The organism is Streptomyces sp. NPDC001492 (genome assembly GCF_053597275.1).
Genome location: NZ_JBSFHW010000011.1, coordinates 56,736 through 235,829, shown reverse-complemented (window position 1 = coordinate 235,829; position 179,094 = coordinate 56,736). Strand labels below are relative to the sequence as shown.

Annotated in this window: 160 protein-coding genes and 2 pseudogenes (1 of these 162 cut by a window edge); 82 read left to right on the top strand and 80 right to left on the bottom strand. The window is 71.6% G+C overall.

The window, feature by feature from the left end; genetic code table 11:
• Positions 1 to 726 (top strand): cytochrome c oxidase subunit I (locus tag ACWC1K_RS17180; protein WP_450832146.1); only part of this gene is annotated, 726 nt, incomplete at its 5' end.
• Between the two features lie 5 nt (positions 727 to 731).
• A complete protein-coding gene (locus ACWC1K_RS17175; RefSeq protein WP_450832144.1) occupies positions 732 to 1,073 on the top strand; it encodes a hypothetical protein in 342 nt (113 codons plus the stop codon).
• Positions 1,074 to 1,235: 162 nt separating this feature from the next.
• Here the strand turns inward: ACWC1K_RS17175 and ACWC1K_RS17170 are convergent, their stop codons facing one another.
• Both ACWC1K_RS17170 and ACWC1K_RS17165 read right to left on the bottom strand, forming a co-directional pair.
• On the bottom strand, positions 1,236 to 4,019 hold the full coding sequence (locus ACWC1K_RS17170) for a protein kinase domain-containing protein (protein ID WP_450832143.1): 2,784 nt from the start codon (positions 4,017 to 4,019) through the stop codon (positions 1,236 to 1,238).
• A 300-nt stretch (positions 4,020 to 4,319) separates the two neighbouring features.
• Positions 4,320 to 6,287, bottom strand: coding sequence for an RICIN domain-containing protein (locus tag ACWC1K_RS17165; RefSeq protein WP_450832141.1), 1,968 nt, complete (start codon positions 6,285 to 6,287; stop codon positions 4,320 to 4,322).
• A 185-nt stretch (positions 6,288 to 6,472) separates the two neighbouring features.
• On the opposite strand from ACWC1K_RS17165, the gene ACWC1K_RS17160 reads away from it, so the two are divergent.
• The 9 genes from ACWC1K_RS17160 to hypE all read left to right on the top strand — a co-directional run bounded on the left by ACWC1K_RS17160 (position 6,473) and on the right by hypE (position 16,134).
• Entirely contained in the window at positions 6,473 to 7,702 is a 1,230-nt protein-coding gene (locus ACWC1K_RS17160) for a glycosyltransferase (protein ID WP_450832162.1), read from the top strand.
• Between the two features lie 46 nt (positions 7,703 to 7,748).
• Positions 7,749 to 8,117, top strand: a complete 369-nt coding sequence (locus ACWC1K_RS17155) for a low affinity iron permease family protein (RefSeq protein ID WP_450832139.1) — start codon at positions 7,749 to 7,751, stop codon at positions 8,115 to 8,117.
• Between the two features lie 65 nt (positions 8,118 to 8,182).
• On the top strand, positions 8,183 to 9,901 hold the full coding sequence (locus ACWC1K_RS17150) for a hydrogenase maturation protein (RefSeq protein ID WP_450832137.1): 1,719 nt from the start codon (positions 8,183 to 8,185) through the stop codon (positions 9,899 to 9,901).
• Complete coding sequence (locus ACWC1K_RS17145) at positions 9,898 to 10,494, top strand: hydrogenase maturation protease (RefSeq protein WP_450832136.1); 597 nt, start codon at positions 9,898 to 9,900, stop codon at positions 10,492 to 10,494. Before ACWC1K_RS17150 ends, ACWC1K_RS17145 begins: the two co-directional genes overlap by 4 nt.
• A 43-nt stretch (positions 10,495 to 10,537) precedes the next feature.
• Entirely contained in the window at positions 10,538 to 11,287 is a 750-nt protein-coding gene (hypB, locus tag ACWC1K_RS17140) for a hydrogenase nickel incorporation protein HypB (protein WP_450832135.1), read from the top strand.
• On the top strand, positions 11,284 to 13,623 hold the full coding sequence (gene hypF, locus ACWC1K_RS17135; protein WP_450832133.1) for a carbamoyltransferase HypF: 2,340 nt from the start codon (positions 11,284 to 11,286) through the stop codon (positions 13,621 to 13,623). The genes hypB and hypF overlap by 4 nt, the downstream gene beginning before the upstream one ends.
• A gap of 3 nt (positions 13,624 to 13,626) precedes the next feature.
• Complete coding sequence (locus ACWC1K_RS17130) at positions 13,627 to 13,944, top strand: HypC/HybG/HupF family hydrogenase formation chaperone (protein ID WP_365846168.1); 318 nt, start codon at positions 13,627 to 13,629, stop codon at positions 13,942 to 13,944.
• The gene (gene hypD, locus ACWC1K_RS17125; protein ID WP_450832131.1) at positions 13,941 to 15,074 is read left to right on the top strand and encodes a hydrogenase formation protein HypD; all 1,134 of its coding nucleotides are present in this window, start codon (positions 13,941 to 13,943) and stop codon (positions 15,072 to 15,074) included. Before ACWC1K_RS17130 ends, hypD begins: the two co-directional genes overlap by 4 nt.
• Positions 15,067 to 16,134, top strand: a complete 1,068-nt coding sequence (gene hypE, locus ACWC1K_RS17120) for a hydrogenase expression/formation protein HypE (protein ID WP_450832130.1) — start codon at positions 15,067 to 15,069, stop codon at positions 16,132 to 16,134. Before hypD ends, hypE begins: the two co-directional genes overlap by 8 nt.
• A 54-nt stretch (positions 16,135 to 16,188) precedes the next feature.
• Here hypE and hypA read toward each other — a convergent pair whose 3' ends face one another.
• From hypA to ACWC1K_RS17075, 9 genes are all read right to left on the bottom strand, one after another.
• On the bottom strand, positions 16,189 to 16,527 hold the full coding sequence (gene hypA, locus ACWC1K_RS17115) for a hydrogenase maturation nickel metallochaperone HypA (RefSeq protein ID WP_450832128.1): 339 nt from the start codon (positions 16,525 to 16,527) through the stop codon (positions 16,189 to 16,191).
• 7 nt (positions 16,528 to 16,534) lie between these two features.
• Positions 16,535 to 16,720: a hypothetical protein gene (locus ACWC1K_RS17110; RefSeq protein ID WP_450832127.1), complete on the bottom strand. Its 186-nt coding sequence runs from the start codon at positions 16,718 to 16,720 to the stop codon at positions 16,535 to 16,537.
• A 19-nt stretch (positions 16,721 to 16,739) separates the two neighbouring features.
• A complete protein-coding gene (locus ACWC1K_RS17105) occupies positions 16,740 to 16,946 on the bottom strand; it encodes a hypothetical protein (RefSeq protein ID WP_344401374.1) in 207 nt (68 codons plus the stop codon).
• A 41-nt stretch (positions 16,947 to 16,987) separates the two neighbouring features.
• Positions 16,988 to 17,584 (bottom strand): DUF5947 family protein, encoded by a 597-nt coding sequence (locus ACWC1K_RS17100; RefSeq protein WP_450832125.1) that lies wholly within the window; start codon positions 17,582 to 17,584, stop codon positions 16,988 to 16,990.
• The gene (locus ACWC1K_RS17095; RefSeq protein WP_450832123.1) at positions 17,581 to 18,123 is read right to left on the bottom strand and encodes a NifU family protein; all 543 of its coding nucleotides are present in this window, start codon (positions 18,121 to 18,123) and stop codon (positions 17,581 to 17,583) included. The genes ACWC1K_RS17100 and ACWC1K_RS17095 overlap by 4 nt, the downstream gene beginning before the upstream one ends.
• A complete protein-coding gene (locus ACWC1K_RS17090; RefSeq protein ID WP_450832121.1) occupies positions 18,116 to 19,909 on the bottom strand; it encodes a nickel-dependent hydrogenase large subunit in 1,794 nt (597 codons plus the stop codon). The genes ACWC1K_RS17095 and ACWC1K_RS17090 overlap by 8 nt, the downstream gene beginning before the upstream one ends.
• Positions 19,910 to 19,977: 68 nt before the next feature.
• Positions 19,978 to 21,066, bottom strand: a complete 1,089-nt coding sequence (locus ACWC1K_RS17085; RefSeq protein WP_450832120.1) for an NADH-quinone oxidoreductase subunit B family protein — start codon at positions 21,064 to 21,066, stop codon at positions 19,978 to 19,980.
• A 1-nt stretch (position 21,067) separates the two neighbouring features.
• Positions 21,068 to 22,561, bottom strand: a complete 1,494-nt coding sequence (locus ACWC1K_RS17080) for a hypothetical protein (RefSeq protein ID WP_450832119.1) — start codon at positions 22,559 to 22,561, stop codon at positions 21,068 to 21,070.
• Positions 22,562 to 22,766: 205 nt separating this feature from the next.
• A complete protein-coding gene (locus tag ACWC1K_RS17075) occupies positions 22,767 to 23,429 on the bottom strand; it encodes a TetR/AcrR family transcriptional regulator (RefSeq protein ID WP_450832118.1) in 663 nt (220 codons plus the stop codon).
• 178 nt (positions 23,430 to 23,607) lie between these two features.
• Here ACWC1K_RS17075 and ACWC1K_RS17070 point away from each other — a divergent pair, with 178 nt between their 5' ends.
• A complete protein-coding gene (locus ACWC1K_RS17070) occupies positions 23,608 to 24,855 on the top strand; it encodes a YncE family protein (RefSeq protein ID WP_450832117.1) in 1,248 nt (415 codons plus the stop codon).
• 72 nt (positions 24,856 to 24,927) lie between these two features.
• Here ACWC1K_RS17070 and ACWC1K_RS17065 read toward each other — a convergent pair whose 3' ends face one another.
• Positions 24,928 to 26,784: a cellulase family glycosylhydrolase gene (locus ACWC1K_RS17065; protein WP_450832116.1), complete on the bottom strand. Its 1,857-nt coding sequence runs from the start codon at positions 26,782 to 26,784 to the stop codon at positions 24,928 to 24,930.
• A 93-nt stretch (positions 26,785 to 26,877) separates the two neighbouring features.
• Entirely contained in the window at positions 26,878 to 28,851 is a 1,974-nt protein-coding gene (locus ACWC1K_RS17060; protein ID WP_450832114.1) for a GTP-binding protein, read from the bottom strand.
• Positions 28,852 to 29,078: 227 nt separating this feature from the next.
• Between ACWC1K_RS17060 and ACWC1K_RS17055 the strand changes: the two genes are divergently transcribed.
• From ACWC1K_RS17055 to ACWC1K_RS17025, 7 genes are all read left to right on the top strand, one after another.
• Complete coding sequence (locus ACWC1K_RS17055) at positions 29,079 to 29,549, top strand: (2Fe-2S)-binding protein (protein WP_450832112.1); 471 nt, start codon at positions 29,079 to 29,081, stop codon at positions 29,547 to 29,549.
• On the top strand, positions 29,546 to 31,909 hold the full coding sequence (locus ACWC1K_RS17050) for a xanthine dehydrogenase family protein molybdopterin-binding subunit (RefSeq protein ID WP_450832111.1): 2,364 nt from the start codon (positions 29,546 to 29,548) through the stop codon (positions 31,907 to 31,909). The genes ACWC1K_RS17055 and ACWC1K_RS17050 overlap by 4 nt, the downstream gene beginning before the upstream one ends.
• Positions 31,906 to 32,760 carry an FAD binding domain-containing protein gene (locus tag ACWC1K_RS17045; RefSeq protein WP_450832109.1) on the top strand — a complete coding sequence of 285 codons (855 nt, stop codon included), beginning with the start codon at positions 31,906 to 31,908 and terminating at the stop codon, positions 32,758 to 32,760. The genes ACWC1K_RS17050 and ACWC1K_RS17045 overlap by 4 nt, the downstream gene beginning before the upstream one ends.
• A 6-nt stretch (positions 32,761 to 32,766) precedes the next feature.
• A complete protein-coding gene (locus tag ACWC1K_RS17040) occupies positions 32,767 to 33,693 on the top strand; it encodes an AAA family ATPase (protein ID WP_450832161.1) in 927 nt (308 codons plus the stop codon).
• A gap of 107 nt (positions 33,694 to 33,800) precedes the next feature.
• Complete coding sequence (locus ACWC1K_RS17035) at positions 33,801 to 35,039, top strand: vWA domain-containing protein (protein ID WP_450832107.1); 1,239 nt, start codon at positions 33,801 to 33,803, stop codon at positions 35,037 to 35,039.
• Positions 35,032 to 36,132, top strand: a complete 1,101-nt coding sequence (locus ACWC1K_RS17030; protein ID WP_450832105.1) for an XdhC family protein — start codon at positions 35,032 to 35,034, stop codon at positions 36,130 to 36,132. The genes ACWC1K_RS17035 and ACWC1K_RS17030 overlap by 8 nt, the downstream gene beginning before the upstream one ends.
• Positions 36,133 to 36,150: 18 nt before the next feature.
• Positions 36,151 to 36,756 (top strand): SRPBCC family protein, encoded by a 606-nt coding sequence (locus ACWC1K_RS17025; protein WP_450832103.1) that lies wholly within the window; start codon positions 36,151 to 36,153, stop codon positions 36,754 to 36,756.
• A 6-nt stretch (positions 36,757 to 36,762) separates the two neighbouring features.
• Here ACWC1K_RS17025 and ACWC1K_RS17020 read toward each other — a convergent pair whose 3' ends face one another.
• The 3 genes from ACWC1K_RS17020 to ACWC1K_RS17010 form a co-directional block, all read right to left on the bottom strand.
• Positions 36,763 to 37,686, bottom strand: a complete 924-nt coding sequence (locus ACWC1K_RS17020; RefSeq protein WP_450832101.1) for an aminoglycoside phosphotransferase family protein — start codon at positions 37,684 to 37,686, stop codon at positions 36,763 to 36,765.
• A gap of 198 nt (positions 37,687 to 37,884) precedes the next feature.
• A complete protein-coding gene (locus ACWC1K_RS17015) occupies positions 37,885 to 38,064 on the bottom strand; it encodes a hypothetical protein (protein WP_450832100.1) in 180 nt (59 codons plus the stop codon).
• A 54-nt stretch (positions 38,065 to 38,118) separates the two neighbouring features.
• A complete protein-coding gene (locus ACWC1K_RS17010) occupies positions 38,119 to 38,619 on the bottom strand; it encodes a metallophosphoesterase family protein (protein ID WP_450832099.1) in 501 nt (166 codons plus the stop codon).
• Between the two features lie 317 nt (positions 38,620 to 38,936).
• Here ACWC1K_RS17010 and ACWC1K_RS17005 point away from each other — a divergent pair, with 317 nt between their 5' ends.
• The 3 genes from ACWC1K_RS17005 to rfbC are packed head-to-tail and all read left to right on the top strand — an operon-like array spanning position 38,937 to position 41,906.
• Positions 38,937 to 39,413, top strand: a complete 477-nt coding sequence (locus ACWC1K_RS17005; protein ID WP_450832097.1) for a hypothetical protein — start codon at positions 38,937 to 38,939, stop codon at positions 39,411 to 39,413.
• Positions 39,335 to 41,293 (top strand): glycosyltransferase family 2 protein, encoded by a 1,959-nt coding sequence (locus tag ACWC1K_RS17000; protein WP_450832095.1) that lies wholly within the window; start codon positions 39,335 to 39,337, stop codon positions 41,291 to 41,293. The genes ACWC1K_RS17005 and ACWC1K_RS17000 overlap by 79 nt, the downstream gene beginning before the upstream one ends.
• Positions 41,294 to 41,297: 4 nt before the next feature.
• Positions 41,298 to 41,906, top strand: coding sequence for a dTDP-4-dehydrorhamnose 3,5-epimerase (rfbC, locus tag ACWC1K_RS16995; RefSeq protein ID WP_450832093.1), 609 nt, complete (start codon positions 41,298 to 41,300; stop codon positions 41,904 to 41,906).
• On the opposite strand, the gene ACWC1K_RS16990 is transcribed toward rfbC, so the two are convergent.
• From ACWC1K_RS16990 to ACWC1K_RS16975, 4 genes are all read right to left on the bottom strand, one after another.
• Complete coding sequence (locus tag ACWC1K_RS16990) at positions 41,896 to 42,699, bottom strand: class I SAM-dependent methyltransferase (RefSeq protein WP_450832091.1); 804 nt, start codon at positions 42,697 to 42,699, stop codon at positions 41,896 to 41,898. The genes rfbC and ACWC1K_RS16990 overlap by 11 nt on opposite strands.
• A complete protein-coding gene (locus ACWC1K_RS16985) occupies positions 42,696 to 43,160 on the bottom strand; it encodes a sugar nucleotide-binding protein (protein WP_450832089.1) in 465 nt (154 codons plus the stop codon). Before ACWC1K_RS16985 ends, ACWC1K_RS16990 begins: the two co-directional genes overlap by 4 nt.
• A 166-nt stretch (positions 43,161 to 43,326) precedes the next feature.
• Positions 43,327 to 44,394 (bottom strand): glucose-1-phosphate thymidylyltransferase, encoded by a 1,068-nt coding sequence (locus ACWC1K_RS16980; RefSeq protein ID WP_450832087.1) that lies wholly within the window; start codon positions 44,392 to 44,394, stop codon positions 43,327 to 43,329.
• A gap of 372 nt (positions 44,395 to 44,766) precedes the next feature.
• The gene (locus ACWC1K_RS16975; protein ID WP_450832085.1) at positions 44,767 to 45,729 is read right to left on the bottom strand and encodes an alpha/beta hydrolase; all 963 of its coding nucleotides are present in this window, start codon (positions 45,727 to 45,729) and stop codon (positions 44,767 to 44,769) included.
• Positions 45,730 to 45,731: 2 nt separating this feature from the next.
• Here ACWC1K_RS16975 and ACWC1K_RS16970 point away from each other — a divergent pair.
• Positions 45,732 to 45,934: pseudogene (locus tag ACWC1K_RS16970) on the top strand (MarR family winged helix-turn-helix transcriptional regulator); the annotation flags it as partial.
• Here ACWC1K_RS16970 and ACWC1K_RS16965 read toward each other — a convergent pair.
• Positions 45,924 to 48,365 (bottom strand): SpoIIE family protein phosphatase, encoded by a 2,442-nt coding sequence (locus ACWC1K_RS16965; protein WP_450832083.1) that lies wholly within the window; start codon positions 48,363 to 48,365, stop codon positions 45,924 to 45,926. The pseudogene ACWC1K_RS16970 and the gene ACWC1K_RS16965 sit on opposite strands and share 11 nt — an antisense overlap.
• A 196-nt stretch (positions 48,366 to 48,561) precedes the next feature.
• Here ACWC1K_RS16965 and lanKC point away from each other — a divergent pair, with 196 nt between their 5' ends.
• The 4 genes from lanKC (at position 48,562) to ACWC1K_RS16945 (ending at position 55,597) form a co-directional block, all read left to right on the top strand.
• Positions 48,562 to 51,129: a class III lanthionine synthetase LanKC gene (gene lanKC, locus ACWC1K_RS16960; RefSeq protein ID WP_450832081.1), complete on the top strand. Its 2,568-nt coding sequence runs from the start codon at positions 48,562 to 48,564 to the stop codon at positions 51,127 to 51,129.
• A 75-nt stretch (positions 51,130 to 51,204) separates the two neighbouring features.
• Complete coding sequence (locus ACWC1K_RS16955) at positions 51,205 to 51,321, top strand: SapB/AmfS family lanthipeptide (protein ID WP_030937754.1); 117 nt, start codon at positions 51,205 to 51,207, stop codon at positions 51,319 to 51,321.
• Positions 51,322 to 51,420: 99 nt separating this feature from the next.
• Entirely contained in the window at positions 51,421 to 53,124 is a 1,704-nt protein-coding gene (locus ACWC1K_RS16950; RefSeq protein WP_450832080.1) for an ABC transporter ATP-binding protein, read from the top strand.
• Between the two features lie 301 nt (positions 53,125 to 53,425).
• Positions 53,426 to 55,597, top strand: coding sequence for an ATP-binding cassette domain-containing protein (locus ACWC1K_RS16945; RefSeq protein WP_450832078.1), 2,172 nt, complete (start codon positions 53,426 to 53,428; stop codon positions 55,595 to 55,597).
• On the opposite strand, the pseudogene ACWC1K_RS16940 reads toward ACWC1K_RS16945, so the two are convergent.
• A pseudogene (locus tag ACWC1K_RS16940) lies at positions 55,520 to 55,999 on the bottom strand (response regulator transcription factor); the annotation flags it as partial. The gene ACWC1K_RS16945 and the pseudogene ACWC1K_RS16940 sit on opposite strands and share 78 nt — an antisense overlap.
• Positions 56,000 to 56,377: 378 nt before the next feature.
• On the opposite strand from ACWC1K_RS16940, the gene ACWC1K_RS16935 reads away from it, so the two are divergent.
• On the top strand, positions 56,378 to 58,522 hold the full coding sequence (locus tag ACWC1K_RS16935) for a PP2C family protein-serine/threonine phosphatase (protein ID WP_450832076.1): 2,145 nt from the start codon (positions 56,378 to 56,380) through the stop codon (positions 58,520 to 58,522).
• A 157-nt stretch (positions 58,523 to 58,679) separates the two neighbouring features.
• Here the strand turns inward: ACWC1K_RS16935 and ACWC1K_RS16930 are convergent, their stop codons facing one another.
• Positions 58,680 to 60,110, bottom strand: a complete 1,431-nt coding sequence (locus ACWC1K_RS16930; protein ID WP_450832074.1) for a S1 family peptidase — start codon at positions 60,108 to 60,110, stop codon at positions 58,680 to 58,682.
• Positions 60,111 to 60,300: 190 nt separating this feature from the next.
• On the opposite strand from ACWC1K_RS16930, the gene ACWC1K_RS16925 reads away from it, so the two are divergent.
• The 5 genes from ACWC1K_RS16925 (at position 60,301) to ACWC1K_RS16905 (ending at position 67,404) form a co-directional block, all read left to right on the top strand.
• Positions 60,301 to 60,714, top strand: a complete 414-nt coding sequence (locus ACWC1K_RS16925) for a PaaI family thioesterase (RefSeq protein WP_450832072.1) — start codon at positions 60,301 to 60,303, stop codon at positions 60,712 to 60,714.
• 483 nt (positions 60,715 to 61,197) lie between these two features.
• Entirely contained in the window at positions 61,198 to 61,413 is a 216-nt protein-coding gene (locus ACWC1K_RS16920) for a type A2 lantipeptide (protein WP_450695628.1), read from the top strand.
• 141 nt (positions 61,414 to 61,554) lie between these two features.
• Entirely contained in the window at positions 61,555 to 62,361 is an 807-nt protein-coding gene (locus tag ACWC1K_RS16915) for an HlyD family efflux transporter periplasmic adaptor subunit (RefSeq protein ID WP_450832070.1), read from the top strand.
• On the top strand, positions 62,358 to 64,580 hold the full coding sequence (locus tag ACWC1K_RS16910; RefSeq protein ID WP_450832068.1) for an NHLP family bacteriocin export ABC transporter peptidase/permease/ATPase subunit: 2,223 nt from the start codon (positions 62,358 to 62,360) through the stop codon (positions 64,578 to 64,580). The genes ACWC1K_RS16915 and ACWC1K_RS16910 overlap by 4 nt, the downstream gene beginning before the upstream one ends.
• A gap of 1 nt (position 64,581) precedes the next feature.
• A complete protein-coding gene (locus tag ACWC1K_RS16905; protein ID WP_450832066.1) occupies positions 64,582 to 67,404 on the top strand; it encodes an NHLP bacteriocin export ABC transporter permease/ATPase subunit in 2,823 nt (940 codons plus the stop codon).
• Between the two features lie 4 nt (positions 67,405 to 67,408).
• Here ACWC1K_RS16905 and ACWC1K_RS16900 read toward each other — a convergent pair whose 3' ends face one another.
• Entirely contained in the window at positions 67,409 to 67,936 is a 528-nt protein-coding gene (locus ACWC1K_RS16900) for an SRPBCC family protein (RefSeq protein WP_450832064.1), read from the bottom strand.
• 212 nt (positions 67,937 to 68,148) lie between these two features.
• Here ACWC1K_RS16900 and ACWC1K_RS16895 point away from each other — a divergent pair, with 212 nt between their 5' ends.
• From ACWC1K_RS16895 to ACWC1K_RS16880, 4 genes are all read left to right on the top strand, one after another.
• Positions 68,149 to 69,651: an MFS transporter gene (locus ACWC1K_RS16895; protein ID WP_450832063.1), complete on the top strand. Its 1,503-nt coding sequence runs from the start codon at positions 68,149 to 68,151 to the stop codon at positions 69,649 to 69,651.
• A gap of 98 nt (positions 69,652 to 69,749) precedes the next feature.
• A complete protein-coding gene (locus tag ACWC1K_RS16890) occupies positions 69,750 to 70,244 on the top strand; it encodes a methyltransferase family protein (RefSeq protein ID WP_450832062.1) in 495 nt (164 codons plus the stop codon).
• 39 nt (positions 70,245 to 70,283) lie between these two features.
• Positions 70,284 to 71,291 (top strand): Ppx/GppA phosphatase family protein, encoded by a 1,008-nt coding sequence (locus ACWC1K_RS16885; RefSeq protein WP_450832060.1) that lies wholly within the window; start codon positions 70,284 to 70,286, stop codon positions 71,289 to 71,291.
• Positions 71,292 to 71,454: 163 nt separating this feature from the next.
• Entirely contained in the window at positions 71,455 to 71,832 is a 378-nt protein-coding gene (locus tag ACWC1K_RS16880; RefSeq protein WP_450832058.1) for an STAS domain-containing protein, read from the top strand.
• A 139-nt stretch (positions 71,833 to 71,971) separates the two neighbouring features.
• On the opposite strand, the gene ACWC1K_RS16875 is transcribed toward ACWC1K_RS16880, so the two are convergent.
• Positions 71,972 to 72,406 (bottom strand): protease inhibitor, encoded by a 435-nt coding sequence (locus tag ACWC1K_RS16875; protein WP_450832057.1) that lies wholly within the window; start codon positions 72,404 to 72,406, stop codon positions 71,972 to 71,974.
• Positions 72,407 to 72,730: 324 nt separating this feature from the next.
• On the opposite strand from ACWC1K_RS16875, the gene ACWC1K_RS16870 reads away from it, so the two are divergent.
• The 4 genes from ACWC1K_RS16870 (at position 72,731) to ACWC1K_RS16855 (ending at position 77,341) form a co-directional block, all read left to right on the top strand.
• Positions 72,731 to 73,303 (top strand): hypothetical protein, encoded by a 573-nt coding sequence (locus tag ACWC1K_RS16870; protein ID WP_450832056.1) that lies wholly within the window; start codon positions 72,731 to 72,733, stop codon positions 73,301 to 73,303.
• Between the two features lie 195 nt (positions 73,304 to 73,498).
• On the top strand, positions 73,499 to 75,094 hold the full coding sequence (locus ACWC1K_RS16865; RefSeq protein ID WP_450832054.1) for a purine-cytosine permease family protein: 1,596 nt from the start codon (positions 73,499 to 73,501) through the stop codon (positions 75,092 to 75,094).
• A gap of 103 nt (positions 75,095 to 75,197) precedes the next feature.
• Positions 75,198 to 76,367 carry a lactate 2-monooxygenase gene (locus ACWC1K_RS16860; protein ID WP_450832159.1) on the top strand — a complete coding sequence of 390 codons (1,170 nt, stop codon included), beginning with the start codon at positions 75,198 to 75,200 and terminating at the stop codon, positions 76,365 to 76,367.
• A complete protein-coding gene (locus ACWC1K_RS16855) occupies positions 76,364 to 77,341 on the top strand; it encodes a 2-hydroxyacid dehydrogenase (RefSeq protein WP_450832052.1) in 978 nt (325 codons plus the stop codon). Before ACWC1K_RS16860 ends, ACWC1K_RS16855 begins: the two co-directional genes overlap by 4 nt.
• Before the next feature lie 314 nt (positions 77,342 to 77,655).
• On the opposite strand, the gene ACWC1K_RS16850 is transcribed toward ACWC1K_RS16855, so the two are convergent.
• The 3 genes from ACWC1K_RS16850 to ACWC1K_RS16840 form a co-directional block, all read right to left on the bottom strand.
• Complete coding sequence (locus ACWC1K_RS16850; RefSeq protein ID WP_450832050.1) at positions 77,656 to 79,254, bottom strand: RICIN domain-containing protein; 1,599 nt, start codon at positions 79,252 to 79,254, stop codon at positions 77,656 to 77,658.
• A 445-nt stretch (positions 79,255 to 79,699) separates the two neighbouring features.
• Positions 79,700 to 80,077, bottom strand: coding sequence for a toxin Doc (locus ACWC1K_RS16845; protein ID WP_351476992.1), 378 nt, complete (start codon positions 80,075 to 80,077; stop codon positions 79,700 to 79,702).
• Between the two features lie 3 nt (positions 80,078 to 80,080).
• The gene (locus ACWC1K_RS16840; protein ID WP_030937710.1) at positions 80,081 to 80,326 is read right to left on the bottom strand and encodes a hypothetical protein; all 246 of its coding nucleotides are present in this window, start codon (positions 80,324 to 80,326) and stop codon (positions 80,081 to 80,083) included.
• Between the two features lie 146 nt (positions 80,327 to 80,472).
• On the opposite strand from ACWC1K_RS16840, the gene ACWC1K_RS16835 reads away from it, so the two are divergent.
• On the top strand, positions 80,473 to 80,772 hold the full coding sequence (locus ACWC1K_RS16835; RefSeq protein WP_450832049.1) for a methylated-DNA--[protein]-cysteine S-methyltransferase: 300 nt from the start codon (positions 80,473 to 80,475) through the stop codon (positions 80,770 to 80,772).
• A 14-nt stretch (positions 80,773 to 80,786) separates the two neighbouring features.
• Positions 80,787 to 81,509 carry a 2OG-Fe(II) oxygenase gene (locus ACWC1K_RS16830; protein ID WP_450832047.1) on the top strand — a complete coding sequence of 241 codons (723 nt, stop codon included), beginning with the start codon at positions 80,787 to 80,789 and terminating at the stop codon, positions 81,507 to 81,509.
• 105 nt (positions 81,510 to 81,614) lie between these two features.
• Here the strand turns inward: ACWC1K_RS16830 and ACWC1K_RS16825 are convergent, their stop codons facing one another.
• Together ACWC1K_RS16825 and ACWC1K_RS16820 are read right to left on the bottom strand one after the other, a co-directional pair.
• Positions 81,615 to 82,226 carry a hemerythrin domain-containing protein gene (locus ACWC1K_RS16825; protein ID WP_450832045.1) on the bottom strand — a complete coding sequence of 204 codons (612 nt, stop codon included), beginning with the start codon at positions 82,224 to 82,226 and terminating at the stop codon, positions 81,615 to 81,617.
• The gene (locus ACWC1K_RS16820) at positions 82,223 to 83,836 is read right to left on the bottom strand and encodes a DHA2 family efflux MFS transporter permease subunit (protein ID WP_450832043.1); all 1,614 of its coding nucleotides are present in this window, start codon (positions 83,834 to 83,836) and stop codon (positions 82,223 to 82,225) included. Before ACWC1K_RS16820 ends, ACWC1K_RS16825 begins: the two co-directional genes overlap by 4 nt.
• A gap of 180 nt (positions 83,837 to 84,016) precedes the next feature.
• Between ACWC1K_RS16820 and sigJ (ACWC1K_RS16815) the strand changes: the two genes are divergently transcribed.
• Both sigJ (ACWC1K_RS16815) and qcrB read left to right on the top strand, forming a co-directional pair.
• Positions 84,017 to 84,943 carry an RNA polymerase sigma factor SigJ gene (gene sigJ, locus ACWC1K_RS16815; protein WP_450832042.1) on the top strand — a complete coding sequence of 309 codons (927 nt, stop codon included), beginning with the start codon at positions 84,017 to 84,019 and terminating at the stop codon, positions 84,941 to 84,943.
• Positions 84,940 to 86,439, top strand: a complete 1,500-nt coding sequence (gene qcrB, locus ACWC1K_RS16810) for a cytochrome bc1 complex cytochrome b subunit (protein WP_450832040.1) — start codon at positions 84,940 to 84,942, stop codon at positions 86,437 to 86,439. Before sigJ (ACWC1K_RS16815) ends, qcrB begins: the two co-directional genes overlap by 4 nt.
• A 6-nt stretch (positions 86,440 to 86,445) precedes the next feature.
• Here the strand turns inward: qcrB and ACWC1K_RS16805 are convergent, their stop codons facing one another.
• Together ACWC1K_RS16805 and ACWC1K_RS16800 are read right to left on the bottom strand one after the other, a co-directional pair.
• A complete protein-coding gene (locus tag ACWC1K_RS16805; RefSeq protein ID WP_450832038.1) occupies positions 86,446 to 88,689 on the bottom strand; it encodes a glycoside hydrolase family 9 protein in 2,244 nt (747 codons plus the stop codon).
• 155 nt (positions 88,690 to 88,844) lie between these two features.
• Positions 88,845 to 91,940: a glycoside hydrolase family 2 TIM barrel-domain containing protein gene (locus tag ACWC1K_RS16800; protein ID WP_450832036.1), complete on the bottom strand. Its 3,096-nt coding sequence runs from the start codon at positions 91,938 to 91,940 to the stop codon at positions 88,845 to 88,847.
• A 256-nt stretch (positions 91,941 to 92,196) separates the two neighbouring features.
• On the opposite strand from ACWC1K_RS16800, the gene ACWC1K_RS16795 reads away from it, so the two are divergent.
• Positions 92,197 to 94,569 carry a SpoIIE family protein phosphatase gene (locus tag ACWC1K_RS16795; protein ID WP_450832034.1) on the top strand — a complete coding sequence of 791 codons (2,373 nt, stop codon included), beginning with the start codon at positions 92,197 to 92,199 and terminating at the stop codon, positions 94,567 to 94,569.
• Positions 94,570 to 94,673: 104 nt separating this feature from the next.
• Here the strand turns inward: ACWC1K_RS16795 and ACWC1K_RS16790 are convergent, their stop codons facing one another.
• The gene (locus tag ACWC1K_RS16790; protein WP_450832032.1) at positions 94,674 to 95,243 is read right to left on the bottom strand and encodes an RNA polymerase sigma factor; all 570 of its coding nucleotides are present in this window, start codon (positions 95,241 to 95,243) and stop codon (positions 94,674 to 94,676) included.
• 19 nt (positions 95,244 to 95,262) lie between these two features.
• Here ACWC1K_RS16790 and ACWC1K_RS16785 point away from each other — a divergent pair, with 19 nt between their 5' ends.
• The 3 genes from ACWC1K_RS16785 (at position 95,263) to ACWC1K_RS16775 (ending at position 99,200) form a co-directional block, all read left to right on the top strand.
• On the top strand, positions 95,263 to 96,627 hold the full coding sequence (locus ACWC1K_RS16785) for a serine/threonine-protein kinase (RefSeq protein ID WP_450832030.1): 1,365 nt from the start codon (positions 95,263 to 95,265) through the stop codon (positions 96,625 to 96,627).
• 128 nt (positions 96,628 to 96,755) lie between these two features.
• Positions 96,756 to 97,439, top strand: coding sequence for a DUF4232 domain-containing protein (locus ACWC1K_RS16780; RefSeq protein WP_450832029.1), 684 nt, complete (start codon positions 96,756 to 96,758; stop codon positions 97,437 to 97,439).
• A 507-nt stretch (positions 97,440 to 97,946) separates the two neighbouring features.
• On the top strand, positions 97,947 to 99,200 hold the full coding sequence (locus ACWC1K_RS16775) for an SLC13 family permease (protein ID WP_450832158.1): 1,254 nt from the start codon (positions 97,947 to 97,949) through the stop codon (positions 99,198 to 99,200).
• Between the two features lie 9 nt (positions 99,201 to 99,209).
• Here ACWC1K_RS16775 and ACWC1K_RS16770 read toward each other — a convergent pair whose 3' ends face one another.
• Together ACWC1K_RS16770 and ACWC1K_RS16765 are read right to left on the bottom strand one after the other, a co-directional pair.
• Positions 99,210 to 101,054 carry a ricin-type beta-trefoil lectin domain protein gene (locus ACWC1K_RS16770; protein WP_450832027.1) on the bottom strand — a complete coding sequence of 615 codons (1,845 nt, stop codon included), beginning with the start codon at positions 101,052 to 101,054 and terminating at the stop codon, positions 99,210 to 99,212.
• Positions 101,055 to 101,425: 371 nt separating this feature from the next.
• Positions 101,426 to 102,343 carry a helix-turn-helix domain-containing protein gene (locus ACWC1K_RS16765; protein ID WP_450832026.1) on the bottom strand — a complete coding sequence of 306 codons (918 nt, stop codon included), beginning with the start codon at positions 102,341 to 102,343 and terminating at the stop codon, positions 101,426 to 101,428.
• A 64-nt stretch (positions 102,344 to 102,407) separates the two neighbouring features.
• On the opposite strand from ACWC1K_RS16765, the gene ACWC1K_RS16760 reads away from it, so the two are divergent.
• On the top strand, positions 102,408 to 103,253 hold the full coding sequence (locus ACWC1K_RS16760) for a phytanoyl-CoA dioxygenase family protein (protein ID WP_450832024.1): 846 nt from the start codon (positions 102,408 to 102,410) through the stop codon (positions 103,251 to 103,253).
• On the opposite strand, the gene ACWC1K_RS16755 is transcribed toward ACWC1K_RS16760, so the two are convergent.
• A complete protein-coding gene (locus tag ACWC1K_RS16755) occupies positions 103,244 to 104,215 on the bottom strand; it encodes an aldo/keto reductase (RefSeq protein ID WP_450832022.1) in 972 nt (323 codons plus the stop codon). The genes ACWC1K_RS16760 and ACWC1K_RS16755 overlap by 10 nt on opposite strands.
• 212 nt (positions 104,216 to 104,427) lie before the next feature.
• On the opposite strand from ACWC1K_RS16755, the gene ACWC1K_RS16750 reads away from it, so the two are divergent.
• Positions 104,428 to 105,291 carry a hypothetical protein gene (locus ACWC1K_RS16750; RefSeq protein WP_450832020.1) on the top strand — a complete coding sequence of 288 codons (864 nt, stop codon included), beginning with the start codon at positions 104,428 to 104,430 and terminating at the stop codon, positions 105,289 to 105,291.
• Between the two features lie 4 nt (positions 105,292 to 105,295).
• Here ACWC1K_RS16750 and ACWC1K_RS16745 read toward each other — a convergent pair whose 3' ends face one another.
• Positions 105,296 to 105,829, bottom strand: coding sequence for a flavoprotein (locus ACWC1K_RS16745; protein WP_450832018.1), 534 nt, complete (start codon positions 105,827 to 105,829; stop codon positions 105,296 to 105,298).
• A gap of 26 nt (positions 105,830 to 105,855) precedes the next feature.
• Positions 105,856 to 106,317, bottom strand: coding sequence for a nuclear transport factor 2 family protein (locus tag ACWC1K_RS16740; RefSeq protein ID WP_344401315.1), 462 nt, complete (start codon positions 106,315 to 106,317; stop codon positions 105,856 to 105,858).
• A 128-nt stretch (positions 106,318 to 106,445) separates the two neighbouring features.
• On the opposite strand from ACWC1K_RS16740, the gene ACWC1K_RS16735 reads away from it, so the two are divergent.
• Positions 106,446 to 106,997 carry a TetR/AcrR family transcriptional regulator gene (locus tag ACWC1K_RS16735; protein WP_450832016.1) on the top strand — a complete coding sequence of 184 codons (552 nt, stop codon included), beginning with the start codon at positions 106,446 to 106,448 and terminating at the stop codon, positions 106,995 to 106,997.
• 239 nt (positions 106,998 to 107,236) lie between these two features.
• Here ACWC1K_RS16735 and ACWC1K_RS16730 read toward each other — a convergent pair whose 3' ends face one another.
• Together ACWC1K_RS16730 and ACWC1K_RS16725 are read right to left on the bottom strand one after the other, a co-directional pair.
• The gene (locus ACWC1K_RS16730; RefSeq protein ID WP_344401312.1) at positions 107,237 to 107,443 is read right to left on the bottom strand and encodes a ferredoxin; all 207 of its coding nucleotides are present in this window, start codon (positions 107,441 to 107,443) and stop codon (positions 107,237 to 107,239) included.
• 13 nt (positions 107,444 to 107,456) lie between these two features.
• The gene (locus ACWC1K_RS16725; protein ID WP_450832014.1) at positions 107,457 to 108,656 is read right to left on the bottom strand and encodes a cytochrome P450; all 1,200 of its coding nucleotides are present in this window, start codon (positions 108,654 to 108,656) and stop codon (positions 107,457 to 107,459) included.
• Positions 108,657 to 108,986: 330 nt separating this feature from the next.
• Here ACWC1K_RS16725 and ACWC1K_RS16720 point away from each other — a divergent pair, with 330 nt between their 5' ends.
• Positions 108,987 to 109,439 carry a nitroreductase family deazaflavin-dependent oxidoreductase gene (locus ACWC1K_RS16720; RefSeq protein WP_450832012.1) on the top strand — a complete coding sequence of 151 codons (453 nt, stop codon included), beginning with the start codon at positions 108,987 to 108,989 and terminating at the stop codon, positions 109,437 to 109,439.
• Positions 109,440 to 109,503: 64 nt separating this feature from the next.
• On the opposite strand, the gene ACWC1K_RS16715 is transcribed toward ACWC1K_RS16720, so the two are convergent.
• On the bottom strand, positions 109,504 to 110,481 hold the full coding sequence (locus ACWC1K_RS16715) for a cation diffusion facilitator family transporter (RefSeq protein ID WP_450832010.1): 978 nt from the start codon (positions 110,479 to 110,481) through the stop codon (positions 109,504 to 109,506).
• A gap of 134 nt (positions 110,482 to 110,615) precedes the next feature.
• Between ACWC1K_RS16715 and ACWC1K_RS16710 the strand changes: the two genes are divergently transcribed.
• Together ACWC1K_RS16710 and ACWC1K_RS16705 are read left to right on the top strand one after the other, a co-directional pair.
• Positions 110,616 to 111,629: a glutathione S-transferase family protein gene (locus tag ACWC1K_RS16710; RefSeq protein ID WP_450832009.1), complete on the top strand. Its 1,014-nt coding sequence runs from the start codon at positions 110,616 to 110,618 to the stop codon at positions 111,627 to 111,629.
• Positions 111,630 to 111,647: 18 nt separating this feature from the next.
• Positions 111,648 to 111,956 (top strand): DUF4235 domain-containing protein, encoded by a 309-nt coding sequence (locus tag ACWC1K_RS16705; protein ID WP_450832008.1) that lies wholly within the window; start codon positions 111,648 to 111,650, stop codon positions 111,954 to 111,956.
• Positions 111,957 to 112,091: 135 nt separating this feature from the next.
• Here the strand turns inward: ACWC1K_RS16705 and ACWC1K_RS16700 are convergent, their stop codons facing one another.
• Positions 112,092 to 112,484 (bottom strand): VOC family protein, encoded by a 393-nt coding sequence (locus ACWC1K_RS16700; protein WP_450832006.1) that lies wholly within the window; start codon positions 112,482 to 112,484, stop codon positions 112,092 to 112,094.
• A 78-nt stretch (positions 112,485 to 112,562) separates the two neighbouring features.
• A complete protein-coding gene (locus tag ACWC1K_RS16695) occupies positions 112,563 to 113,306 on the bottom strand; it encodes a TetR/AcrR family transcriptional regulator (protein WP_450832004.1) in 744 nt (247 codons plus the stop codon).
• Between the two features lie 124 nt (positions 113,307 to 113,430).
• Between ACWC1K_RS16695 and ACWC1K_RS16690 the strand changes: the two genes are divergently transcribed.
• From ACWC1K_RS16690 to ACWC1K_RS16680, 3 genes are all read left to right on the top strand, one after another.
• Entirely contained in the window at positions 113,431 to 114,933 is a 1,503-nt protein-coding gene (locus ACWC1K_RS16690; protein ID WP_450832002.1) for an APC family permease, read from the top strand.
• Between the two features lie 19 nt (positions 114,934 to 114,952).
• Positions 114,953 to 116,587 (top strand): amidohydrolase, encoded by a 1,635-nt coding sequence (locus ACWC1K_RS16685; RefSeq protein ID WP_450832001.1) that lies wholly within the window; start codon positions 114,953 to 114,955, stop codon positions 116,585 to 116,587.
• Positions 116,588 to 117,011: 424 nt separating this feature from the next.
• Positions 117,012 to 118,742, top strand: coding sequence for a hypothetical protein (locus ACWC1K_RS16680; protein ID WP_450832000.1), 1,731 nt, complete (start codon positions 117,012 to 117,014; stop codon positions 118,740 to 118,742).
• Between the two features lie 40 nt (positions 118,743 to 118,782).
• Here the strand turns inward: ACWC1K_RS16680 and ACWC1K_RS16675 are convergent, their stop codons facing one another.
• Genes ACWC1K_RS16675 through ACWC1K_RS16655 form a run of 5 tightly spaced genes read right to left on the bottom strand, consistent with a single transcriptional unit; the run spans position 118,783 to position 123,154 of the window.
• Positions 118,783 to 120,030, bottom strand: a complete 1,248-nt coding sequence (locus ACWC1K_RS16675) for a cytochrome P450 (protein WP_450831998.1) — start codon at positions 120,028 to 120,030, stop codon at positions 118,783 to 118,785.
• On the bottom strand, positions 120,027 to 120,632 hold the full coding sequence (locus tag ACWC1K_RS16670; RefSeq protein WP_450831996.1) for a GTP-binding protein: 606 nt from the start codon (positions 120,630 to 120,632) through the stop codon (positions 120,027 to 120,029). The genes ACWC1K_RS16675 and ACWC1K_RS16670 overlap by 4 nt, the downstream gene beginning before the upstream one ends.
• Positions 120,613 to 120,984, bottom strand: coding sequence for a DUF742 domain-containing protein (locus ACWC1K_RS16665; protein ID WP_450831994.1), 372 nt, complete (start codon positions 120,982 to 120,984; stop codon positions 120,613 to 120,615). Before ACWC1K_RS16665 ends, ACWC1K_RS16670 begins: the two co-directional genes overlap by 20 nt.
• Entirely contained in the window at positions 120,981 to 121,391 is a 411-nt protein-coding gene (locus ACWC1K_RS16660) for a roadblock/LC7 domain-containing protein (protein WP_450831992.1), read from the bottom strand. Before ACWC1K_RS16660 ends, ACWC1K_RS16665 begins: the two co-directional genes overlap by 4 nt.
• 5 nt (positions 121,392 to 121,396) lie before the next feature.
• Positions 121,397 to 123,154: an ATP-binding protein gene (locus ACWC1K_RS16655; RefSeq protein ID WP_450831991.1), complete on the bottom strand. Its 1,758-nt coding sequence runs from the start codon at positions 123,152 to 123,154 to the stop codon at positions 121,397 to 121,399.
• A gap of 318 nt (positions 123,155 to 123,472) precedes the next feature.
• Here ACWC1K_RS16655 and ACWC1K_RS16650 point away from each other — a divergent pair, with 318 nt between their 5' ends.
• Complete coding sequence (locus ACWC1K_RS16650) at positions 123,473 to 124,699, top strand: PucR family transcriptional regulator (RefSeq protein WP_450831990.1); 1,227 nt, start codon at positions 123,473 to 123,475, stop codon at positions 124,697 to 124,699.
• On the opposite strand, the gene ACWC1K_RS16645 is transcribed toward ACWC1K_RS16650, so the two are convergent.
• On the bottom strand, positions 124,677 to 125,153 hold the full coding sequence (locus ACWC1K_RS16645; RefSeq protein WP_450831989.1) for an N-acetyltransferase family protein: 477 nt from the start codon (positions 125,151 to 125,153) through the stop codon (positions 124,677 to 124,679). The genes ACWC1K_RS16650 and ACWC1K_RS16645 overlap by 23 nt on opposite strands.
• 106 nt (positions 125,154 to 125,259) lie before the next feature.
• Here ACWC1K_RS16645 and ACWC1K_RS16640 point away from each other — a divergent pair, with 106 nt between their 5' ends.
• Together ACWC1K_RS16640 and ACWC1K_RS16635 are read left to right on the top strand one after the other, a co-directional pair.
• On the top strand, positions 125,260 to 125,622 hold the full coding sequence (locus ACWC1K_RS16640; protein WP_450831988.1) for a DUF1304 domain-containing protein: 363 nt from the start codon (positions 125,260 to 125,262) through the stop codon (positions 125,620 to 125,622).
• Positions 125,619 to 126,182, top strand: a complete 564-nt coding sequence (locus tag ACWC1K_RS16635; protein ID WP_450831986.1) for a TetR/AcrR family transcriptional regulator — start codon at positions 125,619 to 125,621, stop codon at positions 126,180 to 126,182. Before ACWC1K_RS16640 ends, ACWC1K_RS16635 begins: the two co-directional genes overlap by 4 nt.
• A gap of 7 nt (positions 126,183 to 126,189) precedes the next feature.
• On the opposite strand, the gene ACWC1K_RS16630 is transcribed toward ACWC1K_RS16635, so the two are convergent.
• Complete coding sequence (locus tag ACWC1K_RS16630; RefSeq protein ID WP_450831984.1) at positions 126,190 to 127,044, bottom strand: hypothetical protein; 855 nt, start codon at positions 127,042 to 127,044, stop codon at positions 126,190 to 126,192.
• Positions 127,045 to 127,113: 69 nt separating this feature from the next.
• Positions 127,114 to 128,073: a GlxA family transcriptional regulator gene (locus ACWC1K_RS16625; protein WP_450831982.1), complete on the bottom strand. Its 960-nt coding sequence runs from the start codon at positions 128,071 to 128,073 to the stop codon at positions 127,114 to 127,116.
• A 71-nt stretch (positions 128,074 to 128,144) separates the two neighbouring features.
• On the opposite strand from ACWC1K_RS16625, the gene ACWC1K_RS16620 reads away from it, so the two are divergent.
• The gene (locus ACWC1K_RS16620) at positions 128,145 to 129,095 is read left to right on the top strand and encodes an NADP-dependent oxidoreductase (RefSeq protein WP_450831981.1); all 951 of its coding nucleotides are present in this window, start codon (positions 128,145 to 128,147) and stop codon (positions 129,093 to 129,095) included.
• A gap of 1 nt (position 129,096) precedes the next feature.
• On the opposite strand, the gene ACWC1K_RS16615 is transcribed toward ACWC1K_RS16620, so the two are convergent.
• A complete protein-coding gene (locus ACWC1K_RS16615) occupies positions 129,097 to 130,203 on the bottom strand; it encodes an NAD(P)-dependent alcohol dehydrogenase (protein WP_450831979.1) in 1,107 nt (368 codons plus the stop codon).
• Between the two features lie 49 nt (positions 130,204 to 130,252).
• Positions 130,253 to 131,707 (bottom strand): aldehyde dehydrogenase family protein, encoded by a 1,455-nt coding sequence (locus ACWC1K_RS16610; protein WP_450831977.1) that lies wholly within the window; start codon positions 131,705 to 131,707, stop codon positions 130,253 to 130,255.
• Positions 131,708 to 131,810: 103 nt separating this feature from the next.
• On the opposite strand from ACWC1K_RS16610, the gene ACWC1K_RS16605 reads away from it, so the two are divergent.
• Together ACWC1K_RS16605 and ACWC1K_RS16600 are read left to right on the top strand one after the other, a co-directional pair.
• The gene (locus tag ACWC1K_RS16605; RefSeq protein WP_450831976.1) at positions 131,811 to 132,248 is read left to right on the top strand and encodes a MarR family winged helix-turn-helix transcriptional regulator; all 438 of its coding nucleotides are present in this window, start codon (positions 131,811 to 131,813) and stop codon (positions 132,246 to 132,248) included.
• A 230-nt stretch (positions 132,249 to 132,478) separates the two neighbouring features.
• Positions 132,479 to 132,859 (top strand): anti-sigma factor antagonist, encoded by a 381-nt coding sequence (locus ACWC1K_RS16600; protein WP_450831974.1) that lies wholly within the window; start codon positions 132,479 to 132,481, stop codon positions 132,857 to 132,859.
• 6 nt (positions 132,860 to 132,865) lie between these two features.
• Here ACWC1K_RS16600 and tuf read toward each other — a convergent pair whose 3' ends face one another.
• Together tuf and ACWC1K_RS16590 are read right to left on the bottom strand one after the other, a co-directional pair.
• Positions 132,866 to 134,059 (bottom strand): elongation factor Tu, encoded by a 1,194-nt coding sequence (gene tuf / locus ACWC1K_RS16595; protein WP_450831972.1) that lies wholly within the window; start codon positions 134,057 to 134,059, stop codon positions 132,866 to 132,868.
• 54 nt (positions 134,060 to 134,113) lie between these two features.
• Positions 134,114 to 135,067, bottom strand: coding sequence for a ribose-phosphate diphosphokinase (locus ACWC1K_RS16590; protein ID WP_450831970.1), 954 nt, complete (start codon positions 135,065 to 135,067; stop codon positions 134,114 to 134,116).
• Positions 135,068 to 135,261: 194 nt separating this feature from the next.
• On the opposite strand from ACWC1K_RS16590, the gene otr(A) reads away from it, so the two are divergent.
• Positions 135,262 to 137,124, top strand: a complete 1,863-nt coding sequence (otr(A), locus tag ACWC1K_RS16585; protein ID WP_450831969.1) for a tetracycline resistance ribosomal protection protein Otr(A) — start codon at positions 135,262 to 135,264, stop codon at positions 137,122 to 137,124.
• 78 nt (positions 137,125 to 137,202) lie between these two features.
• Here otr(A) and sigJ (ACWC1K_RS16580) read toward each other — a convergent pair whose 3' ends face one another.
• Positions 137,203 to 138,141 carry an RNA polymerase sigma factor SigJ gene (sigJ, locus tag ACWC1K_RS16580; protein WP_450831967.1) on the bottom strand — a complete coding sequence of 313 codons (939 nt, stop codon included), beginning with the start codon at positions 138,139 to 138,141 and terminating at the stop codon, positions 137,203 to 137,205.
• A 150-nt stretch (positions 138,142 to 138,291) separates the two neighbouring features.
• Here sigJ (ACWC1K_RS16580) and ACWC1K_RS16575 point away from each other — a divergent pair, with 150 nt between their 5' ends.
• Complete coding sequence (locus ACWC1K_RS16575; protein WP_450831966.1) at positions 138,292 to 139,380, top strand: nuclear transport factor 2 family protein; 1,089 nt, start codon at positions 138,292 to 138,294, stop codon at positions 139,378 to 139,380.
• Between the two features lie 21 nt (positions 139,381 to 139,401).
• On the opposite strand, the gene ACWC1K_RS16570 is transcribed toward ACWC1K_RS16575, so the two are convergent.
• Complete coding sequence (locus ACWC1K_RS16570) at positions 139,402 to 140,592, bottom strand: cytochrome P450 (protein ID WP_450831964.1); 1,191 nt, start codon at positions 140,590 to 140,592, stop codon at positions 139,402 to 139,404.
• Between the two features lie 143 nt (positions 140,593 to 140,735).
• Between ACWC1K_RS16570 and ACWC1K_RS16565 the strand changes: the two genes are divergently transcribed.
• A complete protein-coding gene (locus ACWC1K_RS16565) occupies positions 140,736 to 141,398 on the top strand; it encodes a DUF4230 domain-containing protein (RefSeq protein WP_450831963.1) in 663 nt (220 codons plus the stop codon).
• Here ACWC1K_RS16565 and ACWC1K_RS16560 read toward each other — a convergent pair whose 3' ends face one another.
• From ACWC1K_RS16560 to ACWC1K_RS16535, 6 genes are read right to left on the bottom strand one after another with little or no spacing between them, the layout of a single operon-like run.
• Positions 141,399 to 143,165, bottom strand: a complete 1,767-nt coding sequence (locus ACWC1K_RS16560) for a complex I subunit 5 family protein (RefSeq protein WP_450831961.1) — start codon at positions 143,163 to 143,165, stop codon at positions 141,399 to 141,401.
• Entirely contained in the window at positions 143,165 to 143,512 is a 348-nt protein-coding gene (locus ACWC1K_RS16555) for a sodium:proton antiporter (protein ID WP_450695972.1), read from the bottom strand. Before ACWC1K_RS16555 ends, ACWC1K_RS16560 begins: the two co-directional genes overlap by 1 nt.
• Before the next feature lie 8 nt (positions 143,513 to 143,520).
• Positions 143,521 to 144,261 carry an MnhB domain-containing protein gene (locus ACWC1K_RS16550; RefSeq protein WP_450831960.1) on the bottom strand — a complete coding sequence of 247 codons (741 nt, stop codon included), beginning with the start codon at positions 144,259 to 144,261 and terminating at the stop codon, positions 143,521 to 143,523.
• Entirely contained in the window at positions 144,258 to 144,518 is a 261-nt protein-coding gene (locus ACWC1K_RS16545) for a Na(+)/H(+) antiporter subunit B (protein ID WP_450831958.1), read from the bottom strand. The genes ACWC1K_RS16550 and ACWC1K_RS16545 overlap by 4 nt, the downstream gene beginning before the upstream one ends.
• Complete coding sequence (locus ACWC1K_RS16540; RefSeq protein ID WP_450831957.1) at positions 144,511 to 144,963, bottom strand: MrpF/PhaF family protein; 453 nt, start codon at positions 144,961 to 144,963, stop codon at positions 144,511 to 144,513. Before ACWC1K_RS16540 ends, ACWC1K_RS16545 begins: the two co-directional genes overlap by 8 nt.
• Positions 144,960 to 145,142 carry a hypothetical protein gene (locus ACWC1K_RS16535; RefSeq protein WP_450831955.1) on the bottom strand — a complete coding sequence of 61 codons (183 nt, stop codon included), beginning with the start codon at positions 145,140 to 145,142 and terminating at the stop codon, positions 144,960 to 144,962. Before ACWC1K_RS16535 ends, ACWC1K_RS16540 begins: the two co-directional genes overlap by 4 nt.
• 258 nt (positions 145,143 to 145,400) lie before the next feature.
• On the opposite strand from ACWC1K_RS16535, the gene ACWC1K_RS16530 reads away from it, so the two are divergent.
• Positions 145,401 to 146,054 (top strand): VanZ family protein, encoded by a 654-nt coding sequence (locus ACWC1K_RS16530; RefSeq protein WP_450831953.1) that lies wholly within the window; start codon positions 145,401 to 145,403, stop codon positions 146,052 to 146,054.
• Between the two features lie 137 nt (positions 146,055 to 146,191).
• On the top strand, positions 146,192 to 147,421 hold the full coding sequence (locus tag ACWC1K_RS16525; protein ID WP_450831951.1) for a ricin-type beta-trefoil lectin domain protein: 1,230 nt from the start codon (positions 146,192 to 146,194) through the stop codon (positions 147,419 to 147,421).
• Positions 147,422 to 147,430: 9 nt separating this feature from the next.
• Here the strand turns inward: ACWC1K_RS16525 and ACWC1K_RS16520 are convergent, their stop codons facing one another.
• Positions 147,431 to 147,667 (bottom strand): hypothetical protein, encoded by a 237-nt coding sequence (locus tag ACWC1K_RS16520; RefSeq protein ID WP_450831950.1) that lies wholly within the window; start codon positions 147,665 to 147,667, stop codon positions 147,431 to 147,433.
• Between the two features lie 44 nt (positions 147,668 to 147,711).
• On the bottom strand, positions 147,712 to 147,855 hold the full coding sequence (locus ACWC1K_RS16515) for a hypothetical protein (RefSeq protein ID WP_450831949.1): 144 nt from the start codon (positions 147,853 to 147,855) through the stop codon (positions 147,712 to 147,714).
• A gap of 39 nt (positions 147,856 to 147,894) precedes the next feature.
• On the opposite strand from ACWC1K_RS16515, the gene ACWC1K_RS16510 reads away from it, so the two are divergent.
• Positions 147,895 to 148,161 carry a hypothetical protein gene (locus tag ACWC1K_RS16510; protein WP_450831948.1) on the top strand — a complete coding sequence of 89 codons (267 nt, stop codon included), beginning with the start codon at positions 147,895 to 147,897 and terminating at the stop codon, positions 148,159 to 148,161.
• On the opposite strand, the gene ACWC1K_RS16505 is transcribed toward ACWC1K_RS16510, so the two are convergent.
• Both ACWC1K_RS16505 and ACWC1K_RS16500 read right to left on the bottom strand, forming a co-directional pair.
• Positions 148,151 to 148,396: a hypothetical protein gene (locus ACWC1K_RS16505; RefSeq protein ID WP_450832156.1), complete on the bottom strand. Its 246-nt coding sequence runs from the start codon at positions 148,394 to 148,396 to the stop codon at positions 148,151 to 148,153. The genes ACWC1K_RS16510 and ACWC1K_RS16505 overlap by 11 nt on opposite strands.
• A gap of 132 nt (positions 148,397 to 148,528) precedes the next feature.
• Positions 148,529 to 149,332, bottom strand: a complete 804-nt coding sequence (locus ACWC1K_RS16500; RefSeq protein ID WP_450831946.1) for an SDR family oxidoreductase — start codon at positions 149,330 to 149,332, stop codon at positions 148,529 to 148,531.
• Positions 149,333 to 149,443: 111 nt separating this feature from the next.
• Here ACWC1K_RS16500 and ACWC1K_RS16495 point away from each other — a divergent pair, with 111 nt between their 5' ends.
• The 3 genes from ACWC1K_RS16495 to ACWC1K_RS16485 all read left to right on the top strand — a co-directional run bounded on the left by ACWC1K_RS16495 (position 149,444) and on the right by ACWC1K_RS16485 (position 152,451).
• The gene (locus ACWC1K_RS16495; protein ID WP_450831944.1) at positions 149,444 to 150,484 is read left to right on the top strand and encodes a PHP domain-containing protein; all 1,041 of its coding nucleotides are present in this window, start codon (positions 149,444 to 149,446) and stop codon (positions 150,482 to 150,484) included.
• A 38-nt stretch (positions 150,485 to 150,522) separates the two neighbouring features.
• A complete protein-coding gene (locus tag ACWC1K_RS16490; protein ID WP_450831943.1) occupies positions 150,523 to 151,179 on the top strand; it encodes an HAD family hydrolase in 657 nt (218 codons plus the stop codon).
• Positions 151,180 to 151,491: 312 nt separating this feature from the next.
• Entirely contained in the window at positions 151,492 to 152,451 is a 960-nt protein-coding gene (locus tag ACWC1K_RS16485) for an SDR family NAD(P)-dependent oxidoreductase (RefSeq protein WP_450831941.1), read from the top strand.
• On the opposite strand, the gene ACWC1K_RS16480 is transcribed toward ACWC1K_RS16485, so the two are convergent.
• Both ACWC1K_RS16480 and ACWC1K_RS16475 read right to left on the bottom strand, forming a co-directional pair.
• A complete protein-coding gene (locus tag ACWC1K_RS16480) occupies positions 152,448 to 153,104 on the bottom strand; it encodes a M15 family metallopeptidase (protein WP_450831939.1) in 657 nt (218 codons plus the stop codon). The genes ACWC1K_RS16485 and ACWC1K_RS16480 overlap by 4 nt on opposite strands.
• Positions 153,105 to 153,148: 44 nt before the next feature.
• Entirely contained in the window at positions 153,149 to 153,985 is an 837-nt protein-coding gene (locus ACWC1K_RS16475; protein WP_450831937.1) for an alpha/beta fold hydrolase, read from the bottom strand.
• A gap of 166 nt (positions 153,986 to 154,151) precedes the next feature.
• Between ACWC1K_RS16475 and ACWC1K_RS16470 the strand changes: the two genes are divergently transcribed.
• On the top strand, positions 154,152 to 155,180 hold the full coding sequence (locus ACWC1K_RS16470; protein ID WP_450831935.1) for an SDR family oxidoreductase: 1,029 nt from the start codon (positions 154,152 to 154,154) through the stop codon (positions 155,178 to 155,180).
• A gap of 496 nt (positions 155,181 to 155,676) precedes the next feature.
• On the opposite strand, the gene nrfD is transcribed toward ACWC1K_RS16470, so the two are convergent.
• The 8 genes from nrfD to ACWC1K_RS16430 form a co-directional block, all read right to left on the bottom strand.
• Entirely contained in the window at positions 155,677 to 156,621 is a 945-nt protein-coding gene (gene nrfD, locus ACWC1K_RS16465) for an NrfD/PsrC family molybdoenzyme membrane anchor subunit (RefSeq protein WP_450831933.1), read from the bottom strand.
• Positions 156,618 to 157,460 carry a 4Fe-4S dicluster domain-containing protein gene (locus ACWC1K_RS16460; protein WP_450831931.1) on the bottom strand — a complete coding sequence of 281 codons (843 nt, stop codon included), beginning with the start codon at positions 157,458 to 157,460 and terminating at the stop codon, positions 156,618 to 156,620. Before ACWC1K_RS16460 ends, nrfD begins: the two co-directional genes overlap by 4 nt.
• A complete protein-coding gene (gene fdh / locus ACWC1K_RS16455; protein WP_450831930.1) occupies positions 157,457 to 160,702 on the bottom strand; it encodes a formate dehydrogenase in 3,246 nt (1,081 codons plus the stop codon). Before fdh ends, ACWC1K_RS16460 begins: the two co-directional genes overlap by 4 nt.
• Positions 160,703 to 160,720: 18 nt before the next feature.
• A complete protein-coding gene (locus ACWC1K_RS16450) occupies positions 160,721 to 160,954 on the bottom strand; it encodes a hypothetical protein (RefSeq protein WP_450831928.1) in 234 nt (77 codons plus the stop codon).
• A 94-nt stretch (positions 160,955 to 161,048) separates the two neighbouring features.
• Positions 161,049 to 162,335 (bottom strand): ROK family protein, encoded by a 1,287-nt coding sequence (locus ACWC1K_RS16445; protein WP_450831926.1) that lies wholly within the window; start codon positions 162,333 to 162,335, stop codon positions 161,049 to 161,051.
• Positions 162,336 to 162,425: 90 nt separating this feature from the next.
• A complete protein-coding gene (locus ACWC1K_RS16440; RefSeq protein ID WP_450832154.1) occupies positions 162,426 to 163,391 on the bottom strand; it encodes a phosphotransferase family protein in 966 nt (321 codons plus the stop codon).
• Positions 163,392 to 163,412: 21 nt separating this feature from the next.
• The gene (locus ACWC1K_RS16435; RefSeq protein ID WP_450831924.1) at positions 163,413 to 166,580 is read right to left on the bottom strand and encodes a cytochrome P450; all 3,168 of its coding nucleotides are present in this window, start codon (positions 166,578 to 166,580) and stop codon (positions 163,413 to 163,415) included.
• A 128-nt stretch (positions 166,581 to 166,708) separates the two neighbouring features.
• Positions 166,709 to 167,764, bottom strand: a complete 1,056-nt coding sequence (locus ACWC1K_RS16430) for a LacI family DNA-binding transcriptional regulator (RefSeq protein WP_450831922.1) — start codon at positions 167,762 to 167,764, stop codon at positions 166,709 to 166,711.
• 210 nt (positions 167,765 to 167,974) lie between these two features.
• Between ACWC1K_RS16430 and ACWC1K_RS16425 the strand changes: the two genes are divergently transcribed.
• The 5 genes from ACWC1K_RS16425 to ACWC1K_RS16405 all read left to right on the top strand — a co-directional run bounded on the left by ACWC1K_RS16425 (position 167,975) and on the right by ACWC1K_RS16405 (position 173,495).
• Entirely contained in the window at positions 167,975 to 169,264 is a 1,290-nt protein-coding gene (locus tag ACWC1K_RS16425; protein ID WP_450831921.1) for an ABC transporter substrate-binding protein, read from the top strand.
• An 11-nt stretch (positions 169,265 to 169,275) separates the two neighbouring features.
• Positions 169,276 to 170,274: a carbohydrate ABC transporter permease gene (locus ACWC1K_RS16420; protein ID WP_450831919.1), complete on the top strand. Its 999-nt coding sequence runs from the start codon at positions 169,276 to 169,278 to the stop codon at positions 170,272 to 170,274.
• Positions 170,271 to 171,113, top strand: coding sequence for a carbohydrate ABC transporter permease (locus tag ACWC1K_RS16415; protein ID WP_450831917.1), 843 nt, complete (start codon positions 170,271 to 170,273; stop codon positions 171,111 to 171,113). The genes ACWC1K_RS16420 and ACWC1K_RS16415 overlap by 4 nt, the downstream gene beginning before the upstream one ends.
• Positions 171,114 to 171,153: 40 nt before the next feature.
• Positions 171,154 to 172,797 (top strand): glycoside hydrolase family 13 protein, encoded by a 1,644-nt coding sequence (locus ACWC1K_RS16410; protein WP_450831915.1) that lies wholly within the window; start codon positions 171,154 to 171,156, stop codon positions 172,795 to 172,797.
• 98 nt (positions 172,798 to 172,895) lie between these two features.
• Positions 172,896 to 173,495, top strand: a complete 600-nt coding sequence (locus tag ACWC1K_RS16405; RefSeq protein WP_450832152.1) for a PAS domain-containing protein — start codon at positions 172,896 to 172,898, stop codon at positions 173,493 to 173,495.
• On the opposite strand, the gene ACWC1K_RS16400 is transcribed toward ACWC1K_RS16405, so the two are convergent.
• Positions 173,447 to 174,349, bottom strand: coding sequence for a DUF3626 domain-containing protein (locus ACWC1K_RS16400; RefSeq protein ID WP_450831913.1), 903 nt, complete (start codon positions 174,347 to 174,349; stop codon positions 173,447 to 173,449). The genes ACWC1K_RS16405 and ACWC1K_RS16400 overlap by 49 nt on opposite strands.
• A 67-nt stretch (positions 174,350 to 174,416) precedes the next feature.
• Positions 174,417 to 175,415 carry a quinone oxidoreductase family protein gene (locus tag ACWC1K_RS16395; protein ID WP_450831911.1) on the bottom strand — a complete coding sequence of 333 codons (999 nt, stop codon included), beginning with the start codon at positions 175,413 to 175,415 and terminating at the stop codon, positions 174,417 to 174,419.
• 138 nt (positions 175,416 to 175,553) lie between these two features.
• Here ACWC1K_RS16395 and ACWC1K_RS16390 point away from each other — a divergent pair, with 138 nt between their 5' ends.
• Positions 175,554 to 176,147, top strand: a complete 594-nt coding sequence (locus ACWC1K_RS16390; RefSeq protein WP_450831909.1) for a CGNR zinc finger domain-containing protein — start codon at positions 175,554 to 175,556, stop codon at positions 176,145 to 176,147.
• A 414-nt stretch (positions 176,148 to 176,561) separates the two neighbouring features.
• Here the strand turns inward: ACWC1K_RS16390 and ACWC1K_RS16385 are convergent, their stop codons facing one another.
• A complete protein-coding gene (locus ACWC1K_RS16385) occupies positions 176,562 to 177,155 on the bottom strand; it encodes a TIGR03086 family metal-binding protein (protein ID WP_450831907.1) in 594 nt (197 codons plus the stop codon).
• Positions 177,156 to 177,283: 128 nt separating this feature from the next.
• On the opposite strand from ACWC1K_RS16385, the gene ACWC1K_RS16380 reads away from it, so the two are divergent.
• Together ACWC1K_RS16380 and ACWC1K_RS16375 are read left to right on the top strand one after the other, a co-directional pair.
• A complete protein-coding gene (locus ACWC1K_RS16380) occupies positions 177,284 to 178,555 on the top strand; it encodes an FUSC family protein (RefSeq protein WP_450831905.1) in 1,272 nt (423 codons plus the stop codon).
• A 54-nt stretch (positions 178,556 to 178,609) separates the two neighbouring features.
• On the top strand, positions 178,610 to 179,094 hold the beginning of the coding sequence (locus ACWC1K_RS16375) for a hypothetical protein (protein ID WP_450831903.1). 565 nt of this gene lie beyond the right edge of the window; 485 of the gene's 1,050 nt are visible here — the first part of the coding sequence; the start codon lies at positions 178,610 to 178,612; its stop codon lies off the right edge, out of view.

Genomic DNA, 179,094 nt, shown 5'->3' with positions numbered 1-179,094 from the left:
GGTGTACTGCTCCCGTTCTTCTCCTTCATGACGTTCCTCATCGCCGTACCGACCGGCGTGAAGTTCTTCAACTGGATCGGAACGATGTGGAAGGGATCCCTGTCCTTCGAGACCCCGATGCTCTGGGCGACCGGCTTTCTGATCACATTCGTCTTCGGCGGCCTGACCGGCGTGATGCTCGCCTCGCCACCGCTGGACTTCCCGACCTCAGACAGCTACTTCGTCGTCGCCCATTTCCATTACGTCATCTTCGGCACCGTCGTGTTCGCGATGTTCTCCGGATTCCACTTCTGGTGGCCCAAGTTCACCGGCAAGATGCTCGACGAGCGCCTGGGGAAGATCACCTTCTGGACGCTGTTCGTCGGCTTCCACGGCACTTTCCTGGTCCAGCACTGGCTGGGGGTGAACGGAATGCAGCGGCGGATTCCGGACTATCTGGCGGTGGAGGGCCTGACGACGCTCAACACGGTGTCGACGATCTTCTCGTTCCTCCTCGGAATGTCGTTCCTGCCGTTCTTCTACAACGTGTGGAAGACCGCGCAATACGGCGAGAAGGTCGAGGTCGACGACCCATGGGGCTATGGCCGCTCCCTGGAGTGGGCGACGTCCTGCCCGCCCCCGCGGCACAACTTCACCGCAGTTCCCCGGATCCGCAGTGAGTCCCCTGCGTTCGACCTGCACCATTCCGATTCCTCGCCCGCGGACAGGGAGTTGACGACGCTGTGACGGCCATGGACGAGCACCCTGTGAACACGGGGGCATTCCTCAACGAGGTCGAGGGGTATCTGCTCCTCGCGTCCGTCCGCGACCAAGGGCATGCGGCCGCGCTGCGTTTCACTGCCTCGCTCGACGGGCTGACGGAGGGGCAGCGGGCGGAGGTGGAGCGCCGGTTCGAGGCGGAATACATCGGGCTCGCCCGCACCTCCTGGCAGCGCACGGCCGAGCGGAGCCGGGATCTGCGCGAGGAGTACGAGGAGACATACCGCCAGCTGCGTCAGCGGTTGTTGGCGGTCTGGCTGCTGGGGTCGGCCCTGATTCTTGCCCTGTCCGCTGCTGTCACCTGGAATACGTGACCGTGCCAAGAGGCCGCGCGGACAGGCGTGATCAACCCGCAACCGGCGCGACGAGTGGACCGCACTCGGCGTCTTCGCCCGGCTCGAACAGATCGCGCTGGAGTCCGGCATTCCGCTGGGTCGTGTCCTGGCCGGCGCCAACCGCCACGCCTTCTCATCTTCTCACTGGGCTCCGTTCGACTTCACCACGGCCAGCAGCGCGTAGGCGTCGCGGACAGTGGGATGCCCCTCACCGAGGTGCCCGGCGGCTTCCCGTATCACCTGCTCGGCGTGCGCCACCCCGCCGGGCTGGTCGAAGCCGAGCATGGCGTGCGAGACCCGCAGTCGGAGCGTCAGCGGGTGAGCCGTTCCGAGGCGGGCACGCGCCTCCTCCAGAAAAGCGCCGCACTCGCGCCGTGTCTGCACCATCGATCTGCCGTCCCCCTCCCGTTCCCAGGCATGGATCCGGGCTTCGAGGTCTCCGGCGGCGCGGGCGGTTGTCGCGTCGCCGGACGGTACGGCACGCCGGTCACGGTCTTCCCGCGCGCCCTCGGCGACGGTGGCGGCGAGATCACCGGTCGGCAGCGGGCGCGTCACGGCTGAGGCGTCCTCTGGCGTATCGCTGGTGTAGGCGAGCGTCTTGTAGAAGCGGGTGGCGGGCATCGTGGCGTGCGCGGCGACGAGGTTCTGGGCCTCTTGGGGCAGCGAAAGGGGACCGACCTCGCCGTCTGCCGCCCCGGGTACCAGGGCTTCGGCCACCTCGTCGGGCGTCGGCCGCCGAGCCGGATCCAGGTGCAGACACGACCGCACCACGCCTTGGAGCCCGGCCGGCAGCCCCCGCAGCTCGGGTCTGCCGGCCCGGATGTTGGCGACCACGGTCGCCATGCCCTCGCCCCAGGGGCTGTGCCCGAGGGCCAGCCGGGCCACAACGGTGCCGAGGGAGAACACGTCGCTGGCCGTGGTGAAGACCGGCTGCTCGCGCAACTGCTCGGGAGATGCGTAGGCGTACGTTCCGGCGAACCCACGGCGCGGCTCGGTGAGCCGCTCGATCTGGGCGATGCCGAAGTCGATGACGCGCGGCCCGTCCGCCGTGAGCAGGACGTTGCCGGGCTTCAGATCGAGGTGCACGATGCCCTGCGCATGGATGGCGGTCAGGGCAACCGCTATTCCGGCCCCCAGGCCGCGCACGGTCGGCTCGTCCAGTGTGCCGCAGTGCTCGAGGAGTTCCTGCAGCGAGGGGGCGGCCACATACGGCACCGCCATCCACGGCGTGTCACCATCGGGGTCGGCGGCGATCACCGGCACGGTGAAGCGTCCGCTGACCCGCTGGGCCGCCCGGACCTCGTGGGCGAAGCCCCGCTTGATCGAGGGGACATGCGCGTGCCGCGCGTGCAGGGTCTTCACCGCGACCATCAGACCGTCGGGGTCCTGGCAGAGATAGACGTCGCCGAACCCGCCCCGCCCGACGCGCTCCAGCACCTCGTACGTGCCGAACGCCGACGGTCCGTCCGGGTCCTGGGTGGGCCGCGCGCGGCCCACGTCCCGCCACTGCCCGAGCGCTTCGGCTCCCGGGTGGAACGCCACCCCGCGGCGCACCGGCTCAGCGGATGCCTCCTGCACGCCGTCCGGCCCCTCCGGTACGACGACGACTGGCGCGTACACCGGTTCGCCTCCCGTGAAGGCGTAGGCGTCGACCTCTACGTTCTCGGAGCTCATGCACGACACGTACACGCCGAGCAGCCCCAACCGCTCGCACATCTCCGCTTCCGCTGCCCTGGGTCGGCGGTCCGCACGGGCGAAGTAGAGGGCCATCGCCTCGTACCGTTGCGCGGCCAAGTGACGTACAACGGCCGACCACTGCTCCACAGTCACCTCGGCGGGCGCATGGTCGTCCGTTCCGCCGATGGCGGCAGCGAGACCGGTGGCATGCGAGGCTTCCGGCCGGCGGGCCAGCACGCCGCAGGCGGTCCCGGGCGCAGCCTGCACGTTCTGCGCCAACTGTGTTGCGGTCCGCTGCCCGATGCGGAAGGTGACGCGTCCGGCGTTGCGGGCCAGTTCTTCCCGCTGTCCCCGGAGGATCTCGTACTCGCGGGTTCCCGGCCCCCGCCCCTGTAGTTCCATGCAGGCCAGGACAGCGTCGAAGCAGTCGGCAGCCTCCGCGTGCTCCCCGGCGTTCACGGCGGCCTTGGCCTGCGCGACGCGCGCGGAGAGGGTCTGCGAACTCGCCCGTCCGTAAAGCTCCTCGGACTGGGCCGCTATCTGCCCGTACAAGCGCCCGGCCCGGCGGAAGTCACCGGACGCCTCTACTTCGGCCGCCGCCGCGATGAGGTTCTGCAGCCCGTCGTGACCGCCCTCATCGCCAAAGGGAAGTTCGCCGGCCAGCTCCGCATACCGCTGGCGGGCGATTCCGGCCAGCTCGTGCGTCGGCCCGAGGTCCTGCTGCGCGCTGCGCCGCATCTCGGCGAACGTACGCAGCGCGGCCGCGGTGTCACCGGCCTGCCGCTGCCAGTAGCCGACCTCGCACATCAGGGACAACGCCACGTCGGGGCGGCCCTGTTGTACGGCCACCCGCCGCATGATCTCGTAACGCTGCACCGCCTCCTGAAAACGGCCGGCTCTGCCGCACCAGTGCGCCAGCTGGTGCCGAGCCAGTTCGGAGTCCTGGTGGTGAGGTCCCTGGAGCCTCTCCCGGTCTGCGAGCAAACGGGCGAACAGTTCCACCGCGCGTTCGGGGTGACCCGACTCGCCCGTCCAATGGGCCAGTTGGTGGCGTACCGCCAGCGTCTCGACGGCCTCCGGACCGAACTCGCGTACGGCTTCGGAGACTGCGGCCTCGTAGCGGCTCGCGGCCTCGGCGGCATTCTGCTGGAGACCCGCCTGCTCGGCCGCCGCCGCGCTGTCGGCCGGTGGTTGCGGAAGCCGCCCGGAAAGTGACGACTCCTTCGCCTTGCGCCTGCCCCACTTCACCACAGAGCCACCCTCCAGGGTCGGAGCGCGAACCCGCGCCACACGTACGGACGTTCGTGTCGCGTCAAGCTACCCAAACCTGGCCCGGACTGATCGGTTCCACAGGCGTTGGACCTGGTGACACTGCGGCACACGATCGAGGCCGATTACAGCCGCACCACCTACCTCGTGGAGAACGCTCCCGTCTCATCCGGATGTCGTCCATGAACAGGAGTCGTGAAGATGCTCCTCTGACGCCTCGTTCAGCTAATCGAACGTCCTTGGCCCGCCCGGGGATCCCCGGGCGGGCCGAGCAGGCCGTCAGTTCAGCGTCCACTTCTGGTTGTCGCCCGTTCCGCAGGACCACAGCACGGTGGAGGTGCCGTTGGCCGTGCCGTTGTTGTAGGCGTCGAGGCAGAGGCCGGCGTTGACGTTGGTGATGGTGCCGTCGCTGTTGACGTTCCACTTCTGGTTGTTCTGGCCGTTGCAGTCCCAGATGACGACCTTGGTGCCGTTGGTGGTGCCCTGGTTGTAGGCGTCCAGGCACTTGTTGCCGTACACCACGAGTTCCTTGCGGGAGGTGTACGTCCAGGCCTGGTTCTGGCCCCCGTTGCAGTCCCACAGCTCGCCCTGGGTGCCGTTGGTGATCGTGTTGTTGTAGAGGTCCAGGCAGCGTCCGGACTGCTTGCCGACGACCTGGGAGCCGTTTGCCCCCGGCAGGGGTCTGACAGTGATCGAGTCGAGGGTCGGGGCGCCGGAGAAGGTGAGCGAGTTGGCGGAGCCCTTGGACAGCCCGACCTCGACCGAGATGGTGCCCGGGCCGGCGCCCGTCGGCGGGAAGGAGACCGTGGTGGCCACCTGACCGTTGACCTTGAGGGTGCCGGTGCGGGCCGCGGAGGTGTTGTTGGTGTACGACACGTCGACGACCTTGATGCCGGTGTTCCCGGCGACCACGCCCGAGAAGCCGGCGGTACCGGTGTACGTGCTGCCGGCCGCCTCCGTCCCGCCGGTGACCGTCAGCATCACCGAGCCGCCCGCCGGAACACTGGTGGTGTAACCGGTCCCGTAGGTACCGACATCGGCTCGCGCCCACAGGTCACGCACGGTCGCGGACGCGTTCGTCAGACCGAGGTCGGACCAGCGGACGGTGATGTTCTGGGCGGAGGAGGTGCGGTTGAGGAGGACGACGGCACGGTTGCCGGTGCCGGCGAGGACCTTGCCGTACACCTGCAGCCCGGTGGTGTCCTCGGCGACCTTCACGCCCTGGAGGCCGCGCGGATCCTGGTCGACGCCGATGACCTCGGGGTTCTTGAGGATGCCTGCGGTCTCCGAGGTCATCGTGGCGAGGTTGTTGCCGGCGAGGAGCGGCGCGCCGGAGATGGCCCACAGGTTCATGTGGGTGCGGTTCTGGGCGGCGGTGAAGCCGTCCATGCCGACCATCAGCATGTCCGGGTCGTTGTAGTAGCCGGTGTGCTGGGCCGTGGGGTGCAGGGTCTGGTCGAAGTTGGACAGCAGGTTCGTCATCGACGGCGAGTTGCCGTAGTAGATGATGTCCGTGCTGGTGCGCCACATGGGGGCCTGGCCCGGCGCCCAGTTCCACGGGTTCTGCTTGCCCCAGTTGCAGATCGAGAGGGTGAGCGGACGGCCGGTGGTGGCCGTCGCCTTGGCGACCGCGTCGCTGATCGACTGGTACGCCGTCGCCGCGTCGAGTCCCTCGACGTCTCCGCCGCACCAGTCGACCTTGACGAAGTCGAAGCCCCATGTGGAGAACCGGAGCATGTCCTGGTCGTAGTGGCCCTCGCTGCCGGTGTTCGGGGCGGCGGGGCGGCCGGTCGGGTAGTAGTAGCCGCAGCCGTTCTTGCCGGCGTCGGTGTAGATACCGGCCTTGAGGCCCTTGCTGTGGATGTAGTCGGCGATGGCGCCCATCCCGCCGGGCCACTCACTGGTGTCGACGGTGATGTTGCCGGCGCTGTCGCGGGTGCCCTGCCACCAGCCCTCGTCGATGTTGATGTACTTGTAGCCGGCGGCCGGCAGTCCCGCGGCGACGAATGCGTCGACCTGCTGCTTGATGACGTTGTAGTCGATCTTGGCGGCGAAGCTGTTCCAGGAGGCCCAGCCCATCGGGGCGGTGGGGACGGCTGTCTGACGGGTCGTCGCCGCCTGGGCGGGACCGGGTGCCGCGAACAGGAGCGCGGCGGCCACGGTGACGGCGAGGGCGAGGAGGCGTACGGCGGCGGCTCTGCAGCGGGCTGCGAGACCTCTGCGGGTCGCGCGCGGAGGGGGGTACATGCGGCTCCCTTCATTCGACATATCGAACGAGGATCGGTGTTCCGAACGCACTGCGGGCCGAAAGTAGAGCCACCGAGAGCGTCGAGTCAACGGAAGCGACAGGCGTGAACTGGCCTTTGCCGACGGGGCGTTCTCGCTGAAAGGCGTACGGTGGCGCCATACTGGCCGTCGTGCGCGTAGCGATCATGACGGCGGGATCCCGGGGCGACGTCGCCCCGTACACCGGACTCGGACACGGGCTCTCCCGTGCCGGGCACGAGGTCACTCTGGTGACGCATGCCCGCTTCGAGCCGCTGGTGGCCGGGTCGCAGGTCCGCTTCCATCCACTGCCCGTGGACCCGCGGGCGGAACTGGAGTCCTCGCGCGGGCGCGGGCTGCATCGCAGCGCGACCGGTGTGGGCAAGCTGGTGCGGGTGGTCGCGATGGCACGGGCGCTGGTCGGACGGATGACGGACGATCTGGTGGCGGCCGCCCGGTCGAGCGACCTGCTGCTGCTGTCCGGTTCGGTGGGGCCGCTGGGGCACACCATCGCGGAGGGCCTGTCCCTGCCCTACCTGGACGTGCCCCTCCAACCCCTCGCTCCGACACGGGAGTTCGGGCCGCCGATGCTGGGGGTCCGCTCGCTGGGGGCGGTGGGCAACCGGATCGCCGGGCACGGGGTGAGCCTGGCCGTGGAGCAGGTCTTCGCCGGGGCGCTGCCCGTGGTGCGGGAGCGGCTGGGGCTGCCCCGGATGAGTGCCGCCGCGGCACGGCGGGCGCGGGAGCGGCAGGGGCGGCCGGTGCTGCACGGGTTCAGCCCACTGGTGGTGCCGCGTCCGGACGACTGGCGGCCGGGCCTGTCGGTGGCCGGATACTGGTGGCCGTACGACGCGGAGCCCCAACTCCCCTCTCGTCTGCGGGACTTCCTGGACGCGGGGCCGGCCCCCGTGTACGTGGGCCTCGGCAGCGCGACCGTGCCCGACCCCGAGCGGCTCAGCATCTGTATCGTGCGCGCCCTGCGCCGGGCCGGGCTGCGCGGCGTGATCCAGCGCGGCTGGGCCGGCCTCGATGCCTCCGGGGACGACATGCTGGGCGTCGACGAGGTTCCGCACTCCGCGCTCTTCCCGCGCATGGCCGCCGTGGTCCACCACGCGGGCGCGGGCACGACGGCGGCGGGCCTGCGCGCCGGGGTGCCGGCCGTGCCGGTACCGATCCAGTTCGACGAGGGCTTCTGGTCCGCCCGCCTGGTCGCCCTGGGCGTCGCCCCACGCACACTGCCGCTGCGCCGGCTCACCCCCGACACGCTGACCACGGCACTGATGCGGGCCACCAGGGACCCGGCGTTCGCACGGCGCGCAAAGACGCTCGGGGCACGCATCCGCGGCGAGGACGGGGTGGCTCCGGTGCTGGCGGCGGTGGACCGGTGGGGTGGCTAGGAGGCCAGGAGCGCCGTCCGCGCGGACCGCGGGGTAAGCCTCGCTCATGACCTTCAAGAGTCCCGTTCAGCGCGGTGGCCCGCGGCGCGGCCGCTTCGATCAATTCGCCGAATACGCCTCCAATTTCACCAGCTCTCCGGTCTTCTTCCTGGTCTGTCTGGTCCTCATCGCGTTCTTCGTGGGCTCCCACCTGGCGCACCTGGGAATCGAGCTGCTCCTGCTGGCGAGCGGGTCCATGACCGCGGTGACCTTGCTGCTTCTGGCGCTGCTGAAGAACGCCGAGATGCGTGCCGAACACGCGGTCCAGCGCAAACTCGACGCGATCGCCGCCGCCCTGCTCGAAGAGCACCGCGGCAACCGCAGCGAGGCGTTCGAGGACCTGAGGAATGCAATCCGGATGGAGGAAGAGACCTGACGCCGCACCACGAAACGCCGCCGTGGTCCTTCTCGCCCTCCCCCATACCGACGATCATCCGCGTCATGGACATCTTGCTCGTCGCCAGCGCGTTCAACAGCCTGTCCCAGCGTGTGTACGCGGAACTGTCCGACGAAGGGCACCGGGTGGACGTCGTGCTCGCCTCGCACGGCGCCGAGGCGATCCGGACCGCCGTTCACGAAACCCACCCGGAACTGATCGTCGCCCCGATGCTGAAGACGGCTCTGCCGGAGGACATCTGGCAGGAGCACACCTGCCTCATCGTGCACCCGGGGCCGCCCGGCGACCGCGGCCCGTCCGCCCTGGACTGGGCGATCGCCGAGGGCGCCGCGCAGTGGGGGGTGACGGTGCTGCAGGCGGAGGCAGCCATGGACGCGGGCGCCGTATGGGCCGCCGAGCCCTTCCCGGTGCCGCCGGTCGGCAAGAGCAACCTGTACCGGGGCGAGGCCTCCGACGCCGCCTCGGCCGCCGTCCGGCAGGCGGTGCGGCGGTACGCCGACGGATCGTTCAAGCCCCAGCCGCAGAGTGATCCCGCGATCCGGGTGGTGTGGCGCGACTTCTTCCGCCGGGAGCAGCGAAGGATCGACTGGGAGAACGACACGACGGAGACGGTCCTGCGCAAGCTGCGCGGAGCCGACTCCCAGCCGGGCGTCCTGGACGAACTCTGCGGCCAGGAGATGTTCCTGCACGGGGGCCATCCCGAGGACCGGTTGCACGGTAGCCCCGGAGAACTGCTCGTGACGCGCGCCGGGGCGGTCTGCCGGGCCACCCGGGACGGGGCGGTGTGGATCCCGGAGCTGCGGCCCCGCAAGGCCTCCGGCGACCCCGCGCCGTTCCGCCGCCCGGCGGCCTCCGTGCTCGCGTCGTTCCCGGGCCCCTCGCTGCCGGAGGTCGCGGCACCGCTCGAGTTGCCCTCCGGCCGGATCACCTGGAGCGACATCCGCTACCGGCAGCACGGCGCCGTCGGATTCCTGAGCTTCTCCTTCCCCGGCGGGGCCATGAGCACGGGCCACTGCCGCAGGCTGCTGGCCGCATACCGGTACGCGCTCACCCGCCCCACCTCGCTGCTGGTGCTGGGCGCAGCCCGTGACTTCTTCTCCAACGGCATCCACCTCAACGTCATCGAGGCGGCCGCCGACCCCGCGGGCGAGTCCTGGTCCAACCTCAACGCCATGGACGACCTGGTCGAGGCGGTGCTGCGCACCACCGACCGGATGGTGGTGGCGGCGCTCGGCGGCAACGCCGCGGCCGGCGGCGTGATGCTCGCCCTGGCCGCCGACCAGGTGTGGTGCCGCACGGGCACCGTCCTCAACCCGCACTACCGGCGGATGGGCCTGTACGGGTCGGAGTTCTGGACGTACACGCTGCCGCGCCGCGTGGGGACCGAGACGGCCCAGCGGCTGACGGCCGAGGCCTTGCCGGTGAGCGCCGCGAGCGCCGCACGGATCGGCCTGGTGGACCGTCTGGTGCAGGCCCCGCCGCATGAGTTCACCGCCGAGATCGAGCGGTTGGCGGCCGAACTCGCCGGTGAGCCGGACCTCGCGCAGCGGATCGCCGCGAAGGCCGCGGCACGTCAGGCGGACGAGGCACGGCAGCCGCTCGCGGAGTACCGCCGGGACGAACTCGCCCGTATGCGTGCCATCTTCTTCGATCCGCAGGCCCCGCACCACGCCCTGCGGTCCGCCTTCGTCCGCAAGCTGCCGAACGGCGGGGCCCGGCCGCTGGCCCCGGTCTGCGACCCGGTCGACGAGGGTGTCCGGTGACACGGTCCGCCACCCGCCTGCTGGTGGCGGGCGTCGGCAACATCTTCCTCGCGGACGACGCCTTCGGCCCTGAGGTGATCCAGGCCCTGGACCGCCGCCCGCTGCCCCCCGAGGTCCGCGTACGGGACTTCGGCATCCGCGGCCTGGATCTCGCGTACGAGCTGCTGGACGGCTACGACACGGTCGTCCTGGTCGACGCCGCCGCGCGGGGGCACCGGCCGGGCACCCTGTCGCTGATCGAGCCGGAACCGCCCGACGGCAGCACGGGCTCCGCCCCGCCCGAGGCCCATGGCATGGATCCGGCCAAGGTGCTGGCCCTGGCCGCCCACCTGGGCGACGAGCCGTTGCCGCGGGTCCTCGTCCTCGCCTGCGAGCCCGAGGTGCGGCCGCACGGCGACGAGGACATCGCACCGGGAGTCAGCGCACCGGTTCGCGATGCGGTCGGCCGGGCCGTCGCAGCCCTGCACACCCTGGTCGCGGAACTGCTCGCCGACCCCGCGGCCACGCCTTCGTTGAGCCGCCCGGACGAATCCACGGACCTGTCCGCGGCCGAGGTCCCGCTCCCGGTGGCCGGCGCCGTCGAGGATCGGTGACGCACCGACACACTCCCCTGACCGACCGCGAGGAGCAGCGCCCATGTGCGAGTCCATGGACGACGTCACCCAGGCCGTCCTGGCGAAGAACGACGGCCTGGCCGCGGGCCTGCGCGACGACCTGACCCGGCGGGGGGTCGCCCTCGTCAACCTGCTGTCCAGCCCGGGCAGCGGCAAGACGGAACTGCTCGGGCGGGTGCTGGCCCTGGCGGTGGAGCGGCGCATCCCGGTGGCCGCGCTCACCGCCGACCTGGCCACCGAGAACGACGCCCACCGGCTCGCCCGTTCGGGCGCGCCGGTCAAACAGCTGCTGACCGACGGGCTGTGCCATCTGGAGGCCCGGCAGCTCGGCGGCCATGTGCACGGCTGGCTGCCCGAGGACACCGCGGTGCTGTTCGTGGAGAACGTCGGCAACCTCGTCTGCCCGGCGGCCTACGACCTCGGCGAGAGCCTGCGGATCGTCCTCATGGCGGTCACGGAGGGCGAGGACAAGCCGCTGAAGTACCCCACGGCCTTCGGCTCCGCCCATCTGGTCGTGCTCACCAAGACCGATCTGGCCGAGCCCGCCGGTTTCGACGAGGCCGCCTTCGTCACCCATGTGCAGCGGGTCAACCCCGGGGTGGAGGTCGTCCGGTCCTGCGCCCGTGACGGCGCCGGTGTCGCCACCGTGCTGGACCGGGTGCTCGCCGCGCGGGACGGGGCCCCGGTGCACCGGCCTCCCCTCGCGCCGCACCCCCACGGCCACCAGCACACGCACCAGGCCCCGGGCCTCGCGGCCGGCCGCGTCTCGTGACCGCTCCGGCCGCGCAGGCGGTGCGCCGCCGTGTCGTGGTGCGCGGCACGGTGCAGGGCGTGGGCTTCCGCCCCTTCGTGCACCGCCTGGCCACCGAACTCGCGCTGGCCGGATTCGTGAGCAACACGGCGAGCGGTGTACTCATCGAGGTGGAGGGCCCGCCCGACGGTGTCGCCCGTTTCTGCGGACTTCTGGCCGCGGAGCCACCGCCGCTGGCCGTCGTCACCGGCGTGGGCGTCGAGGACCTGCCCGCCACGGGCGCGGACGACGCCTTCACCATCCGGGCCACCGAACGGTCCACGGGCCGCACGCTGCTCCCTCCGGACACGGCGACCTGCGAGGACTGTCTGCGGGAGCTCGCCGATCCGGCCGACCGCCGCCACCGGCACCCGTTCGTCACCTGCACCCACTGCGGCCCCCGGTTCACCATCGCCACGGGAATGCCGTACGACCGGGCGGTCACCACGATGGCCCGCTTCCCGATGTGTCCCGCCTGCGCCCGGGAGTACGGCGACCCCGCCGACCGGCGCTTTCACGCCCAGCCCGTCGCCTGCCCGGACTGCGGCCCCCGGCTGCGGCTGCGACCGGCGGCCGGCAGCGGGCTCCGTCCCGCACGGGACGGCGACGCCCTGACGGCGGCGCGGTCTCTGCTGGCAGCCGGCCGCATCCTCGCCGTCAAGGGCCTAGGCGGCTACCACCTGGCCTGCGACGCCACCGACGCGCAGGCCGTCGGCACACTGCGCGCCCGCAAGGAGCGCGGTGGCAAGCCGTTCGCGGTGATGTGCGCGGATCTTGACACCGTGCAGCGGATCGCCCAGGTCTCCGCGGCCGAGCGCGCGGCGCTCACCAGCCCCCGCCGCCCCATCGTCCTGCTGCGCCCGCGGACGCCGGCCGCGCACCTGCGCCTCGCTCCCGGTGTGTGCCCCGGCAGTCCGCAGCTCGGTGTGATGCTGCCCTACACCCCCCTGCACACCCTGCTGCTGGGTCTGCCCGGCGATCCACCCGGCCCCCGCGTGCTGGTCATGACCAGCGGCAACCGCTCGGGGGAACCGATCGTCACGGACGACGGGGAGGCGCTGACCCGGCTGGACGGGCTGACCGACGCCTGGCTCAGCCACGACCGGGCCATCGCCTCACCGTGCGACGACTCCCTGCTGCGGGTGCGCGCCGACGGCAGCGAGCAGGTGCTGCGCCGGTCCCGGGGGTATGTGCCCCGCCCGCTGCGGCTGCCGGTCGCCGTGCGGCCCGCGCTCGCGGTGGGCGGCGACCTGAAGAACGCGCTCTGCGTCGGCGAGGGCGACCAGGCCTGGCTCGGCCCGCACATCGGCGACATGGGGGACCTGACCACGCTGGAGGCCGCCGAGCGCGCGGAGGGGCACATCCGGCGGCTGAGCGGCGTCACCCCCGAACTCGTCGCAGCGGACCGGCACCCCGGCTACCACTCGGCCCGCTGGGCCCGCCGCCGGGCAACCGAACTCCCCAGGAACACACCGGTGTTCGTCCAGCACCACCACGCGCACATCGCCTCGGCGATGGCCGAGCACGGCCTCGACGGCACCACACCCGTGATCGGCGTCGCCTTCGACGGCACGGGCTACGGCGACGACGGCACCGTCTGGGGCGGCGAGTTCCTGCTCGCGGACTACGCGGGCCACCGGCGCTTCGCCCGCCTCTCCCCCGCCCCGCTGCCCGGCGGCGACGCCGGGGTCGCCAACCCGTGCCGTCTGGCCCTGGCCCGGCTGTGGGCCGCGGGCGTGCCCTGGGACGCGGACCTGCCTTGCGTCACCGCCTGCTCGTCCACCGAACTGGCCATCCTGGAAAGGCAGTTGACGCGCGGGGTGGCCTGCGTGGCGACCTCCAGCATGGGCCGGCTCTTCGACGCGGTGTCCTCCCTGCTGGGGGTGTGCCACCGCGCGGGGTACGAGGCCCAGGCCGCCCTGGAGCTGGAGGCCGCGGCCGCTTCGGCCCGGGAGGCCGACACCTCCGGGTACGCGTTCGCCCTCACCTCCGGCACCTGCGACCCGGCGCCGGTGCTCCGCGCACTCGTCACCGACCTGCGGCGCGGCACGCCGGTTGGGGTGCTCGCCGCGCGCTTCCACCGCGGTGTCGCCCGGGCCGTCCTGGAGATCTCCCGGCGAGCCCGCCGGGACACCGGCCTGGCCACGGTCGCCCTCAGCGGCGGGGTCTTCGCCAACGCGCTGCTGGAGGAGGAGTGCACGCGGCTGCTGGCCGAGGACGGCTTCGCAGTGCTGCGGCACGGTGAAGTCCCCCCGAACGACGGCGGTTTGGCCCTTGGACAACTCGTGGTCGCGGCGCACGAACGACAAGAGGAGTGACCCATGTGTTTGGCAGTGCCCGGCAAGGTCGTGGCCATCGACGACAGTGCCGACCCGCTCACCGGGCTGATCGACTTCGGCGGTGTGCAGAAACAGGCGTGTCTGGAGTACGTGTCCGACGTGCGGGTGGGTGAGTACGTCATCGTGCACGTCGGCTTCGCGCTCCAGCGCCTGGACGAGGAGTCGGCCCTGGCCTCCCTGCAGCTCTTCGAGGAACTGGGGCTGCTGGAGGAGGAGTTCGGCGACGCCTGGGAGCAGGCATCGCGGGACGCGGGAGTCGCCGCCGTGAGCGAGGAACCACGAGAGAGCGAGGCCCGGTGAAGTACATCGACGAGTTCAACGACCCCGATCTGGCCCGGCGGCTGCTGGACGAGATCCGTGCCACGGCCACCCGGCCGTGGGCCCTGATGGAGGTGTGCGGCGGGCAGACCCATTCCATCATCCGGCACGGCATCGACCAACTGCTGCCGGAACAGGTCGAGTTGATCCACGGCCCGGGCTGCCCCGTGTGTGTCACCCCGCTCGACGTCATCGACCAGGCGCTGGAGATCGCCGCGCGCCCCGGGGTGATCTTCTGCTCCTTCGGCGACATGCTCCGCGTTCCGGGCACGGACCGGGACCTGTTCCGGGTCAAGGGCGAGGGCGGCGACGTTCGCGTGGTGTACTCGCCGCTCGACGCCCTGGAGCTGGCCCGCCGCAACCCGGACCGGGAGGTGGTCTTCTTCGCCATCGGCTTCGAGACCACGGCCCCCGCCAACGCGATGGCCGTGCACCAGGCGCGCCGCCTCGGGCTGACCAACTTCAGCCTCCTGGTGTCCCATGTGCGGGTTCCCCCGGCGATCGAGGCCATCATGTCGGCCCCCGCCTGCCGGGTGCAGGGCTTCCTGGCCGCCGGGCATGTGTGCAGCGTGATGGGCACGGCCGAGTACCCCGAGCTGGCCGAGCGGTTCCGGGTGCCGCTCGTGGTGACCGGTTTCGAGCCGCTGGACATCCTCGAGGGCATCCGCCGGGCGGTGCGCCAGCTGGAGCGCGGTGAGCACCGGGTGGAGAACGCCTACCCGCGGGCCGTGCGCGAGGACGGCAACCCGGCCGCCGTACGCATGATCGAGGAGGTCTTCGAGGTCACCGACCGCAACTGGCGCGGCATCGGACCCATCCCCCTCAGTGGCTGGCGGCTGACCGAGGCGTTTCGCGCGTTCGACGCCGAGCACCGCTTCGACGTCACCGGGATCCGCACCGAGGAGCCCGCCGAATGCCGTGCCGGGGAGGTGCTCCAGGGGCTGATCAAGCCGACCGAGTGCGCCGCGTTCGGCACCAGCTGCACCCCGCGCACCCCGCTCGGGGCCACGATGGTCTCCAGCGAGGGCGCCTGCGCGGCCTACTACCTGTACCGCCGGATGAACACCGCGACGCCGAAGGCCGCGCGGGAGGAGATGAACCCCGTTGCCTGAACTCGCCGAAACCATCGATCCCGCGGCCTGGACCTGTCCCGCGCCGCTTCGCGACCAGCCCGTGGTGGTCATGGGGCACGGCGGGGGCGGTGCCCTGTCCGCGGAGCTGATGGAGCAGGTCTTCGCCCCCGCCTACGGCAATGCCACCCTCGCCGCGCTCGCCGACTCCGCCGTCCTCGAACTGGGCGGCGCTCGGCTGGCGTTCTCCACCGACTCCTATGTGGTCAGGCCGCTGTTCTTTCCCGGTGGCTGCCTGGGCGACCTCGCGGTCAACGGCACCGTCAACGACCTCGCGATGAGCGGAGCCAGGCCCGCCTACCTGTCCGCCGCCTTCGTACTGGAGGAGGGCGTGGAACTGACCGTGGTCGAGCGGATCGCGCGGGCCATGGGCGCGGCGGCCGAGACGGCCGGGGTCGTCGTGGCCACGGGCGACACCAAGGTGGTGGAGTCGGGGCACGGCGACGGCGTGTACGTCACCACCGCCGGGGTGGGGCTCGTCCCCGACGGGGTGGACATCCGTCCCCAGCGCGCGCGGCCCGGTGACGCCGTCATCGTCAGCGGTCCGATCGGCCTGCACGGGGTGGCGATCATGAGCGTGCGTGAGGGGCTGGAGTTCGGCGTCGAGCTCGCCAGCGACACCGCGCCGCTCGCGGACCTGGTGGCGGCCATGCTGAAGGTCACGCCCGACCTCCACGTTCTGCGCGATCCCACGCGTGGCGGTCTGGGCGCGTCGCTCAACGAGATCGCTCGCGCCTCCGGGACGGGTGTCCGCCTCCAGGAGCGGGCCATTCCGGTGCCGGACGCCGTCGCGAACGCCTGCGGCTTCCTGGGCCTCGACCCGCTCTACGTCGCCAACGAGGGCCGGCTCGTCGCCTTCGTGCCCCCGGCTGCGGCGGAGGAGGTCCTGGCGGCGATGCGCGCCCACCCGCAGGGTGCCGGGGCCACGCTGATCGGCGAGTGCGTCGCCGAGCACCCCGGCATGGTCGTGGTCTCGACGGGTCTCGGCGGCACGCGGGTGGTGGACCTGCCGCTCGGCGAGCAGCTTCCGCGGATCTGCTGAGCCCGACACACGAGGCCCCGCCGCAGCCTGAGCTCCGGCGGGGCCTCGTACGTGTCACTCGATCCCGGTGATCTCCAGTTCCCGGCCGCTGCGCAGGTCGGTGGAGGGCCGGTCACAGTGCGGGCACCAGAAGAACGGGGGCATGCCCACCGCGAACTCCTGCGCGCACGCACCGCAGTAGGCCTGTGCGGGGACCGGCTCCACCACGAGCCGGGCCGCGGCGAGGGCGGTGCCGTCGCGGGCCACCTCGAAGGCGAAACTCAGTGCGTCGGGTACCACACCGGCCAGCTCGCCGACCCGCACGGTCACCGCCGAGACGGCGTCCGTCCCGTCCGCCCGGGCGAGCTCGTCGGCCCGCTCGATGATCGCGGTCGCGATCGACAACTCGTGCACGGTCGGCTCACGGATAGCGGCGGCCTGCGCGCAAGCCGCCGGCCATCCGGTAGATCCGCCACTCGCGCCTGATGCTCGGCAACTCATGGACGAACAGCGCCAGGGCGACGGCACCGGCCAGAGCGGCCTCCGCCATCAGCAGCTGCCGTCCCGACGTTGCGCCCTGCGCGCCGTGTGCTCGTTGGACCTTCATTCCGGCTCCCTGTCGTTCCTCATCCCGGCGGGATGTTCGGCATGACGTCGAGGAGGGCGTCGTGCCGCTTCCAATGGATCCCGGTGGAGCGGCGCGCGTCGGCGGTGCCGTCCTCGTGGTGTCCGGTCTGGTGGCCGTAGGGCCCCGTGTTGCCCTGATGCATGCCGGGCACATGCCCGGTGGAGTCGGGCTTGGCCTGGGGTCGGCCGACTCTGATGTTGCCCATGGGGTGTTCTCCTTTCTCGCCTCCGCGCCGCGGAGTCGTGGTCACGGCCGCTCGGTGAGGTCGTCGAAGAACCGCTCGACGGCGGGCCAGATGCGGCCGCCGCCGGACAGGCCGCGCCATTCCCGGCGTACGACGGCGATCATCCGGTAGCAGTCGTCGACCGGCACGATCCAGTGGTGGTCGAGGCCGTGGACGGTGTTCACGAGCAGTGCCTCCACGTCGGGTTCCACGGACGCGAGCTGCGGACAGGCCGTGGTCAGCCGCTGCCAGGCCGCGGCGTCGACCTCCCACCGCATGGCCCCGGCCGGGCTCGGGCCCTCGGCGGTGACCGTGCCGTCGGCCCGGGGCACGAAGAACACCAGGCCGACGGGCACGCCCAGAATCTCAGTGTCCACCCGGGGGAGCCGGATCCGCCTGCGGGGAACCAGCCGGTAGTGGCCGTCGCCCGCGCCGCTGTCCGCGAACAGCACCGAACAGGGGCCGCAGGCGCAGCGCACCTCCTCGGCCGCGGTGTCGTACAGGTGGCGGTGTTGCTCGGGCACCGGCGCGGCGCACAGGTCGCACCGCTCCGTCTCGGCCGCCGGGGTCACCTCGGCGGAGGAGCGGATGAGGCGGGCCAGCGCACCGTCCGTGGTCACCGTGTGCCTCGGTGCGTGAGCGTGGTCAGCGGTACGAAGGCGGGAGCGGCGGTCTGCACCGGCTCCACCTCCGTCAGTTCGGGGGCTACGGCGAGCACCGCCTCCCGGACGGCGGCCGTGACGTCGCCCGTACCGCCGCCGCAGCCGGAACCGCAACCGCCGCCCGCGGTCAGCCGCACACGGCCCGTCTCACCGTCCACGCCGGCCCACTCCACGTCGCCGCCGCGTTCCTGTACGGCGGGCCGCAGCCGCTCGACCGCGCGGGCCGCCCGGCGCTCGACGGGCTCGGGGTGGATCGCGTGCAGCACCATGAGGTGACCGAGCAGCTCGTCGTCGGCGAGGCGTTCGGCCAGCTGCGGGTCCGCGTGGTCCATGACCCGGGCGAGCGCCTCGCCGTAGACCTCGGTCAGCAGCCGTACCGTCTCGACCGCGGGGCGGGTGGCGGGTCCGGGTGCGGATTCGAGTTCTTCCAGCAGCTGGTCGAGCCGGGCCAGCCGGGCCTCGACGGCCGGGTCCGCGAGCCGCTCGGGCTCAGCCATGGTTCGCGCCGTAGGTCGGCGAGTGCAGGGTGGTCAGGGTCTTGCCCTTGCCGACGTACATGTGCACACCGCACGGCAGACAGGGGTCGAAGCTGCGGACGGTGCGCATGATGTCGACGCCCTTGAAGTCGTCCGGACCGTTCTCCTCGAAGATCGGCTGACCCTGAACGGCGTCCTCGTAGGGTCCGGGGGTGCCGAACTTGTCGCGTGGGCTGGCGTTCCACGGAGTGGGCGGGTAGGGGTGGTAGTTGGCGATCTTCTTGTCCTTGATCACCAGGTGGTGGGAGAGGACTCCGCGCACCGCTTCGTGGAAGCCGCAGCCGATGGCCTCGTCCGGCACCTCGAAGTTCTCGAAGACCTTGGTGTCGCCGTCGCGGACCAGACCCATCGCCTCGTCCAGGAACTGCAGGGCCATGGCCGCCGCGTAGGCGACGAAGTAGGGCCGGGCGCGGTCCCGTTCGATGGTGTTGCTCCACTTCGGGATGCGCCACTCCAGGGTGGTCTCCGGCAGCGACTCGCCCTTGGGCAGCGAGATGCGCACGCTGTGGCCGGTGGACTTGATGTACGGGGTGTCGACCAGTCCGCTCAGCGCGGTGGACCAGAGGCGGGCGAGCGGTCCGCCGCCCGTGTCCAGGGCGAGATGGTCGCCGCTGCGCGCGTCGTACCAGCGCGGGCTCATCACCCAGCTGTACTTGTCGTCGAAGTCGCGCTTCTGCGGCACCGGCACGGTGGTCTGGTTCCACGGGTGGCGCATGTCGACGGGGTTGCCGAGCGGGTCGTGGGTGACGAAGGGCTGCTCGTTCACCCAGTCCTCGTAGTAGGAGCTGCCGAGCATGATCCGCAGGCCGAGGTTGATGTCGACGAGGTTGTTGGTGACCAGTTCGCCGTCGACGACGATGCCGGGGGTGACGTACATCGCCTTGCCCCAGGTGTTCATGTTCTCGTAGCGGTAGTCGACGACGTCGGGGTTCTGCCAGGCGCCCCAGCAGCCCAGCAGGATGCGGCGGTTGCCGACCTGCTCGTAGCCGGGCAGCGCCTCGTAGAAGAAGTCGAAGACGTCGTCGTTCATGGCGACGGCCTTCTTGACGAAGTCGATGACCCGCATGAGCCGGCTGAGGTAGTCGGTGAAGACGGTCGGCTGGGGCAGCGTGCCCACACCGCCGGGGTACAGCGTGGACGGGTGGACGTGCCGCCCCTCCATGAGGCAGAACATCTCGCGGGTGACCCGGCTGACCTTCAGGGCCTCCTTGTAGACCTCGCCCTCGAAGGGGTTGAAGGCCTTCATGATGTCGCCGATGGTCCGATAGCCGTGGATGTCCCCGCGGGAGGCGTCGGTGCGTTCGGCGCGGGCCAGCACACCGGGGTTGGTGGCCTTGACCATGGCTTCGCAGAAGTCCACGAACACCAGGTTGTCCTGGAAGATCGTGTGGTCGAACATGTACTCGGCGGCTTCGCCGAGGTTGACGATGTGCTCGGCGAGCCGCGGCGGTTTGACCCCGTAGGCCATCTGCTGGGCGTAGTCGGAGCAGGTGGTGTGGTTGTCGCCGCAGATGCCGCAGATGCGGGAGGTGATGAAACCCGCGTCCCTGGGGTCCTTGCCCTTCATGAACACCGAGTAGCCGCGGAAGAGCGACGACGTGCTGTGGCACTCCACGACTTCCCGGTTGGCGAAGTCGATCTTCGTGTAGATGCCCAGGTTGCCGATGATGCGGGTGATCGGGTCCCAGGACATGTCCACGAGCTGCGGCGGCTTGCGTCCCGTGGGCCGGGCCTCGGTTGTGGTCATCGCTGTTACTGCCCCTCGCTGTCGCTGTTGCGTAGGTCGGTCCGTGGTGGGGGGTGTGGCGGGCGGTGTCAGGGACGCCAGTGCGGGTCGTAGCCGCTGGTCAGCTTCTGCTTGTTGTGGCGCCACCTGGGTTCGTGGTTGACCAGCTCGTTCGTGAAGCCGCGCAGCCGGCGGATGACGGCCCCGTACGGCTTGACGATCATCGAGGAGAGCGTTCCGCCGGGCGGCTCGTCCATGAACGGCATGAACGCGTCGGGGAAGCCGGGCATCGTACAGCCGATGCAGATGCCGCCGACGTTCGGGCAGCCGCCGATGCCCGCCATCCAGCCGCGCTTGGGCACGTTGCAGTTGACGACCGGACCCCAACAGCCCGTCTTCACCAGGCACTTGGGCGAGTTGTAGTCCTTGCCGAAGTTGCCCTGCTCGTAGTACGAGCCGCGGTCGCAGCCCTCGTGGACCGTCTTGCCGAACAGCCACTGCGGACGCAGCATGTGGTCCAGCGGGGGCGGTGGAGCGGTTCCGGCAGCGTGGTAGAGGACCCAGATCAGGGTCTCCATGAAGTTCTCGGGCTGGATCGGGCAGCCGGGGACGTTCACCACGGGCAGGCCGCCCTGGGACCTGAAGTCCCAGCCCAGGTAGTCCGCGAGGCCCATGCATCCGGTCGGGTTGCCGGCCATGGCGTGGATGCCGCCGAAGGTCGCGCAGGTGCCGGCGGCCACCACCGCCCAGGCCTTGGGGGCGAGTTGGTCGATCCACCAGTTGAGGGTCTGCGGTTGGCCGGTCTCCGGGTCGTTGCCGAAGGACGTCCAGTAGCCCTCGCCCTCGATGATGTTCTGGTTGGGGATCGAGCCCTCGATGACGAGGATGAACGGGGCCAGCTCGCCGCGTACCGCCGCCCGGTAGGGAGCGAGGAAGTCCTCGCCGCCCAGGCTCGGGGAGAGCACCTTGTTGACCAGGTTCACCTTCGGCAGGCCCGGGATCAGGCCGAGGACCAGGTCCTCGATGGAGGGCTGGTCGGCGGCCGTCAGGGAGACGGTGTCGCCGTCGCAGCTCATGCCCTCGGAGATCCAGAGGATGTGGATCTCGTCGAAGCCCTGCCGTTCCTCGCCGCGGCCGGGTTCGGCGCTGACCTCGGTGGTGCTGCTGTGTGTCGTCATGTCAACGGCCTCCGGTGCGGGGGGTGTCGGAGTCGGTGGGCTGGAGTGGTTCGAGTTCGTCGGGCCGGAAGTAGTGGAAACGGCCGTACCAGCTGTGCAGTTCGGCCGCGGGGTCGTCGTCGAGGGTGACGGCGATTTGCACGCTGCCGTCCACGTCGTGGAAGACGGCGGCGACCTCGGCGGTCCGTCCGGCCAGGAACATGTCCTGGGCGTCGGCGCCCCGACTCCGTGGGCGAAGCCGTACGCGGCTGCCGCCGCCGAGAGGCACTCCGTCGACGAGCACGGTGTCGGTGGACGGGGAGAGTCCGTCGTCGGCGCCCTCCTGCCACCAGGCGGGGCGTTCGGTGGGCGGGGGCGACGGGTTGGCCGGGGCCAGGGAGCGGACGGCGCCGTGCAGCCGCGCGAAGACCTCCGGGGGCATGGTGTCGACCCGGTCGAGGATCGCGGCGGCCCGTGGGTCGGTGGCGCGCGCCTCGCGCTTCTCCTCGTCCGTCAGCAGCATCGTGCGCAGCGTGAGGATCTCGTCGATCTCCGCGGCGTCGTGCAGATCCCCCGGGCTCTCCGGGGCCACCTGCGGACGGTCGGGGAGGATGATCGGCGAGGAGAGCAGGACGTGGCCCGTGGCGCCGGCGGGGGAAACAGGGGGGTCGCCGCCGAGGACGGGGAAGGTGAATTCGTTCCGGCACGTCTCCGCGTGGGCCCGCAGGTCCTCGGGCGGATCGATCAGTGAGACGAACTCGACGCCGTCACCGCCGACAAGGGTGTGGGCGGCGATGAGCGCGCCCCGCAGGGCTTGCTCCCGCGTGGCCCGCAGGTCCGGTTCGGGTTCCGTGTTGGTGGTGCGTACCCGCAGACGGCAGAGGTCGTGCCCCAACCGCTCGGCACCGAGGGTGACGTGGGCCCGTACCTCCTCGCGGCGACGCACCACCCGTCCGGCGCCCGAGGGCAGCGCCTCGATGGCCCTGCCGGCCGCCGCTCCTGCCGCAATGGTGTGTTCCCCCTGGAGGAGGTCGTCCAGCGGGGCCGCGAAGTCCACTTCGCACGGCACCGCCTCGTCGAAGGTCAGATGCACCGTGCCGTCGTCGGTGCGCAGCGACTCGACCTCCCGGCGGCGGCCGCCCGGGCCGGCTTCCTCCACCTGCTTGTGCTGCAGCTGGAGGTATCGGAGTCTCACCCGCAGGGTCGCGCCGGGCCGCCGGATCCTCAGCAGGCACTCGGTCTGCTGGTACCAGGAGTCGGCGGAGCCGGACACGCCCGGGACGACCGGGCCGTCCTGCTCCACCCAGGGCCGTGGGAAGAGCACTCCGAACTGCCAGCGGACGCGGTTCTTGGCGGACGAGCGACGGTAGGGATAAAGGAGGTAGCCCTCGTACAGGACGGCGTCGGCAACGGCGCTCAACTGCTCGAAGCCGTCCCGGGACCGGTCGGCCCGCAGGCCCGGGGCGTCCCTCGTGGCGGTGGGCGCCATGCCGCCCTGGACCGAACCCTCCGACATCGCGCCTCCTCGTCACCGTGTGCACGACCATGCCTTCCACCACGGTCACATCGCCCACGCACCCTCGCCTCCTCCGGCGCAGCATCACTGGGCCGTTCGAGGGGTCACTCGGGGTGGTCGGGCGGTCGGCGGCGCAGGACATGGGAGTGTCGTCGGCCGGTCGGCGGCAGAAGTCGTCACAGGCCCGGCGGGGGCACCGCTCCGTTCAGTCGGTCGGCGGCGCCCATCCCGGGGGACGCAGAATCGCCAGCAGCTGCTGGACCAGTTCGTCCACCACTTCGTCGAGCGTGACGTTCACCCAGCCGGCGCTCCAGTCGTGCAGCAGTCCGTTGACGCTGCCGATGAAGGCGGTCGCGGCGATGCGGTAGTCGCGCGGCGCGGCCTCTCCGTGGGCGGCGGCCGCATCGGCCTCGGCGCAGATGAGGTCCACCCAGCGGGAACGGCGGGCCAGGCGCTGCTCCTCCAGACGTGCGCTGACGCCGATGATCTCGACGAAGGTGATCCTGATCCGGCGTGGATCGCCGGCGACGTTCCCGGCGTAGGCCCGGAAGATGGCGGTGACGCGCTCGGCGAGCGGGAGGCCCTGCGCTTCGGCGAACGCGGTCAGGACGGCCTCCTCGGCCCAGTCGTTGACCTGGAGGTGCAGCGCGGCCAGCACGTCCTCGAGGGTGCGGAACTCCTCGTAGAACTGGCGGGTGGACAGGCCCGCGGCCTCGCTCAGGGCCGCGACCGTGGTGGCGCGGTAGCCGGGGTCGCCGCCGAAGAGTTCGAGCGCGGCGTCCAGGAATCTCCTGCGCCGCTCGGCCTGCCGTTCCGCGGCGGTCTTGCCGCCGTACCGTCCGGTCGGCGCCTTGAGCCTTCCCGCCACTGAACCTCCCTGGTCGCCCGCCTCGCCAATTTTGTCGTGTACGCAGTCTTGTGGAGAAGGGCACCTCTTCCTTACTTTCCAGTAAGTAAGGATCTGAACGCGCCCGTTTTCAGATTCGGCCTTCATTTCCTTTGGCATGCCCTCATCACACCCCGTCCGCAGAGGAGAGAGAGCACTCATGCCTGCCTTCAGATCCAGGCACATCTGCTCCGTAGCCGCCGCCCTCGTCCTGACCGTCGCCGCACCCGCAACCGCCGCCACCGCGGACCCGTCCGCAGCCCTGCGCGAAGTGCTGTTCGTGGGCAACAACTGGGACGGCACCGCCACCGTCCTGAAGTCGTCCGGCGACTTCACCAAGGTCGGGCAGATCAACGTCGTTCCCGACAAGGCGCAGCGCATCGCGGAGATCAACGCCGACCCCATCAAGTGGATCTACTACACGGCCATCCGCAACCAGGTCGGGCAGGGCCACGACCAGTACGTGGACGACATGTACTCCACCCCCGACGGCACGTCCGTGGTCGTCTCCCGGCCCAGCTTCGCCGACGTCGTCTCCATCGACCTGGCCACCGACAAGATCAACTGGCGTTTCCCGGTGGCCGGTTACCGAGCCGACCACATGGCCGTCTCCCCGGACGGCACCAAGGTCGCGGTCTCCGCGTCCACTGCCAACAAGGTGCAGGTGCTGGACATCAACACCGGAAAGGAACTGGGCGAGTTCGGCACCGGGGACAAGCCGCACGAGAACGTCTTCACCAACGGCGGCAAGTACATCTGGAACATGGCGATCGGCGAGGTCACCACCTCCCTCGACGACCCGTCGGCGGACTGGACGAAGGGCGACCGCCACATCACCGTCGTCGACGCCGCCACGTACAAGACGGTCAGGACCATCGACATGCGCGACCGGCTGGACGCGATCGGTCTGAAGGACTTCTCCGACGCGGTGCGGCCCGCCGCCTTCACCCCCGACTGGTCGAAGCTGTACTTCCAGGTGTCGTTCTTCAACGGCTTCCTGGAGTACGACATCGCCACCGACAAGATCACCCGGGTGAAGACGCTGCCGGCGAACCCGGCGACCAGCACCGACCGCACCACCTGGCTGCTGGACTCGCGCCACCACGGCATCTCGATGAGCCCCGACGGCGGCAAACTGTGCGTCGCCGGGACGATGGACAACTACGCCACCGTCGTCGACCGGGCCACCCTCCAGGAGGGACCGCTCGTCACGGCGTCCACCCCGTACTGGGCCACGGTCAGCGGCGACGGCAAGGACTGCGTCATCTCCGAGAGCGGCGCCGACCAGGTCACGGCGATCGACTTCGCGACCGGCCAGAAGGTCACCTCCGTGCCGGTCGGGGACCATCCGCAACGGGTACGGCTCGGCCATGTGCAGACCGGCTGGACGGGTCCGTCCGCGAGCTGATCCCCCCTCACCGACGGCGCCGGACCATGCGGTCCGGCGCCGTCGGCCTGTCGGCCCGCCCGAGTCCTCGGCTCAGAAGCGGGCCGCCGCCCAGGCCGCCAGCTCGGCCTTGGCCGCGCTGAGCAGGCTCGCCGGCGGCGCCGTGGCGCCGTTGGTGACCAGCGCGTAGTGCAGGACGCGGGAGTCCGCGTCGGTGAGCAGGAGGCGCCGGCTGCCCGTGCCGCCCGGTTCGGGAGCCGCCGCGACCGGGGTCGAGGCCGTGTACGCCGGCGGGCCGTAGACCGTGCCGAGGTCGGAGACGACGGTGGTCGTCGCGTTCGGGAACGAGGCGGGCAGGTGCAGTTCGGTGGGTGCCGTGCCGCTGCCCGACTTCCACACCAGCAGCCCGTACTGGCCGGAGCCGACCAGCTGCGCCACGTTCGGCAGTGAGCTCGGCACCGGGTTCCAGGTCAGGGTCGTGGAACCGTCGCGTGAGCGGTCCTCATAGGTGAAGGCGAGCGTCGTACCGGCCGTGGCACTCGGGTAGACGCGGTCGAGGAGCCGGGCGTCCTGACGGAGTGTCACCGCGCCCGAGTCGTCCGACTTCACGGCGGAGAGGTCCTCGTCGTTCCAGGCGTCACCCGACGTCTTGACCTTGTCGGGGTTGTCGTTCATCAGCTCGTGGTGACGGCCGTAGTAGATGTCCCACTGCCACTGGTTGCCGGAGAGGACCGGGCCGGAGGAGGCCGGGTCGGACCACCAACTCGATCCAGGCAACCGGGAGTCGAGGGCCTGGTACATCGCCTTGTCGACCGTGGGGGCCTTGCCCGCCACCGATCCGGACAGCGGATGGCCGAACTCGCTGACCACGGCGGCCGTCCCGGCGGCGGACGCCCGGTCGCGGACGGTGCCGAAGTCCTTCGCGTACTGCCCGTCGGACGCGTTGCCCCACATGAAGATGCCGGAGATGGCCTTCTGGTCGTAGAAGTGCGTGTTGAAGACATAGCGCGGGCCGAGCGTGCCGGCGTCCAGCAGCCCGCCCTCCTGCTTCTGGGAGTCGATGTTGGCGTTCCAGAAGAGGTTCGGTTCGACGAAGGCGGGCTTGTCCTGCCAGCCGGCCGCGTCCATCCGGGCCCGGAACTTCTGGTAGAAGGGCCACAGCAGGTTCTGCTCCCAACTGCGGCTGCTCTGCCCGGAGTCGTAACTGCCCGCGAAGGGCTCGTTGTACGGGTCGAAGCCGACGACGCCCGCGAACTCGGCCTCGCTCAGGTGCTGAGCGACGTAGGCCATGGTCTTCTGGCCGGTGGCGAGGAAGGCGTCCTGCAGGCCGTGGTTGTTGTGCCAGAAGTCGTACTGCGCCTTCGTCACGGCCTGGTTCTGGGTGATGTTCTGGCCCCAGAAGAGGCAGATCCCGCACGACTCCTGCGGGTAACCCCCCAGCGCCACGGCCCACTTGGGGGCCCCGTCGCCGGTGTACCAGCTTCCGGAGTTGAAGAGGTAGCGGGAGTAGAGGTCCTGGTGGAAGTCGGGGTAGACGCGGATGCCGGCGTCGAGGAAGGCCTGCATCTGCGCGGTGGCGGCGGCCAGGTAGGTGGTGTCGACCGTGCCGCGGGCGGGTTCGGCGTGCGCCCAGGAGAGCAGGAAGCGGACCGAGTTGCCGCCGCCGAGTGCACGCAGCGCGGCCGCGGACTTCTTCGCGTCGGCGACCGAGGCGAAGGGCAGGCCGCTGTTCTCCTCCAGCTTGGTCTCGCCGGAGACGTTGTAGCCGCGCAGCACGACCTCGCGGCCGTTGCCGTCGACGAATCTGCCGTTCTGCACGGTCAGGGGCGACTCGTCGAACCAGAGGGAGTCGGGAAGGGTCGCGGCGGTGGCGGACGGTACGCCCGCCACCGTCAGTGATCCGAAGAGGACAACCAGCACAAGGAGCAGACGTGTCCGGATATTCGGCATGTCCACTACAGTCCGGTGATTTCCGGACACCGTCAATACTTCTGACTCTTGAGTAAGTTTCAGGATTTTCAGGGGCGTTGCTTCTCAGCCACCTCAACCCGCCACGCGACGCATCACGTTCAACAGGTACTCCCTGCGGTTGAGGGGGTTGTGGTCGGTGCGCGGACGTTCCGGAACCGTTCCGTAAGTGATCGGTGCGTAGTGGTCGAAGGCGCTCTCCCACTCGCCTTCACCGCGCGTGAGTCCGGGCAGCCGCTGCTCCAGTTCGTGCACCCGGCCGGCCGGGACCGCTCCCTCCAGGACGCAGGCGGCGCCCCGCGTCCCGGTCGTCTGCGGCACGGCGCGCAGGGCGGCCAGCACCGGCAGCAGGACGCCGAGGGTGTCGGCCGGGGCTTCGAGGCGGAAGCGGTGCATCGGCTCGTACACCCGGGTGCCCGCCCGGCGCAGCGCCTCGATGAGGACCAGCGGGGTCAGACCGCGGAAGTCGTGGCCGGTGCTGGACATGCTCTTGTCGAAGCCCTGGTGGGCGTGGCTCTGCCGGGGCGAGTAGCCGGAGTGGGTCATGGTGACCGTGCAGTCGGTGACCTGCCACCCGTGCAGGCCCTGCCCGAGGGTCTCGCGGACGGTGTCCTCGACGGCCTTGAAGAAGGCGTACGGCATGGCGCCGAGCTCCACCTCCAGGCGGAACCGCACGCCCGCGCCGGCCGGCGCGGGGTCGACGCGCAGGCCGACGGTGGCCAGGAACGGGTTCGGGTCCTTCTTGTTGAACTCCACCGCCGCTCCCCGCCCGGACGGCCGCTCGACACAGATGACCGTGGTCTCCCGGAAGGTGACATCGAGCCCGAACTCCTGGGAGAGCGTGGCCTGGACGACCTCCTTCTGCACCTCGCCGTAGAGGGACACGGAGGTCTCCTGGCGGACCTCGTCGTGGCGCAGGTCGATCAGCGGGTCCTGTTCGGCGAGCCGGGTGAGCGCGAGATGGAGCTTGTGGGTGTCCACGCCCGGGCCGGGGACGACCACCGTCTCCAGCGTGGGCGGGGCGAAGTAGTGCTCGTAGGCCTTGCGAGGGTCGCCGAGGGCGTCGCCGATCCTGATGTCGGTCAGGCCCCACAGCCTGGCGATGCGTCCGGCGGGGACGGCGTCCGCCCGCACGTCGGTGCCGTGGTCGAAGACGCTGATCGCGGTGACCCTGCCCTCCGTGCCGGCCTCGCCGAAGGGGATCCGGTCGCGGGTGCGCAGGGTGCCGGAGAACATGCGGGCGTATGCCACCTTCTCCCCCGCCGGGCCCCGCTCGACCTTGAAGACGGTGCCCGAGACCGGTCCCTCGGGGTCGCCGTCGGCCGGTGGCAGGAGCTCCTTGATGCTGGTGACCAGATCGTTCACGCCTGCGCCGGTGATGGCTGAGCCGAAGTGGACGGGGTGGACAAGGGCCTGGCGGCTCTGCGTGGCGAGGGCGGCGCGGAGGGTGGCATGTGACATAGCACTGCCCTCTACATAGGTGGCGAGCAGCTGGTCGTCATGGTTCGCCAGGACGTCGAGGGCCGCCTCAGCGAGCCCCGGCACGAAGCGGGCATCGCGCGTCCCGAGCCCGCCGACGGTCCCCATCGGCACGATCGCCGGTGTGAGCCGCTCGCAGATCTCCCGCAGTAGGCCGTCGTACCGCGCCCCGCGGCGGTCGATCTTGTTGACGAACAGGAGGGTGGGGATGCGCAGCCGCTGCAGCGTCCGCATCAGGATGCGGGTCTGCGGCTGGACGCCCTCGACGGCCGAGACGACGAGCACGGCGCCGTCGAGCACTCCGAGCACCCGCTCCACCTCGGCGATGAAGTCCGGGTGTCCGGGGGTGTCGATGAGGTTGACCGTCACGTCGTCGATCGCGAACGAGACGACGGCGGACTTGATGGTGATGCCGCGCTGCCGCTCCAGCGCGAGGGTGTCGGTGCGGGTGTTCCCGTCGTCGACACGGCCGGGCTCGTCGATCACGCCGACCGAGTGCAGCAGCCGCTCGGTCAGGCTGGTCTTACCTGCGTCGACGTGCGCGAGGATGCCGAGGTTGAGCAAGTGCACGAAGCGTCATGTCCTTCGAAGAGTGGGTCATTCCTTCCTGGGCGGACATGAACGGTGCGCGCATTGCTTCTCCTGAACGGTGCGGGGACACAACACACGAAGTGCAGCAGTACCGGCGTCACGGCGGCAACGGATTAACGCTCAACCAATGGCTCCGCTGCCCTCGCCCCCTCCAGGAAGCGGTCATAGAGTGACGTGCATCACGTCCCGTGATCCTGGGAGGGCACATGACCCACATCTCGGTGAAGGTGGACGGCACGACGTACGAGGACGACGTGGAACCCCGTCTCCTTCTGGTCCACTACCTGCGCGACCGCCTCGGTCTGACCGGCACCCCCGTCGGCTGCGACACCTCGAACTGCGGGGCCTGCACGGTGGAGCTCGACGGCGTCAGCGTCAAGAGCTGCTCCGTGCTCGCCGTCCAGGCGGACGGAGGTGAGGTGACGACGGTCGAGGGGCTGGCCCGGGACGGGGAGCTGTCCGCCCTGCAGCGCGCCTTCCACGAGAAGCACGCCCTGCAGTGCGGCTACTGCACCCCGGGGATGCTGATGGCAGCACGCGATCTGCTGCGCGAGCACCCGCACCCCACCTCGGACGAGATCCGGCACGCCCTCGAGGGCAATCTCTGCCGTTGCACCGGCTACCAGAACATCGTGCGGGCCGTACAGGCCGCCTCCGAACAGGAGGTCCCGGCATGACCGACCAGGCCGTGGAAGGCGAGGTCGGGCGCGCCCGGCCCCGCAAGGAGGACGCCCGCCTGATCACCGGGCAGACCAATTGGACCGACAACATCAGCGTCAACGGACTGCTCCATCTGGCGATCCTGCGCAGCCCGATGGCGCACGCCCGCATCGAGCGCATCGACGTCTCACCGGCCCTGGAACGCCCCGGTGTGATCGCGGCATTCAGCGGCAGCGATCTCGCCGAAGGCCTGGGGTCGATGCCCTGCGCCTGGCCCGTGACCGAGGACATCGTGCTGCCCGACCACCCCGCGGTCGCCGTCGACGAGGTGCGGTACGCGGGCGACCCGGTGGCGGTCGTGGTGGCCCGTGACCGCTATGCGGCCGCCGACGCCCTGGAGGCGATCGAGGTCGACTACGAACCGCTGCCCCCGGTCCTCGACCTGGAGGCGGCGCTCGCCGAGGACTCCCCGCTGGTCCACTCCGACAAGGGCACCAACCGGTGCTACGTCTGGCCGCTGAAGACGGGCGAGGACTTCGACTCCGTCCGGCAGCGCGCCGATGTGACCCTGAAGCGCCGCTACCACCAGCAGCGGCTCATCCCCAACGCGATGGAGCCGCGCGCGGTCGTCGTCACCCCGCTCGCCGCGTCCGGCGAGTACACCCTCTACTCCTCGACACAGATCCCGCACATCGTCCGCGTCATGATGGCGCTGGTCACCGGCATCCCCGAGCACAAACTGCGGGTGGTCGCCCCCGACGTGGGCGGCGGTTTCGGCTCCAAGCTCCAGGTGTACGGCGAGGAGGCCATCGCGCTCGCGGTGGCGCGGAAGACCGGCCGGCCCGTCAAGTGGACCGAGTCCCGCTCCGAGAACTACCTCGCCACCCACCACGGCCGCGGCCAGATCCAGGACGTCGAGATCGCCGCGACCCGGGAGGGCAGGCTGCTCGGCCTGAAGGTCGACCTGCTGGCGGACATGGGCGCCTACCTCATGATCATCACGCCGGGGACGCCGCTCCTCGGCGCGTTCATGTACCCGGGCATCTACAAGATGGACTCCTACGACTTCACCTGCACCGGCGTGTTCACGACCAGGACGCCGACCGATGCCTATCGTGGCGCCGGACGCCCCGAGGCGACGTTCGCCATCGAGCGGATCATGGACGACCTGGCGGCCGAACTCGGCCTGGATCCCATGGAGTTGCGGCGCCGGAACTGGATCCGGCACGAGGAGTTCCCGTACACGTCCATCGCGGGTCTGACGTACGACAGCGGCAACTACGAGGCCGCGACCGAGAAGGCCCTCGCCCTGTTCGACTACGACAAGCTGCGCGCCGAGCAGGCCGACCGCAACCACCGGGGCGACCCCGTCCGGCTCGGCATCGGCGTGTCGACCTACACCGAGATGTGCGGGCTCGCCCCCAGCCGGGTGCTGCGCGATCTCAGGTACGCGGCGGGCGGCTGGGAGGCGGCGAGCATCCGCATGCTGCCCACCGGCAAGGTCGAGGTGGTCACCGGCACGAGCCCGCACGGGCAGGGCCACGCCACCTGCTGGAGCCAGATCGCCGCCGATGTGCTGGGCGTGCCGTTCGAGGACGTCGAAGTGGTGCACGGCGACACGAGGCTGGTGCCGCAGGGGATGGACACCTACGGCTCGCGCTCGCTGGTCGTGGGCGGGACGGCCGTGCACCACGCCGCGGAGAAGGTGGTGGACAAGGCCCGGAAAGTGGCCGCCCACCTGCTCGAAGCCGCCGAGAACGACCTGGAGTTCACGAACGGCGTGTTCTCCGTGAAGGGCTCCCCGGACGCCCGCAAGACCATCCAGGAGGTCGCCTTCGAGACCTTCTCCTCGCACGACCTGCCCGACGGCATGGAGCCCAGCATCAACGCCGAGCACCTGCTCGACCCGGACAACTTCTCCTATCCGCACGGCACCCACCTGTGCGCGGTCGACGTCGACACCGAGACCGGGCGGACGCACATCCGCTCCTATGTCTGCGTCGACGACGTCGGCAGGGTCGTCAACCCGCTGATCGTCGAGGGGCAGGTGCACGGCGGAATCGCGCAGGGCATCGCGCAGGCCCTGTACGAGGAGGCCGTCTACGACGACCAGGGCAACCTGGTCTCCGGCACCATGGCCGACTACCTCGTGCCTGCGGCCCCCGACCTGCCCGACTTCGTGACCGAGCGGACGGAGACACCGGCCACCTCGAACCCCTTGGGAGTCAAGGGAGTCGGCGAGGCGGGCACGATCGCGTCCACGCCCGCCGTCGTCAACGCGATCGTGGACGCGCTGCGCCCCCTTGGCGTGACGGACATCCGTATGCCCTGCACACCCGAGCGGGTCTGGCGCGCGCTGAGGGAGGCCCGGCCATGATTCCTCCGGCATTCGACTACGCCCGGCCGGCCAGCGTCGACGAGGCGGTGCGCACGCTCGCCGAGGTCGGCGAGGAGGCGAAGGTGCTGGCCGGCGGGCAGAGCCTGCTTCCGCTGCTGAGGCTGCGGCTGGCCTTCCCTGAGCTGGTCGTGGACGTCGGCCGCATCCCCGAACTGCGCGGGGTGCGCGAGGACGGCGAGACGCTCGTCATCGGCGCGATGACCACGCACCACGACGTCATCCACGATCCGCTGGTCCGCCGGCACGCGGGCCTGCTGGCCTCGGCCACGGCGACCGTCGCGGATCCCGCCGTACGCCACCGGGGCACCCTCGGCGGCTCCCTCGCGCACGCCGACCCGGCCGGCGATCTGCCCGCGGTGGTGCTGGCGCTCGACGCCGAACTCGTGGCGCAGGGACCGCGAGGGCGGCGCACACTGCCCGCGAGTGAATTCTTCGTCGACTATCTTCAGTCGGCGCTCGAACCCGACGAGCTCCTGGTGGAGGTGCGGGTGCCGAAGGCGGACGGCTGGGGCTTCCACTACGAGAAGTTCCACCAGGTGGCGCAGTCCTGGGCGACGGTCGGCGTGGCCGCGCTGGTGCGGCGCGACGACGGGCACATCGCCGAGGCACGGATCGGCCTGACTCACATGGGCTCGACGCCGCTGCGCGCCTCGGCGACCGAGGACGCCCTGTCCGGGGCCGGTGACGCCGAGGCCGTGGCCCGGGCCGCCGGGTCCGCAGCCGAGGGGACCCGGCCCTCGCGGGACATCTCGGCCTCGCCCGAGTACCGCGAGCACCTGGCGCGGGTGCTCACCAGGCGGGCGGTGCTGGCCGCAGCCGGAATGGGGTGAGGACCGATCACGCACCAGCAGGACCCGATCGCGGACCGGCTCGGCCCGGCCGGGGACATCGACGGCCCGGAGCAGGTGCGCGCCCGCCTGGAGGAGACGGGGTACCTCGTCGACGACGGGCTGGCGACCGCCTGCTTCCTGGCCCTGCGGCTGCACCGGCCGATCTTCTGCGAGGGCGACGCGGGCGTCGGCAAGACGGCGCTCGCGGCCGCCCTGGCCGAGGCGCTGGACGCACCGCTGATCCGGTTGCAGTGCCACGAGGGCATCGATGCCTCGCAGGCGCTGTACGACTGGGACTTCCCCCGTCAGCTGCTGCACCTGCGGGCCGCCGAGGCGGCCGGTCTCAGGGACGCCGGCCGTCTGGAGGGCGAGCTGTACGACCGTCGCTTCCTGGTCGCCCGGCCGCTGCTCAAGGCGCTGGAGACGCAGCCGTCAGTGCTGCTGGTGGACGAGATCGACCGGGCCGACGACGAGTTCGAGGCGTTCCTGCTGGAGCTGCTGTCGGAGTTCTCGGTCACGATCCCGGAGCTGGGCACCCTGCGCGCCGAGACGCCGCCTGTGGTCGTCCTGACCTCCAACCGCACCCGTGAGGTGCACGACGCACTGAAGCGCCGCTGCCTGTACCACTGGTTCGACCATCCGGGCTTCGCCCGTGAACTGGCCATCGTACGGCGGCGGTTGCCTGCCGTCTCGGCTCGGCTGGCGGAGCAGGTGACCGCGCTGGTGCAGGCGCTGCGGTCGCAGGACCTGCTGAAGCCGCCGGGTGTCGCCGAGACGATCGACTGGGCCCAGGCCCTGGACGCGCTGGGCGCGAGCGAGGCGGACGCGGAGCTGGCCGTGGCGACACTGGGCTCCGTGCTGAAGTACCGGGAGGACGTGGAACGGGCGCGCGGGCTCGATCTGGCGGCGGTCCTCGCGGCGCGGAGGACGTGAGCGGAGTGGGCGGCGGTGTGGGGTGGGCGGAGAGCGGAGGACAGGAACCGACCGACGGACACAGGCCACGGGACCGGCGTGCGGGTGGGCGCCCCCGCGCCGCTGAAATGCGGGACCGAGGCGCCGATGCCCTGGGGCGGGACGGCGGAAGTGCCCACCGGGGCCCGTCGCCCGGCGGCCCGTTTGATCCACTCGCCGGACCCGCCGCGGGCGCCCGTGCCGACGCCGCCCTGCTCGGCTTCGCCCGTGCCCTGCGCGCGGCCGGGGTCGATGCGAGCGCCGAGCGTCTGTACGCCTTTCTGCGCGCGGTGGACGAGCTGCGGGCCGGGATGCGGGCCGACGTGTACTGGGCCGGGCGGCTGACGCTGTGCGGCGGGCGAGACGACCTGGAGCGCTACGAGCGCGTGTTCGCCGCCTGCTTCGGCGGCGCCGCGCCCGCCGGGCCGACGGTGGCCGTCCCTCCCCCGCCCCGGCTGCGGCCGGTCGCACGGGAGGGTCCACTGCCCCGTACGGTCGCCCGCGAAGAGGAGCAGCCGGCGCCGCCCGCCGCAGCGCTCGCCAGCTCCTCGGAGGTCCTGCGTCACCGTGACATCGCCGGGCTGGACTCCGCCGAGCGTGAGCAACTGCGCCGGTTGCTGGCCGCGTTCGCCCCGCGCGGCGAGATGCGGCGGACCGCGCGGCGGCGGCCGGCACGGCGCGGGGCGGTCGATCCGCACCGGACGGTGCGGGAGTTGCTGCGGCGCGGCGGGGAACCGGCCCGGCTGCGGCGGCACACCCGGGCGGACCGGCCGCGGCGGGTGGTCCTGCTCGTGGACGTCAGCGGTTCGATGGCGCCGTACGCCGACGCGCTGCTGCGCCTCGCGCATGCGGCCGTCCGTGGGAGCCGTGCGGAGGTGTTCACCATCGGCACCCGGCTGACCCGGGTCACCCGCGAACTGTCGCACCGCGACCCGGACCTGGCGATGGCCGCGCTCGCGTCCGCCCTGCCGGACTGGCACGGCGGCACCCGGCTCGGGGAGCTGCTGCGCGAGTTCCTGGACCGCTGGGGGCAGCGGGGCATGGCGCGCGGGGCGGTCGTGGTGATCCTGTCCGACGGCTGGGAGCGTGGCGATCCGGAGCTGCTAGGCGCCCAGATGCGCCGTCTGCACCGGCTGGCACACCGGGTGATCTGGGCCAATCCGCGCAAGGCTCGCCCCGGCTACGCACCTCTGGCCGCCGGGATGGCGGCGGCGCTGCCGAGCGTGGACGCTTTCCTCGAGGGGCACAGCCTGGCCGCGCTGGAGCAACTGGCGGCGGCGGTGCGCGGGACCGGCCCGGCGCCCGTGGAAGGAGCGGATCGTGCGTGAGATTCTTCCGACGCTGAGCGACTGGTATGCGGCCCGGGTCCCGTTCGGCCTTGCGACCGTGGTCGCCGTGAGCCGCAGCGCGCCGCGTGATCCCGGTGCGGCCATGGCCGTGGGGCCCGGCGACGAGGTCGTGGGCAGCGTGTCCGGGGGCTGCGTGGAGGGCGCGGTGTTCGAGCTCGCCCAGGAGGTCGTGGAGAGCGGTGAGGCACGCCTGGAGACCTTCGGCTACAGCGACGAGGACGCGTTCGCGGTCGGGCTCACCTGCGGCGGCGAGATCACGCTGCTGGTCCGGCCCGTCACGCACGAGACCGATCCGGGGTTCGCCGCGGTCGCGGAGTCCGTGGCCGAGGGTCGACCGGTGACCCTGGCGACGGTGACAGAGGGGCCCGCCCAGATCGGGGCCACCCTCGCCGTCTGGCCGGACGAGGTGTCCGGGACGCTGGGCACGGCCGGTCTGGACGTGGCCGTCACCGCCGACGCGCGCGGCGAACTCGCCCTGGGCGCGACCGGGTTGCGCCACTACGGCCCGCACGGCGAGCGCCGCGAGGACGCGGTGACCGTCTTCCTGCACTCCTTCGCGCCGCCGCCGCGCATGCTGGTCTTCGGCGCCATCGACTACGCGGCCGCGGTCGCGCGCATCGGCAGCTTCCTCGGCTACCGGGTCACCGTGTGCGACGCCCGCCCGGTGTTCGCCACCCCCAAACGCTTCCCGGACGCCGTCGAGGTGGTCGTCGACTGGCCGCACCGCTATCTGCGGGGCACCGACACCGACGAACGCACGGTGATCTGCGTCCTCACCCACGACCCCAAGTTCGACGTGCCGCTGCTGGAGGAGGCGCTGCGCCGGCCCGCCGCCTACATCGGGGCGATGGGCAGCCGCCGCACCCACGACGACCGCATGAAACGCCTGCTCGACGCCGGGCTCACCGAGGGCGAACTGTCCCGGCTGCGCTCCCCCGTCGGCCTCGACCTCGGCGCCCGCACACCGGAGGAGGTCGCCGTGTCCGTCGCCGCCGAGATCGTCGCGCTGCGCTGGGGCGGCAGCGGCGCCCCGCTGGCCGCCACCGCGGGGGCCATCCATCCGTCGACGTAACGCCCGTTGGAGGAAGTCATGGAGCTGCACCACGAGTTCACCGTGCCGGTCCCGGTCGACGAGGCCTGGCAGACGCTCCTCGACATCGAGCGGATCGCCCCGTGCATGCCCGGGGCGATGGTCGAGGAGTACGACGGGAAGACCGTCACCGGCTCGGTGAAGGTCAAGGTGGGCCCGATCACCGTGACGTACAAGGGAACGGCCGTCTTCGAGGAGCAGGACGAGACGGCGCACCGCATGGTGCTGATCGCTGGCGGCCGGGAGACCCGCGGCCAGGGCACCGCACGCGCCACGGTGACCGGCACCCTGAGCGAGCGCGACGGTGGTACGGCGGTGTCGGTGCGGACCGATCTGACGGTGACCGGGCGTCCGGCGCAGTTCGGGCGCGGGGTGATGGCGGACGTGGGCGACCGGCTCGTCGGCCAGTTCGCCCAGTGCCTGTCGGAGCGGATCGTCGAGCCCGAGCCTGCCGTCGCGGTGGCGGAGCCGCCGGAGGAGACGGCGCCTCTCGACCTGTTCCGTGCGGCCGGGGTGCCGGTGGCCAAGCGGGCGGCGGTGGCTGTCGCGGCGGCCGTTGTGGCGGCGGTCGTGTTCACACGGGTACGGCGGTGGCGGCGGGGTTGATCCCTCTCAGCCGGCGTTGTTCCGGTGGTCCGCGAGGATCGCCTCCAGGTGCTTCAGCGCTGCCGTGACCCGGGCCGGGTGGTCGCGGAAGAAGGGGTCGTCGGGTACCGGGAGGGATCCCGCGAGGGCCCAGCCGCGGCCCCGGGCCCAGGTCGCGTCGTCGGCGCCGACCGCCTCGCGGAACACGTCCCGTGCCCGCGCGGGCAGGAACTTCCAGGCGGGCACCAGGTCCACGGCGGGGTCGGCCACGGCCAGCGTGCCGAAGTCGATGACGGCGCTCAGCCGGCCGTTGCGCGTCAGGAGGTTGGCCGCGTCGAGGTCGCCGTGGATCCACACCGGCGGCTTCTCCCAGGCGGGTGCGGCGAGGGCCGCCTCCCACACCTCCGTCACCGCGTCGACATCGACGAGGCCCGCCTTCTTCAGCGCCGCCAGCTTGGGCCGCACACGGGCCTCCGCGGCCACGGAGTCACGCTCGTCGCCCAGCGGCACACCCCGGAAGGCGTTGCTCTGCTCGGGGCCGGGGCCGCCGGTGGGGTCGGCCGCCTGCAGGGCGGTGATGAATTCGGCGAGGTCGAGGGCGGTGCCGACCGGGTCGGTCAGGGCGTCGGTGGCCGCCGTCTCGCCGTCCAGCCACCGGTAGACGGACCATGGGTAGGGGTAGCCCTCGCCGGGTTCACCCCTCGCGAGGGGCTCGGAGACGGCCAGCGGGAGGTACGGGGCGAGGCGGGGCAGCCAGCGGTGCTCGCGCTCCACCTGGCCGACCCAGTGTGCGTAGCGCGGCAGACGTACGGACAGCTCGTCGCCGAGCCGGAAGGTGGCGTTGTCCATGCCGGACTGCGGCACCGGGGTGACCGGCAGGTCGGCCCATTGCGGGAACTGGGCAACGAGCAGACGGCGTACCAGAGTTGCGTCGATCAGCACGCCGTCCATCTCAGCGGGGCGACGGCCGGACGTCCACCGAATTTCGGGGTGTGGGAGGCCGTCTGAGGGGTAGGCGGCGCTCGATGGGGCATGCACGCCCCCGCGACACAGCGCCTCTGCGGGAAGGAGGTCCGTGACAGCGCACACTCGCAGCGCCCGGGCCGCTCGCAGCCGCATGGAGCGGCCCGGACCTTGTGCCCGCCCACCTCACCTCTCGCCGCCCGGAAGCAGGGCGCCCGGCAGCACGATCAGGGCGAGCGCCGCGGCGGCCGCGTAGAGGCCCGCGGCTCCGAGGGCGACGGCGTCGAAGCCCCGTACAAAACCGATGCGGGGCGGCGCGACGTTGACGATGGCGACGTCGAGCAGCACCAGGAAGTACCGGTGCACATGACGAACAGGACGGTGCGGGGCGAGCTCCGCCCTGCCGGCCCGAAACCGGTGCTACTTCGGAGGCAGGCGGTGCAGCTGCACATCCGTGAGGAGGCCGTCGGCCACCGTGGCGGTCATGTACGTGCAGTAGGGCTGGCGGCGCCGGTCGGTCGGGGAGCCGGGGTTGAGCAGGCGCAGGCCGCCGGGGGCGGTCGTGTCCCAGGGGATGTGGCTGTGCCCGAAGACCAGCACGTCGCAGTCGGGGAACCGGGCGGCACAGCGCGCCTCCCGGCCCTGTGCCGGGCCCGTCTCGTGCACGACTGCGAAGCGCACTCCGTCGAGCTCGGCGTACGCCACTTCGGGCAGCCGGGCGCGCAGCGCCGGTCCGTCGTTGTTGCCGTACACGCCGACGACTCTGCGGCAGCGGGCCTCCAGCAGGTCGAGGGTGGCTGTGTCGACCCAGTCCCCGGCATGGAACACGACGTCGGCGCGCGGGAGTTCGGCCAGGAGCGGCTCGGGCAGCTCCTTGGCGCGTTTGGGGAGGTGGGTGTCGGTCGTCAGCAGCAGGCGCACGCGGTCAGCCTAGAGAGGGCACCGCGGTGCCACGGCGTGAGCGGTCCGCCCGGTGCGTCGCTCGGGGTGTGCCTCACTGATGCTTCCTGACCGGCCTGCGGCTCGATCGGGGTGGCTGCCGGCCGTGGCTGCGGCGGGTTTCCCGGTGCGAAAGCCGCGGGTGCCCGACCCGTCCGTCGAGCTGCGCGTCCTCGGCGGCTCGCCGGATCGACGCTGCTCCCGCGTCCGCCCTCCCCGGCCGCTCGCTCGACACCCTCGTACGGCACCGAAAGGCCTGATCCAGGGCCGTCACCACCCTCGACCGCGGCACCGCCCTCGTGGTGATCGACCTCCGGGCCGGTGTCGCCGCCGCGCCCGTCCAGCCGCACACCGGCACCGAGGCCGTCACCCGTACGGTCGAACTCGCCGACGCCTTCCGCGCCCGCGGCCTGCCGATGGTGCTGGTCCGGGTCTCGTCACCGAACTGGCCGGTCACACCGGCGACATCACCGACACCAAGCGCCACCGGGGTGCCCTCCACGGCACCGGTCTCGACGTCCAGCCGCGCACCGAGGCCCACGGGTCCGGGAGCTGCCGGCCACGACGCACGGCTCATCCGGCCCGCGGAAATGATCTCGAGGCGGCCCCGGAGTGGGACCGAGCGCCCGGCGGAGATAGCATCTGGCCACCCGTACTCACACTTTCGGCGAGCGACCCGAGGGGGCTCGGAAGCCCGATGCCGGTCAAGGTCAGCGTCATCGTCCCGGTCTACAACCCGGGGCCCTACATCGAGGACTGCATCACCTCGTTGCTGAAGCAGTCACTGCCACCCGACGAGTACGAAGTGATCTTCGTCGACGACGGCTCCACCGACCGGACCCCGGCCCGGCTCGATGCGCTTGCCGCCGAGGAGCCGCGGGTCCGGGTCATCCACCAGGAGAACTCCGGCTGGTCGGGCAAGCCCCGCAATGTTGGCATCGCAGCCTCCCAGGGCGAGTACGTCATGTTCGTCGACAACGACGACCGCCTCGGCGACGAGGCCCTGGAGCGGATGTACGACTACGGCGTGGCCAACGGCGCCGACGTCGTCGTCGGCAAGATGGCCGGCCAGGGCCGCGGGGTGCCCGTGGAGCTGTTCCGCCGCAACCGGCCGCGGGCCAGTGTGCGGGACGCCCCGCTCATCGACAGCCTCACCCCGCACAAGATGTTCCGCCGGGCCTTCCTGGACGAGATCGGCCTGCGCTTCCCCGAGGGCAGACGGCGCCTGGAGGACCATGTCTTCGTGACGGAGGCGTATCTGCGCGCGGCCAATGTGTCGGTCATCGGCGACTACGTCTGCTACTACCACATCCGGCGCGACGACTCCTCCAACGCGGGCTTCCAACAGTTCGACCCCGTCGGGTACTTCAAGAACCTGCGGGAAGCGCTGGACATCGTCGACCGGTACACCGAGCCGGGCGAGGTGCGTGACAGCCTGCACCGCCGCTGGCTGCGCGTGGAGATGGTGGAGCGGCTGCGCGGCAAGCGGTTCCTCGTCAAGCCGGACGACTACCGGCGCAAGCAGTTCGAGGAGATCCACCAGGTCGTCGTCGAGCGCTTCGGCCCCGGTGTCGCCGCCGGACTGCAGCCGACGCAGCAGGTCGTGGCCGCGCTCGTCGCCGCCGACCGGTACGACGACGTGGTGGCCTTCGCCGAGTGGGAGACCGGCCTCGGCCTCTCCGCCCGGCCCGGGACCGTCGAGTGGCAGGACGGCAGGCTGCGCCTCGACTTCGCCGCCGAGCTCACGGCGGGCGGTACGCCGCTGACGTTCCCCGGAGGCGGGGTCCGCACCCCGCTGGACGGCCCGCCCAAGGACCTGGACGAGGCGATCGCCTGGGTGGGCGCCGACACCGTCGCCCGGTTCGGACAGGCCGCCGCGGACCTCCTGGTGCGCGAACGCTCCAGCGCCGCCCAGTACTTCCAGCCGATCGAGGTCACCCGGGAGATCGTGCCGGTCGAGGACAGCGGGCAGGTGCGGCTGGTGCTGCGGGCGACGGCCACCGTCGACCCGGCGGACGCGATGGACGGCGCGCCGCTGCGCGCCGGGCTGTGGGACACCTACGCCCGCGTCAGGCTGGGCGGCTGGAGCAAGACGGCCCGCGTGGGTCCGGGCCCGCACAAGGCCCGTGCCGCCACGTCGGCTGCGGTCGCGGCCGGGCGGGTGGTCCTGCCGTACTGGACCGACCAGCACGGCAACCTCTCCCTGGACGTCGACCGGGCCAACCAGCGCCTCGGCCTCGGCCGGCTCGCCCCGGACGCCGTGAGCGTCTCGGGGGGCCGGCTGCGCGCGCCCCTGCCGCTGCACGTCCCGGCCGAGACGGCCGTGCTGCTGCGGCTGACCTCATCCGACCGATCGATGGACGTGCCCGGCACATTGTCCCCGGCTGCGGACGGGGCCCTGCTGGAGGCCGCTCCGACCGTCGCCGACCTCAGCGGCGCAACCTGGCGGACCGCCCTGTGCGCGGCCCCCGACGCCGCCGAGCCGCGCTTCCTCCCGCTGCCGCTCGCCCTGCGCGCGGACGCGAACTCGATCAAGGTGGTGCGGACGCCCAGGCCCTCGGTCGTACGGCGGCTGGCCCGCAGGGCGCGGCGGGCGCTCGCCGCGGTCCTCAGACGGCGCACGGCATCCCGGGCAGCCAAGGCAGGAAAGGTGTGAAAGCGTGCGATCACTGGGCATAGCGGGCGCGTGGGCGCTGGAGCCGAAGATCTTCCCCGATGAGCGGGGCAGCTTCCACGAGTGGTACCGCGGCGAGGAGTTCCGCGAGGCCACCGGCTACGACCTCCCGCTCGCGCAGGCCAACTGCTCGGTCTCCCGCTGGGGTGTGCTGCGCGGGGTGCACTTCGCGGATGTGCCGCCCGGGCAGGCCAAGTACGTCACCTGCGTGCGCGGCGCGATCCTGGACGTGGTGGTCGACCTGCGCGTCGGCTCGCCCACCTTCGCCGAGTGGGAGGCGGTGCGCCTCGACGAGGACACCCGGCACGCCCTGTTCCTCGCGGAGGGCCTCGGGCACGCCTTCATGGCGCTGACCGACGACGCCACCGTGGTCTACCTGTGTTCGACGGGCTACGCGCCGGGTCGTGAGCACGGCGTGCACCCCCTGGACCCGGATCTGGGCATCGCCTGGCCCGAGGGGATCCCTCCGGTGCTGTCCCCGAAGGACGCGCAGGCGCCGTCGCTGGCAGAGGCCCGGCGGAGCGGGCTTCTGCCGTCGTACGACGCCTGCGTCTCCCGTTACGAGGAGTTGCGCGGCCGCCCGTTCAGCGGCTGACCGCCAGGCTCTCCAGGGCCGAGCGCAGCGGCTGCCAGCCGCGGGCGCGGCTGAGGCCGCGGTTGCGCGCGCGGGTCAGGGGGCGCCAGAAGTCGGCCTCCAGCAGGGTCTCGGGCGTGACCGCCTTCACCCGCTCCAGGACCGCCTCGGGCACCTTCTGCGGGTCGGGCACCTGGAACTCGGCGATGATCTCGTCGTACTTGTCCTTCAGCACGGTGTTCTTGTGGTCGGCGCCGAAGACGATCAGCTGGCCGGTGGGCTGGGTGTCGACGAGTACGGTCACGAGGTCGGGCCGGTAACGGTTCAGGATCTCGATGATCTTGTAGACGTCGCCGGTCCAGGCGTTGGTGTGCCGGTCGCGGGCGGCCTCGTCGATGCTGCGCGGCAGCATGTCGTCGAAGACGATCACGCTCGACCAGTCCGCGTGCTTCTCGATGTTGATGAAGTCCCGCAGCGCGTACTCGAACAGGTGCATGCCGTCGATGAACGCCAGGTCGAGCGTGGTGCGACGCCAGTAGCCGAGCGGGCTGCGGCCCCGGCGCAGGTTGCGCACGGGGTGGCGGCCGCCCTTGAGGTGGCCGAGGGGGTTCTCCCGGGCGAAGAAGTCGTCGCTGGTGGCCTTCACCAGGTGGACGTCGCAGCGGATCTCCGTGACCACCTTGAACGCGGGGTCGACCGCGATGCTGGGGACGCGGGACAGCGTGAGACTGCGGCCGTCGTTGACTCCGATCTCCAGGTAGTTGCGGTTCGCGGTGGCCTTGTGCAGACCCCGCAGGAATTCATGGCGTTTCACGAAGGGGACTCCTTGCGGATCAGGGCGAATGCTTCGGGCAGGGCGGATCGCCGGCCGCGCGGCGGCGGACCCGGCTCCTGCCGACGACCGTGGGCGAGGGCACCGTACGCGGGGCGGGGCGCGGGCCGCGGGAAGGCCCCGCCGCCCGTCGGCCGCACGCGTTCGGGGTCCGCGCCGAGACCGGCGAAGACCTGTCGGGCCGGCTCGTACCAGGAGACCTCGCCGCGGCCGGCGACATGGCGGACACCGCTCGCGCCCCGGCCCGGGGGCGGGCCGGGGTCGGCGGGACGTGCGCCGACGTCCGCGCTCCACGTGGGCTGCCCGCGCTGGTCGTCGACGACGTCGAGGGTGTCGTGGCGGGACTCCAGGTCGATCATCGTGCGGACGAAACTACGCCCGTGGACGCCATGGAGCCAAGCGGTTCGCTCGATTGCGCTCGATGTGGGAGGCTCCTCGGCCACGGCCCGCCCGCCGACGGGCTTGTGCGGACGTAGGCGCTGCTGGGGGCGGTGGCATGATCCTCGGGATACGGGGTACAAGCGTCGCCGCGCCAGGACGCGGCCGCTGGAGAGCGGTGGTGGCCCGACGCCCCTCGGTGGCGGCCTGCTGGCTGAGCGAGCCGAGGGTTCATGTACGGATCTGCACCTTGCTGTGGTCTCCGAGGACCAGGCGGTGGGCGCTGGGCACACTGGGGGCCGGTGTCACCTCCACGTGCCGGCCGATGAGTGAGTTCTCGATCCGGCCCACTCCGAGGATCGAGGAGTCGCGCAGCACGATGGAGAACTCCACCTCGCTGTCGGTGATCCGGCAGTTCTCGGCGACGGAGGTGAAGGGGCCGACGTAGGAGTCCTCGACCACCGTACCGGCGCCGATCACGACCGGGCCGACGATGCGCGAGTTCACGACGCGCGCACCCTCCTCCACGACCACGCGCCCGATCGTCTCGGAGCCCTCGTCCACCTCGCCGTCGATCCTGCGGTCGAGCACCTCCAGGACCGTCCGGTTGACCTCCAGCATGTCGACGACGTTCCCGGTGTCCTTCCAGTAGCCCTTGATGACGGTGCAGCGCACGTCGGCGCGGCTGTCGATCAGGTGCTGGATGGCGTGGGTGATCTCCAGTTCGCCGCGCCAGGACGGCCGGATGGCGCGGACCGCCTCGTGGATCAGGGGCGTGAACAGGTAGACGCCCACCAGGGCGAGGTCGCTCTTGGGGTTCTCCGGTTTCTCCTCCAGGCCCACGACCTGGCCGGAGGAGTCGAGTTCGGCGACGCCGAAGGCGCGCGGGTCGGCCACCTGGGTGAGCAGGATCTGGGCGTCGGGGCGGTGGGTGCGGAACGCGTCGACGAGGTCGCTGATGCCCCCGACGATGAAGTTGTCGCCCAGGTACATCACGAAGTCGTCCTCGCCGAGCCAGTCCCGTGCGATCAGTACCGCGTGAGCCAGCCCGAGGGGCCGCTCCTGGGGAATGTAGGTGATCTCCAGGCCGAACTTGGATCCGTCGCCGACCGCTTCCTGGATTTCTTCCGCGGTGTCTCCGACGATGACGCCGACCTCGGTGATGCCGGCCGCGGCAATGGATTCCAGCCCGTAGAAGAGGACGGGCTTGTTGGCCACGGGGACGAGCTGCTTGGCCGACGTGTGGGTGATCGGCCTCAGTCGGGTACCGGCGCCGCCGGACAGCACGAGAGCCTTCATCTGCCTCACCATAGTCGCGATCCCTTCGCCAGGGATCACGACCAATCAGCTCGTCCGCATCGAGGGGCCGGTCAGTCCTCGCCTCGCACGATGGTGCCTTCCGGGCCGGGCTGGTCCGTTCGGGTGTCGCCCTGCTCGAGAACCGCCGGGACGCAGGTGCGCACGACGCCCTTGCCCCGCAGCCGCCGGGCCCGCGCCCAACCGGTCTCCGGTCGACGGATCAAAGGCTTGTCAGTGGTGTGCGGTGTCACGGCGCTTCATCTTCCTTCTGCTTCAGTGCCCGTCGGCCGGGTCCCCTTCGGCGGTCCGGTCAAACGCCGTGTCCGGGCTGCGGGTGCGGGAACCTGCGGCGCGCGGCCCCCGGTTCACCTCTCAGGCGGTGCCCAGCGCCCCGCGGAGGGTGCTGATCGCCTGGCTGATGGCGGCCTCAGCGGCATGGGTCTCCCGCAGGGCGTCGAGCATCACGAAGTCGTGGATGATGCCCTGGTATCGCACCGCGGTGACCGGGACACCCGCCTCGCGCAGCTTGTTCGCGTACGCCTCGCCCTCGTCGCGCAGGACGTCGGCCTCGCCGGTGATGACGCGGGCGGGCGGCAGACCGGTGAGCTGCTCGGTGGAGGCCCGCAGCGGGGACGCGGTGATCTGGGCGCGCTCCGCCTCGTCCGTCGTGCACTGGTCCCAGAACCACTGCATGGCGTCCCGGCGCAGGAAGTAGCCCTCGGCGAACTGGTGGGAGGACGGCGTGTCGAAGCCGGCGTCGGTCACCGGGTGGAACAGCACCTGCGCCGCCGGCGGAACGTCACCGCGCTGCTTGGCCATCAGGGTGAGGGCGGCGGTCATGTCGCCGCCGACGGAGTCGCCGGCCACCGCGACGCGGGTGCCGTCCAGGCCCTTGGCGGCGCCCTGCTCGACGACCCATTTCGCCACCGCGCAGTTCTGCTCGACGGCGACCGCACAGCGGGCCTCGGGCGAGAGGTCGTACTCGCGGAAGACGACCGCGGCGCCGGTGCCGACGGCGAGTTCGCGCGCCAGCCGGTCGTGGGTGTGGGCGTTGCCGAACACCCAGCCCGCGCCGTGAACGATCACCGGGAGCGGGCCGGTGGCTCCGCCGGGGCGGACGATGCGGGCGCGGACCCGGCCGGTGGGGCCGCCGGGCACGGCGATCCACTCCCCGTCGACGGCGGGCTTCCCGATGTCGCCGGACTGCACCTCGTCGACGGCCTTGCGGCCTTCGGCCGGGCCGAGGTCGAACAGGTGGGGCGGGTTGGCGGTGGCCTCGGCGAAGGCCTGGGCGGCGGGTTCGAGGACGGGGCGGGGTGCGGTGGTGCCGGTCATGAGAGGCGAACGGGCTGCTGCGCCGCGAACGCCGCGTCGAGGACGAGCGGTCGGTCGCCCTGCGCCTCACCGAGGCCGGTGCTCAGTTGCGGGAAAGGGCGGCCCGAGTGCCCCTCGCCATCGGCGAAGCCATGGGCCTGCCCCCGAGCAGGACGCCCTGGCCGAACAGCTGCTCCGCCTGATCACCGCCAACGTCACGAACTGAGCACAAGCTCCGCCCACACCTGTTTGCCGCCGCTGGCCGGCACGGTCCCCCACGCCTCGGACATCGCTTCCACGAGGAGGATGCCGCGGCCGCCGGTGGCCTCCCAGCCGATGCTCGTCGGCTTCACCGGGGTGCGCGGCGAGGCGTCGGCGACCGACACGCGCAGCCGGTTGTCGAGCAGAGTGAGGTCGAGGCGGACCTGGCCGTCGGTGTGCACCAGGGCGTTGGTGACGAGTTCGGAGACGACCAGGAGTACGGCGTCCATGTCGTCGCGGGTGACGCCCCAGGCGCGGAGGGTGCGGCGGGTGAAGCGGCGCGTGTGGCCGACGGCCTCGGGGACGCGCCAGACCGTCCAGCTCTCGCGCAGCGGACGCAGCGCCATGCCGTCGTAGCGCAGCAGGAGCAGGGCGACGTCGTCGCTGCGCCGGGCGTTGCCTAGGAGGGCGTCGGCGACCAGGTCGAGGTGGCCGGGGTCGGAGCCGGACAGTTCCCGGGCCAGCCGCTCCATGCCGTCGTCGATGTCGGCCTCCGCGGACTCGACGAGGCCGTCCGTGGTGAGCGCGAGGACCGTGCCGGGCTGCAGCCGCAGCACGCTCATCGGGAAGTCGGCCTGGGCGACCACGCCGAGCGGCGGCCCGCCGTCGGACTCGGGCACCTCGGTGCTGCCGTCCGGGTGACGCAGCACCGGCGGCAGATGGCCTGCGCGCACGTACCAGGCGGAGCCCTCCTCCATGTCGACGTCGACATAGCAGCAGGTGGCGAAGAGGTCGGTCTCCATGTCCGTCAGGAGCCGGTTGGCGTGGGAGACGACCACGTCCGGCGGATGACCCTCGACGGCGTAGGCGCGCAGCGCGGTGCGCATCTGGCCCATGAGGGTGGCGGCGCTCGCGTTGTGGCCCTGGACGTCGCCGATGACCAGGGCGACGTGGTTGTCGGGCAGCGGGATCACGTCGTACCAGTCGCCGCCGAGTTCCAGGCCCGCCGTGGTGGGCAGGTAGCGGGCGACGGCGACCGCGCCGGGCAGCTTGGGCAGGCGGCGCGGCAGCAGCTGGCGCTGGAGCATGCCGACGAGTTCGTGTTCGGCGTCGAAGGCGTGGGCCCGCATCAGGGCCTGGCCCGCGAGGCCCGCGGAGGCGGTGAGCAGGGCGCGCTCGTCGGGGCCGAAGTCGTGCGGGGTGTCCCAGCCGATCAGACAGGCGCCGGCCATGCGGTTGCCGGCGGGCAGCGGCAGCACGGCGAGTCCGCCGGGGCCGACGTCGGCGAGGGCGGGTTCCAAGGGGGTGCCGGCGGGCCAGATGCGGGCGCGGCCCTCGCGCAGGGCGGCAGCCAGGGTGGGCATGGCGCGCACGGGCGCGTCGGGCCACTCGGTGCGCCACTCGCTGCGCCACAGCTCGGGCCAGGACTCCGGATCGGCCGGGTCGAGGACCGTGACGACGAGCCGGTCGCCCTCCAGCTCGGCGAGCGCGATCCGGTCGGCCTGCAGCGGCTTGCGCAGGGCGGAGACGACGGCCTGACTGACGTCGCGCACGGTGCCGGCGGTCGCGAGCATGGCGGCGAGGCGCTGCACGCGGGCCACGTCGGTGACCTCGGAGCGCAGCTTCGAGGCGTCGGCGACCGTGCCGACGAGCATCGCGGGCCGGCCCTCGCCGCCGGGCAGCAGACGCCCGCGCAGCCGCAGCCACTTGGGCGGGCCGGAGGGCTGCAGGACCCGGAACTCCAGCTCGCGGTCGCCCAGGGACATGTGGTCGGCCTCGACCACGGACATCAGCGAGGGCAGGTCCTCCGGCACCGTCAGGCCCAGCAGGGTCTCGACCCTGCCGTCGAACTCGGCGCGGGTGACGGCGAACAGGCCCAGGATGTCGTCGCCGACCTCGACCCGGCCGCTGTCCATGGCGAGGCTGAACGCGTTGGCGGGCAGCTCCGCGCCCTCGGCCGCTCGGACGGGGGCGGGACAGCCGACGGCGTCGGCGATCAGCTCCAGGCACTTGCGGTCCTCGGTGTCGAAGCCGTCGGGCCGCTCGCTGACGGCCAGCAGACAGCCGCCGTGGTCCCCACGGGCGGGCAGCACCGCCAGGTGGAAGTCGCGCGGCGGCGTCCGCCGTCCCTCGGTGTTCCCCGCGAGTTCCTCGGGCCCGAGCCACACCGGGCTCCCCGAGCGGTGGCTGTCGGCCACCGGGGAGCTGCCGGAGCGCGGATAGCTGTCGCGCAGCCCGAACAGCGTCCTAGGAACGCCCGCCGACTCCACCAGGCACAGCAGGTCGCCGTTCTCCTCCGGCGTGTACACACCGGCGAACGCCGCCCCGGCGAAGACCAGCGCCTGCTCCAGGACCCGGCGCACCCGCTCGGGTGCAGGACCGGACGTGAGCGCTTTCAGGGCACCTTCGGCGCGCAGAGTTCTCGTTCTGCGTGCCTCGGCGCCCTCACTGACCACGTCCGCAATTACAGCGCGTATGGGACGCCTGCGCAGCCCCTGTGAGCATTCCGTAGAGGTCGTCGGGCGTGTCCACTCGAAACGCGCCGAACATGTCTTAACGCATGCGTATCGCACGGTGATCTCGTGACAGGCGTGACTGTCCCGGGCCCTGGGACGGCTGGAAATGTCGGTGCCGGGCCACGGAGGGGAATCCATGGACAAGCGGTACGAGGTGTACGCACTCGCCGACAGACACTTCTACGAGACGCCGGACCGGCTCGCCGGTGCCGGACAGCAGCCGGCACCGCTGTTCGAGACCGCGCGTCGTGAGGTGCCGGAGGGCTGGGACGCGGCGCGGATCGGCGACTGGCTGACGCTGACGCCGCTGGGCGCGGACGGCAGCGCGCTGCCCGGCCCGGCACAGGGCTGGAAGATCCACGCCTCGGCCACCCGGGCGAACGCGGAGCGCATCGCGGCGATCGTGTGGGACTACTGCGTGCCGCGCCGGATCCCGTTCAAGTTCGTGCCGGGACCGCATCTGCTGCACCTGCGCAACACCAAGTACGCGGCCCGCGACACCAGCGGCAAGTTCGTCACCGTCTACCCGGCCGACGAGGAGCAGCTCCACCGGGTGCTGCGCGAGCTGGGCCGGCTGCTGGAGGGTTTCGAGGGGCCGTACATCCTCACCGATCTGCGCTGGCACGACGGGCCGCTCTACGTCCGCTACGGCGCTTTCGCGCGCACCTTCGTCGTCGACGAGCGGGGCTCGCTCGTGCCGGCGGTGCGGGACGGCGCCGGCAGGCTGGTGCCGGACCGGCGGGCGCCGTCCTTCCAGGTGCCCGAGTGGGTGACGCTGCCGGCGTTCCTGGAGCCGCACCTGGCGGCCCGCAACACCACGACGGTGGGCGAGTTGCCGTATCGCATCGAGAAGGCGCTGCACTTCTCCAACGGCGGCGGGGTGTACGCCGGCACCGACACCCGTGACGGGCGCAAGGTGGTCCTCAAGGAGGGGCGCCCGCACGCGGGCCTCGCCTCCGACGGCGCGGACGCGATCGCCCGGCTGGAGCGCGAGAAGCAGGCCCTGGAGCAGGTGGCGGGCACCGGGGTGGTGCCCGAGGTGCGGGACTGGTTCACGCTGGGCGACCACCGGTTCCTGGTGATGGACTTCCTGGAGGGGCGCCCCCTCAACTCCTTCTTCGCCGAACGGCATCCGCTGCTCACCCCGGACCCGGATCCGGAGGCCGTCGCCCGCTACACGGCGTGGGCGGTGCGCATCCACGGGGCGGTGCAGCGTGCGGTGGAGGCGGTGCACGCCCGCGGGATCGTCTTCAACGACCTGCACGTCTTCAACATCATGGTCGCGCCGGACGAGGAGTCGGTGTTCCTGCTCGACTTCGAGGCGGCGGCGCCGGTCGAGGAGAACGGCCGTCAGGTCGTCGCACACCCCGGCTTCTTCGCCCCGCCCGACCGGAGGGGCACCGATGTCGACCGCTATGCGCTGGCGTGCTTACGGCTCGCGTTGTTCCTGCCCGTGACCACCCTGTTCGTCGTCGACCGGGGCAAGGCGGCGCACCTGGCGGAGGTGATCGCTCAGCAATTCCCGGACGTGCCGCGGGAGTTCCTGGACGAGGCGGTCGCGGAGATCACGCGCGGCGGCGTTGTGGGCGCCCCGGCGCTGGTGCGGCCCGGCGACTGGCCGCACAGCCGTGACTCGATGGTCAAGGCGATCCTCGCCTCGGCCACCCCGGAGCGCGACGACCGGCTCTTCCCGGGCGACATCGCCCAGTTCTCCGACGGCGGCGGACTCGGGCTCGCCCACGGCGCGGCCGGTGTGCTGTACGCGCTGGCCGAGACCGGCGCCGAGCGGTACGAGGAGGGCGAACGCTGGCTCCTCGACCGTACGGCCCCGCCACCGCCCGGCACACCGCTCGGCCTGTACGACGGACTCGCGGGCGTCGCGTACGTCCTGGACCGGCTCGGCCACCGGCAGCGGGCCCTCGATCTGGTCGAGGGCATCCTGGCCGAGAAGTGGCAGAACCTCTCCTCCACCCTGCACGGCGGCCTGGCCGGCCTCGGCCTGGTCCTCGGCCGACTGGCAAGCACGACGGGCGAGTCGGAGCTGCGCGAGCGCGCCGCCGAGGCCGCGGAGATCGTCGTACGACGCCTTGCCGAGCCGCTGCCCGACAAGCCGAGGCGGCGGGCCGGGCTGCTGCGGGGTGCGAGCGGACCTGCGCTGTTCCTGCTGCGGCAGTACGAGTGGACCGGCGACGCCGGGCTGCTGGAAGCGGCCGGGGTGGCGCTGCGCCGGGATCTGGACTGCTGCGTCGTCCAGAAGAGCGGCGGCGGCCTGGAGGTCGACGAGGGCTGGCGGACGCTGCCCTATCTCGGTGACGGCAGCGCGGGCCTCGGCATGGTCCTGGACGACTGTCTCGCGCACGCCGCCGACGCCGAGTTCGACAAGGCGCGTTCCGGCATCCTCACCGCCGCCACCTCCCGGTTCTACGCTCAGCCCGGCCTCTTCCAGGGCCGCGCCGGGATGATCCTGTACCTCGGCCGCACCACTCAGCCGGGCGCGACGGACCGTCACCTGGCCGAGCAGATCGCCGCACTCGGCTGGTACGCGATGGCGTACGAGGGTCAACTGGCCTTCCCCGGGCATCAGATGATGCGGCTTTCCATGGACCTCGCCACCGGAACGGCAGGGTGTCTGCTCGCGCTCGCGGCGGCCACCGGTACCGGCGCCCACCTGCCGTTCCTCCCGCCGCTGCGGCGGCCCCGATGACGCGGCTCCGCGACCTGACGGAGTCGTGACCCAACCCCGTCCCCACGGGTGAACACACAGATGGAAGGACACGAAATGGCACTGCTCGACCTGCAGACGATGGAATCCGACGAGCACACCGGCGGTGGCGGCGCAAGCACCGCGAGCCTGCTCTCCTGCATCAGCGCGGCGAGCGTTCTGCTCTGTCTCTGACAGCACCGTGATCCACGGCTCCGGGCGGCCTGCTCCCGCGAGGGAGGGGCCGCCCGGGGTCCTGCGCTCCCCCGACCCCGGATGCGAGGCCGCAGCCGTATGACGACTCATGCCGACGCCGCACCTCCCGCCGCGTTGCTGAACTCCGCCACCCGGCACAGCGGCGCACGCTGCCTCGCCCTCTGCCTGATGAGCACGGCGTCCACCGGTGCCGGGCTGCTGCTGCCGGCCGCGCTCGGCCGCACCCTCGACCTCCTCCTCGCCCACTCCCCGGCGACCCGCTGGGTGCTGTGCTGCGCGGGGATCGTGTTGCTGCTGGCCCTGCTCGACGCCGGTGAGACCGTGCTGAGCGGCGCCGTCGACGCCCGGACCACGGCATGGCTGCGGCGACGGTTGACGGGGCATGTGCTGGCCGTCGGCCCGCGCGCCGCCGCCCGCTTCGGGCCCGGCGACCTGGTCGCCCGCCTCGTCGGCAACGCGGCCCAGGCGGGGACGGCTCCGGCCGCCCGCGCCGCACTCCTCGCCGCGCTGGCCGGTCCCGTCGGAGGCGTGGTGGCGCTCGGTCTGATCAACCCGTGGCTGGCGGCAGTGTTCCTGGCCGGAGGACCACTCCTGACGCTCCTGCTGCGCGCCTTCGCCCGTGACACCACCCGCTGCGTGGCGGACTACCAGCAGGTACAGGGCCGGATCGCGGGCGCGCTGGCGGAGGCGGTGGCCGGCCACCGCACCATCGAGGCGGCGGGCACGGCGGACAAGGAGACGGCACGGATCCTGCGGCCCCTGCCCGAGCTGTCCCGCGCGGGCCACCGCATGTGGCGGGTGCAGGGGCGGGCCGCGGCCCAGGCGAGTGCCGTCGCGCCGCTGCTGCAACTGGGCGTCGTGGCCGTGGCCGGGCTGCTCCTCACCCGGCACCGGCTGTCGGTCGGCGAGGTGCTCGCGGCCTCCCGGTACGCGGTCCTCGCGACCGGGGTCGGCGTGCTGGTCGGCCAGTTCGCGAGCCTGGCCCGGGCCAGGGCGGCGGCCGGACGCCTGGACGAGGTACTGGCGGAGCCGACCGTGACCTACGGCGAACGCGAACTGCCGCCCGGTCCCGGCCGCTTGGAACTGCGCGGCGTGACGGCGCGGCGCGGCGATCGCACCGTGCTCGACGGCGTCGACCTCGTCGTCCCCGGCGGCACGACACTCGCCCTGGTCGGCCGTTCCGGCACGGGCAAGTCGCTGCTCGCCGCGCTCGCCGGCCGGCTGGCCGAGCCGGACGCGGGAGAGATCCTGCTGGACGGCGTCCCCCTGCGCGAGCTGACCCACGAAGACCTTCGCGGATCGGTCGGTTACGCCTTCGAACGCCCCGCCCTCCTGGGCACCACCATCGAGGACGCGCTGACGCTCGGCCTGCGGCCCCCCTCCCCCGCCCGCGTCCGCGAGGCGACCCGCCTGGCACACGCCGACGACTTCGTGCGCCGTCTGCCGAAGGGCTACGCCACCGCGTGCGCCGACGCGCCCCGTTCCGGCGGCGAGTCCCAACGCCTGGGCCTGGCCCGGGCCTTCGCCCACGACGGCCGCCTGCTCATCCTCGACGACGCCCTCTCCAGCCTCGACACGGTGACGGAGGCGCAGATCGCCGAGTCCCTGACCCGGGGCACGGCCGGCACCCGACTCCTCATCGCCCACCGCGCGGCCACGGCGGCCCGCTCGGATGCGGTGGCGTGGCTGGACGGGGGCCGGGTCCGGGCGGTGGGGACCCATGCGCAGCTGTGGCGGCTGGCCGGGTATCGGGCGGTGTTCGGGGACGGGGGGCCGGCGTGAACGGCGGGGGCCACCGGCGTGGCCGGGCGCTCCGGCGGGGCGAGGGGCGAGTGGACGGGCCTCCGCGGACCGCCAACTCCCCAACCGGCCTCCGGGAGGAGGCACGCCACCGGCAGGAGGCACGCCACCGGCAGGAGAGGGTCGCGCGGGGCGGTCCCCGTCCACTGCGGGGTGAAGGGCCGGCGGCGAGGGTGCGCCTCGGGCGTTGGCAGGGTGTCGGCTTCCGTGGGGTCGAACGAGACGGAGCGCCCGCGTGAACGGCTGGGGTAGTGGGACGCATGTCGTAGGCGGGGGGCTCCTTGTGCGGGGGCTTCGTTTCCTGCGGGACCGGTGGCGGGTCGTGGTGCGGCTCGGCGGGTGGTCCGTGCTGGAGACGGGGCAGACCTTCGTCACCGGGTACGCCCCGGCGCGGGCCCTCGACGCGGGGTTCCTGGCCGGACGTGCCTCGGTCGGGCTGGCCTGGCTCGGGGTGGCCGGGCTCGGTGTCGTCGTGGGGGCGTACGGGACCGGGCGGGTCTACACGGCCGTCGCCGCCCTGGTCGAACCCCTGCGGGACCGGCTCGTCGAGGGGGTGGTCGGGCGCGGGGTGCGGGAGGCCGACGGCGGGGCGCTGTCGGGGCTGACCCAGCAGGTGGAGATCGCGCGGGACACCTTCGCGGGGCTCGTGATGGTGTCGCGCTCGTTCGTGTTCACCGCGGTGGGGGCGTTCGTCGGGCTGTTCTCGCTCGCCCCGCTGCTCCTGCTGGTCGTGGGGCCGCCGCTGGTGGCCGCAGTGGCCCTGTTCGCGGCGTCGCTGCGGCCGTTGGCCCGACGGCAGGAGGTGTTCCTGGTCGCCGACGAGGCGCTGGCCGACGGCCTGGGTGTCGTCGGCCCGGGGCTGCGGGACATCACGGCCACCGGTGCCGAGGAGCGGATCGCCGCCGACACGGGTGAACTCGTCGACGCCGAACTGCGGGCCGCCCGCTCCCTCGCCCGCTGGGGTGTCCTGCGCATCGCGTCGCTCACCCTCGGCGGCCAGCTCCCGATCGTGCTGCTGCTCGCCGCCGCCCCCTGGCTCCTGTCCCGGGGTGTCACCACGGGCGCCCTGGTCGGCGCCCTCGCCTACATCACCCAGTCCCTCCTCCCGGCCCTGCGCAACCTCGTCCACGGCCTGGGGGCGAGCGGCTCCCGCCTGACGGTGGTCCTACGGCGGCTGGCTCCGCCCCGCAGGACCGGCACGGACCGCCCGCCCCCGGAACGACCCACCGCACACGGCCACGTGTCGCCCCCGCCCCGGCCGACACCCGCCGACCAGCCCAGTCCTCCAGCCACTCCCGACGGCCAATCCCGCAAGCACCCGCCCGCGCTCGACCCACAAGGCGAGGATCCGCCCCCTGCCCCGCGCCGTTCGCCGGCCCCCGGCGACACAGCCACGCCCGACGACCACCCCCACAGCGCGGCGGCCCCCGGCACCAGGCGAGACGGGCATCCAGCCACTCCTCCTCAGCGGTCGGCTTCCACCCGCGCGGCCACCACCCGGGCCATGTCCGACGACCACCGTCACCCGGCACCGGCCGCACCGGGCCCCTCGGGCAAAGGCCCCGCCCCACGGCGCCCGGCGCCCGGCGCCCTCTCCCTCACCTCCGTCACCTTCGCCTACGGCCCCACCGCCCTCCCCGTCGTCGAAAACCTCGATCTCGCCCTTCCTCCCGGCTCCCACCTGGCCGTCGTCGGACCCAGCGGGATCGGGAAGTCCACGCTCACCGCTCTGGTCGCGGGGCTGCTGGAGCCGCGTCGCGGGACGATCCGGGTGGGTGGGGAGCCGGTGCCCTCGGCGGCTGCCGCTCGGCAGCGGGTGCTCATTCCGCAGGAGGCGTACGTCTTCACCGGGACCCTCGCCGACAACCTGGGCCACTTCCGGGAGGGCCCCTTGTCCGAGGTCGAACTGCTCGCGGCGGCCGACGCCGTCGGGCTCGGTCCGCTGCTCGACAGGCTCGGCGGGCCCGGTGCCCGGATCGACCCCGCGGCGCTCTCCGCGGGCGAACGGCAGCTGATCGCGCTGGCCCGGGCCTATCTGTCGGACGCCCCGCTCGCCCTGCTCGACGAGGCGACCTGTCATCTGGATCCGCAGGCGGAGGAGCGCGCCGAGTGTGCGTTCGCGCGGCGGCCCGGCGGCACCCTCGTCGTGGTCGCCCACCGCATCAGCTCGGCGCGGCGGGCGGATCGCGTGCTGGTCATGGACGGGCGGGGTACCGCCTGCGGAACCCACCACGAACTGCTGGAGACCTCGCCGCTGTACCGGGAGCTCGTCGGCAGCTGGACGCCCGTGCCGTCACAGCCAGCCCTCCCCCTGGGAGATACGGATCGCGTCGATGCGGTTGCGGGCCCCGGTCTTTCGGGTGATGGCCGCCATGTAGTTGCGCACGGTCCCGTGGGACAGATGGAGGCTCCCGGCGATCTCGGCGACGGACGCACCCTCGGCGGCCAGGGATAACACGCTCAGCTCCCGCCGGGTCAGCGGCATCTCGGCGGCCTTGAGGAACCCGAAGCCCAGCGAGTCGCTGATGAAACGTTCCCCCTGGGCGACGTGCCGAATGCCGCGCACGAGGTGTTCCGGGGATGCCTCCTTGTCGACGTAGCCGAGCGCCCCCGCCTCGATCGCCCGTTTCAGCAGGCCCGGCCTGTTCGCACTGGCAAGGACGAGAAGTCTCGGCGGTATCCCGTCCGGGCCCCGCGAGCGCAGCTCGCCGAGCGGCGGGATGCCGTACGCGTCCGCGCACTCCAGATCCGCCGCGCAGACGTCGGGCCGCAGGGATCTCACCCGGCCGGGTGCGCTGCGCCATGCCGTGTCCTCCACTCCGAGGTCGGGTTCCCGGCGCAGCCAGTCCGCCAGCACCGATCGCACCAGACACTCGTCATGCACCAGAAGTACCCGGATCACTGCCGCCCCTCAGCATTCCGTCATTCCGTCTGCGGTCACATTGGTGTTGAACGCGTGCCCATTGTTGGCGCCCGCGACCGTTCCTGGGCGCGAAGAACCGGCCAACAGGGTGCGCGGGGGCGCACGCGCGGCGCCCGCACGCCGTCCCGCGCATCAACAGAGGGGGCATGCACCGGGGGCAAGGGGGTACGCGGGCTTTCTTCACCGAGCCGCGGGCCGTCGTGCGCCCGTACTCGAGCCGGGCGGCGCCGTCCCGGCCACCGCTCGCCGTGCGCGACCGGCCGCCAGGGGGCAGATTGATCCCTGGGACCCGTCGCCCGGCCGTGCGAGGAGGTGGTCGGCGTGTCCGACGGGCAGACGTCCGCACAGGCGCCGGCGACCACGAGGACGCGGGTGGGCCGACCGCTGCTGTCCCTGGCGCTCGCGTCGATGATGGACGAGGTCGACGCCCACTCCGGCGCGGTGTATCTGCTGTCGCCCGCCGAACCCGTGCTGGAGATGGCCGTGGTGGCGGGCCTGCCCCGGGCCTTCGCCGCGCCCTGGGAGCGGGTGGGGCTGAGCGCGCCGATCCCGGTCGCGGACGCGGTGCGCGAGCGGCGGCTGGTGTGGGTGGGCGGCGAGGAGGAGATGGCGGCCCGCTATCCGCGCATCGCCGTGGTGCTGCCCTATCCCTTCGCGCTGGCCGCGGTGCCGGTGGCGACCGGCTCGACGGCGTACGGCGCGGTCTTCGTGACCTGGCCCGGCTCGCATCCGCCCGACCTGTCCGACCGGGAGCGGGACCATCTGACCGCGGCCTGCGACCGGCTGGCGAAGCGGCTGGAGCGTGCCCTGGAGGAGAGCCGGCAGCTGCTGCCCGAGCCCGATCTGCTAGGTGGAGCGCCGGTGGGCGCCCCGGCCGGCACCCTCGGCACGGTGGAGGCGGCGCGGATGGTGGCACGGCTGCCGTACGGGCTGTGCTCGCTGGATCTGCACGGCCGGGTCGCCTTCGCCAACGCGGCGGCGGCCGAACTGATCGGTCTCCCGGTCAGCAGGCTGCTGGGCACGCAGCTGTGGGCGTCCGTGCCCTGGCTCAACGACCCCGTGTACGAGGACCGCTACCGGGCCGCGCTGATGAGCCAGCAGACCACCTCGTTCGTGGCGCTGCGACCGCCCGGGGACTGGCTGTCCTTCCGGATGTATCCCAGTACGACCGGGCTCAGCGTCCGTGTCACCCGGGCGCGGGCGGTGGCGGAGATGAACCGGGCGGGGCCCCAGCCCGGTGACACCCCTTCCCGGCTGGTCACCATCTCCCAGGTGCTGACGCTGGCCGGTGCGCTGACCGAGGCGGTGGGGGTGCAGGACGTGGTGCAGCTGGTCGCGGACGAGATCGCGCCGGCCGTGGGCAGCCAGGCGCTGGTGGTCCTCGGTTCCCGGGCGGGGCGGCTGCATGTGCTGGGGCACCGCGGATATCCCGACCCGCACCTCGTGGAGCGGTTCGACGGGCTGCCGCTGGCCGAGTCCACGCCGGGCACGCACGCACTGAACACCGGGGTGCCGGCGTTCTTCGACTCACGGGAGGAGCTGGAGCGCCTGTACCCGTCGCGGCACGCCACCCCGGACGGCTTCGCGGCCTGGGCCTATCTGCCGTTGATCGCCTCGGGGCGCCCGGTGGGGACCTGTGTGCTCGCCTACGCCGAACCGCATCCGTTCCCCGCGGACGAGCGGGCGGTGCTGACGAGCCTGGGCGGCCTGATCGCGCAGGCCCTGGAGCGGGCCCTGCTCTACGACGCCAAGCACCAGCTGGCGCACGGCCTGCAGGCGGCCCTGCTGCCGCACTCGCTGCCGCCGCTGGCCGGCATCGACTCGGCCTCCCGCTATCTGCCCGCCACACACGGCATGGAGATCGGCGGCGACTTCTACGACCTGATGCCGACGCGGGGCGGGGCGGCGGCGGTGATCGGGGACGTACAGGGCCACAACGTGACGGCGGCCGGGCTGATGGGGCAGATCCGCACCGCCGTGCGCGCCTACACGACCGTGGGGCAGGCGCCCGAGGAGGTCATGGGCAGCACCAACCGGCTGCTGATCGACCTCGGCGCGGACCTGTTCGCCAGCTGTCTGTATCTACGGCTCGATCCCGCGCACGGGCGGGCCGTGATGGCCCGGGCGGGTCATCCGCCGCCGCTGCTGCGTCGTCCCGACGGGCGGGTGCGGGTGCTCGACCTCGCCGGTGGCCCGCTGCTGGGCATCGACGGCTCCGCCGGCTATCCGACGACGGAGGTCGACCTCGCTCCCGGCTCCGTACTTGCCCTCTATACGGACGGGTTGATCGAATCGCCCGGTGTCGACATCGAGGACGCGCTCGCCGGCCTCGGTGAACGCCTCACCGAGGCGGGCGAGTTGCCCCTGGACGAACTCGCCGACCATCTCGTGCGGCACAGTACGGCAGCCCGCGAACGGCTCGACGACGTGGCGCTGTTGCTGCTGCGGGCTCGTTGAAGAGTCCGAACGGGCGCCGACACGACGCGGTCCGGCCCTCCCGCCGGAGGGCCGGACCGTCCACCGTCGGCCGGAAACCGCACGGGAGGCCGATCAGTGGGTCTCCATCAGTGGGTCCGCGCCGGGTGAATGCGCTCGATCAGTGAGCGGCCCCCGATCACTGGGACCCGGTGAGGGACGACGAACCGTCGTCCGCGCCGGTGCCGCTCTGGTCCCCGACGCCGGCACCGGACTGGTCACCCGCACCGGCACCGGACTGGTCGCCGACGCCGTTCCCGGACTGGTCGCCGGCCCCGGCCCCGTCACTGGCCGTCGCGGACGGATCGGCGGTGCCCGCCTGGTCGCCGCCGCCGACCGCGTCGCCACCGCCCTCCTGGTCGCCGGCCGAGGCGGACGGGTCGGCGGTGCCCGCCTGGTCACCCGCGCCCGCACCTGCGCCGCCGTCGCCCAGCGTTGCGCCCGTGGCCTGCAGGGCGGTGGTCACCGGCTGGAAGAAGGTCTCGCCGCCGTTGGTGCAGTCGCCGCTGCCGCCGGAGGTCATGCCGACCGCGCTGCCGTCCTGCGTGAACAGCGAGCCGCCGCTGTCGCCGGCCTCGGCGCACACGTTGGTCTGGATGAGACCGGTGACGGTGTCGACGCCGTTCGGGTCCGTCTCGCTCTGGAAGTTGACCGTGGCGTCGAGACCGGTGACCTGGCCGTCGTGCAGGCCGGTCGTGCTGCCCATCCGGAAGACCGTCTCACCGACGGTGGCGTCCGCGGCCTGCGTGATCTGGACGGTCTTTCCGTCGCCGGTGTTGACCTCGCTCGCCGCCTGGGTGTTCGGGTCGTCGTACTTGACCAGCGAGAAGTCGCCGTCGCCGGGGAAGGTGGCCTGGTCGACGGTGGCGATGGGCTGACCGGTCTCGGAGTCGGACCACTGCTTGGCGGCCACACCGCAGTGACCGGCGGTCAGGAAGGCCGGAGAGCCGTCGCTCGCCTTGACGTTGAAGCCGAGCGAGCAGCGCACGGTGCCGCCCTCCGCCTGGGCGAAGATGGCGTCACCGCCCGACACCTTCGTCTTGAAGGTGCCGGAGGACTTCTTCACGGTGGCCATGTCCGCGCCGAGGCTCTTGACCGTCGACGTCAGTCTGTCCCACTTGGCGCCGGTGACCGTGGAGTCGGCGGTGACGGCGAGCTTGTTGGTCTTCGGGTCGATCGCCCAGGCGGTGCCCGGGATGGTCGCGTCGGCCTTGAGGGTCTGCGCGCCCGCCTTCAGCGCGGCGAGACTGTTCTTCACCTCGCGGACCTTCGCGCCCGCCTTCTCCGCCTGGACGACCACGTTGTTCTTCTCGCCGGATATGACGTTGACGACGAGCTGCTGTGTGCCGGAGTCGTAGTAGGAACCGGCGAAGGCGTCACCGAGCAGGTTCTGGAGCTGCGAGGCGAGATTCGATGCGTCGGTCGCCTTCAGGACCCTGGGGGCGGCATTCGTCGACGACCCGTCCTGCGAGGCGTTGGCGTTCGGCAGCAGGATGGCGGCTGCGCCGAGCGCCGCGACGCCGCCTGCCGCGATCGCGGCCTTGCGCTTCGGAATTCGCTTGTGACTCAAACTTCTCGACCTCCTGGGGGGACCGGAGTCTGTGCCGCCGTACGGCAGCTGTTTCGTTCGGGCGCCTGGATGGCTGTTGGTACGCACGGGTCGCACGGTGCGTTCAATTCCGTTTGCCAACTCGCTTTGCGCAATGGCGAATCGGCCATGACTCGCGTCTGACGAACCGACACGGGGAACAATCGCCCATATGACGATGACCACCGCCGAAGCCGACAAGATCCTCTCCGCCAACTTCGCCCCTTGGGTCCTCGAGCTGGGCCTGACGGTCGAGTCCCTGGCCGACGACCGGGCGACGCTACGACTTCCCTGGTCGGAGCGGCTGGCCCGGGAGGGCGGCGGGCTGTCGGGGCAGGCGCTGCTGGCCGCCGCCGACACCGCCACCGTGATCGCCGTGTCGGCCGCCCGTGGGGCCTTCGGACCGATGACGACGGTCCAGCAGTCGACGTCGTTCCAGCGCGCGGTGACGGGTTCGGATGTCCTGATCGAAGCGGTGCTCACCAAACTGGGACGCCGTATGGCATTCGCGGACATCACGATGACCGCCGAGGCATCGGGTGAACTCGCGGCGCGCGCGAGCACGGTCTACGCCCTTCTCGGCTGAGTATTTCTCGGGCCGATTCCTGGCTGACACGGTCCGCAGTCAATCGACGACGGTCTGTTCAGAACATTGATCTGAATCACAGCTTCAGGGAATCTGCACATCCAATTCCCAACCGAGTCACCGGGTGCAGGGGATCTGCACACACCGACGGCGTCCGCCACGCCATTGGGACGGGAGTGTCGGATTCGTCGCGGGGTCGGCAAGGCCCCGGGCGAACCGATGCCGTGACGCATGTGAAGAACTCGCCATCGAGCGGTGCGCAAGCCTGCACGGATGGGTGCCCCAGGGGCTCAAGTTGCCTGGTGAGGCCATTGGTTGATTGGAAGCGCATGCCCGCTGCGTGCTTTGATCCATCGCACCGCAGGGGCCGCGAAGGGTCACCGGAAACGGAAGCCCGGCGCCTGCGGTCGCGGCCGTCGCTCTGTCCCCCAGAGGGGTGCCGCTCCCCCCTTGTGAAATATCCATACGAAGGGAAGTTCCATCATGAACTCCACCCCCCGTGTTGAGACCGTTGAGATCTCGGACGCCGAGCTCGACGCTGTTTCCGGCGGCCTGTCGATCAACGCTGTCAACTCCGTCACCGGTGCGCTGGACGGCGTTGCTCCCGTTTCCAGCACGGTCGACACGGCCGTCAGCCTCGTCGAGGGTGTGACCGGCCTGAACACCGCTCCGGTCACCAGCCTGGTCGCCGGTCTCTGATCGCGCCTTTTGTGATCGTCGAGTCCCGGAGTCGTATCGCGGCTCCGGGGCCTTCGGTTGCCGTAAAAGCCTCACACAGGCTCTTGAACCAGCCGGCTCCCACGAGCCGGTCCTCTCTCGTTTTCAGGTGAGGGAAATTCCGTGCAGTTCCGCCAGCAGGCCCTCGCCAAGCTCCAGTCGCCGGAGGAGCTCGATCTTCCGGTGCGTTTCGCCCGCCCTCAGGGCTGGCTCGTCCTGTCGGTGACGGTGGTCGCGATGGCGGCCGCCTCCGTGTGGGCGGTGACCGGCACGGTCACGTCCACGGTCGGCGCGCCCGCCATCCTCACGCACGGTGAGGGCAGCTACATCCTGCAGAGCCCGGTCGCGGGCCAGGTCACGGCGGTGCTCGCCCAGCAGGGCGAGCGGTTGCCGGCCGACTCCCCGGTCCTGAAGGTGCGTACGGCCCAGGGCGACAGCGTCGTGCGCACCGTCGCCGCGGGCCGGATCACCGGGCTCGCCGCGACGATCGGGCAGATCATCCAGACCGGCGCGAACGTCGCCGCCGTGGAGAAGGTCGCGCACGCCGCCGATCCGCTGTACGCCACGGTGTACGTTCCCGCCGAGAACGCGGCCTCCATTCCCGCGCACGCCGCCGTGGACCTGACCGTCTCGTCGGTGCCGACCCAGACGTACGGCGTGCTGCGCGGCCATGTGAAGTCGGTGGACCGCTCGGCGCAGTCGGCCCAGCAGATCGCCGCGTTCCTCGGGGACAGCCAGCTGGGCGAGCAGTTCACCAAGAAGGGCCGCCCGGTGGCCGTACTGGTCAGGCTCGACAAGTCGTCGGGCACCAAGAGCGGCTACAGGTGGTCGTCCGCGGACGGCCCGCCCTTCGCCCTCACCTCCATGACCCTGGCCTCGGCCTCGATCCGGCTGGCCGATCAGCGTCCCGTCGATTGGCTGCTGCCGTGAGCACCGCAGAACAGACGCGGAGCAGGCGCCGTGCCGCTCCGCCCAAGCGCCCCGTTCCCAAGGGCAGGGCGAAGACCGTCCGCACGCCGACGGTGCTGCAGATGGAGGCCGTGGAGTGCGGCGCCGCCTCCCTCGCGATGGTGCTCGGCCACTACGGCAAGCACGTCCCGCTGGAGGAACTGCGCATCGCCTGCGGTGTCTCCCGCGACGGCTCGCGCGCCAGCAACCTGCTCAAGGCGGCCCGCAGCTACGGTCTGACGGCCAAGGGCATGCAGATGGACACGGCCGCCCTCGCCGAGGTGAAGACACCGGCCGTCCTGTTCTGGGAGTTCAACCACTACGTCGTCTACGACGGCATGGGGCGCCGCTTCGGCCGCCGCGGGGTCTACATCAACGACCCCGGCAAGGGCCGCCGTTTCGTGCCGATGGAGGACTTCGACGGCAGCTTCACCGGCGTCGTCCTGGTCATGGAGCCCGGCGAGGGCTTCAGCAAGGGCGGCCGCAAGCCGGGCATCCTGGGCGCGATGCCGGCCCGGCTGCGCGGCACCGCGGGCACCATGCCCGCCGCGGTGCTGGCGAGCCTGCTGCTGGTCGCGGTCGGAGCGGCGGTGCCCGCACTCAGCCGGACGTACATCGACGAGTTCCTGATCGGCGGAAAGACCTCGCTGCTGGGTGTGCTGTTCGCGTCGATGGGCGCGTCCGTGCTGCTCACGGTGGTGCTGACGTGGTTGCAGCAGGCGAATCTGCTGCGCGGCCGCATCATCTCCTCCACCCTCTCCAGCGCCCGCTTCCTCAGGCATCTGCTGCGGCTGCCGGTGACGTTCTTCGCGCAGCGCAGCCCGGCCGACCTGGTGCAGCGGCTGCAGTCCAACGACCAGGTGGCCGAGACCCTGGCCCGCGACCTCGCGGCGGCGGGCGTGGACGCGGTGGTCGTGGTGCTCTACGCCGTCCTGCTCTACACCTACGACCCGCAGCTGACGTTTCTCGGCATCGGTGTGGCCCTGCTGAACATCGTCGCCATGCGGGTCGTGATCCGGCTGCGCGCCACCCGGACGGCGAAGCTGCGGGCCGACAGCGCCCGGCTCACCAACACCGCCTACACGGGCTTGCAGCTGATCGAGACGATGAAGGCGACCGGCGGTGAGGACGGCTACTTCCGCAAGTGGGCCGGTCAGCACGCCACCACCCTGGAGGAGCAGCAGCGTCTCGGGGTGCCGAGCGCCTGGCTCGGGGTGGTCGCGCCGACGCTGGCCTCCCTGAACAGCGCGCTGATCCTGTGGATCGGCGGTATGCGCGCGGTCGAGGGCGGTATCTCGGTCGGACTGCTGGTCGCCTTCCAGGCCCTGGTCACCCGCTTCACCGCGCCGATCACCCGGCTGAACGGCGTCGCGGGCCGCATCCAGGACTTCGCCGCCGACGTGGCCCGCCTCAAGGACGTCGAGAACTTCCAGGCCGACCCGCTCTACGGCCGCCCCGGCGCCGGCGACTCCACGCGCCGTCTGCACGGCCACGTCGAGCTGCAGAACATCACCTTCGGCTACAACCCGCTCGACAAGCCCCTGCTCACCGGCTTCGACCTGACCGTCGGCCCCGGCCAGCAGGTGGCGCTGGTCGGCGGCTCGGGAAGCGGCAAGTCCACGGTCTCCCGTCTGATCTCGGGCCTGTACACCCCCTGGGAGGGCGTGATCCGCATCGACGGACAGCGCCTGGACGACATCCCGCGCGGCGCGCTCGCCGCCTCGGTCTCCTTCGTCGACCAGGAGGTCTTCCTCTTCGAGGGCACGGTCCGCGACAACGTGGCGCTGTGGGACCCGTCGATCCCGGACGACGCGGTCGTCGACGCGCTGCGCGACGCGGCGCTCTACGACGTCGTGACGCGCCGCCCCGGCGGCATCCACAGCAAGGTCGAGCAGGACGGCCGCAACTTCTCCGGCGGGCAGCGGCAGCGCCTGGAGATCGCCCGGGCGCTGGTGCGCCGCCCCAGCATCCTGGTCCTCGACGAGGTCACCAGCGCCCTGGACGCGGAGACCGAGCAGGTGGTGATGGACAACCTGCGCAGGCGCGGCTGCGCCTGCGTGGTGATCGCGCACCGGCTCAGCACCGTGCGTGACAGCGACGAGATCGTCGTACTGCAGCACGGCACGATCGTGGAACGCGGACGGCACGAGGACCTGGTGACGCGCGGCGGCGCGTACGCGGCGCTGGTCAGGGAGCGATGAGATGACGACCGCACACCACCAGGGCGACCTGGTTCTCGGTGCCCTCGGCTCCATGGGCAGCTACGTCGACTGCTCGGGGCTGACCCGGCTCGACCTGGAGGGTCCGCAGGTGCTGTGGCTGGTCGCGGCCGGCAGCCTCGACCTCTTCGCGGTGGACGCCGTGCAGCAGGGCCACTGGCACCACCTCGGCCGGCTGGAGGCGGGCTCGCTGATCCTGGGCCCGGTCCCCGGCCCCCAGCACACCCTGGTCGCCCGCCCCCTGCGCGACTGCGTGGTGCACCGCATCGGGCTGCGCGAGCTGTACCAGACGGCCGAGACCCAGACCTGGTCCTACGACGAGTACGGCAACGCCCAGTACGTGCCACCGACGACCAGCCCGCTCGAATACGCCCTCGCCCTCGGCGTCGGCCGCAGCCTGTCCGTCCTCTTCCAGGCACCGATGGCGACCGAGGGGTCGGCCGCCGAAGTGACCGACGACGACGTGTTCTGGATGCAGGTGCCGCCCGGCAGCGTCCAGTACGGCTCGCTCTACGGCGCCGAGGCCGCCGCCGACCTGCTGATGGACCCCGCTGTCTGGCAGAGCATGGTCGACCAGCAGTACCGCCTGCTGACCACGCTGGACCGCTGGATCGAGCAGCTGGAGCGCACCCACGAGACGCGTACGGCGGCCGGCATCAAGGCGGGCGAGGCGGTCCGCGCCCAGGCCGACCGCACCCTGCTGGCCTCCATCGGCAAGACGTCCGGCAAGCGCACCACGGCCGCCGACGCGGACGCCTCGTACGCGGCCTGCAAGCTGGTCGCCGAGGCGGCCGGGATCACGCTTGCCGAACCCGCGCAGAGCGGCACCGAGAGCGAGCGCCTGGATCCGGTGGAGCTGGTCGCGATCGCGTCCCGCGTGCGCACCCGGGCGGTACGCCTGGACGGCCGCTGGTGGCGGGACAACATCGGCCCGCTGGTGGGCCACCGGGCCCTGTCGGGGGCTCCGGTCGCGCTGCTGTGGCGGCGCGGCGGCTATGTCGCCGTGCATCCGGCGAGCGGACGTGAGACGCCGATCGAGAAGGACAACGCGGAGGAGTTCGAGCCGCGCGCGGTGATGTTCTACCGGCCGCTGCCCGAACGGACGCTGAGCCCCCTGCGGCTGCTGCGGTTCAGCATGCGCGGCACCGGCGGCGACCTGACCAACCTGCTGCTGAGCGGTCTGGTGACGGTGGTGATCGGCGCACTGGTGCCCGTCGCGACGGGCAAGGTGCTGGGCGAGTTCGTCCCGAAGGCGCAGACGGGCCTGATCGCGCAGGTGTGTCTGGCCGTGATGCTCACCAGCATCGTGGCGGCGGCCTTCATGCTGCTGGAGAACCTCACCATTCTCCGTCTGGAGGGCCGGATCGAGGCCACGCTTCAGCCGGCCGTGTGGGACCGGCTGCTCAGGCTCCCGACGAAGTTCTTCACCGAGCGTTCGACCGGCGAGCTGGCCAGCGCGGCCATGGGCATCAGCTCGATCCGCCGCATGATGGCCGGGCTCGGGCCCGTGATCGCCCAGTCGGTGACCGTGGGCGCGATGAACCTGGGGCTGCTGTTCTGGTACAGCCCGTCCATGGCGCTGGCGGCGATCGGCATGCTCGTCGTCATCGCGGCCGTGTTCCTCGGCCTCGGTCTGTGGCAGGTGCGCTGGCAGCGGAAACTCGTCGTGCTCAGCAACAAGCTGAACAACCAGGCCTTCCAGACCCTGCGCGGTCTGCCGAAGCTGCGGGTGGCGGCAGCCGAGAACTACGCCTACGCGGCCTGGGCCTCGGAGTTCGCGCACAGCCGTGAACTGCAGCAGAAGGTCGGCCGCATCAAGAACCTCACCACGGTGATGGGCGCGGTCTATCTGCCACTGTGCACCCTGCTGATGTTCATGCTGCTGGCAGGCCCGGCACGTGGGGTGATGTCGGCGGCCGCGTTCTTGACCTTCAACACCTCGGTGACGATGGTGCTGACCTCCGTCACCCAGCTGACCAGCGCGTTCGTCTCGACGGTGGCCGCGCTGCCGCTGTTCGAGGAGATCAAGCCGGTGCTGGAGGCAACGCCGGAGGTGCGCACGGCGAGCACCCGGCCGGGCCCGCTGTCCGGCGCGATCGAGGCCCGGCGGCTGTCCTTCCGTTACACGGACGACGGTCCGCTGGTCCTGGACGACGTGTCGTTCGAGATACGCCCGGGTGAGTTCGTGGCGATCGTCGGCCCCAGCGGCTGCGGAAAGTCGACCCTGCTCAGGCTGCTGATCGGCTTCGACAAGCCGGTCTCGGGCAGTGTCCTGTACGACGGTCAGGACCTGGGTGCGCTCGACCAGTCGGCGGTGCGCCGGCAGTGCGGTGTGGTGCTGCAGCATGCGCAGCCGTTCACCGGTTCCATCCTGGACGTCATCTGCGGCACCGAGCCCTACACGCCGGACGAGGCGATGGCGGCGGCCGAGATGGCGGGGCTCGCCGAGGACATCAAGCGGATGCCGATGGGGCTGCACACGATCGTGCAGGGCAGCGGCGCCGTCTCCGGCGGCCAGCGCCAGCGCCTGATGATCGCGCAGGCGTTGATCCGCCGACCGCGGATCCTCTTCTTCGACGAGGCCACCAGCGCCCTCGACAACGAGACGCAGCGCACGGTGATCGAGTCGACCAAGGCGCTCAACGCCACCCGCGTCGTCATCGCACATCGACTGTCCACGGTCCTGGACGCGGACCGTGTGATCGTGATGGAGGACGGCAAGGTCGCCCAGCAGGGCCCGCCCGCGCAGCTGCTCGCGGACACGGGCGGGCGGCTGCACGAGCTGGTGCGCCGGCAGATGGCGTGAGAGGTCAGTCGAGGCCGGGCACAGGTGCCCCGGAGGGCACGCCGGCCTCGACGTACCCCTCGTAGAAGTCCTTCCAGGGGGCGCCCGCTCCGGCGTGCGGCCCCTCGGCCCGCTCACCCTGTGCGTGTGCGTCGAGGGCGGCCAGGCACACCTCCCAGCCGGCGCCGTTGCGGGCGGCGGTGTCGGCGGACTGCAGGACGTTGGTGAGGGTGAAGCGGGTGCGCTTGTCCTCCAGCGCCTCCAGGTCGAAGCGCAGCTCGTCGCCACCCCACTCGAACCACAGGCGACGCGGCTCGTCGAGGGCGAGCACCCGGCCCGTGGACTCGGGCATGTTCGGATCGCCGCTGAAGTTGATCGTGCCGCCGGGGCGAGGGTCGATCTCGGCGCGCGAGGGGAACCAGTGGGCGAGTTCCCCGGCGTCGGTCACGAACTGCCAGACACGCTCGACGGGATGGTCGTAGGTACGGCTGAAGCGGACGGCCGGGCGGCCGTCGTCCAGGATCAGATAGGTGCCGGTGAGTTCAGCGGCCATGGTGGATCAGTCCTTCGGGGCGGGTTGCTCGTGATCGTCCGGTGCCGTCGTCGGGCTCGGCGATCGGGGTCGGGGTCGGGGTCGGGTCGAGTGCATGAGACGGAGGCCACACCTAGCGAAACGTTGCCGTTTCGCTAGGAGGGGTCTAGTCTCCAGATGTACGAAACAGTTTCGTTCTAGACCTCTGAACGACTTCCCTGGAGTGGTTCCCCATGTCTCAGAAGACCCTCACCGACGGCGCCCCCAGAAAGGCAGTCGAGGCCGAGGCCGCCGCTTCGTCGAAGCGATGGTGGATCCTCGCGGTCGTCGCGGTCGCGCAGCTGATGGTGGTGCTGGACGCCACCATCGTGAACATCGCCCTGCCCTCGGCCCAGGCCGACCTCGGCTTCTCCGACGGCAACCGGCAGTGGATCGTCACCGCGTACGCGCTGTCGTTCGCCTCCCTGCTGCTGCTCGGCGGCCGTATCGCCGATCTCTTCGGCCGCAAGACCGCCTTCCTCATAGGTGTCGTCGGCTTCGCCGCCGTCTCCGCGCTCGGCGGTGCCGCGAACGGCTTCGGCATGCTGGTCACCGCGCGGGCCCTGCAGGGCGCCTTCGGCGCACTGCTCGCGCCGGCCGCGCTGTCCCTCCTCAACACGACCTTCACGGACGCCCGGGAGCGTGCCAGGGCGTTCAGCGTCTACGGCGCCATCGCCGGTGCCGGCGGTGCGGTGGGCCTGCTGCTCGGCGGTGTCCTGACCGACGCGTTCGACTGGCGCTGGACGCTGTATGTGAACGTCGCGATCGCCGTCGTCGCCTTCGTGGGCGGCTGGCTGCTGCTGACCAACCACCGGGACGCGGAGAACTCCAAGCTGGACGTGCCGGGCACGCTGCTGGTCGCCGCCGGACTGTTCTCCCTGGTCTACGGCTTCTCCAACGCCGAGACGCACGACTGGGGTTCGGGTCTGACCTGGGGCTTCCTGATCGCGGGCGGCGTGCTGCTGGCGGCCTTCGCCTGGTGGCAGACCAAGGCCGCACACCCGCTGCTGCCGCTGCGCATCCTGCTGGACCGCAACCGGGCCGCGTCGTTCCTCGCGGTGCTGATCTCCGGCGGCGGCATGTTCGGCGTCTTCCTCTTCCTCACGTACTACCTGCAGCTGAACCTGGGCTTCAGCCCGACGAAGACCGGTGTGGCGTTCCTGCCGATGGTCGGTGCGCTGATGGTGGCGGCGCAGCTGGGCACCACGGCCCTGGTGCCGCGGATCGGGCCGAAGGTCGTCGTCCCGCTGGGCTTCGCGATCGCCGCGGTCGGCATGGCCTGGCTGACCGGGATCGGCGTCGGCTCCAGCTACGTCAGCGCGGTGCTGCCGCAGCTGATCGTGACCGGCGCGGGCCTCGGCCTGGTGATGCCGGCGGCCATGCAGCTGGCCACCGGCGGGGTGGCCGCCGAGGACGCGGGTGTCGCCTCGGCCACGGTCAACGCCATGCAGCAGGTGGGCGGTTCGATCGGTACGGCCCTGCTGAACACCCTGGCCGCGAGCGCCGCGACCGACTACCTGGCGGGCAAGGACGCGACCAGCAAGCTGGTGCAGGCCCAGGCGACGATCGAGAGCTACACCACCGCCTTCTGGTGGTCGGCGGGCCTGTTCGCCGCCGGCGCCGTGATCGCCTTCGTGCTCTTCCGCCGCGGGGTGCCGGAGCAGGACGCGAACGCCGCACCGGTCGTCCACATGTGATCGGTCCGAACTGAGCCGTACCGGCTCGAGCCGCACGGGTCCGAGGGGCCGCCGTCCGCAGGGAGACGGTGGCCCCTCTTCGCTGCCATGGTGGCCGTATGCGCAAAACGGCGGCGGCACTCGGGACCGTGCTCTTCCTGTTCCTCGCGCCCGGCACCGTGGTCGTCCTGCTGCCGTGGTGGCTGACCGGCTGGCGGGCGGGCGACTGGTGGCCGCCTGTGCGCGTGCTCGGCCTGCTCCCGCTGGCCGCGGGGGCGGTCGTCCTGCTGTCGGCCTACGTCCGCTTCGTGGTCGAGGGGCTGGGCACGCCGGCGCCGGTCGCGCCGCCCGGGCACCTGGTGGTGGGTGGCCTGTACCGGTACGTGCGCAATCCGATGTACGTCGCGGTGGTCGCGGCGATCGGCGGTCAGGGCCTGCTGTTCGCCCGGCCGGTGCTGTTCGGTTACGGGGCCTGCGCGGGAGGGGCGATGTGGGCGTTCGCGACGTGGTACGAGCAGCCCGCGCTGACCCGCCGGTTCGGCGCCGAATACACCCGCTACCGGCGTGCGGTGCCGGGCTGGTGGCCTCGAACGACCCCCTGGCGCGGCGAGTGACGGGCGTTGAACCGACCGTAATTGGGTACCCACCGGCTCATGCGAATCAGCGTGGTGGATGTGGGATCGAACACGGTCAGACTGGTCCTGGCGGACGCCGAGGGCGGGGTGCCACTGCCGGTCCACACCGCCAAGTGGCGCCTGAGGCTGTCCGAACACGTCAGGCCGGGGAGCAGCATTCCCGAGGAGGACATCGACCGGATCGCCGGAGCGGTCGCCGACGCGAGCCGGACCGCGGCCCGGTGGGGCGCCACCGCACCGCTTGCCTTCGCAACCGCCGTGGTGCGTGCCGCTCCCAACCGCCGGGAGGTGCTGCGCACCGTCCGGTCCCGGACCGGGGTCGGCTTGTGCACGCTGCCCGGCGAGGTGGAGGCCGAGCTGACCTTCCTCGGGGCGCGGCGCTGGATGGGCTGGCGGTCGGGGCCCCTGGCACTGCTGGACATCGGCGGCGGTTCACTCGAAGTGGCCTTCGGGCGCGGCCGGTTGCCCGACTTCGTGGCCTCACTGCCGCTGGGCGCGGGACGGCTGACCCATGAGTTCCTCCAGGGGCAGGATCCGCCGCCGCAGGAGCAGCTGCGGGCGCTGCGCCGGAAGATCCGGCACCAGCTGCGGGACGTCGCCGCGCGCATCCGGTGGGAGGGCCCGCGCACGGCGGTGGCCACCTCGCGCACCTTCCAGCAGCTGGGGCGGCTGTGCGGGGCGCCGCCCGGGCGCCACGGACCGTTCATGGAACGGCAGTTGAAGCGCTCGGACCTAGGTATCGCCGTCGACCGGCTGGCCGCGCTGCCGGCCGCCGAACGCGCCCGGCTCCCCGGCATCTCCGCGCCGCGCGCCGAGCAGAGCCTGGCCGGCGCGGTGATCGCCCACACCTCGATGAAGCTGACCGGACTCAGAGTGGTCACGATCTGCCCCTGGGCGATCCGTGAGGGCGTCCTGCTGCGCCAGATCGAGGACGGCACATCCTGGTGGGCGAAGATCAACAGTCTCGACGAGGCGTCCCCGTCCCTCGATTCGGTGCCCCTGCGCATCGCGGCCCCGACCCCCTGAAGCAAGCCCCTTTAGTCGTTGCGTGCGCAAAATGTCAAGCACATCCACCGCAATTCACCAGGTCGAGTGAGGCGGATCTTGCGCTCGGCGTGTCGGGGATGCTCCCCCGCCGGTCGGGGTAACTACCAAGACCGAATACGCCTTTTGCCCAGGTGGAGCGGACATGACGCCGCATGCCGACGACCGCACTTCCGAACCACCCGCGCCGAACCCGCATGCCCGCACCCGGGCGGGCATGTGGTTCACCGTGGTCATGGTCGCGGGTGAGATCGATCTGGCGACCGCGGAGTTCCTCCGGGAACACCTGGACGCGGCGACCGCGCGGCCGGTCCCGGATGTGCTGGTCGACCTGCGGGAGGTCGAGTTCTTCGACTGCTCGGGCCTGCGGGTGCTGTGCCGGGCCGAGGCGCGGGCCCGGGAGCGCGGCGGCCGGCTGCGCATCGTCTCCGATGCGCCCGCCATCCACCGACTGCTGAGCGGTGCGGGACTGCTGGGACGTTTTCCGCCCCTCCCCGCGATCCCCGGGGAGGGGCGGAACTGATGCCAGGAGTCGGCGGGCGGCCCCACTCCGCCCGGCCGACCCCTGGTGCGAGATCGACGGGTACCCCGCGACAAGGGACTCGCACTCCCCACTGGCGGGCCTCTTCAGGTGTGCGCGAGGACTCCGCGATCCCGGTCTCTCAGAACGCGAAGACGCTGGTCCCGTAGGAGTTCTTCACGCACTCGTTGCCAAAGGTCCGTTCGTAGGAGACGCGCTTGCCCTGCCAGACGCCGTCGACCGTGACGACGACCGGGTCGTACTGCTTGGTGCACATCGCTTCGCCCCTCGCCGTCAGGGCGTCGAAGTCACCCGCGGCACCGCGCAGTTCGGCGCAGGCGAGCGCCGGGGCGGGGTGGGTGCCGGAGGCCGTGGGGGCGCAGCTCAGGGTGACGGCGCGCATCGGGGTCGCGACGGCCGCGCTGTCGCCGTGGCCGATGGTGAGCACCAGGGCCGAGGGGGCGTAGAGCGAGGCAGGGGCGGCGGCCGGCGTGGCGATCGCGGCCCCGGTCAGGGGTCCGCAGACGGCGGTGGCCGTGAGGGCGAGGGTGGCTGCCCAGCGCGCGGTGTTCCGCATTGTGTGCATCCTTCCGCAGGATTCGGGGGTGGGCCGGCCCGTTTCGGGTTGGTGTCGGACCGGCGAGCGCGAGTCTGCCGAGTCCGCCGCGGAAACACACCTCGACCCCATGTGTTTCAGTAACCTTGCGTGTTGAATCAGTGGCGCGAAGTCACGGAATCCGATCGCCTGAACCCCGAAACTGAGCGGTTCTTGATCGCCCGAAGCAGCCAAGTGGCTGATTTCCCACGCTTCGTTAATAGGCCTGAAACATTCCGGTTGAGCTGTCGGCGGACTCCCCGGCGTCCCCTTGCGTTCATGGCCGCGTCGAGTAATCGTCATTACATGATTACGACAGAGCAACGAGAGAAGCTGCGCGGCTGGTTCGCGGGCCGTCTGCCCGAGGACCTCTTCGAAGGGCTCGCCGAGCTCACGGTCGACCGCGAGGAGATCACCGTGATCGGCCGCATCCCCGCGCCCCGGCTCGCCGAGGGCACTTCGGAGGCCGAACGGGAGGCCGCCGTCCAGGGCAGGATCCAGGAGTTCCGGGAGCGCACCCGGGAGGCACGCATGGAGGTGGCCCGCGAGGCCGAGCACCGCTTCCGCCGGAAGGTCTCCTGGGGCGTGGAGTGCGGCGGCGAGCGCGCCCTGTTCACCCACGTGGCCGCGCCCGTGATGACCCGGCTGCGCCAGCCGGAGCGCCAGGTCCTCGACACGCTGATCGCCGGCGGGGTCGCCCGCAGCCGCAGTGACGCCCTCGCCTGGTGTGTGCGCCTGGTGCAGCGGCACACCGACGACTGGCTCGCCGAGCTGCGTGAGTCCCTCGAACACGTGCAGCGGGTGCGGGCACAGGGCCCGGACGCGGAACCGCAGGACGCCGCCACGGACCTTTCGACGGACACACCCACCGACGACTGATGGAGGATTCGTACACTCGCCACGCGAAAGATGGATGAACCGTCCGCTGGTGAAGGGTTTGCGTCCCGCCCTACGGTCGGCACACCGTCGAGAGAACGGCCGCCACGCCCGCCGCACACCCCAAGCGGCGCCGACCGGCCGTCCGCCCCGCCGCGCCACAACGCGCTCCACCGTCCCGCCCCCGCTGGAGCCACCTTGTCCTCGCAGTCGTCCGACTCCCCCAGCACGCCGCCGTCCCTCACCGAGGTCGAGGCCCACGGCGTCGAGCGCATCCCCGACGCGGACCGCACCGCGACCCCGCTCGACCTGTTCCGGCTCGCCTTCGGCGGCGCCAACACCTTCTCCACCTGCGTCCTTGGCGCCTTCCCGATCCTTTTCGGCCTCTCCTTCCGGCAGGGCCTCGCGGCCACCCTTCTCGGCGTCCTCGCGGGCGCGCTGATCCTGTGCCCGATGGCGGTGTTCGGCCCGGTCAACGGCACCAACAACGCCGTCTCCTCCTCCGCGCACCTGGGCGTGCACGGCCGCGTGGTCGGCTCGTTCCTGTCGCTGCTGACCGCGATCGCGTTCTTCTCGATCTCGGTGTGGAGCTCCGGGGACGCCCTGGTCGGCGGTGCGCACCGGCTCTTCGGACTGGAGCGCGGCACCCTCTCGTACGTCGTCGCGTACGCGCTGTTCGCCGGCCTGGTCCTCGCGGTGTGCGTGTACGGCTTCCGGTTCATGCTGTTCGTCAACAAGGTCGCGGTGGCCTCGGCGACCGTGCTGTTCCTGCTCGGCGCGATCGCCTTCGCCGGTGACTTCGACCCGTCGTACGCGGGTGTCTTCACCGCCTCGGCGGACGCGGCGACCAAATCCCTGTTCTGGCCGTCGTTCATCGGCGCGGCGCTGATCGTGCTGTCCAACCCGGTGTCGTTCGGGGCGTTCCTCGGCGACTGGTCGCGCTACATCCCGGCGAGCACCCCGCGCCGCCGGGTCATCGGTGCCGCGTTCCTGTCGCAGCTCGCGACCCTGCTGCCGTTCGTCTTCGGTCTGGCGACCGCGAGCATCATCGCCGCCAAGGCCCCGAAGTACGTCGACCCGGCCGCCCCCGACTTCGTGGGCGGGCTGCTCGCCATCTCGCCGGCCTGGTACTTCCTGCCGGTGTGTCTGCTGGCCCTGATCGGCGGCATGTCGACGGGGACGACCTCGCTCTACGGCACCGGGCTCGACTTCTCCTCCGTGTTCCCGCGGCTGTCGCGGGTGCAGGCGACGGTGCTCGTCGGCGTGCTGTCGATCGCGTTCATCTTCATCGGCCGGTTCGGACTCGACCTCGTCCAGTCCATCTCCACCTTCGCCACGATGATCATCACGTGCACCACTCCGTGGATGGTCGTCATGATGCTGGGCTTCTACACCCGGCGCGGCTGGTACGACCCGGAGGCCCTCCAGGTCTTCAACCGCCGTCAGCGCGGCGGCCGTTACTGGTTCGCGCACGGCTGGAACTGGCGGGGCATGACCGCGTGGTGGGTGTCCGCGCTGATCGGCGTGCTGTTCACGAACATCCCCGGCCAGTTCGTGGGCCCGCTGGGCGACCTCGCGAACGGCATCGACATCAGCCTGCCGCTGTCGCTGGTGGTGGCCGCCGTGCTGTATCTGGCCCTGCTGCGGATCTTCCCCGAGCCCCGTGCCGTGTACGGCCCCGAGGGGGCGCGGCTGGCCCGCACCGTCGAGGTCGCGGTGCCGCCGGTCACGGGGCCGGGAGCGGGTGTCCAGGAGGGGACCTCGTCGGGCCCTTCCGCCACGCTGCGGGCGTGACTCGGTTCGTACCCCGGGTCCACCCCGGTGGACGGACCTGCGCCTACTCGCCAGTATCGTCGGGATGCAACGCGTTCTCAGCGACGAGGGGCGGGACGTATCCATGGCCAAGCACTGGGCGGACTTCCAGTACGAGATCTATCTGGGCGGGATGTCGGGCGCCGTACCGAGGCTGCCCACCGATCTGACCCGGCTGGAGGAGCTCACCGAGCAGCGGCTCGGCCCCGGGCCCGTCGGCTATGTCGCCGGCAGCGCGGGCGACGGCAGCACGGCCCGCGCGAACCGGGCGGCGCTCGCGCGGCGCCGGATCGTGCCGCGGATGCTGCGGGACGTGCACGAGCGGGATCTGTCCGTCGAGGTGCTGGGCCGCGCGCTGCCCGCCCCGCTGGCCCTGGCGCCGGTCGGCGTGCTGTCGATCATGCACCCGGAGGCCGAGTGCGCGGCCGCCCGGGCCGCCGCCGCGCAGGGTGTGCCGTACACCCTGTCCTCGGCGTCCAGTACGCCGATGGAGCAGGTCGCGGAGGCGATGGGCGACGCGGAGCGCTGGTTCCAGCTGTACTGGGCCAAGGACCGTGAGGTGACGCGGAGCTTCCTCTACCGGGCGAAGGCGGCCGGGTTCACGGCACTGATCGTCACCCTCGACACACCGCTGCTGGCCTGGCGGCCCCGCGACCTCGACCAGGCCTATCTGCCCTTCCTGCACGGCGTCGGCACCGCGAACTACTTCTCCGACCCTGCCTTCCAGGCGGGTCTCGCCAAGCCGGTGCACGAGGATCCGAACGCGGCCGTGCTGCACTTCGTCGGCATGTTCGCGGACCCCGGCAAGACCTGGCCGGACCTGGCGTTCCTGCGGGAGAACTGGGACGGCCCGATCGTCCTCAAGGGCATCCTGCACCCGGACGACGCCCGGCTGGCCGCCGACGCCGGGATGGACGGCGTGGTCGTCTCCAATCACGGCGGCCGCCAGGTGGCCGGCTCCGTCGCGGCCGCCGATGCGCTGCCCCGGGTGGCCGAGGCGGTCGGCGACCGGCTGACGGTCCTGTTCGACAGCGGTGTCCGCACCGGCGACGACGTCTTCAAGGCGCTGGCGCTCGGCGCGCGGGCGGTGCTGCTGGGGCGGCCGTACGTGTACGGGCTCGGTCTCGACGGTCAGCCGGGTGTCGAGCATGTGATCCGCTGCCTGCTCGCCGAGTTCGACCTCACGCTCGCCCTGTCCGGACACGCCACGCCCGCCACGATCAGCTCCGCCGACCTCATCGAGGACTCCGTATGACAGCCCCGAGGAACATTCTCGCCGTCGTCGCACCGCACGTCGGGGGCCGCGCCGCCGGCGCCGGACTCGCCACGCTCTTTCCCGGCGAGGCGAACGTCACCGTCGTCGAGGCGACCGACGAGGACCCGGCCGCCCTCCGCGCCGCGCACGTGATCATCACGGCGCTCTCCCCCGTGACCGCCGAACACCTCGCCGCCGCACGGGACTTGAAGCTGGTGCAGTGCGCGAGCCACGGCTTCGACTACGTCGACGTGGACGCCGCCCGCGCCCGTGACGTCCTCGTGTGCAACATAGGCTCCAGCGGCGCCGAGTCGCAGAACGTGGCCGAGCAGACCTTCGCCCTCATGCTGGCGCTCGCCAAGCAGCTGATCCCCGCACACACGGCGCTCGTCGAGGCGGACTGGGCACTGCCCCGCCTCCAGCGCTCCCTCACCGAACTGTGCGGCAAGACGCTCGGCATCGTCGGACTCGGCGGCATCGGGCAGGAAGTCGCCCGCCGTGCGGTCGCGTTCGACATGAACATCGTCTACGCCGGCCGTCGCCGACTGCCCGAGGAGACGGAGTCCCGGCTGGGCGGGGCCCGCCATGTCCCGCTCGACGAACTGCTGCGCACGGCCGACTACGTCTCCCTGCACGCGCCGCTCACCGACGAGACCCGGCACCTGCTCGACGCCGAGCGACTCGCGCTCCTCAAACCGACGGCGTTCGTGATCAACACGGCGCGGGGCGCCCTCATCGACCAGGACGCCCTCGCGGCCGCGCTGGAGAAGGGCGCCCTGGCCGGGGCGGGCATCGACGTCTTCGACCCCGAACCGCCCACCCCGGCCCTGCGCCTGCTCAAGTCGCCGAACGTGGTGCTCTCACCGCACGTCGGCGGGGTGACCCGCGAAACCCTGATCCGCATCGCCCTGGCCGCCGCGCAGAACGTCGCCGACTTCCTGGCGGGAGGACAACCGCGGGACGTCGTGAGCTAGGCCCTGTCGTTTGGATCAGGTCGGCCGTAGGGAACTGCGCCTTGCAGCCGCCCCGAGCGGGGTCATGGGGGTCCCCACGCTCGAGCGAAGCCGAGAGTGGGGGAGAGTGACGACAACGCCGCTGGGGGTCCCCCCACGCCCTTAAGGCAGTGGGGGAGGGCGTGCCAGACCCCGCGACGCTGAGCTGATCCAAACGACGGGGCCTAGGCGTCACCCGTCAAGGGGCGCGGGGCCGTGTCGACATGCGGCTCCGCCGCAGGGGCGCGACAAACCACGACGCACCCGCAGCCACGGATCTCCTGACCCCCGAGCTGTCAGGCGCTCGACTCCTCCGGCCCAGCCGCAGGTACCCCCGGTCCCGTGATCGACAGCGACCCCGGAGTCGCCGTCGCCGTCGGATCGGCCAGCCAACGTTGCGCCGGTGAGCCGTCGCGGGCCTTGGCGACGATGTCCGCGCCCGGCTCCTCAGCCGTTGCGGCGAGGGCGAGCCGCTCGTCCCAGCGGGGCAGCAACTCCCCCTGCACGGTGAGGTCGTAGCGCACGTCCGCGCCCCGCTTGTCCTTCTCGGCGGCGCACTTGCCGAGGACGGCCACGCCGGCGTCCACGTGCGAGTCCAGGCACAGGGCGGGGTCGGCCGCGCTGCGCAGCAGACCGTCCTTGTCGAACGACCACTGCTGGGTGCCGGCGTCCGAGCACGCGGCGAGGCCGGTCCCGGCGCCTGCCTTCACCTTGCCCGTGATGTCGAGACAGAGGTCGGCGCCCGCGTTGCGCAGTCTCGACTGCCCGGGAACCGTGGGGAGTTGGGCCGACCCGGGCGAGGACCGGGAGCCGACGCCCGGCGCGGTGCCGCCGCCCGCGCTGGTGGAGGCGGCCGGGGCGACGCCGTCGTCGTGCGACCACAGGCCAGCCGCGAACAGACTGGCGATCAGTCCGGCGGAGACGACACCCACGCCGGTCAGCAGCGCCCGTGAGTTCCGCGGCGCGCCCGGCTGCCGGCGTCCGGGCAGCGGGATGCGGGGCAGGATGCGTGAGCGTCCTCCGCCGTGCCGCGCGGAGCCGCTCGCGCGCGTTTCCTGTCGCGTACGGCCGGGCCGGGAGTCGAGGTAGCGCCGGGCGCCCCAGCCCAGCACCGCCTCGGCGAGGAGCACCCCCAACCCGCCCTCGAAATGGCTCAGTTGTTCGGCGGCGGAACGGCAGTAACGGCACTCCGCAAGATGCTGCTGGACATCCGGCAGCAGGGTTCCGCCCCGGCGAATCGGAACGTCGAGGAGACGGTTGTAGAACCGGCAATCCTTGCTCGGCGCGAGTTCCCGATGGGCATGTACACAACCCTCGCGGAATTTTTCACGCGCTTGTTCGAGTGCCGCCGACGCGGTGTCGGTATCCATGCCGAGCAGAGCGGCGGGAACGGTTATGGACTCCGCTTCGACCTCGGTGTGCCAGAGCAAGCACCGGGAGAGTCCGGGAAGGGCCTGGAATGACCGCTCGGCGAGCCTGCGGTTTTCGGGCGTCATGGACTTCGCCGTACGTATACCGCGGCCGCCGGAGGGTTTCTGCAGCTCCGGCAGAACACTGGATATCCGGTCCTCGGCGGACCACAGGCGGACCGTATCGCGTACGGCCACCAGCATCCGCGGGCGCAGCGCGAGCGCGGCCTCGCCCAGCGCCAGCCGGTCCAGGACCTGGTGGAAGGCGGACGCCGTCACCATGGAGGCGAGGTCGGCCGGGGAGGTCAGGCAGATGGCCGCGTAGTCGCGGGCGGGCTGCCAGTGCCGCGCCATCAGCAGCGCGACGGATTGGGCGACCTCGCCCTCGGGGCGGCCTCTGAGCCGGGTGGCGAGGTTCTCGTCGGATTCTCCGGGAGCCCTGCCGGGTGGCGGATAAGGGGGACGAGGTGGGTGGGGGGTGGGCACTGAGCGGATTCCTTCCCACACGCATGGGCACACAGGAGGGCGTGAATTCAGGTATGTCCGTCCGGCCCGGTTTTCCGATTGGCCGATCGACACCCGGCCATTACACCCCCCGCACGGGTAGTTCACCCTTGCACAACACACTCATGGCCAACAAGGCACTTGGGCAACATCCGACCCTCTGAAGGTCGGTCAGAAACGGCGACAACTCACCTCACCGGCATGAGCTTTCGTCATTCCAAGCGCCCCGTGTGAAACAGGCGCACGCGCCGGAGCGACGCGCACGCTCCCGGCGCGCACCACCCCGTAGTGCACTGGGTAGCGGCCCTTCTCGGAGGCCCTGCGCAGGACGGCGGCTCTCCTGCGCCGCACGGGCCGCCGGCCTTGTTCCTCCCGCCCTCGGTCGGCGGCCCCGGGGGCGGGTCGTCCAGACCTCGGCCGGCGGCTCTCAGATCTGCCAGGAGCGCAGCCGGTCGGCCGCGCCGTAGATGTCGGCCTTGCCGGAGATCAGATCGCGGGCGAGGTCGACGAGGGCGCCGTAGGGCGGGTCGATACCGACGTCGCTGACGAACATGTACGCCACCGCTGTCGCGCAGGCGAAGCGGGCGTTGGCCGAGGGCAGCGGCTTGAGCAGGGCGAGGGTGTGCAGCAGAGCGGCGGCCCGCCAGGCCGGGTCGGAGTCCACGCCGAGGCGCGGCGGGTCCACGCGGTGGCGGGCGACGGCGGCGACCAGCGCCGAGAAGTCGTTGATGGTGGGCTGGTCCGGCAGGACCTCTTCGTGTCGCTGGAGCAGCCAGGGCACGTCGATGTGGATGACGGGTGCCATCGGTCAGGCGACCCGCCCCTCACCGGCGTGGGCGGGTTCGTCGTCGGGGAAGGCGGCGGCGAACTCGTCGGCGTGGGAGGCGAAGAAGCGGCGGAACGCCTCCGCGCCCTCCTGCAGCGCGCGGTGCCGGGCTATGTCCGCCGCGGCCGCCTCGCGCACAAGGGCCTTCATCGACGTACCGCGCTCCTTGGCGATCTGCCGCAGGTCCTCTAGTTCGCGGTCGCTGAACTCGACATTCAGGGCTGGCATGCCTTCACGGTACCGCTGGGGTACTCACGCGTAAATAGTCGCTGGTCACAGCACCTTTTCTACGGTACCTCAAAGCGTCGGGAGCGGCTGAGGACCATGTCCGTTTCCCGCCGGTCGCGGGTGGCGCGGCGCAGCAGACTGGAGCCATGACGACGTACACGAGGATCGCCAGTCCGGTGGGTGAACCGCTGCTGGTGGGCGAGGGCACGGCCCTCCCCGACGAGGGGTTCGGTGAGGCCGCCCGGCGGCTCTCCTCCTGCTTCGCGGGCCGGCTCCCCCGCTTCGAGCTGAGCCTCGCCCCCGAGGGCACCGGGTTCCAGCTGATCGTCCAGCCCTGCCACCGCGTGATCGGCGCCGACGGTTCGATGCGCGGGTACGCGGGCGGCGTCGAGCGCAAGGTGCGGCTGCTCACCCATGAGGGTGCGCCGCAGCCGATGCCGGGGTGACGGGAGGAGAGGTCGTGACGCTCACCGAGGCTCAGGCCCGCAGGCGGGTCGCCGACACCGAATGGGCAGCCCTCGCCGCCGAGTTGGACGTCCACGGCAGCGCGCCGACGGGGCCGCTGCTGACGCCCGCCGAGTGCCGTGACCTGGCCGCGCTGTACGAGGAGCCGGAGCGCTTCCGGACCACGGTCGACATGGCACGGCACCGCTTCGGTTCCGGCGAGTACCGCTACTTCACCCACGACCTGCCGGCCCCGGTGGCCGCCCTGCGGGCCGCCCTGTACCCGCGGCTGCTGCCGATCGCGCGGGACTGGGCGGCCCGGCTGGGCCGCCCGGCACCGTGGCCGGATTCCCTCCATGCGTGGCTGGAGGCCTGTCACACGGCCGGACAGGACCGCTCGGCGCAGATCCTGCTGCGCTACACCGAGGGCGACTGGAACGCCCTGCACCGTGACGTGTTCGGCGAGATGCTCTTCCCGCTCCAGGTGGTCGTCGGCCTCGACGAGTACGGCAGCGACTACACCGGCGGCGAGTTCCTGATGGTCGAACAGCGGCCGCGGGCCCAGTCCCGGGGCACCGCGACCGCGCTCCGGCAGGGCCACGGGCTGATCTTCACCACCCGGGACCGGCCGGTGCGGACCCTGCGGGGCTGGGCGGCCGGGGTGATGCGGCACGGTGTGAGCACTGTGCGCTCCGGCCGCCGGCGTGCGCTGGGCATCGTCTTCCACGATGCCGCCTGAGCGGAACGCGCCCCGCAGGGGCGCGGGGAACTGCGCGACCAGCCACGATGATGCTGTGGACGAAGGACGACTCAGCGCGGCACATCCCGCGGAGCCCTTGGCGCCTCAGGCTCCGGCCCACAGCCCCTTACGGCGGTAACTCCCTTCCCAGAAGAGCCGGTTGAGGACGCGTACCGGGGGCGGCATGGCGCCGAGGAAGCGGACACGGTCCGCGGGTTCAGCGCCGTCGACGATCCACGGTACGAACACCGAGGCGCCGCGCAGGCCCTGGGTCTCACGGATGCGGCCGGTGAAGGCGGCCCAGTCCGCGGCCGTCAGGACGTCCTGCATCAGCGGCAGGGCGCTGTCCTCCTCGTGCCCCAGGTGGTCGTCGAGGGTTGCCGTCAACGCCCGTACAAGATCGGGCAGTTCGGGTGCCTGGTCGTCCAGGGCGGTGTCGACGGCATCGAGCAGCGGGTCGATGCGGGAGTGTTCCGCCTCCATGTCGTCCAGCAGGGCGAGCTCCCGCGGGCGCCCCGCGACGCGCTCGCGCACACGCGGCCACAGGTCGCTGTCCTCGGCGGTGTGGTGGATGTGCAGCTGGTGGGTGAAGTTCTTCCATCCGGCGCGCACGCCGGGGGTGTGCGCGCGGCCCTCGGCGACCGCCTGCGCGAGGCGTTCCAGGTCGCGTCGGAAGGCGTCGTGGGAGGCGTACATGGCGGTGAAGTCGATGCTCATCGGGCGGCTTCCTCCAGTTCGGTCTCGGTGATCGGCAGGGCATGGGGATTGGCGGACGGGCCGTGGTGGCGTCGAACGGCGAGACAGGCGAGCACTCCGGTCAGCAGCACGGCGGCGGACACGTACACGGCCGGGCCCATCGCGTCGACGAAGCCGTGGCCGAAGACCTGTCCGCCGAGGGCACTCATGCGCTCGGCGACGTCGTGCGGCACCCCGTGCGGCGCGCCGCCCTGCTGCCGGGCGCCGACGTCGGACTCGGCCTTGGAGAAGGCGGCGACGAAGGAGTCCCGGTAGGCGGCAGGCAGCCGTCCGGCGTTCTCACGGGCCCGGTCCGCGAGCGCGGAGGCGAGCTGGTTCTGCAGCACCGCGCCGACGACGGCACCCGCGAGCACCGAGCCGACCTGCCTGAGCGCGTTGGTGACCCCGGAGGCGGCTCCGGCCAGCCGCGCCGGGACGCCCCGCATGACCTCGGTGGCGAAGGGCGCGAAGGTGCAGCCGACGCCGAGGCCGGTGAGGAGGAGCGGCAGTGCGACGGTGAGCCATCCGGAGCCGACGTCGGCGACGGTCACGACCCAGGTCAGCCCGCCCGCCCAGGCGAGCAGCCCGCTCAGCAGGATGTACTTGCCGCCGACCTTGTCGGACAGCGCTCCGGCGGGCCCCGCCGTCACGAACGAGCCGAGCGCCACGGGCAGCAGCACCAGACCGGACTTGAGGGCGCTGAAGCCGAGGACGGACTGCAGGTAGATCGTCAGCGGCAGGAACATGCCGACGATGCCGAAGGCCACCGTGACCCCGACGAGGTTGACCAGGGTGAAGTTGCGGTCCCGGAAGAGCGCGAACGGTACGAGGGGCTCGTTGGCCTGCTGGCCGCGCTCGTGCAGCAGGAAGCCGGCGAACAGGACGGCGGCCAGGGTGAACAGGCTCCAGATCCAGCGGTTCCAGTCGTAGCGCTGGCCCTCGGTGAGCCCGAAGGCCAGGCAGAACAGGGCAGCCGAGGCGAGCAGGACACCGAGGGTGTCGAAGCGGTGCCGGACAGTGCGCTTCGCGCCGGGGATGATCGCGAAGGTCAACAGCAGCACCGCCGCCCCGATCGGCAGGTTGACGTAGAAGATCCACCGCCAGCTCAGGTGGGTGATCAGCGCCCCGCCGAGGATCGGGCCGAGCGCTCCCGACGCGCCGGCGACCGTGCCCCAGATACCCATCGCCACTCCGCGCCGGTCGGCCGGGAACACCTCGGCGATGATCGACAGGGTCTGCGGCATCAGCAGCGCCGCGCCCAGCCCCTGCACCGTCCGGAACGCGATGAGCTGGGCGGGGTCGCGGGCGAGGCCGCAGGCGAGGCTCGCCAGGGTGAACAGGGCGACCCCGGAGGCGAACAGGTTGCGTTTGCCGCGCAGGTCGCCGAGGCGTCCGCCGGTGATCAGCAGGACGGCCAGCGCCAGCGTGTAGGCGTTGACGACCCACAGGATCTCGTCGAGGGACGCGTGCAGATTCTCGCCCAGCTGCGGGATCGCGATGTTCACGATCGTCAGGTCGAGCAGTGTCATGAAGAACCCGAGGGAGAGGGTGATGAGGATCGCCCATGGGTTGCCGTGCCATTTCTTGAACACGATGTCGGTCTCCTTGAGGTCGGACTCGTGTCGGACTCGCGTTCAAGAGGGCGGGGCGGCGGGCGGGTGTGACTCCGCGGGAATTTGCTGAGACGTAGGTCACATTTCGCCCGCTCCATGTCACATTCGGACCCCTCCCGGCCCTCGGAGTAGTGAGCGCGGCAGCGGGGAGGCCCACACATGACGCACAGCACCGGAAGTCCGGTCACCGACGAGGCGACCGATGTCTTCATGAACCATCGGGAGCTGTTGTTCAGCCTCGTCTACAACATGCTGGGCAGCGTCGCCGACACCGAGGACGTGCTGCAGGAGACCTGGCTGGCGTGGTCGGGCCGGGGTGCCGAGGGGATCACCAACCCGCGCGCCTATCTGGTCCGGATCGCCGTCAACCAGGCGTTGCAGCGGCAGGCCGTGATCACCCGGCGCCGCGAGACGTATGTCGGCCCGTGGCTGCCCGAGCCGCTCGTCGCCGACGACGCGAGCGCCGACGACCCGGTGCTGAGGGACGAGTCCGTGTCCCTGGCGATGCTGGTGGTCCTGGAGTCGCTGACCCCGCTGGAACGCGCCGTGTTCGTGCTCCACGAGGTGTTCGGGTACGCCCACACCGAGATCGCGGAGATCATCGACCGCACTCCGGCGGCCGTACGGCAGCTGGCCCATCGCGCCCGGGACCATGTGCTCGCCCGCCGGCCGCGCTACCGGGCGCATCCGCGCGTCAGGCAGGAGGCGACCGAGCGGTTCGTGCGGGCCGCACTCGGCGGGGACATCGGCGAGCTGATGGAGATCCTGGCGCCGGACGTCACGGTGTGGACGGACGGCGGCGGCAAGCGCAGGCAGGCGGGGCTGCTGCGTCCGGTGCACGGCCGGGACAAGGCGGTCCGCCTCATCACCTCGTACGCGGCGCGGCGCGGCCCCCAGCAGCTCGACCTGCGCTACCGCCGGGTCAACGGCGACGACGCCGCGGTGCTGTTCCAGGGCGAGGCCCCGTACGCCGTGATGGTCATGGACCTCACGCCCGAGGGCGACCGGGTGAACGGCGTCTACATCGTCACCAACCCCGACAAGCTCACGCACGTGCACAAGGACGAGGACGAGGAGGACGAGTGACCGCCACCGAGACATCGGGCCGGGGCGAGCGGGTCGCCGACTGGCTCGACGGACGCCTCGGCATCCACTCGCTGGGCAGGAAGTACCTGCGCAAGGTGTTCCCGGACCACTGGTCGTTCCTGCTCGGCGAGATCTGCCTGTACAGCTTCGTCGTGCTGGTCCTGACCGGCGTGTACCTCACCCTCTTCTTCCATCCCTCGATGAACGAGGTGACGTACCACGGCAGTTATGTCCCGCTCAACGGCGTGCGGATGTCCGAGGCCTACGCCTCCACGCTGCACATCAGCTTCGACGTGCGCGGCGGGCTGCTGATACGGCAGCTGCACCACTGGGCGGCGCTGGTCTTCGTCGCCGGGATGCTGACGCACATGATGCGGCACTTCTTCACCGGTTCGTTCCGCAAGCCCCGTGAGGTCAACTGGCTGTTCGGCTGGCTGCTGCTGTTCCTCGGCCTGTTCGAGGGCCTGTTCGGCTACTCGCTGCCGGACGACCTGCTGTCGGGGACCGGCCTGCGCTTCGTCAACGGCGCCCTGCTGTCGGTGCCGGTCGTCGGGACGTATCTGTCGATGTTCCTGTTCGGCGGCGAGTTCCCCGGCCACGACATCGTGGCCCGCTTCTACTCGCTGCACATCCTGCTGATCCCCGGCATCATGGCGGCGCTCGTCGTGGCGCACCTCATCCTGGTCGTGTACCACAAGCACACGCAGTTCGCGGGGCCCGGACGCACCGAACGCAACGTCGTCGGCACACCGTTCATGCCGGTGTACCTGGCGAAGGCGGGCGGGTTCTTCTTCCTGGTGTTCGGCGCGCTGACGATGGTCGCGGCGGTGGCGACCATCAACCCGGTCTGGGTGTACGGCCCCTTCCGCCCCGACCAGGTCTCCACGGGCGCCCAGCCCGACTGGTACCTGGGCTTCGCGGAGGGCCTGGTCCGGGTGATGCCGGGCTGGGAGATCACCCTGGGGGGCCACACGCTCGTCCTCGGCGTGCTGATACCGATCGTGGTCTTCCCGCTGCTCCTCGTCTTCATCGGGATCTACCCGTTCCTGGAGGCGCGGGTGACCGGCGACAAACGCGAGCACCACCTCCTGGACCGCCCGCGCAACCGCCCGGTCCGCACCGCGATCGGCGCGGCCTGGATCAGCCTCTATCTGATCCTGCTGGCGGGCGGCGGCAACGACATCGTCGCCACCCGTCTGCACCTGTCGATCAACACGGTCACCTGGACGGTCCGCGTGGCGGTGTTCGTCCTTCCCGCGGTCGTCTTCGTCGTCACCCGCCGCATCTGCCTGGGTCTGCAACTGCGGGATGCGGAGCTGGTGCTGCACGGCCGGGAGACGGGTCTGATCAAGCGGCTGCCGCACGGCGAGTACGTCGAGGTGCACCAGCCGCTCGATCAGGCCGAGCTGCACACCCTCACCGCCCATCTGCGGCAGGGGGAACTCGTGGAACACGAGCCGCGACCCGAGCTCGTGGAGCGCGAGCCGCAGCCCTGACGGGTGTCAGCCCTGGTCCGCCACGAACGACGCCATCCGGGCCAGGGCCGCGTTCCAGTTGATGGCCGTCTCGTTGGTCGACCAGGACTGGATGTCGTCGATGTAGCAGAACTGACCGACACAGCCCTGGAGTTTGCTCTGCGCGTAGGGATCCTGGATGGACGAGTTCGGCCCGCCCGCCAGGGTTCCGTGCGGCGGGTTCGGCAGCCTCGGGTCGAGCTCGTGGGCGTACCAACGGCTGTGCTGGTTGTGGGAGTTCACCTCGCCGTAGCCGGTGACGTACGAGATGTTCAGCGCGTTGCGGCCGAGGATGTAGTCCATGCTCTGGACCGCGCCGTCCCGGTACTTGGCGGCACCGGAGATGTCGTACGCCGTCGCCAGGACGACCGCGTTGTTGAGGATCTGGTGGCTGGAGCCCCAGTCGTAGACGTTGTCGTCGGGCGCGTAGGGCATGCCGTACGGCTGTGACTTCAGGGTGGCCAGGTAGCGCTCGGCGCCCTTGACGACGGACTGGCGGATCTTGTCCCGGCCGGGCAGTTTGCTGGGCACGGTCGCGAGGTCGAGGCGTCCCGCAGCGGCCGTCCTTCCCCAGTCGAAGCCGAGCGGGCCGAAGATGTCGGCCGTGTTGACCGGGGAGTTGCGCACATAGTCCGCGAACTCCTTCTCGCCCGTGGTCAGATACAGCTCCGCCGCCGCCCAGTAGAACTCGTCGCTCGCGTTGGTGTCGTCGTAGGCGCCGCCTCCGGTGCCGTCACTGGCGGAGGCGTACATGGCGGGGTGGGCGAGCGCCGCCGTCCAGGCCTTGCGGGCCGCTGTGAGGGCCTTCGCCGCGAAGGCGCGGTCGTAGGGGCGGTAGAGGCGGGCCGCCTGGGCGGCCGTCGCCGCCAGGTTGAGGGTCGCCTGGGTGGACGGCGGGTGCAGTTCGCGCTTCTGCGGGTCGTCACTGGGCAGCAGTGGCAGGCCGGTCCACTGTGCGTCGTGGATCTTGTGATGGGCCATGCCGGCCAGCGGCTGCCCGTCGGGCACCTGCATCTTCAGCAGGAACTCCAGCTCCCAGCGGGCCTCGTCGAGGATGTCGGGCACCTTGTTCGCGCTCTCCGGGATGGCGAGGGTACCGTCCCGCAGCTTCTCCGACTCCCCCGTGCGGGCGAGCCTTTCGCGTTCGTAGGTGCTCAGCAGCTCCCAGGTGGCGATGCCGCCGTTGACGACGTACTTGCCGTGGTCCCCCGCGTCGTACCAGCCGCCGGTGACGTCGAGGGTGTAGTCGCACACGCCCGGCTGACAGGGGACCTTGCCGTCCCCCTGGTTGGGCGCCACGTCGAGATGGCCCGCCGCCCTGCCGTAGCCCGGGCGCAGGTCGTCGCGGATCGCGATGCCGCTGCGCTGCGTGTAGTAGTACTTCACCGAGTCGAGACGCAGTTGCTCGTAGGCGCCGGTGCCGATGTCGAACGGGCGGCTGGTCTCCCCGTCGGCGACCAGCGTGAGGCCCTTGCCCTGCCTGCGGTGGTCACCGAAGTCGATCGAGTGGACGTTCTGCCCGGAGGAGACGTCGACCCCGCGCGGCACGGTCCAGCCGCGGTCGACCGTCGCACCGTCGGCGTCCTTCAGCTGCCAGGGCAGTTTCGTGGTGGCGTCGGTGACGAGGGTGGCGTTCTTGGGGCCGGAGGGCAGATAGGCGACCTGGTTGACGCGCACCCGCGGCCCGGTGTCCGGCTGGTACACCTCGGGCGGGACACCGCCGAGCAGCGATATGTCGTCCATGCAGAACCGCCAGGCGTCCGTGCTGCCGCCGGCCTGGAAGGCGACCTGCCCCTGGGTGGTGTCGACGGGCGAGGTGAAGGTGTACGAGTAGGTGTTGCCGGAGACGCTCAGCTGCGGGCTCACCTCGAAGTAGGTGTCGTACGGCGCCACTTGGAGCCCCACGACCGCCCGCACCACGTGCCCTTCGGGCGAACCGGTCGCTTTGAAGCTGAACTTGTACGACTCCCCCTTCTTCAGAGTGACGTCGCTCTGACCGACGGCGGCGTCCCAGCGATTGGTGGTGCCGCCCGGCACATCCGCGCACAGCTGTCCGCCGGACAGGCCGGCGGTGACGTTGGTGGTGGTCCACCAGGGGTCGGTGGTGGTGTCGAAGGTGCCGTTCTTGAGCTGCTCGACCTCGTCGGCGGCGGCCGGAGGGGCCGGCACCCCGGTCAGCGCCGTCCCCAACAGGGCCGTCAGGGTCAGCAGAACGGTTCTGTGTCGTTTCACGTCTGGGCTCCTCTGGCGGAGGTACGGGTGACGCTCGCCGACCCAACGGGGTGGGAGCGCTCCCAGATGCGGACGCAGCTCATGCTTGTTCGCGCCATGACACTCCGTCAACGGTCCGGACAGGACTGGTTTCCCGCCCGGACCGCCATGGCCGCTCAGCCTCCCGGTGCCTCCAACTTGCTGATCCGCACGGCCCCGAGGACTTCGCCCGGGTGTGCGCTGGTCAGCGTGAGCCGCAGGCGGGAGCCGCGCACCGCGTCGAAGCTGAGCACGGTGGGCGCGTCCGAGGTGGTGGCCCAGTCGACCGCCGCCCCCGTGACGGGCACGTACCGGCGCCCGTCCCACACGGCCGCCTCCACCGACGCGGGCAGGCTGTGCGTCGCGTCAACAGTGAAGGAGACCTCCACCCGGTCGAAGGTCCGGGCCCGCCCGTAGTCCACCGAGACCCAGTCCTCTTCCCGCGCGCCGTTGAAGGCGGGCAGCAGGGCCGTCGCCGACTTGCTGAAGGCGTTGGACCAGCCGGTGGCCGCGTCGCCGTCGAGCATCGCGGCAGGGAGTGTGTCCGGACGGCCCGAGTAACTGGCGTCCGCATACGGGTGGTTCGGGGGCGCCGGGTGCTCAGGGCCGAAGGCGGCCGCCGGGGTCGTCGCGGCCGACCGGGCGGGCGTGGTGCGCGCGGTTGCCGTTCCCGCCCGCAGCCCCTCGGCCCGTGCGGTCACCTTCAGGGTGCCGGCCTCGGTGCCGGCGCGCACGATGGCAAGGGCCTTGCCGTGGAAGGCGGTACGGGTCGTGGCCTGGTAGCGCTCGGCGCTCTCCTCCCGGCCGTTGTCGAGCCCGGCGAGGGATCCGCCCGTCACGTCGAAGGTGATCAGATGCTCGGCGTCGGGCACCACCACCCCGCGCGCGTCGACGACGTCCGCGGTCACGAAGGCCAGCGAACGCCCGTCCGCGACAAGGGACGTGCGGTCCACCGTGAGCCGTACGGCATGCGGTTCGCCCGCCGTGCGCAGCACATCGGTGGCGACGACCTTCCCGTCCCTGCGGGCCACCGCCTTCAACTCGCCCGGCCGGAAGGGCACTTTCCAGGTCAGGTGCAGCTTGCCGGCGCTGCCGTTCGGGCTGGTGTAACTGCCGGGAAAGGGACCGGTGGTGAAGGTCTTGTCGTCGCCGGTGGCCTCCGTGGTCTCCAGATACGTACGGCCGTCCGTGGTCCTCTTCGTGTCGAAGCTGCGCGTGCCGAGGGACTTTCCGTTGAGGTACAGCTCCACGGTGTCGACGTTGGAGTAGGCCCACACCTCGACCGTGTCGCCCTGCTCGTGGTTCCAGCTCATGGGCAGCAGATGGACCATGGGCTCGCTGGTCCACTGGCTCCGGAACAGGTAGTACATGTCCTTGGGGAAGCCGGCCGTGTCGACCGCGCCGAAGAAGGACGCCTTGACCGGGAACACGTCGTACGGGGTCGGCTCGCCGATGTAGTCGATGCCGGACCACAGGAACTGCCCGGCGAACCACTTGCGGTCCCGGTCCTTCTTGTGGCCGTACTCGCCGCTCATGGTCCAGGACGCGAGGTTGTTGTCGTAGGAGGAGACCTCGCGTCTGCCGGGCGTGTGGTTCTCGCCGGTGTTGAGGTGCTCGGGCTCCTGGTAGGAGCCGCGGGTCGAGGTCTCCGAGGAGGACTCCGACTCGAAGAGGAAGAGCTTGGGATACTTGGCGTGCAGGGCGTCCACCGACCTGGCGGTGTTGTAGTTGAGGCCGAGGCCGTCCAGCTTGGCGAGCATGAGGTCGGCCGCGGAGCCGGTGGCGGGCACGCCGTGGTACTTGTTCGAGCCGATGACGACCGGCCGGGTGTCGTCCGCCGCCTTGACGGCACCGATGATCCGGTCCGCCATGGCGAGTCCGGCGGTGGAGGTGGAGTCGGGTATCTCGTTGCCGATGGACCACAGCACCACGGCGGGCGAGTTGCGGGCCGCGAGGACCATCTCGGTGGCGTCCTTCTCGCACCACTCCTCGAAGAAGCGGCCGTAGTCGTACTTCGTCTTGCCGGTCCGCCAGCAGTCGAAGGCCTCGACCATCATCACGATGCCCAGCTCCTCGCAGACCTGGATCATCTGCGGCGAGGGCGGGTTGTGCGAGGTGCGGAAGGCGTTGACGCCCATCGACTTCATGATGGTCATCTGCCGGCGCACGGCGTCGACGCTGATCGCGGCGCCGAGGGCACCCTGGTCGTGGTGCAGGTCGACGCCCTTGATCTTGGTGTGGGTGCCGTTGAGGGAGAAGCCCTCGTCGGGGTCGAAGCGGTAGGTGCGGATACCGAAGGGGGTGCGGTAGGTGTCGACGGCCCGGCCGCCGACGCGCAGTTCGGTCTCCAGGGTGTAGCGGTGCGGGGCCTCGATGTCCCACAACTTGGGCTGGGGGACGATGAGTTCGTGGGTCTCGGCCGCATGGTCGGTGACCGTGACCGTGGTGGCGGCGCGGGCCGTCGTACGGCCGTCGGGGTCCTTGACCGTCGAGCGGATCTCGACCTGGCTCGCGGCGCCGGACTCGTTCACCACCGAGGTCCGTACGCGTACGAGGGCCCGCTCCGCGGTGATGTCCGGCGTGGTCACGAAGGTGCCCCAGCGCTCGACGTGCACCGGCTCGGTGACGACCAGGCGAGCCTCGCGGTAGATGCCGCTGCCCGAGTACCAGCGGCTGCTGGGGAGCTGGTTCTGCACCTTGACGGCGATCACGTTCTCGGTGGTGCCGTCGGTGTGCAGCAGGTCGGTGAGGTCGAAGGCGAAGCCGGTGTAGCCGTAGGGGTGCCGGCCGGCCTGGGTGCCGTTGCAGTAGACGTAGGAGTCCATGTAGACGCCGTCGAACTCCACCGAGATCCGCTTGCCGGCGAAGGCGGGCGGCAGGGTGAAGGCGAGGCGGTACCAGCCGAGGCCGCCGGGGAAGAAACCGGTGCCGCTGGTGGTGCCGTGCTCGGTGGTCGGGGTCTGCTCGATGCTCCAGTCGTGCGGCACCGCCACCTGGCGCCAGCCCGAGTCGTCGTAACCGGGGTCGGCGGCCCGTGCGTAGGCGCCGCTCGGATCGGTGATCCCGTCCGGGTTGACCAGCGCGAAACGCCAGCCGTCGCGCAGGGCGACGGTACGGCGGCCGGATCCGCCCGCGGCGGCCTCGGCGGCCCGGGCCACCGGGGTGGCAAGAAGCGCTCCGGCCGCCGGCGCGGCGGCGGAAGCGAGCAGAACCGATCTCCGAGTCACTGTCATGGCGGCTCCCCCTCATCAGGGCCCAGAAGTACTCACAACTGATCGCGAACAAACAGATTCTGACGCGGCGCCACACAGAGCCGTCAAGGGTGCGGCAGTGCCCTTCTGCCCCAGGGGTCACAACGGCCGGAATTGCCCCTTGACCGGGCCACCGCGCGCCCCCGGGGGTTCCCGTCCGCGCGGTTCGCCGACGGACTAGGCTGGAACTCAAGTGACCCGGCGGTTCACTGTGAGTGTTCGCGATGGAGTGGCGACGATGAGCCCGGAGTATCCGTTCGACGATGCCGCGACGGCGCGGGCTGTCATCGATGAATCCGGCACGCTTCTCGAGTGGAACGCGGGTGCCGAGCGGCTGCTGGGCTGGCCGGTCACCGAGGTGGTGGGCCGTCCCGGCCGGAACCTGCTGGCGGACAGGGGCGTCCTCGCCCCCGCCGGGGCCCGCTGGCACGGCACCGTCGCACTGCGCCACCGCGACGGCCACGAGGTGTCCGTCTGGCTGCTCGCCCACCATCGTCCCTCGCGCGACGACACGCCCGGCCGGTGGCTCCTCTTCAGCCCGCTGGACGGCGACGCCCCCGACTCCCCCGACGACCCGCTGGCCCAGGCGGCGCTCACCCAGTCGCCCTGCGCGGTCGCCGTGTACGACGAGCGGCTGCGGCTGCGAAGGGTCAACGACGCCATGGTCGACGTGATCGGCCTGCCGGAGGAGCGCATGCGGGGGCTGCGCCTGGCCGAGATCGGCGGCAAGCCGCAGAGCGAGGAGCTCGAGGCGCACATGGTGCACGTGCTCACCACCGGGCGCCCACTGGACGTCCAGACGTACATGCGCACCGGCGGCGAGGACCGCGCGCACGCCTGGCTGGCCCGGATGGCGCCGGTCACCGACGCCGAGGGGCGGGTGCGGGGCGTGTGTCTTGCCGCGCACGACTTCACCGACAACTACCTCGCCCGGGAGCGGCTGCAGCTGGTCAACGAGGCGAGTGTGCGCATCGGATCCACGCTCGACGTCACCCGTACGACGCAGGAGCTCGCGGACGTCCTCGTGCCCGCCCTGGCCGACCTGGTCAGCGTCGACCTGCTGGACCTCCAGGAGCACGGCGGCGAGCCGCCGCTCAGGCTGACCGCCCCCGTCGGGCTGCGCCGCGCCGCACACCTCTCGGTCAATCCCGGCACGCCCGAGGCCGTCCTCCAGCCCGGGCAGCTGGAGCACTACCCGGCCGGCTCACCCCAGGCCGACTCGCTGATCGCGGGCCGTACGATCGTCGCGTCCGTCTCCTCGGGCGCTCTCGACCTGTGGCTCAGCTGGCACAAGACACGTGCCGACCGGGTCAAGGAGTACGGCATCCACTCCACGATGTCCGTGCCGATCCAGGCCCGCGGTCAGACCCTCGGTGTCGCGGTCCTCACCCGGTTCCGGCGGCCGGACCCCTTCTCCGCGGACGACGTCCTGCTGGCCGAGGAGATCACCACGCGGGCCGCCGTCTGCATCGACAACGCTCGCCGCTTCTCCCGCGAACGGGAGACCGCCCTCGCCCTGCAGCGCAGCCTGCTGCCCCGCTCACTGCCCCGCACCGCCGCGGTGGATGCGGCCTCGCGCTATCTGCCCGCGGCCAGGGCGGGCGTGGGCGGTGACTGGTTCGACGTGATCCCGCTGTCGGGGATGCGGGTCGCCATGGTCGTCGGGGACGTCGTCGGGCACGGCATCCAGGCCTCGGCCACCATGGGCCGGCTGCGCACCGCCGTGCGCACCCTCGCCGACATCGACCTCGCCCCCGACGAGCTGCTCACGCACCTGGACGATCTGGTCGTCCGGCTGTCCGCGGAGGCAGGCAACGACGGCAGCCCCGGAGAGGTCGGCGCCACCTGTCTGTACGCGGTCTACGACCCGGTGTCGCGCCGCTGCACGCTGGCCCGGGCGGGGCATCCGTCGCCGGTCGTGGTCCCGCCGGGCGGCATTCCGCAGCAGGTGGACCTGCCGGCGGGGCCGCCGCTGGGCCTGGGCGGGCTGCCGTTCGAATCGGCCGAACTGGAGCTGCGCGAGGGCAGCGTGCTGTCGTTCTACACAGACGGCCTGATCGAGACCCGAGAGCGGGACGTCGACACCAGCCACCGGATGCTGTGCGACGCGCTGGAGACGTACTCCGACTCGCTGGACGAGACCTGCGACCGGGTGCTGCACGACCTGCTGCCCGCGGGCGGCGCCCTGGACGACGTGGCCCTGCTGCTGGCCCGCACCCGTGGGCTGCCGTCCTCGCAGGTGGCGACCTGGCACATCCCCGCCGACCCGGCACTGGTGGCGCCGATCCGCAAGCAGGTCGTCGAGCAGCTGGACATCTGGGGGCTGCAGGAGGCGGCGTTCACCGCCGAGCTGGTGGTGAGCGAGCTCGTCACGAACGCGATCCGGTACGGCGCCCACCCCATCCGGCTGCGGCTGATCCACGACGAGGCCACGCTGATCTGCGAAGTCTCGGACACCAGCCACACGGCTCCGCACCTGCGGCGCGCGAAGACGTGGGACGAGGGCGGGCGGGGGCTGCTGCTGGTCGCTCAGCTCACGCAGCGGTGGGGGAGCCGGCACACCGCCGACGGGAAAACCATCTGGGCGGAGATCGGGCTGCTCGACGAGTAGCGCTCCGCGGGGCTGCGCGGTGGGGTCGTCTTGCGTCTGCCGGTGCGTTGTGGCTGGTCGGGCCCGCGCGGCGGAGCCGCATATGGACACAGCCCCGCGCCCCTTCAGGGCGCTTCCGTCAGCCAGGGTCTGATCTGTTTGCGGGCCTCGTGGAGGCGGGACTTGAAGGTGCCGAGGGGGATGCCTGCGCGCTCGGCTGCCTCTGCGTAGTCGAGCTGGCAGATGTCGCGATAGACCAGGGGCTCGACGAGTTGGGGGTGTTCGCGCTCCAGGCGGTCCAGGGCCTCCAGCAGGTCGAGGCGGGACCCGGCGATGACGCTGGTCGTGCGCGGATCGGCGACCTGGGCCGCGTCGATCGGGGCCGGCTGTTCGGCCGAGCGCCGCCTGAGTTCGCGGTACTTCTGACGGCAGCAGTTGGCGACGACCGTGTAGAGCCAGGTGCTGAAGCGGCTGCGGCCCTGGAAGGTGGAGATCTTCCGGGCGACCTGGAGCAGGACGTCCTGAGCGGCCTCCTCCGCGTCCTCGCGGCAGGGCAGGAAGCGGCCGCAGCGCCGGACCACCTCGGGCCCGATCGCCCGGAGCAGTCCCTCCAGCGCCGCCGGGTCGCCCGCCGCGGCACTGCGGGCCAGGTCCTCGGTGGGCGCGACCTGGGGCTCTCCTCGGGAACGATCCACGTCCAGGCATGATAGTCGTATGCATTCCGTCGAGCGGATCGGGCGCTACCGCCTCGAACGGCGCCTGGGCACGGGCGCGTTCGGCACGGTCTGGCTGGCCCATGACGACGAGCTCGACGCACCGGTGGCGGTCAAGGTCCTCGCCGACAACTGGTCGCACCGGCTCGATGTGCGGGAGCGGTTCCTGGCCGAGGCGCGGATGCTGCGACGGGCGGGTTCGGACCGGGTGGTGCAGGTCCACGACATCGGTGAACTCCCCGACGGCAGGCCGTACTTCGTGATGGAGTACGCCGACGGCGGCACCCTCGCGGATCTGCCGGCCGGCGGTCCGTTGCCGGTGCCGGAGGCGCTGCGGCTGACGGCGCTGGCCGCCCGCGGTGCGGCGGCGCTGCATGCGGCGGGGATCGTGCACCGGGACATCAAGCCGAGCAATGTGCTGCTGTGCTCCTCCCCGGACGGCGGGTCGCGGGTGCTGCTCGCCGACCTGGGTCTCGCCAAGAGCCTGGCGCAGGCTTCGGGGCTCACGCAGGCCGCGGGTTCGGCGGGATACCGGCCGCCGGAGCAGGCCGAAGCCGGCGCGGGCATCGACGCCCGGGCCGATGTGTACAGCCTGGGCGCGGTCGCCTACCACCTGGTCACCGGCACGGTTCCGGGCGAGCCCGGCAGGGTCGTACGGCCGGACCGGCTGCGTCCGGATCTGGCTCCTGACGTCCGGCGGGCCTTGATGCGGGCGCTGGCGCCGGACCGCAGACGCCGCTGGCCCGATGCCGAGGCCTTCGCGCTGGAGCTGGAACGGCTGGCCTCCTCCGGTCACCGGCCCCGAAGACACCGGACGGCCCTCACCCTCACGGGTGCCGTGGCCGTGGCCGCGGCCGTCGGAGTGACGCTGGCACTGGTCGACCGGCAGGCCCCGGTCACCGCGGATGTGCGGGTCTCGGACACGACCGGCCGTGTCGTCGCCGAGGTTCCCCGCGGCTGGGACCGGCAGCTGCGCGACTCCGGGTGGGATCCGCGGGCGCTCGGTCTGCCCTCCGGTCATGAGCCTGGGTTCGCCGTCGCGGACCGTCTGACCGCGTGGCAGGACCTGACAGCCGAGGTGAACGGCGTGCTGGTGGGCCTGAGCGAGCACGGCGACCTCACGGCCGCGGTGAACGCCCTCACTCACCGCGGCTGCCACTACGAGGGCGCCCGCGCCTACACCGGCACCGTGTGGCACGGCAGGGTCCGCACCTGGGACGGCTGCCCGGGCGGCGGGTCGGTCACGGAGGCCGCGCTCGCCCCGGCGGACGGCAGGCAGCAGACTCGGGTGTACGTGCAGATCCGCCAGAATGGCCGAGCGCATGCGACCGACCGCGTCCTCGCCTCCGTACGCACCGGAAGCTGACGCGGAACACTCGGCCCTCGCGCGAACTTTTTCGCCCCGCCATGCATCGGACCTGTGTGACGGGGCACAGAGGCGCCGTACGTACACACCAGAACGTGTGCGAGGAATCACCGGGAGTGTTGAGGCACATGGCGAAGAAGTCCCCTTCCGTCCACCGGGCGGCCCTGCTGGCGAGTGCGGCCGCGGTGCTGGGTCTGCTGACGGCCTGCGGCAGCAGCGGCGGCAGCGGCACGACGAGCACCCAGACACTGCCCGGTACGGCCGCGCCCGCCACGGGGGGCCACAGCACCGACTCGGCGAGCGCGTCCGCATCCGCATCCGTGTCGGGCTCCGCTCCAGGCAAGACCACCGTGACCGCGCCCCCGGCGAAGTCCGTGCCCGCCGGCACCACCGGGGGCCGTTGCCACACGTCGGAGCTGCGGGCGACCGTCGGGCCGAACGACCCCGGCGCCGGGCAGGAGAACTTCCCGGTCGTCCTGACCAACGCGTCCTCCCGTAGCTGCACGGTTCGCGGCTATCCGGGTGCCGCCTTCGTGGACGCCTCGGGCCGGCAGCTGGGCCCGGACCCGAAGCGCTCCTCGGGCACTCCCACGACGGTGACGCTGGCGCCGGGCAAGAGCGCCTGGGCGGGGCTGACGTTCTCCAACCCGGAGGTCAGCGGCGCCCACCCGGCCACCCCCGCCGCCCTGCTGGTGACGCCCCCCGACGAGCGGGACCACCTCACGGTCACCTGGAAGGGCGGCCAGGTCCCCGTGTCCGGCAACGCGTCCTCGGTGTTCCTGACCGTGCTCAGCCCGGGCACCGGCCCCTGACCCGCTCCACGGCATTCCCGCAGCCGTGACGCGCCGGACAAGAGCACCGGGACCGCGCCGACCCAGGCGGCCACGTCCCCCTGTCCGGCAACGCGTCCCCGGTGTTCCTCACCGCGCTCAGCCCCGGCACCGGCCCCGACCCGCTCCACGCCATTCCCGCACCCGCGACGCTCGCGCCGCACAAGAGCACCGGGACCGCGCCGACCCGAGCAGCCAGGTCCCCTGTCCGGCAACCCGTCCCCGGTGTTCCTCACCGCGCTCAGCCCCGGCACCGGCCCCGACCCGCTCCACGCCATTCCCGCACCCGCGACGCTCGCGCCGCACAAGAGCACCGGGACCGCGCCGACCCGAGCAGCCACGTCCCCCTGTCCGGCAACCCGTCCCCGGTGTGCCGCACCGCGCTCAGCCCCGGCACCGGGCCCTGAACAGGCGGGTCCCCGGCGGAGCTCTTACCGTGACCTGTTTTCATTGAGGCTCCCGCGCTGATCCGCCCTGAAGGACCCTGCCCTGAACACCGCGCTCGCCGAAATACTCTCCGTCGCCCTGCTCGTCGCCGTCCTCGCCTGGGCGGTGCTGCGCCCGAAGGGGCTGCCGGAGGCCGTGCTGGCGGTCCCGGCCGCGGGGATCGTGATCGCCACCGGCACGATCTCCCTGGACCACGCCCGGGAGGAGGCCGCCAGCCTCGGGCCCGTCGTCGGCTTCCTCGCGGCCGTGCTGGTGCTGGCCCACTTCTGTGACGTGGAAGGGCTGTTCCAGGCGTGCGGGGCGTGGATGGCCCGGCGGGCGGCGGGCTCTCCCGGGCGGCTGCTCGCGGCGGTCTTCGTGCTGGCGTCGGCGATCACGGCCGTGCTCAGCCTGGACGCCACGGTGGTGCTGCTGACGCCGGTGGTGCTCGCCACCGCCGCCCGGGCCGGTGTGCGGGCCAGACCGCATCTCTACGCCTGCGCCCACCTGTCGAACACGGCCTCGCTGCTGCTGCCCGTCTCCAACCTCACCAACCTGCTGGCGTTCGAGGCGAGCGGACTGAGCTTCACCCGGTTCGCGGCGCTGATGGCGCTGCCGTGGCTGGTCGCGATCGGCGCCGAGTACCTGGTCTTCCGGCGGTTCTTCGACGAGGACCTGGCCGCGTCCGTCCACTCCCCCGAACCCGGGGAGACGCCCGCGCTGCCACTGTTCGCACTGGTCACCGTGGGGTGCACACTGGGCGGATTCGTCGTGGCCTCCGCGGTCGGCATCGACCCGGCCTGGGTGGCCGCCGCGGGCGCGCTGGTGCTGGCGGGCCGCGCGCTCGTACGGCGCAGGGCCACCCCGCTGTCGGTGGTGCGGGCCTCGTCCCCGGCGTTCCTGGCCTTCGTCCTCGCGCTCGGCATCGTGGTGCGGGCGGTCGTCGACAACGGGCTCGCGGATGCGCTGGGCCATGTGCTGCCCGGCGGCTCGGGGCTGCTCGCACTGCTGGGCATCGCCGCGCTGGCCGCCGTACTGGCGAACCTGATCAACAATCTGCCCGCGGTGCTGGTCCTGCTGCCGCTGACGGAGGCCGGTGGGCCCGGCGCGGTGCTGGCGGTGCTGCTCGGCGTGAACATCGGCCCGAACCTGACGTACGCGGGATCGCTCGCGACGCTGCTGTGGCGGCGCATCGTACAGCGGCACGGTCAGGAGGTGCAGCTCGGGGAGTTCACCCGGCTCGGCCTGCTCGCCACCCCGGCCGCGCTCGTCGCGGCCGTGGCGGCGCTGTGGCTGTCGCTCCAGGTGGCGGGCTGAGCCCGGCGGTCAGTGGTGGCCGCCACCGCCGTATCCGCCACCGCCGTAGCCGGGGCCCGAGCCGTAGCCGCCCCCTCCGCAGTAGGACGGGTTGTAGTAGCAGTACGGGTTCGAGGGGTAGGGGCTGGTCGGCGTCGGCCACGCGGTCGAGGGAGCCGCGGACGGCGTGGGGGTGGGGCTCGGTGTCCTCGCGGCCTTGGGGGTGGCCTTCGGCGTGGGCGAGGGGCTGTCGTCGGCGTCCCAGTTGACCACCTGCATCTGCAGGTCGGCCTTGGACGTGTCGAACGCCCAGCGCTGGACGGTGCCGTCGTCGCGGGTCTTGACGACCAGCGCGCCCGAACCGTCGGTGGCCGCGGGGGTCAGGGCGAGGTCCTGGTCCCAGCGCGGCACCAGGGTGCCCTGGAGGGTGAAGTCGTAGCGGATGTTCTTGGCACCCGGCTCGGAGGCGCCCGTGCACGGGGCCAGCTGCACCGAGTAGCCGAGGTGGGAGTCGAGGCACAGGTCGGGGTCCGCGGCACTGCGCAGTCGGCCGTCGGTCTCGTACGTCCACTGCTGGACGGACGGTGAGGAGCAGTCGGCGAGTTCGGTCTCGGCGCCCTTGACGGCCTTCTTGCCCACGACGGCGACGCACAGCCCGGAGTCGGCGTTGTGCAGTTTGCCGCGCATGGTGCCGTGGGAGCCCGTGCTGGTGCCGACCCAGGAGGGGGCCGCGGACGGGGTGCTCGTGCCGCTGCCGGGGGTCTCGGAGGGGTGGTCGCCGTCGGCCGTGGTGGTGCCGTCGCCTGAGCCGAGCACGGACCACAGGACCAGTGGAAGGACGACCAGCCCGCTCACCGTCACGACGGCCGCGGCGAGATTGCGTCGGCGGGCGGCGGCGTGCCGTGCGGCCTTGTGCGCGGCACGGCGGGCGGCGGAGCGGCCACCAGGACGGGGGCCGGTGCCCGGCGCGGGGTGGGCGGAGGCGAAGGGCTCGCCCGGGATCGGCGGGATCGGGACCTCGGGGGGCAGGGCGCCGGAGTCCTCGGCCGGCGAGGCCAGCCGGGACTCCACGTAGGCCCGCGCGCCCCAGCCGAGCACCGCCTCGGCCAGCGCGAGGCCGAGTCCCTGGTTGAACTGTGCCAACTGGTCGGCGGTGTGGCTGCAGTGTCTGCAGCAGGCGAGGTGGGTGTTCAGGTCGGGATCGATCTCGACCCCGCCGCGCCGGTAGGTCACGTCCAGCATCCGCAGATAGCGGCGGCACTCCTGCTCGGGGGCGAGTTCGCGGTGGACCTGGAGGCACTCCTCACGCAGCCGTTCACGGGCGCGCTCCAGTTCGACGGCGGCGTCCTGCTCCTCGATGCCCAGCAGGCCGGCGGGTACCCCCAGCGCTTCCGCCTCGACCTCGACATGCCACAGCAGGCAGCGGGCCGACTGGGGCAGCCGCTGGAAGGCCCCGGACAGCAGGCGGCGGTCGGACGGCGGAAGCAGGCGGGCCGCGACGCGGTCCCCGCCCTCGGAGGACAGCTCGGGGTGGAGGTGTTCCCGTCTGTGGTCGTTGTCCCACTCCGCGGCGATCCGGCGAACGGTGACGAGGAGTTGGGGCCGCCACGCGGAGGTCGGCCCGTTCTGCCGCAGGGTTTCGCCGAAGAGCCTCGTGAATGCGGCGGTCGTGAGCATTCCCGCCGAAGCGGCGCCGTCGGTGCACAGCCGGGCGTAGGCGAACGCCGCTTCCCAGTGCCGGTCGAGAAGTTCGCCGACGGGCTGCAGCGCGGGTGTCGTCCCCGTCCACTTCTTCAGTTCTGCGCTCAGCTGTTCGTCCGTCACGAAGAACCGGCGGTCGGGCGTGGGGGAATTCGACAGGCCCGCGTCTTTCACGGCTGCATTCCTCTCGGGGGCATGCGTCATAAAGTCCATACCAACAGGTATGGGTACAGGATTCGGCAGCTCAACGCCCACCTGGGGAAGCCCTTTTGGAGCGTAGGTCGAACGGGAGCGGCCTCGTGCACACAGCCGGAAAATGTATTGTCCGTGCGCCGACAGGCACACTTTTGCACAGGTCAGGCAGGCCTAACAAGAGATCCAGCGGTTTTGTGCCCGCCGGGCCCGCCGACAGGATTTGACGAATGGTCAAGCCTGTCGGCGCGGCAATCGGAAATGGTATTCAGTTGGTTGGCGTGCGGGTCGCTCCGCAACCATTGAGCGGGTGTTCCACCGCACATCCCACGGGCCGGACGGAGTGCTGCGGTTCACGTCTCAACCATTGAGCCGCCTCTTCGGTAGGCGCCGGGCGGCACTCCGTAGCGTGCGCGGAAGACCCGGTTGAAGTGGAACGGGCTGGCGAACCCCGAGGCCGCGGCCACCCGGTCCACGGACAGGTCGGTGCTCTCCAGGAGCCGGGCGGCATGCCGCAGCCGGGCCTCGCGCAGGGCCCGCATCGGGGACTGGCCGAGTTGCCGGGTGTACAGGTGGGCGAACCGGGAGGGCGACAGGGAGACGCTTTCGGCGAGCGAGCGCACGGTGTGCGGGGCGCCCGGGTCGGCGGCGATCAGCGCCTCGGCGCGGCGCACCCGGCCGTCGACGCCGGGCGGCGGCGCCGGGGTGCGCGCGGTGGCGGCGGTGAGCAGGACGATCTCCTCCAGGGAGGACAGGGCGAGTTCTCGCGCGGCGGTGCCGTGCGCCACGGCGACCCGGTCGTCCGGCGCGGCGGCGGGCGGTGACTCGGTGCCGGTCCAGCGTGCGTCGGCGAGCATCCGGCGGAAGGCCGCATCGACCCGCCCGTGCAGGGCGGCCGGGGTCGGGGTGACGACGAACAGTCCGTCGCCGAGGTCGTACGGCCGCAGCCACGGCGACCAGGACGGGCGTGCCTGGCAGTGCGCCCACCAGAACTGCCAGCCGTGGGAGGCCGGTTCGACCGCGTACTCGTGCCGGACGCCCGGGGCGAGCACCACCAGGTCGCCCGCACCGGCCCGGGCCTCGGCCCCGCCCTGGCGCAGCCGGCCGCGCCCGCCCGTGGTCCAGGTGAACAGCCAGCTGTCCGCGCCGCGCGGCCGGTTGACGACGTAGCCCTCCCGCCGGTCGTAGCGGCCGACCACGACGAGGCCCGGCGGCGGGGCGGGGTCGCCGGGGGCAGCAGTCTCGGGCAATCCGTCAGCGTTCACGGGCATCCTCCTGACGCGCGCGGCGACCTAGCGTGATGAGCCGAGGACACCCCATCGAAGGAGCGGACACATGACAGCCATGGATATGGGCGACGTCGGCGCTTCCATCCTCACCCAGGACGGGCTGAGGCAGTTCCGGGAGGACGGGTTCACCGTCGTACGCGGACTCTTCGGACGCGACGAGATCGACCGGCTCTGCGCCGAGTTCACGGCGCTGCACGCGGCCGGGCCGGTGCCGGGGCATTTCGAGCCGCGCGCCTCCGCGGATCCACTGGCGGCGTACCCGAGGGTGATGCATCCGCACGAGATCAGCGAGACGGCGCTGCGTGTGCTGCTCGACACCCGGTTGCGCGGGGCGCTGGAGGCGCTGCTCGGCGAGGAGGTCCTGGCCGCCCAGAGCATGTTCTACTTCAAGCCGCCGGGCGCGCGGGGGCAGGCGCTGCACCAGGACAACTTCTATCTGCGGGTGGAGCCGGGCACCTGTGTGGCGGCCTGGGTGGCCTGTGACGTGATCGGCCGGGACAACGGCGGTCTCGAGGTCGTACCCGGTACGCACCGCATGGACCTGTTCTGTCCGGAGGAGGCGGACGCCGAGGTCTCGTTCGCGCGGGAGTACGTCCCCCCGCCGCCGGGCCTTGCGACCGTGCCGGTCGACATGGCGCCCGGGGACGTCCTGTTCTTCAACGGCAGCCTGGTGCACGGTTCGCAGCCCAACGGGACCACCGACCGGTTCCGCCGGTCGTTCATCGGCCACTACGTGGGGCGCTCCGCGGAGCGCATCGGGCACTACTACCGCACCCTCACGATGGACGGCGAGCGCGTGGTCCTGGCGGAGAGCGAGGGCGCGGGGCCGTGCGGCACGGAGTTCGCACCGCACGGACCCCATGAGCCGCCCCCTGGCGGATATCAGCTGTGACCGACGACGGGGTGCGGAGAGTAAGGGGCCTCCAGCTCCTCGATCTCCTTGTCGCTGAGTTCGAGTTCGACGGCGGCCACGGCGTCCTCGATGTGGTGCGGCTTGGCGGCACCGATGATCGGGGCCGCCACCGTGTCCCGGTGCAGCAGCCAGGCCAGGGCGACCTGGGCGCGCGGGACGGCGCGGTCGTTCGCGATGCGGGTGACGGCCTCGACGACGGTGCGGTCGCCCTCCTGGTAGAGACGGCTGCCGAAGTTGTCGCCCGCGCTGCGCTCGGTCACCGTGCCCCAGTCGCGGGTGAGGCGACCGCGGGCGAGCGGGCTCCAGGGCAGGACGCCGACGCCCTGGTCGGCGCAGAGCGGCAGCATCTCGCGCTCCTCCTCGCGGTAGAGGAGGTTGTAGTGGTTCTGCATGGACACGAACTTGGTCCAGCCGTGCCGCTCGGCGGTGTACTGCATCTTGGAGAACTGCCAGGCGAACATCGAACTCGCCCCGATGTAGCGCACCTTGCCCGCCTTCACCAGGTCGTGCAGGGTCTCCATCGTCTCCTCGACCGGGGTGTGCGGGTCGAAGCGGTGGATCTGGTAGAGGTCGACGTAGTCGGTGCCGAGGCGGCTCAGGCTGTGGTCGATCTCCGTCATGATCGCCTTGCGGGACAGTCCACCGCCGTTGGGCCCGGGGCGCATCCGGCCGTGCACCTTCGTCGCCAGCACGATCTCGTCGCGGTCGGCGAAGTCGCGCAGCGCCTTGCCGACGATCTCCTCGCTGGTGCCGTCGGAGTAGACGTTCGCCGTGTCGAAGAAGTTGATCCCGGCCTCCAGCGCCTGCCGGATCAGCGGACGCGAGGCCTCCTCGTCGAGCGTCCACTCGTGCACACCGCGGTCGGGCAGGCCGTAGGTCATACAGCCGAGACAGACCCGCGACACGTCCAGGCCCGTCGAACCGAGCTTCACGTACTGCATCGTTGCTGCTCCTGCCTTCGGGAGGGGTACGAAGGGGAGCGTACGGCTTCGGCCGCACTCCACACAGCGCGCCCCTGGACGGCCGGGGCACCGGCCGTTGCTGCCCGCAGGTGACCGACCGGCGTGGGAGCCGCCTCGCGGTCGGCGCGCTCGCGCATCCTCGGCGCAGGTGACCGGCGCCCGGCCGGTCGTGGCCCCGCGGGAGGAACCCGATGCCGACACGCCCCACGAAGAAGAAGCCGAAGCTCCTGCTCACAACGGCGGCACAGACCCTCGCCCTGCCCCTCATGCTGGTCCCGCCCGCCTGGAGCAGTCCGAGTCCGCCGCCGGAACCCGCGACGCTGTGCGCACCCGCGGGGATCCTGCGGGGCGCGAACGGGCAGCGTGCCGTGGTCAGTCTGTGCGCGGGCAGCGGCACCCCGACGATGGCGGTGTCGGCGCCGGCGACCTGCAGCGGTCCGGGAGAGGACGACGACGACCGCGCCTGTCTGACCTCGGGCACCTGGACCGCACACAAGGGCGGCGTGACGGCCGCCTCGGGGAAACTCCCCGGAGGCGGCGAGTATCCCGGCCCGGGGACGTACGACGTGACCGCCGACGTCCGCGTGAAGTCGTCGCCCGCCGGACTGAACCTGCACGGCACCGTCCACGCCACGCTGACCCTGACCGCGCCGAAGCCGCCCGCCACGCACCGCATCGAGGTCGACCGGGCCACACTGCAGCGCGGCGCGACGACCACGCTGACGTACCGGATCTTCCGCGACAGCGAGCAGGGGGACGGCAGCGCGCGGTTCGGGCTGATCGGGGAGGAGAGCTCGGGGGTGCGGCTGTCCACGTCGGACGCCCGCTGCGTCAATCCGCTGACCGGCCGCTATCCCGCGACCACCAGGAACGCGTACGCCCTCGACTGCGCCCTGACGGACCTGCAGCCGGGTCATCCGGCCACGGTCGTGGTCCGTGCCTCGGTCGGGTCCGCCTGCTCGACGGTCGTCTCCAAGCTGGGCTACTGGATGCCGCAGGGCCAGGCGCTGTACACCGGCGGCATGCTGGCGGGACCGACGGTCCGCTGCACCTGACGCGTCACCGCCGCTCGATCAGGTCGAGCGCCCGCGCCCAGCCGAACTCCGGTCGCGAGCCGTCCTCTTCCGGCTCGCCGGAGTACGGCTCGCCGAACCGGACGCCCATCCCGCGCAGCCGTACCAGGCTGTCCCGGTAGGCGGGGTGGGCGGCCAGCGCGTCGGCGACGCACGGGAGTACGGCGACGGGGACGCCCAGGCCGTAGGCCTCGCACAGGGTGGCCACCGCGAGGGTGTCGGCGAGCCCGGCCGCCCACTTGTTGACGGTGTTGAAGGTGGCGGGCGCCACCACGACGGCGTCCGGCGGCGGGAAGGGGCGCGGGTCGCCGGGACTGCGCCAGGCGGAGCGTATGGGGCGGCCGGTCTGCGCCTCGACGGCGGCGGTGTCGAAGAAGCCGTTCATGGCGACCGGTGTGGCGATCACGCCGACCTCCCAGTCCCGCTCCTGGGCCGCGATGATCAGCCTGCTGACGTCCGCGGCGATCCCGGCGGCGCAGACGACGACGTAGAGGAAGGGCTTCTCGGCCTGTTCGGTCATCCGCGAAACCCTACTCACCGGGAACGCTATGCGAGCGGGAAGGACCGTCCCCGTTCGGCCTCCGGTCGCGGGCCGTGGATGCGGCGCTGCTTCTCCTCGATCGGCACGTCGTTGATGCTTGCCTCGCGCCGGGTCATCAGGCCGTGCTCGTCGAACTCCCACAGCTCGTTGCCGTAGGAGCGCCACCACTGGCCGTCGGCGTCCCGGGACTCGTACTGGAAGCGGACGGCGATGCGGTTGCCGTCGAAGGCCCACAGGTCCTTGCGCAGCGCGTAGTCCAGCTCGCGCTCCCACTTCGCGGTCAGGAGTTCGACGATCTCGGCCCGTCCGGTGACGAAGGTGTCGCGGTTGCGCCACACCGAGTCCTCCGAGTAGGCGAGCGCCACCTTGTGCGGGTCGCGGGTGTTCCAGGCGTCCTCGGCGGCCTGGACCTTCTGCGCGGCCGTTTCGCGGGTGAAAGGGGGCAGGGGCGGGCGGTCGGCGGCCATGAGTTCCTCCTCGACGGGCGGACAGCGGCAGAGAACGAGCGTTCTCCTCCGGGCTGCTACCGTAGGAGAACGCTCGTTCTCGCGTCAAGAGAGCACGTCAAGGGGAGGTCGTACGCCGCATGGCCGTCATGGACAGTGCAGTCGCCCGGGAACAGGCGCTGGACGCCGCCGAGGAGCTGTTCTACGGGCGGGGCATCCAGTCCGTCGGCATGGACGACATCCGCGGTGCGTCGGGCGTCTCGCTCAAGCGGCTCTACCAGCTGTTCCCGGCGAAGGAGCAGCTGGTGGAGGCGTATCTGGAGCGGCGCGACGTGCGCTGGCGGGGCCGGCTCGCCGAGTTCGTCGAGCGGCAGGAGGGGCCCGGGGAGCGGATCCTGGCGGTCTTCGACTGGCTGGAGCTGTGGTTCGGCGAGGACGGCTTCCGGGGGTGCGCGTGGATCAATTCCTACGGTGAGCTGGGCGCCTCGTCGGCCCGGGTGGCGGCCCAGGTGCGGGCGCACAAGGAGGCGTTCCGGGAGTATCTCGCCGGGCTCGTGGCGGACGCGGGGCTGCCCGGCGCCCTGGCCGGGCAGCTGTTCCTGCTGGCCGAGGGCGCCATGGTCACCGCCGGGATCACGCAGAGCACGGAGCCCGCCCGGGAGGCGCGCGAGGCGGCACGGCTGCTGCTGCGGGCGGGCTGAGCCGCGGGCTCTCAGAGCCTGCGCCGAACCCCGGCCGAGCGCCCGCCGCCTGGCACGCACTCCCCCACTGCCTCAGAGGCGTGGGGGACCCCCAGCCGCGTTGCCGAAAGGCCCAAGCAACTCCGCTACCAGGACCTTCCGGCGCGTTGCGATGGCACGCGCCCCCACTCTCGGCTTCGCTCCAGCGGGGGGACCCCGGACGACGCGCACTGATCCGAGCGGGCCTCGAGCCCTGGCTCTCAGCCCCCCGACACGGTGATCGCGCCGACCGGGCAGGCCCGGGCCGCTTCCCGCACCATCGGGTCGCCGCCGCCGTCCTCCCGGCCCGGCAGCAGCGTGCTGAATCCGTCGTCGTCCTGGGTGAAGACGCCCGGGGCGGCCAGGGCGCACTGGCCCGCGCCGATACAGACGTCCTTGTCGATCTCGATGTGCGTGTCGGTGTGCATGGCCTTGAGCCTCTTACCAGGTCACGGGGAGTTCCAGCATCCCCTGGATCGTGTCGCCGGGTTTGAAGGGGATCTTTTCGGCGGGGGCTGCGAGGCGGAGCGTGGGCAGCCGGTCGAAGAGGGTGTGCAGGGCGATCTCCAGCTCGGCGCGGGCCAGGTTCTGGCCGAGGCACTGGTGGATGCCGAAGCCGAACGCGACGTGGTGGCGGGCGGAGCGGTGCCAGTCGAGGGTGTCGGGGGCGGGGTAGACGTCCTCGTCGCGGTTGATGACCGAGGTGGCGAAGACCACGCCGTCGCCCGCCCGGATCGTCGTGCCGCCGGCCTCGATGTCCTCGGTGGCCCTGCGCAGCAAGCCATCCGCGATCGACAGCATGCGCATCAGCTCCTCGACGGCGCCGGGCACGAGCTCCGCGTTGCCGCGCAACTCGGCCAGGCGCTCCGGGTGCTGGAGGAGGGTGAAGGTGCCCAGGGAGATCATGTTGGCGGTCGTCTCGTGGCCGGCGACCAGCAGGATCGTCGCGAACGAGATGACCTCCTGGCGGTCCAGCACTCCCTCGCGCAGCTGCTGGTGGACGAGTTCGTCCAGCACGCCCTCGCCGGGCTCCGGCTGTTTCAGCTTGCTGTCGATCAACTCCTCGAAGTACGCGTCCAGTTGGTTGCGCGCGTCCTGCACGTCGTCGACCGTGGGACCGCGCAGCAGCCGGCGTGACTGGCCCTCGAAGAACTCGTGGTCGGCATACGGAACGCCGAGCAGCGCGCAGATCACCATCGACGGCACGGGCAGCGCGAAGGCGTTCACCAGTTCGGCGGGCGGCCCCTGTGCGATCATCGCGTCGAGCCGCTCGTCCACGATCCGCTGGATCTGCGGCCGCAGTTCGACGGCGCGCCGAAGGGTGAAGCTGGGCACCATCATCCGCCGCTGCGTGCGGTGTTTCGGGTCGTCGACGCCGAGAAGGGCGACCCTCCGGTTCTTCACCGCGGCGAACCGCTCGGTCGGCGCCGGGAAGTCGGGATGGCTGCGGTCGGTCGACAGGCGCTGGTCGGAGAGCAGCTCACGGGCGAGGGCATGCCCGGTGACGAGCCAGGCCGGACGGCCGTCGTAGAGCGTGATCCGGCTCAGCGGGCGGGTGGCGCGCAGGGAGTCGTAGGCGGTGGGCGGGTGGTAGGGGCAGGTCCGGTCCTGGGGGAACGCGACGGGTTCCGTTTCCGTCATGGAAGACCTCGCAGACGAAGAGTGCGTCGTGCAGATCTTCATTAGATGCCCGGGGCATCTATGGGGCGACGTGAAGTTCGGCCAGATCGGTGGCGCGGGCATTCTGGCCGGGGATGCTCGCTCGTGCATCTGAATCGGGCCGAAGCGGCGGTGGACGCCTCCGCAATCCGGCCATGGCCGCAGCCGCCGCGGTGTCGGCAGGCGACGGATCTGCCGCCGGGTGGCGTGATCACGACGCCGGAGGGCAGTGCGGTATGGATGAATCCTGCCTGCACCGGTGTTGTGGAACGGTGTCAGTGAGCCGCAGTACTCGACGATGGGACGGACGACATGCCTCTTGAGGGCCAGTACGAACCCAGCCCGGCGCAGTGGGTGCGCGACCAGGTGGAGCTGTACGAGAGCTCCGGCGGCACGAAGGGGACGACGCTGGCCGACACCGGCCTGCCCGTCGTGCTGGTCACGACCCGGGGTGCGAAGAGCGGCAAGCTCCGCAAGACGCCTCTGATGCGCGTCGAGCACGAGGGCCGCTACGCCCTGGTGGCCTCGCAGGGCGGCGCGCCCAAGCACCCGGTCTGGTACCACAACCTCAAGGGGGATCCCCGTGTGGAGCTCCAGGACGGGCCGGCGAAGCAGGACATGACGGCCCGCGAGGTCACCGGCGCGGAGAAGGCCGAGTGGTGGGAGCGTGCCGTGGCGGCTTATCCGCCGTATGCCGACTACCAGAAGAAGACGGACCGGGAGATCCCGGTGTTCGTGCTGGAGCCGACCGACGGAGGGCACTGATCCCGGCCGGAAAAAAATCTTCGTCCGGGGACGCATGAACCGGGTGCCGCCGGGCACGCGTGCGTCAGGCCCCGCCGCGTTCCCCCGTCGCGGCGGGGCTTTCTCGTGCCTCATGGGCCGGCCGGTCGGTGATGTCGAGGAAGATCTCGGCGGCCTCGGGCACGGTCTTCGCCACGGACCGCTTGATCCGCATGCTGACCTCCTCGACCTGCTCGCTGTCCAGGCCGGGCACCAGGTCGACCCGGGCGGCCACGAGGGCCGTGTCCAGGCCCGTCTTCATCGTGAACAGTGCCTCCACGCTGTCGATCTCGGGCTGCGCCTGAAGCAGGGACTGGATCCGGGCCGCCGTGCGAGGGTCGGCGGACTCCCCGATCAGCTGGTCGCGGGCCTCGCGGCCCAGGTGGTAGGCGACGAAGACCAGCAGCGCGCCGATAGCGAGCGAGGCGGACGCCTCCCACACCACCTGCCCGGTGACCATGTGCAGCGTCATGCCCGCGGCGGCCAGCGTCACGCCGAGCACCGCGGTGCCGTCCTCGGCTACCACGGTGCGCAGCGCCGGGTCGCGCATGCCCTGTGTGCCGCCCTGGCGGCGCACCTGGTGCAGGGCCCGCAGCAGTGAGACGCCCTCGGCGAGGAAGGCGACGCCCAGCACGATCAGGCCCGCGACATAACCGCTCAGTTTTTCCTCGGCGCCGTTCTTGAGGGCCTCGGCGCCCTGGAAGAAGGAGAAGCAGCCACCCATGACGAAGATCCCGACGGCTGCCAGGAGCGACCAGAAGAACCGTTCCTTGCCGTAGCCGAAGGGGTGCCGTTCGTCGGCCGGACGGCGGCTGCGGCGCAACGCGGCCAGCAGGAAGACCTCGTTGAAACTGTCGGCCACCGAGTGCGCCGCCTCCGACAGCAGAGCCGGTGATCCGGCCAGCAGGCCGCCGGCGGCCTTGGCCGCCGCGATCAGAAGGTTGGCGGCGAGCGCCACCAGCACGGTGACGCGTGTCCTGCGGTCCGCCTTGTCGTCCGAGGATGCAGAGGATGTCCCGCTCACCTTCGCCGACTGCCCCTCTGGTGGCGGCTCACACCGCGCGGGCGGAATTCGGGGGAATCGAAGGAATGCGGGGAACCCGGTCATCGAACAGGGGGAACCCGGTCCTCAGGGGACACACGACACAGGGAGGAATCATGGGAGGCGGGGGCAACAGCAGCTACGGGCAGAGGACGTTCAAGCGGTCCAAGAGCCATTTCACGGACCGGATCACGGCGGACGGCAGGGACGGGTGGCCGGTCGAGGCGGGCCGTTACCGGCTGGTGGCCAGCCGTGCCTGCCCGTGGGCGAGCCGGGCGCTGGTCTCGCGCCGGCTGCTCGGCCTCGAGGACGCCCTGTCCCTGGGTATCGCCGACCCGATCCAGGACGACCGCAGCTGGCGCTTCAGCCTGGACCCGGACGGCCGCGACCCGGTCCTCGGCATCCGCTTCCTCAGCGAGGCCTACGACCGGCGGGAGACCGACTACCCGGGCGGCGTGAGCGTGCCCGCGATCGTCGACGTACCCAGCGGGAAGCTGGTGACCAACGACTACCAGCAGCTCACCCTGGACCTGGCCACCGAGTGGCGGGCCCTGCACCGCGACGGGGCACCCGACCTGTACCCGTACGCCCTGCGCGACGAGATCGACTCGGTGATGGCGGACGTCTACGAGGACGTCAACAACGGTGTGTACCGGGCGGGTTTCGCCACGGACCAGGAGGAGTACGAGGCCGCGTGCGCCGGTGTCTTCCGGCGGCTGGAGCTGCTGACGCCGCGGCTGGCCGGGCAGCGCTATCTGGTCGGTGACACGATCACCGAGGCGGACATCCGGCTGTTCACCACCCTGGTGCGTTTCGACGCCGTCTACCACGGCCACTTCAAGTGCAACCGCTTCAAGCTCACGGAGAATCCGGTCCTGTGGGCGTACGCTCGCGACCTCTACCAGACGCCCGGCTTCGGTGACACCGTCGACTTCGACCACATCAAACGGCACTACTACCAGGTGCACACCGGCATCAACCCGACCGGGATCGTGCCCCTCGGGCCGGACCTGTCGGGGTGGCTGACGCCTCATCACCGCGAGGAACTGGGCGGCCGGCCGTTCGGCGACGGGACGCCACCGGGGCCCGTCCCGGTGGGTGAGCGGGTTGCCGCGACGGACCGGCCCTGACCGACGAAGGAGACAGACGTGGCGAAGACGAAGAAGAGGAAGCTGAAGCTGCCGCTCGCCTACAAGCCCCTGGGGTTCGCCATGGGCTGGGCAAGCGGGGCGATCGCCTCGCTCGCCTTCCGCAAGACGTGGATGGCGCTGCGGCACGAGGAGGACGCACCGGACGCCCTGGACCGGGAGCGCGGCTGGGGCGAGATCCTGCTCGCCGCGGCGGTCCAGGGCGCCCTGTTCGCCGTGGTGCGCAGTGCGATCGACCGCACCGGGGCGAAAGCCATCGAACGCTCGACCGGCGTCTGGCCGGCCGGCGACCAGGGCGGCCGGGACTAGGCGCTCTGCGGGCTGTGCGGCGATGTCCGTCGATCGTCTGCGGCGCCTGGTGGCTGGTCGCGCAGTTCCCCGCGCCCCTTCAGGGCGCTACTGCACCGAAGCGGACATAGTTGCCCGACCTGCTGATCCCGGGCGTCAGCCCTGCTTGGGCGCCGTCGGTGTGGTGCGGCGCAGGGTGAAGGAGTGGCCCGCCGGGTCGGCGTAGCCGCGCTCCTCGAAGGGGCCGGACGCGTCCTTGGTGTCCAGGGGGCGTCCGCCCAGTTCGATCACCTTGCGCTCCACCGCGTCCAGGTCCTCCACCATGAAGTCCAGATGGACCTGGAGGGAGTTCTCGGGGCGCGGCCAGCTCGGCGGCGTCGCGTTCACGTCGCGGCGGAAGGCCAGCCGGGTGCCGTCGGCGCCCCTGATCTCCACGCGGTTGGCGGTCGCGTCCGTCTCCTCGGCCGCCAGCAGCTCCTTGTAGAACACCGCGAGCTTCTCGGGCTCGACGCAGTCGAGCACCAGATAACCCGCTTCCACCAGTGGCATGTCTCCTCCGAACGGTCCGGGGCGCGGGACTTCCTGCCCCGCGGCCCTGTACCTCACGGATATCCCGGTCCGGCGGATTCAGTCGGCGGCAGGCCGCTCGCCCACCCCGCCGGGGTGTGCCCGCACCTCCGCCAGCCGTGCCGCCGCAGCGCTCAACAGCAGGTCCAGGGCGGCCGGATAGGAGCTGCGGGGCATGTCGGCCACGAGGTGGCGGGCCGTCGCGGCGATGTGCGGGTGCGTGTCGGCGGGCAGTCGTGCGTAGGTGGCCCGCCACACCCCCGCCTCCGCCTCCTGGGCGGCCTTCGGCAGCGCCGTGCTCGCCGAGTCGAGGGCCCCGAAGGCGAGCGACTGGTCGACGAAGGCGTGGTAGATGCGCACCGCGTCCGGGTCGGGGAAGCCGGCGTCGCGCAGCACGCCGAGGATGGTCTCGACGGCCTGGATCTCGTACGCCCGCCCGGTGACCCGGTACGAGCTCAGGACGGCCGCCCGCGGATGGGCGAGGGCGCCCGCGTGCATGCGCAGGCCGAGGTCGCGCAGGTCGGCCTGCCAGTCGCCGGTGGGCCGCCAACTGCGCAGGGTACGGCCGATGAGCTCGTCGGCGATGGCCAGCATCAGGTCGTCGGTGTGCCGGAAGTAGCGGTACAGCGAGCTCGGGTCGGCGCCGAGGGCGCGGCCGAGGCGGCGGACGGAGAGGGCTTCCGCGCCGTGTTCCTCGATCAGTCTGAGCGCCGTGGCGACGATCAGTTCCTCGGAGAGGACGACACCCTGCTTGGTGGGCCGTCTGCGCTGCCGGGCGGTGGGCGGGACGACGCGCTCGCTCATGGGCTGCCTCCTGGGGCCGGTGCCCGCACCTTATGACAACACCGTTGACCTGTTAAGTCCCCGGGCAGTTTCATGTGCGTTCACCGGGGCCGCCCAGGCCCCCAGGTGCGAGCGGAGACCGGCCATGTCCGACCAGCCCTTCGGTGCAGCCCCACCAGCGCGGCCCGCGCTGCGCAAGTCCCTCGGCGTGCTCGACGGCATCGCCATCGCCGCGTCCAGCACGGCCGCCACCACCAGCATCGGGATCGGCCTGGGTGTCACGGCCGGCGTGGTCGGCCTGCATCTCCCGGCGATCATGCTGCTGGCGTTCCTGCCGGTCCTCGGCATCGCGGGCGCCTTCTCCCGGCTGAACCGGGTGGAGCCGAACGCGGGCAACGGCTATGTCTGGGTGGGCCGTTCGCTCAGCCCGTGGCTGGGCTTCATGGTCGGCTGGGTGAACATCGTGGCCACGCTGGCGTTCCTCGCGTACACCACCGCGGTGACCGGGTCGGCGCTGATCCAGCTCGCCGGGGAGGCCGGGCTGCACCGGGTGGCCGGGCTCGCCCTGGACCCCGGCTCGACGGTGCAGACGACCGCGGTCGGCATCCTGGTCCTGGTCGCGGTCACGCTCACCGCGGTCACCGGCATCCGGACCGCGGCGCGGCTGCAGACCGGGCTGCTGGTCTTCGAGTACGTCGTCCTGCTCGGGTTCTGCGGTTACGGCATCGTGCGCGGGCCGCACGCCTTCAGCCTGAGCTGGTTCGACCCGTTCGCCATCCCGTCGGCGTCGGCGCTCGCCCAGGGACTGCTGCTGTCGGTGTTCTGCTACTGGGGCTTCGAGGCCGCGTTCAGCGTGAACGAGGAGGTGCGCGACCCGCGCGACGCCTCCCGCGCCGGGATCATCACCCTGGTCACCATGCTGACGCTCTTCCTGATCGGCTCGGTCGCCTTCCAACGGGTGCTGTCCGAGCCCGAGTTGGCCGGGCACGGCGCCCAGGGGCTGGCGTTCTTCGGAGACCGGCTGGCCTCCCAGCCGCTGGCCGCGCTGCCTCTGGTGGCGCTGATGTTCTCGGCGGTCGCCTCGCTGCAGGCCGGTGTGATTCCGACGGCCCGGGCGATGTTCGCGATGAGCCGGGACCGTACCCTCGGGCCGGTGTGGTCCAAGGTCAGCTCCCGCTACGGGACTCCGGCCGCCGGGACGCTGCTGATCGGCGCGCTCGCCACCGCGATCGCGGCCCTCGCCCTGGTCATTCCGCGGCTCGCGGACATGATCATGGCGACGGTGAGCGCGGTGGGCATCGTGGTCGCCCTCTCCTACGCGCTCACGGCCCTCGCGGCGGCCGCGCGCTTCCGCTCGCTGCTGCGCGAGGACTGGCGCCAGGGCGTACGGGCGGTCGTGCTGCCCGCGCTGAGCGCCGTGGCACTGCTCGGACTCGGCGGCTATCTCGGCTGGTCCTTCTACTCCTCCACCGACCATCTCGAACTCCGCGCGGACAACGGCTGGTTCCTGCTCCTCACTCCCCTGGCGATGATCACGTCTGGTTTCGTGGCCGCCGCCTGGGCCAGGTGGGTGCGCAGGTCGCCGTACTTCCGCACGGGCGACGGCACGGACGCCGAGGCGCCGCAGCTGCTCGCCACCCCCAACTGACCCCCACCAGGAACGGAACATGCACGCAGACCTTCTCCTCACCGGCGGCCCGGTCCTCACCCCCGAGGGCCGCACCGCCACCGCCGTGGCCGTCACCGGCGACCGCATCACCGCCGTAGGACACGACGAGGTCCGCGCTCTCGCCGGGCCGCGGACCGAAGTGGTCGACCTGGCCGGGCGGCTGCTGCTGCCGGGCTTCCAGGACGCGCACGTCCATCCGGTCCCGGCCGGGCTGGAACTGAGCCAGTGCGATCTGACCGGGGCCCGGACGGCGCACGAGACGCTCGCCGCGGTCCGCGCGTATGCCGACGCACACCCCGGGCGGGAGTGGATCCTCGGCGGCGGCTGGTCCATGGAGGCCTTCGAGGGCGGTACCCCGACGAAGGAGCTCCTGGACGCCGTCGTCCCCGACCGACCGGTCTATCTGCCCAACCGTGACCATCACGGCGCGTGGGTCAACAGCCGCGCCCTGGAGCTGGCGGGCATCGGCCGCGACACTCCGGACCCGGCCGACGGGCGCATCGAGCGGGACGCGGCGGGCGAGCCGAGCGGCACCCTCCAGGAGGGGGCGATGCAGCTCGTGGGGCGGCTCACTCCCCCGGCCACCGCGGCCGACCGGCTGGCGGCGCTACTGCACGCGCAGCGCCATCTGCACGCACTCGGCATCACGGCCTGGCAGGACGCGCTGGTCGGGGACTTCCTCGGTATGGACGACCCCTCGGGGGCGTATCTGGCAGCGGCACGGGACGGTTCACTGACCGCTCGCGTGATGGGTGCGCTGTGGTGGGACCGCGAGCGCGGGGCCGAGCAGATCCCCGAACTCGTCGAGAAGCGGGCCGCGTTGAGCCAGGGCCGGTTCCGGGCCGGCGCCGTGAAGCTGATGCTGGACGGGGTCGCCGAGAACGGCACGGCCGCGCTGCTCGACCCCTATCTGGACAAGTGCGGCTGCGCCACCGCCAATCGCGGCAAGAGCTTCATCGACCGCGGTCAACTTCCCCAGTACGTGACCGAGTTGGATGGCCTCGGCTTCCAGTGCCATTTCCACGCGCTGGGCGACCGGGCCGTACGCGACGCCCTGGACGCCGTCGAGGCGGCGCGCACGGCGAACGGACCGAGCGACACCCGGCCGCATCTGGCGCACCTTCAGGTCGTGCACCCCGACGACGTGGCGCGCTTCGCCCGGCTCGACGCGACGGCGAACATCCAGCCGTTGTGGGCCGCGCACGAACCGCAGATGGACGAGCTGACCATTCCCTTCCTGGGGGCCGAACGGGCCGCGTGGCAGTACCCGTTCGGTGCGCTGCTGCGCTCCGGGGCCCGGCTCGCGGCGGGCAGCGACTGGCCGGTCAGCAGCCCCGACCCGCTCCAGGGGATCCATGTCGCGGTCAACCGTGTGACACCCGAGGGCGACGGCGCCCCGGTGTTCCTGCCCGGTGAACGCATCGATCTCGCCGCGGCGTTGACCGCGTACACCGCAGGATCGGCTCATGTGAACCACCTCGACGACACCGGCCTAATCCGGGTCGGCGCGCTGGCCGATCTGGTGGTCCTGGACCGCGACCCGTTCGACGGGCCGACCGAGGAGATCGCGCAGACGAGTGTGGCGCGGACCTATGTGGGAGGGGAGGCAGTGTACGCAGCTCATGAGGCGTAAGCAGTAACGCACATCACGGTGAGGTCACGCGTAGATCATTTACGCTCTGGGCAGCCTCGTATCGCTTCTCGGTTCAACTTTCGGCCATAGAAGCTCAGTTCGAGGGCACGGGTGGTCATTTCGGCCACCCGTTCGCAGGGCCGGGGGGACTCTGCATCGCCGTCTCCCGGAAGGAAGCGCATGCCTCAGGACGTCACGTTCGACCTCCCCTTCGACACCCCCATCAGCAGACATCAGGGGATCCTCTGGCCTTCCCCCAGCTGCCGCGCACCCCGGATCCGGCGGTTGCGCCTCGCCTGAACCGGGCCGCACGGGCGGCCGGTCGGGCCGTCGCGGAAGGCACAGAAAACCCTCGGACACGAACGGCCGACCACCATGGCCGATCGATCCATTTGTCATGTCCACAGCTTGATGGGAGACCGGTGTGAAATCTCGAGTCGCAGGTACTGTTCCGCAGGCGTCCGCCGACAGCCTGATCCCGGCGCAGCCGAGCGTCCCGCTCCAGCCCACGGAGGCGGCGAACGCCCTGGCCCGCCTCTTGGAGAAGCGCATCAAGGGGAGCACGGAGGAGTACCGCAGGAGCCGGAACGCCGCTCAGCAGCGGCTGGACGACCTCGGCTCCCCGCACTCCAGTACCACGCTGCAAGTGGCGGGAGCGATCCATCTGGCGCGGCCCGCGTTCCTCCCTCCCGACGAGGAGGGCCAGGCCAGGTTGCGGCACCTCGACGCCGCCCTGCGCGTGATAGAAGCGGCCTTCCCCCAAGTCGCCACCGACATAGAGATATGCCGACTGACCTGCACGATGCTGGAAGGGGCCTGGCGGAGCCGGGCACTCGCCGCGCCGCGCGAACAGGAGCCGACCACCGGATGCGCCTGCGCCCTGTGCCGTCGCCTGCCCACGCCCCCCGTACGCACGCTGGACGACTACCGCTGGCGGCAGAGCGCCGGGCGTCCCCTCACCACCAAGACCTGGCCACACCGCCGGGAACTCGACAGCGTCCTGACCGGTGGATGGTCCTGGACCCGGCAGATGAACGACCTCGAACGGGACCTCGGCCACCGCCACCGCTTCGAGGACGACATCCTCGTCTTCCACGAATACAAGCGCGTGATCGACACCATCGACACGACGCGCCTGACCCAACACGTCGAAGAGCGGCTGGCCGAGAATTTCAGCACCAACAGCGCACGGGCCCTGGTCTCCGGACTCTTCGCCGCCCACAAGCGATCCGTCGACGAGTACTGGCTCCGGCAGCACGAGGCGGGCAACGTCGTGCTCCCCCAGACCAACCCCCTCAGCCAGAGCACCTACTCGATGCTCCAGATGCTGGACTGCCTGTTCTGGCACGTCGCACCCGACAGCGAACTCTGGCAGGAGGAAAACCTCGCCTCCCTGCTGCTGTGCCGCGTCATCGACGACATGGCCGACGTCCGGGCCGACGCCCTCACCGGCGAGATCAGCAACTTCTGGCTCGCCGACATGCCCGCCCACACCAAGGCCCTCTACGCCGCCTGCGCCATAGCCATCGTCAAGTACGGCTGCACGCCCGAGGCGCACGACCCGATGTGGAACACCTGGCTGATGACCACCACCATCGTCTGGATGGGGCTCACGGGCCGCCACGCCCTGTGGTTCGACGGCATCACCGCGGGCCTCCCCCCGGCCGAGGACTGCCCGCTGTGCGACCTGCAGCCCAACCCGTGCACCGGCATCCTCACCGACGGCACCACCCTCACCATCGCCCCGCGGCCGAGCGCGCCGGCACTGAGCTCCCGGGCCGCCGAGCTGTCCGCACGCTGCCGAGACCAGCACCCCCGGGCCTGGCGCCTCTTCGACGGCGAGCTCCATGCCTTCGAAGCACTGCACGGGCCCTGGTACGGCAACATCGACAGCACCTGGGAGATCCTGAGCCGCACCTACCTCGCCGCCGTCGAGGCAGCCGGCGCCGCACCGTCACCGGACCGCGCCCGGCAGGTCCAGCAGGACTCCGGCGTGGTCGGATCCGAGCAGTTCCACACCCTGCACGACCCTCGAACCGGCAGGGAGGACACCGCACTGCTCGCCTACATGTTCGGCGCCGCCCACCCGCACTTCCTCTGGAACGCCACGGGATACCGTCCCACGGGCGTCGAGGGCGACTGGCTCGACGGCTGACACACCGCTGCCCGGCCGGGGGTCCGGCCGGGCAGCGGTGTCAGACGGAGAACTCGACCGGCAGGCTGTCGAGCCGGGACTCCCAGGTGGAGGCGGTCGAGGAGAGCTCCTCCGACGGCACGGCCAGGCGCAGGCCCGGCAGCCGGTGCAGCAGGACGTCCACGCCGATCTCGATGATGGACTGGCCGATGTTCTGCCCCGGGCACTCGTGCGGTCCGGAGCTGAACGCCAGGTGCGACTGGTTGCCCTGCACGGCGACGGCCGAGTCGGGCCGTACCTCCGGGTCGAGGTTGCCGGCGGCCAGGCCCATGACCAGCAGCTCTCCCTCCTGGATGTGATGGCCTCCGAGCTCCAGGTCGGCGGCCGCGAACCGGCCCGGCAGCACGGCCAGCGGCGGGGTGTCCCACATGACCTCCTCCACCACCGAGGAGATGTTCAGCTGCCCGCTGACCAGCCCGGACAGCCGGCCGGCGTCGGTGAGGACCAGTTGCAGGACACGGGCCAGCAGGTTGCTGGTGGTGGTGTGCGCGGCGATCAGCACCAGGCGCAGATGGCTGACGACCTCGTCGTGGTCGAGGCCGGCCGGGTGCTCCAGCAGGGCCGTGGTGAAGTCGGAGCCCGGCTCGGCCCGCTTGCGCTCGGCCAGTTCGGAGAGGATCTGCATGATCCGGCCGTTGTGCTCGAGGGCGCCCTCGCCGCCCTTGAAGACCTGGGCGCACGACTCGACCAGGCGTAGCGCGTCCGCTGCGGGCAGGCCGAGGATCCGGGTGATCACGAGCATCGGCAGGTACTCGGCGTAGTCGGCCACCAGGTCGGCGCGCCCGGTCTCGGCGAACGCGTCGATCTGTTTGTTCGCGAAGTACGTGGCGTGTCGCCGCACTCCGCGGCTGGAGGCCGCGAGCAGCCCGTCGGTGACCGCGCCCCGAAGCCGGCGGTGCGGTTCGCCGTCCTGGGAGACACAGTCGGGCCGCCAGCCGACCATCGGGATCAGAGGATGCGTCTCGGGGATGCGCCCCTCGCGCCAGTCCCGCCAGATCCGCGCGTCCCGGCTGAACTGGCGCGGGTTGTCCAGCACCCGCCGGTTGTCGCGGTAGCCGAGGACCAGCCAGGCGGGGACGTCGCCCTCGAGCAGCACCGGCGCCACCGACCCGTGCTCCTTGCGGAGCCGCTCGTAGATGCCGTACGGGTCGGTCGACGCCTCCGGCCCGAACAGCCGGGTGAGGTCGGCCCCGTGTGCGACGGGGCACCCGCTCGGGGTGTCGGGATCGTTTAAGGGCTGGGCGTTCATCGGGACTCCATTGCGACGGCGGAGCGGGCCTTCAGGTGCTGGATCAGCGTGACGAGCACATCACGGCTGGAGGCGCGGTCGCGGGCGTCGCAGGCCACGACCGGGATGTGGTCGGGAATGTCCAGGGCGTCGCGGATCTCCTCGACGGGATACTCCTTGGAGTCGGGGAAGACGTTCAGGGCGACGACGAAGGGGACGTCCTGCCGCTCCATCTCCTCGATGGCCCGGAAGCTGGAGGCCAGGCGCCGCGTGTCGACCAGGACCACCGCGCCGAGCGCGCCCTTGAACAGGCCGTTCCACAGGAACCAGAAGCGCTCCTGGCCGGGGGTGCCGAACAGGTAGAGCATCAGGCTGTCGTTGAGGCTGATCTTGCCGAAGTCCAGGCTGACGGTGGTCTCCGTCTTGTCGGCGACGCCGATGAGATGGTCGACGTCGGCACTTGCCTGGGTGAGCGTCTCCTCGGTGGTCAGCGGCTTGATGTCGCTGACCGAGCGGACCATGGTGGTCTTCCCGGTGCCGAAGCCGCCGGCGATCATCACCTTCACCGAGCGGGTGCCGCCGGCTGCCGGGCGGCCAGGGTGATCAAAGCCGTTCAAGTCCACTGAGTACCTCCTCAAGGAGCGCGAGGTCGGGCCCGCGACCGGCACCGTGCGCCGGGATGGGGTCACGGGCTTCGACGTGGCCTGCCTCGAGCAGATCCGCCAGCAGCACCGCAAGAATGTTGAAGGGCAGTCCCAGGTGGGCGCCGAGTTCGGCCACCGACAGCGGATCGCGGCAGCGCCGGAGGATGTCCTCGTGTTCGTGCTGCATACCCGGTACGGGGGCGGCCAGGGAGACGATGAGGGTCGCCACGTCGAGACTCGACGCCGAACCGCCCGGTCCGCTGCGCCCCCCGGTGAGGACGTAGTAGCGCTCGAGACCGGACGGGTCCGTGGGCCTGCGGGGAGCACTCATCCAGAGTGCTCCTCCAGGCGCGGACTGGTGCCGAGGAGCTCGCCCATCCTCCGGGCCAGGTCCCTCATCTGGTGGCCGAGCAGCCCCTGGTCGAGGCCTTCGCGGGCCAGGACCCCGAGATACGTCTCCACACCGGCCCGTACGACGAAGAGGTGCCCCCCGTCGACCTCGATCATCGCCAGCCGCAGCTGCCCCGCGTACCTGGGGAACTGCTCGGCGACCGGCTGCGCCAGCGCCTGCAGGCCGGCCACCACGGCCGCGAACCGGTCCACGTCGTCGGGGTCTTCGGCGCCAAAGGAGGTGATGGCCTTGCCGTCGCTGGAGGCCACGAGGGCGAAGCGGATCTCCGGGATGGACTCCACCAGATCGCGGAGCGCCCAGCTCACGTCGGTTCCCTGTTGCGTCATGTGGACTAGTCGCTCTCTTCAGTGCGGTGCTCGGTGGACGGGCGGCCGAAGGGCCCCGTGTCCTCCGTGGTGGACTCCTCGTCGGCCTCGCGGCCGGCGGTGGCAAAGGCAGCCAGGCCGGTGAACGAGGCGTCCGGCGGGACGGAGGAGACCGCGGTCTCCTCCGTCCGCTCGGTGCGCTCGGCCGGCTGGTGCCGCACCGTGGCCTCTGCCTCGTGCCGTTTGCTGCGGCGCCGGGGCAGTCCGCCGGGAGTGGTGTCCACCGCCTCGGAAGGCTCGGCCACCGGCTGGGCGGACGACGCCGCCGATGCCGACGCGGCCACCGCGGGCCGGGCCGCCGGACTCGATCCAGCGGTTGCCGCACCGGTCGTGGCAGTGGTCGCAGCGGCCGCGGGAAGCGGGCTGAAGTACTTGTGCGGGACCACGACCACCACCGAAGTACCGAGCCAGGGCGAGTCCGCGAAGGTGACGCGGATGCCGTAGCGGCGAGCGAGAGCGCCCACGACGCGCAGGCCGATGTTGGCGTCCTCGGAGATTCCGCCGATGCCGGGTCCGGCCGCGATGCCGGTGAGGGCCTCCTCGGCCTCGCGCTTCTTCTCCTCGTTCAGGCCCTTGCCGGAGTCCTGGATCTCGATGCCGACGCCGTTGGGCACCTCCTTGCCGGAGACGAGCACGGGCTCGCTGGGCGGCGAGTAACGGGCCGCGTTGTCCAGCAGCTGGGCGAAGATCAGCGTGAGGTGGTCCACCAGGCCGCCGTCGACGCCGAGTTCGGGCAGATGACGGACCTCGACGCGGTGGAAGTCCTTGATCCGGCCGATACCGCCGCGCACCACGCTGAGCAGGCGCTGCGGCTCCTGCCACTGCCGGCCCGGCCGGTCCGAGCCGCCGAGCACGCCGATGCTCGCGGCGAGCGAGTCGGCGGGGCCGAGTTCCTGGTCGAGTTCCATCAGACCGCGGGCGACGGCCGGGAGCCGGCCGTGCTCGCCCTGCATCTCGTGCAGCCGGCCGCGGAGCTTGCTGGTCAGCACATGAATGCGGTTGCCGATGCTGATCACAGCCTGCTCGGCGGTGGTGGAGCGGTTGAACTCCTCCTCGACACCGATCAGGGCGGTGCGCAGCACCTTGCGCAGTTCGGCCTGCAGATCGGCGCTGACCTTGGCGCACTGGCCCGCCTCGGGCAGCAGGTCGTCGACGGCGTCACCGGCACGCAGCCGCTTCAGCGCGTCGGGCAGCTGCTCGTTCGCGAGCCGGGCCACCGCGTCGTGCTGGTGGGCGAGCTGCTCCCGCCAGACCTCGGCCTGGTCGGCGAGCTGAGCCTCGTACGACGTGGCCTGGTCGGCGAGGCGCCCCTCGAAGGCCCGTGTCTGTTCGGCGAGTTGGGCCTCGTACGTCGAGCTCTGCTCCGCCAGCCGCGCCTCGTAGGCACCGGACTGGTCATTCAGCTGGGCCTCCAGCAAGCCGCGCTCGGCGGCGTACTTCCGCTCCAGGCCCGCGACATGCTGCTGCCACTGCTGCGAGTGCTCGGCCTGCGTGGCGCGGAAGGAGCCCTCGGTGGCGCTCAGCTGCGTGCGGGTGCGGAGCAGCAGCCGGACGCACACGGCGCTCGCGGCGGTGGCCGCGACACCCGCGACACCGGCGGCTATTCGCTCGGAGCTCATGAACGTGGCGGCAACCGTCCCGCCTCCTAAAGCCAGCGGCATCAACCACCAGCTGTACCAGGCGACAGGGGCCCGCGCCGCCGGCGGCGGAGTGGCGAGTTCCATCTGCATCCTTACAAGCAACACGAACGAACAGGGGGGTGTGCAAAAAGGGAGCGCACTGGTGCATGAAACACCACGGGACGACCGATCGCGATCGAGTCAACTCGCAGCGCCGCACAGGAGCTTATCGGGTTTGAACCCGAAAGGATCAACCTCGAACAGTCGGCGGAAGTGAGGGTTCCATCACTCTCAGCCAGCAGCCCACACATCGACAAATCCCTTTACAGACCCGCGAACTTGTCAGACGGTGACAACACACATGTCCATGACTGTCCGCCGCTGATAAGCCCTGATGGATTACTGGCGGGTATCGTCGCGGCCGTGCCGAAGAGAGCCGCTGTGCCGGTGGAGGAGCCGCGCGGTCCGTTCAACGCGTTGCCGACGGGCCTGCACCACCACCTCAGACCCTTCTTCGCCGACATCACCGAGGAGGTCGTACGGGCGATCAGGACCGAGATCCCCGAGTACGCGCGCCCCGCCGACGACACGTACATGCAGGGGGTGCACCGCGGCGTGGACCATGCGCTGCAGGGTTTCCTTGAGCGGATGGCGAAGCCGGACACGGACTGGGAGCCGGTGAAGGCGACGTATCAGCGCATCGGCCGTGGGGAGGCCGAGGAGGGGCGCAGCCTCGACTCGTTCCAGTCGGCACTGCGCCTGGGCGCACGGGTGACGTGGCGGCGGGTGAACGCGCTGGTCGACGCCGATCTGCTGCCGCGCAATGTGCTGGCGGCCTTCGGCGAGGCGCTGTTTCTGCATCTGGACGAGATGGCGGCGGCGACGACCGCGGGCTACACGGAGGCACGGCTGCACGCGGCCGGCGAGCTGCAGCAGCGCCGCACCCGGCTGCTCGACCTGCTCACCGCGGATCCGCCCGCCTCCGCGGAGGCCATCGCGGACCTCGCGCAGAGCGCACGCTGGCCGGTGCCGCGTGCGCTCGCGGTGGTGGCGATCGACCATCGACCGCAGGCGGCCGGGCAGCCGATCGTGGCGCCCGAGTTCCTCGCCCGTTTCGACGTCCAGCCGGCCGTGCTGGTCGTGCCGGACCCGGAGGGACCCGGTCGGGCGCGCGCGGTGGCCGGGGCGCTGCACGGACGGCGGGCCGCGATGGGCCCCACGGTGGCCCTGCAGGAGGGGGCGCGATCGCTGCGCTGGGCGTCCGAGGCGCTGGACCTGGTGCAGCGTGGCGTGCTCGCGGACGGCGAAATGGTGCGCTGCCAGGACCACTTGGCCACGCTGCTGCTCCTGCGCGACGACGCTCTGATCGACGCCATGTCCGAGCACCGGCTGCGCCCGCTGGAGCAGGTGCGGCCACCGCAGCGCGAACGCCTGGCGGAGACCCTGCTCAGCTGGCTGCTGTGCGGGCACAATGCCAGCGAGGTCGCCGTCCGGCTGGCCGTGCACCCCCAGACGGTGCGCTACCGCATGCGCCAGCTGGACGAGCTGTTCGGCTCCCAACTGCACGACCCCGCGGCCCAGTTCGAGATGCAGCTGGCCCTGCGCGCCCTGGAGCTGCGCCGCGGCGCTACAGGGGCTGGCGCAGGGTGACCGTCATGGCGGCGAAGCCGCCCCGCTCGTAGAACCGGATGGCCTCCGCGTTCGCCACGTAGGCGGTCACCTCGGCGTGCTCGGCGCCCTGCCGCCGGGCCCAGTCCAGGAACTCCTCCACCAGCCGGTCCCCGGCTCGGGCACGCCGGTGCTCGGGGCGGACGTAGATGCTGACCAGGGTCGCGGAGGTGACGGTCCGCTTCTCCGTGGGCCCGGTGACGGATCCCATCAGGTGTCCGACGACCTGTCCGTCGTGCTCCACGGCGAGGACGAGGCGTGCCGGGTCCTCCAGGGCCGCGGCGAACGACTGCGCGCCGTGCTCGCGCGGCCAGTCGACATTCACGCTGCTGTCCCGGGTGCCGCCGTCCTCGGCGAACAACCCGGCGCTGGAGGCGACGAGGCCCGGTATGTCCTCGGCGCGGGCGCGTCGCACGATCACCTGTCGATCAGTCATGTGCGCAGGCTATCGGCGGGCACTGACAGTGACACTTCCTGGACACCTGTCCCGCTATAGTGGACACCTGTCCAGGAAATCGAAACAAGAATGACGGAGCCCTGCAATGGAGACGCTCGCGAACGTACTGGTCGGTCTGGTGGCCGCCCTGCATGCCTACATCCTGGTGATGGAGATGTTCCTGTGGCAGAAGAAGCCCGGGCGGGCGCTGCACGGCTTCGACCGGGAGATGGCGCGGGCGACCGCGCCGATGGCCGCCAACCAGGGCCTCTACAACGGCTTCCTCGCGGCCGGTCTGGTCTGGGGCCTGATCGCGGCGGACCCGACCGGCTTCCGCGCCCAGGTGTTCTTCCTGTGCTGCGTCGTCATCGCGGGCGTGTACGGCGCCGTGACGGCCAACCGCCGCATCCTGTTCGCCCAGGCACTGCCCGGCGCGCTCGCCCTGGCCGCCGTCCTGATCGCGCAGTGACCCGCCGCCCGCCTCACGACCCGCGGGCGGCGCGTACCCGGGCGCGGCTGCGGGAGGCGCTGCTCGCGGAGTGCGCCGAGCGGCCCCTCGCGGAGGTGGGGGTGGCGGCGCTGGTACGGCGGGCCGGTGTCGGACGGGCCACCTTCTACGTCCACTACGACGGTCTGGAGGCGCTGGCGGTCGACGCCTGCGCGGATGTCGTAAGGGAGGCCGTGGAGGCGCTGCACTCGTGGCAGGGCCGCCCGGACCCGGTGCACGCGCCGCCCGCGCTCGCCGAGTTCTTCGCCTCCCTCTCCCCGCACGCCGGCCTGTACCGCGAACTCCTGACCCCGGGCGGCGGCGGCCCCCTCGGCCGGGTGCTGCACCGGGACCTGCGCGCCTACAGCCTCCGCGAGCGCGAACGGGCGGGCGCCGCGGACGCACCGCTGGTCGCGTCGGCCGTGGCCGCCACCTTCGCGGGCGTCCTGGCCGACTGGCTGCACGGCCTTCTTGAAGGTGACGCGGCCCACATCGCCGACGAGGTCTGGCAGTTGCTGGTGGCCCTGCACGCGAGCCGGTGACGGCGGCTCACGCGCAGCCCATGCCCCCCTTCACCAGCGGCCAGGCCTCGATGCCGTCGGGCGTGCGGACGTAGACCTTGCCGGGATCGCCGGTCAGCCACAACTGCCGGTCGTGGAAGCGGTATCCGCTGTCGTGGGCGTCGGCGGGCATGCGCACGTCCCCGTCGTAGGGGGAGGTGAGCATGCCGTCGGGGAGGACTCCGTCGGGATCGCGGGCGTACAGCCTGCTTTTCCGGCCCTCCCCCAGCGACAGGAAGTGCGCCTTCCGCCAGTCGCAGTGGGCCGGGCCGACGCTGCTGTTCACCTCGGTGACCGGCAGCCGTCTGCCGTGCCGGTCGGTCCAGATCTCGTACCACTGCCGGTCGGTGAAGCTCGCCGGGAGTTCGGACGGGTCGCAGGAGGCGCTGGTCTCCGGGCCCCAACCGGGCCGGTTCCTCTGGTCCTTGGCGACGACCACGGCCACCTTGGTCCTGCCGCCCACGTCGAAGGAGTACAGGACGCGGTCCTTCTCCTCGCGCTCGACCCGGTAGCCGTAGCGGGGGACGCCGGGCTGCTCGATCTCGAAGTACGCCCTGAGCCCGTCCTCCGGTGTCCTGCCGCCGTCACCCTTGCTCCACGGGTCGCTGCCGCCGCCGGAGTACATCTGCCCGTCGCACTCCAATGCCCGGCCCGCGGCACCCGACGCGATCCGCACAGCACGAACGCCGTCCTCGTCGACGTGCTGCACGGGCACGTGCAGCGGCCCGCTGTAGGGCGCCTCGGGAACCGTGCCGTCGACCACGAGATCCCGGGCCTTCTCACTGCCGCACGCCACCGCCGCCGAGGCGACCAGCACCGTCGTCGCCACCACTCGTGCGCGCATCCCCCACCCCTTTGTTCCGCTCGCCGGCCTACGGTCCTGCGACGCGGCGGTGGCGGGGAACGTTCGCGTCTAGCGGGTGGCCGTCTGGAAAGTGCGCCGGTAGGCCTGCGGAGAGACGCCGATCGCGGCGTGCAGGTGCTGACGCAGGGACGCGCCGGTCGCGAAGCCGACGCGTCCGGCGATCTGGTCGACGGGCAGGTCGCTGGACTCCAGCAGGTGCCGGGCGCGGGCGATGCGCTGCTGGACGATCCAGCGGCCGGGACTGAGGCCGACCTCCTCGTTGAAGCGGCGGGCGAAGGTGCGCAGGCTCATCCGGGCGTGCGCGGCGAGGTCGGACAGGGTGAGCGGCTCGTCGAGTCGTTCCAGGGCCCAGGCACGGGTGGCGGCCGTGCTCGCGGCACCGCTCTGGGGGACCGGCTGCTCGATGTACTGGGCCTGGCCGCCGTCCCGGAAGGGCGGCACGACGCAGCGGCGGGCGACGGCGTTGGCCAGCTCGCTGCCGTGGTCGGTGCGCACGATGTGCAGGCAGACGTCCACGCCGGAGGCGGCGCCCGCCGAGGTGAGGATGCGGCCGTCGGCGACGAAGAGGACGTCCGGGTCGAGGTCCACCTGCGGGTACAGCCGCCGGAACGCGTCGGTGACCTGCCAGTGCGTGGTGGCCCTCCGGCCGTCGAGCAGGCCCGCCGCCGCGAGGACGAAGGCGGCCGTGCAGATGGAGACGATCCGGGCCTCGGGCCGGATGCGGGCGAGGGCGGCGGCGAGCTCCGCGGGCAGCTCGGTGGGGATGCGCGCGGGGGTCATGGAGGCGACCACCACGGTGTCGGCCGTGGTCAGGATCTCGGGACCGTGCTCCACACCGATGGTGAAGTCGGCGCAGGTGCGCACCGGTTGGCCGTCGACGCTGCAGGTCAGCACTTCGTACCGGCCGTCGGCGGCGCCGAGGATCCGGCTGGGGATACCCAGCTCGAAGGGGTACACGCCGTCCAGGGCCAGCACCACGACCCGTTCCACCCGCTGCTCACCCGTCATGGCACGATCTTATCGAAGGTTGGCAATCGTGCCATTTTCTTGCCGGGCGGACCCCGGCAGGCTGGGTGACCATGAGCGATGTGAACACGATGCGAGCCATCAGCCAGGACGTCCTCGGCGGTCCCGAGGTCCTCAAGGAAGTGCGGTTGCCGCGCCCCGAGCCGCGCACCAACGAGGTGCTGGTCCGCGTGCGCGCCGCCGGCCTCAACCCGACCGACTGGAAGCACCGCGCGAACGGCGGTTTCCTGGGCGAGCCGCCCTTCGTCCTGGGCTGGGACGTCTCCGGGGTCGTCGAAGCGGTCGGGATCGGCGTCGCCCGGTTCAAGCCCGGCGACGAGGTCTTCGGCATGCTGTCCTACCCGTTCGGCCACGGCTCGCACGCCGAGTACGTCACCGGCCCGGCACGCTGGTTCGCGCACAAGCCGGCCTCGATCGACCACACACAGGCGGGGGCACTGCCGCTGGTCTCCCTGACCGCCTGGCAGGCCCTGGTGGAGTACGCCGACGTCCAGCAAGGTCAGCGGGTGCTGATCCATGCGGCGGCGGGCGGGGTCGGGCATGTGGCCGTGCAGATCGCCAAGGCGCTGGGCGCCCATGTGATCGGCACGGCGAGCGCGGGCAAGCACGACTTCCTGCGCGGGATCGGTGTGGACGAGGCGATCGACTACCGGGAGACGGACTTCACCGAGGCCGTCAAGGACGTGGACGTCGTCCTGGACACGATCGGCGGGGACACCTCGACGAACTCGCTGCGCGTGCTGCGCCCCGGCGGGATCGTCGTCTCGATCCTGCCCGTCGGTTCGAAGGACTTCGACGAGGAGGCCGAGCGGCTGGGCGTGCGGGCGCTGCGCATGCTGGTGGACGCGTCGCACAGCGGCCTCAAGGCGATCGCGGAGCTGGTGGAGGCGGGGAAGTTGCGCCCCGCGATCGCCGGTACCTTCCCGCTGGCCGACGCCGCCGAGGCCCACAGGCTCGGCGACACCGGCCGGACCACGGGGAAGCTGGTCCTGACGGTCGACTGAGTCAGAACGTCAGCACGGGCTTGATCGCCTTGCCCGCGCCCATGTCCCGCACCGCCTGGTCGATGTCCGCGAACGGATACGTGCTGATCAGGCGGTGCAGCGGAAGCCGTCCCTCCTTCACCAGCTGGACCAGGGAGGGGATGAACGACTGCGTCTCGGCGTCGCCCAGGGTGAGCCCGACGACCTGCTTGCCGCCGAGCAGCCCGTTGACGTCCAGGGCCACCTCGCTGCCGAAGGGCGGCGCTCCCACGACGACCAGCGTGCCGCGCGCGGCGAGCGCGTCGACGCCCTGGCGCAGCACGGCGACGCTGCCGGTGGTCTCGACGACACCGTCCGCACCCCGGCCGCCGGTGATCTCCGCGAGTGCCTCGCCGAGGTCGGCCTCACCGACGTTGACGGTGTGGGTGGCGCCCAGCTCCTTGGCGAGCAAGAGGCGTTCGCCGACCCTGTCGACGGCGACGATCCGGGTGGCGGGGGTCAGCGCGGCGGCCATCACGGCGGACAGGCCGACGGCCCCGGCGCCGAGGACGACGATCGTGCTGCCCGTCACCGGTTTCAGCACGTTCCAGACGGCGCCCACTCCGGTCTGCACACCGCACCCGAGCGGTGCGATCGACTCCAGTGGTACGTCCGCGTCGACCTTGACGAGGCTGCGTTCGTCCACCAGCGCCCGCTCGGCGAAGGAGGACTGGCCGAAGAAGTGGCCGCCGAGCGGGATGCCGTCCCGGCTGATGGTGCTGGTGCCGTCGGCGCGGCGGCCGCCGATCAGGTTCAGCGGCAGCCAGGTCGCGCAGTACGCGGGGTGGCCGCCGTGGCAGTTGCGGCACTCGCCGCAGGAGGTGAAGGACAGCACGACGTGGTCGCCGGGGGCGATGCCGGTGACGGCCGGTCCGACGGCCTCGACGACACCGGCGCCCTCGTGACCGAGCACACCCGGCAGTGGGAAGGGCAGGCCGCCGCTCGCGACGCCGAGGTCGGTGTGGCACAGGCCGGTGGCCACCATGCGGACGAGCGCCTCGTGGGGCCCGGGCTCGTCCAGCTCGACATCGGCGAGCGCGAAGGGCGCACCGCCGGACTCGACGACAGCGGCGCGGGTGGTGATGGACATCGTACGAACTCCCTTGATCTTCGGGCGTGTTCGGGCTGTTCGGCCGGGCTCAGTCGAGCGAGACGACGACGGACTTCACCTTGGTGTAGGCGGCAAGGGCCTCGGGCCCGTACTCGCGGCCGAAACCGGAGTCCTTGACTCCGCCGAAGGGCACCGCGGGGTCGAGCATGGCCCAGTCGTTGATCCAGACGATGCCGGCCTGGAGGCGGTCGGCGATGCGGTGGGCGCGGGCGAGGTTGCTGGTCTGGATTCCGGAAGCCAGGCCGTACGGGGTGGAGTTGGCGAGCTCGATCGCCTCGTCCTCGGTGTCGAAGGGCTGCACGGTCAGGACCGGGCCGAAGATCTCCTCCTGGACGACACGGGAGTCGTTGGACAGATCGGCGATGACGGTGGGCTTGTAGTAGTAGCCGCCGTCGAGGTCGAGCCGCTCGCCGCCGCAGACGATGCGGCCGCCCTCCTTGCGGGCGATGTCGACGTATTCCTCGACCTTCTTCAGGTGCTTCTCCCCCGCCATCGGTCCGACGACGGTCTCGGGGTTGCGCGGGTCACCGACCGGTACGCCGGGCACGGCGTCGGCGAGGATGCCGAGCACGGTGGCGTACACCGGGCGGGAGACGAGCAGGCGCGGGCCGCCCATGCAGAACTGGCCGGTGTTGAAGACGAACGCCTTGATGATCGCGCCGACGGCCTTCTCCAGGTCGGCGTCCTCGAAGACGATGTGGGCGGCGTTGCCGCCGAGTTCCATGGTGACGGGCTTGAGGGCCTCACCTGCGGTGGCAGCCACGTGGCGGCCGATGGCGGTGGAGCCGGTGAAGGCGACCTTGTCGACTCCGCGGTGGCGCAGCAGCGCCTCGCCGGCGACCGGTCCGGTGCCGGTGACCACGTTGACGACGCCGTCCGGGACGCCCGCCTGCTGGAGCAGCTTGGCCATGTACAGGGCGCTCAGCGGGGTCTCGTCGGCCGGCTTGTGCACCACGGTGTTGCCGGCGGCGAGCGCGGGGCCGATCTTCGAGCCGGCGAGGATCAGCGGGAAGTTGAAGGGGGTGATCGCGGCGACCACGCCGATCGGCTCGCGCTTGGTGTAGGCGAGGGCGTTCATGGGGGTGTCGCGGACGGCACCGTCCAGGGAGTGGGCGAGGGCGGCGAAGTGCTCGTAGTCGTTGGCCGCGTTGGTGATGTCGACGGCGTGGCACAGCGAGATGGGCTTGCCGACGTCCAGGCTCTCCAGGCGGGCCAGTTCGTCGGCGTTCTCGCGGATCAGCTCGGCGACGCGGTGCAGGATCCGGCCGCGCTCGCGGCCGCTCAGCCCGGACCAGGTGCCGCTGTCGAAGGCCTCCCGGGCGGCGCGCACGGCCGCGTCCACGTCGGCGGCGCCCGCCTCCGCGACGGTGGTGACGACCGCGCCCCGGGACGGGTCGACCACCTCGGTGCGCGCTCCGTCGGCGGCCTCGCGCCACTGGCCCCCGACAAACAGCCGTCCGGGTTCGATCTCGAAGGCGGTCATCACCACTCCTCAGCCTCATTGCCAAGTTTTCAACTAACAGGATTCCTGTTGGTTCGCAGTCTCATTACAGACAGGTTTCCTGTCAATGCTCTAGGCTGAACTCATGCTCGACACCCAGGCGACCAAGACGTCCCCGTCCCTGCTCTACATGGTGAAGCAGGTGGAGCTTGTGGTGCGCTCGCACCTGGACGAGCTGGTCAAGCCGTCCGGGATCACCGCGCTGCAGTACACCGCGCTCACCGTCCTGGAGCGGCACGACGGACTGTCGGCGGCACAGCTCGCCCGCGACTCGTTCGTCACCGCCCAGTCCATCGCCGATGTCGTACGGTCCCTGGAGAGCCGCGGGCTGGTGCGGCGGGAGCGCAATCCGCGCAACCGGCGCGAGCTGTTGATCCTGCTGACGGATGCCGGCCGGGAGCTGCTGGAGCAGTTCGCGGCACCCGTGCGGGAGCTGGAGGAGCGGATGGTCCGGGACCTCACGGCGCACCAGACCGAGCAGCTGCGCCAGGCACTCTCCAAGGCCTGGCACGCACTGTCGTAGCCCTGCCGCACCCCCTATGGAAGCGCTTCATCGCAATTCGAAGACATATGTCAATCGAACATGCTCAAATTCACTCTAACGAGGGTAACTTGCAGGGCGGAGAATCGGATTTGCGCTCACCAGGGACCCGGGGGACCTTCTGCGCTCGTACGCTCGCTGCACGATGTCACCCCGGCCCCCGGTGACCTGCAAGCCCGCAGCGGACGGAGCAGGTTGGAGGCGATGTCGTCGTGCACCAGGAGCCCGCACCGCCGACCCGGCATCTGCGTGTCCACCACGACCGGGGCCATACGGTGCTGGAGTTCCGCGGCGAGATCGACATCGCCGCGGCCATGGAGATCGCCCCCTTTCTGGACCGGGTCACGGCACGCCCCGATGTCCGCCTGGTGATCGACCTGGGGCCGGTCGACTTCTTCGACTGCTCCGGGTTACGCCTGCTCTACCGGGCCCGCGCCCGGGTCCTCGACCAGGACGGCGAGCTGCGGCTCGTCTGCACGCACCCGCTCACCCTGCGCATCATGCGGGTCACCGGACTGACCCGGCTGCTGCCCCCACACCCGACCCTGGACGCGGCCCTCGGTCAGCCCGAGGCCACGTCCGGATCGTGGTGAGGCTCCCTACTTGAGGATCTTGGTGACCTGACCCGCGCCGACCGTCCGGCCGCCCTCGCGGATGGCGAACTTCAGGCCCTCCTCCATGGCGATCGGCTGGATCAGCACGACGTGGATGCCGGTGTTGTCGCCCGGCATGACCATCTCGGTGCCCTTGGGCAGGGTCACCACACCGGTGACGTCCGTGGTGCGGAAGTAGAACTGCGGGCGGTAGTTCTCGAAGAACGGCGTGTGCCGGCCGCCCTCGTCCTTGGACAGGATGTACGCCTGCCCCTCGAACTCGGTGTGCGGGGTGACCGAGCCCGGCTTGATGACGACCTGCCCGCGCTCCACGTCCTCGCGCTTGACGCCGCGCAGCAGCAGACCGACGTTCTCCCCGGCCCGGCCCTCGTCGAGCAGCTTGCGGAACATCTCGATGCCGGTGACGGTGGTCTTCGTCTTCTGCTCGTGGATGCCGATGATCTCGACCTCGTTGTTGACGTGCAGCACACCGCGCTCGATCCGGCCGGTGACGACGGTGCCGCGGCCGGTGATGGTGAAGACGTCCTCGATCGGCATGAGGAACGGCTTGTCCACGTCGCGCTGCGGCTCGGGGACCGCCGTGTCGACGGCGTCGAGCAGGTCCAGCACGGACTGGGTCCACTGCGGGTCGCCCTCCAGTGCCTTGAGGGCGGAGACCTTGACGACCGGGACGTCGTCGCCGGGGAACTCGTACTCGCTGAGCAGCTCGCGCACTTCCAGCTCGACGAGTTCCAGGATCTCCTCGTCGTCCACCATGTCGGTCTTGTTGAGGGCGACGACGATGTACGGCACGCCCACCTGCCGGGCCAGCAGCACGTGCTCCTTGGTCTGCGGCATGGGGCCGTCCGTGGCCGCCACGACCAGGATCGCGCCGTCCATCTGGGCCGCGCCCGTGATCATGTTCTTGATGTAGTCCGCGTGACCGGGGCAGTCGACGTGCGCGTAGTGCCGGCGCTCGGTCTGGTACTCGACGTGGGCGATCGAGATCGTGATGCCGCGCTGCCGCTCCTCGGGCGCCTTGTCGATCTGGTCGAACGGCGTGAACGGGTTCAGGTCGGGGAACCTGTCGTGCAACACCTTGGTGATGGCCGCCGTGAGCGTCGTCTTGCCGTGGTCGATGTGACCGATCGTGCCGATGTTCACGTGCGGCTTGGTCCGCTCGAACTTCGCCTTCGCCACTGCAACCCCTCCTGAGCATCCCTGTGATGCCGAGCGTTGCTCGCTACCTCATGTCTATTCGCTTCGCGGCGCGTCGAACAGGGCGCTGACGGACTCCCCGTTGTGAATGCGTCGTACGGCCTCGGCGAGGGCGGGGGCGATGGACAGGACCCGCAGCTTCTCGGTGCGCTCCTCCTCCTGCACCGGCACGGTGTTGGTGCACACGATCTCCAGTACGTCGGGCTGCTCCCCGATCCGCTTGAGCGCCCCGGCCGCGAACAGTCCGTGCGTACAGGCGACACGGATCGACCTCGGCCCCAACTCCCGCAAGCGGTCGAGAAGTTCGAGGACGGTACTGCCCTTGGCGATCTCGTCGTCCAGGACGATGACGTCCCGGTCGGTGACCTCGCCGATCACGGAGCTGATGGAGACCCGGTCGTCCGCGTAGCGCTGCTTGGCGCCGGCGGCGACCTGGGCGCCGATCATCCGGGCGAAGGCGGCCGCCTCCTTGGCGTTGCCGAGGTCCGGCGAGACGACGGTCGTGCGGGACAGGTCGTACTGCCGGAAGTGTGCGGCCAGTTCGCGCCGGGCGTGCAGATGGTCGACGGGTACCGAGAAGAAGCCGTGCACCTGCGGCGAGTGCAGCGTCATGGCGAGGACACGGCTCGCGCCCGCCGCGACCATCAGGTCCGCGACGAGCCGGCCGCCCAGGGAGATCCGGGGCGCGTCCTTCTTGTCGGAGCGGGCGTAGGAATAGTGCGGCATGACGACGGAGATCCGCGCCGCCGACGCACCGCGGGCCGCGTCGCACATCAGCAGCAGTTCCACGAGGTGCTCCTGGACCGGCCGGACCAGCGGCTGGATCAGGAAGACGTCCCGCTCCCGGCAGTTGGCCTGGAGCTGCACCTCCAGACAGTCGTTGGCGAAACGGCTGACCCGGGTGGGGCTGAGCGGCACACCGAGATGCGCGCAGACCTCCGCGGCCAGGTCGGGGTGGGCGCTGCCGCTGAACACGGAGATGTCTCGCACGATCCGCTCCTCGCGTGATCATTCCGGGGGACGGGCTCATGCTACTGACCGCGGAAATTCGGTTGCGGTGCGCCACCGGCCGCACGCCATGATGTCCCGGTCCGAGTCCCTCACCTCAGGAGATCCCATGCGCCGACTCCTCGGAATCAACCAGCGCCCCCATCGGCCCACGGTTTTCGAGGACTCGACCCCGCATGCACACCCTGAACATCGGCATTCTCGCCCACGTCGACGCCGGTAAGACCAGCCTCACCGAGCGGCTGCTGTTCGACCACGGAGCGATCGACCGGCTCGGCAGCGTCGACGGCGGTGACACCCGTACGGACGACGGGGAGATCGAGCGCCGGCGCGGCATCACCATCCGCTCCGCTGTCGCCGCGTTCACCGTCGGTGACACCCAGATCAACCTCATCGACACCCCCGGGCACTCCGACTTCATCGCCGAGGTCGAGCGCGCCCTGGAAGTCCTGGACGGGGCGGTGCTGCTGCTGTCCGCCGTGGAGGGCGTCCAGGCACAGACGAGGGTGCTGATGAGGACCCTGCGGCGGCTGCGGCTGCCCACGCTCGTCTTCGTCAACAAGATCGACCGTGCCGGCGCCCGGTCCGCGGGCCTGCTGGCCGACATCCGGCGCAGACTGACGCCGTACGTCGCACCGCTCACGGACGTGAGGGGCATCGGCACCGCCGACGCCCGCGTGACCGTACGCCCGCCCGGGGATCCACAGCTGGCCGAGGCCCTCGCCGAGGTCGACCCGGAGGTCCTCGCGGCGGTCGTCGACGGTCCCGCGCCCACGCCCGACGACCTCCGCAAGGTACTCGCGGCGCGGACCGCCGACGGCTCGTTCCACCCGGTCTTCTTCGGCTCGGCCCTCGGCGGGCAGGGCGTCACCGAGCTCGTCTCGGGAATGGTCGGGCTGATCCCGCCGGCACCCACGGCCGAGGGCACCGCCCCGCGCGGCACGGTGTTCGCGGTGCGCCCCGGCGCGGGCGGCGAGCGGACGGCGTACCTTCGGCTCCACGACGGCGAGGTGACACCGCGGCAGCGTCTGACCCTGCTGCGGCGCGAGGCCGACGGCCGCACCACGGAGGTCTTCGGACGGGTGAACCGCCTTGAGGTCATCGGCCGGGACGGGCCGCTCACCGCGGGGAACATCGCGGCGATCGGAGGTCTTGGCGGGGTGCGGGTGGGTGACCGGCTCGGTGAACTCACGGACCGCGCCCCGCAGTTCGCGCCCCCGACGCTGGAGACCGTGGTCCGTGCCCGCCGCCCCGAGCAGGCGGCGCGCCTGCGCGAGGCCCTCCTCGCCCTCGCCGACCAGGACCCGCTGATCCACGCCGGGCCGGCGCCCGCGGGGGCCACCGCGCTGCTCCTCTACGGCGAGGTCCAGATGGAGGTGATCGCGGCGACGCTCGCCCAGGACTTCGGCGTCGAGGCCGACTTCGAGCCGGGCCGGGTGCGGTTCCTGGAGCGGCCACGGGGGGTGGGCGAAGCCTGCGCCGAGATGCCGTGGCACCTGGGCACGCGGTACTGGGCGACCATCGGGCTGCGCGTGGAGCCCGGCCCGCGCGACTCGGGTGGGGTGTTCCTGTACGAGACGGAACTCGGCGCACTCCCCCGCGCCTTCCACCAGGCGATCGAGGACACGGTGCACACGAGCATGTCGACCGGGCTGTCCGGGGCGCCGGTGACGGACTACCGGGTGACGCTGATCCGCTCCGGCTACTGCTCGCCGATCAGCACGGCGGCAGACTTCCGGGGCCTCACCCCGATCGTGCTGCGCCGCGCGCTGGAGGCGTCGGGGACCCGTCTGTACGAGCCGTTCCACGCGTTCGAGGCGGAGGTGCCGCTCGACGCGCTGGCTCCGGTGACCGCCGAACTCGCCTCGCGCGGAGCGGAGTTCACCGGAACCACGGCCGGCTCGTCGTCCTGGCTGATCACCGGCGAGCTGCCGGCCCGCCGGGTGCGCGAGGTCGAGCTACGGCTGCCGGGCCTGACGCACGGCGAGGGCGTGTGGTGGTCGCGCCCGTCGGGTGACCGGGAGCTGCGGTCGCACTGAGGCCTGTTCGAGCGGGGGGATCGGTGTCTGCCGCGGTCCGAACGCTGCCGTGTTCCGGACCGCTCATCGGCCCGCTCGTCAACTGTTCCGCCAGGGACGGAGCTTCTCGGGGTTTCGCACCGCCCAGATGTGCCGGATCCGATCGCCCGCGATCTCGAACGCGAACACGGTCGCGATGGTGCCGTCCTGCCGCGCCACCAGCCCGGGCAGGCCGTTGACCGTGCACTCCACGAACGTCGTGCGGTGGCCCGCCACCCGCGCGATCTCGGCGTAGGCGTGTGCGATCTGCTCGCCTCCCACGATCGGCTGCAGATGGGTGACGGCCAGCCCGCCGCCGTCGGCGGTCGCGGTGGCGTCGGGGTCGAGCAGGCCGATCAGGGAGTCGATGTCCTTGGCCTCCCACGCCGTTCTGAACCGCCTGACGATGGCGGCCTGCCCGGCGCTCGGGCTCGCCGGAGACTGCGCGGTCCGGACGCGACGGCGGGCCGACGCGGCGAGTTGGCGGCAGGCTGCGGGAGTGCGGCCGACGATCTCGGCGACCTCGCCGAAGGGGTAACGGAAGACGTCGTGCAGGACGAACGCGACGCGCTCGGCCGGGGTCATCGCATCGAGAACCACCAGGAAGGCCATCGTGACCGACTCGTCGAGGGTGACCCGGTCGGCCGGGTCGGTCCCGCCGGTGCCTGAGCGCCCGGTGATCCACTCCGTGGGCTCGGGCAGCGGTTCCGGGATCCAGTCGCCGACGTACGTCTCCCGCCTGGCCCGCGCCGAGCCGAGCAGGTTCAGGCAGATGCGGCCGGCCACCGTCATCAGCCAGGCGCCGGGCTGCTCGATGGCCTGCTGCTCCTGTGCGGACATGGCGTACCAGCGGGCGTAGGTCTCCTGCACGACGTCCTCGGCGTCGGCCAGGGACCCGAGGAGCCGATAGCCGAGGTTGATCAGCCGGCGCCGCTCGCTCATGATCGCGTCGATACGCGGTTCGCTCTGATCGTCGCCGGTCTCGGCTCTGGTGGTCATGGTCCGGACGTCTCCCTCGCTCGCTGCTGTGCCTCTACCCGATACGACAGGACAGCGCGCCGGAATGTGAGGCCGATGCGCCGCCTCACATTCCGGGGGGCTGCGTTGTCGTACCGGCGAGCACGACATCACGATGCAGAGGAGACTTCGATGAACGACTTCCAGGCCATCGCGGACCGCGTCGAGATCGAGGCGCTGCGCGGCGAGTTCACCGACGCGGCGATGATGCGCGACCGGCCCCGTCTGGCGTCACTGTTCACACCGGACGGAATCCTGCGCATGCCCAACATTCCTGTCGAGCAGGTGGGCCGCGAGGAGATCATTGCCGGGGGTGAACGGCTGCAGAGCCAGTGGGACTTCTTCGTGCAGAACACACACCCCGGCACGATCCGGCTCGACGGCGACACCGCGACCGGACGCGCCTACATCCAGGAACTCGCGCGCGCCCTCGACGGACGCCAGGGCCTGAACTACGCCGTCTACCACGACCGTTACCGGCGCACTGAAGAGGGCTGGAAGTTCGCCGAGCGGGTGTACGAGGTCAGGTACCTCGACACTTCCCCGCTGGCGGGCACGGCGCCGCGCACCGGTACGGATCCGGCAGGCACCGCGGCCACCCCGGCTGCGGCCCCGTCCTTCGCCGACCCGGCGTCACCCGAACAACTGGAGCGGGCAGCAGCCGCGCTGCGAGCCAACGGGTTCGCCGCCGAGATCCTCGACGACGCGGTGGCCGCGCGTGTCCGCATCAAGGATCTGGTCCCCGAGGGCGCCCGCGTGCTCACCGGAGCCAGCGAGACCCTGCGGCTGTCCGGCATCGACGAGGACATCAACGCCGGTGGCCGCTACGACGCCATCAGGCCGCGCGTTTTGGGCATCGACCGTGCCACCGGCGCCGACGAGATCCGCAGGCTCGTCGCCGCTCCCGATTTCGTCGTCAACAGTGTCGCCGCGCTCACCGAGACCGGCTCGCTCGTTCTCGCCTCGGGCAGCGGCAGCCAGATCCCCGCCAACGCGGGTGGCGCCGGCCACGCGGTCTGGATCGTCGGCGCACAGAAGGTGGTGCCCGACCTGAGCACAGCGCTGCGCCGCGTGGAGGAGCACGCCCTCCCGCTTGAGGACGCCCGCGCCCGGGCGGTGTACGGGATGCCCAGCGCGGTCAACCGCCTGCTGATCCTCAACGCGGAGCCCCGCCCGGGGCGCGGCACCGTGCTGCTTCTCCGGCAGGCCATCGGATTCTGACCCGGTCCCCTCAGGGCGCCTTCACCACGACACCGGCAGCCGGCTCGGGCTTCGTGTCATCTGGCCTTCCCTCCACTCGATCGTCGTGGTGGTGAACTCGGGGCGCAGACCGGGGAAGCGGGCCGCGAGGCGGTGCAGGGCGAGGCCGAGTTCCAGGCGGGCGAGCCAGGCGCCGAGGCAGTGGTGGGGGCCGGCGCCGAAGATGACGCCGGGGGCGGGCAGTGGGGTGAACAGGTCGGGCGGGCCGGGCGGGAACACGTCGGGGTCGCGGCTGGCGGCGTTGGTCTGGACGGCGACCACGCTGCCCGCCGGGATCGTCACGCCGCCGACCTCGGTGTCCTCGACGGCGCGGCGGATCAGGCCGGGCAGCAGCCGCCCCTCGCTGAGCGGGACCGCTCGCAGCAGTTGTTCGGCCGCGACCGCCGCCGTCTCCTCGTCCTCGGCGAGCCCGGGCCAGGCCTCCTGGCGGTCGGTGAGGAGGTAGACGACGATGTTGCCGAGGGCCGTCATGGTGGTCTCGTGGCCTGCGACCACCAGTCCGCACACCAGCGTGACCAGTTGCCGTTCGTCGATGTCCAGGCTGTCGCCCGCCGCCACCAGGCCGCTCACCAGGTCGTCGCCGGGGGCCTTGCGCCGCTGGGCGACCAGATCGGCTGCGAAGGCGCCGAACTCGTGCATGGCCTCGACGACCTGCTCCCGGGTGTGCGCGCCGCCGGAGAGCGCGTGGTCCGCCCAGTGGCGGATGCGCTCGCGGTCCACGTGGTCGAGCCCCATCAGGCGGGAGATGACGGAGACGGGCAGCGGGCGGGTGAAGCCCTCGATGATGTCCGCGGGACGGTCCTGTGCGGCGAAGTCGTCGAGGAGAGTCTCCACCACCGAGGCCACCCAGGGGTGCCAGCGGGCGATCGCCCGGGGCGTGAACGCCCGCTGGACGGTGCCGCGCAGCCGTTGGTGGGCCTCGCCGTCCTGGTTGAGGAGCCCGTTCGGGTCGTCCAGCAGGTTCGGTACGACGAGCAGCGGCGGGGCGTCCTCGGCGTGCAGGGAACTCCTGTTGAACCGGGGGTCCATGAGCACCTGGCGTACGTCGGCGTAACGGGTCACCAGCCACACCGGGGTACCGGTGGCGAGGGTGGCGGGGCGGGGCGGTCCGGGTTCGGGGAGGTCGATGCGGTGCATGGGGCTAAGGGGCCGGGACGTGCTGTGTGTACTCATCCGGGACTCCAGGCGCGCCGGTACGGAGAGTTCTCCACGCTAGTGCGCCCTGCGTGCCCCCGTCAGCGGTGTCATTCGGCCAACGGCCCGGTCTGACAAGGGTTTTGAGGGGCATGCGCACTGTAGGAAGGAGGGCCGTCGCCATGACGACTCCCATCAGGCGCATGTCCAGGCGCATGCCCGGCTGGGCGAAGGCGGTGAGCGCCGTCGTGCTGGTGCTCGTGGTGTTCTTCGCCGGGATCCGGCTGAGTGTGCTCCCTGGCCTCAAGGACCTGTTCGGCACCGAAACGCACGACCGCTCGGGACCCGCACTGCTCCAGTCCATCCAGGACATGAGCCGTTACGACGCCGCCTCCGGCAACTTCCAGGTCGTCGTCGACCTGGAAAAGGACACCAAGTACCTGCCCGACGCGATCCGCGGCTCCCGCACGCTGTACATCGGTGCGGGCACCGTCGACGCCTACGTCGACCTCGGCAAGGTCGGCAAGGACGACGTGACGGTCAACGGCGACCGTACGTCCGCCACGCTCCGGCTGCCGCACGCGGCGCTCGGCAAGCCGGCCCTCGACCCGGACCGCTCCTACGCCGTCTCCAAGCAGCGCGGTCTCCTGGACCGGCTCGGCGACCTGTTCTCGGACAATCCCAACAGTGAGCAGGCCGTGCAGAAGCTCGCGGTCAGGCACATCGGTGACGCGGCCAAGGACAGCGGTCTGACCCGGCGCGCCGAGTCCAACACCACCGACATGCTCGACGGTCTGCTGCGTTCCCTCGGTTTCAAGGAGGTGCATGTCAGCTACGGCAGCTGATCAGCCGCCCCCCGCCACCCCCGGCAGGGCAAGGGCGCCGAGCAGTGCGGCCCCCACCAGCACCCAGGCGACGTAGTCCCCGACATGCCCGGACTGCAGGCGCCGCAGCGGCAGCGCCCAGTCGGGGGCGGCGAGCAGCCTGGGGCGGGTGACGGCGACGGCGGCGAGTCCCAGGGCGAGCAGGGTCGAGGCAAGGCCCAAGAGCACGCCGGGCAGGGTCCAGTGCGGGGTGGAGACCACCACCCCGCCGGAGCCCGCCTCGCTCATCCCGTGCGCCACGAGCCGGGCGAAGCCGGGGGCCACGCCGACGGCCAGCGCGGCGGCGAGCAGCACGGTGGGGACCACGGTCATCGGGCCTGGGACCCGGCTGATGCGGTGGCCGGTCTCGGGCTGCTCGCCGGAACCCGACGTCTCGTACTCGCCGTGGTCGGGCGGCGTGGGCCCGAGGCCGAGGAAGACGCGGGCGGCGACCCGCAGCACCGCACCGGCGGTCACCGCGCTCGCCACCACGTACACGACGGTGAGGGGGCCGCCCACGGCCTCCTCGGCCACGGACTTGCCGAGTGACGTGCCGAACGGGGGCAGTCCGGCGAGAGCGAGGCCCCCGGCGGTGTACAGGACGGCGAGCCCGCGCAGCCGTCGGGCGCGCCCGTGCAGGGCGTGCTCGTCGACGCTGCCGTACCGGTCGAGGAGGATGCCGGTGCAGGCGAACAGGGCGGCCTTCACACCGGCGTGGCCGAGGATGTACAGCGCGACCCCGTCGTCCGCCTCGGGCCTGAGGACGCCGATCCCGATGAGGAACAGGCCGGTGTGGGCCACCGTCGAGTACGCGAGCAGCCGTTTGAGGTGCCGCTGGTACCAGCACATGACGGCGCCGATCACGGCCGTCAGCACGCCGAGCACGACGAGCACCCGCGTCAGTTCCCCGGCGGGCACCCCGCCGGGCCCGGAGAACACGCTCCCGTACACCCGCCAGACGCCGTACGTGCCGAGTTCGACCATGACGCCCGACAGCAGCATGCACACGGGCGTCGGCGCGACGGCGTGGGCGTCGGGCAGCCAGAAGTGGAAGGGCACGGCGGCCGACTTGACCAGCAGTCCGGTCAGGACCAGGACGAAACCGGTGAGGACGAGCGCGTCGGGCCCGCCGTGCCGGTCCAGGCCGCGCCCGATCTGGGTCAGCGCCAGTTCGCCGGTCCGGGCGTACAGCAGCCCGAGGCCCATCAGCGTGGCGTACGCGCCGAGCGAGGTGACGACCGCGAAGGTCAGCGCGCCCTGGACGGCCTTGGCCTCCTCGACGCGGGTGCCGGTCAGTGCGTAGGCGACGACGCTCATCAGCTCGAACCAGACGAACATGTTGAACAGGTCGCCGGCGAGCGCGAAGCCGCACATGCCGCCCTGGAAGAGCAGCATCAGCGCGGGGAAGGACCCCGCGTGGCGGCGGGGCGGTTCGTCGAAGTAGTGCCAGGAGTACGACAGTGCGGCCAGGGTCAGCAGTGAGGCGAGCGCGGCCATGCCGAGGCCCGGCCCGTCGCCGGTCAGGACGATGCCGACGCTCTCGCCGTTCACGGGCTGCCAGCCGCCGACCCACTCGGTCATGGGCGGTGAGGAGTTCAGCAGCAGCACGATCGCGAGCCCGGCCGCGCCGGCGGAGACGGCGCATCCGACGGACTCCGCGGCCACCCGGGGCAGCCGGCGGCCCGCGGCGGCCAGGAGGGCGGCCCCCAGCAGGGGTACGGCGACGACGAGGGGCAGCAGGTCGTTCATCAGCCGCGCAGCTCGGAGAGTTCGTCGGGGTCGACGGTGCCGTGGCGTTTGGCGATCTGCATGACGAGCGCGAGCAGCAGCGCGGTGACGGTGGCGCCGACGACGACGTCGGTGAGGGTGAGCGCCTGCACGACCGGGTCGACGACGGGCCGGGAGCCGGGTTTGACGTCGGAGAACACCGGTGCGGTGGCGCCGTCGCGGTAGCCCACGGACAGCAGCAGCACATAGGTGCCGGCCTGGCACACGGACAGGCAGCCGACGGCGTGGATCAGGTTGCGGCTGGTGGCCAGGCCGTAGCAGCCGACCAGGAAGACCCAGGCGGCGACCAGGTACGGCAGTACATCCATCACGGCCCTCATGTGCCGCTCTCCTCCTCGATCTCGACGGCCTGGTCCAGGAAGCGGGCGAGCAGCACGACGACCGCGCCGGCGACCTCCATGCCGATGGCCGCGTTCAGCAGCGGGACGGTGCCGCCGGAGGACAGCGTGTTGAACGTGCCGTACGGCAGCAGCGTGTTGGCGAGGAAGGCGGTGCCTCCGATCAGGCCCGCGATGCCCATCACCAGGTAGGCGGAGGCGGCGAGGGCGTCGGCGACCTCGAAGGCGCCGATCGGCCTGATACGTTCCAGGGCCGCGTAGTCGGCACCCAGGTAGAGCAGGTGCAGGGCGGTCGCGGCGACCACTCCGCCCTGGAAGCCGCCGCCGGGGCTGAGCTGGCCGTGGGCGATGACGTACAGGCCGCTGAGCAGGGCGACGGGCAGGACGACGAGGGCGTAGCGGCGGACCGGCAGGGCGACTTCGGCGGGCTCGGGGCGGGCGCGGTGTTCGTCGCGGGTCTGGCGCAGCAGCATCACGCAGCCGAGGACGGCGGAGAACAGGATGGTCATCTCGCCGAGGGTGTCGAAGGCGCGCTGGTCGAAGTTGACGGAGGAGATGGTGTTGGCGGTCCGCCGGGCCAGGGAGGCGTGCACGGCCCGGTCGCCGTAGGGGTGGCGGTCGCCGCCGAAGTGCGGCAGGTCCAGGCAGGCGACGACGAGCAGGGCGGCCAGGCCCGCACCGCCTACGAGCAGCACCCACAGCCGGGCGCGGCGGGTCACCGCTCACGCTCCTTGCCCTGCGCGCGCCGCTTGATCTTGCGGACGGTGAGCATCAGCAGCAGCGGCGTCAGCGCGGAGCCGACGGCCAGTTGGGAGAGCGCGACGTCGGGCGCCTGGAGCACGGTGAACAGGACCGCGAGGACGATGCCCAGGAGGGACAGGACGAGGGCCTGGCGCATGGGGTCGCGGGTTGCCACGGCCGCGGTCGCGCAGGCCGCGACCAGCAGCAGGGCCACGACGATCACGGCGTCAGCCACCGCGGACCCCCCGGAATCCGCCGGCCAGGGCCCGCGAGGCGATGATGTTCCCGCTGATCAGCAAGGCGCCGATGACGAGGAGTTTCACCATGGCCCGGCCGGGGCCGGTGGCGATGCACAGGGCGGTCACGGCGGCCGCGCCGAGGCCGGCGACCGTCAGGGTCGGCCCCCAGGCGCGCGGCGGGTCCTCGGCGAGTTCCTCGGCGAGCAGCCGGGCGAAGACGAGGGTGCCGACGGGTCCGAGCAGGGCCAGGACGAGGCCGAGGTCGACGTAGGAGGGGCGGTCGTAGGCCTGGGAGAGGAGGAGCAGGCTGGGGCAGGCGAGCGCGGATGCCAGGTTCTGGGCCACGACGCGGCGGCGCAGCGGACCGGTGGTCACACCCCACAGCGCGGTGCCCAGTCCGCCGGCGAGACCGACGGTGGCGGCGAGCGTCCAGCCGTTCACGCCCCGCTCACCGCCCGTCGTGCGCCCCGGGCCGCAACCGCGCCCACGCCGGCGCAGCCCGCGCCGACGAGGAGTTCCAGCGTGTCGACGGTGCTGATGAGGACCAGCCACAGCAGTCCGAGCGCGATCCACCAGCCCAGCAGCTCGACCACGGTGAACAGGGCCGTTCGCGGGGTCATGCGCCACCTCCTCGGGCTCTGCTCGCGCACCGCCACATGCCGGATGTCCGGTACATCCGGTATGTCCGTCCCGCGGCATCCAAACATCGCGGCGGGCGCCTCGGACGGCGGCGCGCTGGCTTCCACCGCCGGAGTGCCCCTACGGCAGGAAGGGAAACCGCGAGGACATCCGGGCCGCGCCGGCCGGGCGGCGGCATTCTCGGCCGCCGAGCGGGTAACCGCCTTAGAACGCAGGGAAGTTGAAGACTGGAGGACCTGATGGGCCGTGCAGCCTTGCGAGCACGTTCAGCGTTGCGCCTGCGTACCACCAAGACCGGCACGTCCGAGAAGCCGAAGAGGTTCGCGAGAAAGGCCAGGAAGCCGGAGAAGGCGAAGAAGTCCGCGAAGCCCGGGGGCACGTCGCAGCCCGCTCCTCGTGAGCGACATGTACTGGCCCTGCCGATCCGGCTGCTGGCGATGCTGTGCGCCTTCGGGTTCATGGTGGCGTTCGCCGTGGTGCTGGCCCGGCTGACCCTGCAGCCCTCCCCCGCCTCGGTGGCGATGGCCCACACCAACCTGCATCCGGGCAGCACCCTGCGGCTCTATCTGGACCAGCCGGCGTTCCGGGACGCCGTGAAGCAGATCGGCGGCAATGTGCTGCTGGGCGTTCCGTTCGGCATCCTCGTGCCGGTCGTCGCGCCGCGGGCACGCGGATTGCTGCGGGTGCTGGCGCTGACCGCGGTGGTGATGCTGCTCGTGGAGTTCGCCCAGGGAGCCCTGGTCGAGGGCCGGGCCTTCGACATCGACGACGTCATCCTCAACACCGCGGGGGCGCTGGTGGGTTACCTCCTGCTGGGGCGGCGGCTGAGCCGGGCGGTGCACGCGCGGGAGCGGCTGCCGCGACGGGCGGCGAAGCGGGCAAAGGGCGCATAGCTCCTCCGCTCAACTCCTGGTCCGTACCAAAGTATTGACGCCCACTTATCTCACTCCTTAAATCAAGAGGCGACGCCTGCACCCCCCACCTCGGCCGGCGCCTGGGTGCGCCCGGCCGCCGTACGGAAGGAAGTGCCGTGGCCTCCCCACGCCTGCTGCGCAGATGTCTGTTCGCCGCCCTGTCCGCCGTGCTGGTCGCCTCCGCCGCGACCGGTGCGGCGCAGGCGGATCCGCCCGGGGCGGCCGCCGCCGCGGTGGCGTTCTCCGACAGTTTCGACGGACCGGCCGGGGCCGCGGTCGACTCCTCGAAGTGGCAGACCGAGACCGGCGACAACGTCAACAACCACGAGCGGCAGTACTACACCTCGGGCACCCGGAACGCGGCCCTGGACGGCCAGGGGCACCTGGTGATCACGGCCCGGCGCGAGAACCCGGCCAACTACCAGTGCTGGTACGGAACCTGCCAGTACACCTCGGCGCGGCTGAACACCTCGGGGAAGTTCAACGCCCAGTACGGGCACGTCGAGGCACGGATGAAGATCCCGCGGGGGCAGGGCATGTGGCCCGCGTTCTGGATGCTCGGCACGCCCGTCAACTGGCCGGACTCGGGCGAGATCGACGTCATGGAGAACGTCGGCTACGAGCCGTCCACCGTGCACGGCACCATCCACGGCCCCGGCTACTCCGGCTCGGGCGGCATCGGCGCCGCCTACTCCCTCCCGAACGGGCAGGCCTTCGCGGACGCCTTCCACACCTTCGCCGTCGACTGGGCGCCCGACTCGATCACCTGGTCCGTGGACGGCAACGTGTACCAACGGCGCACACCCGCCGATCTGGGCGGCAGGACCTGGGTGTTCAACAAGCCGTTCTTCCTGATCCTGAACCTGGCGGTGGGCGGCTACTGGCCCGGCGATCCGGACGGCTCCACGTCGTTCCCGCAGCAGCTGGTGGTGGACTCGGTGTCGGTGACGACCGGCGACTCGGCCACCGGGGCGGCGATCAGGGGACTGGCCGGAAAGTGCGTGGACGTCGCCGGGGCGAACTCCGCCAACGGCACCCCGGTCCAGCTGTACGACTGCAACGGCACCGCCGCCCAGCAGTGGACCGCGGGCTCCGACGGCACCCTGCGCGCGCTCGGCAAGTGCCTGGACGTCACCGGCAACGGCACCGCGGACGGCTCGACCGTCCAGTTGTGGGACTGCACCGGCGGCCCGAACCAGAAGTGGACGGTCACCGCAGCGCACGACATCGTCAATCCGCAGGCGGACAAGTGCCTCGACGTGACCGGGAACAACTCGGCCAACGGCACCCGGCTGCAGATCTGGACCTGCTCGGGCGGCGCCAACCAGAAGTGGACGGTCGGCTGAGCCGGACCGTCAGTGCAGCTTCCAGGTGAACTTGTCGCCGCCGACCCAGCGCACCACGTCCGGGTCGTCCATGTCGTGCACCGTGATACCGAAGGTGGCTGCCGCCTCCAGGACGTCGGTGACGGACTTGGCCTCACCGATCACTTCGCCGTCGATCTCCACGATCCGGAACGGCGGCGTGCCCGGCTGCACCCCGAGCACCATGATCCGTGGATTGGAGATGTAGGGAGCTGCTTGTTCGGTCATGCAATAGAGCGTAGGACGCATCGGGCCCAGGTGGCTCGGGGGTGTCAGCGCCGCAGCAGACCGAGCACCGCCGCCCCGACGGCGCCCTGCGTCGCGGGACGGCCGAAGTCCCCGTGTTCACCCAGCCGGGTGAGCACGGGGGCGATGGTCTCCCCCTGCTCGAAGCGCTCCGCAACCCGGGGATCCATGGAGGAGGCACGGCACACAGCAGGGGTTTTGCCGAGGTAGTGGCTGACCTCGCGGACGGCGCGGCCGTCCCGGTGCCGGACAGCCGGCGCAGCGCCTCATCGAGGTCGTCGCCGAGCAGGTCGTGCCAGGCGGGCCGGTCCCAGCGGATCAGCAGCCGCTCCCCGCCGTTGCGGCGGCAGGGCGCGTACGACCGCGAGGGCCTGCTCGTCGACGAGGGCTCGTACGATCGCGGTGCCGCCCTTGGCCGGGTGGCTGAACGCGATCTCGCCGCGGCCGCAGGTGACGTGTTCGTCGTCAGGCCGTAGGGCTCGCTCCGGCGGGTGTGCCGGTCGCTGCCAATGCGGAAGAAGCCGAGGTCGAGCAGGCGGACGGCGCAGGCGGCGATGCGGGACCGGGACAGGCCGCGGCCGGCGAGGGCGACCTGGGCGCGCAGTTCGGGCAGAGCCCGGCGTCGTCGGTGCCGACGGCCTGAAGATGGCCATGGGGCCGGGGGCGGATCCACACCTGGCGCCAGGCGGGCGGGATGACCAGGGCCCGGATGCGGGCGAGGTACTCGGGGTCCTTCAGCGGTGCGCCGGTCCGGTCCCGGTAGCGGAAGCCGCGGCCGCGGCGGATGCGGGTGAAGCCGGGGCCGTCGCAGGAGCTGTGGGGCGCAGTCTCACGGCGGCCGGCTCAGGGGCGACGCCAGTCGTCGCTCCTGAGGTGGGAGCCGGCCTGCGGGCCCATCCGCAGCATGCCGCCGTCCACGCTCCAGGAGGCGCCTGTGACGTAGGCGGCGTCGGGGCTTGCGAGGAAGGCGATCACGGCGGCGACCTCGCGGGCGTCGCCGGGCCGTCCCACGGGGATGCCGGGGCGGGGTTCGGTGTGCACGTCGGTGTCCTCCTGGCCGGTCATCGGGGTGGCGATCTCGCCCGGCGCGACCGCGTTGACGGTGATGCCGTACTCGGCGAGCTCCAGGGCCATGACCTGGGTGAGCAGTCCGAGGCCGCCCTTGGCCGCGCAGTAGGGGGCGGCGCCGACCCGCGGCTGGTGCTCGTGGACGGAGGTCACGTTGACGATCCGGCCGCCGTCGCCCTGCCGGATCATGTGCCGCGCCGCCCGCTGCCCGCACAGGAAGGGGCCGATCAGGTCGACCTCGACGACCTCGCGCACCGTGTCCAGCTCCAGGTCGAGGAAGGGCGTCATGGTGCCCGTACCGGCGTTGTTGACCAGCACGTCGAGTCGGCCGAGCCGGTCGCACAGCTCGTCGACGGTGCCGGCCGCGGTGGGCAGCCGGGTGAGGTCCATCTGGGCCACGGCGGCCCGCCGGCCGTGGGCGCGGACCTCCTGAGCGGTCTCCTCGGCGCCCTTGAGGTCGCTGTTCCAGGTGATGCCGACGTCCATGCCCGCCCGGGCCAGACGGACGGCGGTGGCGCGGCCGATGCCGGAGTCGGAACCGGTGACCACGGCGACCTTGGCGGGAGCTGATGTGGGCATCGCCGACCTCCTCCTGGACGGTGCAGGGGTGCGCATCGCAGTACCCGGGTGCGCGCGGGACAAACCGTGCGGGGTGCCCGGGGCTGGGGAACCCTGGAGGAGGAGGTGCCCATGGATCCCGTCGAGGCACTGGAGCGGATCGCCTTCCTGCTGGAGCGGTCCCTGGCGCCGACGTATCGCGTCCGTGCCTTCCGTACGGCGGCCCGCGTGCTGGCGTCCCTGTCCGCGGACGAGGTGCGGCAGCGGGCGTCCGCCGGGTCGCTGGAGTCGCTCAAGGGGGTCGGCCCGAAGACCGCGCAGGTCGTCCGGGAGGCCCTGGCCGGAGAGGTGCCCGGCTATCTGCGCAAGCTGGAGGGCGAGGCGGAGGCGCCGAGCGGGGAGCGGGCCGGTGCGGGGCTGCGGGCCAGGCTGCGCGGGGACTGCCATCTGCACTCGGACTGGTCGGACGGCGGCAGCCCGATCGAGGAGATGGGCCGGGCCGCGAAGGCCCTCGGGCACGAGTGGGCGGTCCTCACCGACCACTCCCCCCGGCTGACCGTGGCCCGCGGCCTGTCACCCGAGCGGCTGCGGGAACAGCTGGACGTGGTGGCGGAGCTGAACACCACCTGGGCGCCGTTCCGTCTGCTCACCGGCATCGAATGCGACATCCTCGACGACGGCACGCTGGACCAGGAGCCGGAGCTGCTCGAGCGGCTCGACGTGGTGGTGGCGTCGGTGCACTCCAAGCTGCGCATGGACGCCCGCTCGATGACCCGCCGCATGGTGGCCGCCGTACGCGATCCGCACTCCGATGTGCTCGGGCACTGCACGGGGCGGCTGGTGACCGGGCGGGGGCGGCCCGAGTCGGAGTTCGACGCCGGGGAGGTGTTCGCCGCGCTGGCCGAGACGGGCACCGCCCTGGAGATCAACAGCAGGCCCGAGCGGCTGGATCCGCCGCGGCGGCTGCTGCGCAGGGCGGTCGAGGCGGGAGTGCTGTTCTCGGTCGACACCGACGCGCACGCGCCAGGCCAGCTGGACTGGCTGATCCTCGGCTGCGCCCGGGCGGAGGAGTGCGGGGTGCCGGCCGAGCGCGTGGTGAACACCTGGAGCCTGGAGGAGCTGCTGGCCTGGACCCGCTCGCGGCGCACGCCCGCAGGAGTGGCAGCAACCTGACGTGGTACTCGGGGCAGCGAGACAGCAAAGGAGTGCGCATGGAACGGGCGGCCGTGTTCGACGTCGACGGGACCCTCGTCGACACCAACCACCTGCACGTGGCGACCTGGTGGGAGGCCTTCCGGCAGGCCGGGCACAAGGTGCCCATGCACGCCATCCACCGCTCCGTCGGCCTCGGTTCCGAGGACCTCGTCGCCCGGCTGCTGGGCGACCGGCGGGACACCGACCAGGACGCCGAACTCAGCGCCGCGCACAAGGCGTTGTACGGCCAGTACTTCGACCGGCTGCCGGCGTTCGAGGACGCCGGGCGGCTGCTGCGGCGCCTCGACCACGACGGCTGGAAGGTGGTGCTGGCCACCTCCGCGAGCGGCCCGGAACTCTCCGCTCTGCGCCGCGCGATCTCCGCCGACGACGCGATCACCGCCACCGCGAGCGCGGACGACGTCCAGGAGGGAAAACCGGCTCCCGAGCCGGTCGAGCGCGCCCTGGAACTGGCCGGGGTGCCCGCGGAACGGGCGGTCTTCGTCGGCGACACCGTGTGGGACATGCGCGCGGGCAGTCGCGCCGGCGTGCGCTGTCTGGGCGTGCTGTGCGGCGGCGTCCCGCGCGCCGACCTGGAGGAGGCGGGAGCCGAGGCCGTCTACGACGACCCCGCGCACCTGCTGTCCGACTTGAAGAACAGCCCGCTGGCCTGAGCGCCCCGAACGGGTGACGCGGATCACCCCATGAGGCGTCGAACACCGGAACACCCAGCGGTAGTTCGCCGTTGAACCATCCGTGGGTGCGGATGGGACAGTGTCCCCGGGCCTCACCATTCGCCCACAGGGACGATCGTTCGGCTGAAGCCATGTGGAGCCCTTCGCCGAGAGGCGACCGCCATCCGTGCCCACCCCCTGGCGAGCCCCGACCGGCCTCCCCCGTCCGGTCGGGGCTCTTTCCTTGCCCGCGCCCGAATGCGCCGGTCCGCGCTTGACTTCGAGAGCACTCCAATCCGTAGCGTTCTCAACATGAGCACTGGCACTGCACAGCACAAGATCGGATCCGGTTTCGGCGCCACGAGCACGGCCGACGACGTCCTTCAGGGCGTCGACCTGACCGGCAAGCTCGCCGTCGTCACCGGCGGCTACTCGGGGCTCGGCCTGGAGACCACGCGCGCCCTGACCAAGGCGGGCGCCCGGGTCGTCGTCCCGGCCCGCCGCCGGGCCACCGCCGAGGAGGCGCTGACCGGCCTCGACGGCGTCGAGGTGGACGAGCTGGACCTCGGCGACCTGGAGAGCGTGCGGGCCTTCGCCGAGCGCTTCCTCGCCTCCGGGCGGAACATCGACTTCATGATCGACAACGCCGGGATCATGGCGTGCCCGGAGACCCGGGTGGGGCCCGGCTGGGAGGCCCAGTTCGCCACCAACCACCTGGGCCACTTCGCCCTGGTCAACCGGCTGTGGCCGGCGATCGCGCCCGACGCCCGCGTCGTCTCCGTCTCCTCCCGCGCCCACCACTTCTCGGGCATGCGCTGGGACGACGTCCACTGGGCTCAGGGCTATGACAAGTGGCAGGCCTACGGGCAGGCCAAGACCGCGAACGTCCTGTTCGCCGTCCACCTCGACAAGCTGGGCCGCGACGCCGGCGTGCGCGCCTTCTCCCTGCACCCCGGCGGCATCCTCACCCCGCTCCAGCGGCACATCCCCAAGGCGGAGATGATCGAGCGCGGCTGGATCGACGAGGACGGCAACATCCTCAACCCCGAGGGCTTCAAGACCCCGCCGCAGGGCGCGGCCACCCAGGTGTGGGCGGCGACCTCGGCCCAGCTGGACGGCCTCGGCGGCGTCTACCTGGAGGACTGCGACATCGCCGAGCTCGCGGTCGACGGCGCGACCAGCGGCGTCAAGGACTGGGCGATCGACCCCGAACAGGCCGCCCGGCTGTGGGAGTTGTCGGCGGAGCTGACGGGCGTGAACGCCTTCGCCTAGGAGCCGCCCAGCTCCCTGGGCCCGTACAGGGCGGCGGGTGCGCCGGTCACGAGGGCCCAGTAGCGGTCTCCGTAGGACCAGTGCCACCACTCGGTGGGGTAGTTGACGAGCCCGGCGGCCGTCAGCGCCCCGCCGAGCAGGGCACGGTGGGCGCGGGCCTCCTGCGTGATGTTCGGGGCGTCCGTGTAGCAGGCGCCGTCGCTCTGTTCCGGGTTGGCGTTCATCTCGGTGCCCAGGTCCAGTTCGCGGCCGTCGGCGTCGACGAGGGTCAGATCGACGGCCGCGCCCGCGCTGTGCGGGGCGATCTCGGGCGGGGAGACATAGCGGCTGGCGGCGGCGCGCATGCGGTCGGCGGGCCAGTCGGGGTGTGCGGCGCGCAGTTCGTCGGCGTACCGGTCGAAGTAGCGGCGCTGAAGGGCGGGCGGCCGGTATCCCTCCACGAACAGCAGACGCAGGCCCTCGGGAAGCAGGTCCTGTGCGGCGAGGAGGCGGTCGAGGACGCCCCGGCGCAGGAGGATCTCGGCGCCGTGGGAGTCCTCGTGCTTGCGGTCGTCGACCAGGAGCTTCTCTCGTACGTCGACGAGGGGCTCGCCGTTCTCCGCCACCGGTACGGCGGCGACCCGGACGTCGGACATCAGGACGATCTCGCTCATGCCTTGATCATCTCCCTGCTGCCCGTGCCGGGAGCCGCCGGGGCTCAGCCGGTCATGAACTCCCTCAGGTCGGCGGTGAGTCGCTCGGCGTGGGTGACGAACAGGCCGTGGCCCGCGTTCTCGTAGACCTTGAGCGTGGCGTCGGGGGCGAGGGCGGCGGCGCGCCGGCCGGTCGTCTCCAGGGGTGCCGAGACGTCGTGCGTGCCGTGCACGACGAGCAACGGCACCTCCAGCTTGGCCAGTTCGGGGGCGACGTCGAGGGTGACGATGGTCTCCTGGACGGCGCTGGAGGCCCGCGCGGTGGACACCAGGCAGCGCTCGCTGAGGTAGCGGACGTAGGCGGGCGAGACGTCGTTGCCCGGCAGGTGCAGGGCGAAGAAGTCGCGCAGTGCGTCTGGGTCGTTGAAGAACGCCGCCCGGTCGCGCAGGAAGGCCGCGTTGCCGGCCCGCATGACCGCCGGGTCCCAGCCGTCCGGGTTGTCCTCCGTGCGGGCCACGCCCGGGGCGATGCCCGCCACCAGCGCGACGCGGGTCACCCGGCCGCTGCCGTGCCGGGCCAGGCAGCGCACGATCTCCGCGCTGCCCACGGAGTGGCCGATCAGCGTCACCGCGCGCAGATCCAGATGGTCCAGCAGTCCGTACAGGTCGTCGGCGAGGGTGTCGAGGTCGTAGCCGTTCCAGACGTCCTCGGAGCGTCCGTGCCCGCGCCGGTCCAGGCCCACGCAGCGGTAGCCCTCGGCCGCCAGCGGCAGCATCTGGAACTCCCACATCTCGGTGCCCAGGTAGGCGCTGTTGACGAAGACCGCCACCGGGCCGTCGGCCGGTCCGTAGTCGACGTAGTGCAGCTGGGCACCGTCGGCGGGGCTGGCGAAATACGGCATGGGACGTCCTCCTGCGATCCGGTGGGGTGGGTACGTCCTCCATGCTTCCGGGCGCCGGTGCGGGCGTCGATTACCTCCGAGGTCATACGGCGGCTTCCGCGTGCCCTCGTCCCCGCCGGGTACTCGGTGACCCCGTTTCGGACCGTACGGCCGGAAGGAGCCGAAGGTGAGCAGCGCAGTGGGCAGCAGGATCGTGGTCACGGGTGCCACCGGCAACGTCGGCACCAGTGTGGTGCGCCTCCTCTCGGAGGAGGCGCAGGTGGGGTCCGTGCTGGGTCTGGCCCGGCGGATCCCCGAGTGGTCGCCGGCCCGGACGGAGTGGTCCGCGGTCGACCTCGCGTCCCAACAGGCCGATCTGGCCAAGGAGTTCGAGGACGCCGACGCGGTCGTCCATCTGGCGTGGGCCTTCCAGCCCACGCATGATCCGGCGGCGACCTGGCGCACGAACGTCCTCGGCAGCATCCGGGTGTTCGAGGCGGTCGCGGCGGCCCGGGTGCCGACGCTCGTGCACGCCTCGTCGGTGGGTGCCTACTCTCCGGGGCCGAAGGACCACGCGGTGGACGAGTCGTGGCCGACGCACGGCTGGCCGGATGCCGCGTACTGCCGGGAGAAGGCCTATCTGGAGCGCACCCTGGACACCTTCGAGCGCGACCACCCTGAGGTGCGGGTGGTCCGGATGCGGCCCGCCTTCCTCTTCAAGCGCGAGTCGGCGAGCGAGCAGCGCCGGATCTTCGGCGGCCGCTTCCTGCCGGGCCCGCTGGCGCGCCCGGAGCTGCTGCCCTTCCTCCCCGATATCCCGGGCCTGCGGGTGCAGGCGCTGCACACCGACGACGCGGCCAGGGCGTACGTCCTCGCGCTCGGTTCCGAGGTCCGCGGCGCCTTCAACCTGGCGGCCGAGCCCCCGGTCGACGCCGAGCTGCTCGCCCAGCTGCTGGACACCCGCCCGCTCCGGCTGCCCCGCGTCGCGGCCCGCTCGGCGATCGCCGCCGCCTGGGGGCTGCATCTGCTGCCCGCGTCGCCGCATCTGTTCGACGCGGTCCTGCGGCTGCCGCTGATGGACTGCACGCGCGCGCGTGCCGAGCTGGGCTGGCACCCGGAGCACGAGGCGAGCGAAGTCCTGGAGGAGTTCCTCCAGGGCCTGCAGCACGGCGAGGGGGCACGGACCGAACCGCTGCGCGGGCGCAAGGTGGGCTGACCGGCCCGGAAGCCAACTCTTCGAGCCGTTCGCGCTGCGGCACCACCGTGCACGTGGGGTCCTGCTCCGAAGCGATACTCGCTGCGCGAAGACGCCGGAGGGTGCACGCCGACCCGGCGAGGACGGCGAGCCCGGAGGCGACCGCGGCCGCGCCGGCCCAGCACGATGCGGGAGCGCAGAGCGAACCGCTCCGGGCACGCAAGGCGGGCTGACCCGCCCGGAAGGTCTCTGCACCTGCTCGCCGGAAGGCGTCTACACCTGCTCGTCGAGCCGTTCGCGCTGCGGCACCACCGTGTACTTGGGTCCTGCTCCGAAGCGATACTCGCTGCGCGAAGACGCCGGAGGGTGCACGCCGACCCGGCGAGGACGGCGAGCCCGGAGGCGACCGCGGCCGCGCCGGCCCAGCACGATGCGGGAGCGCAGAGCGAACCGCTGCGGGCACGCAAGGCGGGCTGACCCGCCCGGAAGGTCTCTGCACCTGCTCGCCGGAAGGCGTCTACACCTGCTCGTCGAGCCGTTCGCGCTGCGGCACCACTGTGTACTTGGGGTCCTGCGCCGAGGCGACGCCCGCCGCGAAGACGCCGAAGCGGGTGCACGCCGAACCCGCGAGCAGGGCGAGCCCGGAGGCGACCGCGGCGCCGCGCCGTCCGCCGAAGAGGGCGGCGGTGACGGCACCCCCGGCGGTGAGCAGCTGCGCCGCCCGGAGCAGTGCGCCCGCCCGGCCCTCCCGCCAGGTCTCGGCGACCATGCCCAGGCGCTGCTCGGCCGCCTTCGTGACGGCCGCGTCGGCCAGCGCCGCCAGCCCGGCGGCGCAGCGGGCCGGGGCGTTCTCGCTCGTGGGCCCGGCGACGAGGGCCATCCCGGAGGCCGCCGCCGTCGCGGACGCCGCGAACAGGTAGGGCAGCTCGCGGTGGACGCCGTGCCAGGCCGGTACGGCGGTGTCGGCGGCCAGCACCGCGGTGTAGGTGGCGACCGCGGGGCCCAGCAGGGCGGCGGCGCCGGTCGCCGCGCCCCCGAGACGCGGCGCCCGGCCGGTCACGGCGCTCGCGGCGGCCGCACCCGCCACGGGCCCGTAGGCGCCGAGCAGCCAGGACCCCATGCTCATGGGCGAGGTCGGCTTGAACACCCGCAGCATGTTCGCGAACCGGCCCGGTTTGCCCAAGTCGTGGATCAGGGCGGCGGCCGACAGGGAGACGGAGGCCAGCGAGGACACCTTCAGTGCTGTCGCGGTCCTCGTACGTCCGGTCAGGTGCGCCCCCGCCGCGAGCACCGAGCCTGCTCCGGCGAGCCCGCCGAGGAAGAAGTACCCGGCGATGTCGGGGGCGGCCCAGGAGGGTGCCTTGATGACCGGGCGGCCGTAGTAGGACTCGAACTCGGCCCGGGGGACGACGGGTTGCTCGCCGCGCCGCCGCCTGCGTCCCGCGCGTTCGGTGGTGCTCATCGCCGGCCCCTTCCCGCCAGCGCGAAGCAGGCCGCGAGGCCGCCCACCAGGGACAGGGCCGCGGCGCCCGCGTGCTTCCACATCTGGGGCAGATCGCGGGTGGTGACCACGGGGTCCGGTGGCAGGCCGTACACCTCGGGCTCGTCCAGGAGCAGGAAGAACGCCCCGTCGCCGCCCACGCCGTCGTCCGGGTCGTGGCCGTACAGGCGGGCGTCGGTGACGCCCGCCTCGTGCAGCTGGTCGACGCGCAGCGCGGCCCGCTCGCGCAGTTCGTCGAGCGGGCCGAACTGGATGGACTCGGTGGGGCAGGCCTTGGCGCAGGCCGGTTCCTGCCCTGCGCCAAGGCGGTCGTAACACATCGTGCACTTGAACGCGCGTCCGTCGTGCGGCCGTTGCTCGATGACGCCGTACGGGCAGGCGGGCACGCAGTAGCCGCAGCCGTTGCAGATGTCCTCCTGGACGACGACCGTGCCGAACTCGGTGCGGAAGAGCGAGCCGGTGGGGCAGACGTCGAGGCAGGCGGCGTGGGTGCAGTGCTTGCACACGTCGGAGGACATCAGCCAGCGCAGTTCGCCGTCGCCGCCGACCGGTGTCTCCTGCGCGGTCGACTCGCCCTCGACCAGCGGGAGTTGGGTGCGGCCGTCCGGGCGGGGCTGCTCGATGAAGGCCACGTGCCGCCAGGTCGAGGCGCCGAGCGCCTGCGTGTTGTCGTACGACATGCCCGTGAGCGACAGCCCGTCCTCCGGGATGGCGTTCCACTCCTTGCAGGCGACCTCGCAGGCCTTGCAGCCGATGCAGACGGAGGTGTCGGTGAAGAAGCCGACGCGTTCCTCGCTCACTTGCGTGCCTCCGTTCCGGTGTCCGGGGTGATACCGGCCCGGGTGCGGTACTCGGCGACCAGCCTCGGCAGGTCCGGGCCGCGCGGGCGGCGACCCGGGCGGATGTCGGCGGTGAGCGCCTTGTCCTCCTGGATGTGGGCGTTGGGGTCGAGCGCGATGGCCATCAGTTCGTTGGCGGCGTCGCCCTTCGCGACACCGTTGGGGCCCCAGTGGAAGGGCAGGCCGATCTGGTGGACGGTGCGGCCCTGCACCCGCAGCGGCCGGATGCGGTCGGTCACCAGCACCCGCGCCTCGACCGCGTTGCGGGCCGTGACGATCGTCGCCCAGCCGCCGTTCTCCAGGCCGCGTTCGCGGGCCAGCGCGGGCGAGACCTCGCAGAAGAACTCCGGTTGCAGTTCGGAGAGATACTCCGACCAGCGGCTCATCCCGCCCGCCGTGAAGTGCTCGGTCAGCCGGTGCGTGGTGACGACGTACGGGAAGACGCCGGCACCCTTCTCGTCGCCGCTGGGGTGGTAGCGGTTGCCCTCGCGCGGCAGCAGCTGGCGCACCGGGTTGCGCGGGGTCGAGGGGTGCAGGGCGTTGGGGAACGGCGAGTCCTGCGGCTCGTAGTGGGTGGGCAGCGGGCCGTCCTCCAGGCCCGCGGGGGTGAACAGCCAGCCCTTGCCGTCGGCCTGCATGATGAACGGGTCGTCGCCGCGCAGCGCGTCGGGGCCGACCGCGTCCTCGTCGGGCACGAAGTCCGGTGCGCGGTCGGGCACGAAGTCCGGGACGTCACGCCCGGTCCACTTGCCCTCCTCCGCATCCCACCAGAGGTACTTCTTGCGTTCGCTCCACGGGGTGCCGTCGGGGGCCGCGGAGGCGCGGTTGTAGAGGATGCGCCGGTTGGCGGGCCAGGCCCAGGCCCACTCGGCGGCCACCCAGTCCTGCTCCCAGTGCGGCTTCTTGCGCGCGGCCTGGTTGACGCCGTCGGCGTAGACACCGCAGTAGATCCAGCAGCCGCAGCGGGTCGAGCCGTCGTCCTTCAGCTCGGTGTACGCGCTCAGTGGAGCGCCGTCGGGTCCGTGCCCGCTGATCTCGGCGAGCACGGCGTCGGCCGCGGGTTCCTCGAGGTCCCCGTTGACCGGGTAGTCCCAGGCGAGGTCGAGAATCGGCCGGTCCATGGGGTCGGTCGAGCCGGCCAGTTTCTCCTTGATGCGGCGGCCCAGGTGGTACATGAACCACAGGTCGCTGCGGGCGTCGCCCTCGGGTTCCACGGCCTGGTGGTGCCACTGCACCCAGCGGTTGGTGTTGGTGAAGGACCCCGACTTCTCGGTGTGCGAGGCGGCCGGGAAGAAGAACACCTCGGTGCCGATGTCCTCGGTGCGCAGCTCACCGGTCTCGATCTCGGGGCCGTCCTTCCACCAGGTCGCCGACTCGATGAGGGAGAAGTCGCGCACGACCAGCCAGTCCAGGTTGGCCATGCCCAGCCGCTGCAGACGGGTGTTGGCGGAGCCGACCGCCGGGTTCTCGCCGAGCAGGAAGTAGCCCTTGCAGTCGCCGTCGAGCTGGGCCATGACCGTGTCGTAGGTGGAGTGGGAGCCGGTCAGCCGCGGCAGGTGGTCGAAGCAGAAGTCGTTGTCGGGTGTGGCGGCATCGCCGTAGTAGGCCTTCAGCAGACTGACGAGGTAGGCCCGCATGTCGGCCCAGAAGCCCTTCACCGTGCGGGTCGTCTCGACGAAGTTGTCGAGGTTCATGTCCTCGTGGGCGTGCGGCATCGGGATGTAGCCGGGCAGCAGGTTGAAGAGGGTGGGGATGTCGCTGGAGCCCTGGATGGAGGCATGGCCGCGCAGGGCCTGGATGCCGCCGCCGGTGCGGCCGATGTTGCCGAGCAGGAGTTGCAGGACACAGGCGGCGCGGATGAACTGGGCGCCGGTGGTGTGCTGGGTCCAGCCGACGGCGTAGCAGAAGGCGCTGGTGCGCTCGGGGCCGGAGTTGGCCGTCAGCGCGTCGCAGACCTGCCGGAAGGTCTCGCGGGGGATGCCGCAGACCTCCTCGACCATCTCGGGCGTGTAGCGGGCGTAGTGCCGTTTGAGGATCTGGTAGACGCAGCGCGGGTGCTGGAGGGTCTCGTCGGCGGGGGCGCGGTGTCCGGTACGTGCTCCGCCGGAGCCGTGGGCCTCGGCGCCGGCGGACTTGCGGGTGCGCTCCTCGTAGAGCTCGTCGGCCTCGCCGGCCGGCTGCTGGATCTCGACGCCCTCGTACTGCCAGGAGGTGGGATCGTAGTGCTTCTTCTCCTCGTCCAGACCGGAGAAGACGCCGTCGAGGTCCTCGGTGTCGCGGAAGTCCTCGCCGACCAGGGTGGAGGCGTTGGTGTAGTTGAGGACGTACTCGCGGAAGTCCTTCTCCTCGGTCAGTACGTGGTTGATGATCCCGCCGAGGAAGGCGATGTCGGTGCCCGCGCGGATGGGCACGTACAGGTCGGCGAGCGCGCTGGTGCGGTTGAAGCGCGGATCGACGTCGATGATGGTGGCGCCGCGCTTCTTGGCCTCCATCACCCACTGGAAGCCGACCGGGTGGCACTCGGCGAAGTTGGAGCCCTCGATGACGATGCAGTCGGAGAACTGCAGGTCCTGCATGAAGGTGGTGGCGCCGCCGCGCCCGAAGGAGGTGCCGAGCCCTGCGACCGTGGACGAGTGACAGACCCGTGCCTGGTTCTCCACCTGCACCACGCCGAGGCCGGTCAGCAGCTTCTTGATGAGGTAGTTCTCCTCGTTGTCGAGGGTGGCGCCACCGAGACTGGCGATGCCCATGGTGCGGGCGGTGCGCATCCCCTCGTACTCCCACTGCCAGGTCTCGCGCCGTGTGCGGATGACCCGCTCGGCGACCATGTCCATGGCCGTGTCCAGGTCGAGCGGCTCCCAGTCGGTGCCGTGCGGACGCCGGTAGAGCACCTGGTACTCGCGGGCCGGTCCGGTGGTCAGCTGGAGGGTCGCCGAGCCCTTGGGGCACAGCCGCCCGCGGCTGACCGGCGAGGCCGGGTCGCCCTCGATCTGCACGACCTTCTCGTCCCGCACATAGACCTGCTGGCCACAGCCGACCGCGCAGTAGGGGCAGACGGACTGCACCACGCGCTCCGCGCTGTCCGTGCGGGGACGCAGGCCTTCGGTGTACGAGGATTTCGCGGCGCTCCCCCGGCCCGTGCGGTCGGTGCCGGTGAGCTGCCGGTAGACGGGCCATGCGCGGACCCGGTCGCCGATACCCATGCTGGGCTCCTGTCGCGGTCAGGCGGAGGACTCGTCCGGAGCGGGGTGCTCGGGATGGACGGTGGCCGAACGGGGGCCGTCGCGGCGCCCGGTACCGGCCTCGTCGGTGTCCGGCACCTCGTCGTCGGACGTGTCGGCTTCCACGTCCGGAACGGGGATGTCCAGAGGGTCCTCACCCTCGCCGACCTGCTGGTCAGGCAGATCCCGCGGCACGGGCTCGCCGCCCTGGCCTGTGTCGTGCCGATCGGCCACGGCGCACTCCCTTCACGTCGTTCGAGCGAGACGCGAGTACCTCCACCGGTGACCACCGAAACCTGGGGGTGCGCCCCAAAGGGGCGGGGGGCTGTCAGGGAGTGCGTTCCTCCAACGCCGTCTGCCACGCAGGCACCGGCCCCTCAGGCACCGGCTCAAGCCGCCGCCCGCCCCGGGCGAAGAAGTCCGCCAGCGGCAGAATCGCCGCCCCGACGGTCACCGCGTCGGGCCCGAGCCGCCCGAGATCGATGCTCACCTTCTCGGCCGGATGCCGCAGTGCGTACGAGGCCGCATACCGCCGCACCGCGGGCAGGAACCGCGCCCCCAGCTGAAGCCCCGCCCACCCCCCGATGAGAATCCGCTCGGGCTGGAACAGGTTGATCAGGTCGGACAGCCCGGCACCGAGATACTCGGCGGTCTCCTCCAGCACGGCCAGGGCAACCGGATCGGCCTCGCCCCCCTCGACCGGATAGGCCGATGCCAGCATGGCCGTCAGAGCGGTCTCCTCGTCCGCGTCCTCGGGCGGTCGCCCACCCTCCTCGCGCCACCGCTCCAGCAGGGACTCCGCCCCCGCGTACGCCTCCAGGCAGCCGAGCGCACCGCACCGGCAGCGGCGCCCCCTGACCCGTACCGTCAGATGCCCCCACTCGACCGCCCGCCCGTGCTCCACCTCGGGCGTCACGAGACAGGCCCCGACGCCGGAGCCGAACAGCACGACGATCGCGTTGCGCGCTCCGCGCCCGGCGCCGAACCACATCTCGGCCTGGCCGAGGGTCTTGGCGCCGTTGTCGATGAAGTAGCGGACTGCCTCGGGGAGTTCGGAGGTCGAGCGGAGCAGCGACTCCAGCGGGACGGCGTCCCAGCCGATGGTCTGCCCGTGGACGACGGCGCCGCGCTCCGGGGTGCGCTCGACGATGCCGGGGACGCCGATGCCGACGCCGAGGAGCTGCTCGGGACCGAGGCCGGCGCCGGCGAGCACCTCGGCGATCCCGTCGCGGATGTGGCCGACGATGACCTCGACGTCGTAGCGCTGCTGCGCCAAGGGCCGCTCGGTGCGGGCGAGTTCGGTGAGGGTGAGGTCGAACAGCTCGACGCGCACCCGGGTCTCGCCGACGTCGACGCCGATCATGTGGCCGGCGCCGGGTGCCACACGCAGCAGGGTGCGGGGACGGCCGCCGTCGGAGTCGACGCTGCCGGCCTCCTCGACCAGGCCGTCGGCGACCAGGTCCGCGACGACGTTGCTGACCGAACCGGAGCTCAGGCCGGTCACCGGGCCGAGCTCGAAGCGGCTGAGGGGTCCGTCGAAGTAGAGCCGCTGCAGCACGACCGCGCGGTTGGCCCGCCTGAGGTCGCGCACCGTGCGCCCGTTCCGCCCCGCCATGTGGTTCCTTTCGCGCCCTGTCCGACCTGCAACATACCTCTGCGGACAGACTTGGCGCGACATCCTCCAACCCTTAGTTCACGATGTGAGCTAAGAGGTGGCCTCCTCGATCTCGTCCAGGGCGGCCACGAGCTCCGGCGCGACCGCCTGCTCGCGCCACCGGACGTCCCCCTCCCCCATCGCCCGCGGCACGGTCTCCACCAGCATGATCAGGTAGAGGTAGGCGCGGTACAGGGCGAGGCGGAGGAGGGCCGGGCGGTCGAACTCGGCGCGTCCGCCGCCCTCCCGGTAGCCCGACAGGAAGGCCTCGTCCTTCCTGATGTCCCCCAGCAGCGCCAGGGAGACGAACTCGGCCAGCGGATCGCCCCAGAACATGCGTTCCCCGTCGATGAGCCCGCCGAGGCGGACGGAATCCGCCGAGCGCGCCACGAGGATGTTGCCGTCCCACAGGTCGAAGTGGACGAGTGCGGGGACGGTGACCTCGTCGAGCGCGTCGTACGCGGCGCGCAGGGTACCGGCGATCTCGTCGACGGGCCTGGGCAGCCGGGCCGCGAAGCGGAGGGCGTCGCCGAGGATCGCCTCCAGCATGCCGCTGAAGGCGGTCCGCCAGTCGCGGGCGAGGGGACCCATCGCACCCGACGGGTAGCCGAAGGCGGTTCCGGTGACACGGTGCAGGGCGGCCACCTGACGGCCCAACTCCGCTCGCAGATACGCCCGTTCGGTCTCGGTGAGGGATCCGTCCCATGGGTCGCCGGGACATGCTGTCATCAGGAGTACGGAGCTGTCGTCGTCGAGGGTGACGAGCCGGGGCGCCGGCACCCCGGCCGTTTCGGCGCCGCGGTAGAACTCCGCCTCGGCGAGGAGGAGCCGGCTCTCGTAGCGCAGTCCGGGGGTGTCCGGCGCGACCTTGAGTACGTACCGGCTGCCGTCGGTGAGCCGGAGTTCCTCGACGGTGTTGTAGGTGCCACCGGGCAGAGGGCGCAGGTGGGCCAGCCGGTCGGGAGGGATCCGTGCGCCTGCCAGGACGCGTCGGGCCCGCTCCCAGGAGTCCACCACCGTGCCCACCTCTCCTCTCGGTCAGCCGGCCGCGTACACGTCCTCGACGTAACGGCCGTCCGCGATCAGTGCGTCGAGCCACTCCTCGGCCGTCGCTTCCTCGGCGCCCGGCGTGCGGTCCCGGTACAGCGTACGGAACGCGTCCCGCACGCCCGGCGCCATTTTCGAACCGTCGCCGCAGACGTACACCCGGGCCCCGGCGCCGAGCAGTTGCCACACCTCATCACCCTCGGCGGCGATGCGGTGCTGCACGAAGGTCCCGGCGGTACTGAAGGCCGGGCGGAGCGACACCGCCCCGGCGGCCTCGGCAACGCGCAGTTCCTCGGCGTGCAGGAAGTCCGCGTCGGGTGCGTCGCAGCCGAAGTAGCAGAGGGCGGAGGCGAGTTCGATGCCCGCGGCGAGGGCTGCCGTGCGGTCGGCGACGGCTCCGCGGAAGGGGGCGAGGCCCGTGCCCGCCGCGATCATGATGACCGGGGCGGAGTGGTCCACCCGAAAGGCCTCCCGGCACGGCTGGACCCGGGCGAGGATCGTCTCACCGGGAGCGACGGTGGCGAGGTGCCCCGAGCCGGTCCCGCGGTGGACACCCTTGCCGGAGCGTGCGGGGGCTTCGAGCAGGGAGACCATGAGGTCCACGTGGTCCGCGGCGACGGCCGGCGAGGAGGAGACGGAGTAGTGACGCGGACGCAGCGGGGTCAGGATCTCCAGGAGCAGCGGCCAGTCGAGGGCGCCGCGGAGGGCGGGGTGGTCCTCGATCAGCTCGACCAGGGTGCGCGGGTCGTCGCCGGGGAGGGCTGCCAGGGCCGCGCGTTCGGGCGGGCAGGGGTTGGCGGCGGCGAGCGCCGCTCGCTGGACGGACGACGGCCTCTCCTGCAACTCGACGTGGTGAGCCAGCAGTTGACGTACCGTCAAGGGCCGGTCGATCGCGAGGCCGTCCCGGCGGGGGCGGGTGGCGCGGATGTCCAGGACGGCGTCGGGGTCGACGCCGAGTGCGGCGGTGGCGCGGTCGACGAGGGCGGGTGCGTTGACGGGCAGCACGGTGAGGTGGTCGGCGGTGCGGTAGGCGGTGCCGTGCGGGAGGGCGACGCGGACGAAGCGCTTGCGGCGCGGGTGGCCGGGGGCGGTGAGGTCGTACGCCTCCGTGACGGTCATGGGAAGGAGCCCGTGCCGTTCGGCGAGGGCGTCCCGGGGGCCGCCGGTGAGGGTGCGGACCTGGTATGCCGTGGTGGGCCCGTCGTCGGCCGCGGCGGTGGCGTCCGGGTCGCCGTACCGCTCCAGGAGCGCCGTGCGGAGTAGGGCCGTGAAGTCCCTTACGGCGCCGGTGAGATCGCCCGAGGCGTCGGCGGCGGCGCGGTCGACGAGGCGGGTGGCGCCGAGTTCGGCGAGGCGGTCGTCGATGCGGGTGGGGACGTGCTGGTAGGTGGCGGCCCAGTTGCGGTCGCCGACGCCCAGGACGGCGTAGGTGACGTCCGTCAGGTCGTGGGTGTCCTCCAGCCATGCGGCGAAGGCGGTGGCGTCGTCGGTGGGGCGGCCGTTGTAGGAGGCGGCGGTGATGACGACGGTCCGGTCGGTGGGCAGGCCGCCCGCGTAGGCGTCCAGCGGCGCGACCTCGGTCTCGCAGCCGATCCCGGCCGCTTCGTCGGCGAGGCCTGCGGCGAACTCGCGGCAGGTTCCGTAGTTGCTGCCGTGCAGGAGGAGGACGCCGGTGCCGGGGCGGACGCGAGCGGGGAGGGTGTGCGGGTCGACGCTCTGCGGGGTCTCGGCCGGACGGGCCCCGGGGAGGACGCCGTGTTCGCGGTCGGCGGTGGTGCGCGGGGTGAGGGTCAGAGTGAAGCCCTCGGGCTTGAGGGTGAGGGTCTCCTTGACGTGGAGCGCGTAGTCGGCGTGGTCGTGCAGGCGGTAGCGGTGCACCAGCATCGCCAGCAGCATGGTCGCCTCGTGCAGCGCGAACTGCCGCCCGATGCAGGCGCGTTCGCCGGTGCCGAAGGGCTTGAAGGCGTGCACCGGGCGGGCTGCCTCCGCCTCGGCGGTGAACCGGGAGGGGTCGAACAGCTCCGGGTTGTCGCCCCAGACGGGCTGGCGGTGCAGCATCGGGGCGAGCACGGTGACGGCCTGTCCGGCGCGCAGCGGGATCCGGCCGCCGAGCAAGGTGTCCTCAAGGGCGTGGCGGCTGAAGGCGGCGGCCGTGGGCCACAGCCGCAGGGCCTCGTTGAGGACCTGGCGGGTGTAGGTGAGCCTGCCGATCTCGTCGTACGTCGGCTCGGGGTCGGCCCGGTCGCCCCACAGGGCGTCGGTCTCGCGCTGGACGAGCTGGAGCGCGGTGGGGTGCTTGGCCAGGTAGTACAGGGCGAAGGACATCGCGCCGGACGTGGTCTCGTGGCCGGCGATCAGGAAGGTGATGACCTGGTTGCGGATGTTGGCGGTGTCCAGGGTGGTGCCGTCGGCCGGGTGCCGTGCGGTGAGCATGAGGCCGAGCAGGTCCTCGGCGCCGCTCTGGTCGGTGCCGGTGCGGGAGGCGATGACCTCGTCGACGACCCGGGCGAGATAGGCGGAGTCGTCCCGGAAGGCGGCGTCCGCGGCCGAGTAGTCGCGGCCGGGGGCGCGGGAGAGCCGGGTCATGCTCCATTCCAGACAGCGGACCATGGACTCGACGAAGGGATGGGGTTCGTCCCGCCCGAAAGACCCGAAGTCGTAGCCGAATCCGGCGAGTCCGATCGTGTCGAGGGTCATCCGGGTCATGTCGTCGGGGACGTCGACGGGCCGCCCCTCGCGGGCGGCGCGGTCCCAGGACGCGATGAGCCGCTGGGCCACCTTGAGCATCACGGGGTGGTAGGTGCGCATCGAGCCGAGCGCGAAGGCGGGCATCAGGATGTCATGCGCCTTGGCCCAGTTGGGTTCGTCGTTGTACGCGGTGAACAGGCCGTCGGCGGTGAACTCGCGGACGTTCTCCAGCGCGGGCCCGACGTGCTTGGCGAACCTGGTCTCGTCGGCGAGATCGGCCACCAGGTCCAGGTCGCCGACGAACAGCGTGTCACGTCCGTGCAGCCGCCGCACGAGGGCCGGGCCGTGCTCGCGCATGAGGTCCATGACCTGCTGGACGGGGGTGCGGCCGGGTCCCGTGGCGGTGATGTCGACGAGGGGGACGCCGGGGAGGGTGGCCGTGGTGTGGGGGGTGAGGGCGGTGGGGGGCATGGCGCGACAACTGCCTTTCGCGGTACGGAAGTACTGCGCTCAAGGTTGGTCGAGCGGATCCGGCCGTCCGCGCCACGGAACTACATGATCGTGTAGTCAAGAACGCTCCTGGGGGCTTGCGGAAGCCCTCAGGAGGGGCTCTGCTCCTCCGTCGCGGGCCCGGCGGAGGGCCGGGCGGTGGTGCCCCGCGGGATCAGGCGGGTCGGCAGGACGATGTGCCGCTCGTGGTCCGTCTCGGGATCGTCGATCAGCCGCAGGACCAGCTCCCCGGCGACCCGGCCCATCTCGGAGGGTGACTGGGCCACCGTGGTCAGGTCGAACCACTCGGCCAGCGGCTGGTCGTCGAAGCCGAGGACGGACATCGCCTCGGGTACCTCGATCCTGGCCTTGCGCAAAGTCGAGATCAGGGTGGCGGCGAGCTCGTCCTGTTCGGCGAAGACCGCGGTGGGCGGCTCGCGCAGGCCGAGCAGCTGCCCCAGGGCTTCGGCGACGGCACGCCTGTCCTCGGCGGGAGCGGCGACCACGAGGGACTCGTCCGCGGGAATGCCCGCCTCGGCGAGCGCCTGCCGGTAGCCGTGCAGCCTCGCGTGCGAGCTGAAGGAGAAGCCGGTGGCGCCCGGGCTCTGCATGAAGGCGATGCGGCGGTGGCCCAGGTTCAGCAGATGCCGGGTGCCGCTCAGGGCGCCGGCCGCGTCGTCGACGTACACGCTGGGGCGTCCCTCGGCGTGCTGGCTGACGTAGATGACCGGCATGCCGAGGTCGTCGAGCCGTGCGCCTTCCTCCTCGGTGAGGTCGAAGCAGTGCACCAGCAGGGCGTCGGCGTTGCGCCGGGCCGGCAGCTGCTCGAAGAACGAGGCGCGTTCGGCGAGGTCGGGTATCACGTAGAGGGCCAGCTCCATGTCCGCGGCGCGCAGCAGCGGGCCCAGGCTGGACAGCGCCGAGCCCATGAACCACGACTTGAGGGTGGGCACCAGCACCGCCACCACGCCGGTCCTGCCGGTCACCAGGCTGGAGGCCTGCCGGGAGACCGCGAAGTTCAGCTCGCGGGCGGCCTGTTCGACGCGGGCGCGGACGTCCGGCGAGACGCTCGACAGGCCGCGCAGCGTGCGGGAGACGGTGGATGCGGAGACCCCGGCCCGTTCGGCGACGTCGGCCATGGTGGGGTGCCGTTGAGCTGCTGGCATGGGCGGACGTTAGCACAAGCGTGCACCGCTCCGCCCTCCTTCGTGACAGCGCTGTCACGGCATTACTCGCGCGTAACGCATTGACGCGCCACCCGGCTCCCTCCTAGCTTGCAAGCGTTGTCCCAACAGAAGCCAACTGCTTGCACAGATCTCAGGTATATGCGGTCTGACCTGCATATTTTCCTCTGCAATCGCTGCCCGGGAGTGACCTTGAAGAACAGAAAGACCAGAGCGTTGCGGCGCTCCGGTGCACTGTGCGCGGGGCTGGCCGCCGTTGCCGCGTGCGGCACCGGCGGCGGCTCCGTGTCCGGTACGGGCCGCGGCCCCATCACCTATGTCGCCGGTGCCGACAACACCGGGACCGTGCAGGCGGTGCTCGACCGCTGGAACAAACGGCACCCGGGCGAGAAGGTCACCTTCGTCCAGCTGCCCACCGATCCCGACGCCCAGCGCCAGCAGATGATCCAGAACGCGGCGACGAGGTCGGACGCCTTCACCGTGCTGTCCCTGGACGTCGTGTGGACCTCGGAGTTCGCGGCGCACCGCTGGGTGGACCGGCTGCCCGAGGACCGCTTCCCGCTGAGCCGGATGCTGAAGCCGATCGTCGCGACCGGCATGTACCGCGGGGGTCTGTACTCCGTCCCGGCCAGCTCCGACGGCGGCATGCTGTACTACCGCACCGATCTGCTCCGGCAGGCCGGCATCACTCAACCGCCGGTCACCTGGGCGGAGATGAAGACGGACTGCGCCAAAGTACGCAAGCTGCCCGCGGCCAGGGGCATGTCCTGTTACGCGGGCCAGTTCCAGAAGTACGAGGGCCTGACGGTGAACTTCGCCGAGGCGGTGAACTCCGCGGGCGGGGTCGTCACGGACGCCCAGGGGCGCCCGCACCTCGACACCCCGCAGGCCAGGAAGGGTCTGGACTTCCTGGTCCGCTCCTTCCGGGACGGCACCATCCCCAAGGAGGCCGCCACCTACCAGGAGGAGGACGCCCGCCGCGCCTTCCAGTCCGGCAGGCTCGTCTTCGAGCGGCAGTGGCCGTACATGTATCCGCTGGCGAACAAGAAGGACGGCTCCAGCAAGGTCGCGGGCAGGTTCGCCGTCGCTCCGCTGCCCGGACTGAACGGGCCCGGGGCCTCCAGCCTGGGCGGCCACAACCTGGCGCTGTCCGCCTCGGCGCGGAACAAGGCCACGGCGCTGGACTTCATCCGGTTCTTCACCAGCCAGGAGACGCAGCGCTTCACGCTGAACTACGCGCCGGCGGCACCCACGTACCAGGCCCTGTACCAGGACCCGCGCCTGGTGAAGAAGTATCCGTACCTGCCCGTCCTGAAGCAGTCGATCCTGCATGCGGTGCCGCGGCCGCGGGTCTTCGGCTACGGCGATGTCACCGCGGCCGTCCAGCGGGAGGCCTTCGCCGCGCTGACCGGCGCCAAGAGCAGCGCGAGCGCGCTCAAGGACCTGCAGAAGGACCTGCGGCAGCAGGCGGCGGGGCAGTGAGGAGACACGACATGGTGACCACCCACAACCCGCCCGGGAGCCTCGACCGGTCCGAGGCACCGCCGCGCGGGAGCATCTCCGGCCGAGCCCTCCTGGGCCGCCGCCGCACGGCCGGCTCCGGCGAGGGCAGGGTCGCCGCCCTCCTGGTCTCGCCGACCCTGCTGGTCCTGGCGGTGGTCGTGCTGTATCCGACGATCGTGGCGCTGAAGGACTCCTTCTACGGCACCCCGGGCCTCGACCCGAAGACGGGGTTCGTGCGCGACCACGACCCGTTCGTCGGCGCCGACAACTACACGGCGGTCTTCGGGGCGGCGGGCGACCGCTTCTGGAACGCCTTCTGGAACACGACCTTCCTGACCGTCACCACGGTCGCGCTGGAGACGGTGCTCGGCATCGCGATGGCGCTGATCATGCACCGTGCGCTGCGCGGCCGGGCGGTCGTCCGCGCGTCCATCCTGGTGCCCTGGGCCATCCCCACCGCCGTCACGGGTCTGCTGTGGCGCTGGATCTTCAACAGCGACGGCGTGGCCAACGCCCTGATCGGCCGGCAGATCCTGTGGACCACCGAGGGGTTCCACGCCAAGGTCGCGGTCATCGTGGCCGATGTGTGGAAGACGGCTCCCTTCATCGGGCTGCTGGTGCTGGCCGGACTCCAGGTGATCTCCAAGGAGGTCTACGAGGCGGCCCGGATGGACGGGGCGGGCGCGCTGCGCCAGTTCTGGAGCATCACGCTGCCGCTGGTCAAGCCGGCACTGCTGGTGGCCGTGCTGTTCCGCACGCTCGACGCGCTACGCATGTTCGACCTGCCGTACATCCTGATCGGCGCGCAGAAGACGTCCGTGGAGACGCTGTCCATGCTCGCCCAGGACCAGGCCGCGAACGTGCGGTTCGGGCCGGCCGCCGCGTACGCGGTGATCCTCTTCGTCTATGTCTTCCTCATCGCGCTGGCGTTCGTACGGCTGCTGGGCGCCGACGTGGTGCCGCGCCGCCACAAGGAGGTGGCCGCATGAACCCCACCACCCCGCACCCGGTCCTGCGCAGAGCACTGCTCTGGCTCGGGGTCGCCGCGGTCGTCGCCTACTGCCTTGCGCCCTTCTACTGGATGCTGGTCTCCAGCCTGCGCCGCACCTCGGACATCTTCGACAACTCCCTGCTCCCGGCGCGGATCTCGTTCGAGAACTACCGTGCCGTGCTCGATCCGTCCGAGAACTTCACCCGTGCCCTGTTCAACAGTCTTGTCGTGGCGGGCATCACGACCGTGTGTGCACTGCTGCTGGCGACGTTCACGGCGTATGCGATGGCGCGGCTGGAGTTCCGCTTCAAACGGTTCGTGCTGACGCTGATCATCGCCACGTCGATGTTCCCGGTGGTGTCGATCGTGGTGCCGCTGCTGAAGATGTTCGTCGGCTTCGGCTGGATCAACACCTACCAGGCGATGATCGTGCCGAGCCTGTCCTTCACACTGCCGCTCGCGGTGTGGAACCTGACGGCGTTCTTCCGGCAGATGCCCGACGAGCTGGAGCACGCGGCCATGATCGACGGCTGCACCCGTGCCCAGGCCTTCCGCCGCGTCATCATTCCGCTCGCCGCGCCAGGCATCTTCACCACCGCGATCATCACCTTCATCGCCGCCTGGAACGAGTTCCTCATCGCACTGTCGATGACCAACGAGCCCTCCATCCAGACCGCGCCCGTGGCGATCTCCAAGTTCGCCGGGGCGACCCAGTTCGAGACGCCGTTCGGCAGCCAGATGGCCGCCGGAGTCCTGGTCACGGTTCCGCTCGTGGTGGTGGTGCTGCTGTTCCAGCGCCGGATCGTGGCCGGCCTCACGGCGGGCGCGGCCAAGTAGCCCTTCTTTCCGCACCGATGTACGAGGAGTACGCACCCCTATGTCCACCAGCACCGCACCTTGGTGGCGCGACGCCGTCATCTACCAGGTCTACGTCCGCAGTTTCGCCGACGGCAACGGCGACGGCGTCGGCGACATCGCGGGCATCCGCTCCCGGCTGCCGTATCTGAAGTCGCTCGGCGTGGACGCGATCTGGATCAACCCCTGGTACAAGTCGCCGATGGCCGACCACGGTTACGACGTCGCCGACTTCCGTCGGATCGACCCGCTGTTCGGCACGGTCGCCGAGGCGGAGCAGCTCATCGACGAGGCACACCGGCACGGCATCCGCGTGATCCCCGACATCGTGCCCAACCACACCTCCGACCAGCACGCCTGGTTCCAGGCGGCGCTGGCTGCCGGGCCCGGCAGCCCGGAGCGGGAGCGCTACGTCTTCCGGGCCGGCCGTGGCGCGGACGGCGCCGAGCCGCCCAACGACTGGGTGTCCTGCTTCGGCGGCCCGGCCTGGACCCGGCTGCCCGACGGGGAGTGGTATCTGCACCTGTTCGCCCCCGAGCAGCCGGACCTCAACTGGCAGCACCCGGACGTGCGGGCGGAGTTCGAGTCGATCCTGCGGTTCTGGTTCAGCCGCGGCGTGGACGGCTTCCGTATCGACGTGGCGCACGGGCTGATCAAGCATCCCGAGCTGCCCGACCTGCCGCCGCGCCCGGAAGCGGCACCCGACGGGCCGCGGCACCACCTCGACCACCCGCACTGGGACCGGGACGAGGTGCACGACATCTACCGCGCCTGGCGCCGGGTGGCCGACGAGTTCCCCGGTGACCGCTCCTTCGTCGCCGAGGCCTGGGCGGACACCCCGGAACGGCTCGCCGCCTACGTCCGCCAGGACGGTCTGCACACGGCGTTCAACTTCGACTTCCTGATGTCCAGTTGGGACGCCAAGGACCTGCGCGCCGTCATCGACGACTCCCTCGCCATGCTCGGCGCGGTGGGCGCCCCGGCCACCTGGGTGCTGTCCAACCACGACGTGATGCGCCACCCCAGCCGCTACGGACGCAAGGTGGTCCGGCGGTGGGTGGCCAACGAGCCCTACCGGCCCGAGGGCCCCGTGGACCTGGCCCTGGGCACCCGGCGGGCCCGCGCCGCCGCCCTGCTGATGCTCGCGCTGCCCGGCGGCGCCTACATCTACCAGGGCGAGGAGCTCGGGCTGCCGGAGGTCGAGGACCTGCCGGAGTCCGTCCTCCAGGACCCGGTGTGGGAGCGTTCCGGGCACACCGACCGCGGGCGCGACGGCTGCCGGGTGCCGATCCCGTGGTCGGGGCGCAGTGCCCCGTACGGCTTCAGCCCCGAGGGCACGACGGCCGGGCCCTGGCTGCCGCAGCCGGACAGTTGGGCGGATCACAGCGTTGCCGCGCAGGACGGTGTCGAGGGCTCGATGCTGGAGCTGTACCGCGCCGCCCTGCGCCTGCGCCGCGACCACCCGGCCCTCGGCGACGGCTGCCTGAGCTGGCTCGACGCCCCGGCCGGCGTCCTGGCCCTCCGCCGCGAGCCCGGCTTCGTGTGCGTGGTGAACCTGTCGGCCGAGCCGTACCGGCTGCCCGAGCACACCTCGGTCCTGCTGACGAGCGGCTCACTGGACGATGGTCTGCTGGGGCCGGATCAGGCGGCCTGGCTCGCCACATGATGGGGTAGTGCACGGAGTGCGTTGCGCTGGTGTCGTGCGGGTCGCTGTCGTACGGGTGGCAGGAGGTCTTGGTGCAGGAGGGCCGTCGGGAGGCCGTGATGTGGCGCAATCGCGCCCTGACGCTCTTCGACCGGGTCTCCGTGCCCGTCGCGGTGTGCGACGCGTACGGCGTCGTCCTGCTGGCGAATCCGGCGATGGCGGCCGAGTGCGGTACGACTCCGGGGCGGCTTGCCGGCCGTGATGTGCTGGAGTTGTTCCGGCCGCAGGAGGCCACGCAGGTGGAGCGGATCGCGCAGGCGCTGCGGCTGCGGCACCGCTCGCGGTATCAGGTGTCGGTGTGCTGGGAAGGGCCGGGTGGCGGGGAGCGGTTCGGGGAGCTGACCGCCGATCCGGTCAGCGACACCGTGGAGGAGACGCCCGCCCTGCTGGTGATGCTGCGGGTGCTGGGCGAGCGTGAGCCGCTGGGTGGGGAGCGGCCCGTGCGGGTGGCGCCGGTGGAGGCCCGCATCCTGGCGCTGCTCGCCGGGGGCGCCACCACCGCCGGCGCCGCCAAGGAGACCGGTCTGAGCGCGGACGGCGTCACCTATCACCTGCGGCGGCTGTCGGCGCGCTGGGGCGCGTCGAACCGTACCGAACTGGTGGCCCGCGCCTATGCGCTCGGCGTCCTCACTCCCGGGGTGTGGCCGCCGGGTGCATAGGCGGTGCCCGCCCCTTCGGGCGCGCCGAAGCGGGCGAGGGTGTGCCAGATCATCTTCAGGTCCTGCAGTTCGTGGCGGCCGGTGCGGGCGGCGTCGCCGATGATCCGCGGGTCCACCTGGCCGTTCTGGGCGATCCGGGCGCCCAGCTCCATGTACCGCGCCCCGCGGTAGTCGGCGTGTTCCCGCAACTCCGCCACGCCGAGCCGGTAGCCGGGGTGCCACTCGACGGGGCAGGGCAGCAGGCGGGCGGCGGCCTCCACGGGTGTGCCGCGGTAGCTCTCGTCCAGGACGAGCGCCTCCACGTGCGCGGCGAGCAGTACGCCGCCGTGGACCTGGGCCTCGATGTAGTCGTTCAGGGCGTCCTGCTCGTCGGCCTCGGCGAGCGCGATCAACGACATGGCGGCGGCCACCCCGAAGTCGGCCGGCTCGGCCGCGCTGTCGGGGTAGCAGAAGGTGGTGCGGGCGAGGACGTCGGCGGTGAGCCGGAAGTGCGAGGAGCCGAACCGCGGGGCGGCGCCCACCACTTGCCGCCGGAAGTTCAGCGCCCCGTAGAGGGGCCTCTCGTGCGGGTCGGCGTCGTCGTAGGCACCGCCGAAGATCCGGCTCTCCCAGCGCCGGCGGTCACCGCCGGGGTGCGCGGTGAGCCCGCCGTTGCTGGTGCCGGTGACGAACTGCGAGTGGTAGGCGCCGTCCTGGGCCAGCGCCTGGAGGATGGGCAGCCCGCCGGTCAGGCGGTCGGGGTGGAAGTTGAGCGTGATCCGCAGGTCGGGGCCAAGGGCCGGGCCCGTCGAGCGGGCGGCGACATGGCGCAGCGCCTGCCGCGCCCGTGGTGTGCCGACCTGCGCGAAATCCACCCGTTCTCCTCCTCGAACCGTCTCGAAGCGCCCCGAGGAGGCCCCCAAGGCCCCCTCATGAGATCACTCAGAGGTCGGCCACGGCCAGCACGATTTTGCCGCGGTTGCTGCGCCGCTCCAGCAACTCGTGGGCGGTACTGGCCTGTTCGAGGGGTACGACGGTTTCCACGGGCACCCGGTACGCCCCGGAGGCGACCTTCTCCGCGAGCTCACGCAGATCGTCGCGGGGGTCGTAGCCGTGGATCTGGAGGTTGGTGAGCTGGAAGCCGAGGATGGCGGCGTTCTTCGGGTAGAAGTCGCGGGTGTCGACGGTGCTCGGCTCCAGGGCGACGTTGGCGAGGGCCACGACCCGGCCGCCGTGGCCCACCTGCCGCAGACTGCGGGCGAACGCGCCGCCGCCGACGGTGTCGAGGACGAGGTCGGCGCCGCGGCCGTCGGTGAGCCGCAGCACCTCGTCGACCTCCGCGTCGTCGGGATGGGCGGAGGTGTCGACCGTGACATGGGCACCGAACTCCCCTGCCCAGGCCGCCTTTTCGGCCGAGCCGGCGAGCGCGATGACCCGGGCGCCCGCCTCCGCGGCGATCTGCACGGCAGCGCTGCCCACCCCGCTCGCGGCCGCCTTGACGACCACCGTGTCCTCCTTGGTGACCCGGGCCAGGTGGCGCAGGCAGTACCAGGCGGAGAGCCAGGCCACGGGCAGAGTGGCCGCCTCGGTCAGGCCCACCCCGGCCGGCAGGACGGTGACCTGAGTAGCGGGCACGGCCGCCGACTCGGCATAGAAACCAGGGGCGTTCACCCCGTCCAGAGCCATGACCCGCTGCCCGACCTCCAGACCGGTCACCCCCTCCCCCACCGCCGTGACGACGCCCGCCGCCTCCACGCCCGGGATGAGCGGCGGCCGCCCCGCCCGGTGGTAGACGCCTTTCCTGATCAGTGCGTCGGCGCGGTTCACGCCCGCCGCCGCGACCCGCACCAGCACCTCGCCGGGCCCTGCCACGGGGTCGGGCACCTCCACCGGCACCAGCACCTCGGGCCCGCCGAACTCGTCGATCCGTACCGCACGCATACCGCACCTGCTTCCTGCCGCAGCCGCCCCCGCGACTGACACCGGTTGAAGTGGTGTCACCATCCAACACCGCTTCAACCGGTGTCAAGGGGTCACAGCCGCGATCGACACCCCATGAACCGGTGTACGCTGTCCCGTATGACCGGCACCTCCGCGCCGCCCGCCGACCCGGCGCTCGCGTTCCCGTTCATCGGTGGGCGTCCCTGCCTGAACTTCGTGGCGACGCTCGGCCGGCGGCACGCGTCCGTACCCCTGGAGCGGCTCCCGGATGCGGACGCGCTGGCCCGCTGGTTCACCGAGGCGGAGCTGACCGCGGACGGCGAGCCGGTGCGGGTCACCGCCCGGGAGCTGGCAGGCGCCCGCGTCCTGCGTGAGGCCCTGTACCGCCTCGTGCGCACGTCGATGGCCGGGCAGGAACCGGAACCGGCCGACGTGGCGCTGATCAACGAGGCGGCGGCCCGCCCCGACCTCGCCCCGCAGCTGGGCCCCGTGCGCTGGACGGCCCGGCAGCCGGCCCGGGCCGCCCTGGCGACGGTCGCCCGCGATGCCGTCCTCCTGGTGCGCGGCCCCCTGCTGGAGCGGGTCAAGGAGTGCGAGAACCCGGACTGCTCCCTGCTGTTCCTGGACGACTCCCAGGCCCGGCGCCGCCGTTGGTGCTCCATGGACCGCTGTGGCAACCTCGCCAAGGTGGCCGGCTACCGGTCCCGGAGTCGAGCGGCCCCCACCCGTTGAAGGTGGATCGGACGTCGCGGGCGCGGGCGGGCGCGAGGTCGTAGAGGGCGTGCGGACAGCTGGTGCCGATGCTGCGGGTGGCCGGGCCTGCCGCCTCCAGCGGTGGATGGCGCCGTCCGGGTGGCATTGATCGGCGGGTCGCTGCAGCAGGAGCCGGAGTGGGGTGCGGTGACGGCGCTGGTCGTCTGCTCGGCAGTAATGCCGGAGCCGGCCGCGGCCGGGCTGGTGCGGCTGCGTCGCGAGCGCATGCGAGGCCTCGCACTGCGCGGGCCTCGCACTGCGCGGGCCTCGCTGCTGGTGGATCCGCCGGCCGGGCAGTCCTCGACTTCGTCGTCAACCAGTTCTCAGCGGTGACGAACTGGCTGATCGGACGGTGCCGGCCGGCCATCCTCTCGGCGCGCCGCGCCGGGCGCGTCAGGACGCCGCAGGCGACCAGTGCGGGTCGCGGCCCAGGAAGGCGAGCAGCGCCTCGGCGCTGTCGTAGCCCGGCGCGGGCTCACGCGCGGGTGCGAACACCTGGTACGCGTCCCGCAGATGGTCGACGAGCCGGTCCGCTGCCGGCCGGATTCCCCCGGCGAGCTCGACGGTCAGCGGCCGGTCCTGGCCCGTGGCGACCGCGATGTCCCAGGCGTGCACGGCCGCGTCCATGGCGGCCGCCGCCGCGGCGAGCGGCACGGGCAGGGGGCCCAGCGGAGTCGGTGCCTGCTCGGCGTCGCCGGGCAGTCCCGCGTAGGCGTCCGCCACCGCGCGCAGTACCTTGTCGAGCTCCGCCGCCGGATCTCCGTCGAGGGCGTCGGCCGGGTGGAACGGGTCCGAGTCCGGGCGGCCTCCGGTGATGGCGAGACCGTAGGCCTGCTGGTCGACACGCGCGTGGTTGAGGACCTGCCGTACCGTCCACTCGCTGCACGGCGTCTGCGCTCCCCACGCCGACTCCGGCACTCCGGCGACCACCTCGGTGAGATAAGCGTGCGCCCGCGTGAGAACCTCGATGCCCTGGGTGTGCTCCACGATTGTTCCCCTCCTGTCACCCTTCGACCGACATGAACAATCTAGGCTGCCTTGCGGACAGTTACGGTCCTCAATGACACGGTCCTCAGGGACAGGTCTTCAAGGACAGGAAGGAGCGCGGCCCGAGGATGCGAGTGGTACGTGAGTGGACGGCGTCTCTCGTGCGCTTTGTGAAGCGCCGCCGGGACCCGATGGTCGTACAGACCCTGCGGTCGGCTGCCGCGGCGACGATCGCGTACGTCGTCGCACTGCGCCTCAGCCCCGAGCCCGCACCGCTCACCGCTCCGCTGACCGCGCTGCTGGTCGTCCAGGTCACGCTGTACGCCACCCTCACCAACGGCATCCGCCGGGTGAACTCGGTCGTGGCGGGCGTCCTCGTCGCCATCGCCTTCAGTCTTCTGGTGGGTCTGACGTGGTGGAGCCTGGCCCTGCTGATCGTGGCCTCGCTGGCGGTGGGACGGCTGGTGCGGGTCGAGGAGTACGTGCCCGAGGTCGCGATCAGCGCGATGCTGGTGCTCGGGGTGACGACCCACGGGGACACGGCCTGGGCCCGGGTGGTGGAGACACTGATCGGCGCGGTCGTCGGGTTCGGCTGCAATCTGCTGTTCGCGCCACCCGTGTGGGTGGACGAGGCCGGCGAGTCGATCGAGGGTCTGGCCCGCCGGGTGCGGCAGCTGATGCTGCGCATGGGCGAGGAGGCCGCCGGCCGTACGCCCGTGGAGCGGGCGACGGAGCGGCTGTACGAGGCACGCCGGCTGGATCACGACATCGTCGAGGTCGATGCGGCCCTCCGACAGGCCGAGGACAGTCTGCGGCTCAATCCCCGGGTACGGGAGGGCCTGCTGCACCGGGTGGTGCTGCGCACGGGCCTGGACACGCTGGAGATCTGCACGGTGGTGCTGCGGGTGCTGGCGCGCACCCTCACCGACCTCGCCAAGGAACGCGATCCCGAGCCGCTGTTCGCGCCCGAGACGGGGGCCGCCGTGGAGGGGCTGCTGTCGGAGATCGCCGACGCCGTGGTCAGTTTCGCGGTGCTGGTCACCAGCCATGTCAGCGAGAGCGCCGAGTCGGCGGAGTCCCGGCTGGCCGCGGAGCTGCGGCAGGCCGCGGCCACCCGCGACAAGCTGGCCCAGCTGCTCCTTGAGGAGGTCCAGCGCGACGCCCGCAGCTGGCAGCTGTACGGCGCCGTGCTGACCGAGGTCAACCGCATCCTCGACGAGATGGACACCGAGCACCGCTCGCGCCGCCTCTTCGAGGAGCTGGACCGCAACTCCCGCGAACAGCGCGAGCGGATGCCGCGGCTGACCAGGCTGCGGGAGAGCATGCTCGATTCCGAGCGACTGCGGGTTCCTGAGGTGCTGCGCAGGAACCCTGACGGCGCCGAGCGTCGTTCTAGGTGACGGAGTCACCGGAGCTGCGTACGTTTCCGGGGCCGTGAACAAGGGGGCGGGCGGATGACGGACACGAGCGTGCGGATCGACGGGAACACGTTGCGGTTGCCGGGCGGTGTGGCGGTGCGGTTCGTGCGCACCCTGCGGCTGCCCGAGACGGGTACTCATCCGCTGCCGCCGGGCCTCGGCGAGTTCCCGGTGCGCCGGGTGGCGGACTTCCCGGACACAGTGCCCGAGCAGTGGCGTGCGCGGGGCGGTGTGATGCTGCCGGTGTATCTGCGGGAGGCGATGTGGCTGAGTTTCGGCGGGACCGTGGAGCCGGCCGCCCTGCAGGTAGGGGTCGGCAAGGTGTGCGCGGTCTCGGGGAAGCCGTGGAGCGACCGGCTGTCCCGGAAACCGCAGAACTACCTCGTGCTGCCCCGCCAGCCCTGGCTGGACGGCATCAACTCCGGCAAGGGCATCGTCCGCCAGTTCGTGGCGGTCCCGCTGGGCCTGGGGGCGACCGTCGAGGGCCAGGTCACGGGCGAGGAGACCTGGGGCGGTGTGCA

Excerpts from the sequence above, each read along its gene's own strand:
- ACWC1K_RS17175 (WP_450832144.1), top strand. The coding sequence starts at position 732 with ATGGACGAGCACCCTGTGAACACGGGGGCATTCCTCAACGAGGTCGAG.
- ACWC1K_RS17165 (WP_450832141.1), bottom strand. The coding sequence starts at position 6,287 with ATGTACCCCCCTCCGCGCGCGACCCGCAGAGGTCTCGCAGCCCGCTGC.
- ACWC1K_RS17160 (WP_450832162.1), top strand. The coding sequence starts at position 6,473 with ATGACGGCGGGATCCCGGGGCGACGTCGCCCCGTACACCGGACTCGGA.
- ACWC1K_RS17155 (WP_450832139.1), top strand. The coding sequence starts at position 7,749 with ATGACCTTCAAGAGTCCCGTTCAGCGCGGTGGCCCGCGGCGCGGCCGC.
- ACWC1K_RS17150 (WP_450832137.1), top strand. The coding sequence starts at position 8,183 with ATGGACATCTTGCTCGTCGCCAGCGCGTTCAACAGCCTGTCCCAGCGT.
- hypB (WP_450832135.1), top strand. The coding sequence starts at position 10,538 with ATGTGCGAGTCCATGGACGACGTCACCCAGGCCGTCCTGGCGAAGAAC.
- ACWC1K_RS17130 (WP_365846168.1), top strand. The coding sequence starts at position 13,627 with ATGTGTTTGGCAGTGCCCGGCAAGGTCGTGGCCATCGACGACAGTGCC.
- ACWC1K_RS17110 (WP_450832127.1), bottom strand. The coding sequence starts at position 16,720 with ATGAAGGTCCAACGAGCACACGGCGCGCAGGGCGCAACGTCGGGACGG.
- ACWC1K_RS17105 (WP_344401374.1), bottom strand. The coding sequence starts at position 16,946 with ATGGGCAACATCAGAGTCGGCCGACCCCAGGCCAAGCCCGACTCCACC.
- ACWC1K_RS17095 (WP_450832123.1), bottom strand. The coding sequence starts at position 18,123 with ATGGCTGAGCCCGAGCGGCTCGCGGACCCGGCCGTCGAGGCCCGGCTG.
- ACWC1K_RS17090 (WP_450832121.1), bottom strand. The coding sequence starts at position 19,909 with ATGACCACAACCGAGGCCCGGCCCACGGGACGCAAGCCGCCGCAGCTC.
- ACWC1K_RS17085 (WP_450832120.1), bottom strand. The coding sequence starts at position 21,066 with ATGACGACACACAGCAGCACCACCGAGGTCAGCGCCGAACCCGGCCGC.
- ACWC1K_RS17080 (WP_450832119.1), bottom strand. The coding sequence starts at position 22,561 with ATGTCGGAGGGTTCGGTCCAGGGCGGCATGGCGCCCACCGCCACGAGG.
- ACWC1K_RS17070 (WP_450832117.1), top strand. The coding sequence starts at position 23,608 with ATGCCTGCCTTCAGATCCAGGCACATCTGCTCCGTAGCCGCCGCCCTC.
- ACWC1K_RS17065 (WP_450832116.1), bottom strand. The coding sequence starts at position 26,784 with ATGCCGAATATCCGGACACGTCTGCTCCTTGTGCTGGTTGTCCTCTTC.
- ACWC1K_RS17055 (WP_450832112.1), top strand. The coding sequence starts at position 29,079 with ATGACCCACATCTCGGTGAAGGTGGACGGCACGACGTACGAGGACGAC.
- ACWC1K_RS17050 (WP_450832111.1), top strand. The coding sequence starts at position 29,546 with ATGACCGACCAGGCCGTGGAAGGCGAGGTCGGGCGCGCCCGGCCCCGC.
- ACWC1K_RS17045 (WP_450832109.1), top strand. The coding sequence starts at position 31,906 with ATGATTCCTCCGGCATTCGACTACGCCCGGCCGGCCAGCGTCGACGAG.
- ACWC1K_RS17035 (WP_450832107.1), top strand. The coding sequence starts at position 33,801 with ATGCGGGACCGAGGCGCCGATGCCCTGGGGCGGGACGGCGGAAGTGCC.
- ACWC1K_RS17025 (WP_450832103.1), top strand. The coding sequence starts at position 36,151 with ATGGAGCTGCACCACGAGTTCACCGTGCCGGTCCCGGTCGACGAGGCC.
- ACWC1K_RS17020 (WP_450832101.1), bottom strand. The coding sequence starts at position 37,686 with ATGGACGGCGTGCTGATCGACGCAACTCTGGTACGCCGTCTGCTCGTT.
- ACWC1K_RS17000 (WP_450832095.1), top strand. The coding sequence starts at position 39,335 with ATGCCGGTCAAGGTCAGCGTCATCGTCCCGGTCTACAACCCGGGGCCC.
- ACWC1K_RS16980 (WP_450832087.1), bottom strand. The coding sequence starts at position 44,394 with ATGAAGGCTCTCGTGCTGTCCGGCGGCGCCGGTACCCGACTGAGGCCG.
- ACWC1K_RS16975 (WP_450832085.1), bottom strand. The coding sequence starts at position 45,729 with ATGACCGGCACCACCGCACCCCGCCCCGTCCTCGAACCCGCCGCCCAG.
- lanKC (WP_450832081.1), top strand. The coding sequence starts at position 48,562 with ATGGACAAGCGGTACGAGGTGTACGCACTCGCCGACAGACACTTCTAC.
- ACWC1K_RS16955 (WP_030937754.1), top strand. The coding sequence starts at position 51,205 with ATGGCACTGCTCGACCTGCAGACGATGGAATCCGACGAGCACACCGGC.
- ACWC1K_RS16950 (WP_450832080.1), top strand. The coding sequence starts at position 51,421 with ATGACGACTCATGCCGACGCCGCACCTCCCGCCGCGTTGCTGAACTCC.
- ACWC1K_RS16925 (WP_450832072.1), top strand. The coding sequence starts at position 60,301 with ATGACGATGACCACCGCCGAAGCCGACAAGATCCTCTCCGCCAACTTC.
- ACWC1K_RS16920 (WP_450695628.1), top strand. The coding sequence starts at position 61,198 with ATGAACTCCACCCCCCGTGTTGAGACCGTTGAGATCTCGGACGCCGAG.
- ACWC1K_RS16905 (WP_450832066.1), top strand. The coding sequence starts at position 64,582 with ATGACGACCGCACACCACCAGGGCGACCTGGTTCTCGGTGCCCTCGGC.
- ACWC1K_RS16900 (WP_450832064.1), bottom strand. The coding sequence starts at position 67,936 with ATGGCCGCTGAACTCACCGGCACCTATCTGATCCTGGACGACGGCCGC.
- ACWC1K_RS16895 (WP_450832063.1), top strand. The coding sequence starts at position 68,149 with ATGTCTCAGAAGACCCTCACCGACGGCGCCCCCAGAAAGGCAGTCGAG.
- ACWC1K_RS16890 (WP_450832062.1), top strand. The coding sequence starts at position 69,750 with ATGCGCAAAACGGCGGCGGCACTCGGGACCGTGCTCTTCCTGTTCCTC.
- ACWC1K_RS16885 (WP_450832060.1), top strand. The coding sequence starts at position 70,284 with ATGCGAATCAGCGTGGTGGATGTGGGATCGAACACGGTCAGACTGGTC.
- ACWC1K_RS16880 (WP_450832058.1), top strand. The coding sequence starts at position 71,455 with ATGACGCCGCATGCCGACGACCGCACTTCCGAACCACCCGCGCCGAAC.
- ACWC1K_RS16875 (WP_450832057.1), bottom strand. The coding sequence starts at position 72,406 with ATGCGGAACACCGCGCGCTGGGCAGCCACCCTCGCCCTCACGGCCACC.
- ACWC1K_RS16870 (WP_450832056.1), top strand. The coding sequence starts at position 72,731 with ATGATTACGACAGAGCAACGAGAGAAGCTGCGCGGCTGGTTCGCGGGC.
- ACWC1K_RS16860 (WP_450832159.1), top strand. The coding sequence starts at position 75,198 with ATGGCCAAGCACTGGGCGGACTTCCAGTACGAGATCTATCTGGGCGGG.
- ACWC1K_RS16855 (WP_450832052.1), top strand. The coding sequence starts at position 76,364 with ATGACAGCCCCGAGGAACATTCTCGCCGTCGTCGCACCGCACGTCGGG.
- ACWC1K_RS16845 (WP_351476992.1), bottom strand. The coding sequence starts at position 80,077 with ATGGCACCCGTCATCCACATCGACGTGCCCTGGCTGCTCCAGCGACAC.
- ACWC1K_RS16840 (WP_030937710.1), bottom strand. The coding sequence starts at position 80,326 with ATGCCAGCCCTGAATGTCGAGTTCAGCGACCGCGAACTAGAGGACCTG.
- ACWC1K_RS16835 (WP_450832049.1), top strand. The coding sequence starts at position 80,473 with ATGACGACGTACACGAGGATCGCCAGTCCGGTGGGTGAACCGCTGCTG.
- ACWC1K_RS16825 (WP_450832045.1), bottom strand. The coding sequence starts at position 82,226 with ATGAGCATCGACTTCACCGCCATGTACGCCTCCCACGACGCCTTCCGA.
- sigJ (WP_450832042.1), top strand. The coding sequence starts at position 84,017 with ATGACGCACAGCACCGGAAGTCCGGTCACCGACGAGGCGACCGATGTC.
- ACWC1K_RS16800 (WP_450832036.1), bottom strand. The coding sequence starts at position 91,940 with ATGACAGTGACTCGGAGATCGGTTCTGCTCGCTTCCGCCGCCGCGCCG.
- ACWC1K_RS16795 (WP_450832034.1), top strand. The coding sequence starts at position 92,197 with ATGAGCCCGGAGTATCCGTTCGACGATGCCGCGACGGCGCGGGCTGTC.
- ACWC1K_RS16785 (WP_450832030.1), top strand. The coding sequence starts at position 95,263 with ATGCATTCCGTCGAGCGGATCGGGCGCTACCGCCTCGAACGGCGCCTG.
- ACWC1K_RS16780 (WP_450832029.1), top strand. The coding sequence starts at position 96,756 with ATGGCGAAGAAGTCCCCTTCCGTCCACCGGGCGGCCCTGCTGGCGAGT.
- ACWC1K_RS16765 (WP_450832026.1), bottom strand. The coding sequence starts at position 102,343 with ATGCCCGTGAACGCTGACGGATTGCCCGAGACTGCTGCCCCCGGCGAC.
- ACWC1K_RS16760 (WP_450832024.1), top strand. The coding sequence starts at position 102,408 with ATGACAGCCATGGATATGGGCGACGTCGGCGCTTCCATCCTCACCCAG.
- ACWC1K_RS16755 (WP_450832022.1), bottom strand. The coding sequence starts at position 104,215 with ATGCAGTACGTGAAGCTCGGTTCGACGGGCCTGGACGTGTCGCGGGTC.
- ACWC1K_RS16750 (WP_450832020.1), top strand. The coding sequence starts at position 104,428 with ATGCCGACACGCCCCACGAAGAAGAAGCCGAAGCTCCTGCTCACAACG.
- ACWC1K_RS16745 (WP_450832018.1), bottom strand. The coding sequence starts at position 105,829 with ATGACCGAACAGGCCGAGAAGCCCTTCCTCTACGTCGTCGTCTGCGCC.
- ACWC1K_RS16740 (WP_344401315.1), bottom strand. The coding sequence starts at position 106,317 with ATGGCCGCCGACCGCCCGCCCCTGCCCCCTTTCACCCGCGAAACGGCC.
- ACWC1K_RS16735 (WP_450832016.1), top strand. The coding sequence starts at position 106,446 with ATGGACAGTGCAGTCGCCCGGGAACAGGCGCTGGACGCCGCCGAGGAG.
- ACWC1K_RS16730 (WP_344401312.1), bottom strand. The coding sequence starts at position 107,443 with ATGCACACCGACACGCACATCGAGATCGACAAGGACGTCTGTATCGGC.
- ACWC1K_RS16725 (WP_450832014.1), bottom strand. The coding sequence starts at position 108,656 with ATGACGGAAACGGAACCCGTCGCGTTCCCCCAGGACCGGACCTGCCCC.
- ACWC1K_RS16720 (WP_450832012.1), top strand. The coding sequence starts at position 108,987 with ATGCCTCTTGAGGGCCAGTACGAACCCAGCCCGGCGCAGTGGGTGCGC.
- ACWC1K_RS16710 (WP_450832009.1), top strand. The coding sequence starts at position 110,616 with ATGGGAGGCGGGGGCAACAGCAGCTACGGGCAGAGGACGTTCAAGCGG.
- ACWC1K_RS16700 (WP_450832006.1), bottom strand. The coding sequence starts at position 112,484 with ATGCCACTGGTGGAAGCGGGTTATCTGGTGCTCGACTGCGTCGAGCCC.
- ACWC1K_RS16695 (WP_450832004.1), bottom strand. The coding sequence starts at position 113,306 with ATGAGCGAGCGCGTCGTCCCGCCCACCGCCCGGCAGCGCAGACGGCCC.
- ACWC1K_RS16690 (WP_450832002.1), top strand. The coding sequence starts at position 113,431 with ATGTCCGACCAGCCCTTCGGTGCAGCCCCACCAGCGCGGCCCGCGCTG.
- ACWC1K_RS16685 (WP_450832001.1), top strand. The coding sequence starts at position 114,953 with ATGCACGCAGACCTTCTCCTCACCGGCGGCCCGGTCCTCACCCCCGAG.
- ACWC1K_RS16675 (WP_450831998.1), bottom strand. The coding sequence starts at position 120,030 with ATGAACGCCCAGCCCTTAAACGATCCCGACACCCCGAGCGGGTGCCCC.
- ACWC1K_RS16665 (WP_450831994.1), bottom strand. The coding sequence starts at position 120,984 with ATGAGTGCTCCCCGCAGGCCCACGGACCCGTCCGGTCTCGAGCGCTAC.
- ACWC1K_RS16660 (WP_450831992.1), bottom strand. The coding sequence starts at position 121,391 with ATGACGCAACAGGGAACCGACGTGAGCTGGGCGCTCCGCGATCTGGTG.
- ACWC1K_RS16655 (WP_450831991.1), bottom strand. The coding sequence starts at position 123,154 with ATGGAACTCGCCACTCCGCCGCCGGCGGCGCGGGCCCCTGTCGCCTGG.
- ACWC1K_RS16645 (WP_450831989.1), bottom strand. The coding sequence starts at position 125,153 with ATGACTGATCGACAGGTGATCGTGCGACGCGCCCGCGCCGAGGACATA.
- ACWC1K_RS16640 (WP_450831988.1), top strand. The coding sequence starts at position 125,260 with ATGGAGACGCTCGCGAACGTACTGGTCGGTCTGGTGGCCGCCCTGCAT.
- ACWC1K_RS16630 (WP_450831984.1), bottom strand. The coding sequence starts at position 127,044 with ATGCGCGCACGAGTGGTGGCGACGACGGTGCTGGTCGCCTCGGCGGCG.
- ACWC1K_RS16625 (WP_450831982.1), bottom strand. The coding sequence starts at position 128,073 with ATGACGGGTGAGCAGCGGGTGGAACGGGTCGTGGTGCTGGCCCTGGAC.
- ACWC1K_RS16620 (WP_450831981.1), top strand. The coding sequence starts at position 128,145 with ATGAGCGATGTGAACACGATGCGAGCCATCAGCCAGGACGTCCTCGGC.
- ACWC1K_RS16615 (WP_450831979.1), bottom strand. The coding sequence starts at position 130,203 with ATGTCCATCACCACCCGCGCCGCTGTCGTCGAGTCCGGCGGTGCGCCC.
- ACWC1K_RS16610 (WP_450831977.1), bottom strand. The coding sequence starts at position 131,707 with ATGACCGCCTTCGAGATCGAACCCGGACGGCTGTTTGTCGGGGGCCAG.
- ACWC1K_RS16605 (WP_450831976.1), top strand. The coding sequence starts at position 131,811 with ATGCTCGACACCCAGGCGACCAAGACGTCCCCGTCCCTGCTCTACATG.
- sigJ (WP_450831967.1), bottom strand. The coding sequence starts at position 138,141 with ATGACCACCAGAGCCGAGACCGGCGACGATCAGAGCGAACCGCGTATC.
- ACWC1K_RS16575 (WP_450831966.1), top strand. The coding sequence starts at position 138,292 with ATGAACGACTTCCAGGCCATCGCGGACCGCGTCGAGATCGAGGCGCTG.
- ACWC1K_RS16570 (WP_450831964.1), bottom strand. The coding sequence starts at position 140,592 with ATGAGTACACACAGCACGTCCCGGCCCCTTAGCCCCATGCACCGCATC.
- ACWC1K_RS16565 (WP_450831963.1), top strand. The coding sequence starts at position 140,736 with ATGACGACTCCCATCAGGCGCATGTCCAGGCGCATGCCCGGCTGGGCG.
- ACWC1K_RS16560 (WP_450831961.1), bottom strand. The coding sequence starts at position 143,165 with ATGAACGACCTGCTGCCCCTCGTCGTCGCCGTACCCCTGCTGGGGGCC.
- ACWC1K_RS16555 (WP_450695972.1), bottom strand. The coding sequence starts at position 143,512 with ATGGATGTACTGCCGTACCTGGTCGCCGCCTGGGTCTTCCTGGTCGGC.
- ACWC1K_RS16535 (WP_450831955.1), bottom strand. The coding sequence starts at position 145,142 with ATGACCCCGCGAACGGCCCTGTTCACCGTGGTCGAGCTGCTGGGCTGG.
- ACWC1K_RS16530 (WP_450831953.1), top strand. The coding sequence starts at position 145,401 with ATGGGCCGTGCAGCCTTGCGAGCACGTTCAGCGTTGCGCCTGCGTACC.
- ACWC1K_RS16520 (WP_450831950.1), bottom strand. The coding sequence starts at position 147,667 with ATGACCGAACAAGCAGCTCCCTACATCTCCAATCCACGGATCATGGTG.
- ACWC1K_RS16515 (WP_450831949.1), bottom strand. The coding sequence starts at position 147,855 with ATGGATCCCCGGGTTGCGGAGCGCTTCGAGCAGGGGGAGACCATCGCC.
- ACWC1K_RS16500 (WP_450831946.1), bottom strand. The coding sequence starts at position 149,332 with ATGCCCACATCAGCTCCCGCCAAGGTCGCCGTGGTCACCGGTTCCGAC.
- ACWC1K_RS16495 (WP_450831944.1), top strand. The coding sequence starts at position 149,444 with ATGGATCCCGTCGAGGCACTGGAGCGGATCGCCTTCCTGCTGGAGCGG.
- ACWC1K_RS16490 (WP_450831943.1), top strand. The coding sequence starts at position 150,523 with ATGGAACGGGCGGCCGTGTTCGACGTCGACGGGACCCTCGTCGACACC.
- ACWC1K_RS16485 (WP_450831941.1), top strand. The coding sequence starts at position 151,492 with ATGAGCACTGGCACTGCACAGCACAAGATCGGATCCGGTTTCGGCGCC.
- ACWC1K_RS16480 (WP_450831939.1), bottom strand. The coding sequence starts at position 153,104 with ATGAGCGAGATCGTCCTGATGTCCGACGTCCGGGTCGCCGCCGTACCG.
- ACWC1K_RS16475 (WP_450831937.1), bottom strand. The coding sequence starts at position 153,985 with ATGCCGTATTTCGCCAGCCCCGCCGACGGTGCCCAGCTGCACTACGTC.
- nrfD (WP_450831933.1), bottom strand. The coding sequence starts at position 156,621 with ATGAGCACCACCGAACGCGCGGGACGCAGGCGGCGGCGCGGCGAGCAA.
- fdh (WP_450831930.1), bottom strand. The coding sequence starts at position 160,702 with ATGGGTATCGGCGACCGGGTCCGCGCATGGCCCGTCTACCGGCAGCTC.
- ACWC1K_RS16445 (WP_450831926.1), bottom strand. The coding sequence starts at position 162,335 with ATGGCGGGGCGGAACGGGCGCACGGTGCGCGACCTCAGGCGGGCCAAC.
- ACWC1K_RS16435 (WP_450831924.1), bottom strand. The coding sequence starts at position 166,580 with ATGCCCCCCACCGCCCTCACCCCCCACACCACGGCCACCCTCCCCGGC.
- ACWC1K_RS16430 (WP_450831922.1), bottom strand. The coding sequence starts at position 167,764 with ATGCCAGCAGCTCAACGGCACCCCACCATGGCCGACGTCGCCGAACGG.
- ACWC1K_RS16420 (WP_450831919.1), top strand. The coding sequence starts at position 169,276 with ATGGTGACCACCCACAACCCGCCCGGGAGCCTCGACCGGTCCGAGGCA.
- ACWC1K_RS16415 (WP_450831917.1), top strand. The coding sequence starts at position 170,271 with ATGAACCCCACCACCCCGCACCCGGTCCTGCGCAGAGCACTGCTCTGG.
- ACWC1K_RS16410 (WP_450831915.1), top strand. The coding sequence starts at position 171,154 with ATGTCCACCAGCACCGCACCTTGGTGGCGCGACGCCGTCATCTACCAG.
- ACWC1K_RS16405 (WP_450832152.1), top strand. The coding sequence starts at position 172,896 with ATGTGGCGCAATCGCGCCCTGACGCTCTTCGACCGGGTCTCCGTGCCC.
- ACWC1K_RS16395 (WP_450831911.1), bottom strand. The coding sequence starts at position 175,415 with ATGCGTGCGGTACGGATCGACGAGTTCGGCGGGCCCGAGGTGCTGGTG.
- ACWC1K_RS16390 (WP_450831909.1), top strand. The coding sequence starts at position 175,554 with ATGACCGGCACCTCCGCGCCGCCCGCCGACCCGGCGCTCGCGTTCCCG.
- ACWC1K_RS16380 (WP_450831905.1), top strand. The coding sequence starts at position 177,284 with ATGCGAGTGGTACGTGAGTGGACGGCGTCTCTCGTGCGCTTTGTGAAG.